The sequence below is a fragment of the Pseudomonas sp. NFACC24-1 genome (assembly GCF_900115235.1).
GTDB lineage: Bacteria > Pseudomonadota > Gammaproteobacteria > Pseudomonadales > Pseudomonadaceae > Aquipseudomonas > Aquipseudomonas fluorescens_AA.
In genome coordinates this window covers 114,481-298,511 of sequence record NZ_FOVS01000003.1, presented here as the reverse complement: position 1 = coordinate 298,511, position 184,031 = coordinate 114,481, and the positions used below count along the sequence as shown (strand labels likewise).

Annotated in this window: 141 protein-coding genes and 3 pseudogenes (1 of these 144 running past the window's edge); 75 read left to right on the top strand and 69 right to left on the bottom strand. The window is 61.4% G+C overall.

The genetic code is table 11. The features are described from left to right. Window positions 1–325: 325 nt before the first annotated feature. A complete protein-coding gene (locus BM317_RS05405; RefSeq protein ID WP_025213256.1) occupies window positions 326–931 on the bottom strand; it encodes a MiaE family protein in 606 nt (201 codons plus the stop codon). 178 nt (window positions 932–1,109) lie between these two features. On the opposite strand from BM317_RS05405, the gene BM317_RS05400 reads away from it, so the two are divergent. Beyond that, window positions 1,110–1,973 carry a universal stress protein gene (locus BM317_RS05400; RefSeq protein ID WP_092165343.1) on the top strand — a complete coding sequence of 288 codons (864 nt, stop codon included), beginning with the start codon at window positions 1,110–1,112 and terminating at the stop codon, window positions 1,971–1,973. 154 nt (window positions 1,974–2,127) lie between these two features. Here the strand turns inward: BM317_RS05400 and BM317_RS05395 are convergent, their stop codons facing one another. Further along, window positions 2,128–2,598, bottom strand: a complete 471-nt coding sequence (locus BM317_RS05395) for a DUF1289 domain-containing protein (protein ID WP_092165341.1) — start codon at window positions 2,596–2,598, stop codon at window positions 2,128–2,130. A 406-nt stretch (window positions 2,599–3,004) separates the two neighbouring features. On the opposite strand from BM317_RS05395, the gene acnB reads away from it, so the two are divergent. After that, window positions 3,005–5,614, top strand: coding sequence for a bifunctional aconitate hydratase 2/2-methylisocitrate dehydratase (gene acnB / locus BM317_RS05390; protein ID WP_092165339.1), 2,610 nt, complete (start codon window positions 3,005–3,007; stop codon window positions 5,612–5,614). A 259-nt stretch (window positions 5,615–5,873) separates the two neighbouring features. Here acnB and BM317_RS05385 read toward each other — a convergent pair whose 3' ends face one another. Continuing rightward, entirely contained in the window at window positions 5,874–7,154 is a 1,281-nt protein-coding gene (locus BM317_RS05385) for a serine/threonine transporter (protein ID WP_092165337.1), read from the bottom strand. Window positions 7,155–7,535: 381 nt separating this feature from the next. Here BM317_RS05385 and BM317_RS05380 point away from each other — a divergent pair, with 381 nt between their 5' ends. After that, on the top strand, window positions 7,536–8,489 hold the full coding sequence (locus BM317_RS05380; RefSeq protein ID WP_092165335.1) for a 2-hydroxyacid dehydrogenase: 954 nt from the start codon (window positions 7,536–7,538) through the stop codon (window positions 8,487–8,489). Here BM317_RS05380 and tssA read toward each other — a convergent pair. Genes tssA through BM317_RS05355 form a run of 5 tightly spaced genes read right to left on the bottom strand, consistent with a single transcriptional unit; the run spans window position 8,486 to window position 16,014 of the window. Beyond that, window positions 8,486–9,565: a type VI secretion system protein TssA gene (tssA, locus tag BM317_RS05375; RefSeq protein WP_092165333.1), complete on the bottom strand. Its 1,080-nt coding sequence runs from the start codon at window positions 9,563–9,565 to the stop codon at window positions 8,486–8,488. The two genes, BM317_RS05380 and tssA, sit on opposite strands and share 4 nt — an antisense overlap. Further along, on the bottom strand, window positions 9,562–13,386 hold the full coding sequence (locus tag BM317_RS05370) for a type VI secretion system protein (RefSeq protein ID WP_092473370.1): 3,825 nt from the start codon (window positions 13,384–13,386) through the stop codon (window positions 9,562–9,564). Before BM317_RS05370 ends, tssA begins: the two co-directional genes overlap by 4 nt. After that, complete coding sequence (locus BM317_RS05365) at window positions 13,383–14,147, bottom strand: DotU family type IV/VI secretion system protein (protein ID WP_092473368.1); 765 nt, start codon at window positions 14,145–14,147, stop codon at window positions 13,383–13,385. The genes BM317_RS05370 and BM317_RS05365 overlap by 4 nt, the downstream gene beginning before the upstream one ends. Before the next feature lie 18 nt (window positions 14,148–14,165). Further along, window positions 14,166–15,497: a type VI secretion system baseplate subunit TssK gene (gene tssK / locus BM317_RS05360; protein WP_092165327.1), complete on the bottom strand. Its 1,332-nt coding sequence runs from the start codon at window positions 15,495–15,497 to the stop codon at window positions 14,166–14,168. A gap of 52 nt (window positions 15,498–15,549) precedes the next feature. Beyond that, on the bottom strand, window positions 15,550–16,014 hold the full coding sequence (locus tag BM317_RS05355) for a type VI secretion protein (RefSeq protein ID WP_092165325.1): 465 nt from the start codon (window positions 16,012–16,014) through the stop codon (window positions 15,550–15,552). 224 nt (window positions 16,015–16,238) lie between these two features. On the opposite strand from BM317_RS05355, the gene tssB reads away from it, so the two are divergent. The 11 genes from tssB to BM317_RS05295 all read left to right on the top strand — a co-directional run bounded on the left by tssB (window position 16,239) and on the right by BM317_RS05295 (window position 29,316). After that, window positions 16,239–16,799 carry a type VI secretion system contractile sheath small subunit gene (gene tssB / locus BM317_RS05345; protein WP_092165321.1) on the top strand — a complete coding sequence of 187 codons (561 nt, stop codon included), beginning with the start codon at window positions 16,239–16,241 and terminating at the stop codon, window positions 16,797–16,799. A gap of 30 nt (window positions 16,800–16,829) precedes the next feature. Continuing rightward, entirely contained in the window at window positions 16,830–18,311 is a 1,482-nt protein-coding gene (gene tssC, locus BM317_RS05340) for a type VI secretion system contractile sheath large subunit (protein WP_092473366.1), read from the top strand. Window positions 18,312–18,538: 227 nt separating this feature from the next. Further along, on the top strand, window positions 18,539–19,036 hold the full coding sequence (locus BM317_RS05335) for an Hcp family type VI secretion system effector (protein WP_046063980.1): 498 nt from the start codon (window positions 18,539–18,541) through the stop codon (window positions 19,034–19,036). 13 nt (window positions 19,037–19,049) lie between these two features. Further along, window positions 19,050–19,493: a type VI secretion system baseplate subunit TssE gene (tssE, locus tag BM317_RS05330; RefSeq protein WP_092165319.1), complete on the top strand. Its 444-nt coding sequence runs from the start codon at window positions 19,050–19,052 to the stop codon at window positions 19,491–19,493. After that, the gene (tssF, locus tag BM317_RS05325) at window positions 19,477–21,267 is read left to right on the top strand and encodes a type VI secretion system baseplate subunit TssF (RefSeq protein WP_092473364.1); all 1,791 of its coding nucleotides are present in this window, start codon (window positions 19,477–19,479) and stop codon (window positions 21,265–21,267) included. The genes tssE and tssF overlap by 17 nt, the downstream gene beginning before the upstream one ends. Beyond that, window positions 21,231–22,256 (top strand): type VI secretion system baseplate subunit TssG, encoded by a 1,026-nt coding sequence (gene tssG, locus BM317_RS05320; RefSeq protein ID WP_092165315.1) that lies wholly within the window; start codon window positions 21,231–21,233, stop codon window positions 22,254–22,256. Before tssF ends, tssG begins: the two co-directional genes overlap by 37 nt. A 1-nt stretch (window position 22,257) precedes the next feature. Then, a complete protein-coding gene (gene tssH, locus BM317_RS05315; protein WP_092473362.1) occupies window positions 22,258–24,801 on the top strand; it encodes a type VI secretion system ATPase TssH in 2,544 nt (847 codons plus the stop codon). A 14-nt stretch (window positions 24,802–24,815) separates the two neighbouring features. Beyond that, window positions 24,816–25,484: an endonuclease/exonuclease/phosphatase family protein gene (locus BM317_RS05310; protein ID WP_092165311.1), complete on the top strand. Its 669-nt coding sequence runs from the start codon at window positions 24,816–24,818 to the stop codon at window positions 25,482–25,484. A 43-nt stretch (window positions 25,485–25,527) separates the two neighbouring features. Continuing rightward, a complete protein-coding gene (tssI, locus tag BM317_RS05305; RefSeq protein WP_092165309.1) occupies window positions 25,528–27,537 on the top strand; it encodes a type VI secretion system Vgr family protein in 2,010 nt (669 codons plus the stop codon). Window positions 27,538–27,550: 13 nt separating this feature from the next. After that, complete coding sequence (locus tag BM317_RS05300; RefSeq protein WP_092473360.1) at window positions 27,551–28,087, top strand: toxin-antitoxin system YwqK family antitoxin; 537 nt, start codon at window positions 27,551–27,553, stop codon at window positions 28,085–28,087. Window positions 28,088–28,362: 275 nt separating this feature from the next. Continuing rightward, window positions 28,363–29,316, top strand: coding sequence for an MBL fold metallo-hydrolase (locus BM317_RS05295; RefSeq protein WP_092165305.1), 954 nt, complete (start codon window positions 28,363–28,365; stop codon window positions 29,314–29,316). A gap of 73 nt (window positions 29,317–29,389) precedes the next feature. On the opposite strand, the gene BM317_RS05290 is transcribed toward BM317_RS05295, so the two are convergent. Beyond that, window positions 29,390–30,811 (bottom strand): diaminobutyrate--2-oxoglutarate transaminase, encoded by a 1,422-nt coding sequence (locus tag BM317_RS05290; protein WP_092165303.1) that lies wholly within the window; start codon window positions 30,809–30,811, stop codon window positions 29,390–29,392. A 106-nt stretch (window positions 30,812–30,917) separates the two neighbouring features. Next, entirely contained in the window at window positions 30,918–32,981 is a 2,064-nt protein-coding gene (locus tag BM317_RS05285) for a TonB-dependent receptor (protein WP_092165301.1), read from the bottom strand. 247 nt (window positions 32,982–33,228) lie between these two features. Between BM317_RS05285 and BM317_RS05280 the strand changes: the two genes are divergently transcribed. The 8 genes from BM317_RS05280 to BM317_RS05245 all read left to right on the top strand — a co-directional run bounded on the left by BM317_RS05280 (window position 33,229) and on the right by BM317_RS05245 (window position 68,586). Next, a complete protein-coding gene (locus BM317_RS05280; RefSeq protein ID WP_092165299.1) occupies window positions 33,229–34,206 on the top strand; it encodes a TauD/TfdA family dioxygenase in 978 nt (325 codons plus the stop codon). A gap of 7 nt (window positions 34,207–34,213) precedes the next feature. After that, window positions 34,214–37,642, top strand: coding sequence for a condensation domain-containing protein (locus BM317_RS05275; protein ID WP_092473358.1), 3,429 nt, complete (start codon window positions 34,214–34,216; stop codon window positions 37,640–37,642). Window positions 37,643–37,659: 17 nt separating this feature from the next. Then, a complete protein-coding gene (locus tag BM317_RS05270) occupies window positions 37,660–38,706 on the top strand; it encodes a TauD/TfdA family dioxygenase (protein WP_092473356.1) in 1,047 nt (348 codons plus the stop codon). Between the two features lie 111 nt (window positions 38,707–38,817). Further along, entirely contained in the window at window positions 38,818–41,880 is a 3,063-nt protein-coding gene (locus tag BM317_RS05265; RefSeq protein ID WP_092473380.1) for a non-ribosomal peptide synthetase, read from the top strand. A 58-nt stretch (window positions 41,881–41,938) separates the two neighbouring features. Next, window positions 41,939–52,789: a non-ribosomal peptide synthetase gene (locus BM317_RS05260; protein WP_092473354.1), complete on the top strand. Its 10,851-nt coding sequence runs from the start codon at window positions 41,939–41,941 to the stop codon at window positions 52,787–52,789. 96 nt (window positions 52,790–52,885) lie between these two features. After that, window positions 52,886–63,091: a non-ribosomal peptide synthetase gene (locus BM317_RS05255; protein WP_092473352.1), complete on the top strand. Its 10,206-nt coding sequence runs from the start codon at window positions 52,886–52,888 to the stop codon at window positions 63,089–63,091. Further along, entirely contained in the window at window positions 63,088–66,939 is a 3,852-nt protein-coding gene (locus BM317_RS05250; protein WP_092165289.1) for a non-ribosomal peptide synthetase, read from the top strand. The genes BM317_RS05255 and BM317_RS05250 overlap by 4 nt, the downstream gene beginning before the upstream one ends. Then, complete coding sequence (locus BM317_RS05245) at window positions 66,940–68,586, top strand: cyclic peptide export ABC transporter (RefSeq protein WP_092165287.1); 1,647 nt, start codon at window positions 66,940–66,942, stop codon at window positions 68,584–68,586. Between the two features lie 191 nt (window positions 68,587–68,777). On the opposite strand, the gene fhuF is transcribed toward BM317_RS05245, so the two are convergent. Continuing rightward, window positions 68,778–69,467: a siderophore-iron reductase FhuF gene (fhuF, locus tag BM317_RS05240; protein WP_092165285.1), complete on the bottom strand. Its 690-nt coding sequence runs from the start codon at window positions 69,465–69,467 to the stop codon at window positions 68,778–68,780. 199 nt (window positions 69,468–69,666) lie between these two features. Here fhuF and BM317_RS05235 point away from each other — a divergent pair, with 199 nt between their 5' ends. The 4 genes from BM317_RS05235 to BM317_RS05220 all read left to right on the top strand — a co-directional run bounded on the left by BM317_RS05235 (window position 69,667) and on the right by BM317_RS05220 (window position 75,785). Next, entirely contained in the window at window positions 69,667–71,370 is a 1,704-nt protein-coding gene (locus BM317_RS05235; RefSeq protein WP_092165283.1) for an ABC transporter ATP-binding protein/permease, read from the top strand. A 248-nt stretch (window positions 71,371–71,618) separates the two neighbouring features. Then, window positions 71,619–73,481: an ATP-binding protein gene (locus tag BM317_RS05230; RefSeq protein ID WP_092165281.1), complete on the top strand. Its 1,863-nt coding sequence runs from the start codon at window positions 71,619–71,621 to the stop codon at window positions 73,479–73,481. A 336-nt stretch (window positions 73,482–73,817) separates the two neighbouring features. Then, window positions 73,818–74,828, top strand: coding sequence for a response regulator (locus BM317_RS05225; protein WP_092165279.1), 1,011 nt, complete (start codon window positions 73,818–73,820; stop codon window positions 74,826–74,828). A gap of 3 nt (window positions 74,829–74,831) precedes the next feature. Next, a complete protein-coding gene (locus BM317_RS05220) occupies window positions 74,832–75,785 on the top strand; it encodes a sensor domain-containing diguanylate cyclase (protein ID WP_092165277.1) in 954 nt (317 codons plus the stop codon). A gap of 160 nt (window positions 75,786–75,945) precedes the next feature. Here the strand turns inward: BM317_RS05220 and treA are convergent, their stop codons facing one another. Then, window positions 75,946–77,571 (bottom strand): alpha,alpha-trehalase TreA, encoded by a 1,626-nt coding sequence (gene treA, locus BM317_RS05215; RefSeq protein ID WP_092165637.1) that lies wholly within the window; start codon window positions 77,569–77,571, stop codon window positions 75,946–75,948. Between the two features lie 69 nt (window positions 77,572–77,640). On the opposite strand from treA, the gene BM317_RS05210 reads away from it, so the two are divergent. From BM317_RS05210 to BM317_RS05200, 3 genes are all read left to right on the top strand, one after another. After that, window positions 77,641–78,159, top strand: coding sequence for a UxaA family hydrolase (locus BM317_RS05210; RefSeq protein ID WP_256574046.1), 519 nt, complete (start codon window positions 77,641–77,643; stop codon window positions 78,157–78,159). An 80-nt stretch (window positions 78,160–78,239) separates the two neighbouring features. Beyond that, window positions 78,240–78,560 carry an isochorismate lyase gene (locus BM317_RS05205; protein ID WP_092165275.1) on the top strand — a complete coding sequence of 107 codons (321 nt, stop codon included), beginning with the start codon at window positions 78,240–78,242 and terminating at the stop codon, window positions 78,558–78,560. Between the two features lie 333 nt (window positions 78,561–78,893). Next, window positions 78,894–79,424 carry an AidA/PixA family protein gene (locus BM317_RS05200; protein WP_092165273.1) on the top strand — a complete coding sequence of 177 codons (531 nt, stop codon included), beginning with the start codon at window positions 78,894–78,896 and terminating at the stop codon, window positions 79,422–79,424. 75 nt (window positions 79,425–79,499) lie between these two features. On the opposite strand, the gene BM317_RS05195 is transcribed toward BM317_RS05200, so the two are convergent. The 4 genes from BM317_RS05195 to BM317_RS05180 are packed head-to-tail and all read right to left on the bottom strand — an operon-like array spanning window position 79,500 to window position 84,626. After that, on the bottom strand, window positions 79,500–79,721 hold the full coding sequence (locus tag BM317_RS05195; protein ID WP_092165271.1) for a formate dehydrogenase subunit delta: 222 nt from the start codon (window positions 79,719–79,721) through the stop codon (window positions 79,500–79,502). Beyond that, entirely contained in the window at window positions 79,718–82,594 is a 2,877-nt protein-coding gene (fdhF, locus tag BM317_RS05190) for a formate dehydrogenase subunit alpha (protein ID WP_092165269.1), read from the bottom strand. The genes BM317_RS05195 and fdhF overlap by 4 nt, the downstream gene beginning before the upstream one ends. Continuing rightward, complete coding sequence (locus BM317_RS05185) at window positions 82,591–84,150, bottom strand: formate dehydrogenase beta subunit (RefSeq protein ID WP_092473350.1); 1,560 nt, start codon at window positions 84,148–84,150, stop codon at window positions 82,591–82,593. Before BM317_RS05185 ends, fdhF begins: the two co-directional genes overlap by 4 nt. Continuing rightward, window positions 84,144–84,626, bottom strand: coding sequence for a formate dehydrogenase subunit gamma (locus tag BM317_RS05180; protein ID WP_092165265.1), 483 nt, complete (start codon window positions 84,624–84,626; stop codon window positions 84,144–84,146). The genes BM317_RS05185 and BM317_RS05180 overlap by 7 nt, the downstream gene beginning before the upstream one ends. A gap of 269 nt (window positions 84,627–84,895) precedes the next feature. Here BM317_RS05180 and BM317_RS05175 point away from each other — a divergent pair, with 269 nt between their 5' ends. From BM317_RS05175 to BM317_RS05135, 8 genes are all read left to right on the top strand, one after another. Continuing rightward, on the top strand, window positions 84,896–86,569 hold the full coding sequence (locus BM317_RS05175) for a DUF6531 domain-containing protein (RefSeq protein ID WP_256574043.1): 1,674 nt from the start codon (window positions 84,896–84,898) through the stop codon (window positions 86,567–86,569). A 17-nt stretch (window positions 86,570–86,586) separates the two neighbouring features. Further along, window positions 86,587–89,295 (top strand): RHS repeat-associated core domain-containing protein, encoded by a 2,709-nt coding sequence (locus BM317_RS05170; RefSeq protein ID WP_256574042.1) that lies wholly within the window; start codon window positions 86,587–86,589, stop codon window positions 89,293–89,295. Window positions 89,296–89,640: 345 nt separating this feature from the next. After that, window positions 89,641–90,171, top strand: coding sequence for a hypothetical protein (locus BM317_RS29880; protein ID WP_139197803.1), 531 nt, complete (start codon window positions 89,641–89,643; stop codon window positions 90,169–90,171). A gap of 436 nt (window positions 90,172–90,607) precedes the next feature. Then, on the top strand, window positions 90,608–90,769 hold the full coding sequence (locus BM317_RS05155) for a DUF2986 domain-containing protein (RefSeq protein ID WP_092165259.1): 162 nt from the start codon (window positions 90,608–90,610) through the stop codon (window positions 90,767–90,769). A gap of 233 nt (window positions 90,770–91,002) precedes the next feature. Beyond that, window positions 91,003–91,737, top strand: coding sequence for an arsenical resistance protein ArsH (gene arsH, locus BM317_RS05150; protein ID WP_092473347.1), 735 nt, complete (start codon window positions 91,003–91,005; stop codon window positions 91,735–91,737). Between the two features lie 136 nt (window positions 91,738–91,873). Continuing rightward, window positions 91,874–92,167, top strand: a complete 294-nt coding sequence (locus tag BM317_RS05145) for a hypothetical protein (protein ID WP_092473345.1) — start codon at window positions 91,874–91,876, stop codon at window positions 92,165–92,167. A gap of 37 nt (window positions 92,168–92,204) precedes the next feature. Further along, window positions 92,205–92,771, top strand: a complete 567-nt coding sequence (locus BM317_RS05140) for a DUF6630 family protein (RefSeq protein ID WP_092473343.1) — start codon at window positions 92,205–92,207, stop codon at window positions 92,769–92,771. A 94-nt stretch (window positions 92,772–92,865) separates the two neighbouring features. Beyond that, entirely contained in the window at window positions 92,866–94,632 is a 1,767-nt protein-coding gene (locus tag BM317_RS05135; RefSeq protein ID WP_092473340.1) for a S8/S53 family peptidase, read from the top strand. Between the two features lie 43 nt (window positions 94,633–94,675). Here BM317_RS05135 and BM317_RS05130 read toward each other — a convergent pair whose 3' ends face one another. Further along, window positions 94,676–96,118 carry an aminotransferase-like domain-containing protein gene (locus tag BM317_RS05130; RefSeq protein WP_092473338.1) on the bottom strand — a complete coding sequence of 481 codons (1,443 nt, stop codon included), beginning with the start codon at window positions 96,116–96,118 and terminating at the stop codon, window positions 94,676–94,678. A gap of 133 nt (window positions 96,119–96,251) precedes the next feature. On the opposite strand from BM317_RS05130, the gene BM317_RS05125 reads away from it, so the two are divergent. From BM317_RS05125 to BM317_RS05105, 5 genes are all read left to right on the top strand, one after another. Continuing rightward, entirely contained in the window at window positions 96,252–97,538 is a 1,287-nt protein-coding gene (locus BM317_RS05125; RefSeq protein WP_092473336.1) for a hydroxymethylglutaryl-CoA reductase, degradative, read from the top strand. Then, complete coding sequence (locus BM317_RS05120) at window positions 97,538–98,458, top strand: hydroxymethylglutaryl-CoA lyase (protein WP_092165236.1); 921 nt, start codon at window positions 97,538–97,540, stop codon at window positions 98,456–98,458. The genes BM317_RS05125 and BM317_RS05120 overlap by 1 nt, the downstream gene beginning before the upstream one ends. A gap of 61 nt (window positions 98,459–98,519) precedes the next feature. Then, a complete protein-coding gene (locus BM317_RS05115) occupies window positions 98,520–98,996 on the top strand; it encodes a hypothetical protein (protein WP_256574041.1) in 477 nt (158 codons plus the stop codon). Beyond that, entirely contained in the window at window positions 98,993–100,381 is a 1,389-nt protein-coding gene (locus tag BM317_RS05110) for a tripartite tricarboxylate transporter permease (RefSeq protein WP_218190543.1), read from the top strand. The genes BM317_RS05115 and BM317_RS05110 overlap by 4 nt, the downstream gene beginning before the upstream one ends. A gap of 34 nt (window positions 100,382–100,415) precedes the next feature. Continuing rightward, the gene (locus BM317_RS05105; protein ID WP_092165234.1) at window positions 100,416–101,435 is read left to right on the top strand and encodes an SMP-30/gluconolactonase/LRE family protein; all 1,020 of its coding nucleotides are present in this window, start codon (window positions 100,416–100,418) and stop codon (window positions 101,433–101,435) included. 136 nt (window positions 101,436–101,571) lie between these two features. Here the strand turns inward: BM317_RS05105 and tssI (BM317_RS05100) are convergent, their stop codons facing one another. Both tssI (BM317_RS05100) and BM317_RS05095 read right to left on the bottom strand, forming a co-directional pair. Beyond that, on the bottom strand, window positions 101,572–102,900 hold the full coding sequence (gene tssI, locus BM317_RS05100; protein ID WP_092473334.1) for a type VI secretion system tip protein TssI/VgrG: 1,329 nt from the start codon (window positions 102,898–102,900) through the stop codon (window positions 101,572–101,574). 139 nt (window positions 102,901–103,039) lie between these two features. Then, window positions 103,040–104,143, bottom strand: coding sequence for a polyamine ABC transporter substrate-binding protein (locus BM317_RS05095; RefSeq protein ID WP_092473332.1), 1,104 nt, complete (start codon window positions 104,141–104,143; stop codon window positions 103,040–103,042). Window positions 104,144–104,280: 137 nt separating this feature from the next. Here BM317_RS05095 and BM317_RS05090 point away from each other — a divergent pair, with 137 nt between their 5' ends. Continuing rightward, a complete protein-coding gene (locus tag BM317_RS05090) occupies window positions 104,281–105,096 on the top strand; it encodes a response regulator transcription factor (RefSeq protein WP_092165230.1) in 816 nt (271 codons plus the stop codon). 5 nt (window positions 105,097–105,101) lie between these two features. On the opposite strand, the gene argC is transcribed toward BM317_RS05090, so the two are convergent. After that, entirely contained in the window at window positions 105,102–106,025 is a 924-nt protein-coding gene (argC, locus tag BM317_RS05085; protein WP_092473330.1) for an N-acetyl-gamma-glutamyl-phosphate reductase, read from the bottom strand. A 113-nt stretch (window positions 106,026–106,138) separates the two neighbouring features. Here argC and BM317_RS05080 point away from each other — a divergent pair, with 113 nt between their 5' ends. Both BM317_RS05080 and BM317_RS05075 read left to right on the top strand, forming a co-directional pair. After that, the gene (locus tag BM317_RS05080; RefSeq protein ID WP_060741897.1) at window positions 106,139–107,023 is read left to right on the top strand and encodes a LysR family transcriptional regulator; all 885 of its coding nucleotides are present in this window, start codon (window positions 106,139–106,141) and stop codon (window positions 107,021–107,023) included. 141 nt (window positions 107,024–107,164) lie between these two features. Next, window positions 107,165–109,024 (top strand): ABC transporter ATP-binding protein, encoded by a 1,860-nt coding sequence (locus BM317_RS05075; RefSeq protein WP_092473328.1) that lies wholly within the window; start codon window positions 107,165–107,167, stop codon window positions 109,022–109,024. Window positions 109,025–109,057: 33 nt separating this feature from the next. On the opposite strand, the gene BM317_RS05070 is transcribed toward BM317_RS05075, so the two are convergent. The 8 genes and pseudogenes from BM317_RS05070 to BM317_RS05040 form a co-directional block, all read right to left on the bottom strand. Beyond that, window positions 109,058–109,576 carry a hypothetical protein gene (locus tag BM317_RS05070; RefSeq protein WP_092165224.1) on the bottom strand — a complete coding sequence of 173 codons (519 nt, stop codon included), beginning with the start codon at window positions 109,574–109,576 and terminating at the stop codon, window positions 109,058–109,060. Window positions 109,577–109,886: 310 nt separating this feature from the next. Further along, window positions 109,887–110,025, bottom strand: a pseudogene (locus BM317_RS30980) (PLP-dependent transferase); the annotation flags it as partial. 58 nt (window positions 110,026–110,083) lie between these two features. After that, entirely contained in the window at window positions 110,084–110,527 is a 444-nt protein-coding gene (locus BM317_RS05065; protein WP_092473326.1) for an HIT family protein, read from the bottom strand. Window positions 110,528–110,784: 257 nt separating this feature from the next. Then, window positions 110,785–111,186: a response regulator gene (locus BM317_RS05060; protein ID WP_092165220.1), complete on the bottom strand. Its 402-nt coding sequence runs from the start codon at window positions 111,184–111,186 to the stop codon at window positions 110,785–110,787. Further along, window positions 111,183–113,366, bottom strand: coding sequence for a PAS domain-containing sensor histidine kinase (locus tag BM317_RS05055; RefSeq protein ID WP_092473324.1), 2,184 nt, complete (start codon window positions 113,364–113,366; stop codon window positions 111,183–111,185). The genes BM317_RS05060 and BM317_RS05055 overlap by 4 nt, the downstream gene beginning before the upstream one ends. Window positions 113,367–113,475: 109 nt before the next feature. Further along, entirely contained in the window at window positions 113,476–114,306 is an 831-nt protein-coding gene (locus BM317_RS05050; protein WP_092165217.1) for an amidohydrolase family protein, read from the bottom strand. Between the two features lie 28 nt (window positions 114,307–114,334). Then, on the bottom strand, window positions 114,335–115,624 hold the full coding sequence (locus tag BM317_RS05045) for an MFS transporter (RefSeq protein ID WP_092165215.1): 1,290 nt from the start codon (window positions 115,622–115,624) through the stop codon (window positions 114,335–114,337). Window positions 115,625–115,746: 122 nt separating this feature from the next. Further along, the gene (locus tag BM317_RS05040; RefSeq protein WP_092165213.1) at window positions 115,747–116,478 is read right to left on the bottom strand and encodes a GntR family transcriptional regulator; all 732 of its coding nucleotides are present in this window, start codon (window positions 116,476–116,478) and stop codon (window positions 115,747–115,749) included. A gap of 308 nt (window positions 116,479–116,786) precedes the next feature. Between BM317_RS05040 and BM317_RS05035 the strand changes: the two genes are divergently transcribed. Further along, window positions 116,787–118,130: an OprD family porin gene (locus BM317_RS05035; RefSeq protein WP_092473322.1), complete on the top strand. Its 1,344-nt coding sequence runs from the start codon at window positions 116,787–116,789 to the stop codon at window positions 118,128–118,130. 78 nt (window positions 118,131–118,208) lie between these two features. Here the strand turns inward: BM317_RS05035 and BM317_RS05030 are convergent, their stop codons facing one another. Further along, the gene (locus BM317_RS05030) at window positions 118,209–118,472 is read right to left on the bottom strand and encodes an Lpp/OprI family alanine-zipper lipoprotein (RefSeq protein WP_092473320.1); all 264 of its coding nucleotides are present in this window, start codon (window positions 118,470–118,472) and stop codon (window positions 118,209–118,211) included. A 259-nt stretch (window positions 118,473–118,731) separates the two neighbouring features. On the opposite strand from BM317_RS05030, the gene ftsH reads away from it, so the two are divergent. The 4 genes from ftsH (at window position 118,732) to BM317_RS05010 (ending at window position 123,773) form a co-directional block, all read left to right on the top strand. Further along, window positions 118,732–120,558: an ATP-dependent zinc metalloprotease FtsH gene (gene ftsH, locus BM317_RS05025; protein WP_092473318.1), complete on the top strand. Its 1,827-nt coding sequence runs from the start codon at window positions 118,732–118,734 to the stop codon at window positions 120,556–120,558. A 210-nt stretch (window positions 120,559–120,768) separates the two neighbouring features. Then, on the top strand, window positions 120,769–121,521 hold the full coding sequence (gene fnr, locus BM317_RS05020; protein WP_092165198.1) for a fumarate/nitrate reduction transcriptional regulator Fnr: 753 nt from the start codon (window positions 120,769–120,771) through the stop codon (window positions 121,519–121,521). A gap of 130 nt (window positions 121,522–121,651) precedes the next feature. Then, the gene (gene arcD / locus BM317_RS05015) at window positions 121,652–123,145 is read left to right on the top strand and encodes an arginine-ornithine antiporter (RefSeq protein WP_092473316.1); all 1,494 of its coding nucleotides are present in this window, start codon (window positions 121,652–121,654) and stop codon (window positions 123,143–123,145) included. 88 nt (window positions 123,146–123,233) lie between these two features. Further along, complete coding sequence (locus tag BM317_RS05010; RefSeq protein WP_092165194.1) at window positions 123,234–123,773, top strand: Hsp20/alpha crystallin family protein; 540 nt, start codon at window positions 123,234–123,236, stop codon at window positions 123,771–123,773. Between the two features lie 197 nt (window positions 123,774–123,970). Here the strand turns inward: BM317_RS05010 and BM317_RS05005 are convergent, their stop codons facing one another. The 4 genes from BM317_RS05005 to BM317_RS04990 form a co-directional block, all read right to left on the bottom strand. Next, window positions 123,971–125,326, bottom strand: a complete 1,356-nt coding sequence (locus tag BM317_RS05005) for an MBL fold metallo-hydrolase RNA specificity domain-containing protein (RefSeq protein ID WP_092473314.1) — start codon at window positions 125,324–125,326, stop codon at window positions 123,971–123,973. Between the two features lie 100 nt (window positions 125,327–125,426). Next, window positions 125,427–126,317 (bottom strand): universal stress protein, encoded by an 891-nt coding sequence (locus tag BM317_RS05000; RefSeq protein WP_092473312.1) that lies wholly within the window; start codon window positions 126,315–126,317, stop codon window positions 125,427–125,429. A gap of 66 nt (window positions 126,318–126,383) precedes the next feature. Next, complete coding sequence (locus BM317_RS04995) at window positions 126,384–128,756, bottom strand: phosphoketolase family protein (RefSeq protein ID WP_092473310.1); 2,373 nt, start codon at window positions 128,754–128,756, stop codon at window positions 126,384–126,386. 212 nt (window positions 128,757–128,968) lie between these two features. After that, window positions 128,969–129,862: a universal stress protein gene (locus tag BM317_RS04990; RefSeq protein ID WP_092473308.1), complete on the bottom strand. Its 894-nt coding sequence runs from the start codon at window positions 129,860–129,862 to the stop codon at window positions 128,969–128,971. 246 nt (window positions 129,863–130,108) lie between these two features. Between BM317_RS04990 and BM317_RS04985 the strand changes: the two genes are divergently transcribed. Further along, the gene (locus tag BM317_RS04985) at window positions 130,109–130,672 is read left to right on the top strand and encodes a GNAT family N-acetyltransferase (protein ID WP_072347403.1); all 564 of its coding nucleotides are present in this window, start codon (window positions 130,109–130,111) and stop codon (window positions 130,670–130,672) included. 51 nt (window positions 130,673–130,723) lie between these two features. Here BM317_RS04985 and BM317_RS04980 read toward each other — a convergent pair whose 3' ends face one another. Both BM317_RS04980 and BM317_RS04975 read right to left on the bottom strand, forming a co-directional pair. Continuing rightward, window positions 130,724–131,635: a universal stress protein gene (locus tag BM317_RS04980; RefSeq protein WP_092165189.1), complete on the bottom strand. Its 912-nt coding sequence runs from the start codon at window positions 131,633–131,635 to the stop codon at window positions 130,724–130,726. Between the two features lie 100 nt (window positions 131,636–131,735). Then, a complete protein-coding gene (locus tag BM317_RS04975; RefSeq protein WP_092165188.1) occupies window positions 131,736–132,986 on the bottom strand; it encodes an MgtC/SapB family protein in 1,251 nt (416 codons plus the stop codon). A gap of 257 nt (window positions 132,987–133,243) precedes the next feature. Between BM317_RS04975 and BM317_RS04970 the strand changes: the two genes are divergently transcribed. From BM317_RS04970 to BM317_RS04960, 3 genes are read left to right on the top strand one after another with little or no spacing between them, the layout of a single operon-like run. Then, window positions 133,244–134,167: a universal stress protein gene (locus BM317_RS04970; protein ID WP_092165187.1), complete on the top strand. Its 924-nt coding sequence runs from the start codon at window positions 133,244–133,246 to the stop codon at window positions 134,165–134,167. A 60-nt stretch (window positions 134,168–134,227) separates the two neighbouring features. Continuing rightward, window positions 134,228–136,975, top strand: a complete 2,748-nt coding sequence (locus tag BM317_RS04965; protein WP_092473306.1) for a cation-transporting P-type ATPase — start codon at window positions 134,228–134,230, stop codon at window positions 136,973–136,975. Window positions 136,976–137,017: 42 nt separating this feature from the next. Further along, window positions 137,018–137,503 carry a hypothetical protein gene (locus BM317_RS04960; protein WP_092165185.1) on the top strand — a complete coding sequence of 162 codons (486 nt, stop codon included), beginning with the start codon at window positions 137,018–137,020 and terminating at the stop codon, window positions 137,501–137,503. A gap of 92 nt (window positions 137,504–137,595) precedes the next feature. On the opposite strand, the gene BM317_RS04955 is transcribed toward BM317_RS04960, so the two are convergent. From BM317_RS04955 to BM317_RS04935, 6 genes are all read right to left on the bottom strand, one after another. Continuing rightward, window positions 137,596–137,883 carry a cyd operon YbgE family protein gene (locus BM317_RS04955; protein ID WP_092165184.1) on the bottom strand — a complete coding sequence of 96 codons (288 nt, stop codon included), beginning with the start codon at window positions 137,881–137,883 and terminating at the stop codon, window positions 137,596–137,598. Beyond that, window positions 137,880–138,002 (bottom strand): cytochrome bd-I oxidase subunit CydX, encoded by a 123-nt coding sequence (cydX, locus tag BM317_RS04950; RefSeq protein WP_092165183.1) that lies wholly within the window; start codon window positions 138,000–138,002, stop codon window positions 137,880–137,882. Before cydX ends, BM317_RS04955 begins: the two co-directional genes overlap by 4 nt. 23 nt (window positions 138,003–138,025) lie before the next feature. Beyond that, window positions 138,026–139,162 carry a cytochrome d ubiquinol oxidase subunit II gene (cydB, locus tag BM317_RS04945; RefSeq protein ID WP_092165181.1) on the bottom strand — a complete coding sequence of 379 codons (1,137 nt, stop codon included), beginning with the start codon at window positions 139,160–139,162 and terminating at the stop codon, window positions 138,026–138,028. Continuing rightward, complete coding sequence (locus tag BM317_RS04940; protein WP_092165179.1) at window positions 139,155–140,726, bottom strand: cytochrome ubiquinol oxidase subunit I; 1,572 nt, start codon at window positions 140,724–140,726, stop codon at window positions 139,155–139,157. Before BM317_RS04940 ends, cydB begins: the two co-directional genes overlap by 8 nt. Further along, a complete protein-coding gene (gene cydP / locus BM317_RS30695) occupies window positions 140,723–140,899 on the bottom strand; it encodes a cytochrome oxidase putative small subunit CydP (protein ID WP_014338536.1) in 177 nt (58 codons plus the stop codon). The genes BM317_RS04940 and cydP overlap by 4 nt, the downstream gene beginning before the upstream one ends. A 166-nt stretch (window positions 140,900–141,065) precedes the next feature. After that, on the bottom strand, window positions 141,066–142,388 hold the full coding sequence (locus BM317_RS04935; RefSeq protein WP_092473304.1) for a sigma-54 interaction domain-containing protein: 1,323 nt from the start codon (window positions 142,386–142,388) through the stop codon (window positions 141,066–141,068). A gap of 231 nt (window positions 142,389–142,619) precedes the next feature. Between BM317_RS04935 and BM317_RS04930 the strand changes: the two genes are divergently transcribed. The 7 genes from BM317_RS04930 to BM317_RS04900 all read left to right on the top strand — a co-directional run bounded on the left by BM317_RS04930 (window position 142,620) and on the right by BM317_RS04900 (window position 148,333). Then, window positions 142,620–143,498 carry an MBL fold metallo-hydrolase gene (locus BM317_RS04930; RefSeq protein WP_092165175.1) on the top strand — a complete coding sequence of 293 codons (879 nt, stop codon included), beginning with the start codon at window positions 142,620–142,622 and terminating at the stop codon, window positions 143,496–143,498. A 43-nt stretch (window positions 143,499–143,541) separates the two neighbouring features. Further along, window positions 143,542–145,212, top strand: coding sequence for a bifunctional protein tyrosine phosphatase family protein/NAD(P)/FAD-dependent oxidoreductase (locus tag BM317_RS04925; RefSeq protein ID WP_092473302.1), 1,671 nt, complete (start codon window positions 143,542–143,544; stop codon window positions 145,210–145,212). 28 nt (window positions 145,213–145,240) lie between these two features. Next, complete coding sequence (locus BM317_RS04920; protein WP_092165169.1) at window positions 145,241–146,044, top strand: sulfite exporter TauE/SafE family protein; 804 nt, start codon at window positions 145,241–145,243, stop codon at window positions 146,042–146,044. Window positions 146,045–146,087: 43 nt separating this feature from the next. Beyond that, window positions 146,088–146,522, top strand: a complete 435-nt coding sequence (locus BM317_RS04915; RefSeq protein WP_092165167.1) for a YeeE/YedE family protein — start codon at window positions 146,088–146,090, stop codon at window positions 146,520–146,522. 2 nt (window positions 146,523–146,524) lie between these two features. Beyond that, window positions 146,525–146,944: a DUF6691 family protein gene (locus BM317_RS04910; RefSeq protein WP_092165165.1), complete on the top strand. Its 420-nt coding sequence runs from the start codon at window positions 146,525–146,527 to the stop codon at window positions 146,942–146,944. Between the two features lie 13 nt (window positions 146,945–146,957). Continuing rightward, a complete protein-coding gene (locus BM317_RS04905) occupies window positions 146,958–147,146 on the top strand; it encodes a YgaP family membrane protein (protein ID WP_092141787.1) in 189 nt (62 codons plus the stop codon). Window positions 147,147–147,241: 95 nt separating this feature from the next. After that, window positions 147,242–148,333 (top strand): ArsO family NAD(P)H-dependent flavin-containing monooxygenase, encoded by a 1,092-nt coding sequence (locus BM317_RS04900; protein WP_092473300.1) that lies wholly within the window; start codon window positions 147,242–147,244, stop codon window positions 148,331–148,333. 45 nt (window positions 148,334–148,378) lie between these two features. Here the strand turns inward: BM317_RS04900 and BM317_RS04895 are convergent, their stop codons facing one another. The 7 genes from BM317_RS04895 to BM317_RS04865 are packed head-to-tail and all read right to left on the bottom strand — an operon-like array spanning window position 148,379 to window position 154,673. Then, complete coding sequence (locus BM317_RS04895) at window positions 148,379–149,746, bottom strand: sensor histidine kinase (protein ID WP_092165163.1); 1,368 nt, start codon at window positions 149,744–149,746, stop codon at window positions 148,379–148,381. Then, the gene (locus tag BM317_RS04890; protein WP_092165161.1) at window positions 149,743–150,405 is read right to left on the bottom strand and encodes a response regulator; all 663 of its coding nucleotides are present in this window, start codon (window positions 150,403–150,405) and stop codon (window positions 149,743–149,745) included. The genes BM317_RS04895 and BM317_RS04890 overlap by 4 nt, the downstream gene beginning before the upstream one ends. Window positions 150,406–150,416: 11 nt before the next feature. Further along, window positions 150,417–151,061, bottom strand: a complete 645-nt coding sequence (locus BM317_RS04885; RefSeq protein WP_092473298.1) for a tetratricopeptide repeat protein — start codon at window positions 151,059–151,061, stop codon at window positions 150,417–150,419. Further along, window positions 151,058–151,867, bottom strand: a complete 810-nt coding sequence (locus BM317_RS04880; RefSeq protein ID WP_092473296.1) for an SDR family oxidoreductase — start codon at window positions 151,865–151,867, stop codon at window positions 151,058–151,060. Before BM317_RS04880 ends, BM317_RS04885 begins: the two co-directional genes overlap by 4 nt. Continuing rightward, on the bottom strand, window positions 151,854–152,528 hold the full coding sequence (locus BM317_RS04875) for an iron-containing redox enzyme family protein (RefSeq protein ID WP_092473294.1): 675 nt from the start codon (window positions 152,526–152,528) through the stop codon (window positions 151,854–151,856). Before BM317_RS04875 ends, BM317_RS04880 begins: the two co-directional genes overlap by 14 nt. Further along, entirely contained in the window at window positions 152,525–154,006 is a 1,482-nt protein-coding gene (locus BM317_RS04870) for an AMP-binding protein (protein ID WP_092473292.1), read from the bottom strand. The genes BM317_RS04875 and BM317_RS04870 overlap by 4 nt, the downstream gene beginning before the upstream one ends. Next, window positions 153,996–154,673 (bottom strand): thermostable hemolysin, encoded by a 678-nt coding sequence (locus tag BM317_RS04865; protein ID WP_092473290.1) that lies wholly within the window; start codon window positions 154,671–154,673, stop codon window positions 153,996–153,998. Before BM317_RS04865 ends, BM317_RS04870 begins: the two co-directional genes overlap by 11 nt. Before the next feature lie 245 nt (window positions 154,674–154,918). Between BM317_RS04865 and BM317_RS04860 the strand changes: the two genes are divergently transcribed. Beyond that, window positions 154,919–156,625 (top strand): amidase, encoded by a 1,707-nt coding sequence (locus BM317_RS04860; protein WP_092165629.1) that lies wholly within the window; start codon window positions 154,919–154,921, stop codon window positions 156,623–156,625. A 40-nt stretch (window positions 156,626–156,665) separates the two neighbouring features. Here BM317_RS04860 and BM317_RS04855 read toward each other — a convergent pair whose 3' ends face one another. Further along, window positions 156,666–157,520, bottom strand: a complete 855-nt coding sequence (locus BM317_RS04855) for a LysR family transcriptional regulator (protein WP_092473288.1) — start codon at window positions 157,518–157,520, stop codon at window positions 156,666–156,668. A gap of 74 nt (window positions 157,521–157,594) precedes the next feature. Here BM317_RS04855 and BM317_RS04850 point away from each other — a divergent pair, with 74 nt between their 5' ends. Next, entirely contained in the window at window positions 157,595–158,524 is a 930-nt protein-coding gene (locus BM317_RS04850) for a DMT family transporter (protein ID WP_092473286.1), read from the top strand. Window positions 158,525–158,987: 463 nt separating this feature from the next. On the opposite strand, the gene BM317_RS04840 is transcribed toward BM317_RS04850, so the two are convergent. Further along, a complete protein-coding gene (locus BM317_RS04840; RefSeq protein WP_170842261.1) occupies window positions 158,988–159,488 on the bottom strand; it encodes a GNAT family N-acetyltransferase in 501 nt (166 codons plus the stop codon). Window positions 159,489–159,715: 227 nt separating this feature from the next. Here BM317_RS04840 and cynS point away from each other — a divergent pair, with 227 nt between their 5' ends. The 3 genes from cynS (at window position 159,716) to BM317_RS04825 (ending at window position 161,215) form a co-directional block, all read left to right on the top strand. Next, the gene (gene cynS, locus BM317_RS04835; RefSeq protein ID WP_092165146.1) at window positions 159,716–160,183 is read left to right on the top strand and encodes a cyanase; all 468 of its coding nucleotides are present in this window, start codon (window positions 159,716–159,718) and stop codon (window positions 160,181–160,183) included. Between the two features lie 94 nt (window positions 160,184–160,277). Continuing rightward, the gene (locus BM317_RS04830; protein WP_092165145.1) at window positions 160,278–160,526 is read left to right on the top strand and encodes a DUF2790 domain-containing protein; all 249 of its coding nucleotides are present in this window, start codon (window positions 160,278–160,280) and stop codon (window positions 160,524–160,526) included. Window positions 160,527–160,555: 29 nt separating this feature from the next. Continuing rightward, window positions 160,556–161,215: a carbonic anhydrase gene (locus BM317_RS04825; RefSeq protein WP_092165144.1), complete on the top strand. Its 660-nt coding sequence runs from the start codon at window positions 160,556–160,558 to the stop codon at window positions 161,213–161,215. 15 nt (window positions 161,216–161,230) lie between these two features. Here the strand turns inward: BM317_RS04825 and cynR are convergent, their stop codons facing one another. The 3 genes from cynR to BM317_RS04805 form a co-directional block, all read right to left on the bottom strand. After that, on the bottom strand, window positions 161,231–162,181 hold the full coding sequence (cynR, locus tag BM317_RS04820) for a transcriptional regulator CynR (RefSeq protein WP_092165143.1): 951 nt from the start codon (window positions 162,179–162,181) through the stop codon (window positions 161,231–161,233). A gap of 89 nt (window positions 162,182–162,270) precedes the next feature. Continuing rightward, window positions 162,271–162,495 (bottom strand): hypothetical protein, encoded by a 225-nt coding sequence (locus BM317_RS04815; protein WP_092165142.1) that lies wholly within the window; start codon window positions 162,493–162,495, stop codon window positions 162,271–162,273. 200 nt (window positions 162,496–162,695) lie between these two features. Beyond that, window positions 162,696–163,043: a carboxymuconolactone decarboxylase family protein gene (locus BM317_RS04805; RefSeq protein WP_092165140.1), complete on the bottom strand. Its 348-nt coding sequence runs from the start codon at window positions 163,041–163,043 to the stop codon at window positions 162,696–162,698. A gap of 110 nt (window positions 163,044–163,153) precedes the next feature. Here BM317_RS04805 and BM317_RS04800 point away from each other — a divergent pair, with 110 nt between their 5' ends. After that, window positions 163,154–164,077 (top strand): AraC family transcriptional regulator, encoded by a 924-nt coding sequence (locus BM317_RS04800; RefSeq protein ID WP_092165138.1) that lies wholly within the window; start codon window positions 163,154–163,156, stop codon window positions 164,075–164,077. A gap of 55 nt (window positions 164,078–164,132) precedes the next feature. Here the strand turns inward: BM317_RS04800 and BM317_RS04795 are convergent. The 5 genes and pseudogenes from BM317_RS04795 to BM317_RS04775 form a co-directional block, all read right to left on the bottom strand. After that, window positions 164,133–164,564, bottom strand: a pseudogene (locus tag BM317_RS04795) (LysR family transcriptional regulator); the annotation flags it as partial. After that, a complete protein-coding gene (locus BM317_RS04790) occupies window positions 164,564–165,484 on the bottom strand; it encodes a LysR family transcriptional regulator (RefSeq protein WP_092165137.1) in 921 nt (306 codons plus the stop codon). The gene BM317_RS04790 and the pseudogene BM317_RS04795, both read right to left, overlap by 1 nt. 99 nt (window positions 165,485–165,583) lie before the next feature. Beyond that, window positions 165,584–166,213: a glutathione S-transferase family protein gene (locus tag BM317_RS04785; RefSeq protein WP_092165136.1), complete on the bottom strand. Its 630-nt coding sequence runs from the start codon at window positions 166,211–166,213 to the stop codon at window positions 165,584–165,586. A 130-nt stretch (window positions 166,214–166,343) separates the two neighbouring features. Continuing rightward, entirely contained in the window at window positions 166,344–168,398 is a 2,055-nt protein-coding gene (locus BM317_RS04780; protein ID WP_092473283.1) for a 2Fe-2S iron-sulfur cluster-binding protein, read from the bottom strand. A 174-nt stretch (window positions 168,399–168,572) separates the two neighbouring features. Further along, window positions 168,573–170,180, bottom strand: coding sequence for an ATP-binding response regulator (locus tag BM317_RS04775; protein WP_092165134.1), 1,608 nt, complete (start codon window positions 170,178–170,180; stop codon window positions 168,573–168,575). 102 nt (window positions 170,181–170,282) lie between these two features. Between BM317_RS04775 and BM317_RS04770 the strand changes: the two genes are divergently transcribed. Together BM317_RS04770 and BM317_RS04765 are read left to right on the top strand one after the other, a co-directional pair. Beyond that, complete coding sequence (locus BM317_RS04770) at window positions 170,283–170,921, top strand: response regulator (RefSeq protein WP_092165133.1); 639 nt, start codon at window positions 170,283–170,285, stop codon at window positions 170,919–170,921. A gap of 317 nt (window positions 170,922–171,238) precedes the next feature. Continuing rightward, window positions 171,239–171,745: a hypothetical protein gene (locus BM317_RS04765; RefSeq protein ID WP_092165132.1), complete on the top strand. Its 507-nt coding sequence runs from the start codon at window positions 171,239–171,241 to the stop codon at window positions 171,743–171,745. 54 nt (window positions 171,746–171,799) lie between these two features. Here BM317_RS04765 and BM317_RS04760 read toward each other — a convergent pair whose 3' ends face one another. Continuing rightward, the gene (locus BM317_RS04760; RefSeq protein WP_139197802.1) at window positions 171,800–172,189 is read right to left on the bottom strand and encodes a hypothetical protein; all 390 of its coding nucleotides are present in this window, start codon (window positions 172,187–172,189) and stop codon (window positions 171,800–171,802) included. A 131-nt stretch (window positions 172,190–172,320) separates the two neighbouring features. Here BM317_RS04760 and BM317_RS04755 point away from each other — a divergent pair, with 131 nt between their 5' ends. Then, complete coding sequence (locus tag BM317_RS04755; RefSeq protein WP_092165127.1) at window positions 172,321–173,955, top strand: ATP-binding response regulator; 1,635 nt, start codon at window positions 172,321–172,323, stop codon at window positions 173,953–173,955. On the opposite strand, the gene BM317_RS04750 is transcribed toward BM317_RS04755, so the two are convergent. Further along, window positions 173,936–175,291: a methyl-accepting chemotaxis protein gene (locus tag BM317_RS04750; protein WP_170842260.1), complete on the bottom strand. Its 1,356-nt coding sequence runs from the start codon at window positions 175,289–175,291 to the stop codon at window positions 173,936–173,938. The two genes, BM317_RS04755 and BM317_RS04750, sit on opposite strands and share 20 nt — an antisense overlap. Before the next feature lie 74 nt (window positions 175,292–175,365). Continuing rightward, window positions 175,366–176,271, bottom strand: a complete 906-nt coding sequence (locus BM317_RS04745; protein ID WP_092473282.1) for a transcriptional regulator GcvA — start codon at window positions 176,269–176,271, stop codon at window positions 175,366–175,368. Window positions 176,272–176,384: 113 nt separating this feature from the next. Here BM317_RS04745 and gstA point away from each other — a divergent pair, with 113 nt between their 5' ends. After that, window positions 176,385–176,984: a glutathione transferase GstA gene (gene gstA / locus BM317_RS04740; RefSeq protein ID WP_092473376.1), complete on the top strand. Its 600-nt coding sequence runs from the start codon at window positions 176,385–176,387 to the stop codon at window positions 176,982–176,984. 123 nt (window positions 176,985–177,107) lie between these two features. Then, window positions 177,108–178,058 carry a DNA/RNA non-specific endonuclease gene (locus BM317_RS04735; RefSeq protein WP_092165118.1) on the top strand — a complete coding sequence of 317 codons (951 nt, stop codon included), beginning with the start codon at window positions 177,108–177,110 and terminating at the stop codon, window positions 178,056–178,058. A gap of 15 nt (window positions 178,059–178,073) precedes the next feature. Here the strand turns inward: BM317_RS04735 and BM317_RS30975 are convergent. The 3 genes and pseudogenes from BM317_RS30975 to BM317_RS04725 all read right to left on the bottom strand — a co-directional run. Continuing rightward, a pseudogene (locus BM317_RS30975) lies at window positions 178,074–178,238 on the bottom strand (IS110 family transposase); the annotation flags it as partial. A 171-nt stretch (window positions 178,239–178,409) separates the two neighbouring features. Beyond that, window positions 178,410–178,571: a hypothetical protein gene (locus BM317_RS30690; protein WP_170842258.1), complete on the bottom strand. Its 162-nt coding sequence runs from the start codon at window positions 178,569–178,571 to the stop codon at window positions 178,410–178,412. Further along, window positions 178,568–178,825, bottom strand: a complete 258-nt coding sequence (locus BM317_RS04725; RefSeq protein ID WP_256574038.1) for a phage tail assembly protein — start codon at window positions 178,823–178,825, stop codon at window positions 178,568–178,570. The genes BM317_RS30690 and BM317_RS04725 overlap by 4 nt, the downstream gene beginning before the upstream one ends. Window positions 178,826–179,062: 237 nt before the next feature. On the opposite strand from BM317_RS04725, the gene BM317_RS04720 reads away from it, so the two are divergent. Continuing rightward, complete coding sequence (locus BM317_RS04720) at window positions 179,063–179,509, top strand: NUDIX hydrolase (protein WP_092473278.1); 447 nt, start codon at window positions 179,063–179,065, stop codon at window positions 179,507–179,509. A gap of 46 nt (window positions 179,510–179,555) precedes the next feature. Here the strand turns inward: BM317_RS04720 and BM317_RS04715 are convergent, their stop codons facing one another. Next, entirely contained in the window at window positions 179,556–179,918 is a 363-nt protein-coding gene (locus BM317_RS04715; protein WP_003202533.1) for a DUF6124 family protein, read from the bottom strand. A 1,081-nt stretch (window positions 179,919–180,999) separates the two neighbouring features. On the opposite strand from BM317_RS04715, the gene BM317_RS04710 reads away from it, so the two are divergent. Then, window positions 181,000–181,185 carry a hypothetical protein gene (locus BM317_RS04710; RefSeq protein WP_256574037.1) on the top strand — a complete coding sequence of 62 codons (186 nt, stop codon included), beginning with the start codon at window positions 181,000–181,002 and terminating at the stop codon, window positions 181,183–181,185. Beyond that, window positions 181,185–181,394, top strand: a complete 210-nt coding sequence (locus BM317_RS29865) for a hypothetical protein (RefSeq protein WP_139236012.1) — start codon at window positions 181,185–181,187, stop codon at window positions 181,392–181,394. The genes BM317_RS04710 and BM317_RS29865 overlap by 1 nt, the downstream gene beginning before the upstream one ends. Before the next feature lie 58 nt (window positions 181,395–181,452). Here BM317_RS29865 and BM317_RS04705 read toward each other — a convergent pair whose 3' ends face one another. From BM317_RS04705 to BM317_RS04690, 4 genes are all read right to left on the bottom strand, one after another. Then, complete coding sequence (locus BM317_RS04705; protein ID WP_092473276.1) at window positions 181,453–181,761, bottom strand: DUF3892 domain-containing protein; 309 nt, start codon at window positions 181,759–181,761, stop codon at window positions 181,453–181,455. 136 nt (window positions 181,762–181,897) lie between these two features. Then, window positions 181,898–182,821 (bottom strand): hypothetical protein, encoded by a 924-nt coding sequence (locus BM317_RS04700; protein ID WP_092473274.1) that lies wholly within the window; start codon window positions 182,819–182,821, stop codon window positions 181,898–181,900. A gap of 44 nt (window positions 182,822–182,865) precedes the next feature. Beyond that, window positions 182,866–183,507, bottom strand: coding sequence for a HEPN domain-containing protein (locus tag BM317_RS04695; protein ID WP_092473272.1), 642 nt, complete (start codon window positions 183,505–183,507; stop codon window positions 182,866–182,868). Between the two features lie 51 nt (window positions 183,508–183,558). Further along, on the bottom strand, window positions 183,559–184,031 hold the 3' portion of the coding sequence (locus BM317_RS04690) for a HEPN domain-containing protein (RefSeq protein WP_092473270.1). Its footprint extends 271 nt past the window's final position; 473 of the gene's 744 nt are visible here — the last part of the coding sequence; its start codon lies beyond the right edge, outside the window; the stop codon is at window positions 183,559–183,561.

Here is a 184,031-nt window from a genome sequence, read left to right as displayed (position 1 = left end):
CTGCGTGATAAATCACCAACTCATCTTTGGCGACATCAACACCCACGATCGGCTTTGCGACAGAAACCGGCATTGCCATTGAAAATCCTCCGGGCTAAGGTTTGAACACTTGAAGGGTTCACCCAGAGGCGCAGGCTTGTTCCTATCGTCGGTCTAGGCCAGATGCATTCTTTATCGGCGCTTGGGTGAAAGGAGGAGGGGTGAAATCTCCCACGGTCTGTACTGCGGCTAACAGTCAGAATCGAGCTTTGTCCCTCCTCCTCCCTTCAAGTCCTACCATACAAGCGAGCTTGCTCGCGATGACGTCAGTACCGGCACCTCTGCACTATCGAGCCGGCACACCACTGTGGAACCGGAACTCCACATCCGGCGATTCGATCAGTTCCCGCTCGGCCTCACGGACCTTGTCGATCACCTGGGCAATGTCCTTGGCGTCGCCGTACTGGTAGGCCAGTTTCAGGTAGCCCTGGAAGTGCCGGGCTTCGCTTTTCAGCAAGCCGAAATAGAACTTGCCCAGTTCCTCGTCCAAGTGCGGCACCAAAGCTTCGAAGCGCTCGCAACTACGGGCTTCGATGAAAGCCCCTACCACCAGGGTGTCCACCAGCTTGACCGGTTCGTGGCTGCGTACCACCTTGCGCAGCCCCGAGGCATAACGCCCGGCGGAGAGCTGGCGCAAGCCGATCTTGCGTTTTTTCATCAGGCGCATGACCTGCTCGTGATGCACCAGCTCTTCCCGGGCCAGGCGCGACATCAGATTGATCAGGTCGACGTGGGAATGGTATTTGGCGATCAGGCTCAAGGCGGTGCTGGCCGCCTTGAATTCGCAGTTCTTGTGGTCGATCAGCAACGTTTCCTGGTCGGCCAGCGCGGCCTGGACCCAGGCATCGGGGGTGCGGCAACCAAGGAATTCGTGGATTTCAGGAAGGATCATGGGGCTCACGGGCAAAGGTAGTCGAGCGAAGGGCGCCGATTATACCGGCCTGCCTCCAGACCACCAGTCACCGTCGTTGATATGCATCAAGTCGACGACTGACCCATAAGAACTAGACTGCCCCACAGCAACTATAGTTGAGCAATGCCAGCCTTTTCATTGCAGGAGAACGCCGATCATGCAAGCCATTCGCAGCATTCTGGTGGTCATCGAACCCGAACATTCGGAAAGCCTGGCGCTCAAGCGCGCCAAGCTGATCGCCGGGGTGACCCAGGCCCACCTGCACCTGCTGGTGTGCGACAAGAAGCATGACCATGCCGGCATGCTCAGCGTATTGAAGGCCGCGCTGCTGGCGGACGGCTACAGCGTCACCACCGAACAGGCCTGGAACGAGAGCCTCTACGAAACCATCATCGATGTGCAGCAGGCCGAGGGCTGCGGCTTGGTGATCAAACAGCACTTCCCCGACAGCCCGCTGAAAAAAGCCCTGCTCACCCCGGCGGACTGGAAACTGCTACGCCACTGCCCGACCCCGGTACTGCTGGTGAAAACCGCCGGCTCGTGGAAAGACCGGGTGATCCTGGCGGCCGTCGATGTCGGCAATGCCGACGGCGAGCACCGGCACCTGCACACCACCATCATCGATCATGGCTATGACATCGCCCTCCTCGCCAAGGCCCACTTGCATGTGATCAGCGCCCACCCCACACCGATGCTTTCGTCCGCCGACCCGACGTTCCAGCTCAAGGAAACCATCGAGGCCCGCTATCGCGAACAATGCCGGGCGTTCCAGGCCGAGTTCGACATCGACGACCAGCATCTGCACATCGAAGAAGGCCCGGCGGATGTCTTGATTCCGTACATGGCGCGCAAGCTGCAGGCGGCGGTGACGGTGATCGGTACCGTGGCCCGTTCGGGGTTGTCCGGGGTGCTGATCGGCAACACCGCCGAGGCCGTGCTCGATACGCTGGAAAGCGATGTGCTGGTGCTCAAGCCCCAGGAGGTCGAGGATCATCTGGTGGAGTTGGCGACCAAGGAATAAACAAGCCGTGGCGAGGGGATTTATCCCCGTTGGACTGCGAAGCAGGCCCCATCAGTCCAAACGCCAGACGCCTGCTTCGCAGCCGAACGGGGATAAATCCCCTCGCCACAAAAGCTCCCGGGCACAAAAGCGCCTTTGCACAAATGGCCGGAGCTCAACCGCCGATCGCATCCTTCAGGAACCCCGGCGCGATGTAACGCTGGTAATGGGCTTCGGACAGAAGGAAAAACTCCCGATCAATGGCATCGCGCAGGTCCGGCAGTTCCCAATCGCGAAATTCCGGCATCAGCACCATGCCATAGGCTTCCAGGTTGTTGATCACCCGCGCGCCCCGGGCGATCAACTGGTAGGCCCAGCAATATTCCGACTGGTGCGGCACAAAACGGATCTTGCGCGATTCCAGTTGCTGGCGCAGCAACCCGGGGTCGAAAACCTCCAACTTGGCCACCATCACCTGCACCAACAGTTGTTCGAGCCGCATCCACACCGCGCGTTTTTCGTCCTCGTTGTAGCCGTTCCAGTGAATCACTTCATGGTGGAACCGCTTGCAGCCACGGCACACCAGGTCACCGTAGACAGTGGAGCAAAGGCCGACGCAGGGGGTCTTGATGAGCTGGTTGGGCATAGGGGAAAGCACACGCAAAAGCAGGACAGGCTGGCATGTTAGCCCTTTGTCTAAGATTGATCACCCCTCAAACTTGAGCGCCCAACTTACCTTTAATTTTTTTTTCCCGTAGAATCAGCCAGCCTTTTAAGGCGCCAATGTCCGTTAGAAGCTGTTTTCAAAGCGTCACGAGCACAGTCGTTCCTTCAGAGCGGTGTTGGCGAAGGGTCTTTCCAGCGGGGAAAGCCCAACGCCAACCCTCATCAGCTCCCGTTCTGCAGGCGTAAAACTTTGAAAGCAGCTTCTGTGAGGAACTCCGGAAACTCTGGCGTGGTGGCTCAAAAAGCCGCCGACGCGCATGAGTACCGTGGGTTTCTGGATGAGCGTCCCGGACACCCATTTGGGACCACTGATGAGGGTAATAACTGTGCTTGAAGCCTACCGCAAACATATCGAAGAGCGCGCAGCCCTGGGTATCGTTCCCCAGCCGCTTAACGCCGAACAAACCGCAGGCCTGATCGAGCTGCTGAAAAATCCTCCGGCTGGCGAAGAAACTTTCCTCGTTGACCTGATCACCAACCGCGTTCCGCCTGGAGTCGACGAAGCCGCCTACGTCAAGGCCGGTTTCCTCTCCGCCCTGGCCAAGGGCGAGGCCCAATCCCCCCTGCTGGACAAGAAGCGTGCCGTTGAACTGCTCGGCACCATGCAGGGCGGCTACAACATCGTGACCCTGGTGGAACTGCTGGACGACGCCGAGCTGGCGCCGGTAGCCGCCAAGGAACTCAAGCACACCCTGCTGATGTTCGATGCCTTCCACGACGTGGCTGAAAAAGCCAAGAACGGCAACGTTCACGCCAAGGCCGTACTGCAATCCTGGGCCGACGGCGAGTGGTTCAAGAACCGCCCGGTACTGGCCGACAAGATCAGCCTGCGGGTGTTCAAGGTCACCGGCGAAACCAACACCGACGACCTGTCCCCTGCCCCGGACGCCTGGTCCCGCCCGGACATCCCGCTGCACGCCCTGGCCATGCTGAAAATGGCCCGTGACGGCATCGTGCCTGATGAACAAGGCAAGACCGGCCCGATGAAGCAGATCGAAGAAATGCGTGGCCAAGGCTTCCCGATCGCCTACGTCGGTGACGTGGTCGGTACCGGTTCGTCGCGCAAATCGGCGACCAACTCGGTGCTGTGGTTCTTCGGCGACGACGTTCCTTTCGTTCCGAACAAGCGCGCCGGCGGTTTCTGCTTCGGCAGCAAGATCGCACCGATCTTCTACAACACCATGGAAGACGCCGGCGCCTTGCCGATCGAATTCGATGTGTCCAACATGCACATGGGCGACGTGATCGACCTGTACCCGCATGCTGGCAAAGTCTGCAAGCACGGTACCGATGAAGTCCTGACCACCTTCGAAATGAAGACCCCGGTCCTGTTGGACGAAGTCCGTGCCGGCGGTCGTATCCCGCTGATCATCGGCCGCGGTCTGACCGAGAAGGCACGCGCCGAACTGGGTCTGCCACCCTTCGACCTGTTCAAGAAGCCGGAAGCCCCCGCTGAAAGCACCAAGGGTTTCACCCTGGCGCAGAAGATGGTCGGCAAGGCTTGCGGTCTGGCGGAAGGCCAAGGCGTGCGCCCTGGTACCTACTGCGAACCGAAAATGACCACCGTGGGTTCCCAGGACACCACCGGTCCGATGACCCGTGACGAACTGAAAGACCTGGCGTGCCTGGGCTTCTCGGCTGACCTGGTGATGCAGTCCTTCTGCCACACCGCGGCCTATCCGAAGCCGATCGACGTCACCACCCACCACACCCTGCCTGACTTCATCATGACCCGCGGCGGCGTTTCCCTGCGTCCGGGCGACGGCATCATCCACTCGTGGCTGAACCGCATGCTGCTGCCAGACACCGTGGGTACCGGTGGTGACTCGCACACCCGTTTCCCGATGGGCATCTCGTTCCCGGCCGGTTCCGGCCTGGTCGCGTTCGCCGCTGCCACCGGTGTCATGCCGCTGGACATGCCGGAATCGATCCTGGTGCGCTTCAAAGGCAAAATGAAACCTGGCATCACCCTGCGCGACCTGGTTCATGCCATTCCGTACTTCGCCATCCAGAACGGTCTGCTGACCGTCGAGAAGAAAGGCAAGAAAAATGCCTTCTCCGGCCGCATCCTGGAAATCGAAGGCCTGGAAGGCCTGACCCTGGAACAGGCTTTCGAATTGTCCGACGCCTCGGCCGAACGTTCGGCTGCCGGTTGCACCATCAAGCTGTCGAAAGAATCGATCACCGAGTACCTGCAATCGAACATCACCCTGCTGCGCTGGATGATCGGCGAAGGCTACGGTGATGCACGTACCCTGGAACGTCGCGCCCAAGCGATGGAAGCCTGGGTCGCCAACCCGCAACTGATGGAAGCCGATGCCGACGCCGAATACGCCGAAGTCATCGAAATCGATCTGGCCGACATCAACGAGCCTGTGCTCTGCGCGCCGAACGATCCGGACGATGCCCGTCTGCTGTCCAGCGTTGCCGGTGAGAAGATCGACGAAGTGTTCATCGGTTCGTGCATGACCAACATCGGTCACTTCCGCGCCGCCGGTAAACTGCTGGAGCAGGTCAAGGGTCAGCTGCCAACCCGTCTGTGGCTGTCGCCGCCGACCAAGATGGACGCTCACCAGCTCACCGAAGAAGGCTACTACGGCATCTACGGCAAGGCCGGTGCACGGATGGAAATGCCAGGCTGCTCGCTGTGCATGGGTAACCAGGCACGCGTCGAGCCGAACTCCACCGTGGTGTCGACCTCGACCCGTAACTTCCCGAACCGTCTGGGTGACGGCGCGAACGTCTACCTGGCTTCGGCCGAACTGGCGTCCGTTGCATCCATCCTGGGTCGCCTGCCGACCGTCGAGGAGTACATGGAATACGCCGGCAAGATCGACAGCATGGCAGCGGACGTGTACCGCTACCTGAGCTTCGACCAGATCGCCGAGTTCCGTGAAGCGGCTGCAAACGCCAACATCCCGGTCGTTCAAGCGTAAAGCTTAGAACGCCCGACTAAAAGCGCCGCCCTTCTTGCGAGGGGCGGCGTTTTTTTTTATGCCTGTCATTTCGATGCCAGCCGAGCCACCGCTATCGCGAGCAAGCCCGCTCCCACAGGGAGTTGGGATGGTTGCAATTTCCATGAACACCCGAAACCAGTGTGGGAGCGGGCTTGCCCGCGAAGACGGCGGCACATCCAACATCCCTGCCAGCTGAACCACCGCTTTCGCGAGCAAGCCCGCTCCCACAAGGTGATGGTCAGGCCATCAAGGAGTAGACCAACGCCGTAATCGCCACCAACCCCACCAACACAACGAAGACGTTCGAGGCCTGGCCGCGATAGCGGGCCATGGCCGGGACTTTGCGGATGGCGTACATCGGCATCAGGAACAGGATGGCTGCGATGACCGGGCCGCCCAGGGTTTCGATCATACCCAGGATGCTCGGATTGAGGGTGGCGACGATCCAGCACACCACCAGCATGAACGCTGCGGTGAGACGGTCCAGGGTCTTGGGTGCCGGACGGCGGCCGCTCTTGACGATCAGGCCCTTGAGGCCTTCGCTGGCGCCGATGTAGTGCCCCAGGAACGACTTGGAAATGGCGACAAACGCAATCAACGGCGCGGCAAAGGCGATGGTCGGATTACTGAAATGGTTAGCCAGGTACGACAGAATCGACAGGTTCTGCGCCTTGGCCTCGGCCAATTGCGCCGGGGTCAGGGTCAATACGCAACTGAACACGAAGAACAGCACCATCACCACCATCAGCACATGGGCGCGCGACAGGATCTGCGAACTGCGCTCCTCGGCGTTGGCACCGTAGCGACGCTTCTGGTCCACCGCAAACGCCGAGATGATCGGCGAGTGGTTGAACGAGAACACCATCACCGGAATTGCCAGCCACAGGGTATGCAGCAGGGCCGATGGCTCAGGCGGCGTCGACGCCGTGGTCAGGATGCCGCCGTTCCAGTGCGGGATCAGAAACACCGCCAGGAACAGCAGCGCAACGATGAACGGATAGACCATCAGGCTCATCGCCTTGACGATCGCCTGTTCGCCGCAACGCACCACGGCCAGCAGGCCCAGGATCAGCACCAGGGACAGCACCGCCCGAGGGGGCGGCTGGATATGCAGCTGATGCTCCAGGAAGCTGCCCACGGTATTGGTCAACGCCACGCTGTAGATCAGCAGGATCGGGAAAATCGCAAAGAAGTACAGCAACGTGATCAGCGCACCGGCCTTGAGGCCGAAATGCTCTTCCACCACCTCGGTGATGTCCGCGCCGTCACGACCGGACAACACAAAGCGAGTCAGTCCCCGGTGGGCGTAGAACGTCATGGGAAACGCCAGCACTGCCAGGATCATCAGTGGCCAAAAACCACCCAGGCCCGCATTGATCGGTAAAAACAGCGTACCTGCACCGATGGCGGTGCCAAACAGCCCCAGCATCCAGGTGGTGTCCTGGCGACTCCATTGGCTGAGGGTGGCAGGGACTGTCGTTTCAAAGCGCTCTTCGACGCTATTGGCCTGATCATTCATCCGGTCGGATCTCCGCTTTCCGGTCACATGCACCCGGCCGGGACGAGTCGGAAAACCCCGACAGGCAGCGCCCTGGCCGAAACAGGGGCGCGATTGTCCGGGATTCACGAGCAGAAGCAAAGACTTAGCCGAGGAGTGGTTGTGCGGATCAGATCAAGCCAATAGAAACAGCCGCCGTATTTCCTGTGGGAGCGGGCTTGCTCGCGAAAGCGGTGTGTCATTTAGCCGATGCGTTACTGATGTACCGACTTCGCGAGCAAGCCCGCTCCCACAATGGCGATGCTGAACCCGAAATGCACATAAAAAGCCAAGCCCCCCTGCCCCGGCTCCTACAATCAGGTTGAATAGCCACAATCGATCCAGCGCCCACAGGAGCCCAGCATGACCGCAACCGTTCTGGTACTGGTTGAAACCGTCAATGAATACCTGCCGATTCTCGAGCGGCAGGGTTACCACCTGGAATTGGCGCCCACGCCGGCCGAACGCAAGACAGCGATTTTCGAACACGGTGAACGCTTCAGTGCGGTACTGACCCGTGGCCCCTTGGGTTTGACGGAGGAAGAAATCGGCGCCCTGCCCAACCTGCAAATCATCTGCGTGATCGGCGCCGGTTACGAGCAGGTGGACCTGCAAGCCGCCCGCAATCGGGGCATCGTGGTAACCAACGGCGCCGGGGTCAACGCCTCGTCGGTAGCCGACCACGCCATGGCGCTGCTGCTGGCGCTGGTGCGCGACATCCCCCGGGCCGATGCGAGTGTGCGCCGTGGCGAGTGGGCCAAGGTCATGCGCCCTTCCCTGGCCGGCAAGCGCCTGGGCGTGCTGGGCCTGGGCGCGGTGGGCATGGCCATTGCCAAGCGCGCCGCCCTCGGCTTCGACATGAGCGTCAGCTACCACAATCGCCGGCTGCGCAACGACGTGCCCTACACCTTCTGCGCCACGCCCACGGAACTGGCCCGGGTCTCGGACTTCCTGATCGTCGCCACGCCCGGCGGCCTGGATACCCGGCAGTTGATCAACAAACAGGCCCTTGACGCCCTGGGCCCCCATGGTTTCCTGGTGAACATCGCCCGCGCCAGTGTCGTCGCCACCGCCGACCTGATCAACGCCCTGGAACAACGGCGGATCGCTGGCGCGGCCCTGGACGTGTTCGATCACGAACCCGAAGTGCCGGACGCGCTGAAAAACCTGCCCAACGTCGTACTGACGCCCCATGTGGCCGGCCTGTCGCCGGAAGCGACGCGTGGTACGGTGGAGTTGGTGGGCCAGAACCTGAACGCGTTCTTTGCCGGCAAACCGGTGTTGACGCCGGTGCCGCTACCCGACACGCAGCTTTAAAGCACGCCCAGCAAGGTCCATAACCGCCGGGATTCGGCATCGGCACTGATCAGCTCACCCAGCAGCTCGCTCAGCGGCTTGTTGCCCCACTCCACGCCGCGCCGGATCAGATAGGGCACCGGGCTGTGGGGCTCGGTACGGGCCAGGTAACCGGCGATCACCAGTAGCTGTCGGTAGGCCTCCTCACGATTGGCCGGCTCCTGGAAGACCTGGGCGGCGACCGCCTGCGGCTGAGGCGGCGACGTCGGCGCCGGGGACGTTTGCACCGGCACGATGGTGGGTTGCTGTGGGTGCATCGCGATGAACTCCTCTACCAGTGTCAGCAACGCCTGAATCACGTCCTGCAGGGATTTGTAGCCCGGGGCCAGGTTGCCCAGGTAAGCGTCGCTCCAGGCTTCGAGCCGTTGCAGGTGCTGCAGGCTCAACATCAGGCTGCCCTGGCGGTGCAACCAGAATGACAAGGGGGTGCCGCGAATCAGTTCGCTGAGTTTTTTTTGCTCGTTGCGCGCCGCTTCCGCCGACGCCTTGGCGTTCTTGCTGTCGTTGACCAACACTTGCTGACGTTGCAAGCGTTGCCAATCGTCCAGGCAGAAAGTGGCAAACGCCGGGTCCCGGCCATCGAGCAATGGCACTCGCGTCAGCAACACTTCGCTGTAGCGCCGGGCCAGCCACTCCAACGGGATCACCCGCCACGACTGGTCGCCTTCATCGGCCTGGGGATGCAACTGCTCCGGATAGCGTTCACACAACCCCGCCACCAGCGCCAGGCTGCCCGGCAACCCCTCCAGCCCGGCCCGATGCAACCAGGCCTCCCCCAGCCAGGCACTGATCATCAAGTCCTTGCTGCGCTCCAGCAGCAGCGTGGTCGCGAGGCGTTCCAGGTCCGGCCACAGGGCGCGCTTGATCGAAGACTGCCACACACCGGTGGGCAAGCTGGTGTCGTCCTCCCGGCGCAATTCGCGCAGTTGGTCGTATTCCGGCTCGTAGCGCAGGTCGGGACCACAGGGCGACTCGGCGCTGATCGGCTCGAGCAACTGAGTGACCAACTCAGGCAAAGGTGATATCGGCACGCTCACAGGCCCTCCTCACGGGTGGCAATGGCGGGGCTCGATGAGGTCGCCATGAAAGGTGATCGGGGTGCCCGCGTCGGCAGCGGCGGGATCGACAACGGCAGCTTGGAACCCTGGCTCATCAACGACAGGCGCACGAACATCAGGGTCTGTTCCGCCGTGCGGGCCTGGGTCTGGGCAGTGACCGGCAGTTGCAGGGCCAGGGGAAAATCGGTGTAGTCGACATTCGGCTGGCGCTGGGCCGATCCCAGCGCGCGCATCAGGCGCAGCAATGACCACGGCCCCTGGTACTCCCAGCCGGCCTCCAGGTCGCGCACCACCAGGTTCGGTTGCAATGGGTCATTGGCCGGACGCTGGTAGCCGTTGCGGGCCCAGCGCAAGGTCAGGCGCACGGGCTGGCCGACCATCCACCGCAGGTTCTGCTGGCCGCCGCCGGGGTAGTTGATCTGTTGGTTGCCGGCGTCCAGGCTCCAGGCGATCACCTGGTCAGCGCCGCGCTCTTCATCACGATCGGTCCGCCAGCGCACGTCCATCTCCACCCCCAGAATGCCACTCTTGTCGCGCACGAACAGCGGCCCGAGCCAAGTGCCGGCCTGTTTCAAACGGTTGAGAAAATCCTCGGCCGCCAAGCGCTCCGGCGTCTGGCTCAACACCAGCCCGGCCTGGGCCAGGGGCAGGCGTGTGTCGATCAGTTCCAGCAGGTGCTGGACCCGCGCCGGGTCGGCATCGCTGGCTCGCACATCCTGGGCAAACGGAAAGCGCCCGGCCAGGTATTGATTGAAATAGTTGGCCAAGTCATTCCAGGCGGTCGCCGCCTGGTTCTGTTGCAGGTACAGGCACCGTTGCAGAGCGCCCTGCTGCAACGCGACCGTACGCTGTGCCAGGTCACCGCGCCCACTGGGCAGGCTGGAGGTCTGCAAGATCTGCGCACAGGACGTGGTGTCCATGGTGATGAAGTCCCGGCTCACCAATTGCTCCAATTGGGCCGCCGAGCTGGCCGGATTCTGGTTCTTGTACTTGAGCAATTCATCGTTGAGGGCCATGAAGCGCGCCACCTGGTCGTGCTCCAGCGCCGACAGATTGTCCTGCTGGACGATCAGCCATTCGAGGGCGGGCATTCGCTGCTCGGCGACCTGCAGCATCACGCCGAACTGCTGGCTCAGGCTCAGCTTCAAGTCTTGTGGATCGCTGGCACCGTACAGCTGCAAGCCGAAGTTCTTCGAACCGTCCCAGCGCTGGACATCGGCCCGCTGGCTGAACAGCGGCTGGGCATCGATTTCATCCAGGCCACTCTTGATCTGCGCCAATGCCCGGCGATTGAGCAGACGTTGGAAACGGATCGCCAGGTCGCCGCGGTGCACATCCATGAAGGCTTTTTGCAACGCCACGGCCTGGGCCGTTTGTACGTTGAACCCCATACCGGGCAACGACGCGTCGCTTTCATCCAGGCTCAACCACATGGCCCGTGCGGCGGCGCCTTCGGCGGCCTGCATCAGCGCGTCACGGTAATCCGGCGGAATGCGCGGCAGTTCTTCGCCGGCATAGCTCTTGTAGCTGGCGAAGTAGTTCAGGGCGACGCTGAAATCATCACTGCCATCGCCCTGGCCCATCGCATCGGGGTTGCTGTCCGACGGATCCTTCTGCATGGCTAACGCCACGAAATCGCGCTTGAACAGTGCCTGCACCGCACCGTCCAGCGCGGTGACATGGTCCTGCAAGACCAGCAGGCCGCTGCCCTGTTGCACCAGCAGGTTGTCCCGGGAGCCGGTCTGGACGATCCACTGGTCACGAAAACTCTGCTGCAACTTCGCCGCCTGGCTCTCCAGGTCCTGCTCGATATCCGGCCCCAGCAACGCGCTGTGACTGACCTTGTCCAGCATCTGGCTGTAGCCGGGTACCAAGTCCTGGCCCTTGCCTCGGCCCCAGGCCGAATTGGTCAAGCTGACCAGCGTCTGCAAATCGTCGATCAGCGCCATCAGGTCTTCGAGTTCATTCAAGGAATTGCCGCTGCCGGCCTCCAGCCGTTGCAAGTGCAGCTTGAGGTAACCGGCCTGGCGCACGAAGTTGTCCGCCAGGAAGTAATGGTCCAGCCAGCGCTGCATCAGGCCGGTGAAGTTATCGGAGATCATCGGGCGCGCGGCGTTCAGGTCCAACCCTTTCAAATCGCTGTTCTGGGCATCGAACAGCACCCGGTTGTAGAAGTGTGCGCGGCTCAAGGTGCCGGTGTTGAGTCCCAGGGACAACGCGGTGTTGCTCAGTTGCACCAGTTCGTCCAGCGGCGCCTTGGGGTCGTTTACCACCTGGCTGAACATCTGGTTGTGCTGTTCCAGGCGTACCGCCAAGTCCACCAGTGCCTTGGCCTTCACGTAGCTCTGCCATTGCGCCGGGTCTTCACTCTCGACGTTGCCCCGGCGCTCGGTGTTGCGGATGGACTTGAGTTGCTCCAGGTCTGCGTTCAACAGATCCCGCAACGGCAAGATCCAATGATGCCGGGCGGTCAGACGCAACCCATTCTCCAGTTGCGTGTCCACCGAAGAGAACCACGAGGTGGGAAAGACCACCGAGACGAAGCGCCAGCGCGGGGCTTTTTCCAACACATTCCAGTAGTTCTGCACGTTGTGCCGGGTCGGCTCCAGTTGCGGTTCGTCGGGGTCGACGACGAGGTGGTTCTTATGGGCGCTGAGGATCAACCGCGACAGCCCCTCGGCCTGCTCCACCGAATCGTGCCAGACCCAGACCATGCCCCCCAGCCAGACCAGGCCCACCACCAACGCCACCGCCGCGGCCAACCGATGCCCACGCTGGCGCAAGCGCAACAGCCGTGGCACAGGCTGGGCCAGGCCACGCTCGGCCACCAGCCGCCGCGACCACAATTGCCGGGCGAACACGGTTTGCCCCTGGGCGCTGTCGGCGGCGGTCAACCCGTCGCCGCTGACGGCCGGCGCCTGGCTGGCGGTGAAATACAGCCCGCGAAAACGCGGCGCTTCGCCTTGGGCGTTGCCCTGGAACACCGGCTCCAGCAGGATCTGCAATGCCCGCCGCAAGCCTTCGAAACGCTCCGGCAAGCCATAGAGATCGGTGCCCAATTGTCCCGACAGCGCACCGATCTCGATGATCGACTGCGACAGCGCAGCGTTGACCTGGTCCAGGGCCTGATCACTCCACTGCGACTGCCACGCCGCATCCGGCAAATACGGCGACGACCAGCCCAGCATCGACTCCCGCGCCTCGACGGGCAGCGCGCTGACCAGTTCCTGGAACCCGGGCAGTTCTTCCATCCCGGTCATCACCACATACACCGGCAGGCTGAGACCGAAGCGTTGCAAAAGGTCGATGAAGCAGCGCCGGACCTTGAGGCTCAGCTCGGTGGTGTGCTCGATGTCATCGAGGGTGCTGAACGGCACGGTCCAGATCACCGCATCCAATGGCCGTTTGCTGCGCAAGCGCAACATCAGCCCGAGCAGGCGCCACCAGTTGCCCCGTTGCCGGTTCATGCCTTCATCGGGCAGGAACAACGCCTGGGGCACCACCAGCACCGCGCCTTCGGCATCGGAAAACCAGCGCCCGAACCAGGCCGCCTTATCGGTCGGTTGCAAGCGCCACTGGGCGCACAGTCGGGCACCGTCGGTTTCGTTGCCGAGCATCATCAGCCAGGGCATCTGATAGCGGTCCCGGGTGCCCTGCTCCTGTTCCATGTGGCGCACCGCCCCATAGAAACTGCGGATCGCCGCCCCGCCCTGGGTCCGCAGCCACCAGATCAGGGCTGCGATCAACAGCACCACGACGATGGCGATCAACACCAGGGCAACGATGCTCAGGGTGCTCATGAATCCTGCTCCTGAACCACCGCCGACTCGTTCAGTTGCAACACCGGCTCGAGCTCCAAACGGATGTCACGCCAGAACACCTGCCCCAAGCCGGTCAGCAACAACACCATTGCCAGGATCGCCAGCCCCAGGCGCAAGCCGTCCGGCAACGACTGCTGCACCGGCATGCGCACTGGCGGCGCTGCCGCAGCCAACGCCAGGCGCTGGCTGACGTCGACGTAATCAGGATCGTGTTGCCAGGCGAAGGTGAACAGCGCCGCGCGCCACTTGGCCTGCTGGACCTGGCCAGACTCGCCCCGCAATCGCCCCTGGAACCCCAGGATCAGGCACTGCAGATAGACATTCGCCAAGTCCCGGGTACCGGGCATCTGCTCGTCCAGCAATTTCTTGATCGCCGCCGGCAAACGCTCGCCGGCCTGGCGACTGGCATACATGCGTGATTCGAGGGGGTGCTGCTGCCAGGCCAATTGGCCGGGCCAAGGGCTGAACAACAGGGTTTCGTCCACCAGCGCGACGAAGGCATAGACCAGCGCCTTGACCTGCTCGGTGGCCGCATCGCCGACGGTGGCGAAGGCCACCCGCCACAGACGTTGGGCACTGCGCCCGGAAAACTCCACCACCCGGTTGACCAATACCGCGGGGTCGCTGTCCTTGGGCAAGTCTTGCCATTCCTGAGACCACTTCAGCCAGGCCTGGCGAAAAGCGCTGCTCAGCGGCGCCTCATGCAGACTCCGAACCGCCCCGCCACTTCCGTCAGGCATACGACTCCCCTTTTGCGATCAGGCACTTTCATTGACTTGCGCCACGAACAACACCACTTGCCACGGGCTGCTGGCCTGGGCTGATGCCGGCGCCACGATGTGCAGCGGCAATTGCCCGTCGAACCATTGCCCGCTGGCGGCCACCACAAACAAACGGGTGTCGTCGCCGACGCTGTAGGCCACCTGTTCGTTGCGGCTCATGGCCTGGTGGGGCAAACCGCTCATGCGTTGCCGGCTCAGCAGCGGGACGTGCCGCGCCGACGCGATGATCGCCCCGCGCAACCACTCAGCCGCCGCCTGCTCGCTGGCACCGTTGGGCATGCGCAGGCCGATCACCAGGCGTTGATCCGGCTGGTCGTCCGGCAACTGGATGGAGAAGACCTGCTCGTTGCGCTCGAAGGCCAGGCTGCGATAGCCGGCACGGACCAGCTCCAGGGTGGTTTCCAGCCAATCCAGCAACGGCTCGTAGCCACGCTGCAACTCAAGAAAATCCAACGGTGCGAAGGCCGGGACGCCCGCCAGCGGATCGAGGGCCGACCAGCTCCCGGCCAGCCCCAGCAGCAAACCGTAGAGTGCCTGGGGCGACGTCACCCGGGTGTTCAGCGCCCCTTCGACTTCCGGCAAGCGCGCCCACAAGGCGGTCAATTGCCGACGGATTTCCATGGCATCGTCCTGGTTGCCGGCCGCCTGGGCCTGACGCAAGCGACCGGCGAGGAACATGCACTTTTCCCGGGCCCGGGCACACACCCCGGCGACCCGCCGGCCGAGGACCGACTCCGGCAACAAGACCGGCGTTGGTGGTGTGTAGGGTACGCGCCAGAAGCCACCGCCCTCCTTGCGGATGCGCAGCAGCGGCAGGCAGATCGAATCGGCCTTGCTCAGTTGCGTACACAGCCTCGGATTGGGTCGCCAGACGGTGATCGACTCGGGAAACTCACCGCTGGTGAGGTCCGGCAACGCCTCGCCGACCACCGATTGCAAACGGCCCTTGAGCGGCAGCAGTTGCCCGGCACGCCACAGTGGGCTGACGGCCAGGTACACCGTTACGGTGGCGTCGGCGGTCTTGTCGATCGCCTCGGTGATGTCCAGCTCCAGCGTCGGCCCGACGCCAGCCTGCAGGTTGACCGGCAAGCCATCCGGCAAGGTCCCTTGCAATTGCAGCAGCCGTACCTGGCCGGCGCTGAGGGCCGACGGGTCGACCTCCAACTGGCTGACGCCCCAGAACCAAGGGTTGCAGGCCCCGGCGAAATGCGCAGCCAAGGCCTCGGCACGCAGCCCCTGCAATTGAAAATGCTGGGGCAACAATTGCATACCCTCATGCCAGCACACCGCGTCAGGTAACAGACTCATACGACTCCCTTCGACATCCCAATGTCGCCGCCCATGGCGGCCCGCGGTTTACTCAAGGCTGACGGTCATCACGCTGGCCATCGTTGACGAGGGTCATCTCGCGACTGTCGAACTTCAGCCAGGCCTTGCGCTGATCGTCCAGCCGAAGCCGGTGGGCTCCGGGAGTGTTATAGCTGGCGAAGACCAAAAGTCCAGCGGCGCGCCGGCCCTCCAATGGGAAGGGTTGGCGATCGATGAATTGCCCCGGGACCAGCTCCAGCCCCCACACCGACATGAGTTGACGATAGTCGCGCTGGAACTGTTCGCGCTCGGCGAACCATTGGCTGGCGGTGATGCCCGACAGCTGCTTGAGCAGGTCCGGGTCGTTCACCGCGATGAAATCCACCGCGATCGGCGTGTCGTCATTGGCCCGGGGCGCGACGTCCAGGGTCAGGCTGTCCAGGTCGACACTGGGCGCAAAGAACGAGCAACCGGTGAGCGCCAGGCTCAAAAAAAATCCATAAAAAAAACCACGCAAAATGAATCTTCCTTTTCTCAGCGGTCAAAAATTGTTTTTGCTTGCTTTTTTATAGACCTGTTCTAGCGTCTTGGGTAGTTCGACCCACACGGTTGAATGGACCAGGTTCGTCAAGGGAATGACAGGTTTTCTGCCGCCCGTTTGCAACCTGCGGATCAGCAAGGGAATGCGATGAGCGGGCCTCCCGATGCATTGCTCCCACACATGCATCGGAGTCGGCCGCCATGGCAGAAAGTACCCAGCACAAGCTCGACAGAGTCCGTCCTCCCCGCGTCCAGATCACCTATGACGTGGAAATCGGCAATGCCATCGAGAAAAAAGAATTGCCACTGGTGGTCGGCATTCTGGCCGACCTCTCGGGCAAGCCGTTGGACCCGCTGCCCAAGCTCAATGAGCGGCGCTTCACGGAAATCGATCGGGACAACTTCAACGAGGTGCTCGCCTCCATCTCCCCCCGCGCCACGCTGCAGGTGAACAACACCCTCAGCGGCGACGACAGCAAGCTCAACATCGAGCTCAACTTCCGGCACATCGACGACTTCGACCCGGTCAAGGTCGTGGGGCAGGTCACGCCGTTGCGTCGGTTGTTCGAAGCGCGCCAACGCCTGCGGGATCTGTTGACCAAGCTCGACGGCAACGATGACCTGGACAAATTGCTGCGTGACGTGATCGCCAACACCGAGGGCCTGCAGGAGATCAAGTCGGCCCGTCCCCAGGACGCAACGCAGGAGTTGCCGACCGTCGCTGCCAACGATGACCCTGCCCCGGCCGAACCACAGGCCTGATCGCGCGCATCATTCAAGGGAGATAACGCCATGCCTGCTTCATCCAGCGCTCAAACCAGCGAGAGCACGACCCAGACCCTGTCCCTGCTGGACAAGATCATCGCCGAAGGCCGCATGGCCCACGACGATAGCCAGCAAGACTACGCCCGCGACATGCTGGCCGAATTCGCCACCCAGGTCCTCGACGAAGGCATGGCCATCGACAAGGACACGGTGGCGATGATCAACGATCGCATCAGCCAGATCGATGAGTTGATCAGCGCCCAGCTCAACGAAGTGCTGCACCACCCCGACCTGCAGAAACTCGAAGCCTCCTGGCGCGGCCTGCACCTGCTGGTGCAGAACACCGAAACCAGCACCCGGCTGAAATTGCGCCTGCTCAACGTCACTCAGAAAGAACTGCAGAACGACCTGGAAAAAGCCGTCGAATTCGACCAGAGCGCGCTGTTCAAGAAAATCTACGAAGAAGAATACGGCACCTTCGGCGGGCATCCGTTCAGCCTGCTGGTGGGTGACTACACCTTTGGCCGGCATCCGCAGGACATCGGCCTGCTGGAAAAACTCTCGAACGTCGCAGCCGCCGCGCATGCCCCGTTCATTGCCGCCGCCAGTCCGCGGTTGTTCGACATGACCAGCTTCACCGAACTGGCGATCCCCCGGGACCTGTCGAAGATTTTCGAGAGCCAGGAGCTGATCAAGTGGCGCGCCTTCCGGGAAAGCGAAGACTCGCGCTACGTGTCCCTGGTGTTGCCGCACTTCCTGCTGCGCCTGCCCTACGGTCCGGAAACGCTGCCGGTGGAAGGCATCAACTACGTCGAAGACGTCAACGGCACCGACCACAGCAAATACCTGTGGGGCAATGCCGCCTGGACGCTGGCGCAACGCATCACCGAAGCCTTCGCCAAATATGGCTGGTGCGCGGCGATTCGCGGGGCCGAAGGCGGTGGTGCGGTCGAAGGCCTGCCGGCCCATACCTTCCGCACCAGCTCCGGGGATCTGTCGCTCAAATGCCCGACCGAAGTGGCGATCACCGACCGCCGTGAAAAAGAACTCAACGACCTGGGCTTCATCTCCCTGTGCCACAAGAAAAACAGCGACGTGGCAGTGTTCTTCGGCGGCCAGACCACCAACAAGGCCAAGGTCTACAACACCAACGAGGCCAACGCCAACGCGCGGATCTCGGCGATGTTGCCGTATGTACTCGCGGCTTCGCGTTTTGCCCATTACCTGAAGGTGATCATGCGCGACAAGGTCGGCAGTTTCATGACCCGCGACAACGTGCAGACCTACCTCAACAACTGGATTGCCGACTACGTGCTGATCAACGACAACGCGCCGCAAGAGATCAAGGCGCAGTACCCATTGCGCGAAGCCCGGGTGGACGTGACGGAGGTGGCCGGCAAGCCCGGCGCCTACAAGGCCACGGTATTCCTGCGGCCGCACTTCCAGCTGGAGGAGTTGACCGCCTCGATCCGCCTGGTGGCGACCCTGCCACCGCCGGTAGCTGCCTGACGGTTGAACTTGTGGCGAGGACACTGTTGTGGCGAGGGGATTTATCCCCGCTGGGGCGCGAAGCGGCCCTAAATACCGGCCACTCGGTGTATCCGGCAGATTAAGCTGACTGCTCAAGGGGCTGCTGCGCAGCCCAGCGGGGATAAATCCCCTCGCCACAGGGGTTCGACATTCGTTTATAGGGGTATTGGGTACCACCTACTTGTCTTCTTCAGGAGTTCCACACAATGGATGCAATCATTCTCGACCTCGGCGGCGACATCAAGGGCGACAGCCTGCTGGAGGGGTTCACGGACAAGATCGAGGTCATGTCCTACAGCCATAACGTGGCCATGCAGGTCACCAACGACGTCAGCAACTCGGAGCGCACCTCCGGCCGGCCCCACATCGGCGAATTCACCCTGACCAAATTCGTCGACAGTTCCACCCCCACCCTCAATGAATATTGCTGCGCCGGCAAGCCAATCCCGCAAGCCGTCATCACCATCGGCCGCAACGCCGCCGAGGGCAGCGGAAAACTCATGCCCTTCATCATCTACACCCTGACCAACGTCGTGCTGTCCAACGTCAGTGTCAGCGGCGGCACCGGCGGCAAACCGGTGGAAACCCTGTCGCTGAACTTCACCAAGATCAAATGGGAACTCACCGCACAGAAAGACGACGGCACCAAGGAAGGCACGGCGGGCACGACCTGGGACCTGGCCGCCAACAAAATGACCAAGTAAGGCCGCCGCGCCCATGGCTGGCTTCGGGCTGCGCCCACCCCTGTTCGAACGCCTGGCCAGCCCGGCGGACGACACCGGGCGGGCGTTCGACCGACAGGCGTTGCAAGACTCGGTGCATGCCGAACTGTCGCGCCTGTTCAATACCCGACGCGGTCCGCGGGCGCTGACCGAACCACCGAGCATCCTCGACTATGGCATCGCCGACTGGACCGCGCTGCAACAGCAGCGCAGCGATGACCGGCGCCAACTGACCCGGGAAATCCGCCAGGCCATCACCCACTTCGAACCTCGCCTGCGTCTGGGCGAGGTCCAGGTCTGCCCGGTGCCAGGCCATCCGCAGCAACTGTGCATTCGGCTGTCGGGCGAGCTGCGCGGCGACCTGCACGCATGGCCCGTGGCCTTTGTCATCGAGCCCGCCGGCGACGGCCTGGAGGTACGCCATGAGCGACTCGATTGACCCGCAACTGCTGGACTATTACCAACGCGAGCTGACCTGGTTGCGTCACGCCGGGAGCCTGTTCGCCGAGCGTTATCCCAAGGTCGCCCGGCGCCTGGAGCTGTCCCCCGGCGAATGCCCCGACCCCCACGTCGAGCGCCTGCTGGAAGGGTTCGCCCTGCTGGCCGCGCGTTTGCAACGGCGGCTGGACGACGATTACGCCGAATTCAGCGATGCCCTGCTCGAACAACTTTATCCGTTGGCCATGCGGCCCTTGCCATCGTGCGCCATCGTGCAGTTCGAGCCCGACCCGAGCAAAGGCAACTTGAACGAGGGCTACCCGCTGCCCCGCGACACACCGCTGTTCGTCACCACCGACACAGGCCAGAGCATTCATTTTCGCACCACGGCCGCCGTGCATCTGTGGCCAGTCCACGTCAGCGAAGCGCTGCTGTTGGGCAGCGATGAAACCCAGGCACTGACCGGGGTGGTCCAGGCCCGCTCGGCCTTGCGCCTGGAATTGCGATGCCTGGGGGAAAGCCAGTGGTCGACGCTGGGGATCGACTCGCTGCGGGTGCACCTGGCGGCGTCACCGATGATCAACGCCGGGCTGTACGATTTGCTGGGTGCCCACGCCATCAAGGTCCTGGCCGGCGCGCCGGGCAGCGTACCCGAACCGTTGGCCGGCTTGCCGCAGATCGTCGGCTTCGCCAGCGACCAGGTCTTGTTGCCGGACGAGGACGGCGTGCACCCTGGCATGCGCCTGCTGGCCGAGTACTTTGCCTTCCCGGATAAATTCGGTTTCTTCGACCTGCCCCTGGCCGGCGCCACCAGCGACAGCCAGGCCTTGTACCTGTACATCGTGTTCGACCGTGCACCCGGCAGTCGCCTGCCGCTCCAGGCCAGCGACATCGCCCTGGGGTGCACGCCGGTAATCAACCTGTTCCCCCGCACGTCCGAGCCGCTGCGCCCGGATGGCACCCGCAGCGAGTACCGGCTGGTGGCCGACAGTCACCGGGAAAACAGCGTCGAGATCCACAGCATCCGGGGCATGCGCGCCATCTCCGGCCAAGGCGTGCGCAAAGTGCCGGCCTACTACGGCAGCCAGCATGGCAGTGACCAAATCTGCTACTGGCATGCGCGCCGGGTCAGCGGCATGAGCCCGAACCGGCTGGGCACCGACTTGATGGTCAGCCTGGTGGACACCCGGTTCGACCCGCTGGCCGACACCCGCGACTACAGCCTCACCGCCGAACTGCTGTGCACCAACCGCCACCTGGCCCAAAGTCTGCCGGCCGGTACGCCGCTGGGTTTCGAGCGCCCGGGACCGGTGGCCTGGGCACGCCTGCGCAACCCACCCAGCCCGCAAAGCCTGCCGCGCCTGGACGGTGAATCGCGCTGGCGGCTGGTGTCGCAATTGACCCTCAACCATCTGTCACTGGTCGAAGGTCCCCAGGCATTGGACGCACTGCGTGAAATTCTCGAATTGCACAACCTGCGGGACGAAGCCAGCGCCCACCGCCAGATCGAAGGGGTCGCCGGACTGGGTTGCGAGCGCGTCATCGCCCATGTCGGCGAAGACGCCTGGCGCGGCTGGCGCAACGGCCTGGAGGTGCGCCTGCACCTGGATCCGCAACACTTTGTCGGCAGCAGCGCCGTGCTCTTTTCCGGCGTGCTGGCGCAGTTCTTTTCCCTTTACGCCACCGCCAATCGCTTCGTGCGCACTGTGCTGGTCCAGTCCGACAAGGAGGTGAAGACATGGCAACCCCAAGCCGGCAAACCCCTGGTGCTCTGAACCTGAGCGAGCGACTGCGACGCGACCCGCAACGCTTCGAATGGCTCCAGGCCTTGCTGTTGCTCGAACGCGAACACCCCCAGGCCGCCCCACTGGGCAGCGGCACCGCGCCGCACGCCGAAGCCTTGCGCCTGCGCGGGCCCTTGACGCCGCTGTTCGCCGCCAGTGAAGTCGAGAGCCTGGACCACGAGCCCGGTCTGCCGCCCACCTTGACCACCCCGATCTTCGGCCTCGGAGGCCCGGACGGCCCGCTGCCCTACGCCTATCAGGAATGGCTGCAACAGCGAGCGCGGGCGAAGGATCACGCCCCGGCGGAATTCCTCGACCTGTTCCAGCATCGCCTGCTCAGCCTGCTGTACAAGGTGATGCGCAAACATCGCATCGCCCTCGGTTTCACCGCCCCAGGCGCGTCCGCCGTACACGCACAACTGCGAGCGTTGACCGGCCTGCTGCCCAAGGCCTTGCAGGAGCGCCAGGCCGCCCCCGACTCGGCGGTCCTGGCCTGCACCGCGCTGTACGCCGATGGCCGGCGTTCCCTGGACGGGTTCGCGGCGATTGTTCGCGAGCAGTTCGGCTTGCCCGTGGAACTGAGTGCCTACGAAGGTGGCTGGCGTGAAATCCCGCCCGCCAGTCGCAGCCGCCTGCAACCGGGCGGGCGCAACCTGCGCCTGGGCCGCAGCGCGGTGGCCGGCACCCGGGTCTGGGACGAACACGCCGGCGTGCGCCTGACTCTCGGCCCGCTGAGCACGGCCCAGGCCAGCGGATTGCTGCCCACCGGCGAGACCCATCCGCTGCTCGCCAGCCTTTACGCCCTGTACTTCGGCCCTGACCTGGACTGCACCCTGGTGCTGCTGGTCCGCGGTGCCGGCCCGCTGCAACTGGGTCGCCAGGCAGCGCCACGGCTGAACTGGAACGGTGGTCTGCAACGCCAGCCAAGCCTGGCCGTGCAACGGATCGAAACCCGCCTTCGCCAGCCGGAGATTGCCTGAAATGGAACTGGCCAGCCTGATCGGACGCCTCAACCCGGACAACCGCCGCGCCCTGGAACGGGCCGCGCAACGCTGCATGCAGCGCAGCCATCACTACGTGGAAATCGAACACCTGCTGTTGGAGTTGCTCGACATCGAGGGCGGTGACTTCGCCTGCCTGCTGCCGCGTTTCGGCCTGGAACGTGACGCGGTGGCCGCGGAAACCAACAAGGCCCTGGACCTGTTCAAATCCGGCAGCACCCGCACGCCCGCCCTGTCGGCGCACACCATCGGCCTGCTGGAAGATGCCGTGGTCCAGGCCAGCGTGCTGGGCCTGGACAGCATCCGCTCCGGGCTGTTGCTGCTGGCACTGCTGGACCGTGATGAACGCCGCAGCCTGCTGCTCAACAGCGCCTCGTCGTTGCTGCGCATTCCCCGCGACGCCCTGCGCGCCCAGCTATTGGAATGGACCGAAAGCTCCCGTGAGCATGTCGCTGGCGTGCGCCCGGCCAAGCCCGGCGAGGCGCCACAGAAACAGGACCCGGTGCTGGACCAGTACACCCAGGACCTGACCGCCGACGCCCGGAACGGTCGCATCGACCCCATCGTCGGCCGCGACGGCGAAATCCGCCAGTGCATCGACATCCTGCTCAGGCGCCGACAGAACAACCCGATCCTGGTGGGCGCGCCGGGTGTCGGCAAGACCGCCGTGGTGGAAGGCCTGGCCCTGCGGATCGCTGCCGGGGATGTGCCGCCATCGCTGCAGGAAGTCACCCTGCGCGTCCTCGACCTGGGCCTGTTACAGGCCGGCGCCGGGGTCAAGGGCGAATTCGAACAACGCCTCAAGGGCGTGATCGATGCGGTCCGCAGCGCCGAAAAACCGATCATCCTGTTCATTGACGAAGCCCACACGCTGATCGGCGCCGGCGGTGCGGAAGGCGGCAACGATGCGGCCAATCTGCTCAAGCCGGCCCTGGCCCGGGGCGAACTGCGCACCCTGGCCGCCACCACCTGGCTGGAATACAAAAAATATTTCGAGAAAGACCCGGCCCTGGCCCGCCGCTTCCAGTTGGTGCAGGTCGAAGAACCGGACGAACTCACCGCCGTGGAAATGCTCCGCGGCGTGGCGAGCAAACTGGAACAGCACCACGGCGTGCAAGTGTTGGACGCCGCCATCCACGAAGCGGTGAAACTGTCCCACCGCTACATCTCCGGGCGGCAGTTGCCGGACAAAGCCATCAGCGTGCTCGACACCGCCTGCGCCCGGGTCGCCCTCGGCCAACACGACGTGCCGCCGCCACTGGAAAGCCTGCGCCACCGGCAGAACAGCCTCAAGGATGAAGTCGAACGCCTGCGCCGCGAACAGGCCACCGGCCTGGATCACCGCGAGCGCATCACCCTGCTGGAGGGCGAATCGACCAGCAATGTGCAAGCCATCCGTGAGCTGGAAACCCGCTGGGGCGAAGAGCGCGAAGCCGTACGCGAACTGCTCGACACCCGGCGCGAACTGCTCGCCCTGAGCGAACGGGCCGACAGTGAAAAAGCCGACACCGAGATCGATAACCGCATCGACCACCTGGCCGCCGAACTGCTGCGCCTGGAAGCCGGCCTCGATGCCATTCGCCAGGACGATCCGCTGGTGCCCGAACAGGTGGACAGCAAGACCGTCGCCGCGGTGATCGCTGGCTGGACCGGCATTCCGGTGGGCAAGATGCTCGCCGACGAGGCCCACGCCGTGCGCACCCTCGGCCAGCGCATGGGCCAGCGGGTCATGGGCCAGGGCACGGCATTGAACACCATCGCCCAGCGCCTGCAAGCCTACCGCGCCGGCCTCACCGACCCACAGAAACCAGTCGGCGTGTTCCTGCTGGTGGGCCCCACCGGCGTGGGCAAGACCGAAACCGCCTACGCCTTGGCCGATGCCTTGTACGGCGGTGAACGCAACCTGATCAGCATCAACCTCTCGGAGTACCAGGAAGCCCACACCGTCAGCCAACTCAAAGGCGCCCCGCCCGGCTACGTCGGCTACGGCAGCGGCGGCGTGCTTACTGAAGCGGTGCGGCGCAAACCCTATTCCGTGGTGTTGCTGGATGAAATCGAAAAGGCCCACCCGGACGTGCTCGAAGCCTTTTACAACGTCTTCGACAAAGGCCTGATGGAAGACGGCACCGGCCTGGTGGTGGACTTCAAGAACACCGTGATGCTCGCCACCAGCAACGTCGGCGCCGAACTGCTGCTGGACACGCCGGCGGCGCAACTGGGCACCGACGCCTTCAACGAGGCCTTGCACAAGGTGCTGCTGCAAGCGTTCCGTCCGGCGTTCCTGGCACGCATGACGGTGGTGGCGTACCGGCCGCTGGATGAAGCAACGCTGGAAGGGATCGTGCTGGCGAAGCTGGAAAAATTGCGCGGGCGCTACAAGGCCGCGACAGGCAAACAGTTCGAATTCGATGCCGGGATCGTCAAGGCCGTGTTGGCCAAATGCTGCGCGGCGGGGGCACGGGATGTCGAAAACGTGTTGATGACACAGGTGACAGGGAAATTGGCGGAGTGGGTGCTGGAGTAAGGAGCACAGGGATCATGAGAATCGGTAGCTTCAACGTTGAAAAAAACGGCAAGTCTTCCACCCTGGAAAAGCAAACCCAGGTGGACATCTTTCTCTACAACTGTTGCTCCAGTAGCTATTGGGATGCGGACATCGTATTTTTGTGTGAGATACATTCGGCCCAAATCGAAAACTACCGCTCGAACCTGGCTGCCATCTACAAGAACTACAGTGTTTATGCCTTTACTGGCGGCTACTCGAACGCCTACATCGTCATGGTCAAAAGCTTTGAGCGATTGCAAGTGATCAGCCAGGGCAGCCTGTTTACCCTGAACAGGGATTTGATTGCGGTGGAAGCCAACGGCGTGAAGGGTTATACGGGCTACGTGTTCCTCGCACACTTCAAGTCCGGCCAGAATGGCGTGACCAAGAGCCAGCTCAAGTCCTGTACGTCCCTGGGCGGTAAATGGGTCGCAACAGGTGACCTGAACCTGGATTATCAAAAAGTAGGGCAACTCGATACGGCGGGGCTTGCCTATGAGTGTTGGAACGGCCAGCAGACCCAGAGCAAGGGCGGCATTCTCGACTGGGTACTGGCATCGGTGGACGTAAGGGTCGTGCCGGTTGACATCACTGGCCTCGCCCAGGTGTTCGATATGTCCGGTCCCGATCACCGCCCCATCCTTTTCGATGTGACAAGTTGAACGACAACGGTCGTCGTTTTCCACGCCCTGCCGAGGACGCTTGATGCCCCGCTCCACTGACAGCAACACCACCCTCTCCCTCACCGCCAGTTCGCTGTCGGCGCTGTACCCCGAATCGCTGTCCGGCGAAGAACGCCTCAATGCCTTGGGCTCGCACACTCTCAACGGCATCAACGACGGCGCCTCGCTGGACCTCACCACGGCCGTCGCCAGCCACGTGACCACCACGCTGCACAAGGACGCCTTGCTGCGCCCGCTGGATGGGCTGGTGGCCGAGATTCGCCAACTGCCGGCCGATGCCACCGCCGAGCGTTATCAGCTTTTGCTCCGGCCCTGGCTCTGGTGGTTGAGCCTGGCCAGCAACAACCGAGTGTTCCAGAACCTCGCCACCTCGGACATCGTCACCACGATTTTCAAGGCCCACGGTTTCACCGACTTCCAGCTCAAGCTCAGCGGCAGCTACACACCCCGCGAGTACTGCGTGCAATACGGCGAAACCGACCTGGCCTTCGTCTCGCGGCTGCTGGAGGAAGACGGGATTTTCTGGTTCTTCAGCCATGAAGACGGTAAGCACACCTTAGTACTGGCCGACAGCAATGACGCCTTCGTGCCCATCCCCAATGGGCCGACGGTGAATTATCTCGGACAGAAAATGGGTGAGCGAGAACTGCACGGTATCCGCTCAGGGCAGGTATGTCTGCAGGCGGTGGCCGGGGTTTACCAGGCCACCGATTATGAATTCACCACGCCGACCACATCGCTCTTCAGCCAGGCAGAAGCCGTGGCCGGGCCGAGTTCGATGTATGAACATCCGGGCGGCTATACCGCCAAGGCCCAGGGCGATGCACTGACCAAACAGCGGGCGGACGGCCTGCGCAGCCAGGAGAAACGTTTTGTCGGCGAAAGTGACTGCCGCTGGCTGGTGCCGGGGTATTGGTTCACCCTCGCCGGCCATGAGGACACGGCGCTGAATATCGACTGGGTCGTGACCTCGGTCAGCCACGAAGCCAGCCATGAAAGCTACCGCAATCGCTTCGAAGCGATCCCCAAGGCCACGGCCTATCGACCAGCCCGCGTCACGGCAAAACCGCGTATGCACACCCAGTCGGCCGTGGTGGTGGGCAAGGCCGGCGAAGAGATCTGGACCGATGAATACGGCCGGATCAAGTTGCAGTTCCCCTGGGACCGTACCGGCAAGAACGACGAGACTTCCTCCTGCTGGGTGCGCGTGGTCCTGCCCTGGAGCGGCAAAGGCTTTGGCATGCAGTTCGTGCCGCGCATCGGCCAGGAAGTCATCGTGACCTTCATCGACGGCGACCCGGATCGTCCCTTGGTCACCGGTTGCGTCTATAACGGCGACAACGCCCTGCCCTACCCGCTGCCGGCGAACCAGACCCAATCCGGAATCAAGACCAACTCATCCAAGGGCGGTGGCGGGTTCAACGAGTTGCGCTTCGAAGACAAGAAGGACGCCGAAGAAGTATTTCTCCAGGCGCAAAAGGACTTCAACATCAACGTGCTCAATGACACCACCGCCACCGTCGGCCACGACGAAACCCTCACGGTGCAGAACGCCCGCACCCGCACGGTGAAGGACGGCGACGAAACCGTCACCCTGGAGAAAGGCAAGCGCAGCGTGACCATCCAGACCGGCAGCGACAGCCTCGATGTGAAGGACACCCGCACCGTCACCGTGGGCTCGGACCAGACCCACAGCACCGGCGGCAACTATGAGCACAAGGTCACCGGCAATTACAGCCTGACGGTGGACGGCAACCTGACCATCAAGGTCAGCGGCACCCTGACCCTGCAAAGCGGCGGCAGCTTCGCCATCAAGAGCGGCGCGGACCTGGCGGCTCAGGCCAGCACGTCCATCAGCCAGAAAGCCGGCACGGCCCTGAGCAACCAGGCCGGGACGTCATTGGAAAACAAGGCTGGCACCACCCTGACCAACGACGCCGGCATCAGCCTGGTGAACAAGGCGGCCGCCGAACAGACGGTGGACGGCGGCGGCATGCTGACCATCAAGGGTGGCCTGGTGAAGGTCAACTGACGGGAGCACGGCGATGACCACGAAAAGACTGGACCTGGAACGCGGCGACAGCCGGCTGGACGGGCAACTGGTCGATGGCCGGCTCGACGGTCCGCTGCACATCGAGGAAGCCCAACGCCCGCAAGCGAAACTCAACTACAGCCAAGGTGAACTGCAGGGCACCAGCACCCTGTATCACCCCAATGGCAAGGTCTCGGCGGTCCTGCCGTTCGTAAAGGGAAAATTGCAGGGCGTGGCGAGCTTTTACGCGGCCGAAGGCGGCTTACAACGTCAGGCCACGTACCACCGCGGGTTGCTGCACGGTGAGGCCAACAACTACTTCCCCAACGGGCAACTGGCCGAAGCCGAGGTCTATCGCGACGGCGTGCGCGACGGCCGCTACCGCCGCCTGCACCCCAACGGCAGCCCGGCGGTCGAAGCTCGCTACCTCAACGGCCAACTGCTGGAACCGGCCCAAGCCTACGCCGAAGACGGCCGCCCACTGGACGCCGAGGGCAAACCGATCTCCCGGCTGCACTGGTGGTTCAAGCGCTGGAATGACCCTGCTTAAACATGCCCCCTGACTTTCCTGTGGGAGCGGGCTTGCTCGCGATGGCGGTGGGTCAGTCGCATCAATGGCGCATGTACCGTCGTCTCCCCGGCTCACTGAATGCCCATACCTTTTGCTGGGGTCCATCACGCTAAAGCGCCTGTACAACATACCCACGTATGGTATCGAACGCGGTCCGGCGCGATGCAGACTCATTCTCCAGCGACAGCCACTTTCTCATACCGAGAAAGGCGGCTTTCGCCAAAGCCCTTGAGCCAAGCCTTCGGAGAACGACCATGACCACACATTTGAACGCCCCTGCAGCAAAGGATGGAATGCATCCGGATTCAAACATGAGCTTGCACGCTGCCTCGTACGAGGAGTTGGTCCCTTCGCGTTATGCGCTGAAAATTGGCGAGATCGACGTACTGGTGGTCAGCGATGGGGTGTTGCCCCTGCCGACCGCAACGATGTCCACCAATGCCGACCCAGCCGCTCGCGCGGCCTGGTTCAAGGACATGTTCCTGGGCCCGGACGCCTTCGATTGGGCGCTGAACGTGCTGGTGATACGGAGCGGAGAGCAGACCATACTGGTCGATGCCGGGCTCGGCGGCCAGTTTCCCGGTTTCCCGCGGGCCGGGCAGTTTCCCAAGCGCCTTGCCGCCGCCGGTATCGATCTGGCGTCGGTGACCGACGTGGTGATTACCCACATGCACATGGACCACATTGGTGGGCTGCTGGTTGATGAGGTGAAGAGCCGGTTGCGTCCAGACCTGCGGATCCACGTGGCCGCTAGCGAGGTAGCGTTCTGGGCGGCACCGGATTTCTCCCTCACCTCCATGCCCTCACCGGTACCGGACGTACTGCACGCCACCGCCGAGCAATTCATGCGCGAGTACCACGACAAGCTGCGCACCTTCGAGCAAGCCTACGAGGTCGCCCCGGGCGTGCTGGTCAAGCGCACCGGCGGCCATACGCCAGGGCACAGCGTGGTCCACGTGACCTGCGGCGAGGAGCGCTTGACATTCGCCGGCGATGCGTTGTTCCCGGTCGCTTTCGACCACCCCGACTGGCACAACGGCTTTGAGCATGACCCTGAAGAATCGGTCCGCGTTCGGGTCCGCCTGATGCAAGAAGCGGCGGCGTCCGGTGAGCTGCTGGTCGCCACTCACCTGCCGTTCCCCTCCGTTGGCCGGGTGGCGGTCGACGGTGATGCCTTTCGTTGGGTAGCAGCCTATTGGGACTACTGAGTGCGCGTTGGACCGGGGCCAGCGTCCAAGCCGGACGCCGACCCTGACCCTGACCCTGACCCTGACCCTATGATCAGCGTGCGGGACGCTCGTTGATCGTGCTCGCGGCCTGGAACAGGATTTTCCCGACAAAATCGATTTCCTGCTCGGTGATGATCAACGGCGGCAGGAAGCGGACGGTCGCGCCGTGGCGGCCGCCCAGTTCAACGATCAATCCGTGCTTCAGGCACGCCTGTTGGAAAGCCTTGGCCCGGGCCGTGTCCACCGGCGGATGCCCCTGTACATCGGGAGTGCCCTGCGGGTCGACGATTTCCATGCCGAGCATCAGGCCACGCCCACGCACATCACCGATCCAGTCGAACTCGTTTTGCAGTGCCTGCAATTGTTTGTGCAGGTGAGCCCCTACCGTTTCGGCGTGCTGGACCAAGCCTTGATCGCGGATGAAGCGCAAGGTCGCGGTGCCCGCCGCCATCGCCAACTGATTGCCGCGGAACGTGCCGGCGTGGGCACCCGGCTGCCAGACGTCCAGCGACTCGTGGTAAACCATCACCGACAGCGGCAACCCGCCGCCAATGGCTTTGGACAGGGTGATGACATCCGGGGTGATGCCCGACTGCTCGAAGCCGAACATCCGCCCGCTGCGGGCAATGCCACACTGGATCTCGTCGACGATCAGCGGAATACCGTGGGCCTGGGTCAACCGGCGCAATTCCTGCAGCCAACGGTCCGGCGCGGCAATCACCCCTCCCTCGCCCTGGATTGGCTCCAGGATCATCGCCGCGGGTGCGGTCACCCCACTTTCCGGGTCGTTGAGCAAGTGTTCGAGGTAGCGCACGTTCAAGGTGACCGCCTGATCACCGGCCACCCCGAACGGGCAACGATAATCGTGGGGGAACGGCAGGCGCTGTACCCCGGGCATCAAGGCACCGAGGGCATTTTTCGGCGACAGATTGCCACTGATGGCCAGCGTGCCCAGGGTCATTCCGTGGTAGGCCCCTTCGAACGCCAGGACCGAGTGGCGCCCGGTGGCGGTACGGGTCAGCTTGAGCGCGGCCTCGACCGCATCGGCCCCACTCGGGCCGCAGAACTGGATGCGTGCGTGACGAGCGAACTCGCTGGGCAGGCAAGCGAAAATTTCCTGGACGAATGCGTCCTTCACAGGTGTCATGAGGTCCAGGGTATGCATCGGCACACCGGCCGCCATGACCTGGGTGATGGCTTCGATGATCACCGGATGATTGTGTCCCAGCGCCAGGGTTCCGGCACCGGCCAGGCAATCGACGAACACCTGTCCCCGGCTGTCCTGCACATAAATGCCATGGGCCCTTTCAAGCACCAGGGGAATGCGTCGCGGGTAACTGCGGGCGTTGGATTCCTGCTGTTGCTGACGCTCCAGCAGCGGCGTCGAATCGAGGCAGTAAGGGCTCGACAGACCGGTGTGCAACAGGCGTAGCTGTTGCGCGCCACCTGCTGTGACATTCGAAAAAGCACTCATGATTTCCTCCATGGAGGCTGGGTTTGGAAGGGAACGAACAGCCTGGAAACAAACATCCGAAACGTTGGAGCAGGCGCGGGGAGATTGCCTCCCCGCGCCCTTGGGTTTACATGTCGTAACGCAGAATCATCCCCACCGTACGCGGTGCGCCGACGTCGATGATGTCGTCGTTGCGGTTGTTGGTGACGTATTCCTTGTCGAACGCATTCTTCACGTAAGCGGAAACCGCGACGTTCTTGGTGACTTTGTACTCGGTGTTGAAGTTCACCAGCACATAGGCGTCGCTCTTACGCTCACCAGTGACTTTGCCGTTCGCGTCGAACTCGTACTCCGACGGCGCGGTGCTCTGATAGACAATATCCGTGCCGAATATCAGGCGATCGTCAAAGCGATAGACACCACCCACCGAGGCCTTGTATTTAGGCGAGTAGAGGAAAGACTCGCCGCTCCTGTCCTGACCATTGTCAGCGACGAAGTCCTTGTATTTGCTATCGGTAATGGCGCCCCCGACGTTCAAGGTCAGTTGTTCGGTGATGTCTTTTTCGACGAAGACTTCCAGGCCTTTGATCTCACTGCGACCAGCGTTGTAGATATCAATGACGTTGCTACCAGGCTGCCGCACGCTGACCTGCTGATCTTTCCAGTCGGTGTAGTACAGGTTGGCGCGGGTACGCAGGGTCTTGTCGAAGAACGAACCGCGATAGGACAGCTCGTAGTTGGTGGTGTATTCCGGGTCGTAGGCCTGGTGACCGCTACCGGAACGCAGGTTGACACCGCCACCGCGATAGCCCTTCTGCACCGTGAAACCGAGGTACTGGTCCGCTGCCAGTTCGTAGTCGATGCCGAGTTTCGGCAGCACGGCATCAAACGACTTTTTAATTTTCTCTGGGACGAAGCGGCCATCCGCTTCGATGTCGGTATCGTTCGTCTCGTGGTCGTAACGCAGGCCGGTGATCAAGGTCCAGCGCGGGGCGAACGTCCAGTTGACTTCACCGAACACCGCCTTGTTTTCAATCTTGGTATCACCTTTGACGGTACGAACCAGCACGTCATCGAACAACAACCGGTCGTGGAAGTTGTTGGTGTTGTGGCCATAGTAGGCACCGACGAAACTCTTCACGGTGTCCGAGTCGTAATTCAGACGCAGCTCCTGACTGAACAGATTGCCGTCCTGCTTACGCAGAACGACCTCGTTGTCCACAGCATTCTGGTCAAAGTCCAGACGGTTGCTGTAGTCCGTACTGGTATTGGCGGTCATGCTCGTCAGCGACCATGCATCATTCAGGCGGTAATCCACCTTGGCACTGAGGGTGTCTTGCTTGAGGTTGTCGAAGGCCTCGGTATTGGACCCGATGTCGTAATAGCTCGGCTTACCATCAGCGCCTCGCATCGTCGAACGGTCACCCTGGCGATGTTCGTTATGGGCATAAGTCAGCAACACGTCAGTGTCGTCATTGGGCAGGATCAGCAATTTACCGCGGGCGTTGCTGGTGCGATGCGGGTTGGCGTCTTTATCGAGCGTGGTGTTGCGGATGTAGCCGTCACCGTCGGAATAATCCACGGCGATACGCCCGGCGATCTTGTCATCCACGATGGCGCCGCCGCCCGCCACGGCCGCACCGTGCTCACCGTAGTTGCCCACGCTGGTCTGCGCCGAGAAGCTCGGTTCGAAGGTTGGGTTCTTGGTTCGGATAACCACCGCGCCAGCCAGGGAGTTACGGCCCTGGGTGGTGGATTGCGGACCAAGGAAAACCTCGACCTGCTCGGCATCCCAGAGCGGGACCGGGCTGAGGGTCAGTGCGCGGTTGGGCTGCACGGCTCCGTCGACATACACCGATACCGCACCGTTGAGAGCCGCCGGGCCCTGGTCGTCGAAACCGGACACCGGCACGCCACGGATCCCCCAGTTCTCATTGCCGGCCTGGCTATAGACGCCGGGCGTGCGGGCAAACACATCCACCAGGTCCTTGTCGCCGTGCTCACGCAGATTCTTGTCGGTGACGACCACGACGCTGGACTGGGTCTTTTCGAGGGTACGGTCGATCTTTTCACCGGTCACGGTGATTGGAGCGATCTCCATCTTGCCGGCTTCTTCAGCCGCCCAAGCGCCGTTGCTCAAGCCTATGGCCGACCCTACAGCCAACGCAATTGTGTTCTTTTTGAAATTCACGCCCCGCTCCCCTGCGACAGATATTTTTGGTTTTTTGAGCTGGCTGAAGGCTGTTTGGCGCCAGCGGAGCGGAGTCTAATCCAAAAAAAAAATTAAATAAATAGTATTGATAATCCATCTCATTTGTACCTAGTATGTCGTCTTGTATTGAATTGAATACATTACAGACGAGTCCTACACAACCGACCGCTGCCCTGCTTTCAAGGTCTTGTGACTGGTCGAAGAAGCTATAAGAGGATGCACAAGGATGACCTCAATCGAACACCTGAACGGGCGTTCCGAGCTGTTTTCAATGGCGCCCACGGATGCAAGCGCCCAATCGCTGCCCGTGCTGGTGCAGGGGGCAGCGGGACAGTCGATCCATGACCTGGACGCCTCGATTCGCGACGACCTGGCCCAGGTCCTGGCCACGGTAGGCGGCGTATTGTTCCGCGGTTTCACCGTCGCCACCCCCATCGATTTCAAGCGCTTCGCGGCCAGCTTCGGCGCGCCGCTAGCCAGCTACGAATTCGGCTCGACGCCGCGCAGCAAAGTCTTCGCCGGGGTCTACAGTTCCACCGAGTACCCGGCCCATCAGTTCATTCCATTGCACAACGAACAGGCCTACACCCGCCCCTGGCCTTCGCGCATCTGGTTCCACTGCATCAAGGCCAGTGAAACCGGCGGCGAGACCCCGATTGCCGACAGCCGCCTGATCTACCAGCGCATGCCTGCCGAGATCCGCGAGCTGTTCGCCAGCCGCGAGCTGCTTTATGTGCGCAACTACAGTGGCGCCCTGGACCTGCCCTGGGAAAAAGTCTTCAACACCCAGGACCGCGCCCAGGTCGAACGCTACTGCCAGGACAACGACATCGAGTGGGAATGGAAAGCCGACGGCGACCTGCGCACCCGCCAGCGTTGCGCCGCCGTGCAGCAGCATCCCGAGACCGGTGAGTGGGTCTGGTTCAACCAGGCGCACCTGTTCCATGTCTCGGCCATCGAATCGAACGTACGCGCCAGCCTGTTGGCGGCGGTGGGTGAAGAAAACCTGCCGCGCCATGTCTATTTCGGCGACGGTTCGCCGATCGCCGACGACATGCTCGACACCGTGCGCGAGGTCTATCGCGAGACTGCCATCAGTTTCCCCTGGCAGCCCGGCGATATCCTGATGCTCGACAACCGACTGGTGGCACACGGTCGCAATCCTTTTACCGGTGACCGCAAAGTCATCGTGGCCATGGCGTGAACTGCACATGTTTTCATTCGAACACTGGATCGACGTGCTGGAAGCCAACGCCCAGCACTTCCCTCAGCGTGCCGCCCTGCACTTTCTGCCGGACGGCGTAGAGATTGGCGAAACCCTGACCTTTGCCCAACTGCACGAGCAATCCCGCTCCCTGGCGGCCGCGTTGCAAGCGCGGTATGCGCCGGGTGATCGGGTGCTGTTGATGCTGCCCAGCAGCCTCGACTACGCCCGCGCCTTCTGCGCCTGCCTGTATGCGGGCCTGATTGCGGTGCCGTTGTTTCCGCCACCGTCGCGTAAACCACGCCACCTCGACCGCGTGCGCAACGTGGTGGTGGATGCCGAGCCGGCACTGATTCTCGCCCCGGCGGATTATTGCGAAGGCTTGCTGGAACTGGTGGAGAGCCGGGTCGATGTGCTGACTGTCCAGGACCTGGGCACACCACCGGCCAGCCAATGGCAACGCCCGGCCATCGACGCTTCGACCGTGGCCTTCCTGCAATACACCTCGGGGTCTACCGGCTCGCCGAAAGGCGTCGAGGTACGTCAGCGCAATCTGATCGCCAACGTCGAACTGATGCGCCAGGCCTACGCTTTCGACGAACACGGCGCCATGGTCAACTGGCTGCCGCTGTACCACGACATGGGCCTGATCGGCGGTATGCTGGCCCCGCTCTACAGCGGCATGCCGTGCTACCTGATGGCTTCCCAGACCTTCGTCAATGCGCCGTCGACCTGGTTGCAAGCGTTGAGTCGCTATCGCGCCACCGCCAGTTTCGCCCCCAACTTCGCTTATGCCCTGTGCAACCGCGTGGTCAGCGATAACCTCATCGCGCAGCTCGACCTGAGCGCCTGGAAGCACGCGATCAACGGCGCCGAACCGATCCACCCTGGCACTCTCGAAGCGTTCGCCCAGCGCTTTGCCGCCTGTGGCCTCGACCCATTGGCCATCAGCCCCGGTTATGGCCAGGCCGAAGCGACCCTGTGTGTCAGCGCCACGCCGGCCGACGCGCTGCCGGTGGTGCTGCGCCTGGACAAGGCCGTGCTGGAGACTGGCCGCGTGGCGCTGGCGGCGGCCGATGCCGCCGCCGTGGAGTTCGTCGCCTGTGGTTATCCGCAAGCCCTGCACAGCATTGCCATCGTCGACCCGCAAACCTTCGAACAATGCGCCGCCGATCGCATTGGCGAAGTCTGGCTCAAGGGCCCGAGCAACGCCGAATCCTATTGGAAGAATCCCCAAGCCACGCGCGAAGCCTTTGAAGCCCGGATTGTCGGTTCATCGGAGCATTACCTGCGTTCCGGCGACCTGGGATTCATGCACGAAGGCCAAGTCGTGATCTGCGGACGGCTCAAGGACCTGTTGATTCTCAATGGGCGCAACCTCTACCCCCACGACATCGAATTCGCCATTACCGACGCCGAGCCGGGCATCCGCACCGGGCGCATCGCCGCCTTCTCGGAAATGGACCCGGCACTGGGCCGCGAGAAGCTGGTGATTGTCGCCGAGCCGCAACGCAAGTTCGTCGACCCGGCGCATCACCCGGCGCTGTTCGCGTCAATGCAAAACGCCGTGCGCGAAGCCGCCGACTGTGGCATCGACCAGATCGTGCTGGTGCAAGCCGGCACCATCCCGATGACCACCAGCGGCAAGATCGCCCGTCAAGGCGCACGCAAGCAGCTCGCTGCGGGCACGTTGAGCGTCATCGCCCAGAGCGGTGCAGTGCAGGCCTCGAACAGTGCGGCCCTCGACCTTGCCCAGCTCAAGCGCCTGGCGACCGAAACGCCGCAACAGGCCCAAGCCGCCTGTCGCCAATGGCTGGAACAGACGCTGCACGCGGTCAACCCGTACTTTTGCGCCGACTTCGACCTCAGCCTGATCGGCCAGGGCCTGGACTCCATCGGCGTGGCCGACTTCGCCGCGCGCCTGCACAAGGACCTGGGCTGGAACCTCGATACCCAAGATCTGTTCGGGGAAACCACCCTCGGCCAATGGGCGCTGGCCCTGCAAGACCTCCTGAATCAGCCGGTGCCGACGGCCGAGGCTTCGACCGAACAGACCAACCTCAGCCAGGGGCATCAATCGTTCGCCCAGCGTCGCCTGTGGTTCCTGCGCCAGCTGAACCCGGACGACACCCGCCACAACCTGGTGCTGCACCTGCGCCTGCAAGGTCCGCTGGACATCGAGACGCTGGCCCTGCGGTTGAACACGCTGGTCGAGCGACATGGCGTGCTGCGCACGGTGTACCGCGACGGTGTCGATGGCCCGCAACAACACGTGTTGCCGGCCACGGCGGTAGCGCTGGTCCATCACGATGTGCGTGAGCAGAATGAAGCGCAGCAACAGCAGACACTGAGCCAGCGCCTGGCCCACGAACACGCCACCCCCGTCGATTTGCAAGCCGGCCCGCTGCTGCGGGCGCAGTTACTCAGCCGACATGAGCAACAGCATGACCTGCTGCTGACCCTGCACCACATCGCCTTCGACGGACGCTCGGCGCAACTATTGCTGGCGGAACTGGCAGGGGCAGCGGACGCCGTGCTCCCGGGGCAATACCTCGATTTCGCCCAATGGGAAGCCCGGCACTGGAACCAACAGCGGATCGCCAGCGAGCAGGCCTTCTGGCGCGGCCACTTGGCCGGCATGCCCCAAACCTTGGAACTGGGTGGCAGCGGCCAGGCCCCAGGCGAACACAACCTGGACTTCACCGTGCCCCAGGCCAGCTGCGAGCGGTTGGCAGCGCTGGCCCGCGAGCAAGGCATGACCTTGTTCATGCTATTGCTGGCCAGTTATCAATTGGTGCTCAAGCAACTGGGCGGCCAGCAGCAGTTCCTGCTGGGCACCGACGTCAGCGGCCGGCCATTGGCCGAGCACAACGACGTCATCGGCTTCTTCGTCAACCAGTTGACCCTGCGCTGTGACCTGCGTGGCGAGCCAACCCTGGCCGGTTTCCTTGAGCGGGTTCGCGATGAAGCGCGCCTGGCCTACGCCCATCAAGGCCTGCCTTTCGATCTGGTGGTCTCGGCCCTCGCGCCGCAGCGCCGTCCCGGTCACTCGCCGCTGTTCCAGGTCAAGCTCAACTACCAACCGTCACGGGTGACCCCGACCGCCATCGCCGGTGCGCAATTGGCCGCGCTGGACGTGGCCCAGGCACCGGGGGATTTCCACCTGGTACTCGACCTCGTGCACGGCAGCGAAGGCCTTGCCGCGACCCTCAAGTATCGCGGCGACTACTTCGACCAGAGCCGTGCCTTGCGCCTGCAACACCTGTGGACGTGCCTGCTGGAACAACTCCACACCCTGCTGGACGAGCCGTTGCCGGCACTGGCCGAGCGCATCGACAGTTGGGACCAGGCCTTTGCCCGTGAGCGACAACAGTCCCAGGCGCTGGCCGGTCGCAGCCAGATGATGCAAGCCAAACGTCGCTCCTTGTCCCTTTAACCGAGTCGGATGCCGTTATGTCTATCGTGCCCCCATCGCCACGCGCCCTCGGCGCCGTGCGTCGCAAAGCCATGAACGTCTCGGAACAACAGCTGGTGACCGAGCGCCTGCTCAGCCCGGACCACGCCCTGCCCCTGGTGATCGAGCCAGCGGTCAGTGGCGTCGACCTGATCGCCTGGGCCGCCCGGGAACGCGAGTCGTTGGAAAAGAAATTGCTGCAGTACGGCGCCCTGCTGTTTCGTGGCTTCAACGTCGCCTCCGTCGAGCAGTTCGATCAGGTGATCGCCGCCCTTTCCCCCGGAGCGCTGGAGTACATGTTCCGTGCCTCGCCCCGGACACGGGTCGGCGGCAACATCTACACCTCGACCGACTACCCGGCCGACCAGATGATTTTCCCCCACAACGAACACTCCTACTCACCGCGCTTCCCGCTGCGGCTGTTCTTCTACTGCCAACTGCCGTCCGAGACCGGCGGTGAAACACCGATCGGCTCGACCCGCGCCGTGAAGGCCAGGATCAGCCCGCAGATCGAAGCGCGGTTCCGGGAAAAAGGCGTGCTGTACGTTCGCAACTACGGCGACGGTTTCGGCCTGCCGTGGCAGACCGTGTTCCAGTCCGAAGACCGTGGCGAAGTGGAAGCCTACTGCGCCAGCGTCGGCATCGAAGTGGAATGGAAAGACCACAATCGCCTGCGCACCCGCCAACGGGGGCCGGCCGTGGTGCGCCACCCGCGCACCGGCGAAGAGGTCTGGTTCAACCACGCCACGTTCTTCCACATCAGCACCCTGCCTGGGCGAATCCGCGATTCGCTGCAAAGCAACTTCAACGACCTCGACCTGCCCACCAACACCTTTTACGGCGATGGCGAACCCATCGAGCCCCAGGTCCTGGAGTCACTGCGCGCGGCCTACCTCGACTCACTGGTGCGGTTCAGTTGGCAACAGGGGGACGTGTTGTTCATCGACAACATGCTCGCTGTGCACGGTCGCGAACCCTTTACCGGCAAGCGCGCCATCATGACCGGCATGGCTGAAGCCCTGCTGTCGAGCGACGTTGCCGTCTGACATTCAACGGGTCCACCCGCCGTTCGCAGGAGGCTTGCCTGACCCATGTCCAGCAAGCCCCAGCGTCTGTGCGGCGATCCAGGCTCAAGCCCTTTTCCAGTCGAGATGAACATGAGCGGACTTCAAGGTTTTCGTATTTCGCCGCAACAGGCATCGGTTTACCCCCACATCAACGGCGCGGCGGAGCACCCGTTCAGTTGCCATTTGCAATGGTCGCTGTCGCAATCGCTGGACGTCGATGCCCTGAACAAACACCTGCAGGCGCTGGTGGCCGACAGTGAAATCCTGCGCACGCGCCTGATGCCCGTGCCCGGCCTGCGCCACCCGGTGCAGGTGATCGACGAAACCGCTCCGCTGGCGGTGAAGCTCCAGGACCTGCGTCAACACAACCACGCCGACCAGGACGCCACGCTGGCCCAACTCGCCGGCCAGCCCCGTGACTGGACGTCTCCCCTGTATGTGACCCTGGTGCGCCTGTCCGATGAACAGACGATCCTGGACCTGGCGGCGGCCAGCAGCCACTTCGACCTCGCCAGCCTGAAATGGCTGGCCGATGCACTGCTGCAAGGCAGCGCCACGGACCTGTCCGACACCTTGCAGTACGCCGACTACGCCGAATGGCGCTGGAGCCTGGTTGAAGACGCGCCGGACCATCCGGGCGTGAGCTTCTGGAAACCCTCGGGCGAAACCGAACAGGCCACCCTGCAACTGCCCCTCGAATCGGCCCTCGAAGGCGGGTTTGCGCCGACCCGATTGGACCTGGCGCTGCCGGCCGCCATCGTCCGCCATCCGGCCCTGGCCCCGGACCTGCTGCTGGCGGCATGGGCAGCGGTATTGGGACGACTGGCCGGCCAGCAACAGGTGCCGCTCACCCTGATCCATGAAAGTCGCGGCGCGGAACTGGAGAACACCCTGGGTCTGTTCGAGCAGTGCCTGCCCGTGAACATCGAACTGGATGCCCAGGCGACCCTGCTGGAGCAAAGCACACAAGTAGCCGCCACCTTGGAAAGGGCGGTCGGCTGGCAGGACTATTACACCGATACCCTCGATGCCGGATACGCCTTTGCCTGGCGCTCGGGCGATGCTCGGGAGCGTCACGCCAGTGCGGTGATGAATCCGCTGAAGGCATGCCTGAACGTCCGCCAGTTGCCCGACGGCCTGCGCGCGCAGTTGGTCTACGACCGCCATGCCCTCAGTGCCGAAGCCGCCGGCTGCCTTGCCGAGCAATGGCTGCAACTGCTGCAAGGTGCCCTGGCCGAACCGCAACGGGCCTGGGCCCAACTGCCCCTGGGCGGCACACTGCAATCGCAGTTGATCGGTACCGGCGCGAGCATGCCGTCCATCGAACCCGTGACACTGGTGGAGTTGATTGCCCGTCAGGTTCGCCAGCAACCGAACGCCATCGCCCTCAGCGACCAGGACGGTGACCTCAGCTACAGCCGCCTCGACGCCTGCGCCACGCAACTGGCCCATCGACTGGTCGCCGCCGGCATCGGTCCCGGGGTACCCGTCGGCATCCTGTTCGCCCGCAGCAACGCGGCCATTGTCGCGATGCTCGCCGTCTTGAAAGCCGGTGGCGCCTACGTGCCGGTCGACCCGACCTACCCGGCCGACCGCCGCGCCTACATGCTCGCCGACAGCGCCATTGCCCACATCGTGGTCAGCGCCGAACTGGCCGACAGCGTGCCGCCCCACCTGCAACGTTTCGTGCTGGATGACCTGTCAACGCCGGATCTCGCCGACAAGCCGGCGCTGCCTTTGCCGGACGTGAACGACCTCGCCTACCTGATCTACACCTCCGGCTCCACCGGTGCGCCGAAAGCGGTGGAAATCAGCCACGGCGCGCTGAGCTTCTCGACCCAAGTGCGCATGGCCGCCTATGAGACGCCCGTGCGCGCCTACCTGCTGCTGTCCTCGTTTGCCTTCGACAGTTCGGTCGCCGGGATTTTCTGGACCCTGGCCCAAGGCGGACGCCTGGTGTTGCCCGCCCCGGGTGAAGAACTGGAGATGGCTCGCCTGGCGCAGCTGATTGCCCAGCACCAGGTCAGCCACGGCCTGTCGCTGCCATCCCTGTACCAAGCCCTGCTCGATCAATTGCAGCGCAACGACGCAGCCGCCCACCTCGCCTGCTGGATCGTCGCCGGTGAGGCTTGCCCGCCGTCGCTGATCGCGCAACACAGCAAGGCCTTGCCACACGCCCGGTTGGTGAACGAATACGGCCCCACTGAAGCGACAGTCTGGGCCACCTATGAAGTGTTGGAGCCCAGCCGGAACGTCAGCATCGGCCGCCCCATCGCCGGCATGGACCTGCGCCTGCTGAATGAATTCGACCGCGCTTGCGGCATTGGCGAACCGGGCGAGATCGTCCTGGCCGGCCCGACCCTGGCCCGCGGCTATCGCAACAAACCCGAAGAGACCGCCAAGGCCTTCGTCACCCTGGCCGACGGCACTCGCGCCTACCGTACGGGCGACCTGGCCTGCTGGTTGGCCGACGGGCGCCTGGCGTTCCTGGGGCGCAAGGACCATCAGGTCAAGGTCCGCGGCTACCGCATCGAACTGGGCGAAATCGAACGCCAGTTGTGCAGCCACAGCGACGTGCGCGAAGCCGCGGTGATCGTCCAAGAACATGCCGCTGGCAAACGCCTGCTCGCCTACATCGTGGCCGCCCACGGCTACGCGCCGGATTCGGAGGCGATCAAGCGCTTCCTCGGTGAGCGCCTGCCGTCGTACATGGTGCCGGCCCTGGTGCTGACCCTGGCGAGCTTTCCGCGCACGCCCAACGGCAAGCTCGACACCCGCCAGTTGCCCGACCCGGACCAGTTCGACGAAAACGCCCACGTGGCGCCGCGCAACGCCATGGAAACCGCCCTGCAAGCGATCGTCGCCAAGGTCTTGAAACTCTCGGCGGTGAGTGTCACCGACAACTTCTTCGCCATCGGCGGCGACTCGATCCTGAGCCTGCAAGTGGTGGCCCAGGCCCACGAGCAAGGCATCGCGCTGTCCGCCAAGCAAGTCTTCGAACGCCAGACCATCGCGGCCATGGCCGAGGTCGCGCAACCGTTGGATCCGAGCGCCGCCGAACCGCAAACCGACAGCACCGAGTTCAGCGCCTCGGGCCTGTCCGATGACGAAATGCAAGCGCTGATGGCCGAACTGAACGAGGCCGACCTGTGAACGGCTCCTCCCGTCGCCCCGCCATCACCGTTGCCCCTTTTTACGCAGGACGCTTTCAATGACCACCGAAAAAACCGCTGGCAACCCGATCGAAGACATTTACCCGCTGTCGCCGTTGCAACAAGGGATGCTGTTCCACTCCCTGCTGCACGAAGACTCCGGGGTGTACCTGATGCAGGATCGCTACCGCATCGGCGGGGCCATCGATGAAGGGGCGTTCCTCGAATCGTGGCGCCAGGTGGTGGCACTGCACCCTTCCCTGCGCGCCAGTTTCCAGTGGAAAAGCCAGAAGCAACCGGTGCAGGTGATCCATCGCCAGGTCAAGGTGCCGCTGGACACCCTCGACCTGCGCGGGCTCGCGCCCCATGAGCAGGAGGCGCGGATCCGCACGCTGCTGGAAGACGAGCAGAAGGTCGGCTTCAACCTGTCCAAGCCACCGCTGATTCGCTTCCGGCTGGTGCGCCTGGCCGACGAGTCCTACGAGTTCATTCGCAGCTTCCACCACATCCTGATGGACGCCTGGTGCATCTCCCTGGTGACCGTGGACTTCCTCAAAGTCTACGAAGCGCTGTGCAACGACCGCACGCCGGAACTGAAAAGCCCTCGGCCATTTCGCGATTACATCCAGTGGCTGCAACGCCAGGATGCGGGCAAGGCCGAGCAATTCTGGCGCGGCCAGTTGCAAGGCCTCAACGCCCCCACGCCACTGACCGTGGACAACGGCGTGAGCCGCGACCGCTACACCGATGCGGTGCTAGTGGACGACCAACTGATTCACCTCGACGCACAGGAAACCCAGGCACTGGCGGCGTTCTGCCGCAGTCGCCGGATCACCCCGAACACGTTTTTCCAGGGGGTCTGGTCGTTGCTGCTGTCGCGCTACAGCGGGCAGCAGGACGTCGTCTTTGGTGTCACCGTGGCCGGCCGTCCGGCTGACCTGACCGGCGTTGCGGAAATGATCGGCCTGTTCATCAACACCTTGCCGCTGCGGGTTTCGGTGGATCCGAACGCCTCACTCGGCAGTTGGCTGGGCGATCTGCAGAAACTCAACGTCGACATGCGCGACTTCGAGCACACACCGTTGACCGACATTCAGGGCTGGAGCGATTTCCCCCGGGGCGAGACCCTGTTCGACAGCATCCTGGTGTTCGAAAACGCGCCCATCGACGAACAGATCCTCGAAGGCGGTTTCCAGTTCAGTCTCGAAGGCATGGACCACAGCGTGCACACCCACTACGGCTTGACCGTGGTGATCCTGCCGGGCGATCAACTGGGCATCCGCGTGTCCTATGACCGCGAACGTTTCGAGGCCGCCACCGTGCAGCGTCTGCTGGGTCACATCGCCAGCCTGGTGCGCAGCATGCTCGTCGCCCCCGACGCGCCGTTGGCCAGCTTCGAACTGCTGGCCGCCGACGAACGTCAAAAGTTGCTGGGCGAATGGGCGTTGAACCCCCACGACTTTGCGCTGGATCAAAGCTACGCCGAGCTGTTTGCCGCCCAGGTCGCCCTGCGCGGTGATCAGGTCGCCGCGACCTGCGCCGGTGAGTCGCTGACCTACGCCGAGCTGGACCTGCGTTCCACGCGCCTGGCCCACGCCCTGCGCGAGGCCGGTGCCGGTGAAGACCAACTGGTCGCGCTGGTGGCCCCTCGTGGCCTGGCGCTGTTGACCATGATGCTGGCCGTGTTCAAGGCTGGGGCGGCGATGCTGCCCCTGGAGGTCAATCACCCGCCCGAGCGCCTGCGGGAAATCCTCGGGCTGTCCCGCGCGCCGTTGCTGATCGCCAGCCAAGCCTGCGGCGGTCTGATCGAGCCACTGCTCAGCGGCCTCGACCAGGCGCCCACGGCGCTGTTCGCCGAAGCCTGCTGGGCATCGGGCAACGACACGCCACTGCCGGTGCTCGCCCGCCCCGACAGCCTGGCCTACGTGCTGTTCACCTCGGGTTCGACCGGCACGCCAAAGGGCGTGATGATCGAACAGCGCGGCATGCTCAACAACATCTTCGGCAAGGTGCCGGCCCTGGGGCTCAGCGCCGCTGACCGCATTCCCCAGACCGCTTCGGTGGCGTTCGACATTTCGGTGTGGCAGTTCCTCGCCGCACCGGTGCTCGGTGCCACCGTGCACATTCTTCCCGATGAAGTTGCCCACGACCCGCAACGCCTGTTGCAGGTGCTCGCCAGCGAGCGCCTGAACGTGCTGGAAATCGTCCCGAGCCTGATGCGCACCGTGCTCGCGTTGTGCCCGTGCGACTTGCAACTGCCGGACCTGCGCTGGGTATTGCCCACCGGTGAAGCCCTGCCACCGACCGTGGCCCGGGACTGGTTCGCACGGTTCCCCGACATTGCCCTGATGAACGCCTACGGACCGGCCGAATGTGCCGACGACGTCGCCTTCCAGCCGATCTTCGCGGCGCCCGGGGCCGAGGTCAGCCACATGCCCATCGGCCAGCCGACCGCCAACAACCGCCTGTATGTGCTGGACGAAGCCCTGCGCCCGGTGCCGGTTGGCGTCGCCGGGGAAATCTGCGTCGGTGGCGTCGGCGTCGGCCGCGGCTACCTGCACGACCCACAGCGCACCGCTGAGGCTTTTATCGAGCACCCTCAACTCGAAGGTCGCCTGTACCGCACCGGTGACCTGGGACGCTGGCGTGCAGACGGGGTGATCGAATACCTCGGCCGTCGCGACCAGCAGGTAAAACTGCGCGGGCACCGGATCGAACTGACGGAAATCGAACACCGTCTCGCCCAGCACCCGAACGTACGCGAAGCCGCCGTCCTGCTGCGGGAAAATACCGTCGGCGAAGCCTGGCTGGTGGCGTACTGGTCGGCCCATGACGAGACCCAGGGCAGCGACGGCCTGGGCGAACACCTGCGGGCGCAACTGCCGCCGTACATGGTGCCGGCGGCTTTCGTCGGCCTGGACAAACTGCCGCTGAACAATAACGGCAAGGTCGACCGCAAAGCCCTCGCCGCCCGCGAGCTGGACTGGCAGGCGGACGCCCAGGAGAGCATCGCCCCGCGCAACGCCCTGGAAACCAGCGTGGCGTCCATCTGGGCCGAAGTCCTGGGGCGCGACACCGTTGGCGTGGAGGACAACTTCTTCACCCTCGGCGGGCACTCGCTGCTGGCGACCCAGATCGTGGCCCGCCTGCGCACCCAGTTCAAACTGGACCTGCCATTGCGGGTCCTGTTCGAACACCCCACCGTGGCCTTGCTGGCCGTGGCCATCGACGCCCGCCAGGCCGAGGCCGCCGCACCGCAAGCCAACGCGCTCAGCGTGCCCAAGGCCCAACCACGCCCGACGCTGCTGCCGCTGTCGTTCTCGCAACAGCGCCTGTGGTTCATCGAGCAACTGACGCCAGGCACCACCCTGTTCAACATCCCGTTCGCCCTGCACCTCAAGGGTGAACTCAACGTCCAGGCGTTGCACGCCAGCCTGAACGACCTGCTGATACGCCACGAAATCCTGCGCACCGGCATCCACAGCACCGACGGCGTGCCGTGCCAACGCATCAGCCCAGCGCTGGACATCGCGTTGCCTTTCGAAGACTTGTCGGGGCTGACCGCCACCGCCCGCGCCGGCGCGCAGTTCAATGCCCTGCAAGACACCTTCGAGCAGCCGTTCGACCTGACCCGCCCACCGCTGCTGCGTGCGCGCTTGCTGCGCCTGGCGCCGGGCGAGCACGTGCTCGGCATCGCCCTGCACCACCTGGTGTCGGACGCCTGGTCGGCCACCATCGCCCTGCGTGAGCTGGCCCTGGGTTATGAAGCCCGTTGCAACGGTACTCGCGCCGACCTGCCGGCCCTGCCGCTGCAGTACGCCGACTTCGCCCTCTGGCAGCGCGAACACCTGCAAGGCGCCGAACTCAAGCGCCAACTCGACTACTGGACCACCACCCTGGACCGTCGCGACAGCGACGCCAGCCCGCTGCTGGCCTTGCCCACCGACCATCCACGGCCCTCGGTGCAAAGCTACCGCGCCGGGATCGTGCAGCGTGAACTCAGCGCCGACCTCAGCGGCCGTGTGCAAGCCTTTGCCAGTCGTCTCGGCACCACACCGTTCACCGTCCTGTTCGCCGGCTTCGCCGTACTGATGCACCGTTTGAGCGGCGACGCCACGGTGCTGGTCGGCACCCCGGTCACCCACCGTGAACAACCGGGCACCGAAGGCCTGCTGGGTATTCTGTTGAACAACCTGGCGATCCGCGCGGACTTCGAACCGCAAGCCGGCTTCAGCGCCCTGGTCAAGCAAGTGGCCGAACGCCTGCGCGATGGCCTGCTGCATCAAGACTTGCCGTTCGAGCAACTGGTGGACAGCCTGCAACTGCCGCGCAGCCTCAGCCATGCGCCGCTGTACCAGGTCATGGTCGCCCAGCAACTGGCCATGGAGTCGCGGTTGCGCTTCCCCGGGCTGGAATTCGAAGCGCTGGACACCCCGCTGCGCCACTCCGAATGCGACCTGGACCTGCACGTGCTGTGCCCGGCCAATGCGCCGATCCAGCTGGAGTTGATGTTCGCCCTCGACCTGTTCGTCGCCGACAGCGCCCGCCAGACCCTCGCCCGCCTGGAACACCTGCTCGAACACATGCTCGCCGAGCCTCAACGCCCGGTCGCCGCCTTGCCGCTGCTGATGGACGCGGAGTGGCAACGCACCGTGGTCGAGTGGAACCGTACCGAGATGGAGGTGCCGACGCACCTGACCTTTGCCCAGTTGTTCGAACAACAGGCCGAGCGCACCCCGGAACGTGACGCCCTGTGCTTCGAAGGCCGCAGCCTGAGCTACGGCGAACTGAACCGTCGGGCCAACCAGGTGGCGCATTACCTGCGCAGCCAGGGCGTTGGCGCCAACCGCCCGGTGGCGCTGTGTGTCGAGCGTTCGCTGGAACTGCTGGTCGGCCTGCTGGGCATTCTCAAGTCCGGTGGTGCCTATGTGCCGCTGGACCCGACCTACCCGGTGGATCGCCTGGCGTACATGCTCGAAGACGCGCAACCGGCACTGTTCATAGGCCAGCAGGGCCTGTTGGAACAACTGGGCGCCGAGCTGCCACGCTTGCGCCTGGACAGCAACGCGGCGCTGTTCGCCGACCAACCGGACAACAACCCGGCCCCGCTCGCCGGGCCGCAAGACCTGGCCTACATCATGTACACCTCCGGTTCGACCGGTAAGCCCAAGGGCACCCTGGTGACCAACGGTTCGGTGGTCAACCTGGCCTGGGCGCGTATCCATGGCTTGTATCGCCGCTACACCGACCAGCCGATGCGCACCAGCTTCAACTACTCGTTCGCCTTCGACAGTTCGGTGGCCGAGCTGATCCTGTTGCTCGACGGCCATAGCCTGTACCTGACCCCGGAAGACGTGCGCTACGACCCCGAGGCCCTGGCCGGTTTCTTCCGCGATACCCGCCTGGACGCCTTCGAGTGCACCCCGGCGCAGCTCAAGGCCCTGCTTGAAAGCGACGGCGTTCGCCTTGGCGAGGTGTACCTGCCGCGCTTCGTGCTGTTCGGTGGCGATGCGGTGGACGCTCAACTGTGGCAACGCCTGCCATCGATTGCAGGCAGCCGCTTCTTCAACACCTACGGCCCGACCGAATGCACCGTGGATGCCACCGGTTGCGCGGTGGATGACTTCCCGCAGCGGCCGATCATTGGCCGGCCCATCGCCAACGTGCGCACCTACGTGCTCGACGCCTTCCTCAACCCGATGCCGGTGGGCGTCCCGGGGGAACTGCACATCGGCGGTGCCGGCGTGACCCTGGGCTACCTCAACCGTGCCGAACAGACCGCGAAGGTGTTCATCGAAGACCCGTTCTCGTCCCTGCCAGGCGCACGGATGTACAAGTCCGGCGACCTGGTGCGCTGGTTGCCCGACGGCCAGCTCGAATACCTGGGACGCATGGATCATCAAGTGAAGATCCGTGGCTTCCGTGTCGAACTGGGGGAAATCGAAACCTTGATCGGCGCCCAACCGGGCGTACGCCAGGCCGTGGTGCTGGCCCGTGAAGACGTGCCCGGCGACAAGCGCCTGGTGGCCTACGTGACGTGCGACCAGCAGGCCGACATCCATGCCTGGCGCAAGACCATTGGCGCCGCCCTGCCCGACTACATGGTGCCCTCGGCGTTCGTGCTGCTCGATGAGCTGCCGCTGACCGACAACGGCAAACTCAACCGCAAGGCCTTGCCGGCCCCGGACATCCAAGCCGCGCCAGACGCCCTGGACCCGCCGCGCAGCGCCGCCGAACAGCAACTGGCCGCCCTGTGGGCCGAGTTGCTGAACGTGCCGTCGACGCAGATCGGCCGTGACAGCCATTTCTTCTACCTCGGCGGCCACTCGCTGCTGGCAGCGGCGCTGTTTGCCCGCCTGCGCCAACAGTTCGCCACTGTGCCGCCGTTGCGGGCGGTGTTCGAACACCCGACCCTCGACGCCTTGGCCGCACTGCTGGGCGATCCCCTGCAAGCCCCGGCGGCGACTTTCGTTGCGGCGCCGCGTCCGGCGCGCCTGCCGCTGTCGTTCGAACAACAACGCTTGTGGTTCCTCGAACAACTGAGCGCCGGCGGTGGCGAGTACAACGTGGTCAGCGCTGTGCAACTGGACGGCGCACTCAACGTCCAGGCCCTGCGCACGGCCCTGAACAGCGTGGTCCAACGCCACGAGATCCTGCGCAGCCGCATCGTGCGCGATACCGACGGCGAGTTGGCGTTGGTCATCGAACCGAAGGTCGATCTCACCGTGCAGGTGACGGCACTGCAAGCGACCAGCGACGAGCAATGGCAGCGACTGACCGACGCGGCGATCCATGCGGAAACCGGCCACCGTTTCGACCTCGCCGCTGAAGTGCCGGTCCGGGCCACATTGCTGCAACGCAGTGGCGGCGCCCAGTCGCTGCTGTTGCTCAGCGTGCACCACTGCGCCACCGATGATGCCTCCAGCCAGAACCTGCTGGAGGAACTGCGACAGTGCTACACCGCCCAGTGCCATGGCACCCCGGCGACACTGCCGGCGCTGGCGCTGCAATATCCCGATTACGCCCTCTGGCAGCGCGAGCCCGGCCAACAGAGCGCGTTCAGCAGCCAACTGGAATACTGGCGCAACCAACTGGAGGACGGCGACTACCTGCTCGACCTGCCGACCGAACAGGGCCGTCCAAACCAGCTCGCCCCGGCGGCCGGCGCGGTGCAACTGCAATTGCCGCCCGACCTGGTGGAACGCCTGCGGCAGTTCGCCCAGCAACGCGGTGCCACCCTGTACATGCTCATGCTTGGTGCCGCGCAGTTGCTCTTGGGGCGCTACGCCAACCAGCGCGACGTGCGGGTCGGCAGCCCGGTGGCCCAGCGTCCATTCGCCGAGCTGCAACCGCTGATCGGCTGCTTCGTCAACACCGTGGTCATGCGCGCCGACCTGGATCCGGCCCTGGATTTCGAAGGTTTGCTCAACCAGGTGCGCAACCGTGTGCTGGATGCCCAACAGCATCAGGACGTGCCGTTCGACCAGGTCGTGGAGCACTTGAAGCCTTCGCGCAGCCTCGGCCAGACCCCGCTGTTCCAAGTGTTGTTCGCCATGCAGAACGCCGACACGTCGAGCCAGCCATGGCCGCAGTTGCAGGTCAGGGAACGCGCGGTGACCGCCCAGGCCACCAAGTACGACCTGAATTGGGAAGTGCACGACGGCGAAGTGCTGTCGGTGTTGCTGGAATACCGCGCCGCGCTGTTCAGCGAAACCACGGCCCGGCGTTGGCTGGAACAATGGCAACAACTGCTGGAAGCCATGCTCGAGGCGCCACGCACCCGCCTCGGGGATTGGACACCGCTGCCGGCGGCCGAACGTCATCGCCAACTGATCGAGTGGAACGCCACCGAACGTCATTACAGCGGCCCGACCAACCTGCACACCGCCCTGAGCCAGCAAGCCACCCTGAGCCCCAACGCCCCGGCATTGGTGTTCGAAGGCCAGCGCCTGAGCTACGCCGAGCTGGACCAGCGGGCACAAGCCGTCGCCCGCGCCCTGCGCGCCGCCGGTATAGGTACCGACAGCATCGTGCCGGTGTGCATGGAGCGTTCGGTGGAAATGGTCGTGGCCTTGCTCGGCATCGTCCATGCCGGTGCCGCGTGGCTGCCGCTGGATCCGGAGTTGCCGGCCCCGCGCCTGGCCTTCCTGATCGCAGACGCCGATGCCAAGGTCACCTTGACCCAGGCGCAATGGCTGTCACGCCTGCCTGTCGGGCATGCGGCTTGGACGCTGGATGCTTTGCCGGGCGCCTCTGTTTTCGAGCCGATCAGCGTCCAGGCCAACGACCTGGCCTACGTGCTCTACACCTCCGGCTCCACCGGCCAACCCAAGGGCGTGATGAACGAACACGGCGCCTTGATGAACCGCCTGTACTGGATGCAGGACGCCTTCCCAATTGGCCCGAACGACCGTGTGCTGCAAAAGACGCCGTACAGCTTCGACGTGTCGGTGTGGGAGTTCTTCTGGCCGCTGATCACCGGCGCAACCCTGGTGGTCGCCCGTCCGGACGGTCATCGCGACCCGGCCTACCTCAGCCAGTTGATCCAGCAGGAACGGGTCACGACCTTGCACTTCGTACCCTCGATGCTGCGGGCCTTTGTCGAGGAACCGAGCCTGGTCGACTGCCACAGCTTGCGCCAGGTGTTCGCCAGTGGCGAAGCCTTGCCGGTGGACCTGGTGCGGCGCTTCATGGGCCAACACCCGGCGGCGCTGGTCAACCTGTACGGCCCGACCGAAGCGGCCATCGACGTCTCGGTCTGGCGTTGCTCGGCGGACGATGTGATCGTGCCGATCGGCAAGCCCATCGCCAACCTGCGCTTGTACATCCTCGACGAAACCATGCAACCGTTGCCGATTGGCAGCATCGGCGAGCTGTACATCGGCGGCGTCGGCGTGGCCCGTGGCTATTTGAAACGCCCGGACCTGACCGAAGAACGCTTCCTCGCCAGCCCGTTCGTGGCCGGCGATCGCCTGTACCGCACCGGCGACCGCTGCCGCTTCCTGGCCGATGGCAACATCGAGTACCTGGGCCGTCTCGACCACCAGGTGAAGTTGCGTGGCCAGCGCATTGAGCTGGGGGAAATCGACTCAGCCCTGTTGAACCTGCCGGCCATCACTGGCGCCTGCACCCTGGTCATCGACAACCGCCTGGTGGCGTTCTACAGCAGTAGCACCGCGCAGTCGGACCTCGACACCCAGCTCGCGGCCGAGCTGCCGGCCTACATGGTGCCGGCGGTGTGGGTGCACATTCCGGCGCTGCCCCTGAGCACCAACGGCAAGATCGACCGCAAGGCCCTGGCCGCCCTGCCCTTGCCAAACACCCAGAAAGACTACGCGGCACCGCGCAACGACCTGGAACGCCTGCTCTGCCAATTGTTCGGTGAATTGCTCGGCGAAACCTTGACTGGCGGTCGCGAAGTGGGCACCTCGGACAGTTTCTTCGCCCTGGGCGGTGACTCGATTCTCGGCCTGAAACTGATCTCGCGCTTGCGTGAGCAGGGCTATTCGCTCACGCCACGGGACCTGTTCCGCTCGCCGACCCCGGCGGCCCTGGCCCATGTGACCACGGCGCTGCTGACCCAGGCCGAACAAGGCGACGTGACCGGGCCGATGCCGCTGATGCCGTTGCACCAGTGGTTCTTTGACCAGCAACAGGTCCAGGCCGCGCACTGGAACCAATCGGTGCTGGCCGACAGCGACCGTCGCCTGGAACCGGCCATCGTCCAAGCCACGCTGGATCGGCTGGTGGCCCACCACGACGCACTGCGCCTGCGTTTCACCCACGTCGACGGCCAATGGCAGGCACACATCGCGCCGGTGGCACCGGCCCAGTTGACCTGCGGAGAACACCCGGAGCAATTGCTGCAAGTCGCGCAAAGCCTGGACCTGCAACACGGCCCGCTGTTTGCCGCGGCCCTGCTGGAAGGCACACCGCAGCGCCTGTACCTGGTGGCCCATCACCTGGTGGTCGATGCAGTGTCCTGGACGCCGCTGCTGGAAGATTTCCAACAGTTGTATGCCGCCCTGGAGCGTGGCGAGCAGCCGACGTTGCCGGCGAAAACCACCTCCTATCGTCAATGGGCCGAGCACCTGCAAGCCCATGCCGCCAAGGCTGCCGCCGAGCAGCGCTACTGGAGTGCCCAGGCCTCTGCGAACCCGCCGCCAATGGCCACGCTCGCCGAACGCCAGACCCTGTCGGCCCGCTGGGATGCCAGCCGCACGCACCAATGGCTGACCCAATCCCACGCGGCTTACCGCACACAACCGGAGGAACTGCTGATCGCCGCCCTCGCCGCGACCCTGGCCGAGGTCGAACAGCGCAGCGACATCGTCGTGGACCTTGAACGCCACGGGCGTGATGCACCGTTTGCCGGGCTGGACGTCGGCCGCACCGTCGGCTGGTTCACCACCCTCTACCCACTGCGCGTGAGTGCCAGCGGCGCCGCGGGCGATCAGGTGCGCAACGCCAAGCAAGCCTTGCGCGATGTACCCGGCCAGGGCCTGGGCTACGGCTTGCTGCGCCAGCGCGGCGAGTTGCCGGCCAGCCACGGCGATGTGCTGTTCAACTACCTGGGGCATGAGCAAACGCCAGCGGGCTGGTTGCGCGCCAGCAGCCTGACCCCGCCACCGGACGTGGCCCCGGTGAACCGAGTGACCCATGCCCGTGAGGTGGTGGCCTGGCTGGAGGACGGCGTGTTGCGTGTCGAGTGGCACAGCGTCACGCCGAATGCCGACAGTCGTTTGCCTGCTCGCCTGCTGGAACGTTTGCAGGCACTGGTCGAACACTGCCTCGACCCGCAGGCCGGTTCGCTGATGCCTGCGGACTTCCCGCTGGCCAAGGCGCTGAACCAGAAATCCCTGGACAAACTGCTGGGCAAACTCAAGACCAAACCCGATTCCCAAAGCTAGCGAGCGACGCGGCGCCCGCCCAGGTCTGCGGACCGGCGCGGCGCCTTGATCGACGCTCACTCGAGTTTTCAAGACTTTGAAATGGACCAAGCAAGCATGAACAACATAGAAGACATCTACTCCCTTTCGCCGACCCAGCACGGCCTGTTGTTCCACAGCGTCTATGAACCGGATTCGCGGGTGTATTACCAGCAACTGAGCCTGGACATGAACGGCCCGCTGCAGCTGAGCGCATTTCGCGGTGCCTGGCAGGCGTTGATGCGGCGCCACGCCGTGCTGCGCAGTGCTTTTCTCTGGGAAGAACTGGACGATGCCTATCAGGTGGTGCAACAGGACGTGCCACTGCCCCTGACGGAACTGGACTGGCAAGACCGCCCCGAGCCGCAGGCCGCGCTCGGACAGTTGGCGCTGGAACAGCGCGCCCAGCCCCTGGAGCTGAACGACTCGCCGCTGATGCGTGTGTGCCTGGTGCGCCTGGCGCCCGAGCGCTGGCACCTGATCTGGACCTTCCACCACATCCTCATGGACGGCTGGAGCGTCGGCATCGCCGTCCAGGAGTGGCTGTCGCTGTACTACGAACAGGCCCACGGCCGCCCCGCCGACCTGCCGCCGACCCGCCCTTACCGGGACTACATCGCCTGGCTGGCGGAACAGGACATGGTCGCCACCGAAGGCTTCTGGCGCGAACAGTTGCAGGACGTGAGCGAGCCGACACCGCTGCCCACCTTCGCCGTGCGGCAGCCTGCACCCGCGGGGGCACCGTTCGCCGAACGGGAAAGCCTGCTGACGGCCAGCGAAACCGAGCATCTGGCACACTTCGCCCGCCAGAACGACTTGACCATCAACACCCTGATCCAGGGCGCCTGGGCATTGCTGCTGGGCCAGCATGCCGGGCGTGACGACGTAGTCTATGGCGTCACCGTTGCCGGTCGTCCAGAGAACCTGGCCGCCGTGGACAGCACCGTCGGGCTGTTCATCAACACCTTGCCGTTGCGCGTGCAGTGGTCTGAAGGCCCGGCCCTGGTGGACTGGCTGCAGCAGTTGCAGCAAGCCAACAGCGATCTGCGCCACCACGCCTACCTGCCCCTGGGCAAGCTCAAGTCCATGACCCGCATCGCCGCCGAGCAGGCGCTGTTCGACTCGATCCTGGTGTTCGAGAATTTCCCGGTCACCGACGCGCTCAACCAGGACACCGGCGGCCTGAGCTTCAGTGCCCCGAGCAGCGACCAGCAGGCCGACGGCATCACCCTCACCCAAGGCCGCAACCACTTCCCGTTGTCGCTGATCGTGGTGCCGGACAAACAACTGCACTACCTGATCAGCTACGACCGCAGTCGCTTCAGCGACGCCGAGGTCGCGGTGTTGTCGGCACAATTGCGCGCCATCCTGTTGGCGATGACGGCGCAAGCGCAGTGCCGGGTCAGCGAGCTTGAGTGGCTGAGTCCTGAAGAACGCCAGCAATTGCTCGTGCAGGGAAGCGGCGTACAACTGCCGGTACCCCAGGCGTGCCTGCATCAGTGCTTCGAACAACAAGTGGCCGCCCACCCGGATCACCTGGCGGTCCGCGACCGCCAGGTCGCCCTGACCTACCGTGAACTGGACCAGCAAGCCAACCGACTCAGCCAGTACTTGCGCGCCCAAGGCATCGGTCACGACAGCGTCGTGGCACTGGCCCTGGAACGCAGCGCCGGGTTCGTGATCGCCCTGCTCGCCACCCTCAAGGCTGGCGCGGCCTATCTGCCGCTGGACCTCAAGCAGCCCGCCGGGCGCCTGGCCGACGTGCTGGTGGACAGCCGCGCCGCACTGCTGATCGGCGCCACCGCCTCGCCCCTGCTCAAAGGCCTGGCCGAGCACGCGCCAACGCTGTGGCTGGCGGAACAGGCCGACGCCATCGCCGCCCAGCCAGACACGCCACCTGCCGTGGCCCATAACCCGACTGACGCCGCCTACGTGATCTACACCTCAGGCTCCACCGGCACCCCTAAGGGTGTGGTGGTCGAGCACCAGTCCATCGTCGATTACCTGACGGCAGTGCACGCGGTACTCAACCCGCCGCCGGCCGCCCGCTACGGCTTGTTGTCCAGCATCGCCGCCGACCTGGGCCACACCCAACTGTTCGGCGCTCTGTGCAGCGGCGCCAGCCTGTTGCTGGTGGATGAAGACAGCGGTTTCAGCCCCCTGGCACTGGCCGAACTCTTCGACCAACACCCGGTGGATGTGCTGAAGATCACCCCAAGCCATCTGTCCGGCCTGTTGCAGGCGCTGCCCGATGCACGCTTGTTGCCTCGCGCCCTGCTGGTCTTCGGTGGCGATGCTCTCAGCCCGGCGCTGCTGGAGCAGGTTAACCGCCTGGCACCTGGCCTCAGGGTGTTCAACCACTATGGGCCGAGCGAAGCGACGGTCGGCGCAATCGCCACCGAGCTGCCCGCGGGCCTGCGCAGCATTGCCCTCGGCCGGCCGCTGCCGAACCGTCAACTGCAAGTGGTGGATGCCAACGGTCGGCTGGTGCCCACCGGAGTGTCCGGTGAGCTGCTGATCAACGGTGCTTTGGCCCGGGGTTACCTGCACCGCCCGGACCTGACCGCCGAACGCTTCCATCTCGACGCGGATCAGCAACGCTGGTATCGCACTGGCGACCGCGTGCGCTGGCAAGTGGACGGCCAATTGGCGTTCCTCGGCCGGGTCGACAGCCAGGTCAAGATCCGTGGCAACCGCCTGGAGCTGGGCGAAGTCGAAGCGCAGATCAAGCGCCTGTCGCCGCTGATCGAACAGGCGCTGGTCCGCGCCGTGGAGTTGGACGGCAGCCTGCGCCTGGTGGCCTACCTGGTCGCCAGCCAGTCACTGTCCGCGACGAAACTGCGTAACGACCTGAGTGCGCGGGTGCCGGACTACATGGTGCCGGCGCACTTCATGACCCTCGACGAACTGCCCCTCACCCGTAACGGCAAGGTCGATGTCCAGCGCTTGCCGCTCCCGCAAAAACCCACGGACGACAGCGCCACTCACGTTGCCCCGCGCAATGAAGTCGAAACACAGCTGGCCGCCATCTGGCAAGACGTCCTCAAGCTCGAACGTGTCGGCGTGCATGACAACTTCTTCGCCCTGGGCGGCGACTCGATCATCAACTTGCAGATCATCGCCCGCGCCAACCAGCAAGGGCTGAAACTCACGCCCCGCCAGCTCTTCGAGAACCGCACCATCGCCGATATCGCCCGGGTACTGGGCGCCGATGCCAGCCATGGCGAGGCGCAAGCCGTTGCCGATGGCTATGACCTGCCGCTGGCTGCCGGGCAATTGGCACGCTTGCAGCAAGGCCCGTTAGACGCCACTTGGCGCTGCGTGGCGTTGACCCAGGCCATCGATAGCGAGCTGCTGGCCCAGGCCATCGCCGCGTTGCAGCAACACCACCAGGCCCTGCGTCTGGCGCTCAAGGCGCTGCCGGAGGGCGAGTGGCAGCAACGGCTACTGGTCGTGGCCAAGGCTCCGGTCATCACCACCGAGCAATTGGAGACCTGCGCCCCGGCGCAACTGCAAGCCCTGGCCCAGGCCGGTGTCGATGCGCTGGAGTTGGGCGCAGGCCAAACCCTGCATGCCAGCCTGCTGGAGGTGGACGGCACGCAATCCCTGCTGCTGGCCGCTCATCCGCTGTGCCTGGACGAAGCCTCCTGGTCGCTGCTACTGGCTGATCTCAACCTGGCCTTGGCACAGCTGCGCTATCAGCGGCCGGTGCGGCTGTCCTTCGCCGGTGGCGACTTCACCCAGTGGACGCGGCACCAGCAGGCCCATGCCCAGGGTGATGCCCTGGATGACGCCTGGGAACATTGGCTGCAATACGCAGGTGTGGAACCGCTGCAACTGCCTGACAGCCAGCAACCGGCCAGCGTGGTCGAACACACCCTGCCGGCCGCCACCTCCGGCGAACTCAAGCGCCTGGGCGAGGTGCTGCAACTGGACTGGAACAACCTGTTGGCCGCTGCCGTGGCCGAACAGTACCGTGAACGGTGCGGCAATGGCCTGGTCGCGCTGAGCGTGCACGATGCCCGTCCGAGCGCCGAGCGCTTGCCGGTCGCTGCGCCGATTGCCGTGGCCGACCTCGACCCGGCCCGCATCATGGGCCCCTTGGCACTGGCCGTGCCGTACTTCCTCCAGCCCGAAGGCGAGAGCCTGCTGCAACGCTTGCAGGCACTGGTGGCGCAGATGCGCGCCTACCCGCAACACGGCGTCGACTATGGCGCCCTGCGCTACTTGTCGGACAATACCTACCTGCAAGAACCGCTGCGCGAGCTACCAGCGCCATCGGTCGTCATTCGCTGGCTGGGCAACCTCGACAGCCACCGCGAAGAGCGCGGCATCCTGGCTCAGGTTGAAGCGCCAACCCCATCGCCGGCTTCGACCGGGCCGCTGAACGTAGACGCCTGGTGGCAGGATGACCGCCTGCACCTGCGCAGCCAAGGCACCCTCGCCGCCGACTGGGCGCCGCGCCTTGTCCAACGCTTGAGCGAACTCGCCGCACTGGCCACCGCGGCCGACCTGCGCCCTGCCAGCCAGGCGTTCCCGCTGTGCCACAAGCAAGCGGCAACCCTGGCGGCCGAACCGCTGGACTGGCTGAACATCGAAGATGTCTACCCGCTGTCGTCGATGCAACAGGGCATGCTTCTGCACACCCTGTTGCAACCCCACAGCGGCATCTACCTGATGCAACAACGCTACAGCTGGGACGGGGTATTGCAGCGCCCGGCAATGGAAGCCGCGTGGCAGCTGTTCCTCGAGCGCCATCCAATGATGCGGACCGCCTTCTGGTGGCAGGACGACCATGAGCCGCTGCAATGCGTGTACCGCCAGACCCACCAGGCGTTCGACTGGCAGGACCTGCGCCATCTCGACGAAGAGCAGCAGCGCGAGGCGATGGACCAGGCCCTCGAAGCACAGCGCCTGCAAGGTTTCGACATGGCCTGCGCACCGCTGACCCACCTGCGGGTGTTCCAGCTCGATGAGCGCCGCTTCGCCGTGGTGCGCAGTTTCCACCACATCCTGACGGATGCCTGGTGCTTCGGCCTGTTGATGGAAGACCTGCTGGCGATCTACCAGGCCCTGGTGCGCCAGGAGCCGGTGGCCCGTCCGCGTCTGCGCTCGTTCCGTGGCTACATGAGTTGGCTGGAACGCCATGACATGGCTGCCGCCCACGCCTTCTGGCAGGCACAGATGGCCGGCTTCAGCGAGCCGACGCCGCTGCAGGTGGACGGCCCGGTGGCCCGTCCGGAGCAGGCACCGGAACAGGTCGGCGACTTCGACCAGACCCTGAGCATTGCCCAGACCCAACGCTTGCAACAGCTCTGCCAGCAATACCAACTGACGCCCAACACCTGGATCCAAGGTGCCTGGGCACTGTTGCTGTCACGCTACAGCGGCAACCGCGACGTGTTGTTCGGCGTGACTGTCGCCGGCCGCCCGACCGACCTCGCCGGTGTAGAAGAAATGGTCGGGCTGTTCATCAACAGCCTGCCGCTGCGCATCGATGTCGATCCGGAGGCCCCCGTGGCCGACTGGTTGCAGGCACTGCTGTCCCACAACGCACAATTGCGCGAACACGAAAGCGCGTCGCTGGTGGACATCCAACGTTGCAGCCAAGTGCCGCGCGGCCAGCAGCTGTTCGACAGCCTGGTGGTGTTCGAAAACGCCCCGCTGGACATCAGCAGCGTGCAACTGGACGCCTTCAGCATCGATATCTACGAAGACCGGGTGCACACCAACTTCCCGATGACGGTGGTGCTGTACCCTGGCGACCGCCTGGGCATTCGCCTGTCCTACGACAGCATGCGTTTCAGCACGGACACTGTGCAGCGCATGCTCGGGCATCTGGTGCAACTGCTTTCGGCCATGCTGGAGACACCGCAGGCGCCCTTGGGCAGCTTGCACATGCTGCCCGAGGCGGAACGCCGGCACCTGCAGATCGACTGCAACCGCAGCGACGTCGACTTCCCGCTGGAACGCGGTTATGCGGCGCTGTTCGCCGAGCAAGTGCGCAGCCGTGCGCAACACCTGGCCGCCGTATGCCAGGACCAATCGCTGACCTATGCCGAACTGGACCGCCGCGCCAATGCCATCGCCCAGGCGCTGCAAGCAGCCGGTGCCGGCCCGGAAACCCTGGTGGCGTTGTTCGCCCAGCGTGGCCTGGCGTTGCTGACGATGATGATCGCCACGCTCAAGGTCGGCGCCGCGTTCCAGACCTTGGACATCCAACAGCCCCACGCACGCCTGGCGGAACTGCTGGACCTGGGTGAGGCGCCGCTGTTGCTGGTGTGCGAGCACGCGACCTCGACACTGGACAACGTCCTGCCGCAGATGCACAAGCAGCCTACCTGCCTGGTCGCCCAGGCGCTCTGGCAAGGTCGTGAGCAACCGCCGGTCACCTATGTGCACCAGCCGGATCAACTGGCCTACGTGATCTTCACCTCGGGTTCCACCGGCACGCCAAAAGGCGTGATGGTGGAACAACGCGGGATGCTCAACAACATGTTCGGCAAGGTCCCGAGCCTGGGCCTGGGTGAGCACGACCGGATTGCCCAGACAGCTTCGGCGGCGTTCGATATCAGCGTATGGCAGTTCCTCGCCGCACCGCTGTTCGGCGCCACCGTGCACATTCTTCCCGATGCCCAGGCCCACGATCCCGTGGCCCTGCTCGACGCCGTCCAGGAGCAGCAACTGACGCTGCTGGAAACCGTTCCGGCGCTGATTCGTGGCATGCTCCAGGAAAGCCAGGCCCATCACACCCTGGCAAGCCTGCGCTGGCTGTTGCCCACCGGCGAGGCATTGCCGCCGGTCCTGGCGCGGGACTGGTTCGCACGCTTCCCGGCGATCCCATTGATGAACGCCTACGGTCCTGCCGAATGCTCGGACGACGTGGCCTTCTACCCCATCACCGAAGCACCGGCCGACGACTGCTTGCACATGCCCATCGGCAAACCGACCGCCAACAACCAGATTTTCGTCCTCGACTCGGCGCTGCGCCTGGTCCCTGTGGGTGTACCCGGTGAATTGTGCATCGGTGGTGTCGGCGTGGGTCGCGGCTACCTGCGCGACCCGCAACGAACCCGCGAGGCGTTTGTCCCGCACCCGTTCCAAGCCGATGCGCGCCTGTATCGCAGCGGTGATATCGGCCGGATGCGTGAGGATGGCGTGATCGAATACCTCGGCCGTCGCGACCAGCAAGTGAAGATCCGTGGCCACCGCATCGAGCTGGGCGAGATCGAAAACCGCCTGATGCAACACCCGGCGGTGGACAGCGCGGCGGTGCTGGCGCTGCCCGACACCCGCGGCGCCTTGCAACTGGTGGCCTGGTATGTGCTCGATGAAGCGGCCGACCTGGGCGGCGAACCCGCGCAACAGGTATTGAGCGCATACCTGGGCCAGCAACTGGCAAGCTACATGGTCCCAGCCCGTTGGCTGGCCCTTGGACAATTGCCGCTGAACGCCAATGGCAAGGTCGACCGTCGTGCCCTCGCCGCCTTGGGTGTGCCCCAGGACGAGGCGGTACAGGCGCACTCCATGGCGCCGCGCACGCCGACCGAACATGTCCTGGCCGAACTCTGGAAGGAAATACTCGGCCTGGACAACGTCAGTGTGCACGATGACTTCTTCGCCATCGGCGGTCACTCGCTGCTGGCCACCCAAGTCTTGTCGCGAATTCGCCGCCGGTTGAACGTGAACCTGCCGCTGCGCACCCTGTTCGAGCGCGGCACCCTTGAGCAGTTGGCCCAAGCGGTCGATCAGCAACGCAACGCCCAGACCGAGGCCGACAGTGACACCGAGATGGCCCTGGCGCCGCGCAACCAGCCGCTGCCGCTGTCCTACAGCCAGCAACGGTTGTGGTTCCTGGATCGCTTCGAAGGCCCTAGTGCCGCCTACAACATGACCACCACCGTCAGGCTGCGTGGCGCGCTGGACATCGCGGCGCTGCAAGGAGCCTTGCAAGCGGTGTTCGAACGCCATGAGTCCTTGCGCACCGCCTTCCACCTCCATGGCGACCAACCTTACCAGGTCATCAACCCGGCGCCGCTGGTCGATTTGACGCCAACCGAGCTGAGTGACCTGGACAGCGCAGAGCAGGCGCAAAGCCTGCAGCGCCTGATCGATGAACAGGCCGCGCGCCCGTTCGACTTGCAACAGGCGCCGATGCTGCGCGCCAACCTGCTGCGCTTGGGAAGCGAGGATCATGTGCTGCAACTGGTGCTGCATCACATCGCCACTGACGCCTGGTCCATGGGCATCCTGATGCAGGAACTGATCGTCGGGTACCAGGCTCGCCTCAATGGTTCGACCCCCGTGTTGCCGGTGTTGCCGATCCAGTTCGCCGACTATGCCTACTGGCAACGCAGCGAAGCGCAACAGCGCCTGCTGGCACGGGCCATCGATTACTGGCGCCGCCAGCTCGACGGCGCGCCAACGTTGATCCCGTTGCCCCTTGACCAGCCACGCCCGGCACGCCCCGACTACCAGGGCGCGGCCCTCGAGCAACGCTTCACGTCGGCCCAGGCCCAGGTGCTGAAGGCCTATGCGCAAGCGCAACGGGCGACACTGTTCATGGTCTTGCTCAATGCCTTCAACAGCCTGTTGCAGCGGGCCACCGGGACCAACGATTTCATCGTCGGCACCGACCTGGCCAACCGCGAACATCCAGCCCTGGAACATCTCATCGGGTTCTTCGTCAACGTGCTGCCGATCCGTGCCCGCCTGAGCGAGGGCGAAACCTTTGACGCCCGCCTGCAACGCTTGCGCGAGGATTGCCTGTCGGCGTTCCAACACCAGCAAGTACCGTTCGACAAACTGGTGGAGGAGTTGCAGCCGCCGCGTACACCAGGGGTCAACCCGTTGGTCCAGGTGTTGTTCGTCATGCAGAACACGCCCAGCGGCAATGCCAGCGTGCCGGGCCTTGAAGTGGAACACTTGGTCGCCCCCCAGCAGAGCAGCAAGTTCGACCTCGCCGTATTTGTCGAAGAGGACGAAGACCAAGGCCTGAACGTGCGCTGGGTGTACCGCACCAGCGTGTTGCAGGAGCAAACCATCCAACGTCTCGAACAGGGCTTCGGGCACCTGCTGGAGCAGATCGTCTCGGCCCCCGCCCAGGCATTGGAGCAGTGGTCGTGGCGCCTTGAGGGCCGCCACGCTGGCGCCGCGTCCCAACCTGATTCGTCGCTCGACGAGGCCACGGCCCGCAGCGCACGCAAGCAGTCGAAACTGAGCAAGCTCAAGCAGACCCGCGCCACCGCCGTCAGCCAAGTGGCCCACGAGCAGGTCCGTACCCGTACCCTCGACGCCGGGCAAGCCTTGCCGTTGGTGATCGAGCCGTTGCTCGGCGACCTGGACCCGGTGCACTGGGCGCTGCAAGCCCGGGAATGGATCAATGCACAGTTGCTGACCCACGGCGGCCTGCTGTTCCGAGGTTTCAACCTGCCGGATGCCGCGGCCTTCGAGCAGTTCGCCCAGGCCATCGAGCCCGACCTCTACGGGACCTACGGCGACCTGCCGAAAAACAAGTCCGGCAAGAATATCTACCACTCCACGCCGTACCCGGAACAGCACATGATCCTCTTTCACAACGAGAGCTCCCATCTGCCGCAGTGGCCACGCAAACAGTGGTTCTACTGCGAAACACCGGCGCCACGTGGCGGCTGTACGCCCATCGTCGATTGCCGGCAGGTATTGGCGCGCTTGCCCCAGGACATCGTCGCTCGCTTCAAGGCCCTGGGGCTGCTTTACGTGCGGCACTTCACCGACAAGCTGGATGTGCGCTGGCAGGACTTCTTCAAGACCGAACAGCGCGAGGAAGTCGAGCGCCAGTGCCTGGCCTCGGGCATGCGCTGGGAATGGCTGGGCACCGACAACCTGCGGATCGCCCAGCACTGCCCGGCCATCGTCGAACACCCCGAGACCGGGGAACTGTCGTTCTTCAACCAGGTGCAACTGCACCACACTGCCTGCCTGGAGCCGGAAGTGCGCAACAACCTGATCAACCTGTTCGGCCTCGGGCACCTGCCCCGCAACGTGTACTACGGCGACGGCAGCGTGATCGAAGACGCGGTGATGCAAGTGATCGGCGAAGCGTACGAACATTGCGCGGTACGTTTTACCTGGCAAAAGGGTGACATGGTCATGTTGGACAATATGTTGGTGGCTCACGCCCGGGATCCCTTCGAGGGCGAGCGCAAGATCTGCGTCGCCATGGGCCAGATGATGCGCCGCGAAGAACTCACGGGGCAGTTGCCCGAAGCACAGCCGCTGCCGGCTTCGGAGGTGCAGGCATGACCGCCTTTGAGAAACGTGAAGAAGCCTTCGCCCTCTCGCCGCAACAGCGCAGCCAATGGCTGGCGGGCTTGCCGCCCGTGCGCCTGGAGTTGGAGATCACCGGCGCGTTGGCGCTGGAACGCCTGCAGCAGCGGCTGGCCGCGCTGAGCGCTTGTCACGAGGCCTTGCGCCTGAGCGTGCGGCCCGAGCCGGGCCTGCTGATGCCGCTGCAAGTGGTCGAGCCCACCGCCACCGCAGTCGACGGGATCAGTGTCGAGGTGCAATCGATGGGTGACGCTCGGCACCGGGTGACACTGCAACTGCCGGCCCTGAGCGCGGATCGCGGCACCTTGCTGCGCCTGGCCCAGGCATTGGGATCGACGGACGCGCCATGCCTCGATGACGAGGCCATGACCTACACCCAGTACAGTGCCTGGCTCCATGAATTGCAGGCCGATGAAGACGCCGTCCCCGGTCGGCGCTTCTGGGCCAGCCAGGCCCTGGACGAACCGGCCGGGAGCGAGCTGCTCTACCGCCAGGTGCGCAACGATCGCCACGACGCCCCGGCGACCACCCGCCTGCTCGCCAACCCGCAATTGAGCAACGCCCTGGACCACTTTTGCCAGCGTCACGGTGCCTCGCCCGAGCAGGTGCTGATGAGCGCCTGGGGGCTGTTGCTGCAACGCCTCAGTACCGGTGACAGTCCGGCACTGACCTTGAACTGGGTACACGATTGCCGCGACGACTACGAGGAACTCGAAGACTGCTGGGGGTTGTTCGCCAAGCCCCTGCCCTTGCGCTGGCAACCGGCTGCGAACAGTTCATTTGTCCAGGCGCTGGAAACCCTGCAGACGCTGTGCGAGCAAGCCATCGAATGGCAGGAATACTGCGGCGTCAGCACCGCACTGCCGGCCGAAACCTTGCACTACGGTTTCCAGTGGGGCGCACACCTGCCCGATCGACTCGATACCTTGGGCAGTCTCGCATCGACGCTCACTGTATCGGACGCGCAAGCCATCCCGGCAGGCATGGAGTTGCTGCTGGTTGCCGAAACGGTCCGCCACGAAACCAGCGGTCTAGGCTATCGGCTGAACTTGCACCATCTGCCGAGGCGCTACAGCGAACAAGCAGCCCTGACGCTTCTGGAGCAGTTCCAGTCGCTGCTGTCCGATGCCCTCGCCAACCCGGGCAAGCCCCTGGCCGAGCTGTCGTTGCAGGCACCGAGCTTCAGCGCGACGCTGGCCGCCCGGCAGGACGACGTCGCCGCCCCGCCGTTTGCCAGCGTACCGGCGCGTTTCGCTGAATGCGCCGCGCAGTTCCCCGATCATTTGGCCCTGCGCGACCACCACGGGCACCTGAGCTATGCCCAGTTGCAGGCCCGCAGTAACCAACTGGCGCATTACCTGCGTGCCCAGGGCGTGGGCCGCGAAGATCGCGTGGCGTTGTACCTGGATCGCTCGGCGCAAATGGTCATGGCGATGCTCGCCGTGCTCAAGAGCGGCGCGGCGTTCGTCCCCCTGGACGTGCATCAGCCGGCACAACGCTCCCTGGCCATCCTGCAACAGGCGCAGCCAGTCTTCGTCCTGAGCGGTTCGGCCGGCAGCGCCCCCGCGTTGCCCGGCATCGGTAGCCTCGACCTGCGTGATGAAGCGACCTGGCAGCACGCACCTGCCACGGCAACCACCGTCGAGTGCCAAGGGCAGGACGCGGCCTACGTGCTGTTCACCTCCGGCAGCACCGGCACGCCCAAAGGCGTCATTGTCGAACACGCCCAGCTCGCCAGTTATGTCGCCAGCGTATCCCGGCGCCTGGCGCTGGGGGTTGGCGAGCGCAGTGCGGTGGTCACTTCACTGGCGGCCGACCTGGGCTACACCTTGCTGTTCCCGACGCTGCTCAGTGGCGGTGAGTTGCACCTGCTGGACAAGGAAACGGCAATGGACGCCCAGGCCTGGGCGGCCTGGCAGGCTGAATACCCCATCGACCACCTGAAGATCGTGCCGTCCCTGCTGGACGCCTGGCTGATTCATGCCCAGAGCGCGGCCGTATTGCCTCGCAAGCAACTGATCCTCGGTGGCGAAAGCTGCTCGCGGCGCCTGCTGCAAAACATTCGCAGCCTCGCGCCTGCGCTGACGGTCTTCAATCATTACGGCCCGACCGAAACCACGGTCGGGGTGGTGATGCACAAAGCCGATCCGGCCATGGATTATCGCCGCCTGCCCCTCAGCGACCGCCTCGATGGCATGCGCCTGTACCTGCTCGACGAACAGCAAGCGCTGGCCGCTCCCGGGCAGAGCGCCGAGCTGTATATCGCCGGCCCGCAACTGGCCCGGGGTTACCTGGACGCGCAACAGAACGCCGGCCGTTTCATCGAATGGGGGCAATCGCCTGGCGAACGCCTCTACCGCACTGGCGACATGGCCCGCTACCTCCACGACGGTAGCCTGGAAATCACCGGACGAGCCGATCGCCAGGTGAAGATCCGCGGTTTCCGCGTGGAACTCGATGAGATCCAGGCGCAATTGACCCGCCTTCCCGGCGTCGCCCAGGCCGCGGTGGAATGCATTCCCCGGGGCGAGCTCGGCCAGCAACTGTTCGCCTTCATGACCCTGGCGCCCGGGCATTCGACCACGGTCGCCAGGCTGCATGGCCAGGCCCAGGATTGCTTGCCGGACTACATGCTGCCCACCCTGCGGATCGTCGAAGCCTTGCCGTTGATGGGCAATGGCAAGCTGGATCGCAAGACCCTGCAACAATGGGCCGACAAAGTCCTCGACACCGTTGGCAGTGCCTTGCCGCGCACCCCGCTGGAAGCTTTGCTTGCCGAGGTCTGGGCGCAAGTGCTGGGCTTGGAGCGGGTGGGTATCGACGACGATTTCTTCGAGCTGGGCGGCCATTCCCTGGCGGCGGTGACCCTCGCCAGCCGTTTGCAGACCGCGCTGTCGGCGCCGGTGACGGTCAATGCGGTGTTCAACGCCCCCAGCGTCGCGGCGTTCGCGGCGTTGGTGCAGGCCGAACTCAAGCTCTCGCCACTGGTCAGGCTGTCGCCGCCAAACGCAGCGCCTGTGGAGGCCGGCAAGCTGTTCTGCTTCCACCCCTCCACAGGCCATGTGCAGGACTACCGTCCCCTGCTGGCATCGCTACCGGCCTGGCAACTGTGGGGACTCCAGGCGGCCTACCTGGCTGACGACAGCACGACACTGGGCGGTGACATCGAGAGCCTGGCGGCGGTCTATGTCGAGCATCTGCGCCAGCAGCAAGCGCACGGTCCTTATCACCTGCTGGGTTTCTCCCTCGGCGGGCTGCTCGCGATTGCCGCTGCCGCGCACCTGGAGAGCCAGGGCGAACAGGTAGCGTTTCTCGGTATCATCGATTCCCAGTACCAGCATCACGCCCAGGAAGACACCGTCGAAGCGCTGCTGGAGTCGGCTGCCCTGTCGCTGACGTCGGACAGCCAGACCGTGTTGCGCCAGTTGCCACAGGCGACCCTGGCGGTACTGCTGGAACAACTGGACGCCCTGCCCCCGGCAGCACGCCTGCCGGAACTGGCCCAGTGGGCGCGCCAGCAGGGCCTGCAGCTCGATGGTGACAGTTGGGAGCACCTGCAAACGCGGCTGCGCTACCAGCAGCATACGCAGCATCTGCTGGCGACCTTCAAGCCTGTGCCGCTCAGTTGCCCGGTGCATGTCTGGTGGGCCGACGATACCCTGGAACAGGCTGAGTTCGCCGACCCGCACTGGGAACGCCTGAGCACCGGACCGTTGACCCGTGAGGTCATCCCGGCGCAGCATCTCACTATCCTCGAGCAACCGGCCCTGCACCAGCAACTGGCGGCGCGGCTCGAGGCCATTGCTACAAACGGAGCGGTTTGAATGGATCTGTTGTTACTCATGGCTAAACGTTCATGGCGCGCACTGCTGGTGGCGACCCTGACGGGCCTGACCTGCGGCCTCGCGGCAGCCGGGCTGATCGCCAACATCAACCACAGCCTGGAGGTGTTCGATAAGCTACGCCCGGTGGACGGGTTGCTTTTCGCCGGGCTGGTGCTGCTGGTCATGGTGTCACGGGTGATCTCCGACATCAGCCTGCTGCGCCTGGGCCAGGCCGCGGTCAACGACATGCGCCTGCACCTGAGCGCCAAGCTGATCGATACCCCCTACGCGAAATTGCAGCGCCTGGGCAAGCATCGCCTGCTGGCCATGCTGACCGACGATACGCAAACCATCAGCCAGGCGGTGGAGCTGGTGCCGATCCTGCTGGTCAACGCCGGGATCATCGCCGCGTGCCTGGGCTACCTGGGTTGGCTCAGCCTGCCGCTGCTCGGCCTGACACTGCTGCTGATCATCGCGGGCAGCTTCAGTTTTCACTGGCCGCAACGTCGGGCGTTGACTTCGATCTCCCGGGCCCGGGAGCTCAAGGATCAGTTGTTCGACCAGTACCGCCTGCTCACCGATGGCAGCAAGGAACTGCAGCTCAACCATCCACGGCGGCAACACTTCTTCACCCGTTTGCTGATTCCGGTCAGCCAGCAATACCGTCGCAACTTCGTACGCGGCATGAGCATCTACGCCTTGGTATTGAACTGGGGCAACGCGGTGTTCTACATGCTGATCGGCGTGGTGCTGTTCGCCGCACCGCATTTCATCGACCTGGGCGTGAGCCTCGTCACTGGCTACATCCTGACGATCCTCTACATGATCACGCCGCTGTCGGAGCTGATGAACGCCTTGCCGACCCTGGGCCGCGCCAGCGTGGCGCTGAATAAGATCCGAGCCCTGGAAGGCGAGATGGAAGCATCCGACGAGACCTTCGATACCATCGCCCCGACCCAGGTTCGCCGCCTGGTGTGCCGACAGGTCGCCCACACCTATTACCGCGAACGCGAAGACGGCCATTTCACCCTGGGGCCCATCGACCTGACCCTCAATGCCGGCGAAGTGGTATTCATCACCGGCGGCAACGGCAGCGGCAAGACCACCCTGGCTTTGCTGCTGACCGGGCTGTACCGACCGGAAAGTGGCGACATCATGCTCGATGAGCAGGTGTCCTCGAGCAACGACAACCTCCATTATCGACAGCACTTCTCGGCGATCTTCACCGACTTCTGCCTGTTCGAAAACCTGTTCGATGGCGACGATCCGGACTTGGTGAAACAGGCGCAGGACTACCTGGTGCACCTGCAACTGGACCATAAGGTGCAGATCGAAGGAGGCAAGCTGACGACGCTGGCGCTGTCCACCGGGCAACGCAAGCGCCTGGCATTGCTCAGTGCCTATCTGGATGACCGCCCCTGCTACCTGTTCGACGAATGGGCGGCCGACCAGGACCCGGTGTTCAAACACTTTTTCTACACCCGGATCCTGCCGGACCTGCGCGAGCGCGGCAAATTGCTGATCGTCATCTCCCACGACGACGCCTACTTCGGCCTGGCCGATCGGTTGATCCACGTCGAACATGGCAAAGTCAGCGAAGTAGCTCCCCAGGCCAACGCCTCATCCCAGGCGCAAATGCTGTCTTGAGGAATGTGGCAAGGGAGCTTGCTCCCGCTGGACTGTAGGAGCTGCCGAGCGAAGCGAGGCTGCGATCTTTCCAAAACCGGTTGAGTCTCAAGCGAAAGATCAAAAGCAAAAGATCGCAACCTTCGGCAGCTCCTACAGCGCAGCCAAGCGGGAGCAAGGGTTCATGCAAGGCACAGCAATGTAAGCTGCGCTCAACCCTCTTCATAGATGTAATGCAGGTAGCTCACCTGTTCCGCCACCGGCAGGCGGTGCAGTTTGGGGCAGGATTCGCACAGCACTGGCGGTTGGCCTTCGACCGGTTCGTGCAGTTGGTAGTGCAGGCAACAATGCCGACGCAAGGGCAAAGTGGGGCATATCTGCGGCGCCGGTGATTCGACCATCCGTTGCAGGCCTCGCAGCTTCAGGCGGCCGTTGTTCACCGTAACCGGTTCCAGCCACTGGTGCGCCTCGGCGAAGCCGTCCCTGGACAGGTCCGGGTCCATCCTGGCGAAGGCGCCGTCCCAGATGGCGACAAAGTTGCCCCACAGTATTTTCGGGGCCAAGCCACCGGCGACGGCCAACGTGCCGAACAGTGGCGCCAGGTGCTCGTGGACCAACCGCGACCAATACACCGCCCGATCCTCCGCGCTCAAGGACGACAGCCCGGCAGCCAGGCCCAGCGCCGCCGGTTGGCCGTCGTCGTGCAACAACAACGCGCCCTCGCCCCAGAACTCGATCGCGCAGCCACGCGTGAGCACACAGGCCAGGGTGGCCGGCAAGACAATGCTCATGTAGTTCATCGACCACTGCGAAACCACGGCGGCGCGGTTCACCTCCGGGTAACGCAGGGCAAATCGGGTCAGCAAGGGTTGCAACGCGGCAGGGTCGGCAAGCTGGCTCAACGTGATGGAAGGCTGGTCGCCAGGTTCCTGCCGGACGACCCGCTGTATGGGCGGCCAGGCCTGGTTAAGCCATTCTGGAAATTCGATAACGGGGCTCCCGTGGCTTTCCCTAATTAATGCAAACGATTAGCATTGGCTGATCCTATCCTCCCTCCCCTGCAAACTCAACGTCGTTAGCGACCAGGCTCACCAAGATCCCATGCACACAATCCGCAATTTCTGGCGCCTCGCGCGGCCCTTCTGGGCTTCCGAGGAAAAGTACCCGGCCCTGTTGCTGCTGTTGGCTACCGTACTGATGACCCTGTGCCTGGTCGGTGTCAACATCCTCACCAATTTCTGGAACCTGCACTTCTATAACGCCTTGCAGGCCTTGGATTACCACGGTTTCCTGATCGGTAGCCTGCAGTTCATCCTGCTGCAGATCGGCATGGCCGCCTTTACCGTTGGCGCGTTCCATTTCCAGCAGAAGCTGACCATCCGCTGGCGGCGCTGGGCGACCCGCAACATGCTCGATCAATGGCTGGGCAGCCAGCGCTACCAGAAGCTGAAGCTGACCGAGACCGAGGTCGACAACCCCGACCAGCGGATCGCCGAGGACATCGACCTGTTTATCGTCAAGTCGCTCAAGTTGAGCCTGGGCCTGTTGACGTCGGTGGTGTCGCTGTTTTCCTTCCTGCATATCCTCTGGCAAGCCTCCAGCCTCGTCAGCGTGCCGTTCAACGACCAATCGATCGTCATTCCCGGGCTGCTGGTGTGGGTCGCCCTGGTGTATGCGCTCCTGGGCACCGGCCTTGCATTCTGGCTCGGACGTGCGCTGCCCAGCCTCAACTTCATGCAACAGCGGCGTGAAGCGGACTTTCGTTTCTCGCTCATCCGCCTGAGGGAGAACGCGGACTCGGTGGCGCAATACCGCGGCGAAGTCGTGGAGAACGAACGCTTCAACCACCGCCTGGAGGCGGCGCTGGACAACTTCTGGGCGCTGGTGAAAAAACAGAAGCTGATCATGGGCTACTCGACCTTCTATTTGCGCAGCGCGACGGTCATACCGATGTTCATCATGGCGCCACAGTTCTTTGCCGGCGCCTTTCCCCTTGGCCGCCTGACGCAGATAAGCGCGGCCTTCGGCGAAGTGCACGCGGCCATCGCCTACCTGGTGAGCGTGTTCCCGGAACTGTCGGAATGGAAATCGGTGATCGACCGCTTGGTTGGCTTCCAGGAGCGCCTGGATAACATCGAGGTCAAGTCCCAGGTCAGGCACCAACAACAGGCCAGCGGCCTCGATATCAAGGACCTGGACATCTGGCTGCCAAACGGCCGGCCGTTGTTCAAAGGCTTCAACCTGTCACTCAAGCCCGGTGACAGCCTGATGATCAGCGCGCCGTCCGGCTACGGCAAATCGACGCTGATCCGCACGATTACCGGGCTGTGGCCCCACGCGCGCGGCTCGAGCGGCTATGACCGTGAGCGCGCCCTGACCCTGTCGCAAAAACCCTACCTGCCGTTGGGCAGCCTGCGCGAAGCGCTCTGGTACCCCCACCCACCCCGTCGCGAAGAGGATGCCACGCTGCGCCAGGTCATGGAGCAGGTCGGCCTGCAACACCTGAGCGATCAGTTGGAGCAGGAGCGCGACTGGTCACAGACCCTGAGCATCGGCGAACAACAACGCTGTGCCTTCGTCAGGGCCCTGCTGGCCCGGCCCACGGTGCTGTTCCTCGACGAAAGCAGCTCGGCGCTGGATGCGGCAAACGAAGCGCGTTGCTATCAACTGCTCAAGCAGACGCTGCCGGACACGATCCTGATCAGCGTCGGCCACAGTGCCGCCCTGGAGCACTTCCATTGGCAAATCCTTGAACTCAAGGACGAGGCGCAATGGGTGCATCGCAAGATCAAGCAAGCGGTGTGATCCCGATAGGGCAAACACTGAACAACCTGTGGCGAAGGGAGCCTTGCTCCCACCAAATCCCCTCACCACAAAGTCCTCAGTATTCCAGTCAATCCAGGCGCCATTCCCGCATTGGCATGCAGAGTTTGTGGTCTATAGTTCCTGACAGATCCCAGGATCTTTCGCTCGGGCCATCAGGAGCTACACCCCTCGAGCCGCACCGCGTCGACGCCCACCAGCCGTCGGTCGAACAATGCAGGGAGCACACCATGCCGATCGAGCGGCCTGAGACACTGAGGTTGGCCCCTGGCACCGCCCATTGCGCCGAGGCCGATGACGATACCGAGGCCGGCGTGCTTCGGCGCGCCTTCGACCAGGCCAAGGAAGCCTACATCCTGTTCCCGCTGCTGGCCGTTCTGCTGTTGCTGGCCATCTGGAGCGCTACCCTCTACCTGATCAAGGTCGAACATCTTCGCGCGCAGCAAAGCGCCGCGACGGCCAGCCTGGAAATGAGCGCCACCTACGAAGCGCAAATGCTGCGCGCTATCCATGAAATCGATCAAACCCTCAAGCTGGTCAAATACACCTATGAGACCGAGGGCGAGCCCAATCCCCTGCGCCAGCTCCAGGAGCGGGCCTTGTTGCCGCCGGCCTTGCTGTTCGACGTCAGCGTGGTCAACCCGGACGGCAGGCTCGTGGCGAGTACGCGGATCAACGACCGGGAAAATATCGCCAACCCGAATGAGCAGCAAACACTGCGGCACAGCGACTCATTGTCCATCAGTCAGCCGTGGAAAAGTCCGGTCACGGGAGAATGGCGCTTGCGCTTCAGCCGGCGACTCGACGCCGCGGATGGCACGCTTTCCGGGATCGCCAGGGTCGAGGTCGATGCCGCCTATTTCGTCAGCAGCTACGACGCCTCGAAACTCGGCGAACAGGGTACGCTCGGGTTGCTGGGCACTGACGGCCTCTTCCGCGTGCGGCGCACCGGAGAAACGGTAATGGCCGGCGATACGGCCAATTACACGGCGGAGGTGGCGAACACGGAAAACACCGAGGCGGTGCTCTCGGTCAATGGTTGGGACGGGGTGCGGCGCTACACCAGTGCCCGCCCGCTCCATGACTTCCCGCTGGCGGTGATTGTCGGGTTGTCCGAGGAGGAACAACTGGCCGCGGTGAACCAGCAAGCGCGTACCTACCTCTGGCTCGCGGTGGGCGGCAGCCTGCTGCTGGTGCTGCTGGTGGGTGTGCTCGCCCGGATGAGCCGGCAACTGGCGCAGAGCCGTTTGCGCGCCGCCGAAGCCCATGCTCAACTGGCCGCCGCCGCTCGCCAGGCCAGCATGGCCGAAATCGCCACCAACGTCCTGCACAACGTGGGCAACGTGCTCAACAGCGTGAATGTTTCCGCAGACCTGGTCACCCGCAAGCTGCGCGCCGGCAAGGCCCTGGGGCTCGGTAAGGCGGTGCAAATGATGAACGAGCACGCCGATGACCTCGGCGACTTCATCACCCACGACGAGAAAGGCAAGCTGCTGCCCGGCTACCTGAACCAACTGGTGGACGCACTTGCGGTGGAGCAACAGAGCATGACCGAAGAACTCGGCCAACTGAGCAAAAGCGTTGATCACATCAAGGAAATCGTCGCCGCCCAGCAATCTTACGCAGGCACCTCCAGCCTTGCCGAAACCGTGCAGATCAAGGAACTGATCGAGGATGCCGTACGCATGAACGCCAGCACCATCGCGGCGCGTCGGATCACCGTGGTGCGAGACCTGGCCGAAACACCCTTGCTGCAACTGGACAAGCACCGGGTGCTGCTGATCCTGATCAACCTGATAAAAAACGCCAGCAGGGCGATGGATGACCGGCCGGAGCTGCCCCCTCAAATCATCCTTCAGAGCGAAATCCCCCAAGAAGACACCCTGGTGATCAAGGTCATCGACAACGGCGAAGGCATAGCGCCCGAGAACCTGACGCGGATCTTTGCCCATGGCTTTACCACACGCAAGGATGGTCATGGTTTTGGCCTGCATAGCTGCGTCCTGGCGGCCATGGAGATGGGCGGCTCGCTGGAGGCCCATAGCGATGGCCCGGGAACAGGCGCGACCTTTACGCTCAAACTGGCGATCTAGGCTACGCTTCGGTGCGTGATAACGCGCAGCTTCAGCCAACGTTACAAGGAACAGACGAATGGCGATCCACGCAACGAGGTTACCTTGAACCCATGGTGAAAAAGCCCGATACCTTGGCTCTGGTAGCCAATCGCACGCCGACCGTGGCTTTGCATGGAGTGTCGATGAACAAGTGCAGTTGACGCCCCTGACTTATTGGTCCAGTTTCTAATGCAACCGAGCCCCGCAGTTTTCGTGCAGGACGCTAAGCCTGATAAACCCGGTTCGTTAATCAAAGGGTCTTTGCAAGCCTATGAATGATGTCAGTAGCCCCTCCTTCCCTGCCATTGATCAGCCATGGTCATTCCTGTGTCGTTGATTCCCCTGGTGGTGTGTGACGACTCCAACATGGCGCGCAAACAGGTGTTGCGTGCACTGCCGACAGACTGGCCGGTTTCGGTCACCGAGGCGAGCAATGGCCGCCAGGCCATGGACGCCATACGCCAGGGCCTGGGGCATGTGGTGCTGCTCGACCTGACCATGCCGGAAATGGATGGCTACCAGGTATTGAGCGCCTTGCGCGACGAAGGATTGAAGGCGCAGGTCATCGTGATTTCCGGTGACGTCCAGGATGAGGCGGTGCGCCGCGTACATGAGCTGGGCGCGCTGGCATTCCTGAAAAAACCGTTCGATGAAAACGACCTGCGCCAGACGCTGGCGCGGCTGGGGCTACTGGCCCAACCCAGCCAGGTGCCATTGCAGAATCGTTCGGTCACGACCACGGCCATCAGTTTCCACGATGTGTTCCGCGAGACGGTCAACGTGGCCATCGGCCGGGCAGCGGCCCTGATCGCCAAGGTGCTGGGGGTCTTCGTGCAATTGCCGGTGCCGAACGTGAACCTCCTCGAAGTCGGTGAGTTGCACATGGCCTTGACCGACGTTGGCAGCGCCCAGCAACTCACCGCGATCTGCCAGGGTTTTATCGGCAGCGGCATCGCTGGCGAAGCCCTGTTGATCTTCCATGACTCGGAAATCGCCGACATCGCGCAATTGATGCAGCGCCAGAGCGCCGACTATTCGGACCTGGAGATGTTGCTGGACCTTTCCAGCGTCCTGATCGGCGCGTGCCTGAGCAGCATTGCCGAACAGATCGACGTGGTGTTTTCCCAGGGCCACCCGCAGATTCTCGGCCAGCACGCAGCCATCGAGGAACTGATCCGGACCAACAGCAAACACTGGAAAAAGACCTTGGCGGTGGAAATCAGCTACAGCCTGGAAGGGCACGATATTCGTTTCGACCTGTTGCTGTTGTTCACGGAAGACTCCATCGAACGGTTGACCCACAAACTTGCCTACCTGATGAACTGAGCCATGAGCGAATCCATCGATCTGAACGAATTCCACTGGTTGCTGGCCATCGTTCAGAGCATCGACGTCGGGGTGGTGGTGCTCGACCGCGAGTACCGCGTGCAAGTCTGGAACACCTTCATGGAGAACCGCTCCGGGGTACAGCCCAAGGACGCGCACAACCAGCTTTTTTTCAGCCTGTTCCCCGAAATCGATCGCCAATGGTTCTGCCGCAAGGTGGAAAGCGTCGCGACCCTGGGCACGCCAGCGTTCACGGTCTGGGAGCAGCGCCCGTACTTGATGCGCTTCAAGAGTTACCAGCCGATCACCGGCCAGGAGGCGTTCATGTACCAGAACACCACACTGCTGCCGCTGCGCTCGCCCGACAACACCATCAAGCACATCTGCCTGGTGATCTATGACGTTACCGACGTCGCCACCAACCGGCATCAACTCCAGGCCGCCAACGCACAGCTGCAGCGACTCTCCAGCACCGATCGGCTGACGGGGCTGTACAACCGTGGTCATTGGGAGAGCAACCTGAAAGCCGCCTACGCCCGGCACCAGCGCTATGGCCATGCGTTGAGCCTGGTCATGCTCGACATCGATCATTTCAAGCGGGTCAACGACACCTACGGTCACCAGGCTGGCGACAAGGTCATCGAGCACGTCGCCAAGCTGCTGCACGAACATGTACGCGAGTCCGACGTGGCCGGGCGTTATGGCGGTGAAGAGTTCGCCGTGGTGCTTTCAGACACCGACAAGGCTGGTGCACATATTTTCGCCGAGCGCCTGCGCAAGGCTATCGAAGCACTGGAAGTGCAGTTCAACGACCAGACTATCCGCTTCACCGTCAGCCTGGGAGTGGCGGACCTGAGCCAGCCCTCGAACGACCACGCCGAGCTGATCGCCAGGGCCGACCAGGCGCTGTATACCTCGAAGAAGACCGGACGCAATCGGGTGACGGTGCATGAATAGCGAGCCCATTTTTTTTCCAGGATGACGGTGAGGTTTGATGCCCACCTCACATCCCTTGTGGGAGCGAGCTTGCTCGCGATAGCGTTGGTTCAGCAGCATTGAGGGTGGCTGGCACGCCGTCATCGCGAGCAAGCTCGCTCCCACATGGGTTCATTGGCATTCACTGGCCAAGGGTTGAGGAAGTCTGGCCATATTTACCCAACAGCTTGAGCGTCACCCCATTCGTCCAGCCGAAGCCGTCCTGCAATTCATATTCGCCACCTCCCCCGCCGTCGCCCCGTCCGGACAGGTCGTATTTCTCCACCAGCTTGTTTTCCTTGCGGTAGAGGTTCTCGACCTGCTGCAAGAAGCGACTGCCTACCTGTTGCACCAACGCGGTGTGCCCGTAGCGGTCCAGCCCCTCCACCGCGACCCATTGCAGCGGTGCCCAGCCATTGGGTTCGTCCCACTGCTGGCCAGTGTCGACTTGGGTGGTGGCGATACCTGCGGCACGCAACAGGCCATCACGGACCGCATCGGCGGTGCGATGGGCATGTTCGGCGCCGGCCAGGCCGGTGTACAGCGGGAAAAGCGTCGCCGCCGTGAGCTGCTGGCGTTGTTGCCGGCGTTGCCAGTCGTAGTCCACGTAGAAACCTTTGTCGGCATTCCACAAGTGCTGCTCGATGGCCCGCTGGCGCAATTCGGCGCGCCGGCCGTAAGCCTGGACGCACGGGCCGTTCTGCACCGTCTCGCAGGCTTTGGCGATGGTCTGTTCCAGATGATAGATCAGGCTATTGAGGTCCACGGGCACAATGGCAGTGGTGCGAATACTCGCCAGGTTCTGTCCGTCGTCCAACCAGCGCGAGCTGAAGTCCCAGCCACTTTCGGCGCCGGCGCGCAGGTCACGCCAGACCTCCTCCTTGGGGCGATCCGGCGCCTGTTCGGCGGTGCTGACATCTTGCAACCAGGATTCCTGTCGAGGCGTCGGGCTGGCATCCCAATAGCGGTTGAGCACACTGCCATCGGCGAGTTTGACCACGTGCCGATCCGCAGCGCCGGGCTTGAGTGCCTGGGCGCCCTCCATCCAATAGGCATACTCCTTCTGCAACTGTGGCAGGTATCGCCCATAGGCCTGGTCACCTTCGATGCGCGCCTGCAACTCCACCATGTAGGCGAAAAATGGCGGCTGCGACCGGCTCAGGTAGTAGGTGCGATTGCCGTTGGGAATGTGGCCGTAGGTGTCGATCATGTAGGCAAAGTTATCGGTCATCTGGCGGACCCGGGCCTTATCGCCGCTTTGCTCGAGACCCAGCATGGTGAAATACGAATCCCAGTAATACATCTCGCGAAAGCGTCCGCCAGGTACCACATAGGGCTGCGGCAAGGGCAACAAACTGCTGTAGGCCGGCACCTGGCTGTAGGATCGGCTCAGTATCGGCCAGAGGCTGTCAATGTGTTCCTGGATCGGAGCGCCGGGCTTGGGCGCCGGGCTTTCGGCTTGGCCAGATTCGATGAAGTTGTCTTTCACGAAGGCCTTGATATCGAAGCCGTCGCGACCACGTTGGGCCAGGTAGTCGGCGCGGATCTGTGCCGGATCACGGTTGGGCAGTGCGTCCACGAAATGCTTCTGGTCGGTGAACACCTGCCCACGCTGCACCGCTTCAAAGAGCTCGGGGTAGGCCTGGTCGGGGGGAAGATTGGCCCGTCCCTGGGCGTCGACGTAGCTCCATGTGGCAGGCGGTTGGCTTGAACAGGCCACGCACAGCAGCGCGGCAAAGGAAAGGCTGGTGAGTTCAATAGGTCGCATCAAGGGGTCCATCCTGTTTTTCGTTCCTGACAAACGAGTGACCTGCCGGAATGGACCTGGGTTCAGCCGATGATGCAGCGCCGGGCGACGCCTGGCGATGATGTCGCGGTGGCCCGAGGCGATATCGCCGAAGGTCAGCCGGTGAGTGCCGACGGCATCAGCCTGGTCGCCCGGCAGGCGATTCCGTCCGGCCACAAGATCGCCCTGCGCCCGGTGTTGGCCGGCCAGCGTGTGCTCAAGTACGGCCAGGCCACTCAGGCCATCGAGCCGGGCGATCACGTCCACGTGAACAATCTGGACATGCCCGCCAATACGACCGAACACAGCGTACGTAACGTGTATGCCCCCACGTCGTTGAGCGAGAATCCCGCGACCTTCGAAGGTTACGTCCGCGAGGATGGACGCGTCGGCACACGCAATTACATCGGGGTCATTTCCAACGTCAATTGCTCGCTCCCACAGTTTGATCGGTGGTGCACCTCGATTTTGCGGCCTGTCCAAGTCTCCTGTGGGAGCGAGCTTGCTCGCGATGGCGGCAGCACTCACCATCGTTGTCACAGGCAAGCTCCCCCCGCTTGCCAAACCTGATGGCCTGGATTGGCATTCAACCCACATCAGCACATCGGCCCAGGCTGGGCCGAGCCTGCTCAAACAATGGAGCGATCTACATGGAAGTCTGCAATCGGCTGCAACCCTCGGAGTGCGTCAGCATGGAGGACATCCGAGGTGAAATCGATGCCCTCGATCAGGCGGTCATCAAATTGCTGGGCAAGCGTTTTCAATACGTACTCGCGGCTTCGAAGTTCAAGACCTCGGCCACGTCGGTACGTGCGCCGGAGCGTTTCAAGGCGATGCTGGCGACACGACGGGAATGGGCCGAGGCCGAGGGCCTGAACCCGGATGCCATCGAAAGAATGTACAGCGACCTGGTGAACCACTTCATTGCCGAAGAAATGAAGCACTGGGCGGCCGATCAAGCCCGGAGCTGATTTTTCCTGCTTCGCTGGCAAGGGCGTCCCCTCCTTGCCAGCATCCTGTCCTCCGGCGAGTTCGGGAGCAATCGCCGACAAAATTCGTACGCCTTTGGCCACTGAAACCACCCGCAAACCACCCAGAATCCAGTGGGTGATCGTCCACGCCAAAAGTAAATCAACGCCTTGTTTGTGTTGCGCTTCGCTCTGCTTGGCCAGCGTCAAGCATTCGAGATTTGACACTACAAAGCTATCACCTATCGTTCCTCTCGAGACCGCACCCAGGGACCGGGTGGCCCGGACGCCTTTGCAGGCGCGGTCGTCAATGTCATTCCCTCAAGGAGCAACAAAATGTCTGGAACGACCCAAACCATTGATGTGCTGGTCAACGTTGACGCCGATTACCTGCTCGCCCACCCCAACGACGTAGGCGGCGCGATTGCCATGCTGGTGACCCGCAGTGCCATCGACAGCCATGCCAACATCACCAGCGGCGAAGGCGAAGGCGGTAACGAATTGTGGTTCGACGTAAAACCCGGTGACATCATTCGTTGGCGCGCCACCACGCTGTCGCGCAACTTCGACCGCATCGCATTGATCAAGGACGTCGAGATTGGCGACCCTCACCAGGGCGGTGATTACAAGGGCACCATTTCGAAGCCGACACCGTTCAACATTCCCGGCATCCCCGTGCCTTATCTGGACAACGGCGCCCCCGGCGGTATCGCCAAAACCGATGTGACCTATACCTTCTGGCAGTCCACTGCACTGAGCCCAGGCAAGCTCTGGTACCAAATCTACTTCGTTCTGCTGGACCGAAACCTGAACCAGATTGGCCCGACCAACACCTGGGACCCCTACATCACCGTCAATAACCAATAACTGAAAGGTACACAGCCCTGTGGGAGCAGAGCTTGCTCCCACAGGTTTGAGGCTTAGCTGACTGGCATTACTTTCCTAGGCCGCTTTTTCAAACTCCATCAATGCTGCCAACACCAACGGGTGCAGGACAGCGTCAGGATGTTTCGTTTGCCAGGCCATCAAGTCGCGACACATGGTTGGCGTCCAGAAGCTCTTGATGTGCTGATACACACCACGCACCGCCACCGCATGGTCCGGCTCACTGGCGAAGTACTGACCGATCTGGTTGGCCATCTTGATCAAGCTGTCAGAGCTCATCGACGCACCTCGGCTTTTTCGGCATGGCGACGTTCCCTCAGCAGGCGGCCTTGTTCATCACTGAAGGCCTGGTAACGCTTCTGCCATTCCGAAGGCTGGCTGACCCGCACGATCTCCACCGCTGTCACCTTGTATTCCGGACAATTGGTGGCCCAGTCGGAGTTATCGGTGGTGATCACATTGGCGCCCGATTCCGGGAAGTGGAACGTGGTGTAGACCACGCCCGGCGCCACCCGCTCGGTCACCCTCGCGCGCAGCACCGTCTGCCCGGCACGGCTGCCGATACCGACCCAGTCTTCGTCGACGATCCCGCGGTTCTCGGCATCGGTCGGGTGGATTTCCAGACGGTCCTCCTCGTGCCAGGCGACGTTTTCGGTGCGCCGGGTCTGGGCGCCGACGTTGTACTGGCTGAGGATGCGGCCGGTGGTCAGCAGCAGCGGGTAGCGGTTGTTGACCTTCTCTTCGGTGGGCACGTAGCCGGTGAGCATGAAGCGGCCCTTGCCGCGCACGAACTGCTCGATGTGCATGGTCGGCGTGCCGTCCGGCGCGGCATCGTTGCAAGGCCATTGCAGGCTGCCGTGGCGCTCCAGTTCGGCGTAGCTGACGCGGGTGAAGGTCGGCGTCAGGCGGGCGATTTCATCCATGATTTCCGAAGGGTGGTTGTAGTGCATCTTGTAGCCCAGGGCATCGGCCAGGGCGATGGTGGCTTCCCAATCGGCCTTGCCGGCCAATGGGTCCATCACCTTGCGAACACGGGAGATACGGCGTTCGGCGTTGGTAAAGGTGCCGTCCTTCTCCAGGAACGAGCTGCCCGGCAGGAACACGTGGGCGAACTTGGCCGTCTCGTTGAGGAAGATGTCCTGGACGATCACGCATTCCAGCGCGGACAGCGCGGCCGTCACATGCTGGGTATTGGGGTCGCTCTGGGCGATGTCTTCACCTTGGCAATAAAGCGCCTTGAAGGTGCCGTCCAGGGCCGCTTCGAACATGTTCGGGATACGCAGGCCCGGGTCGGGTTGCAGGGTGACGTTCCAGGCCTGCTCGAACTCGGCGCGGACCGCTTCGTTGGAGATGTGCCGATAGCCTGGCAACTCGTGGGGGAACGAGCCCATGTCGCAGGAGCCCTGGACGTTGTTCTGCCCACGCAGCGGGTTCACCCCGACACCTTCGCGACCGATATTGCCGGTCGCCATGGCCAGGTTGGCGATGCCCATGACCGAGGTGCTGCCTTGACTGTGTTCGGTGACGCCGAGGCCGTAGTAGATGGCCGCGTTACCGCCAGTGGCGTAGAGCCGTGCCGCAGCGCGGATCTGCTCGGCAGGTACGCCGCAAACCGGGCCCAGGACCTCGGGCGAGTTTTCCGGCAGGCTGACGAAATCGCGCCAGCGGGCGAAATCCGCCGCCTCGCAGCGAGCTTCGACAAAAGGCAGGTCAATCAAGCCCTCGGTGGCAATCACATGGCCCAACGCGTTGAGCATTGCCACGTTGGTGCCCGGACGCAGTTGCAAGTGCAGCTCGGCGCGGGCATGGGGCGAATCCACCAGGTCGATGCGCCGTGGGTCGATGACAATCAGTCGCGCGCCCTGGCGCAGGCGGCGCTTGAGCTGGGAGCCGAACACCGGGTGCGCGTCGGTTGGGTTGGCGCCCATCACCAGGATCACGTCGGCCTTCATCACCGAATCGAAATTCTGGGTCCCGGCGGACTCGCCCAGGGTCTGCTTGAGGCCGTAACCGGTAGGCGAATGGCAGACACGGGCGCAGGTGTCGACGTTGTTGTTGCCGAACGCGGTGCGCACCAGTTTCTGCACCAGGTAGGTTTCTTCGTTGGTGCAGCGGCTGGACGTGATGCCGCCGATGGAGTCGCGCCCGTACTTGAGCTGGATCCGGCGCAGTTCGCTGGCGGCGTAGGTGACCGCCTCGTCCCAGCTGACTTCCTGCCACGGGTCGTTGATGTGCTTGCGGATCATCGGCTTGGTGATGCGATCCGGGTGCGTGGCGTAGCCCCAGGCGAAGCGACCCTTGACGCAGGAATGGCCGTGGTTGGCCTGGCCGTTCTTGTCCGGAACCATGCGCACCAGTTGTTCGCCTTTCATCTCGGCGCGGAACGAGCAACCCACGCCGCAGTAGGCGCACGTGGTGATGACGCTGCGCTCCGGCTGGCCGATTTCCACGACGCTCTTGTCGATCAGGGTCGCCGTCGGGCACGCCTGTACGCAAGCGCCGCAAGACACGCATTCGGAGTCGAGGAAATTGTCACCCCCGGCCGCTTCCACCCGGGAATCGAAGCCACGCCCGCTGATGGTCAGGGCGAAGGTGCCCTGGATTTCCTCACAGGCACGCACGCAGCGGCTGCAGACGATGCACTTGCTCGGGTCGTAGTCGAAATACGGGTTGGAAACGTCCTTGGCCTCGTCCAGGTGGTTGGCACCTTCGTAGCCATAGCGCACTTCCCGCAGGCCCACCTGCCCCGCCACGGTCTGCAATTCGCAGTTGCCATTGGCCGAGCAGGTCAGGCAGTCCAGCGGGTGGTCGGAAATGTACAGCTCCATCACGTTGCGTCGCAGCGTGGCGAGCTTGGAGGTTTGCGTGCGCACCACCATGCCCTCGGTCACCGGCGTGGTGCAGGACGCGGGATAGCCACGCATGCCGTCGATTTCCACCAGGCACATGCGGCAGGAGCCGAAGGCTTCGAGGCTGTCGGTGGCGCAGAGCTTGGGAATGGTGGTGCCGAGCAAGGCCGCGGCACGCATGACCGAAGTGCCGGAGGCGACGCTGATTTCGCGCCCGTCGATGGTCAGGCTGACCTGCACGGCGCTTTCACGCGCCGGGGTGCCCAGGTCGATATCGGTGCGGGGATCGAAGATGGTAATCATTGGTCGGCCTCCGTGGTCGCCAGACCGAAGTCGGCGGGAAAATGCTTGAGGGCGCTGGCGACAGGGTAGGACGTCATCCCACCGAGGGCACAGAGCGAACCGTATTGCAGGGTGTCGCACAGGTCCTGCAGCAACAGGGCCTGTTCCTGACGGGCACCGGCTTCGGTGCTGGCGATCAAGCGATCCACCACTTCCACCCCGCGGGTGGAGCCGATCCGGCATGGCGTGCACTTGCCGCAGGATTCCTCGGCGCAGAACTGCAAGGCGAACCGGGCCATCTGGGCCATGTCCAGGCTGTCGTCGGCGACTACCACACCACCGTGGCCGAGCATCGCCCCCATGGCGGCGAACGCTTCGTAGTCCAGCGGCGTATCGAACTGCGAAGGCGGCACCCAGGCACCCAACGGCCCACCCACTTGCGCGGCCTTCAGCGGGCGTCCGCTGGCGGTACCGCCGCCGTAACCTTCCACCAATTCTCGCAGGCTCAGGCCGAAGGCGCGTTCCACCAGGCCGCCGTGACGGACATTGCCGGCCAGTTGGAACGGCATCGTGCCCAGGGAACGGCCCATGCCGAAGTCGCGATAGAGCTGCGCGCCCTTCTCCAGGATGATCGGCACCGAGGTCAAGGTCAGCACGTTATGCACCAGTGTCGGCAACCCGAACAGGCCTTGCAGCGCCGGCAGCGGCGGCTTGGCGCGCACCGTGCCGCGCTTGCCCTCGAGGGACTCCAAAAGCGCCGTTTCCTCGCCGCAGATATAAGCGCCGGCACCGACCCGCACTTCCAGCTCGAACGTGTGGCCACTGCCGCCGACGTTCGCGCCCAGGTAACCGGCCTCACGGGCGATGTGCAGCGCGTCGTTCAGCGTACTGACGGCGTCCGGGTACTCCGAACGCACGTAGATATAGCCCATCGTCGCGCCTACGGCGATGCCGGCGATGATCATGCCTTCGATCAGCAGGAAGGGGTCGCCTTCCATCAGCATACGGTCAGCGAACGTGCCGGAGTCGCCTTCGTCGGCGTTGCAGACCACGTACTTCTGCGGCCCCTGGGCATCACGCACAGTGCGCCACTTGATGCCCGCCGGAAACGCCGCACCACCCCGGCCACGCAGGCCGGAGTCCAGCACGCTGGCGACGACATCTGCGCCGTCCATCTGGATGGACCGGGCCAGGCCCAGGAAGCCGCCCCGGGCACGGTAGTCGTCCAAAGACAGCGGTTGCGTGATGCCGGCGCGCGCGAACAGCAGGCGCTGCTGACTCTTGAGATAGGGAATCTCCTCCACCGGCCCCAGGGCCAGCGGATGGCTACCAGGATCGCCTGCCAGGGCATCCAGCAGGCCCGGCACATCGGCGGGCGTGACAGGGCCGAAGCCCAGCCGGACGCCGGCGCTTTCCAGCTCCACCAACGGTTCCAGCCAGTAGAGGCCACGGGAACTGGTGCGCAACACCGTCAGCGGCAGCTGGCGACGTTCAGCCTCACGGACCAACGCATCGGCCACCTTGTCCGCGCCCACGGCACGGGCCACCGAATCACGGGGGATACAGAGCGTCAGCATGCGCCCTCCTCCATGCAATCATTGACCAACTGACGCAGACGCTCGGGCGTGATCCGGGCATGCAGTTCCCCGTCCAGCTCCAGGGCCGGCGAGCAGACGCAGGCCCCCAGGCAATAGACCGGGCGCAGGCTGATACTGCCATCGGCGCTGGTGCCGTGATCGTCCAGCGCCAACTGCTCGCGCAACTGCGCAGCCAGGGCTTCGGCGCCCATGCTCTTGCAGGACTCGGCCCGGCACAGGCGAAGCGTATGGCGCGCCGGCGGCGTGGTGCGGAAATCGTGGTAGAAACTGATGACCCCGCGCACTTCAGCCAGGCTGAGGTTCAGGGCGTGGGCGATCTCCGGGACGGCGTTGTCGGGGACATACCCGCAGCCTGCCTGGATGGCATGGAGAATAGGCAGCAAGGCACCGGGGGTGTCCTTTTCGCGCGCAAGCACGCTATGGATCAAAGGCAGGTGAAGCGTCTCATCAGGCATAAACGTACCTCGGCATCTCGAACGACACCGCCGCATGGCGGCAGCCGTCCGGAGTCTTGGCTGCGGCGTCCGGCCCACGTCACGGTAGCGTGGCACATCCGATCGCCATTCTCGCTCTCCGGCCAGGTGTCTTTGGCGCACCTGGTCCGGGGCATCCTCACAGCTTGCCACTCCCGGGGGTTGGCGATTGCACATGGACGACGAAACGTGTTCTGAAAGCGACTAGGCGTGAAAAGTTGTCCTGCGTCCGCAGGAAGTCAAATACACAAGTGAGTGTAGGCGACCCACAGCGATCGGTGGCTATTGGTCGTTTTCCTGACTGGCAACGTGGTGAGTGCTTTGTTGGATCACAACATAAAGTTACAAACACACTATATATGTATCGTTTTCACAGCGTCGCACCAAGAGATCATCAAGGGAGTTTAAAACCTAAAAAACCGCAAGGACGCCCAATGTCACCCAAAACACTCGCCTCATACTCTCTGTCACTCTCACTGCTTGCCACTAGTTTTAACACAACAGCAGAGGAATATTATTGGCACATTCAACCGGAAGCTTGGGATTGGCAGGGACCACAGAAAAATCATCTATCCCCAGAACTAGCCTGTCGATTTCTGCACGAAAACACTGAGTACGAAATGTATGAATACGGCTCTGCCACTCCCACCTCAAGGGAAAACCAATGGACCTGTAACCTTTTCTATGGTGACGGGCCCGATGACAATCTAGCCATATCGATATACAGGCATGGCAACTCATGCGAAGGCGGGAAAACTTTTAATAACTTTACCGAACAATGCGAAGCCCAAGGGGTGGACAACAGCTGCCCTTCAAGCCTAACGGGAAATCCGATAAATTTCGCAACAGGCTATAAAATACAACTCGAAAATGACTACTCTGTTTCGAACTCACCTTCAGCTTTAAATCCACTCGAGTTTTCAAAGTCCTACAGAAGCGCCGATGGAGTATGGCGACATGGTTATTCATCCAGACTAAATTTCGAAGAGAACCTGATCACGCTTATTCATCATAATGGAAACCTCTCCTATTTCGAAAAAGAAGGTGCGTCGTATAAGGGTAAACCACCAGAAACGGGCAAGCTCACCCGCCTGTCAAACCGCTGGAGCTATCATGCCTCCAACAATCACGTACTTGAGTTTGACAGCGACGGAAGGCTCATAGCGCTCATCAAATCGGGTATCGCACTAAACATCACATACTTAAATACCATTGCAACTGTCACTGACGGCTTTGGCAACACCTTAACGTTTACCGAGGACGCAAAGAAGCAACCTCTTACCGTCACAGCGAACAACGTAAACATTAGCTACACCTACAATGATTACAAACAGCTTACTTCGATGATCAAAAACCATCCAAACCATACAGAAAACAAACAATACCTTTATCAAGACCCCAACGACCGCAGACTGCTGACCGGCATTATCGATGAACGCGGGGTACGTTACGCCACATGGACCTATGATGAACAAGGACGCGCCATTTCAAGTGAGCACGCTGCTGGAGCTGAAAAAGTCCTGGTCAACTACAACAGTGATGGATCGTCCACGGTCACTAACGCGTTGGGCAAGCAGACGCACTATCAATTTGAATTGATTCAAGGCATCAAACGCATCAAATCCATTACAGGTTTTCCATCGGCCAACTGTCCCGATAGCAACTCAACTTTCACCTACGACACCCGCGGTCTGCTGACAACAAAAACAGATAACAAAGGCAATATAACCACCTATCTCCACAACGACCGTGGCCTGGAAACCTCTCGCACGGAAGCGAGCGGCACTTCTCAAGCGAGAATGATCACCACCGAATGGCACCCGACGCTGTATTCCCCAGTGCGTATCAACGAACCGAATCGCTCCATTCAATACACCTATGACACTCAAGGGCGCCAGCTCAGTAAAACAATCATTTCACGTTAATTCAGAAGGATCTGAATATGAATACATTGATCTGCAAGGTTGCTCTGTTCGCTCTCGCTTTGGGCGGAACCATTACCACCCTTCCTCTTTGCCAAGCTGCCGAACGTGGCTGGTCGTTTACCTACAATACCCAGGGGCTGTTGGAGTCGTCAGATGGGCCCCGAACAGATGTAAGTGACATTACCCGCTATGAATACGATGCCAAAGGACATCTGGCACGCATTATCAACGCGCTCGGGCACACCACTACATTTTCCAACTTTGACGTCACCGGCAACCCTAAGACAATTGTCGATTCCAATGGCGTTATTACAAACCTGACCTATTCACCACAAGGCTGGGTGAGGTCGTTGAGTACCGCTACCGGCACTGTTCGCTTTGAACACAACGCCGTGGGCGACATCACCAAGATCATTCGCGCAGACAATAGCTGGTCGGCTTACACCTGGGACGACGCAAGGCGGCTCATTCGAGTGAGCAATAACGCAGGGGAACAGATCGAATTTGATCTCGACCCGATGGGGAGCCGGACTGCGGTAAGGATCAAGGACAAGACCGGTCATCTGACCAGACAACATCAATGGGTGTATGACGAACTGGGTCGCTTGCTGCGTTCAGTGGGTGCTGCCGGCCAGACAAGCCGGACCCAGTACGACCTTAACGATAATCCGATCGCGCTGACCAACCCCCGCAATCACAGCCATCAACGGGCCTTTGACCCATTGAACCGATGGGTGACGAATACTGACCCGCTCAATGGCATCACTCAACTTGAGTACGACGTTCAAGATAACCTCACGCAAGTCCGCGACCCACGTGGTGCGACCACTCAATATCAATACGACGGCCTGGGAAACCTGACGCGGGTGAACAGCCCTGAGAGCGGCGCCACTGACTACCAATACGATGCCGCAGGCAACGTGACGCAACAGGTGGACGCGCGTGGTGTGGTCACGACTTTTACCTACGATGCGCTCAATCGCCTGACCGTCCGCCGCTATCCGACGAACCCGGCACTGGACGTTCAGTTCCACTACGATTCGATTGCCGCCGGTAACAAAGGCATTGGCCGACTGACAGCCGTGGAGGACGTCAACGGGGAGCTGAATTACACCTACGACGCCCAAGGCAACGTTACAGCCCAGCGGCAAACAGCGCCCGCAAACACAGCCACTCAGCCAGAACAAATCGGCTATGGATACGACGTAGCCAATCGATTGAGCAGGATCGACTATCCAACAGGTTTCAGCATCGTTTACTCGCGCAACACCACAGGACAAATCAGCCAAGTACAAATTCGGCGCGGCACGGGGCAGCCGACCGCGTTCGCCAGCAACATCACGTATCAACCTTTTGGTCCGCTTAAAAACCTGACCTGGGCCAACGGGACTACGCTTCAACGTACCTTCGATCTGGACTACCGGCTGACCGCTCAAACCGTTGCAGGCCAGAGTAACGCCTATACCTACGACGGCCAGGGAAACATGACTCAAATGCAACGCGACTCAGTCGACAACCATGGCTACAGCTATGACCCGCTGGATCGCCTGGTGGGAGAATCTACTGCTTTCAACCGGATGACTTACGTTTATGATCCCGCGGGTAACCGCACCCGAAAAGCGCTCAGCACGTTGATTGACGGCGAGTTGCGTGTCACCGCTGGCACGTCTTATCAGTATGGGGCGAGCAACAATCGGTTGACGCTGGCAGGCACCCACTCGGTAGGCTTCGACGCGACAGGCAACCTGACCGCAGACCGCGCCGATCGTCAGTTTTCCTACGACGAGCAGAATCGCCTGAACAAAGTGAAAATCAAGGGTACTGTCAAGGCTCGGTTCCGCTACAACGCTTTCGGCCAACGAACCAAAAAAATCACCTCTCAAGGCACTACAACATTTATCTACGGGTTGAGAGGCGAACTTCTTGGCGAGCACGTATTCGATAACCAAGGCAAGAAGCTGAGAAGTCAGTTTTATATCTGGCTCGAAGGGGTGCCCTTGGGCGGGATCAGTGTGAGCTACGGTGCAACGGGCGCGCCAGCAAACAGCGCCGCGTTCTACCTCCATAGCGACCACCTCAACACACCGCGGATCGCAACGAACGCAACGCGAACAAAGATATGGGAGTGGGTTTCCGATGCATTTGGTACAAAGGAAGCCAGCGGACAACTGGAAATCAACCTGCGCTTTCCCGGTCAGTACTACGATGTCGAGACTGGACTCCACTATAACTATTTCCGTGATTACGACCCGAAAACTGGACGCTACATGCAGAGCGATCCGATTGGGTTGACAGGCGGTTTGAATACTTTCGAATATGCAATGGCCAATCCGTTGAATGTTATCGATCCAAAAGGACTTATGGGTTATCCCAACGGCCCTACGCTTATGCCAGGAAAACAGGTCGCTCGCTACGGCTTTACCGCTTGTCTTGGGATGTACTGCGCGTCCTATATTCAAGGAGAACCTACAGCCACAGGATCCCTTGGAGTCGGTGGATTGGGTGCTGCGATACTAGTATGTGAAATGCCCCCTCCGCCAGAAACAAATTGTGGTCCCGATTGGAAAGATCATCTTCCCGACGGTGGAGTCGTATCCGGGGCGCCGGGCCGAACCGGTCTATTCTTAGGAGGACAACTGAACCCCGACGGAACACTTTGCGCCTATGGCGGACTTATGGGCGGCATTCCGGGGCCTAACTACAGCACTGGCCCCATAGAGTACTAAACAATGATCGCATACATTTTTTCAATACTGGGTCTGACTTATATAAGCCTGATGATAACGGCGTATCCACATGCCAAAAAGGGCCAAGGCATTGTAGTGGCCGGACCATGGTGGTGCCTCTATAAGAGCAGCTACAAAGAAAGCGTCGGAAATCTCTGCACTTTTGGCAGAATCATCCTAGGACTCGACCTAATCCTTCTTACTTATATTTACTTATAGCAATACAAAATAACAACCAAGTGGAAACATGCGCAGCCAAGGGCAACAACTCTCCTGAAAACCGCCCCAAAAGCTATATGACATTTCTTAACAATGGAATTTTAAGGACAGAGGCAAGCTCTGAAGATGCGTACTATTAATACCATTCTTAAACTGTCGAAAACAACAGCAGCACTGATTGCTTTGGTGACTGTGGTTTTTGCTGTCATCGGACTCAAATACCAAGAACCCGTGAACATTGAACGGGCTTGCGAGAACTCTCGACCTCCGCTAGTAAACAACTTCAACAGCTGCAGCTTTGTTGATCAGACTTTGAACTCCCTTGAAACGGAAGGTTATAAACCTATAACTCTAGAAAACTCAGAAAAAAACAGTGGTCTTCTGCGAAAAAAATTCTCTTTAAAAACATTTGAAGTACCCAACTACAAAATAGATAACAGCACCGCCCCTGCGCAATTCAGCTTTATAAACGGACGATTATTTGCCATATCCTACTTTCCGAAAGCATCAGACACCGTATTCGAAAGGCATCCAGCAAGTAAATCCGAGACGCTGACTGTAAAACACCTGACCAACCACCAGGGATTGAAATACATATCATGGTCAAACAATCACCTTGAAATCTATATCACTTGGTGGATATCGAGATTCTCATGAGGGCTAGCATGTGAGTTACTAAACGTTACAGCTTGCCCCAAACCGTAACGTTTTTTTTAAGAGGTATTTAAGCGCCCGACTTCAATGCAACAGCAGTAGTTACCAGTCCCATAGATCTCCCCAAAAAAGGCCTCCCATCTCGCCACAAGAGCAAAAAATCATCGCTATGCTTCTTTGTACGTCAACCTATTGCCAGCCCCAAGGACTTCCCGCTGGAAAATTACAAAAGATTTGAAAATGCGACGGTGATTTTCCGAGGCATTGGCAATTCGACGCTCATTGAAATGCACACCGAGGAAACGGCGATCCGGTTGGAGATCCCCAATGACTCGATCATTGTCGAGCGCCGCGTGAAGCCCGTTGCCAAAATCAGGAAAAATCCTGAGAAAACGGAAAGCTGATACCATCCAACCATTGACACGCTGAGCAGATCGACATGAATCGCCGTAAGAAAATAAACCAGTTATTGAAGGCTAACGCCAAAAAAGCCAGTGCCAAGCTGGCACCCAAAAGCAAGAATCAATACATCAGCAAAGCCGACCGACTGAAACTGGCGGCTGAAGCCAGTGATGCGCCTATCACACCTGCACAAAGCTAATCCACGTCCCCCCCTTGAAGCGCTGCGCCAAAAACGCCGCACCTGGCTGCTGATCTCAAGCTTGCGCTTCAGTCCTGCCGGGCTGACTCCAGCCCGCATCCCCTCCCCTTGAAGTCATCTGCCTTCGGCGAAATTTCGGACCGTCAGTCAAATTGCGTCTTGCGCTAAATATATGGAAATACGAATATTCTTTTTTCCATATATCAGGTTTTCGACCGGACGGGAGATGTGCAATGACTGAGTTTTCCAGCGAACCCCCAAATGACTTTCCAAATCTGGACCTGTCACTTTTCGATGTACCTACGCCGGAAAAGCTCGCGCCGAGCGCAGAACCACAGCACAAGCCGCGCATACTTCTACTGTACGGATCAACCCGCGAGCGCTCCTTCAGCCAGTTGCTGACCCGCGAAGCGGCGCGCCTGCTGGAGCTCATGGGCGCCGAAACCGCAATCTTCGATCCGTCCGGGCTGCCATTGCCGGACGATGCGCCCGTCGATCACCCCAAGGTGCAGGAACTGCGCGACCTGGTGATGTGGTCGGAAGGCCAGGTTTGGTGCTCGCCAGAACGCCATGGTTCGATGTCGGCGGTGTTCAAGGCCCAGATCGACTGGATCCCGCTCGCCCTGGGCGCGGTTCGTCCCTCACAGGGCAAGACGTTGGCGGTGATGCAAGTGTGCGGCGGCTCGCAATCCTTCAACACGGTGAACCAACTTCGCGTGTTGGGTCGTTGGATGCGCATGGTCACGATCCCCAATCAATCCTCCGTCCCCAAAGCCTTCCTTGAGTTCGACGAAGCCGGACGCATGAAGCCATCGTCCTATTACGACCGGGTTGTCGATGTCATGGAGGAGCTGATGAAGTTCACCTTGCTGGTGCGTGGCAGAGAAGCCTATTTGGTAGACCGCTACTCCGAGCGCAAGGAAAGCGCCGAAGCGCTCTCCAAACGCGTTAACCAGAGGTCCATCTAGGCGCAGCGGCAGAATCAGGATGTGCTGCGTTTGGCTTTTCGAGGCAAAATACGCCCTTGAACCGCAAGGAACGCATGAGTGAGCGCAATTACATCCAAACCCTCCAGCCCAACCCCGAGCTAGGGATCGAAACACCATGGATGAACGTCAAGCAGCCATCAAGCACAAGATCCGCGCCATGGTGACGAGTAGCGAATCCGACGAGATCAGTTATCGATCAGAGTGGCTCGGTTACCTGCCCTTCCCGGTTTTTCAATGGGTTGAATATCAGGGCGAGAGCTTTTCCAGCGACTTCCCCTTCGATTGGACCCTTGAGGATTTGACGAGTCTTGAGCGGACAGGATTCTTGGAAACCCTAGAAGCTTATGAGAACCCGGAAGACCACTTTGATCGGGATATCAGGTATCGCGTTCATGTGGGAAACGTGTAACGGCTGGTTGGAAAAATGGACAATCCGAGGAAAGGAAATGGGCATTCTTGATCGCTTGTTCGGCGGCCGCTTTACCCTGCCGCCACCAGAGGAAACGACTGTCAGCGACGCGACGATCATGCGGGAGCTGCATCCCTATCGCTCCGGGCTCAAGGCGTTTGCCCAAGCCCTGTTGGTCCGCATGCCAGAAGGCGAACGCGCCAGGCTAGTCAGGCGTGTGCTGCGCATTTACGGCTCGGGCCAAGAGCCGGCCACGGCCCTGGTGGAAGGCCTGCTGGATGCAGGCAAGGGCCAGAAGCTCGAACACCTGGCTTTGCTAGGCGTCGACTGGAAAGGCTTCGATGGTTTCGAATATCTGGTGCCCTATCTGGTCAGCGCCAGCGGGGTGAAAGAAACTTACCCCTACCGCCATGAGGGCACGTTGTCGATGTCGCAGACGCTGGCCAATTTCGACCAATGGCTGGCGGCGTTCGATAAACGCTACCTGCACCTGGACTCCGGTGGCGACGAATATATCGGGTTCATCGCCGAGGCAGACCAGGTCGAAGCCATGATCGAACTCGCGCGACAGGCAGGTCTTGAAGTGCGCCTCGAGAGTTTCTGAAGAAGATGTATTCGCCGAGCATCGCTCTCCCGCTGAACGAAGCGAACACCGTAACAGTCGGAGCAACAGGACCCTCGACAAAGAAACCTGGCCCATGCTCCTACGACCCACTGCCCTCGCGACCTTGTTCACCCTGGCTGCCGGCATGGCAACCGCTGCGCCGCAACCACTGCGCCTGGAAAGCCTGAAACGCTGTGGCGACCTGCTGCAAAGCCAGCATCAGGACTGGTGCCTGACAGCGCGCGGGTTGGGCGACGCAACGCCACAACTCAAGTTGGGCGCAAAGGCGCTACCCGCGGACACGGTCCAGCGTGAAGGGGAAACCCTGCGCTTGCGCCTGGACAGCGCCGATTACCAGAGTGGCCCGCTCTGGCTGCAAGACGGCCCCCGCACCAGCAATGCCGCCTGGCTGACCTTGCGCAACAGTCATGTGCTGGCCGCCGGGCCGGACGAAGTGGCGAAGAACATGGACGGCCTGACCACCTACGTCGACCTGGTCAGCGTGCTGATCGAGGAAGACCGTGATGGTCGTCAGGAAGCCGAGCGTCTGGCCCAGAAATACGGCGCGAAAGTGGTCGGTAGCATCGCGCCGCTGAACCTCTACCAACTTCGTCTGCCGGCCAAGGATCTGGTGCAGCGTGACGCCTTGGTGCTGCGTCTGGGCAGCGAGACCAGCGTGGATGCCGTGGTTACCGAGGAGTCCTCGGCCGAAGAAAGCGAGCAGGCCCCTGCCCAGCCTGAAGAGCCGAAGAAACCGGCCCTGGACTCTGACGAATGGGCCGCGAATCGCTTTCTCGACGCGGTGAATTATTACCAACGACGCATCCCCGGGCGACAGCCGCCCATCCAGCCGCAACCGGTGCGCATCGGCCTGATCGAGCGCGATGTGGATTTCGACACGACGGATTTCGCGGACTACCTCGGCGCTTGCTCGCCACCGCGCACCTGCGTCTACGCCCGCGATGCGGACAAACCGGACAACCACGGCACAACTGTCGCCGGCATCCTCGCCGCACGCTGGGACGACAGCGGCAACACCGGCTTTCTCCGTGGCCTGGACAAGGCCAGCGGGGGCTTCGAGGTCATCGTCGAACGTAATTCCGATGCCGGGATCACCGCCAACATCGCCGCCTCGGTCAACCTCGTGGAAGATGGCGTGCGGGTGCTCAATTGGAGTTGGGGCATCCATCGCGTCGGCGCCAAAGACATCAAAGGCGATGACGTCGACTCGCTGCTGCGCTCGGGCCTGGCCATGGGCGGCTACGAAGAACTGCTGGAAGAGTTCTTCCTCTGGCTGCGCAAGGAACATCCCGACGTGATCGTGGTGAACTCCGCCGGCAATGGCTCCTCGTTCTCGGGCAGTGATGAATACCGCCTGCCCTCCTCCTTCATCACCGAGCAATTGCTGGTGGTCGGCGGGCATCAGCGCAGCGAACGCACCGGCGTCGCCGTCGACGACCCGGCCTATGCGGTCAAGCGCAGCTCCTCGAACATCGACATGCGCGTCGACATCACCGCGGCCGCTTGCGCCCACGCCTCGACGACCAACGCCGGCCAGGACAGCGCGGTGCATTGCGGCACGTCCTACGCCACGCCCATGGTCGCGGGCCTGCTGGCGGCGATGCTGTCCATCAACCCGCAACTGCAACCCGAACAGTTGCGCATGCTGCTACGCCGCAGCGCCATGACCATCGGCGACAACCACGACTTCGAACAGATGGACGCCGAAGACCTCACCGCTCCCATCCTGCCGTCGGAGCGTCGCTACCAACTCAACGACAAGGATGTCGGCCGCTCGGCGCGGCTGGACATGCAAAAGGCCCTGGACCTGGCCGCGCAAAGCCGTGATCGTGTGCGCTGAACCGCTGGGTCAGGGGGGCAGTCGGTGGATGGATTGCACCGCGCTAGCCGGGGCTTGGCTTCGCGGGTCCGGCAGGCTTTGGAGCACTCATCAACGCCCCCCGGCCATCCACCGCCCATTGTTGCAGCGTGGACTTGAAGACAGGGTCGTTCAGATAAGCCACATTGAGTCTCGTCCATGGATTGATACGTGATTGCTCGGGCGAAAAAATGTGCCCGGGAGCGATCATGAAACCCTTCGGCAACAGCAGCCGGGTCAACTCCCTGGCATCGTCGAAGTTAGGAAACCTGGCCCATAAATACAGGCTCTGCTCAGGACGACAGAACACGTCGGCCCCCATCTCGTCCAGCATTTCCAACGCCGCGGCGGTAGCCGATTTGACCCGCTCTTGAAGCCGAATCAAGTGCCTCAGGAAATGCCCCTCCATTAACACCACGTCGACCGTTCGCTCGCATAGCTCGGAAGAACTGGTGTGCAGCAACATTTTCAGGTCGCCCAACTCATCGATAACCTCCTTGCTGCCAGCGATGAACCCCACTCTCAGGGCTGCGGAAACGGATTTCGAAAAGCTCCCCACGTACAGCGAACGCTTCAGTTGGTCCAATGCCGACACTCTGATGGCTGCGGCGGGCTTGAAATCAGCCAACGCGTCATCGTCCACCAAAATGAAATCATGCTCCTGTGCCAATTGAACCAGTCGATGCGCCTTACCCGGCGAAATGTCAGACCCTGTCGGGTTATGGCCAACGGACTGCAGGAAAAACAGTTTCGGTTTATGCAGGCGCAGGTGTGCTTCTAGCGCATCAAGATCCGGGCCATCGGGCAAACGCGGCACGGACAGCATTCGAGCCCCCTGCAATTGCAGCTTGCCAAACAAAGGGTAATAGCCTGGATCTTCGACAAGTACCGTGTCCCCCGACGCAAGGAAGCGTCGGATGATCAGGTCCAGCCCATGATTTGCACCGTGAGTCGTGACGATTTGCCGAGGATTCGCGCTAATGGCGTAAGACGCCAATTTTTGCACCAGATGCTGGCGCAAGCTGGCATTGCCCAGGCGATTTCCGTACCTGAACAGCGTGGTAACGCCCATCCGCATGATTTGCCGGGTGAACTTGTCCAGGCGCATGTCCATTAACCACTCTACGGGAGGGAATCCTTCCCCAAGAGGCGAATGCCCAGGCTCACGGACGAATTGCTGGCGCATTAGCCAGATGGTATCCATCGCCCTGGCATAGGGCGGCGGTTCCTCGGGTTCATAGTGACCGCTGGTGCCTTGTTTGACGAAAAACCCCTGCCCATGCCTGGCTTCGACCAAGCCTTGAGAGGCCAGCGCTTCATACGCCGTGATGACCGTATTTTTTGAATGTCCCAACAAACGCATGCATTCACGAAGTGACGGCAAACGGTCGCCCACGCGATAAGTGCCGTCATCAATCTGGGCTGCCAACGAAGCGGTGAGCTGCTGAGCCAAGGTCATTCTGCTCATGCTGAGAATCCCTCCAGTGCCAGCAACAAGGGTACAGCTTAGGTACTGTCTGTCCAAACTGTACCTTCTTTACAGGCACAGAGCGGAATAGTGTGGCGGCAACTTAAAACAACAACCGCGACAGGATTTCCAGATGAGCATCGACTCTCGCCTTCCCAATTTTCGCAGCCTGACGCCTGCCGAGCGCCTCAATCACCTTCAAGACCTGCTCAACCTCCCGGCCGCTGACGTGGCCCTGCTTAGCGACGAAGGTGCGCTCCCGCTCGAAATGGCTGATGGCATGATCGAGAACGTGATCGGCAAGTTCGAATTACCCTACGCCGTCGCCAGCAATTTCCAGATCAATGGTCGAGACGTCATTGTCCCACTGGTCGTGGAAGAGCCTTCCGTCGTTGCCGCGGCCTCTTTCATGGCCAAGCTTGCCCGGGACGCGGGTGGATTCCTGACGTCCAGTTCGCAACCGCTGATGCGCGCACAAGTCCAGATCGTAGACATTGAAGACCCTTTCAATGCCCGCCTCAGCCTCCTGCGTCGCAAAGACGACATCATTGAATTGGCAAACCGCAAGGATCAATTGCTCAATAAGCTAGGGGGCGGTTGCCGGGACCTCGAAGTCCACACCTTTGCCCAAAGCCCGAGAGGCCCGATGCTCGTGGCTCACTTGATCGTGGACGTGCGTGACGCGATGGGTGCCAATACCGTGAACACGATGGCAGAAGCCGTCGCCCCGTTGATGGAGGAAATCACCGGCGGGAAGGTACGCCTGCGCATTCTCTCGAACCTCGCCGACTTGCGCCTGGCCCGTGCCCAGGTCCGTATTGCCCCAGCGTTGCTCACCACTGGTGCTTATAAAGGTGAGGACGTGATCGAAGGCATTCTCGACGCCTATAACTTTGCCGTCATCGATCCCTACCGTGCCGCGACCCACAACAAGGGCATCATGAACGGGATTGACCCGCTCATCGTCGCCACAGGTAACGACTGGCGCGCAGTGGAAGCGGGTGCTCACGCCTACGCCTGCCGCGATGGACACTACGGCTCGCTGACAACGTGGGAAAAAGACAGCAAAGGGAATCTGGTGGGCACTCTCGAAATGCCGATGCCTGTCGGACTGGTCGGTGGTGCCACGAAAACCCACCCACTGGCACAACTCTCCTTGCGCATTCTGGGGGTGAAAACCGCTCAGGAACTCGCCGAAATCGCGGTCGCCGTCGGCTTGGCACAAAACCTCGGAGCTTTGAGAGCCCTCTCTACGGAAGGCATCCAGCGTGGCCACATGGCGCTGCATGCACGAAATATTGCACTGTCAGCCGGCGCGAAAGGCGATGAAGTGACTTGGCTGGTCAAAGAGATGGTCGATGCACGGGACGTTCGCTCCGACAAAGCGGCGGAGCTTCTCAAGCAAAAGCGGGCTGAGTGATGAATAGCCATCTCGAACTGTCCGTTCGATTGGTGGAAGTCGGTGCCCGCGACGGCTTGCAAAACGAGAACCGGACGCTCGCCCCCGCCATACGAGTCGAGTTGCTGGAAAAACTCGCCAATGCGGGCCTGCGGACACTCGAAGCCGGTGCATTTGTCTCAGAACGATGGGTGCCGCACATGGCAGGATCAGGTGACGTCTTTAAAGCGTTGCCGGACCTGCCGGATGTCACCTGGACCGCGCTCGTCCCGAACGCTCGCGGACTGGAGGAAGCGCTGGCAGCAGGTTGCCGCGAGGTGGCGGTATTCGCCGCCGCTTCCGAGGCGTTCTCCCAAAAGAACATCAATTGCTCCATAGCCGAGAGCCTCGAGCGCTTTGAGGCAGTCATGGTGCGCGCCCGGGATGCCGGCGTCAGGGTGCGAGGCTATGTCTCGTGCGTGATGGGTTGCCCGTTCACAGGTCACGTTAAACCTGAAACGGTGGCTGCCGTGAGTGCCGCTCTCTACGGGATGGGCTGCTACGAAATCAGCTTGGGCGACACCATTGGAACAGGAACGCCCGCGGCCACCAAAGCGTTGCTGGACGCCTGTACCCGTGTGGTTCCAGTGAACGCCTTGGCAGGTCATTTCCATGACACTTATGGAATGGCGATTGCCAACATCCATACCGCGCTGGGGATGGGTGTTCGTGTGTTCGACAGTTCCGTGGCCGGGCTGGGTGGTTGCCCCTACTCCCCTGGCGCGACCGGAAACGTGGCCACTGAAGATGTGCTTTATCTGCTGGATGGCCTGGGGATCAAACACGGCGTCGACCTGGATGCCGTCGTTGACGCCGGGGAGTTCATTGACGCTCATCTGGGTCGAGAAACGGCGTCCAGAGTTGCACGGGCGCTCTTGGCGAAACGACGACGAGAGGCCTGACTCCGCTACATTCCTTGATGTTCATAACAATAAAAGCTCGCAAGGGCAGTAGGAGAAATCCTTGAAATCCGATCTCTATGAACTATGGGGTGACACGGTAAACGGTCGTCACCTGATTTACGCCATTGCCATAGGCGCATCCGTCAGCCTGGGTGCTTTTTTCTTGGCCAAACACCTGCTCGTGGGGTGGGTAGACAATGTCCAAATGGCCAAGGCCTACGCCATGCTGGTGGGCATCGTCGGCTGCCTGGTGGGGGGAGCCATCAGCGCAAAGCTCTTCAAACCCAACCGCAACGTGGTAGAGCACCAGGCAGATCCCGCGTGGCGAGCAAAGGTTTTATCGGAATTGCAGGACGAGTTCGGAGACCTTGGAAGCCTGTCGGATCTACCCGCAGAAACACTCGCTGAACTGCGTGAGATGGATCTTTATGAGCTGTTTGCAGAGTACGAGACAAACCTCACCCGTCCCGCTAACGCTCAAAAAGACGCAACGGTAGCCCCGGTCGCTCCGATCCGGGCCAACGGTGGCCGGTCATGATGACACCCCTGTTGGAGCAGATTCTCATTGCGTTCGGGATGGGCATATTAGGTGCAGTGATCTTCGCCGGGATTGGCCTCATTTCGGGCAGCGATGAAACCACCACCCTCGCCCCACTCACATTGCTCGTGGTGCTGTTGGGTGTACCTGCGCCCGGTGTCCTGACGTTCTTTCTCGCAGGTGCAGTGGCCAAACACATGACTCACGCCGTGCCCACGGCATTACTCGGCATCCCCGGCGACACTCTGGCAACGCCTCTGATGCGCGAGGCCAACTTCCTGCGCAATCTGGGTGTACCGCACGTCGCCCTGCGCAAGATGATTTCAGGCGCGGTTATCGCGGCGCTGATCGCAGTCCCTACGGCGGTGCTTTTCGCCGTGATGCTTGCGCCTTTTGGCGACACGATCAAACGCGCCGCCCCATGGGTTTTCCTGCTCGCTGCGATCGCCATTGCATGGTTTTCCAAGGGGCGACTTGCGGCGGTGCTCGCGCTTGTCCCCTTCGTGATGGTCATCGTCGGCCTGCAAAGTATCACCGGACAATACGGCGTCAAGCTGAGCGTCAGCTATTTCCTCGGCATCGCCATTGGCCCGCTGATTGCCGCGCTATTTTCAATGCTCGCCCCCGCCGAACGGGAGACGATGAGACGCCAGCAGGTGCGCACCTTCTCGCTGTCTGCGGATGTGCAAAGCTGGGGCGGCTTTTTCCCCAATCCGCTCAAGGTGTTGGACAGCAAACAAAGCCTGTGGACTGCGATCACGGCCATTATCTCCAGTGCAACGTTCGTCTTCAGCCCCGTTGCGATGACCGTGATCATGGGCGAACTCGTCGGGTCACGGGTCAAGCATGTCTACCATCGGCTGACAACGGTGATCACGGCCCGTAACGGCGTCACTGAAGCGACATACATCGCTGAAGCCTTGATCCCATTGATCGCGTTTGGCTTGCCGTTGAGTCCGGTCGCCGCAGGGCCGGCCGCACCGCTGTTCAACGCCCCGCCTCGCTTCAGCGTCGACACCGCCACCGGGCAGGTCAACAACCTCCATACCCTGCTCAGCACGTGGGAGTTTCTGGGTTATGGGATGCTGGCGGTGATCGTGGCGATCCTCATTGCCTATCCCTTCACGATGAATTACGCCCACCGGGCAGCGTCCTTCGTCTCACGCAAAATCAGTCACGAAGCGGTGATCTCGACGTTTGTCGGCCTGATTCTGGTGATCGGCATCTGGGAGGGCGGAGCACTCGGCTTACTGGTCATTGTCACCGTCGGCCTGCTGGGTGGTTTTCTATCGCGCTTCCTTGGCTTCAACATCGGCGTGCAATTCATGGGGTATTACACCGCTGTACTGACGGTGCCCGCCATCGTCGCCCTATTGAACGTATGAGCCACTTCAACATAACAACAAGAAGGTCACCCACATGCGCAAAAAACTCTTGGCTTCCCTGTGCCTGGTCTTCAGCGCTGGCATCCTACAAGCCCACGCGGACGCTATCCCCACCCTGAACTACTCGGCGCAGGGCCAGCAACTCCAGGCCATTGGATCACCAGAAAAAGAGTTGCCGACGGTGACAGCCGATCTGTGGATGAAGGTGTCCGACGGTCCTCTGCAACTGGAAGGTCCATCGTTCGACAGGGCCGGCAATCTGCTGTTTGTCGAGGTGTTCGGGGGGCAGGTTCTAAAGGTCGATCCCGACAAGAAACTCAGTGTCGTTGTGCCGAAAAACGCGCTGGGAAGTGCGGGACTGGCTATTCATAAAGACGGCAGATTGTTTGTGGCAGGGCTGGGTAATTTCAAAAATACCGGCAACCTGACAGCCTACAAACCGGACGGCTCAGGAAAGCAAGTCATCATCCCGGCAAGCAAAAACCATCTGGTGGATGACCTCGTTTTCGACAGCACAGGGGGATTTTATTTCACCGATTTCAAGGGTACATCGACTCAGCCCACCGGCGGCGTCTATTACGTCCCAGCTGGCGGCAAGACAATCGTCTCGATCCTGCCCAATCTCGCGATCGCCAACGGCATTGCGCTCTCTCCCGACGGCAAGACCCTTTGGGTCACTGAGTTCGCGACGGGGCTGCTGCACCGAATCGAACTGAAAGATGCCAAGACAATCGCTCCCTTCGGGGAAGCCGTTGTTTACCGGTTTAGCGGCCCATCACCTGACTCAATGCGTGTCGATCAAGATGGCAATCTGTACGTGGCCCTGTACAGCCAAGGCCGCGTGCTGGTACTCAATCCTAACGGCTTGCCCATCGGCCAGATCTTGATTCCGGGGCGCGAAAAGGGCCACTTTCTTCGCTCGACGAGCATGGCGCTCAAGCCCGACACCAACGAGGTTTATCTCGTGAGCAATGACGGCAGCCTCGGCGAAGGCAGCGCTATTTTCAGAGCCAAAGGCTTTGCCAATGCTGCGAAACTGTACTCCCATCAATAGCGAAATCCCGGCGCATTCCATCATGGTAGCGGTGTCGATTCTTCGATACCGAAAACTTGAATACAGAGCGCCGCACCAATCGAAAGGGTACGTCCGTGGAGCACTGAACAATGGCGAAAGCAGCGGCAAGCCCGCCTTAGCGACAACACAGGCAACCACTGATCAGCGGCTGATCGGGGTCGTTTTCAAGAAATGTAACCATGACTTCCATGCCCGTCCGCAGGGGCCCGACTTCACACCCCCAATCGGAGGGTCCCATCAGCCAACACCGACTCTTGTCATCAAATCTGTCGTCGCGGTCCCAAGGGAACTTGACCTTGATCCTTGCCAAGCACCCATCACTCTGGATCTCTTCGTCTTGCAAGGCGATGACAACAGCCGTCTGGTCGCTTGGCACCCGAGGCTTCTTGTGGGCCAACGACGGACGATAGGACACATTCCATGGAAGAACGATAAAGCGGTTGCGGTAACCCTGATGGAAGTCACCTTCGGGCGCAGTGTTGCCACTGGCGACATCCTCATTCAACACCTGTGGTTGCCGACCTTCGTGGATGACCTGGGTCAGTAGCCATAGGGCGTTCCACTCCTGGCGTGGATGACCTGAGATTTCCAGCACATGGCCGCTGGCTAACCGAGTCTGGTCACTCTGCCCTTCGGCTTGACGATAAGCCGCATGGCGACGCTCCATAGTGCGAAGACGTCTCTGCTCGCCGTGCTCATGACCGGTGAAACGCTCCAGCCTGTCATCGTCTTCAATGTCCAGGTGTTGCTCGACATCATCGTTGCGGTGCGAGTCACGACGGGGGAGATGCCCCAGCCGCAGGTTGATGCGCTTGATCAGCGGCTCGTTGGTCACCGTATCGGGCGCTTGCCCATAAGCAGTGGGCTGTCCGATCCCGGGGAAAATCGCCTGGTCATCGCCAAACACCAGCACGTGGCCTTGAACGCTGTGCTGGAAGTGAAAGTGGATACCCTCCTCTTCGCACAAGCGCTGGATAAAATGCAAATCCGTTTCGCCGTACTGGGTACAGTAATCACGCTCTGGGTAGGTCGCCCCCAGGCGAAACCGATAGGCATCCCCCAGAATGCCGTGCTCTTCCAGGATCAAGGCGACGATTCTCGGCACCGAGAACTGTTGATAGATCCTCTGGTTGATGCGGTGCCGCAAGTAGGACAGGTGCGGTACGAGGGCCAGGCTGTAATGTGTCAAACCCTGGTCATGACCGCTTTGTGCGATGTGGTAGACCCGTCCATGAATGCCGTTGCCCGTCGCGTCCAACGTCAGAAAAGCCTCTTTGTCGAAAAGGCTTGCAAGATCCAGGTCAGACCGTTCGCTAACACACTCCACGTTGAAGAGGTAAGGCCTGCTGATTCCCTCTTCTCCAGTGAATGCGAGCACTTGAACATCGTGTTCGAAACCGTTGATGGTCAAACTGAACTGCGTTTGATTGGCTGAGCTGAACATCCGCTGTTCTCTTTTTACATAAGGCGGCGCAATGGACCGGAAGACACCGGCCTGATGAGTTGACAAATACCAACCAGCCCAGCGCCCCTGTATATCGGCGTTTACGTCTTACTTTCCAGGTATCCAAATCAAAGCCGGATCACACACCACTCTTCACTTTGGTCCAGATCCGCGTGCGGATGCGCTCCAGCTTCAATGGCAGGGGTTCAAGTGGAATAAGTGTAGCGATTGTCTTTTTGTCTGGATAAATCCAGGGATTGTCTCGCAGCTTCTGCTCGACAAACTCGGCGGCATCCTTATTTGCGTTAGGGTACAGCGTATGGTTTGAGGTCTTGGCGATAATTTCTGGTCGCAACATATAATTGATGAACGCCATGCCTTCCTTGGGATGGGGCGCATCTTTTAGCAGAACCAGATTCTCCGACCAGGACAACGCGCCTTCGCGAGGAAGACTGTAGGTAATCTTGCGTCCCGTGTTGGCCTTCTCGTTGATGGCCTGTGCCGCCAGGGCACCATTGGCCCATCCCACCACGGCACAAATATTGCCGTCAGCCAGGTCGACGTCGATTCTGGACGAGTCGAAATAAAGAACGTAGGGCCGAATTTTCAACAGCAGGGCTTGAGCTTTCTGGTAATCATCCGGGTTCTTGCTGTTGCTGGGGAGTCCAAGGTAATTCAAGGCAATCGAAATGATCTCGCTTGGCGAGTCAAGCATTGCCACGCCACACGACTGTAGCTTACTGATGTTTTCTTCTTTGAAGATCAGATCCCAGCTATTTACCGGAGCATTATCACCCAATGCCACTCTGACTTTGTCAACGTCATAGCCAATGCCAGTAGTGCCCCACAAATAGGGTACCGCATAGCGGTTACCAGGATCATTGACCGCGAGTTGGGCCAGGATGTCAGGATCGATATGTGAAAAGTTACTCAGTTGATGACGATCCAAAGGCTGGAGAACGCCCGCCTGGATCAGGCTTGGCAACACATTGGAAGTCGCAACGACCACGTCATATCCGGTGCGCCCGGCCATGACCTTGCTCTGCATGATTTCGGCGCTGTCGAACGCATCCATATGCACGCTCGTGCCAGTTTCCTGCTCAAACTCCTTTGGCGTCTCCGGCGCAAGCAACCCGAACCAGTTATACAGATAGATCCCGGGCTCTACAGCCGCCACTGAAGTGCTTATCCCTGCACAGAGAAGCGAGGCCGAAAAAATGGTTCGCAAATGTGACTTTCTCATGCAACATCCTTGTCAAGACGATATGCCCTCATGGCCATCGTAACCCTGGCAGCGAATATACCGGGTGTTCCCGAATAGTAAATACCTACGAATACTTACCTTTGACCTGCGAATCCCTAACCCTAAAGGGGTAGAAAATGTCGTTTGACCTCCATAGCCTGGCTTGGCATCGATCGATTGGGAAACTGATCATGCAGCTGAATCGTCCAGATTTCTGGAGTTCACTGGTTCGCACATTAAATGAATATGTGCAGATCGATAATTGGGTTGTATTGATTTTCAGCAATCAACACGTGCAGGTCGTCAGCCTTCCTGAGGTAGCCGATGCGGAAGAAGTCGACGCATTCACTCATCGCTATGTGAAAGGTCTTTACTTGCTGGATCCGTTTTATATAGCTAATCGGGAAAACCCACAAAGTGGCTTCTTCCATCTACTGGATATTGCACCGGAATACTTTCTTGAAACCGAGTATTACCATCAATATTTTGCCCAATACATCTCCATGGATGAGGCACAGTACAATGTCCAACTCGACCCCGACCGAACGTTATGCATGTCCATCGGCAGCAAAGTCCGTTTTAGCCAAGAGCAAATAACCATCCTTGATATTATCAAACCCTGGGTGACTGCCTTGATGCATCAGCGCATGGGCTTTGAAACTGATGTAGAAAAAACGCTGACTGAGCCGCCGCTGTGGCCAGAAACGGTCAATCAACTTGGCACACAAATTACCGCACGCGAAAGTGACGTACTCCGTTTATTACTCAGCGGTTTCTCCAATAAAGAAATAGCCGGAAAACTGTCCCTTTCGGCAGAGACCGTAAAGGTTCACCGCCGCAACATTTATGCAAAATTAAACATCAAGTCACAATCTGAACTCTTTGCGCGATTTTTCATGCCCAAACAGAATATTTCCGCTCCCCCATTGAAGGCGGGCCAGCACGCTGATTGACGCGGTCATGCGCCTGCAAGCATCAGGTCCAGATTCTGTACCGCCGCGCCAGCGGCGCCCTTCCCAAGGTTATCAAACACCGCAGCCAGCAAAACCTGCCCGGTCTCATCGTTCTCGAACACCGACAAGCGCAAATCATCTGTCCCGTTAAGCGCTTGGGGATCAAGGGCCGTCAACTCTTTAGCCTTCTGCATCGACATCACGTGTACATGGCGCGCATCGGCGTAGTGCCGGGTCAGACACGCATGCAACTGCACCGCGCTCACGCCAGGCGCCAACAAGCGGGTTTGCACAGGTATGGTCAGCACGATCCCTTGCCGAAAAGCACCATAGGCCGGCACAAACATCGGCCGTTGCGTCAGACCGCTTTGCTGCTGAATCTCCGGAATATGCTTGTGTGCCAGCCCCAGCCCATAGACCTGAAACACCGGCGATACGCCCTCCCCCTCATATTCTTGTACGCCGGCCCGCCCTTTTCCGGAATAGCCCGACACGGCGTAAATATTCATCGGGTAGTCCGTGGGCAGTAGCCCAGCCTCCAGCAGTGGGCGTAGCAGCCCTATCGCTCCCGTGGGATAGCAACCAGGATTGCTGACCCGCCGCGCCGTGGCGATTCGTCCGGCCTGCTGCGAGTTCATCTGCGCGAAACCGTAGACCCAGTCTGGATGGGTACGGTGCGCCGAACTTGCATCGACCACCCGTACAGCGGAGTTTTTGATGCTCGCTACCGCGTCGCGCGCAGCCGCGTCGGGCAGGCAAAGAATTGCGATGTCGCAGTCGTTGATGGCTTCAGCGCGGCGTTGCGGATCCTTGCGATAGTCGGCGCTGAGGGTGAGCAGCCGCAGATCGCTCCGGTCGCGCAGGCGTTGATGGATTTGCAACCCGGTGGTGCCTTGGTCGCCATCGATGAATACAAGGGAACTTGCCATGGCATGCTCTCGAACATTGAAAATCAGGAGTTCCAATCTTCAGCGAGGCGCTAAGATAGGAAAAGTTGAATTTATTAACGCTGAAATTCAGTTTTTCTGAACAAGGGTTCACTATGCGGGAAATCAGCCTGGACCGGCTGCGTACGTTGGTGGCGATTGCCGACCTGGGATCGTTTGCCGAAGCCGCGCGTGTGCTGCACCTTGCGCCCCCCACTGTCAGCCTGCATATCGCCGACCTGGAGTCGCGGGTGGGGGGCAAGCTCTTGTCGCGCACACGTGGGCGCGTTCAGCCTTCAGCGATAGGAAATACCCTGGTGGAGCGCGCGCGGCGCCTGTTGGCGGATGCGGAGCAGGCGCTCGAGGACGTGGAGCGTCAGGTACAGGGCTTGGCCGGACGTGTGCGGCTTGGCGCCTCCACCGGAGCCATCGCACAATTGCTGCCGAACGCTTTGGACACGTTGAGCCAACGCCACCCCGCGATCGATGTGCAGGTCGCGGTGCTCACCTCCCAGGAAACCTTGAAGAAGCTTGCCGAGGGCTCCTTGGAGATCGGTCTGGTCGCGCTGCCGCAGTCGCCGGTGAAGGGCCTGCGGATCGAGCCGTGGCGACGGGACCCGGTCATGGCCTTCTTGCCGGCTCGCTGGGAATGCCCGGATACCGTGACACCCGGTTGGCTGTCCGCCCAGCCGTTGATTTTGAATGACACCACCACTCGCCTTTCGCGCTTGACGTCGGAGTGGTTCGCCAGTGACGGCCGACAGCCTGTGCCGCGCATCCAACTGAACTACAACGATGCGATCAAAAGCCTGGTGGCAGCGGGATATGGTGCAACGTTGTTGCCCCATGAGGCCTCCACGCCATTGCCCGATACCCGGATCGTCATGCGGCCATTAAAGCCCTTGTTGTGGCGTCAACTGGGTATCGCCCACCGCAGTCTGGACATCGAGCGGCCTACGCAACATGTACTGGATGTGTTGTGGGAGTTGAGTGCGCAGTGATGCCCCCCCAAATGCTTCGAACTTTGCCGTCGCCAAAGAGACTACCTGAGAGTGCCAATGCCACCGGTGGTCGTGGTGCCACATAACCCTCAAAGCAGCCTTTAGTGACAGAATCCCCAATCGATCGTTTCGGAGACCCCCATGCTTCGCGTATTTGAACAAAGGCTCGACCCCTTCCCACCCGACGAGGTACCGCCACCGCCCGAAGGCCTGGCTCGGTTTCTCTGGGCCTGCACACGGGGCGCCCGCGGTTATATCCTCGCGTTTGCGCTGCTCAGCGCTGGTGTGTCGATCTATGAAGCCTGGCTGTTTTCCTTCCTCGGCCAGGTCGTAGACCTGCTCTCGACCTGGCAGGCCGGCGGTGAGGCGGCGGCGCAGGAAAGTCGCGTGCTGTGGGGCATGGGCCTCGTCATGCTGGCCAGCATCGGGCTGGTAGCGTTGCGTACCATGGTGCAGCACCAGGTATTGGCGATCAATCTGCCGTTGCGGCTGCGTTGGGACTTTCACCGCCTGATGCTGCGGCAAAGCCTGTCGTTTTTTTCCGACGAGTTCTCTGGCCGGGTCACCACCAAGGTGATGCAGACTGCGCTGGCCGTGCGTGACGTGCTGTTCACCCTGATCGAGATCGCCCCCGGAATCGGCGTGTATTTCATCGCGATCATCGCATTGGCCGGTGGCTTCGCCCTGAAGCTGATGCTGCCTTTCGTGGCCTGGATCGTGCTGTTCGGCCTGGCCATGCTCTACTTCGTGCCCCGCCTGGGGAAAGTCGGACAGGAACAGGCCAATGCGCGCTCTTCGATGACCGGACGTATCTCGGACGCCTACACCAACATCACGACCGTGAAGCTGTTCTCCCACTCCAATCGTGAAGCGCACTTCGCGCGCGCGGCCATGGAGGACTTCAAACAGACCGGCTTTCGCCAGATGCGCCTGGTCAGCCAATTCGAGATCGTCAACCAGGCGCTGGTGGTGGGCTTGATCATGGCGGCAGGCGGTTATGCCCTCTGGCTGTGGCACCAGGGCGACGTCGGCGCCGGTGCCGTGGCGGCGATCACCGCCATGGCTTTGCGTATCAACGGCATGTCGCACTGGATCATGTGGCAAATGACCTCGTTGTTCGAGAGCATCGGCACTGTGCAGGATGGCATGGCCACCCTTACCCGAGGCCCCAAGGTGCAGGATGCGCCGGACGCGGGAGTGCTGGTGACCTCCGGCGGAGCGGTCACCTTCGACAATGTGAGCTTCAACTACAACGGCGAACGCCAGGTGCTCAATGGCTTGAGCCTGAACATCCGCCCGGGCGAGAAAATCGGCCTGGTGGGCCGCTCCGGCGCGGGCAAATCCACGCTCATCAACTTGCTGCTGCGCTTCTATGATGTCGACAGCGGGCAGATCCGCATTGACGGGCAAGACATAGCGCACGTGACACAAGACAGCCTGCGCAGCGCCATCGGCATGGTCACCCAGGATACGTCCCTGCTGCACCGCTCCATTCGCGACAACATCGCCTATGGCCGCCCCGATGCGAGCGACGCACAAATCCGCCGTGCCGCGGCCAATGCTCAGGCCGATGAGTTCATCAGCCAACTGAACGACCGCCAGGGCCACACCGGCTACGACACCTTGGTCGGCGAGCGCGGCATCAAGCTGTCGGGCGGCCAGCGCCAGCGCATCGCGATTGCCCGAGTAATGCTCAAGAACGCACCGATCCTGCTCCTCGACGAGGCGACCAGCGCGCTGGATTCGGAAGTCGAAGTGGCCATCCAGGAAAGCCTCGATGAAATGATGCAGGGCAAAACCGTCATCGCCATCGCCCATCGGCTGTCCACGATTGCGGCGATGGATCGACTGATTGTCATGGATGATGGACGCATCATCGAACAGGGCACCCACAGCGAATTGCTCGCCAAGAACGGCATCTATGCGCGGCTGTGGCACCATCAGAGTGGCGGGTTCCTGGGGGAGGACCGGTGGGTGGGCGAGGCGATGGATCAGGTATGAGCGTGGATGGCCCGGGGGGGGGGGCAACGCGACCTACCTTTTCTCAACCAATCGCAGTGACTGTGCCCCCTCCAGCGATAGGTGAATCACCGCAGCCCTGCTCGGGAAGTTCGGCGCGTCGTCATCGGTATTCTCCATCACGGGAATGTCGATCAGGGTCTGCTCACCCGTCGGGTCGCTGACCAGCCTGGCATCCAGTTTGTCGATGGCACGCCAGCTGTCGCCCCCGATGCGCATCACGTCCAACAGGCTGTAGTGCGGCACACCTTCTTCGTTTTCTTCGGGCGTAAAGGCCGCCAGGTATTGGCTGTAGTTGTTGCCCATACCAAAACCCTCGATGGTGAAAACCGCGAGGGTGACCTGGCTGTCCTCGCCAGTGTCCAGCGTCTGCACCAGCGTCGCTTCCGGGTAGCCGGTGGCATAGCTGTCCTTGATGAGCGCCACCAAGTGCCCGATCTGTGCCTCCAGGGCTTTCGGAACGGGTTTCGATTCAGCGGCGTGAGTCAGGGTGCAGGTGAAAAACAAGGCAGCGGTCAGCAGGCGCAATTTCATGAAAGTGAATGTCCAGGGGCGTCGGGAGGTCTGCGCGCAATGGTAGCGGTTGGCAAGGGATTTGGTAGCCCAGTGTCGATAGGTTTTGTGGCGGGGTGCACAACCTTGCTCGCCAAAGCGGTGGGTCAGTATGTACTGCCCCCATCGCGAGCAAGCTCGCTCCCACAGTGGATTTGTGGTGCTGCACGGTACTTGAAACCTATGCAGGCCCCTTGTGGGAGCGGGCTTGCTCGCGAAAGCGGTGGGTCAGTTCGCAATCGATGTTGGATGCTTCAAGTCATCGATCAACACCTCGACATCCTCCAACCCCAGTATTGTCCACTGCCAGCAAGATGCCGCGCGGCTTGCAGCGCAGCGATGGCCGGCAAGTCGCAGAGTTCGTACAACAAGGAACCGGGCACTTCGGTGTAGATCATTTTGGTGTTGGCCTGCAACCGTCCGGGCAGGTCGCTCAGGGGCACGGGAACTGATACGACCCGTGCCCCCGTCGCAGGATCTTGTCCGGCGTCAGGCCACTGAGCGAATGCGCTCGACCAGGCGAGCCTGGAGTTTTTCCAGCTCCTCGGGATCAGCCTTGCCCCGGCCATGCACACCCGGCTCCTCACCTTCCCAGCGAGGAATGATGTGCATGTGAATGTGAAAGACCGTCTGCCCGGCCACAGCGCCATTGAACTGCGCAACCTGGACCCCGTCCGGCTGCAACTCGTCCACGATGATGCGCGTCAGGCGCTGTACGGCAGACATCATCGCGCCCAGGACAGCGGGCTCGACTTCGAGGATGTTGCGCGCTTGGGAGGCTTTGGGGATGACCAGGACATGGCCGCGCGATTGAGGAAAGATATCCAGGAAGGCCAGCACATCGGCGTCTTCGTAAATCTTGTAGCACGGCGCATCGCCGCGAAGGATCAGCGCAAAGATGTTCTGCGGATCGTAATGACCGTGGAGACTCATGTTCACTCCTTGAAGGGGTGTGGAGAGGTGGGTTGCCGGTAAGAGATTTAGCACAGTCCGGCGGCAACGTCTCGTAAAGGCCTGCTTGAACGCCAGGGCTGGGCTTGCTGGGGAGGGTGTCGTATCCGTTGGTATCGGTGCTGGAGCCGGACCGCTATCGCGAGCAAGCTCGCTCCCACAGGGGACTTGTGGGGGGCACTCAATCACGGTTCGCCGCCGGCCATTGTGGGAGCGAGCTTGCTCGCGATGGCGGTGGGTCAGTGGGCGTCAGGGCTGGTTGCCGGGTCACTTTCGCCGGCCTCCTTCAGCGTAACGGCAATTTTCCGCTGCAATTCACTTTCCGAAAACGGCTTGTGCAGAACCGACCGCGCGGCGTACTCGGCCGGCAGCCCGCTGGCGCCGTATCCGGTGCTGAACAGAAAGGGGATTTGGCGCTCGCGAAGAATGTCGGCCACGGGAAAGACATATTCGCCGGCCAGGTTGACGTCCAGGATCGCCAGGTCCACCTGCACCGAGCGGGCGATTTCACACGCAGCAGCGAGCCGGGCGACCGAGGCCACCACTTCGCATCCGAATTCTTCCAGCATTTCCTCGATCAATAGGGCGATCGCGCCTTCGTCTTCGACGACCAGCACCCGGGTCCCAGCCAATGGGCTCATGCCCCGTCCGCTCCAATCGGGAACGAAAAGCGACAGCAAACGCCCTGTGGGGCATAGGTGAGGTCAAACGTGCCACCCAGGTCGCGCTCGATACAGCGCTTCATCAGGCGCGAACCCAGTCCTTCCCGCTCCGGCGGGGATACCAGCGGCCCTCCACGCTCCTGCCAGTCGAGGGTCAGCCATGTTCCGTCCGCTTGGGTCTGCAGCTGCCAGGTGACGGCAAGCGTCCCCGTCTCCACCGACATGGCCCCGTACTTGAGCGCGTTGATCGCCAATTCATTGAGGGTCATCGTCAGGTTCAGCGCCACGCGGGTGCCGATGTCCACACAAGCGCCCTCGATCACGACACGGCCTGGCTCATGCCCAAAGACCGGCAGCAGCACTTCATGGGCCAGGGTATCGAGTGGCGTCTGCCCCCAATGGCGCTTGGTCAACAGATCGTGTGCACGGGACAACGCCAACAGCCTGGCCTCGAAACGCCTGTAGCCGTCCTTCGCATCCTCGGCATTGCGCGCGGTCTGGGCCGCCAGCGATTGCACCGTGGCCAGGGTGTTCTTGACCCGGTGATTGAGCTCATCGATCAGCGTTTTCTGGCGGTTCTCCGCCTGTTTTCGTTCGGAAATATCGACCAGCATGTTGATGGCGCCCACCAGGTTTCCATCGGCGTCATGCAAAGGTGTGGGGAACGGCGTGAACGGTACATGGCTGCCATCCGGCCGCTCTGCGATGGCCTCGACGCCGCGTATCGGCCGGTTTTCCTTCAGCGCCATCGCCATCGGGCATTGATCGTGGGGAAGCGCGGTTCCGTCCGTATTGAACAACTTCCAGGTCACACACCACATGTCGCCCAACTGCGGGGTGCGCCCCGACAGTTCCACAGCGGCGCGATTGAAGAACGTGATGCGACCTTCGGCATCGGTGGTATACACCGCGGCAGGCAATGCCTCGAGCAGATTGCGCATGTGCCGTTCGCTTTCGCGGACCTGGTTTTCCATCCGCCGTGCCAGCGTGACGTCCTGCAGCACCCGCACGCCATAACGGAACGTACCGTTGGCGTCCCTCACCGACGAGCTGTGAATGTCGAGGTAGACCACCTCGCCATCGGGCTTCAGGGCGCGCTTGCGCAGCACGTAGTTATCCAGCTCACCGGCCACCTGGCGGGTGTACAACCCCGCATCCTGGGCGATGCAGTCCGGGTGGGTGTAGTCCAGGAACGTCATCGACAGGAGTTCCTCCCGCGACCGGCCGAGCATGTTGCACAGGGCATCGTTCACCCGGAGCAAGCGACCGTCGATATCGGCCTCGGAAATCCCGATGGTCACCGCCTCGTAGGTCGCCGAAAGCCGGTCATCGCTGTCCTGGCGCGCCGCCTCGGCCGCATGGACGCAGCTCCTGTCAATCGTGAAGCAACGGGTGTTGAAAAGCTTTCCGTCCTCGAAGCGCCCGTTCGAAGTGATGGTGACATGCTTGATCGAGCCGTCTTTCGCCCTCAGGCGCGCCGGATAACTCTCCAGGCAGTCGCCACTGCCCAGCTTGGTGAGGATATCGTCGATAACCGGTTCATCGACATGAAACTCGGTGATGTGCCGACCGATGTATTCCTCTGCCGGATAGCCCAGCAGCGCCAGCTCCGCCTTGTTGGCGCGCAGGATGATGCCCTCGCCACTGACGATATGCAGGCCCACGGCGCTGTTTTCGAAAAAGTCTTCCAGGTCGGCACTCTTGCGCCGAAGCTCCTCGGCCATGGCATGGTGCGCCGACACATCCTGGAAGCAGTTGATCACCCCTTGAATGTCGCCCCACCGATCCCTGAGGACACGGATGTTCATCAGCGCCACGAACCGCGAGCCATCCGGGCGTTGAACGATCACTTCCTGGTTGCGTGGCGCAATGCCTGTATTGAGCGCCAAGGCCGTCGGGAAGTGTTCGAATGCCAGCGGCGTGCCATCGGTCTGGAACAATCGATAGGCGCCGCAAAAGCGGTCGCCGTGCTCTCCGAGTGCTGGCGCCCGTCCCCACAGCTCGGCCGCCTCGCTGTTGTACCGCACGAGCCAGCCCCGGTGATCGCAGAGGTACACCGCACCGGGAATCGCATCAAGCGCGCTCGTCCCCATTGCGATCAAGCTTTCGTATTCGCTCGGCGCAGGTGTTTGCGTGGGCAGCTCTTCAATGTTCGACATCTGTCATCCTCAAACCGCCTGGCTGAAACCTTTCGCAGGGGCATCAATGGAGTCTAGATCCCTATTCATCGGGCGAGTTCAGGAAAACTCGACGTCACAGCCTCGCGCCTCAAAACTTGAAGAGCGCCTGGGGTGCCTGGACCATTAACGCATGCATCTGCGACGCCGAACATTCCAACGCGCGTAACTGCGCCATGACCGTCTCGAAGCCGACATGTTTTTCATGCTGAGTGTGCGGCCAATCGCTGCCCCACACCAGGCGTTCGGAGCCAAAACTGCGTTCCAGCAACGTCAACGAGGCGCGGGCGAATTCAAGGTTGCGCGGGGCCGTTGCGCCCAATCGATAGATGCCGGAAACCTTCATCCACACCTGCCCGCCCTGCCCCAGCGCCATCAATTGGGCAAAGCCTGGTTGATCCAGCCCCGAACACGCATCCGGGCGGCCGAAATGATCGACCACCAACTTGATGCCCCATGGCAACAGCTGAGCCATCAACCCCGGCAAGTCCACCAGGTTGGCGTGCAACTCCACATGCCAATCCAGTTCCGCGATGTGGCCCAACAAGCCGTGCCAGGCGGCGTCACGAAAATCAGGCAAGGCTTTGCCCATCAGGTTCAAGCGCACACCGACCACCCCCAACCGGGCCATGTCGTCCAACGCGGCGCGGCTGATGTCTCGCTCCACCACCACGACCCCGCGCAACTGCTCCGGCGCTTGCCGTAGTGCGGCCAGCAGGTAGCGGTTATCGGTGCCGAGAAAGCTCGGCTGCACCAACACGCCATGGCTCAAGCCATGGGCGTGCAAGTGGCCCAGGTATTGAGCGAGCGTGGCGTCATAGTCGGGTGTGTAGCGCCGGACAGCGGCCAGTTCCAGCTCACGACTGAACACGTGGGCGTGGCAGTCAATGCCGGTCATCGGTTTGGTACAGGTATCAACCATGGGTCTCATCTATCGACAATAAGGGAAATCAGGCCCGGGCGCTCTGGCTGTCACGCTCAACCACAGGCGCCGATGCCGCAGTGGCTTCCAGGCTGCGGCCGCGGGTTTCCGGCAGGCACAGCGCCGCGATCACCGCCACGCCGTAGGCGATCCCGGCGTCGATGCCAATGGCCGAGCCCAAGGACATGGAGTCGCTCATGTGGCCGACCAGAAACGGGAACATCGCCGAGAGCACCCGGCCAAAGTTGTAGCAGAACCCAACGCCGGCGCCGCGCACATCCGCCGGGTACAACTCGTTGAAAAACGCCCCGAGGCTCGCCGGAATACCGGCCGCGAAGAAGCCGAGCGGGAACCCCAGGAACAGCATCTGGGTGTTGGTCAACGGCAGGAACACATAACACTGCACGGTGACCACGCAGCACAGCGCGAACAACACGATGTTTTTCCGACGGCCAATGCGATCGATCAACAGGCCACTGACTACGCAGCCGCACCAGAAGGCGAAGATGATCACCGCCAGGTAGCCGCCGGAGTTGAGCACCGACAGGTTGCGCTCGGTCTTGAGGAAGGTCGGCAGCCAAGTCATCACGGCGTGGTAACCACCGTGTGCCCCGAGCCCCAGCAACCCGCCAAACAAGGTCACGCGGATCAACTCGGGGCGAAAGATACCGGCCAGGGATTTGAAGAAACTTTGCGGGATGACGTTGTCTTTTTTCAGGCGCTGGAAACTGTCGGGCTCTTCAACGTTGCGCCGCACCCAGATGATCAGGAACGACGGCAGCAGGCCCACGACGAACATCACCCGCCAGGCCATGTCCTGCGGCACGAGGGAATAGATCAAGGTAAAGACGCCGACCGCCAGCCCCCAACCCACCGCCCAGGCGCTTTGCACCGTGCCCATGACCTTGCCGCGGTACTTTGGATTGATGGTCTCGGCCATCAATACCGCGCCGGCGGCCCATTCCCCGCCAATTCCGAAGCCTTGCAGCGCCTTGACGATCAACAGCTGGTGGAAGCCAGTGACGAACGCCGACAGGAAGGTGAAGAACGAAAACCACAAGATCATCCATTGCAGCGTGCGCACCCGACCGTAGCGATCCGACAGCGTCCCGCCGACCCAGCCGCCAATGGCCGAAGTGACCAGGGTCACGCCGCTGACCAACCCGGCATCGCCCTTGGTCAGGGCGAACGCGGCGATCAATGCCGGTATCGCCAGGCCGAACATCTGTACTTCCAAGGCGTCGAGCGACCATCCGCCGAAACAGGCCCAAAACGTTTTGCGCTCCCGCGCAGTGACTTGGCGATACCAACTGAACATGATTCTTATCCTTGTAAGTGGAACGAAAGGCAGCCGAGAGCGAACCGCGCCGCTACAGGGCCAGTCATGACAAACAAAACGGTAAGGACAGCGGCGATCGACTCGCCGCCAGCCGGGTCGGGTCAGCGAATTTCCACGCGGTAGCGGAAGTGCTCGGCATGCCCGCGAGAGCGTCGCCACTCCAGGGGATTGCCGGCGTAGTCCCGTGCCAGGCGCTCGATCACCACCACCGGGCTGTTGACCGGCACCTGTAGCAATCTTGCGTGCACCTCATTCACCGATTCGGCGGTGAGGGTTTCTTCGGCATAGGCGACAACCTGGCCGCAAACCTCTTCATAAATGGGGTAAAGCAACGGGCCCTTTTGCCTCAGGTCGATGTCGAGCAAGGCTTGGAAGCGGCTACGGGGCAACCAGATTTCTTCGGCGAGCACCGGCTCCACTTCCAGCAGACGCACCCGCACCAGACGAATCACCGGCGCATCCACCGGCAACCCCAGCGCCTGGGCCACCGCCGACGGCGCGGCCACCGGTTCCACGGACAAGATCCGACTCTCGGGGACCCGGCGTTCACCAGAAGCGCTTTGAAAACGGAAGAAACGGAACAACGACGATTGAAACTGCGGCCGGCGAATGAAGGTGCCTCGGCCTTGCTGACGCTCCAGGATGCCCTCGCTGACCAGTGCATCGATAGCCTTACGCACTGTTCCGGTCGACAACTGGTACTCCGCTGAAAGGGCGGCCTCGGTCGGAATCGCCTCCCCCGGGCGCCAGCGGTTATTGGCGATCTGCTCAGCCAATTGGTCACGCAGACGTTGGTAAAGCGGCAGACGGACATCGCTGGAGAGAGAGCTCATTGACCTTATTCACCTTGTTATCTAGTCATATATATGAATATGAGCGGCGAGTATTTACCCAGGCTCGATGGCTGTCAAGAAGTGCCTGGGTGTCTCGTTGACGAATGGTGAATCCAATGACGCAGCCGCCCGCAATTAACAACGTTTAACTCGCACGCTCGCGCCCCACGTCCAAGAATGAAGCCCTCTGCCCAGACCAGGTTTCTCAAGCGCAAAGTTGTCCGCCCACCCTGCGGTGCGCCGGACATTTCCCACTGGCTGCGCGTAGTACCGCCCCTTCGCTCGCCCAATCTCACATGGAATGAAGCATGTTGCCTGCACCCCACCACTCAACTACCGCCCTGAAGCCGCTCTGGCTGCTTGCCCTGCTCACAAGCAGCACCGCACCGGCGATGGCAGCGGAGCTCGCGCACAGCACGCCTGGCTTTCTCGACGGGGCGACGCTGCAAGTCCTAAGCCGCAACTTCTACCTCAACAATGACTATCGCGCCCCGACCCCGGCAGGCAAAAGCTACAAACAGGAGTGGGCCCAGGGCTTCATCGCCTCGTTCGAGTCCGGTTTCACCCCCGGCACGATCGGCGTAGGCATCGATGCCCACGGGTTCCTGGGGTTGAAACTGGACGGCGGCAAGGGGCATTCCGGAACGGGATTATTGCCGCTGGATGAGAACGGGCGAAGCGAGGAGCATTACTCCAGTGCGGGTGGCGCGCTGAAATTCAACGCCTCACGCACCACCCTGGCGGTCGGCGAAATGACTGTGCAGAGCCCGGTATTCGATACCGCAGACAAGCGCCTGCAACCCGAATACGCCAGCGGCCTGCTGCTCTCCAGCCGCGAGTTCGAAGGGGTCGACCTGCAGGCGGGTCACTTCAGTGCGTTCAAGAATCAGGACGCCTCGACCAGCAAGGGTGATTTTTCCGGGTATGGGGCGACGACGCGCCACGGCGTCATCGACTTCATCGGCGCCGACCTGTTCACCGGCCAAGCCCTGGGCGGTGCGCTCTACGCCTCCGAACTGAGCGATACCTGGCGCCAGTACTATGCCAACCTGCATGCCACCGTTGGCGAACTGTTCCTTGACGGCAACCTGTATCACACCCGCGACGATGGCAAGGCCATTGCCGGGGCCATCGACACCACAGCCTATAGCCTGAGCGGCAAGTACCGGTTCAATGCCCAGGCGTTCACCCTGGCCTATCAGAAAATCAACGGCGACACGCCCTTCGATTTCGTCGGCGGCGACTCCATCTACCTGGCCAACTCGATCAAATATGCCGACTTCAACGGCCCCGGCGAGCGCTCGTGGCAAGCGCGCTACGACCTCGACCTGGGCACCTTGGGCATCCCCGGCCTGAGCTTCATGGCCCGCTATGTGACTGGACGTGGGATCGACGGCAGCCATGCCCCCCAAGGCGGCGCCTACAACCCGTTCGATAGCGACACCGGCACTTACAGTCCGCAACAAGGCGCTGGCGGACGCCATTGGGAGCGCGACCTGGACCTGCACTACATCGTGCAGTCAGGCCCGGCCAAGGACCTGTCGTTGCAACTGTCCCACGTCATCCATCGCGCCAACAGCAGCCAGGGCGGCGATGACATCAATCGGCTGTATATCGTCATCCAGTACCCACTCAAGCTGGGGCCGTTCTGACCCTCGCGCGTCAGGAAACCGAAGGTGGACGAACACGCGCAGCGCCCGCCTGTTGCCCATGCCCCATGTATCCGCTGATTACTTGCGCGAGGCCTTATCGTCGGTCATCCGAGTGGCACGGATGCTCGCCTCTTCAGCGGTACGTTGGGCCTGCTCGGACATTGTCTCGGCCTGCTCAGCCTTCCTGTAGGCCTCATCCGCCCTGAGCCTTGCCGTTGCAGCGTTATTCTCCGCCGACTCCAGTCGGGCATCCACTTCTTGGGCGAGCTTATTACAGCACCCGGCAGCGGTTGCTAGAAAAATGCTCATTAATACGACAGGTAAGTATCTATTCAAAGCCATGGTTATTTCCTCGGTTAAACGCAGCAGGAAAAACGGCTAGCAACTGGCTCGAGTATCTGGCAACACCCTCTGCCCACTCTGATCTTTGTCAACTGCATGGCTCGTCCGACGCCCACACCGTGGCTCACTTGAACCGAGTTGATTTAGCTCAATGTCTTTGCAGCCCTCAGGCGTAGAAAAAGCAAACCAGGGAGCCGGCGATCTCCCCGACCATTTATGCGCGGCCTGTTCGTCCGAGGCCTTTTATTGAGTCGAGGCCATGAAAAAAAACCACCAATGGAACCTGTCCTACTTCTTCATTGCACTGGCCGTGTTCAGCCTGGTGCAGTTCCTGTTTTTCGAACGCCCCGCGGTGCAGGTCATCCCCTATAGCCAGTTTTTGCAATTGCTGAACAATCGGCAGGTCAGCGATCTACGGGTAGAGAAGGACCAGATCCGCGGCCAGTTGCAGGAACCCATCGACGGCCACACCCAGTTCGCAACCGTGAGGGTGGAACCGGCACTGGCGGCGGATCTCGCCCACTCGGGGGTCGGGTTCACCGGCATCAACGAAAACACCTTCCTGAGTGGCCTGCTGGGCTGGTTGCTGCCCTTCGTGCTGATCATGGTGATCTGGCATTTCCTGTTTCGTGGGCTGGCGGAAAAACAGGGCATGGGTGGTTTGATGAACATCGGCAAGTCCCGCGCCAAGGTGTTCGTCGAACGCGATACCGGCGTGACCTTTGCCGACGTTGCCGGCATCGACGAAGCCAAGGTCGAGCTGGTGGAGATTGTTTCTTTCCTCAAGGACAAGGCGAAATACGCACGCTTGGGGGCCCACATTCCCAAAGGTACATTGCTGGTCGGTCCGCCAGGCACCGGCAAGACCCTGGTTGCCAAAGCCATCGCTGGAGAGGCCTGCGTGCCCTTCTTCTCGATATCAGGGTCGGAATTCGTCGAGATGTTCGTCGGTGTCGGCGCCGCTCGCGTGCATGACTTGTTCGAACAGGCCCGACAGGCCGCGCCCTGCATCATTTTTATCGATGAGCTCGATGCGCTGGGCAAAATGCGCGGCGTCGGCGTCCTGGGCGGCAATGACGAAAAAGAGCAGACCCTCAACCAGCTGTTGGCAGAACTGGATGGGTTCGACCCGCGTGAAGGGGTCGTGCTGCTGGCAGCGACCAACCGCCCCGAGGTATTGGACCCGGCGCTGTTGCGAGCCGGCCGGATCGATCGACAGATCCTGATCGATCGCCCCGACCGTAAAGGCCGGCAGGCGATCCTCAAGGTTCACCTGCAGAAGATCGTCACTGACCAGGACCTCGATAGCGAGCGTATCGCCGACATCACCACGGGTTTTACTGGCGCAGACCTGGCCAACCTGGTCAACGAGGCCGCCATCATCGCCACTCGACGCGGTGCCGAAACGGTCAGCCTCGACGATTTCACCGCAGCCGTGGAGCGCATCGTTGCCGGGATCGAACGCAAGAGCAGCCTGTTACATCCCGATGAACGCCAAGTGGTGGCCTACCACGAAATGGGGCATGCGTTGGCGGCCAGCAACCTGCCGGACATGGACCCGGTCCATAAGGTCTCGATCGTGCCGCGCGCCATTGGCTCGCTGGGCTATACCCTGCAGCGACCGACGGAAGATCATTTTCTCGTCAGTTGCCAGATGCTCAAGGACCGCATGGTGGTCCTGATGGCGGGACGTGCCGCCGAATTCCTGGCCTATGGTCAGGTCTCGACCGGGGCCGCCGATGACCTGGCCCACGCCACGGATATCGCCCGACAGTTGATCACCCGCTTTGGCATGAGCACAGAGCTTGGCCTGGCGGTGCTGGAACGCAAAAGTGCCAGTTACCTGGGCGAGCGCACGGAAATGGGTGACAAGGACTACTCGGAACAAACCGCCAGGGAAGTCGACCTGGGTATCCGCGCCTTGCTCGCTGAAGCCTATCAACACGCCAGGACACTGCTGGAAAGCCATCGGGAAGACCTCGACGCCGGGGCCCATCTGCTGGTGGAAAAGGAAACCCTGACACCTGAAGAGTTTGCCCCGCTCCTGCCGCTCAAACGCGCTGCGCTGGCTTTGCGACTGGTTTGACAGCGCCAGGCCGTTGATCGATCTGTCACAGCCCCTTTGTACGCCCGCCCACGATGCAGCAGCGTCGTCCTGCAGACCGACAGTGAAGGTTTGCAACCCATCGTTCGCGCCCCACTGCGCCAATCGACAGTCGGTATCGCTTTAGGCGACAAAAAACAGGCGTGGATGAGTTGTTCTTCTATGCTTGCTCCAACTACAGGAATTTACCCCATGGCCGAGTCCGAACCGCGACTTCTGCGGGTGCATGCCCTCAAGACCGCCTGCTCGAACTGCAGCGTGCTTGAACTGTGCCTGCCCATTGGCCTGACGGGTGGTGAAGTCGAGCGCCTCGACACGCTGATCGCCCAGCGGGTGAAGGTCAAGAAAGGCGCAGCGCTGTATCGCACCGGCGACCCGCTGCGCTCGTTGTATGCGGTGCGATTGGGTTTCTTCAAGACCAGCGTCCTCTCGGTAGACGGTCGCGAACAGGTCACCGGTTTCCAGATGCAAGGCGAAATGCTTGGCCTGGACGCCATCAGCACCGATCATTACGCCTGTAATGCCATTGCCCTGGAAGACAGCGAAGTCTGCCCGCTGCCTTTCAACCTCCTGGAAAAACTGGCCCACGACTTACCGTCGTTGCAGCACAACCTGAACAAACTCCTGAGCCAGGAAATCGTGCGCGACCACAGCATGCTGTTGATGCTCGGCAACATGAACGCCGACGAACGCCTGGCGGCGTTTCTATTGAACCTGTCCCAGCGGCATAACATGCGAGGTTATTCCTCCAAGGAATTCGTGCTGCGCATGAACCGCGAAGCCATCGGCTCCTACCTGGGCCTGCGCCTGGAAACCATCTGCCGGGGCATCGCCCACCTGCGCCAGGAGGAACTGGTGGACATGCATGGGCGTAATGTCACGATTCTGGACTTGCCCGGCCTCAAGCAAAAAGTCGCCGGTTGTCATCGTCATGCGGAACTGTGATGCCTGCTCTGCATGACATCTGATCTACGTCAATACCCGTCAACGCCTCCAAGCCGAGATTAAGACTCAGCGTTCGAACCTTTGCATCGACGAAGGTTACCGAACCTCCCGTCTCATGGAGGCTTAGATCATGGCAACGCACCTGCAAGGTACAGAGCCGGTCATCCCGACCGTCACACCTCACCCTTTGGCCGGCAGTTTGCGAAAGGTCGAGCCCAGGCGCCTGTCACTGAGCCTGCTGATCGCCCTGGTCGTCGGTTCGATGATCGGCAGCGGCATCTTCAGCCTGCCCCAGAACATGGCAGCCAGCGCCGGTGCCGGGGCGATCCTGATCGGCTGGCTCATCACCGGGGTGGGCATGCTCTCGCTGGCCCTGGTCTACCAGACCCTCTCCAACCGCCAACCGGAGCTGGACAACGGCGTGTTTGCCTATGCCCGTGCCCTGGGCGGCGAATTCCTCGGTTTCAATTCGGCGTGGGGCTATTGGATCAGCGCCTGGATCGGCAATGTCAGCTACCTGGTGATTCTGTTCGCTGCACTCAGCTACTTTTTCCCCCTGTTTGGCGAAGGCAATAACAAGGCCGCGATCGTCGGCGCTTCTGTGGTGCTGTGGGCACTGCATTGGATGATCCTGCGCGGGATGCGCACCGCCGCCAAGGCCAACGCCCTGACGACGATCGCCAAGGTGGTGCCGTTGCTGTTGTTCATCGGGCTGGTCATTGCCGCGTTCTCCAAGGACACCTTCATGGTGGATTTCTGGGGCACGCCGGCGCTGGGCAGTACGCTGGACCAGGTCAAGAGCACCATGTTGGTGACGGTCTGGGTGTTCATCGGTATTGAAGGCGCCAACGTATTCTCCGCCCGGGCCGCCGAACGGGCCGACGTCGGCCGCGCCACGGTGATTGGCTTCATCCTGACATTGATGCTGCTGATCGCCGTTTCCCTATTGTCCTTGGGCATCCTCAGACAGCCCGAACTGGCCGCGCTGAAGAATCCTTCCATGGCCGGTGTACTGGAAGCGGTGGCCGGGCCTTGGGGCGCGGTGCTGATCAGTATTGGCCTGATTGTGTCAGTGGGCGGCGCGCTGCTGGCCTGGACGCTGTTGGCAGCCGAATCGGTCTTCACCCCGGCCAAGGAAAAGGTCATGCCACGCCTGCTGGCCACGGAAAACCAACATGGCGCACCGGCCAACGCGCTGTGGATCACCAACGGTTGCATCCAATTGTTCCTGTTGCTGACCCTGTATTCGAGTGCCAGCTACCTGGCGCTGATTTCTCTTGCCACCTCGATGATCCTGCTGCCGTACCTGTTCAGTGGCCTGTATGCACTGAAAATGACCTGGCAAGGCCAGACCTACGCCGGCCATCGCGCCCTGCAACTGCGCGACATGGCCATCGCTGTGGTCGCGACGGGCTATTGCGTCTGGCTGCTCTACGCCGCCGGCCCCCGGTACATGCTGCTCAGTGCCCTGCTCTATGCACCCGGCTCGCTGATCTACCTGAGCGCCCAACGGGCCAGGACAGGCCGGGCCCTCAATGGTTTTGGCTGGGGCCTGCTGATAGTGATCTGGGTGGCGGCGATCTTCGCCGGCTGGATGCTCTGGGCCGGCCAACTGTCTTTGTAAGTTCGCAAGCGTGCATTGACCCGTTCGGCAACGGTATCTGCTCATCTGGCCAGGTACCCGCCCGGACATCACCAAAGAGGAAAATCAAATGTCCAATTCAGTGAAGAAAATGCCGGTCAAAACCGAAGAAAACGCTCCACCTCTTGCCAAGACTGAGCTCAGGCATCCGTTTGAAAAGCTCCGCCAGCAGGTGGATCGCCTGTTCGATGATTTCAACCGGGGCACGGGGCTTTCGCCTTTCAGTCGCGGCTTGTTCGATGTCGAGCCTTTCTGGCGTCGCGAGTTCTCCATGAGCAGCCTGCCGGCCGTTGACATCAGCGAGAAGGAAAAGAGCTTTGAAATCACCGCCGAGTTGCCCGGCATGGATCAGAAAGACATCGAAATCCGTCTGGCCAACGGCAACCTGATCATCAAGGGGGAGAAAAAAGACACCAAGGAAGAAAAAAGAAAGGGGTATCACCTGTCCGAGCGCCATTACGGCTCCTTCGAACGCGTGTTCAACCTGCCAAAAGGCGTCGACAGCGACAAGATCGAAGCCCAGTTCAGCAAAGGCGTGCTGACGCTGACACTGCCAAAAAAACCGGAAGCACTGAAAGCGGATAAGGTCGTGCCCATCAAGGCCGATTGATCGCTTTGAACCCTGCCCCTCGCCGGCCAACGACGAGGGGCTTTTTCTTGCCTGTGCCTATTTCAGGCCGAATGCGTCGTTGAAACGGCCACCGCTATCGCGAGCAAGCCCGCTCCCACACTGAACCGTGGCGGGTACAAATCCCATGGGCACAGAAAATTCCCTGTGGGAGCGGGCTTGCTCGCGAAGGCGGTGGCTCAGAGTTCGACGCTATCGCGGTACTCCGGCACCGACACCGACCAACCCAATTCGTCGTGAATGCGGTGGCGCAAGACATCGGACGCATTGGGCTCGCCATGCACGACATAGGTGTGCCGGGGTGGTGTCTTGAAGCCGCGCAGCCATTGCATGATTTCGTCCGCATCGGCATGGGCCGACAGCGTTTGCATGGGCACCACTTCGGCATTGATCGGCACATCCTTGCCATGAATGCGCACCGCCGGCTCGCCGGCCACAATCCTCGCACCGCGTGTACCGCCAGCCTGGAAACCGGGCATCAGCAAGGTGTTGATGGGGTTGGGCGCCAGGCTCTTGAGGTGGTGCAGCACTCGCCCGCCGGTGGCCATGCCACTGGCGGCGATGATCACCGCCGGGGTGCGTTGCAGGTCCAGGGCCATGGAATCCTTGACCGAGCGCACCGGATGGGCGATGTGGCACATGCCTTCGCACTCTTCCCTGGAGAGACGGTGCTCGTCACCAAAGCGCTGGTACAACCGGGTGACGTCGATGGCCATGGGGCTGTTGAGGTAGATCGGGATATCGGGGATCGCCCGGCGCTGTTTCAGGCGATACAAGTGGTACATCAGCAACTGGGCACGGCCAACCGTGAACGAGGGCACCAACGTGATGCCACGGCGCAACGCGGTGCGAGTGATCACCTCAGCCAATTGATCTTCCGGCGACTCGTGTGGGTGCCGACGGTCGCCGTAAGTGGACTCCACCAACAGGACATCCGCCTGCTCGATGACCTTCGGCGCGAACATCACCGGATCCTCGGGTCGCCCCAAGTCCCCGGAACACACCAGCGTCACCCCTGCGGCCTGGACCTGTACCGTCGCGGCACCGAGGATGTGTCCGGCGCGACGCAGCAAGATGGTTATCCCCCGGGCGATCTCCACCGGGTGTTCGAATGCAATCGGGCGCAGCAGTTTCAGCGCTCGTTCAGCGTGTTCACGGGTGTACAGCGGGAAGGCCGGTGCGTGTTTGGAAAACCCCTTGCGGTTGGCGTATTCGGCTTCTTCTTCCTGCAAGCGGGCGCTGTCACGCAGCAGGATCTTCACCAACTCACAGGTCGCTGGCGAAGCATAGATGGGGCCGCGATAGCCATTACGCACCAGCACCGGCAGGTAGCCGCTGTGGTCCAGGTGGGCGTGGGTCAGTACGATCGCATCCAGGTCACGCATCGGCAGCTCGAAGGGATCCCAGTTATGCAGGCGCAATTGCTTGTAGCCCTGGAACAGGCCGCAATCGATCAGGATGCGCTGATCGTCGTGTTCCAGCAGGTACTTGCTGCCGGTGACCGTACCGGCGGCCCCGAGAAATGTCATGCGCATGGCGGTGCTCCTGGGCAATCGATCGTCAGTCTACTAATCACATTGCTGGACCTCGTTGCCGTTGATCTTTGTCAACAGCTAAGCGGTCGAGTCCGATCCATCACACCGCCAGGACACTGCAAGACACCTGGTACAGGATGTGCTCGGTCGTGCTGCCCAGTAGCCCATGCAGATCGTCGTGCTGGAATCGCCCCATGACGATCACGTCTACTTCATGCTCCAGGGCAAACTCACTCAGGGCCGAGACCGGATGTCCCAGTAGAAAATGCCTGCGCTCGGCCGGCACACCAAACAGATTCGCCAGTTCCAGAAAGGTTTTTTCCAGGCTCCTGCGCAGTTCCTTGCTGAGCTGCGACAGCGACAGGCCGCCACCGCCCACATCCCCCAGATAGACTGACGACACTTCATAGGCGTGAACCAGGTGCAGCTCGGCGTCGCACTGCAAGGCCAGCCCCATTGCCTGGCGGATGATCCGGTCGTTCAGCCCACTGTTCTGGGCAAACGCACTGGAAGGGTCCACCGCCGCGACCACTGTACGCGGCAGCGCATGACCGGTGGCCCCAACCAGATACATCGGAACAGGACAGTTGCGCAGCAGTTGCCAGTCCAGCGGGGTGAAAAAAGCCCGCTTGAGCATGGGCTCGTGTTGTACCTGCTTGATCAGCATATCCGGCTGGATCTGTGTAACGTGTTTCAGGATCTGCTTGCCCATCTTCTGGGCCCATTCCACCTCAGTGGTGACCCGCAGGCCGCGGCGACGCATCTTGTCCGCCTCATCCTCCAACCAATGACGATGGTCCTGGAGATAGTTCTGCCGCGCCTCCTCACGAGGCCCCTCTTCAAGCAGCGAAAGAATGTCCAGAGAGGGAATCAAGGCGGTGACATGCAAATGCGCCCCACTGGCCGTCGCCAGGGCCGCGGCGTGATGCAGGGCAGGCGAATGACGTTGTGCCGGGTTGAGGATCAGCAACAGGCGTTGGTACTGGCTCATGATAGGTCTCCAAAATCGGGCTCGAACGCCACGGCGCAGCGTCGATGCCATGAGGCATGTTGGCCGTCACTGCGGCGTCGGCGTCCAGCGCCAATTCAAGACTTCGGGCATGTCCTGCCCATGCTCGATGAGGTACAACTGGTGCTTTTCCATGGTTGCCCAATAGCGATCCCGAGCACTGTCCACCAGCGGCTGCAAGCGTGGCACGCGCTGGATGACATCGAGCGCCAGTTGGTAGCGGTCCAGGTGGTTGATGACCGCCATGTCGAACGGCGTCGTGGTGGCGCCCTCCTCCATGAATCCGCGGACATGGAAGTTATCGTGGCCGTGACGCTTGTAGACCAGCCGATGGATCAGCGACGGATAGCCGTGGAAGGCGAAAATCACTGGCTTGTCCACGGTAAACAACCCATCGAACTCGGCGTCCGGCAACCCGTGGGCATGCTGTTGCGGCGGTTGCAGGGCCATCAGGTCGACGACATTCACTACCCGCACGCGCAGATCGGGTACGTATTCGCGCAGCAACGTGACAGCGGCCAGGGTTTCCAACGTCGGCACGTCACCGGCACAGGCCATCACCACGTCCGGGTCTTCGTCGTTGTTGCAGGCAAAGGCCCAGCGACCGATCCCGATCGAGCAGTGCCGAACGGCCGAATCGATGTCCAGCCACTGCCATTCCGGCTGCTTGCCGGCCACGATCACATTGATGTAATCGCGACTCTTGAGGCAGTGATCGGCAACGGACAGCAGGCAATTGGCGTCCGCCGGCAGGTAGATGCGCACCACGTCGGCGCTCTTGTTCGCCACCAGGTCGATGAACCCCGGGTCCTGGTGGGAAAAGCCATTGTGGTCCTGTCGCCAGACATGGGACGTGAGCAGATAATTGAGCGAAGCAATCGACGCGCGCCACGGGATCTGGGCGGCGGTCTTGAGCCATTTGGCGTGCTGATTGAACATCGAATCGACGATATGGATGAACGCCTCATAGCAGGAAAACAGCCCATGCCGGCCAGTCAGCAAATACCCCTCCAGCCAGCCTTCACACACTTGTTCGCTGAGGATTTCCATCACCCGGCCATCGCATGCCAAGTTCGTATCGTTTGCCTCCAGGGCCGCCATCCAGGTTTTGCCACTGACCTCGTACACCGCATCAAGACGATTGGAGGCGGTTTCGTCGGGGCCGAACAGACGGAAATTGCCTGCCCGCAGGTTGTGCTTCATCACATCACGCACAAAACCGCCCAACACCCGGGTGGCCTCTGCCTGCACGCTGCCGGGGGCGCAGAATTGCACGGCGTAATCGGTGAACCGCGGCAGTTCCAGGGGTTTGAGGAGCACGCCACCATTGGCATGGGGATTGGCGCCCAGGCGCCGATGTCCCGTCGGCGCCAAGGCGGCAATGTCCGGCAGCAACGCACCGTTGTCGTCGAACAACTCCTGCGGACGGTAACTCTGGAGCCATTGTTCCAGTTGCATCAAATGCAGGGGCAACTCGAAGTGGTTCAGCGGCACCTGGTGGGCGCGCCAGGTGCCTTCGACCTGCTGGCCATCGACGAATTTCGGACCGGTCCAGCCCTTGGGCGTGCGCAGCACCAGCATTGGCCAAAGCTGGCGCTCCAAGGTACGTCCCGACGAATCCGCGCGGGCCATGCGCTGGATTTCGCGAATCTTGAGCAACATGCCGTCCAGGGTCCTGGCCAGCTGTTGGTGCACCGTTTGCGGATCGTCGCCTTCGACAAAATAAGGATCGTAGCCGTAGCCATACATCAGGGCCGACAGTTCGTCTTCACTGATGCGCGAAAGCAGCGTGGGGTTGGCGATCTTGAAACCGTTGAGATGAAGAATGGGCAGTACGGCGCCGTCACGCCTGGGGTTGAGGAATTTATTGGAATGCCAGCTCGCCGCCAACGTCCCGGTTTCCGCCTCACCGTCGCCGATGACGCAGGCCACGATCAGGTCAGGGTTGTCGAACGCCGCGCCATAGGCATGGGCCAGGGAATAACCCAACTCCCCACCTTCATGGATGGAGCCGGGAATCTGCGCAGAGACATGGCTGGATAAGCCATAAGGCCAGGAAAATTGCCGGAACAGGCGCAGCATTCCGTTTTCATTCTGCTCCACCGAGGGGTAACACTGGGTGAAGCTGCCCTCCAGGTAACTCTGGGCGACGATGGCGGGGCCGCCATGACCGGGGCCGGTGATCAGGATCATGTTCAAGTCACGGGTCTTGATCAGGTGATTGAGGTGCACGTAAATCAGGTTCAGCCCCGGCGTCGTGCCCCAATGGCCCAGCAGGCGCGGTTTGACATGATCGCGTTGCAGCGGTTTGCGCAGCAACGGGTTGTCCTTGAGGTAGATCTGCCCCACGGCGAGGTAATTGGACGCACGCCAGTAGGCGTCAATGCCTTCCAGTTGGTCGGGGCTGAGAAAATCACTCATCACGTCCTCCACAAAAACACAGGGTTGCCATGCTTGATTCTGGAACGCAGGAAGGCATGTGACTTGATTTACATCAGAACCAGGGACGCTAAGGTCATACCAGGTGCTTGCTCGATGCCTGGTGGCGCTGGCCTTGCCTGCTGCCCATTGGTCCAAGTCAAATCAAACGCTGGAGCGCCTGATGAGCGGACAGGTCAACGGGGTCGTCGTAGTCACTCCTTGACCGCCAGCACACTGCCCGGCACCGAATACAAGGCACGCTCCGTCGTGCTGCCAATCAAGCGCTCAAGACCGGCGCGGTGCACAGTGCCCATCACCACCACATCGGCCTCGAATTCGTCGATGAATTCCTGGATGACCGGCACCGGCAGGCCAACGACGAAGTGCCGGCGCTCCGCCGGTACGCCACAGCGCTCGGCCAGGCTGATAAGCGCCGCATGCAGCGATTCGCGCAGGGCGTCGGCAAAGTCGTCATCCCAGGCACCGGCCAGCAACGAGGCTTCGCCATTGAAGGCCGGCGACAGGTCGCAGGCGTACAACAGATGCAACGAAGCGTCGCACTGCCGGGCCAGCGAGGTGGCCGTCTGGACGATTCGCTCATTCAAGGCATTGGCCTCGGGATCCGAGGGGTCCACCGCAGCCACGACCCGCCGCGGCAAGCTGTGCACCGCCTGGTTGACCAGGTGCACCGGCACCGGACAGTCACGCAACAAATGACAGTCAAGGGGCGTGGCGAACACGCGCTTGAGCAAGGGTTCAAGGGTAACGTCCTTGATCAGCAGGTCAGGCTTGAACTGCTCGACGTAGCGCAGGATTTCCAGCAACGGATGGAGCGTCCACACCACGTGAGTCGTCACATTCAGGCCTTCCTCCTTGAGCAGCGCCGCCTCTTCTACCATCCAGCGACGATAGCGGTGCAAATAGCGCTGCACGCTCGCTTCATCGATTTTTTCACCCCATAAGTGGGTGCGGGCCGGTGGCTGGACGAACGCGCACAAGTGCAGCGCAGCCCCGCTGGCCCGGGCCAGGGCACAGGCCCTGCGCATCGCCGCAGAAGGATGCAGGTCGGGTTCGACGATCAATAGCAGACGCTGGTATTGCCCCATCGCACACCTCCATCGGATTGCCCATACGAAATCCAAAACCTTGCACCGGCCTTTTCCGGCACGATCTTCAGCGTGCGCCCATCAAGGCCCCGGACGGTTTGATCTGAATCAAAGGCAGGGCAATCGACGGACGGATACGCGGGCACTGATCCAGATCAGAATCGATCGCCGTGGCGGGCGTAGAACACTATCGAATGCGTAGCTTTTTATCGCACCACACGTGTACATCCGAGGGAGGATCGCACCATGCTCACTGTCAAAGACCACAACGAACGCGCCGCTGCCCTGTATGCCAGCATCAGTGGCAAACACTGGATCCAGGCACTCAAGGACGGCCGGCATGTCTTGATCCGCCCGCTCAGGGAGCAGGATCGCCAGCGCGAATACGACTTCATCATGCGCCTGTCACCGGAGTCCCGACACATGCGCTTTCTGGCGCAGATCAATGAGCCGGGCGCGGCGCTGCTCGATAATTTGATGGACGTCGACTGCAAGACGCGCATGGCCTACATCGCCCTGGTCCATGACAACGGCGAGTTGATCGAGATCGGGGTCAGTCGCTATTGCGCGACCCAGGAGCACGAATGCGAGTGCGCGGTGACGGTCGCCGACCCTTGGCAACACCTGGGGCTGGGGACGTTGCTGATGGAGCACCTGATCGACACCGCGCGTAAAAATGGCTACCGCCAGATGTACTCCGTCGATGCGGCCAGCAATGCCCCGATGCGGGATTTGGCCCATAGCCTGGGTTTTGAAACCCACAGCGATCCCGACGACACCCGGCAGGTCATCCACCGGCTCTACCTTTAGCTCCGGACGCTGCGCGAGGCCTTGGTATGGCCTCGCACAGCGTTGATCCCGTCACGCTTGCGGCTTGATCGCCAACACGCTGCAGGGCGCCCGTTGCAGCAGTAACTCGGCGGTGGTACCCAGGCGCTTGTCCAGGCCACGATGCGCCGTGGTGCCCATGACGATGACATCGACCTGGTGATCGGCGGCGAACGTGCAAATGCTGTTCAGCGGCGCTCCTTCGATGAAGTGGCGCTGCTGCGGTGCGACCCCATGCCGCTCGGCCAGGGACTCGAACACCTCATGCTGGGCCTGGCCCAACACTTCATAGAGCCCGGTGGCCAGGGGCAGCGCGCCAATGCCCATGTCCGAGGCGTAGACAGCCGTCCAATCGAAGGCGTGCAGCAACTCGACCTGGGCATTACATTGTTCCGCCAGTTTGACCGCGGCGTCGACGATCTGGTCGTTGAACACCAGATCCTGCTCCTCGCTGCGCAGCACATCGACAATCGCCAGGACCCGCCGAGGCCGCGGGTGACGCGAATCCGTGACCAGATGCACCGGCACCGGGCAGTCACGCAGCAAGCGCCAGTCCAGGGGTGTGAAAAACACCCGTTTCATCGCCGGTTCCGGCTGCGCGTCCTTGATGATCAACGCCATCGGCATCTCCTTGACGTATTGCTGCAAGGCTTGGAAGGCATCCTTGCTCCACACCACCTCGCAGGTCACCTCGACGCCGTGCCGGCGCGCCAGTTCGGCCTGTTGCCACAGCCAATGCCGATGGGTTTCCAGATAACCCTCACGCGCTTGCTTGACCTGTTCCGGGGCGAACAGACCGGCCACCGAGAGCAACTCCAGGTAGTCGAACGCCACAATATGCAGGGGCAGGTCTAGCGCCAGGGCCAACTCGGTGGCGCGGTCGAACGCCGGCGTACGGATCATGGCGTCAGGCGCCAATAACAACAAACGTTGAGTCTGGGACATGGAACACCTCGGCACGTGGCGACAGCCACTTAAAGGATTGAAGGTTCCAGAATGGACGCCTGCCCGAGACAGGACTTGATCTTCATCAAACAGCCATCATTCAGGCTGACAAACTCGGGAGCAGCAGCCCCGCCCACATCGCCAGCGTGACCAACACCTGGCCGGGAATCACATACCCGGCGAACCTTCGCCCGCCACTGAGCCAGGCGACGACGCATTTGCTCAGGGAGTTGCTGCTCAGCGCCATTAGCACCGGGACGGCGACGCCGTCGAAGGGCAACAACCCGCCCTTGGCCAGGGACGCGATGGAGGCTGTCGAAGCATGGGCGTCGAGCAACCCGCTGAAAATCGCGGTGACGGTCACCCCGGCCTGGCCAAACGCATCGAGCATCGCCGACGAGAGGACGGTGATACCGGTCATTGCCAGAACCATGGTCAACGCCAGCTTGAGGCTGAAGGCACCGCCGTGTTTGATGGGCTCATCGGCCCGCGCCCTTGGACGGGGAAACATCAGCAGGCCGGCATAGAGCAATACCATCAGCATCCCGCACACCAACGGCCCCCACATCCATCCCAACAGCGCGGGGTCCACCGCCGCGAGGATCAGGCCCATTTGAGTCACCGTCGCCAGATTGGATAACATCGCCGCAGCGCTCACCACCTTGAGATTGATCGGCTCTTTGGCCGCGATACCGCCCATGGTCGCGACAGTCGCCGTGGCAGAAGCAAACCCCGAGGCAATCGCACTGAGGGCGTAGCCATAGCGGGTCCCCAGGGTTCGAACCGCGACATGCCCCAGCGCACCCACCGCCATCAGCATGACGGTGAGGGTGCACAGGTTGCGCAGATTGATTGCGTCATAAGGCCCGAGGAATCGATCCGGCGCCAGCGGAAGCACGACCAGCGCGGCGATCAACAGCACCAGGCCATCGCGCAGCTCGGTGGCAGTCAATTGGTTGCGGGCAAAGTGGTGCAACGCCTGGCGGCTGGCGAGCAGCCCGGCAATCACTACGCCAATCGCCGTCGCCAGGCCCGGGGCGCTCGCACAGAGCGCACCCAGTGCCAGTACCGCGAACAACGCCACCTCGCTGGTAATCCCCGGGTCCTTGTCGAGATTTCGCCAATAGGCCACGGTCACCAATGCGCCCAGGGCGAGCGTCATGCCCCCCAGCAACAAGGGACCGCCCGCCTGGACCGCCAGGTAGCCGAGCACGGACGTGATGGCGAAGGTGCGCAGGCCGGCGAAGTCGCGACGGTCGCCCTCGCCTTTGCGCCGTTCGCGCTCGAGCCCCACCAGCAGGCCGATTCCCAGCGCGGCGGCGGCATTGGCGAAAGCCAGGGTTTCAGTCATGGTCACGGCTCTCTGGCGCTGCCTGCGGTTGTCACTCAATCCAAAGGCCCGAGCCGGCTGCGCTCGTGCCCTGGGGCAACTGATCATGCTCAAACATAGCGCGATTGCCGCGCCGCTGCCGCCTTCAATGCAACGCTTTGAAGCGTGTTTGATGCAAATCAAGTTACCGGGCGCCATGACGCCCATGATCAATGACAGACACCACGCCGCGCGAACCGTCGCCCGGCGCCAACAGGTCCTTGCCCGGGAGGTTTGTCATGTCTACGCAATCACGCTTGATGCTGGTCGTCTCGCCACTGATGGAGCACAGCCCGGCGTTCGACCGGGCGGCCGCGCTGGCCAAGGCCGAAGGCGCGGCACTGCATATTGTCGCTTTTGACTACCTCGAAGGCCTGGCCACGGCGGGCCTGGTAAACGAACAAGCACTGGAGCAGATGCGCCTGGGCTACATCGAGCGCCATCGGCAGTGGCTGGAAGAACAGGCCAGGCCACTGCGCAACCTCGGTATCGAGGTCACGACAGAAGTGACGTGGGTCGAGCGCCCCTTGCAGGAAATCCTGGTCCACCTCAAGGAAGCGCCGATGGATGCGCTGATCAAGTCGGTGGACCCTGAGTCATGGTTTTCCCGACTGATGTTCACACCGCTGGACGTGCACCTGCTGCGCGAATGCGCAGTTCCACTGCACTTCGTCAACAAGGTCGCCCACGCTCGTCCGCGCAAGATCCTGGCCGCCATCGACCCGTTCCATCAGGACGGACACTACGAAGGCCTCAATGACCGTATCCTGAGCGAAGCCAACAAGCTGGCCACCCGCTGCGACGCGACGCTGGAAGTCGTCTACGCCTATGACCTTTCGTCCATTACCGCCGCCGAATACGGTTTCGGCAACGGTTCGATGTTCTTCTCCTCGACCCTGGCCCGCCAGCTCTACGAATCCCAGGGCGCCGCCTTCGATGCACTGGCCGAACGCAACGGCATCGCTCCGGACCAGCGACGCATGATCATGGGTGACCCGGCCAAGGTGTTGGCGAGCTACGCCGCATCCCATGACATTGATGTCATCGTCATGGGGCGCGTGCGCTACGGCAGCCTGGACAAGCTCATCGGCAGCACCGTGGAAAGCCTGCTGTACAAAATGCCCTGCAGCCTGTGGGTGATTGCGCCGCAGCAGATAGGCTGAAGGCAGTCCTGTGCCGATGGCCTGTAGAACAACCGCACCGTACCCACAGGAGTGCGGCTGATGAACCGACCGAGCAACATACCAGCGGCGCACCCGACAACGCCCTCGCAGGGCCTGGCCTGGTACACGTTGCCCGCCGGACAGGCACTCAAACACCTGGGTGTCGATGAGCAAGCCGGGCTGGACATCGCCGACGTCCAGGCCCGGCTTGAGCGTACGGGTTTCAACCGGTTGCCAGCGTCAGCCCGGCGGCCGGCGTGGCAGCGATTTCTGCTGCAATTTCATAACATCCTGATTTATGTACTGCTCGGTTGCGCTGCAATCACCGCAACGCTGCAACACCTGTGGGACACGGTGGTCATTCTTGCCGTCGTGGTGGTCAATGCGATCATCGGCTATGTCCAGGAAGGCAAGGCCGAACAGGCCATGGACGCCATCCGCAACATGCTGGCGCCCCGGGCAACGGTGATACGTGCCGGCGAACGCCTGGGCATCGCAGGCGAGGAACTGGTGCCCGGCGATATCGTCTTGCTGGAGGCCGGCGACAAGGTCCCGGCGGATCTGCGCCTGCTGCATGCCAATCGGCTCCAGGTCCAGGAAGCCATCCTGACCGGAGAATCCGCACCGACTGAAAAAAATACCGAACCGGTGCGCATCGAAGCAGCCCTGGCTGATCGTGCCTGCATGGCCTTCAGTGGCACCCTGGTGACCTGTGGCCAAGCAACAGGGGTCGTCGTCGCCACCGCAACCTCGACTGAAATCGGGCGCATCAGCAACCTGCTGTCGGCAGTGGAGCCGCTGACGACGCCCCTGATACAGCAAATGGACGTCTTCGCCCGCTGGCTGACGCTATTGATTTTGCTGATCGCCGGTCTGCTACTCGCTTATGGCCACTTTGTCGGGCATTACGTCTTCACCGAGATATTCATGGTCGTGGTGGGCATGTCGGTCGCGGCCATACCCGAGGGGTTGCCCGCCGTACTCACCATCACCCTGGCGGTGGGCGTGCGGGCAATGGCCCATCGCAACGCCATCGTTCGGCACCTGCCGGCCATCGAAACCCTGGGCTCGGTATCGGTCATCTGCACGGACAAGACCGGCACCCTCACCCGTAACGAGATGATGGTGGCGTCCGTCGTCACCAGTGACCTGACCTTCACGGTCGACGGGGTCGGCTATCAGCCTTCGGGCAACATGAACCTTGCCGATCAGTTGATCGACACCTCTCACCACCCGGTGCTGGCCGAACTCGGGCGCGCGACCAGCCTTTGCAATGACGCGAGCTTGAGGCAACACGAAGACGCCTGGAAGGTCGAAGGAGACCCCATGGAAGGTGCATTGCTGGTGTTTTGCGCCAAGGCCGGCATCAACGGTGAAGAGGAACGCGGCACTTGGGCCCGCACCGATGCCATTCCGTTCGACGCTAAACACCGCTTCATGGCAACGCTGCATCACAACCATGACCGACAAGCCGCGATTTATGTCAAAGGCGCGCCGGAGCAGATTTTGACCATGTGCACATGCCAGCGTAGCAGCACGGGGGCAACGGCCCCGCTCGATACCGACTATTGGCACGCGCAGGCCAATGCCATCGCCCGCAAAGGCCAACGCGTGTTGGCGCTCGCCGTCAGGTCCGTCCCGCCCGAACACGCCATCCTGGAATTTGCCGATGTGCAAGGGACACTGACCTTGCTTGGCCTGGTCGGGATGATCGACCCGCCCCGCCCGGAAACGATCCAGGCGATCAAGCAATGCCAGGCGGCCGGCATTGTCGTGAAAATGATCACAGGGGACCACGCCGGCACCGCCTGCGCCATCGCTGATCAGATCGGCCTGGACAACCCCGACAAGGTACTGACCGGCATTGACCTGGACGCAATGAACGATGCCACCCTCAGGGAATCGCTCAAGCAAGTGAACATCTTCGCGCGTACCAGCCCCGAACATAAGCTGCGGCTGGTGACGTTGCTGCAACTCAACGGCATGACCGTGGCCATGACCGGCGACGGCGTCAACGACGCGCCAGCGCTCAAGCGCGCAGATGCCGGCATCGCCATGGGCGGCAAAGGCAGTGAAGCAGCCAAGGAAGCCGCGGACCTGGTACTGGCGGACGATAACTTCGCCTCTATCGTCGCCGCTGTGCGTGAAGGCCGGACGGTCTATGACAACATCAAGAAAGTGCTGAGCTGGACGTTACCCACCAACGCGGGCGAGACAATGACCCTGATTGTCGCGCTGCTGTTTGGCCTTACATTGCCAGTCACGGCGATACAGATCCTGTGGATCAACCTGATTACCGCCATCACGCTGGGTATCGCGCTGGCGTTCGAACCGACCGAAGACAACACCATGCGCAGGCCACCGCGCTCACGACAGGAGCCGTTGATCAGCGGCGCATTGGTCTGGCATATGGTGCTCGTTTCCATTCTGTTCCTGTGCGGTGTCTACGGCATCTTTACCTATGCCCTGGACCGAGGCTACTCCGTCGAACTGGCCCGCACCCTGGCGGTGAACACCTTGGTCGTGATGGAAATTTTCCACCTGTTCTTTATCCGCAATCTCTACGGCACGTCACTGACCTGGAAGGGCCTTCGGGGTACGAAGGTTGTGTGGGCGACCGTCGCGGTAGTGACCGTCGCTCAATTCGCCATCACCTACGCGCCGCCGCTGCAAACCGTGTTCGCCACCCAAGCGGTGCCCTTCATGGATGGACTGCTGATCATCGCGGTGGGCATTGCGCTGTTCGCCATCATCGAAATTGAAAAACAGCTTCGACTGCGTTTAAGCGAGTCCGATCGTCAACCGTGACGATCCCACTCCCCGCGCCACCAGCCTGCAAGGAACTGAATCATGAACGCATCCAGACTCGCCGCCCTCGCCCTGACCGCGGTGCTTTTGCCCACGCTGAGCTTTGCCCAGCAAGCCACCGACGCCGCCAAGGCGCCCCCGCCGTCAATGAGCGTTGAGCAATTCGACCAGCAGATGGCGACGGCCCAGGAAAACCTGAAAAAAATGCAGGAACAGATGACCCAGATCCAGAACACCAGCGATCCGGCGCAACGCCAGAAGCTCATGCAAGATCACCAGGCCACGATGCGGCAAAGCATGCAGACGATGAATGGGATGATGGGGTGTTGCGGGGCAGGCATGATGGGCGGCCACATGAAGGGGAACGGCCCGATGATGGGCTGGAAACAAATGGGCAGCCACTATTCCCGGATGACGCCTGAGCAGATGAAGCAGCACCAGTACATGATGGACAGGTACATGGGCATGCAACAGATGATGATGGAGCAGATGATGCAACAACAGCAAATGAGCCCGCCAGCTCGCTAGGCCGGCCCCCAGGACTGCCCTACTCACCTGCCGCGTCGGCAGGTGAGTTTTCTTGATCACCGTCCGGCCATCGCCGGGCTTCTCATCAGGCTTCAGTGCAACAACTTCAACCCACCGGCAAGCGCAAGAGCCACCAGGCAGGTCCAACCTGAAAACATCCTTCGCCAGACAGGCCTGCGGGGAATGAACCCCACGCCCCTGACAAACGCCACGCTCATGGCGATAAACAAGGCCGTTGCCAAGGCATGGTCGGCTTTCCCGTCCGGCGCCGTCATCAGTGGCGGGTAGAGCGAGCAGGCCAACATGATCGTCACCGCGACCGCCAGACTCAGCCGGTGAAGCCGTGACGAGGGCTGGCCCGCTGCGACATCCGGCGTCATGGCTGCCCCTCGTCACGGTCGCTCATGGCTCGACCGGTCTCGTTCTCACCCCACATCGCATTGAGTATCGCCAGCAGCAGTGCGAAACCGACTCCCAGCATCCAGGCGAAATACCACATATTGCTTCACTCCTCTGTCGACACTAGTACGCCGAATGCTCGTTGGCGTTGATCTGGGTGGCCGTGACCTTGCCGCGCATGACGCGATACGCCCAACCGGTATAGATCACGATCAACGGCATGAAGAACAACGTGGCCCAGAACATGATGGCCAGGCTCAAGTGACTGGAAACACTGTCCCACACGGTCAGACTGGCCGCTGGCATCGATGACGACGGCATGACAAAGGGGAACATCGATACCCCTGCCGTAGCGATGACACCGACCACCGCAAGCGATGACGCAACGAACGCGCAAAGGGTACGGCGCCTCATCAGCAACAGCGCCGCACCGGCTGCGCCGGCCAGTCCAAGCACGGGCAGCAGCCACAGCCAAGGATAGCGACCATAGTTGGCCATCCAGGCCCCCGACTCCCTCACGACCGACTTGCCGAGAATGTCAGGCAACCCGGCGGTATCGACGAGCGACGTGATGCGATAGCCCTCGATCCATTGCAACCAGACACCCGCTACCACAAACGAACACACCAGCACGATCGCAGCGCCCACCGCGCCTTTTATCGCCCGGGACTGAATACTGCCCTCCGTACGATGGGCCAGGTACGTGCCCCCCTGCAGCGTAATCATGGCGCTGCTGACCACACCGGTCAGCAGCGCGAAAGGGTTGAGCAACTGCCAGAAGCTGCCGGTGTACGTTGACACCAGGTATTGATTGAAGTGAAACGGTACGCCCTGCAACAAGTTGCCAAACGCGATGCCGAACACCAGCGGCGGCACGGCCCCACCCACGAAAAGCCCCCAATCCCAGGTACTGCGCCATGTCGGATTGTGGATTTTGCTGCGGTAGTCGAAACCCACCGGACGGAAGAACAACGCCCAGAGCACCAGGATCATCGCCCAGTAGAATCCGCTGAATGCAGTGGCATAGACCACCGGCCATGCGGCGAACAAGGCGCCGCCGGCCGTAATGAACCAGACCTGATTGCCATCCCAGTGCGGGCCCACGGTGTTGATCACGACGCGACGTTCCATGTCGTTGCGACCGACAAACGGCAGCAGTGAGCCGACGCCCATGTCGTGGCCATCCATGATGGCGAAACCTATGAGCAAGACGCCGACCAGCGCCCACCAGATAATCTTGAGCGTGAAGTAATCAAGCATGGTGAAGCTCCTTCAACTTGGCGTCGTGGACATAACGACCTGTACCGAGGCTGCCGGGGCCCTGGCGGGCGAACTTGACCATCAGGAACATTTCCACCGCCAGCAGCACCGTGTAGAAAACGACGAACCCAGCCAGAGAGCCATACAGGTTATCGACGCTGAGGGTGGAAACGCTCATGTGGGTCGGCAACACACCGTAGATGGTCCAGGGTTGGCGGCCGTACTCGGCGACGAACCAGCCCAGTTCGCAGGCAAGCCATGGCGCAGGCAGCATCCAGAGCGCCCAGCGCAGCAGCCCGCGATGATGTGCGCCGCTGGATTTCAAGGTGCTCCAGAAGGCCAGCCCGAAAAGCACGAGCATGGCAAAGCCCAGGCCGACCATGATCCGGAACCCCCAGAACATCGGGGTCACCCGCGGTACGGTATCGTTCACAGCCTTGTCGATGATGGCCGGCGTGGCCTGGTTGACATCCTCGACGTACTTTTTAAGCAGCAGGCCAAAGCCCAGATCGGCCTTGTACGCTTCGAAGGTATCGAACGCGGTCTTATCGGTGCGATCGGCGCGCAGCGCTTCAAGCGCATTGACGGCGGTAATGCCCCGCAGAATGCGCGCGCGGTTTTTCGCTTTGATGTCATGAATCCCTGGGATCTGCTTGCTGACCGAGCGCGTGCCGATCAAGCCCATCACCCACGGCACATCGAACGCCCAGTTATTCCTGGACTCGGCTTCATTGATGCTGGCCACCAGCGTCAGGCCCGCCGGTGCGGGTTTGGTTTCCCACATGGCCTCCATGGCCGCCAGCTTGGTTTGCTGCGCCTCGCCCACCGTATAACCCGACTCATCCCCCAGTACGATGACGCTCAGCACAGAGGCCAGGCCGAAGGCGGCCGCCACCCGAAAGCTGCGCTTGGCGAACTCGACATCACGCCCCTTGAGCAAGTACCAACTGGAAATCGACAACACAAACATCGAGCCGGTGACATAACCGGCAGACACCGTGTGGACAAACTTGGCCTGCGCCACCGGGTTGAAGACCACGGCCCAGAAATCCACCATCTCCATGCGCATGGTGATGTAACTGAATTCCGAGCCCACCGGGTTCTGCATCCAGCCATTGGCGATCAGAATCCACAGCGCCGACAGGTTGGTACCGATGGCCATCAACAACGTGACCAGCAAATGATGTTCTTTCTTCAGGCGATCCCAACCGAAGAAGAACAAGCCGATCATGGTCGACTCAAGGAAGAACGCCATCAGCCCCTCGATGGCCAGCGGGGCCCCGAAGATGTCCCCGACGTAGTGCGAGTAATACGCCCAGTTGGTGCCGAACTGAAACTCCAAGGTGATGCCGGTGGTCACGCCCAACGCGAAGTTGATACCGAACAATTTGCCCCAGAAGCGAGTCATGTCTTTCCAGATGACATTGCCTGTCATCACGTAGACGCTTTCCATGATGACCAGCAGCCACACCATCCCCACGGTGAGCGGTACAAATAGAAAGTGGTACAGCGCTGTGGCTGCGAATTGCAGCCGTGACAGATCCACCAGTTGTTCTGAGATCACTTGCTTGCCCCTTGAGCCGAGGTGGGTACGCCGAACCTGTCACTGATGGTGTTCGAGTCGACGCTGACGCGCGAATCCTTGATGAACAGCCACCACAGCACCGTCAGCACGACCAGTTTGATCAGCACGGCTGTGAGCAGATGGCGACGCAATCGTTTATCGGAAATAGTCATGGGACATGCTGTAGCACGGCGCATGCCAACGCCCTGATATATTTTTTATTCTTATAAAGCAATGAGTTAGCGACAGACACCGAAGCTCATCGCTTGGTTTGGAGGGAGTAAAACCTGCCAAACTGCCAAGGGCTGGCAGTGGTTGGCAGTCGAGGCTTTATAGGGCTCAGGCCAGGCCCTGCTCCTTCAACCGCCTGTATAACGTGCGCTCACTCACGCCCAGGTGCCTGGCCAGTTCGCTGCGGGTGCCTTTGAAAGTGGCCACCAACTGTTCCAGGTCCCTGCTATCACGGGCAGGCGTCAAGACTGAGGCGGACAAGGCCAAGGGGGGCGCGGGCAGATGCAAGGCGTGAATGACACCGTCGTCGGCAAACAGCGCAGCTCTTTCCAGGACATTGCGCAGCTCGCGGATATTGCCCGGCCAGGAAAACCGCTGCAATTGCATCAGCGCTTCGGGATCGATGGTCAGCCGACGCTTACCGATCCCGGAACGTTGCAGGAATGAATCCACCAGCAAGCCGATGTCTTCAAGGCGATGCCGCAAGGGCGGTAAATGGATAGGGAAAACGCTGATGCGGTAGTACAAGTCCTGCCTGAACTCGCCCCTCTCCACCATCTTTTCCAAGGGCTTATGGGTCGCGGCCACCAGCCTGAAATCGGCGTGCTGGGTTTCTACACTGCCAACACGGCGATAGGTTCCAGACTCGATCAGTCGCAACAGTTTCACCTGCATGGCCAGGGGAACGTCGCCTATCTCATCGAGAAACAGCGTACCGCCCTGGGCCGTCTCCACCAGGCCCACCTTGCGCGTGGTGGCGCCGGTAAATGCCCCCTTTTCGTGGCCGAACAGCTCGCTCTCGAACAACGTTTCGGTCAAGCCGGAGCAATCCACCACGACAAAAGGCCCGGCGGCCCGCTCACTGGTTTCATGGACGGCGCGGGCAAACAGCTCCTTGCCTGTGCCGGACTCTCCCAGCAACAGCACCGGCAACATCGAGGGCGCTACCCGCTGCAGTTCCAACAGCGCCTGATTAAAGGCCGGTGAACTGCCCACCAGCCCCTCATTACTGGGCCGTGCCGATGCGCTCCGCACCTGGGTAAGGCGCTCCACATAAGCGGTGATGACGCCGTGCTCATTCAGGATCGGACGCAATTCCACATCGACGTGTTCCGGCCCGCGCGGTGTGTGGTGGATGTGCAAGACCCGATCCGGACTGCGCATCTCCCTGGCCTTTTTCATCGGGCAGTTCTCGCCGGCCTGGTCACAAGGCACATCGTAGTGGTGGGAAACCCGATAACACTTATGGCCAATGAACGGCTTGTCGGCGCTGCCGAACTGACGCAGGTAAGCCGTGTTCGCCGCCAGGATGTTGTAATCAGGATCGAGGACGATCATCGGCTGGGGCTCATGCTCCAGAAACGAGACCAGGGACTGCACCTGGTCTGTACGTGGAAGCGGGTCTTGGGTAGACGGCAGGCGGTGTGTCATCGCGGCTCCAGTGAATTCATCCAGCACAGGTGGCACTGCCACTATGCCAACAAACACTGCCAATGGCAGTTTAATTGTCTGGACATCGGCCCGCGTCCTCGCGGAACTCATGAAGTTAAATCAATAAAATCACAAGGTTAGACTTATAAAACGACCCAGCATCCACCTGGCAGCATTATTGCTCTGTCTGTTCTTCAAGCGGTTCGATGAGAGCCCCGAAGGAGACCGTTCATGACCGTAAAACCGTACGTCGAAGGATTTTTCGATCCTGAGACCCACACTGTCAGCTATCTGGTGCTGGACGAAGCGACTCGCCAGTGCGCGTTGATCGACAGCGTCCTTGATTACGATCCCAAATCAGGCCGTACCACAACCACCTCGGCCGACAAGCTGATGACCCGGGTGATCGAGTTGGGGGCGAAGGTCCAATGGATTCTTGAAACCCACGTCCATGCCGACCACCTCACCGCCGCCCCGTACCTGAAGGAAAAGCTCGGCGGCACGATAGGGATCGGCAGCCAGATTACCGCCGTGCAGGAAGTCTTTGGCACGCTGTTCAACACCGCTGGGAAGATGCCCCGCGATGGCAGTCAGTTCGACCATCTGTTCGTCAATGACGAGTCGTTCACTGTCGGAACGCTGCAATGCCGTGCGCTCCATACACCGGGCCACACCCCCGCCTGCATGACGTATGTCATCAGCGACGGCCAGGAAACGGCGGCATTCGTTGGCGACACCTTGTTCATGCCCGACTACGGTACCGCACGGTGTGATTTCCCCGGTGGCAACGCGCATACCTTGTTCCGATCCATCAACAAGGTCCTGAGCCTGCCGGCCAACACTCTTCTCTACACCTGTCACGATTACCAACCAGGTGGCCGCGAAGTGCAATTCTCCAGCACCGTCGCCGAGCAACGTGCCGACAATGTCCACGTCCGTAACGGCATCAGTGAACAAGCATTCGTAGCGATGCGCACCCAGCGCGATGCCTCCCTGGACATGCCGACGCTCATCCTCCCATCGGTCCAGGTCAACATGCGGGCCGGGCATTTCCCGGAGCCGGAATCGAACGGCACGCACTACCTGAAAATCCCGCTCAATCGGCTCTGACAACACCCTCCCCATAAGAAAAACAGTCATCACGGAGACAGTCATGGACATCCGCCACCTTGCGTCCGGCCTCTCGATTTCAGGGCAGATTCATCCCGAACAATTGAGTGAGATCAAAAACAGCGGCTATCGCGCCATCATCTGTAACCGCCCTGATGGAGAAAGCAGCGATCAACCTTTGTTTGCCGACATCAAACGCGCGGCACAAGCCATGGGCATCGAAGCGCACTACCTTGCCGCAGAGTCCGGCAAGGTGACCGATGAGCAAGGCGTTGCCTTCGGCAAATTGCTCGAGTCCTTGCCCAAGCCAGTGTTGGCGTACTGCCGCTCCGGCATGCGCTCGACGACGATGTGGGCGCTGTCCCAGGCCGGCCAGCAGCCCTTGCCGCAAATTGTCGAAGCCGCCAGGAAAGCCGGTTTCGACATGAAAGGCGTCATTCGCAGAATTGCCAACGAGGGACGCACGCCTGTTGGCGTGGCCGAGGCCCGACATGCCGTGGTGATTGTCGGCGGCGGCGCGGCGGGCATCGCCACAGCCTCGAGCCTGTTGGCCCGCGAGCCAGGCCTGGACATTGCCATCATCGATCCTGCGGATGTGCATTATTACCAGCCCGGCTGGACCCTCGTCGGCGGTGGCGTGTTCGAGGCACAACAAACCGCCCACACGATGGGTGCGACCATTCCCCGGGGCGTGCATTGGATCAAAGCGGCTGTCGCGGCTTTCGAACCTGAAAACGACGCCATTATTCTCGATGGGTGCCGCGTGGTCCGCTACGAGCAGTTGATCGTCTGCCCGGGCCTGAAACTGGACTGGCATGCCATTGAAGGCTTACCGCAAACACTGGGGCGCAACGGCGTCACCTCGAACTATCTGTACCACCTGGCCCCCTACACCTGGGAACAGGTGCAGCAACTGCGCAGTGGCCGGGCCATTTTCACGCAGCCCCCCATGCCGATCAAATGCGCCGGAGCCCCTCAAAAAGCGATGTACCTGTGCGCCGACCACTGGAAACGCCAAGGCGTACTCGGCGATATCGAGATCGACTTCTGCAGCGCCGGGGCTGTCCTGTTCGGTGTTCCCGACTACGTGCCGGCCTTGATGGAGTACGTCCGCGCCTATGGGATCGACCTGAATTTCGGCAGTACGCTGACTTCTGTCGATGGACCGGCACAAACGGCGACCTTCAGCTGCGTCAAGGCCGATGGCAGTACTCACCTGGTGACGCACGACTTCGATCTGCTGCATGTGGTGCCCCCTCAGGTCGCGCCGGATTTTATCCGCGTAAGCCCTCTGGCCGATGGGGCGGGCTGGATCGATGTCGATCCCGACAGTTTGCGGCATAAAACCTGGGCGAATATTCACGCACTGGGCGATGCCACCAATACCAGCAACGCAAAAACCGCAGCGGCGGCGCGCAAACAGGCGCCCGTGGTCGCCCATAATGTGCTGGCGGCCATGGGCAAGGCCAAGGGCAGCGCCCATTACGACGGCTACGGTTCTTGCCCGCTGACCGTGGAACGAGGCAAGGTCGTGCTTGCTGAATTCACCTACGGTGGCAAGCTTGCCCCCAGCTTCCCGTCCTGGCTGATCGACGGGACTCGGCCTTCGAGACTCGCCTGGCTACTTAAAGAGCGAATTCTTCCGCCGCTGTATTGGAAAGCCATGCTCAAGGGCCGTGAGTGGCTGGCGAAACCTGAACTGGCGGACCTATGAAGTCGAACCTCTACTCCAGGAGACCGAGATGATTGCAGTCCTGGTACTGGGCTTTGCGGTGGGCGTGATCCTGGCCCTGACCGGAGCCGGCGGCGGCATACTCGCCGTCCCGTTCCTGGTTTTTGGCGTGGGCTTGAGCATGGCCGAAGCCGGGCCCATTGGTTTGCTGGCGGTGGGCCTGGCCGCCACCCTGGGCGCCGTGATGGGCCTGCGCAACGGCATCGTGCGCTACAAGGCGGCGCTGTTGACGGCCAGTGCGGGGGTCATCTGCTCGCCGCTGGGCCTTTGGTTGGCCCAGCGCACGCCCAACCGTCCGCTGACGATCCTGTTTGCCTTGTTGCTGATGTATGTGGCGTTCCGTGCATTGCAAAAAACATTGCCCTCTCATGTCAGGGCAAATGCATTCGAAACACGTAAACCGCCGCCCTGTGTCCTGGACGAAAATCGCGGCAAGTTGAACTGGACCGGCCCTTGCGCGTGGGCGCTTACGGCGTCGGGCATGATTGCCGGGGTGCTTTCCGGGCTGCTCGGTGTGGGCGGCGGTTTCGTCATGGTTCCGGCGCTGCAGCGATACACCAATTTGACCACGCAATCGGTGCTCGCCACATCGCTGACCGTTATCGCTTTGGTTTCCCTGTCAGGGGTGCTGACGAGCTCGGCGACAGGCCACCTGCAATGGCCAATAGCACTTCCCTTTTCCATGGGGGCCATCGTCGGCATGCTCGGCGGACGCCTGGTCGCTGCCAGGTTGCCGGAACCCTATCTGCAAAGAGGCTTCGCCCTTGTGTCGACGCTGGTAGCGGCCGCGCTCCTGGTAAAAGCCCTGGGTTGAATCGCCTAGTGGAATATCAACGATTGTGCATTGGAGAACGCTGATGAATCTCGACTGGCTCAACTTTACGCCGTGGTCATCCCTGGCCGGCGGCATGTTGATTGGCTTGGCGGCCGGCCTGTTCGTGGTCGCCAACGGCCGGATCGCCGGCATCAGCGGGCTGATCGGCAGCCTGCTGCAGCGAGGCAGCGAAGGGGTGGGCGAAAAGGCCCTGTTTCTCCTGGGCCTGCTCGTCGCGCCGCTGGTATGGGGCGTGTTTGCCACCTTGCCGCCGATCGAGTTCCAGGCCGGCTGGTTCGGCCTCACTGTCGCGGGCCTGTTGGTGGGTGTCGGCACTCGTTACGGTTCGGGCTGCACCAGTGGCCATGGCGTGTGCGGCCTGTCGCGCCTGTCACCGCGCTCGATGGTCGCCACGGCGTGTTTCATGCTCAGCGGTTTCACCACGGTATTTGTCCTGCGTCACGTGATAGGGGTTTGAACATGCGCAAACTGACGGCATTCATCGCTGGCCTGCTCTTTGGCTTCGGGCTGCTCCTGGCAGGCATGGCCAACCCGGAAAAAGTATTGGGTTTCCTGGACCTGGCCGGCGCCTGGGATCCGTCCCTGGCACTGGTGATGATCGGGGCGATTGGCACCGCCATCGTCCCGCTGGCCTGGGCGCGCCAACAGACTCATTCGCTGCTGGGCAGCCCCATGCAGTTGCCGGTCAAGCGAGAACTGGACCCACGCCTGATCGGTGGCAGCCTGGTGTTCGGTATCGGCTGGGGCATCGCCGGCATCTGCCCCGGCCCCGCCGTGGCCATCCTGCTGACCGGACACTGGCAAGCCATTGTGTTCATGCTGGCCATGTTGGCGGGCATGTGGTTGTTCACCGCGCTGGAAACCCGGCGCGTCCATTGATCAGGAGATTGCCATGAAAGCCAACATTGGAACCATTGACCGGGGCGCACGCATTGCCGTGGGGCTTGTCCTTATAATTCTGGCCCTGACGGGCTCGATCGGCGCCTGGGGCTGGATTGGCCTGGTGCCACTGGCCACGGGTATCTTTCGCTTCTGTCCGCTCTATTCGTTATTGGGCATCAAGACCTGCAAACGTTGCTGAAGCGTACAACGGCCTTTCTCCTGGAGCGGCCATTGACGTTGCAAGCCCCTCTTGGAGCCTTGCAACGGGCTCCCTCAACCGAAGGATTCGCCGCCATGCCCTGCTCACAGCCCGAGACATTTGACGTAATCATCATCGGTGGCGGCCAAGCGGCCTTGGCGGTGGCCTATTTCCTGCGGCGTACGCCTCTCTCGTTCGTCATCCTCGACGCCCAGGAAGAACCCGGTGGTGCCTGGCGGCATGGCTGGAACTCGCTGCGACTCTTTTCCCCGGCTACATGGAGTTCGATCCCCGGCTGGATGATGCCCCCCTCACAGGATGGCTATCCGTCGCGAGACCATGTGGTCGACTACCTCACGCAGTATGAACAGCGCTATCGATTTCCCGTGGTGCGACCGGTACAGGTCACCCGTGTGGAACGCACAGCAACGGGTTTGCGGGTACACACCCCCGAGAAGCACTGGGACGCCCGGGTCGTGGTCAGCGCAACGGGCACCTGGAGCAACCCCTACATCCCTCGTTACCCTGATGCAGCCTTGTTCGCTGGGCAGCAATTGCATTCGGCGGACTATGTCGAGGCATCCCCGTTCGCTGGCAAGAAGGTCCTGGTTGTAGGCGGTGGCAATTCAGGCGCGCAGATTCTGGCCGAGGTATCGAAAATCGCCGAGACCACTTGGGTCACGCCCATCGAGCCGCTATTCCTTCCCGACGCAGTGGATGGGCGCGTGTTGTTCGAGCGTGCCACCGAACGCTGGAAGGCCCAGCAGGAAGGTCGCGTCATCGACCAACCCGTGGGAGGGTTGGGTGACATCGTCATGGTAGCGCCGGTAATCGAGGCCCGTGAACGCAACGTCCTTCAGGCCGTCAGGCCTTTCGAGCGCTTTACTCGCAACGGTGTGATCTGGGCCGACGGCCGCGAATCAGCCGTGGACGTGGTGATCTGGTGCACCGGATTCAGGCCCGCCCTGCAGCACCTGGATGCGCTGGGAGTGCTCAACCACGAAGGTCGCGTGGAGGTCGAGGGCACTCACTCGATACAAGAGCCCAGGCTATGGCTGGTCGGCTACGGCGAGTGGACGGGATCGGCTTCCGCCACCCTGATCGGCGTTACACGCACCGCACGCAGCACGGTCGACGAGATAGTCGCCTTTCTCGCCGGACAATCTACGACCGATGCGCCTGCTTGAAGCACCGTACGGGGCCGGCCAGCGGTTATGGCACCGGGTAATCGCTTAGAAGCGTCCTATTTCCATGGTCGCGCACAGCCCCCCCTCAGTACGATTCTCCAAGCGTATGTGCCCTCCCAGTCGATCCGCGATGGTGCGTACAATCGTCAGCCCCAACCCTGCCCCTTGGTCATTGCCGCGGCTGTAGAACCGCTCGAAGAGCCGCTCACGCTCAGCCTCGTCGATACCCGGCCCCTGGTCTTCGACAGACAGTTCGTAGTGATCACCCTTCCTGGCCAGGCGTACGGTGATCGTGCCGTTGGCCGGAGAAAAATTGGCCGCGTTGGTCACCAGGTTGTTCAAGGCGATGTCGATAGCCACCGGGTCGATTCGAACCGGACCGATGTCATCGCTGACATCCAGCACCGGCTCCAGCCCTTTGCTCAACAACCAGGGGGTCAGTTGCACCAGGCTCGCCCGAACCGTGGCGGCCAGGTCGATGACCGCCGGCGTCGGAACGCCTGCCTGCGGTTCAAGCCGCGCCATGGTGAGCAATTGGTTAACCAGGCGCGTGGTGCGGTCGACCCCGGCAATCAGGTGTTCCAGGGACTCGCGACGGCTTTGCTCGCTCCCCGCCTCCATCAGGTTCTGTGCATGCACCCGCAGTACGGCCAAGGGTGTACGCATTTCATGGGCGGCGTCGGCGATGAAACGCCGCTCACGGCCCATCACTTCCTGGATCTGCGCCAATACACGGTTGAGTGCCGCCTGCATGGGCTCAAGCTCCGTAGGGAGCGGCATCATTTGCAAGGGTTCCAGGGAGCCGGGATGCCTGGCGCGCAACTTCGCCGCCATATCGACCAGGGGCTTGAGCCCCCAGCCGATGGCCAGCCAGATCACGGCCGCTAGCACCACGCTGCCGATCAGGTTGGGCACGACGGTGTGACGAACAATGCGGTCGACCAAGTCGGCACGCACGTCGTCACGCTCGCCCACCCAGATCTTCAACCCGTACTGCGCGTCGTCCAGGACGAACGCCCGCCACTTACGGTTCTTCTGGTCCACGATCTCGCTGAAACCGGGCGCAATCGGGGGTGAGGTGAACGACGGTGCGCTGGTGGTATGAACCAGCACCGAACCTTGTGAGTTCCAGACCTGGAAAGCGATCTTGCTTTCATAGGGATGACCGTCGACTTTAGGCACCGCCTGCCCCAACGCCGAATTGAACGCCTGATACAGCTCGGCGTGTTCCTTGCTCGCCATCGGCATGCGCATCACACCCTGCAGCAGCCGGGCATTCTGCGCCAATTGGGCGTCGTAGACCTCGGCGATTTCGTGGTTGCTGTCATACAGGTTGAATACCGTGATGATCAACAGGCCAAGGAACAGCAGGCCTAGGATCAACGTGAGGGTACGCCGCCGGATCGAACTCATCGGCGCTCCTCCACCAGGTAACCGACACCGCGAATGGTACGGATCAGGTCGGTGGAGAATTTCTTGCGCAGGTGATGGATATGCACTTCCAGCGTGTTGCTCTCGGCCTCCTCGCTCCAACCGTAGAGCAACTGCATCAAATGATCGCGCGTCATGACGCGGCCCGGCGGCGAGAGCAGTTCATGGAGCAACTGATACTCCTTGGGCGTCAGGGCCACCGGCTTGCCCTGGTAACTGACTTGCTGGGTGCCAGGGTTCAGGCTGATGCCGGCATGCTCGATCAACGCCTGGGCGCGGCCGGCGCTGCGACGCAACAAGGCCCGTAGCCGGGCCTTGAGTTCCGCCAGGTCGAAGGGTTTGACCAGATAGTCGTCAGCCCCGGCGTCCAACCCGGCGATGCGATCCTCGGTGGCATCGCGGGCGGTGAGGATCAGCACCGGCAGGTTGGAACCACTGTCACGCAAGCGCCGCAACACCTGCAAGCCGTCCATGCGTGGCAAGCCAAGGTCAAGCACCGCCAGGTCGAAAGTCTCACTGAGCAGCGAATGCAAGGCGCTGCTGCCGTCCTTCACCCAGTCGACGGTATAGCCTTCGCGACTCAAGGCCTGATGGATGCCCTCCCCCAAGGCCACGTCATCTTCGATCAGTAATAAACGCACACGCGCTCCTGTCAGTTCAGTTGCTTGTTCACATCCACCAGTAACGCGTCGATCTCCTTGCGGCGCCCGGCATCGGCCGTTTCCCGACCTGGCCGCGGTGCTGCCTGCAAGGCTTTTTGCAGCGCTGCCTTGGCTTCGCTGTAGCGTTTCTGACGGTAGAGGTGATCCCCCCAAAAGTACAGGCTGTCGATGCCGTTCGGGTTGAGTTGCAATGCTTGCTTGAGCAATTGCTCGGCCTTGTCCGAGTCGCCGAAACCCAGGGGCCAGCCCGGTACCCGGTCGTAGAGTGCGCCGAGACTGGTGTAGGCCGAGCCTTGCAGGGCCTTGGGGTCCAGGGTCAGGGCTTTTTCCAGGTCGCCCTTGGCGTCCTTGACCTTGCCCAGCGCACCGAGCCCACCCTTGGCACCGGCCCAACTGCTGTTGACGATGCCGGACCAGATCCATGCTTCGGCCACCGATTGGCGCTCCTGCTTGAATGCCGAGGCCTGGGTCGCGAGTTTTTCGAACGCATCGGCGCGTTGGCCTTCTGGCAATTCATATTGAATATGGGCCCAGCGCTGCTGGATGTCGCTGAGACGTTGCTGGTCGGCCGCCTCCAATGCCCAGACGCTTTGGCTCAGGGTGCCGATCAACAGGCAAGCGAGGATTTTTTTCATGGCTTGAGATGCTCGTTTTCGGGTTTGTGACTGAGACGGCGCACCAGTGGCAATTGCTTGCGCAGGCCACGGTCCACCAAGTTGGGAAGCAGGCTGTTGAGGCCGACGAAAAAGCGTTCAGGCCAGCCCAGATACAGCTCGCGCCGGTCGCCGATAATCGCGTGGATCACCGCCGCCGCCACGGTTTGCGGGTCGTCGACGTTGGCCTTGAGGGCCTGGTTGAGCGCGTCGGCTGCCGGGCTGTTCATCGAGGTACGGGTGGCCCGGGGCGCCACGTAGAGCACTCCGATACGGGTGTCGGCCAACTCCCGGCGCAAAGCTTCGGAAAAACCGCGCAAGGCAAACTTGCTGGCGCAGTAACTGGCGTAGCCCGGGTAGCCGATTGATCCGTAGGTCGAACCGACGTTCACCACCATCGCGCTGTCGGCCTGCTTGAGCAGCGGCAACAGTATTTTGGTCAGGCAGATCGGCGCGCTGATGTTCAGCGCCAGCATGGCGTTGATCTCGCTGTCGTCGAGTTGTTCGAGCATGGCGAAGTGGTTCACGCCGGCGGCATTGATCAGCAGGTTGATGCCGCCCTGGGCTTCGGCGGCGACCAGCACTTTGCGTCGGTCGGCGAGAAAGGTCAGGTCGGCTTCGACCCAGCTCAAGTGCTGCGGATAACGCTCCAGCAACGACTGCAAGGCTTCGCGATGCCTGGCCACGGCCAGCACCCGCGCGCCACTGGCGCACAGGGCAGCGGCGATGGCCTGGCCGATTCCACCGCTGGCGCCCGTCAGCACGACACGCGCATCACACAGGCGCATGTTCAGGCTCCCCGTCACGAGGCAGGCCCCGGAACATGTCGGTGTACAACCGGTACACCACCTTGGAGGCATGGATCACCGCAGCCTGGTCCGCCGGATCGTCCAGGCGGTTCATCAGGCCGCGATAGGTCTGCATATGCTCGATGTCGAGCGATCCATGGGAGCTGAGGTAACTGAACGCCGTGGGCGGCAGTTCCAGGCGCTGGCGGATGCTGTCGGCGGCATGGGTCGCCAGGGCGATACTGGTACCCTCCAGCACATTGACCATGCCGAACAGGCCAACCGGGTTGCCTCGGGCGATCAAGTCATAGAGGTAACTGACCATCAGCTCGATGGGTAACGAAGGCTGGCCGTTGCGCACCGCTTCCTTATCGCCACCGCACACGGCAATGTCATCCAGCACCCATTGCTCGTGGCCGTACTCTTCGTCGATGTATTCGCACACGGCCTTGCGCAGCCATTCCAGGTGCGTTGGCAGGCGCGCCCCACACGCCATCATCAACGGCACCGTATGGCGCACGTGGTAATACGCCTGGATCAGGAAGCCCCGGTAACTGGCCAGGCTGACCTGGCCGTCGAGGGCGTCGCGGATGATCGGCAGATTGAACAGGGTCTGGCGCTCTTGCTGGGTGGCTTCTTGCAACGAGTCAAAAAAACTCATGATGGGGATTCCTCGGACAAGACAGATGAAGTGAGCTGCGCGCGGTAATGCTCGACGATGGCCTCCCGGCGTGGCCGGCCATTGGCGGTGAGCATGCCGTTGGCAGCGCTGAAGGGTTGGTCCAGGCGCGTCCAGTGATGGACCCGCGCGTAGTCGGGCAGCGTGTCGTTGGCCTTGGCCACGGCCAGCTCCAGCGTTTGATCCGTGCAGTCGGCCCGGGCGGGCCAGAGCAGTGCATGGTTGTGCGGCATGGCTTCGCCATAGACAAAGGCCTGGGCAACGTCACCGCCCTGGGTGAGTTCGGCTTCAACCCATTCGGGGTTCACGTTGCGACCGAAACTGGTGACGAATTGGTGTTTCTTGCGACCGCGCAGGTAAAGGAAACCGTCTTCATCGAACTCACCCAGGTCGCCGCTGCGCCACCACTCGCTGGCGTGCGCAGGCTCCCCCAGATAACCGAGCAGCGTCGAGCCCTTGATCAGGACTTCGCCATCATCGGCCAATCGGATCTCCACATGGGGCAGTGGCTGGCCGACACTGCCGGCACGATGAGCCTCTGGCCGATTGAGGCACACCACCGAGGCGCATTCCGACAGCCCATAACCTTCAAACACCGGCAAGCCAACACGCTGGGCCCGTTGCAACAAATCGTGGGAGACCCGTGCCCCGCCGACGGCGGCGAATCGCACGATGTGCGGGTTGAACAGCTTCTGTTCGGCGGCCGTGACCAACATCAACAGCAACTGCGGAACCAGGATCAGGCTCTGCGCCCGACGCTCGGCCAGGCATCCCAGCAGCCGCGTCGGGTCGACCCCACTGGCGCCCTGGATGCCGAGGGTTTTCTGGCTGGGCAGGCTCAGCATGGCACCGGCATACAACGCCGCGTAGCAGCCAAGGTTTTCCAACAGAATCGCCAGGGGCAGCAATGCCAAGTGATGCCTGGCCTCGACCGGTTGGCTGGCCTGTTCCAGTTCACGGGCCACCCGCAACAGGCTGTCGGCGCTCAGGCAGACGCCTTTGGGCGTGCCGGTGGTTCCGGAAGTGAAGGTCAGCTTGGCGGTGCCTGCCGGCAGACGACTCGGCCCGTCGAAATGCCGCCGCCAGAACTCGCCACTGTGCTGGTATCCGGCGGCTTGCAGTTGCGTTTCGAACGCAGGCTCGGCAATCACCCGCTCGGCCTGGCTCTGCTCAAGGCAGTGGCGACGTTGAGCCTGGCTGAAAAAACCGGGCAGGATGACGCAGGCCAGCCCTTCGAACAGCGCGGCAAGGTCCCAGAGCATCGCTTCGATGCCGTTGTCCAGGGCCAGGGCTACAACGCTGATGTGTTCATCGCGCAGGCGTTGCTGGCGGTACACCACTTCGGAATAAAGCGTTGCGTAGTCGAGCTGCGCACCGTCGCCCCACAGCGCAATAGCGTGCCCCCTGCGCTCGGCATGCCCACGCAGGGTGCGTTTGAACCGTTCCATCTCAGGCGACATGGCTGGTCTCCCCGAGATCCGTCGACAGTCCCAGCCGAGTGAACAGGCCGGTATTGCGCAGGTGAATGAAACCGGCGCGGATGTTTCCGACATGAACCCACGGCTGGCTCTCGTAGTAACGCCCCCAGAGGTGACGCTCCTCACCGAGTCGCTGCGGATCGGCCGGGCACAGGGTCACGGGCTTGAGGCCCAGGCGATGGAAGCTGTTGACCAGGCCGATGTTGCCAGTGAACGCAACCCACTCCAGGCCGCCCATGGCCAACAGATAAGTGATCGCGATGATGCTCAGCCGGGCGCTGCCCGTGTCGCTGGCGGCCAGGTTGCCAACTTCGACGATGCCGGCGCGGTCCACCATTCGATCGGCGGCGACACTGATCAAGGGCTCGATGGGGCTGTCCAGATAACGTTCGAGGAACAGCGGCCCCTGGGCGGCCCGGCGCACGCCAGCAGCTGCGCAGAGCGTGCCATGGACATCGTCGAGCCCGAACAGCTGCGGCATGAAGTGACGAATATCGGCGCCGTGGACGTGGCGAAAACGCTGTTGGATGAACGCTTCTAACTCAGCCCGCCGCGGTTGTCCCGGCAAGGCTCGGTGCAAGTGGCGAGCCGGCAGGCCGGCGTCACCGAAGGCCAGCGGCAAGTGGATGTTCCAGTCAAAATCGGGCATGGCGCAACGTTCTCCCTCGGGCTATTGGGGAGAAGTATCGAGGCCGTTTCTTAACGAAGTCTGAAGATAGGCAGTTTGCGTACGCTTGAGAAATAGTCCGATCAAACACGGGCTGCCTTTGTTTGTTTTTCCGTAGTACAGTAGGCAAAACCCGATAAATATCCACCTTGAGATGACCTGAAGTGCCAGGCCCGACGTCAATGGACCCGCACACCCCGTCATCCTTCTACCGCGGCGGTAATTGCATGATCGACATCACCGAAGTCTCCATTGCCCAACTGCGCGCCGCGCTGGAATCGGGCCAGACCACAGCGGTAGCGCTTGTCCAGGCCTACCTCGCCAGGATCGATGCCTACGACGGCCCCGACACACCCACGGCCCTCAACGCAGTGGTGGTGCGCAACCCGGATGCGCTGAAGGAAGCGCAGGCTTCCGATGCCCGTCGGGCCAGTGGCCGGCCCCTCGGCCCACTCGACGGCATTCCCTATACGGCCAAGGACAGCTATCTGGTCAAAGGGCTCACCGCCGCCTCTGGAAGTCCGGCGTTCAAGGACCTGGTGGCTTATCGCGATGCGTTCACCATCGAACGGCTGCGCGCCGCCGGGGCCATCTGCCTGGGCAAGACCAACATGCCGCCCATGGCCAATGGCGGGATGCAGCGCGGGGTGTATGGCCGGGCGGAAAGCCCGTACAACGGCGACTACCTCACCGCGCCCTTTGCCTCCGGCTCCTCGAACGGTGCGGGCACGGCAACCGCCGCCAGTTTCGCGGCGTTCGGCCTTGCCGAAGAAACCTGGTCGAGTGGGCGCGGCCCGGCGTCGAACAACGGCCTGTGTGCCTACACGCCGTCGCGTGGGGTGATTTCGGTGCGGGGCAATTGGCCGTTGACGCCCACGATGGACGTCGTCGTGCCCTTCGCCAGGACCATGGCCGACCTGCTCGAGGTGCTGGACGTGGTGGTCGCCGAAGACCCGGACACCCGTGGCGACCTGTGGCGGTTGCAACCCTGGGTGCCGATTCCAAGCGTCGAGTCGGTTCGTCCCGCCTCGTATCCGAGCCTTGCCACAAACCCGGGGGCGCTGGCCGGCATTCGGTTCGGCGTGCCACGGATGTACATCAACGCGGACCCTGAAGCCGGCACGGCCGAGGCCCCCGGCATCGGCGGCCCGACGGGGCAGCGAATCGTCACCCGTGCCTCGGTGATCGACCTTTGGGAGCAAGCCCGCCAGGCCCTGGAAGCTTGTGGCGCCGAAGTGATCGAGGTGGATTTTCCGCTGGTGTCCAACTGCGAGGGCGACCGTCCCGGCGCACCGACGGTGTTCACCCGCGGCCTGGTTTCCAAGGAATTCCTGCACCATGAATTGTGGGACCTGTCGGCCTGGGCATTCGATGACTTCCTGCGGGCCAACGGTGACCCGAAATTGCATCGCCTGGCCGACGTCGACGGACCGAAGATCTTCCCCCACGACCCGGGCACCCTGCCCAACCGGGAGGACGATCTGGCCGCCGGCATGGACGAGTATGTGAAGATGGCCCAACGCGGCATTACGCCCTGGGACCAGATCCCGACGCTGCCCGACGGGTTGAGGGGGCTTGAAGCGACACGCCGGATCGACCTGGAAGACTGGATGGAGCGGCTGGGCCTGGACGCGGTGATCTTCCCGACCGTCGCCGACGTCGGACCGGCGGATGCGGATATCAATCCGGAATCTGCCGATATCGCCTGGAGCAACGGGGTCTGGGTCGCCAACGGCAACCTCGCCATCCGCCACCTGGGCGTACCCACGGTCACCGTGCCCATGGGCGTCATGGCGGACATCGGCATGCCCGTCGGGCTGACATTCGCCGGGCGTGCCTATGACGATTCGAGGCTGTTGCAACTGGCGTCGGCGTTCGAGTCGATTGGCTCTAAGCGCCGGGTCCCGCCTCGGACACCGCCATTGTCGGCTTGAGCCGGTCCTTGGGGCTGCGCAGCGGCCCCCGGCACCATGCCTACAGCCGGAAATACTGCTGCATGGCACGGGCCAGCAGGCTCACGGCTTCATCGCCGCGTGATGCCTGGGCTCGCATGAACACCACCTCATGCTCCGCGATCAGCGGCAGCTCTTCGAGGATCCGCATGGCATCCGTCACCCGTCCACGGTCGATCAGGCTGATCGCCAACCCGGCCTCCACGCAGGCCTTGATGGCCTGGTTGGAGGGGCTTTCCAGGACGATGCGGGTCTTGCGCCCGCTTTGCCTGAGGGACTCCATCATCGCTTGTCGATAAGGGCACTGCGCCGCATGCACCGCCAGCGGCAGCGGCTCCATCGAAGCCGCCATCGTGTGGGCCGGCCCGACCCAGACCGGCGTAGTGGACACCAGCACTTGCACCTCTGCATTCGCCAGCCCCTTCGGCTGGGCAACCACCGCTGCCTGGAGCTTGCCGCGCTGCACCAGGTCGCGTAGCGCATAGCTTGGCGCGGTCTTGAGCTCCAGCACCACGTTGGGCCACGCGGCGGCGAAGGTCGGGAGGATGTCGCGGATCACATGGTCTGCGTACTCATCCGGCACCCCCAAGGTGATACGTCCCGCCAAACGGGTTCCGTGCAGGTCCGCCAGCACCCGGTCATGGGTGCTCAGCAGTTCCGTCGTCGCCACGAGCAAACGCTGGCCCAACGCGGTGAGGGATACCGATTGATTGTCCCGGTTGAGCAACCGCCCGCCAGCGACCGCTTCCAAACGCTGGATATGCACGCTGACCGCCGCCGGGCTTTTGTGCAGTTGGTCCGCCGCCGCACTGAATTTCCCGATCCGTGCCACCGCATGAAAAGTACGTATCAAGTCGATATCGAGTATGGCCGTCATGATTCAATCTTCGTGAACAACTGATGCATTACATTTTGATTTATTAGATTAGCCGGGTTTCGTAGCCTGTGGTCATGAACCCGAATAAATCGCTGACCTGCACTTCCCTGCCCCGGCCCGCCTGGTACTGGCTGATTCCATTGCCGTTACTCGAAGCGGCATTGCTGGTGTCGTGGAGCTCGGGATTCGTCGGCGCGCGCTATTCCATCGATTATGCGCCGGCCCTGCTGGTGGTCTTCTGGCGGTGTGTCGTGGTCACGCTCGTCCTGTTTCCCTTCGTCGCCAGGCCGCTACGCCGAACCTCGCCTAGCGTGCTGTTGAAGAACGCCGGCATCGGCCTCCTGGCGATGGCGGGCTACCTGGGCGGCATCACCCAAGGCATTGCCCTGGGTGTGCCGGCGGGCCTGGCCGCGCTGGTCGCCGACCTGCTGCCGATGGGCTTGGCACTGCTGGCCGCAGGCGTACTCCGGCAACGACTGGCCTGGCAGGTATGGGTGGGGCTGCTGATCGGCCTGCTCGGCGTCATGCTGGTGACCCAGGGCGCACTGGCGTTGGGCAATGCGCCCTTGTGGGCCTATGGCCTGCCGCTGCTTGGCATGTTCTCGCTCGCCGTCGCGACCCTGTGGCAGAAATACTTACCCGCCGAACAATCGCTGGGCCTGCTGCCCAACCTCTGGCTGCAGTGTTGCGTGTCGGGCCTGGCCTTCGCCCTGGTCGAGGGCGCCCATGGCAGCCTGACCCCGCTGCCCAGCACAGGCTTCGCACTGAGCGTATTGTGGACCGCGGGCCTGTCGACCATGGGCGGCTACGGCCTCTATTGGTTGTGCCTGCGCCGCGCAACCGCCACCCGCGTCGCCAGTGTCCTGTACCTCAGCCCGCCCATTACGATGCTCTGGGCCTGGGCCATGTTCAACGAACCGCTTTCCTGGCAGATGGTGGTGGAGATGGCGGTGTCCGGGATCGGCATCTGGCTGGTCGTCGGCGCCGAAGCCCGTTCAAGATAGCAAGATCGATCGAGCGCATTGTGCTCGCCGGCTTCATGCTGGTGGCCTTTACTGGGAAAGACCATGACCGACACAAAAAAGCATTACCAATCCCGCATTGCAGAAGGTGCTCGATTACATCGACCTGCATCTTGATGGCTGCCTGGACCTGGACACCTTGAGCGGCGTTGCGGCTTTTTCGAAATACCATTTTCACCGGCAGTTCATGGCGACGTTCAGCTTGCCCTTGAATCGCTACCCATTACCGCGCTCTTTCTGCCGCTCAGGTGAGCGCCTAGTGGGTAATGCCAGTCAGTTGAGGATCAAACGGCACAAAACCTGTGGGAGCAAAGCTTGCTCGCGATAGCGGCAAACCCGTCACTGGGTTGCCGACTGGCTCACCCCAATCGCGAGCAAGCTTTGCTCTCACGGGTATGAGGCTTAACTGACTGGCACTATCATCTAGTGAGCGCTTTTTTCCTGTCTAGCCAATGTACGAGTAAACGGCGAAATCAAACCCATTGAAGGGAAAGGAAGCAACTTCTTTCATACCCATTTTCAAATGCGCACGGAGCGAGGGTTCATTGTCCTTGCGTATGAAAAGAATACCTTCACGCCCCCGCTCGAGTCGCCGGAGCTCCGCGAACATTCGCTGGGCCAAACCCTTGCCACGCTCCGCCTCACCCACGCAAATCGGACCATAGACATAAGCATCCGGCGCTCCATGATAAGCGGCGAACATCGCTTGTACGATCGGTAGGTCGGCATTCATCTCCCGCGTGGTGGTCATCAGGAAACCGCTGATACGGCCCTCTCGACGCGCAACAATCAAAGGCATTTCCTGCATCATCGCTGCCACACGGGCCCTTGGCAGGCTCGCAGAAAGCGAGCCGCCGCGGGCCATCTGATTCGCGGCCTGAAGCGCCAGGATCCCGTCCAGGTCGGCCTCATTGGCTCTGCCGACATCGGTTTCATGGTTCGTCATTGGAGATATCTCTGCTGGCTAGTTAAATGACTACTTCTACCGTGCCTGCCAAAAGATTAGTACAGGTCAACAATTACAGGATTTATACCTCGACAACGTGGCCCCCAATCCATAGACAGAACCAATACATTGCATTGCATATCGGTCTTGGACGCTATAGCTAAAGCGGCAGATGATGGCTTCAACCAAGCGACATCAACCCGATCCAAACCGATAGGAGCTACGCCATGCAACAGTCCCACGCCTACAACGACATCAGCCTGGCCCTGACCACCGAAGTGCTGGATGCCAAGGCACGCAAGCACCTGTCCTGGCAGGACTTGGCCGATGGCACCGGCCTGAGCCTCGCCTACGTCACCGCCGCCCTACTCGGCCAGCATCCATTGCCGGAACACGCGGCGAAGGTGATTGGCGAGAAGCTCGACCTGACCGCCGACTCGGTCGCCCGTCTGCAGATCATTCCCCTGCGCGGCAGCCTCGCTGGCGTGCCGACCGATCCGACGATCTATCGCTTTTACGAAATGATCCAGATCTACGGCACCACCCTCAAGGCCCTGGTTCATGAGCAGTTCGGCGACGGCATCATCAGCGCGATCAACTTCAAGCTCGACATCAAGAAAATCGAAGACCCTGAAGGCGGCTCGCGTGCGGTGATCACACTGGACGGCAAGTTCCTGCCCCTGCGTCCGTTCTGATCGTCCCGCTGGCCCCAGGCGAACCTGAGGCTTCGCTTCAAACAACTTATCGCTGATTTGAACTCGCTACTCATTCTTGCGTGGAGCATGACTCATGAAAAAAATCCTGTTTCTGGCCCTGTCGCTGACCGCCTCGCTGTCGGCCCATGCCCAACCGTCCACCGCACCTGCGGACATCGTTTCCTATGCCTACGGCATGCATCTGGACATCGCCCAGGTGGTGGACATCACCACGCCCGCCGATGTCTGCGGTCCGACCCCAGTGCAAATGACTTATCGCGACTCCCAAGGTGAAACCCACATTCTTGAATACAGCCTGATCGGCAACGGCTGCACGAACTGATAACACCCTATTCATTGGAGGCAAGCAGCATGAAAGCGCTGATCGAAGGTTTCCTGAAGTTCCAGCAAGAGGTCTTTCCACAACGCACGGACCTGTTCAAACACCTGGCCACCACGCAACACCCGGGCACGTTGTTCATCACCTGTTCCGACAGCCGCGTTGTACCGGAGCTGCTGACCCAGCAGGAACCCGGCGAACTGTTCGTGATCCGTAACGCCGGCAACATCGTGCCATCCTATAGCCCTCACCCGGGCGGTGTTTCCGCGACGGTGGAATATGCCGTCGCGGTGCTGGGCGTGAGGGATATCGTGATCTGTGGTCATTCCGATTGCGGTGCCATGACCGCCGTCGCCAAATGCGCCTGCATGAATCACCTGCCGGCGGTCAGCGGTTGGCTGCAACACGCCGAGTCGGCACGGGTCATCAATGAATCACGGCCTCACGTCGATGACGCGGCGAAAGTCAGTTCGATGGTGCGTGAAAACGTCATCGCCCAATTGGCGAACATCCAGACGCACCCGAGTGTGCGGCTGGCCCAGGAGAAGGGCTTGCTCAACCTGCACGGCTGGGTCTATGACATCGAGACCGGCTCCATCGACGCCCTGGACGCCGACAATCGCAGCTTCAGGTCCTTGGCGGACAACCCCCAGGCGTGTGCCGTACCGGCCCGGACGGCGACTGCCGCGTGAGGATCGCTGCCTGGTCTAGGGCAGTTGCACACCTCGATCACTGTGGCGAGGGCGCTTGCTCCCGCTGGGCTGCGCAGCGGCCCCAAAGCCATCCACCCCGTGCAACAGTGTCTCCACGAAAGCCACGGACGCCGCGCTGTGATAGTTGTTCTTGCGCCGCAACAGCGAAGCTCCACGCCGGGGCGCCGCGTCCTGCAGCGCCAGCTTGCGCAGTGCGCGCTCCTGGGTGGCGATGGGTTCCGGAAGAATGGTGGCGACGGCCGAATGCCCGATCACTTCCAGCAACGTGCTGACCGAATTGACCTCAATGCTCACCTTGGGCGTGATCCGAGCCTGGACGAAGTAGTCGTCGATGCACGTACGGGTGGCAAAGTCCGGGCTCAACAAGGCGAACTCCAGTTGCCCGACCTGCTCAGCCGTCAGCGCGGCCTGACAGTCATACAACGGGTGATTGCGCCCCACCATCAGCCCCAGGGTTTCGGTGAACGCCGGGATCGATTCGACATCGGTGCTCCTGACCTGATCGAATGCGATGGCGATGTCTAACGTGTCATTCGCCAAGCCCTCCTCGATATCGACCATCGACAACTCGAAGATTTGCAGGTGGATATTCGGGTATCGCGCGCGGTAGTCACGCACCAGCGGCCCGACCAGGTAAGCCATGAACGTCGGGGTCATGGCCAGCCTCAAGCTGCCGCGGGACAGGTCCTTGACGTCGTGCAGCGCACGCTTGCCGGCGGCCAGCTCCACCAGCACCCGCCGGGCGCATTCGATATAGGCCACCCCGGCATCCGTGGGCCTGACTGTGCGAGACGTGCGGTCGAACAGACTCACTCCGAGGGTTTCTTCCAGTTGCCGGATCTGTTGCGACAGGGTCGGCTGCGACACGTGCAGCACCTCGGCGGCACGCGTGAAACCGCCGTGGTCAGCGACCGCCAACAGATAGCGCAAGTGACGTAGCAACATCGGAACCACCACCTGGAGCTTGGGTAATTGCGATGCATTGTATAGGGGACATGTCGCATCCACATCCGCCACGGGCTCAGCGTCACCTTTTAGCGGGTCGGCGTCAGCCTCAGCACCCGCATCACAAAAGCGCCCGCCTTCGCCAGCATGGCGCCGCTCATACTCGGCTGGCACAGGACGTTCGAAACAGGTGCTGCAGACTCGCTGGCCAGGGCGCCCATCAACTGGGGCAACAGGAATCCGCTTTCGTATTCTGGGTGAATCGCAACAGAGGTGTCCGACCAAGGGTTGCCAGTGCAGGTGACGTCGATCATGGGAAATCTCCTGGGTAATGGAGAACGCTGCGACGGCCCGAAACGGTCGATCGCTTCTGGGGTCAGTTTCACTGGCGAACAGTTCTTAGAGAATGCCCAGGAATCTGATGACTTGATTGCGCCATCTGAAACAATCGCCCAGGGCAGCCAAAAAAGCCCCGGTGTCGTTGAGGCAACCGGGGCTTGGGAGCGGCTATGAATCACGCCGGCTTTTGCAGCGTGTCGTACGCTTCAAGCGAGCGCAGCGAGTAGATGTAGGCAGCCCCCGCATTCAACGAAATCGCGGTGGCCAGGGCCGCTGCAACCTCCTCACGGCTCGCACCCGCCTTGATCGCCGCATCCGTGTGGGCGGCAATACAGCCGTCGCAACGGGTGGTCACGGCGATGGCGATCGAGATCAGCTCGCGGGTCTTGGCATCGAGCACGTTGTTTTCGCTGGCGGCTTCCCCGAGCGCCATATAGGCCTTGACCATTTTCGGGTTGCTGCGGCCCAGCGCGCCAAACGCTTTCTGAATGGTGGGCAACAATTCGGACCAATTATTGAACATGGCATTAACTCCTGAGTGGGTTGGGTGTACTGTTTTGACGCCCTCAGTTTTTCACCCTGGCGCCACTCGGTTTTGCTCAATCCGCTCAGTTTTTTTGGCGAAACGCTCAAATGAATGCGATCGATAAACTCATCAGCCTGGCCAACGTTCGCGGCAGCCTGGACCTGCGTTGTCAGTTCCAGGGCGACTGGGCCCTGGATCACGGCCAGCATGCCCTGGGCACGGCGCCCTATCACATCGTGCTGGCCGGCGAATGCCGCGTCGAGTTTGCCGATGGGCAGCGCTTGCCCATGCGTGCCGGTGACATCCTGCTGCTGCCGCGCGGCGCCCCGCACCTCATGCACAGCCCTGGGAAAATGGTGACGCCGACCTCACCCCGGATCGTGACCGGAGGCGCCTTGCCGATTCACCGCATTGGCGGTGCCAGCGCGGAGCTGGACATGCTTTGCGGTGGTTTTCACTTCAACCGGGCTTCGTTGCTGTTCAGCGCCCTGCCCGACTACCTGGTGATTCCCAGCGGCGCCTTACCGGCCAACGGACCTTTGCCGGCGTTGGTGGAGATCCTTCGCGGGGAAGCGGATGGGAACCAGCCCGGCGCTCGCTTCCTGCTCGACGCCTTGTCCCAGGCCCTGTTCACCCTGATCCTGCGTGCGCACCTGGCGAGTCATGGCCAGGACAGCGGCGCGCTGGCCCTGCTCGGCGACAAGCGCCTGGGCCGGGCCTGGCAGGCGATGCTGGCGGACCCTGCGCACGAGTGGACCATTCAAGGCCTGGCAGACCTCGCGAGCATGTCCCGAGCCAATTTCATGCGCGCATTCGTCAAGCTGGCCGGCGTCTCGCCGTGGGTGCTTCTGACGCACGTAAGAATGGAGTTGGCCTTCAGTCTGCTCAGGCACTCACACCTGGGGCTGAGCGATATTGCCGTACAGGTCGGCTACCAATCCCAGGCTGCGTTCAGCAAGAAGTTCAAGGAAATCTACGGTGAGGCGCCAGGGCGGGTGCGCCGTGGGATCCAGGCCCCAAACGCACGCTGACCATCAAGAGATATCCGCTCGCAGGGCCGGGTGCTCGCGCAGGTGCTCGACGATGAGGCCGTGCGATCAATGAGCAACTGGGTAGATGCCCGACCAGCACCGCAACGTCCAGCCCTTCCTCATGCATGTTCGGGAAACGATCATGGTAGTGGGCCAATACCGGGGCCATGACATAACGGCTGAACAACGTGGGCAACAGAATCGTCAGATTGCCCTGCGCCTGGACATGCCAGCCCTTGGCCGACGCTTCAGCCTCATCAACGGCCTTGAGAATGCGTGAACAATCGGCCATGAAGCCGACCCCGGCTTCCGTCAGCACCACCCCACGCGTGCTTCGTGACAGCAGCTGCACACCCAGTCGCGCTTCCAGTCGAGCGACCGCACGCATCACGGTCGGTCCGGAGACGTTGAGGCGCTGGGCGGCCGAGTCGAGGCTGGGGCACTGCGACAGCGCGTGAAATATCAGCATTTCATGGTGGCGCGCCATCAGCCGGTGCCTTTTACGACAGGCTTGAGCGTGACGTCGTCTCCCAGCCGATCGGCGAGGAAGTCCACGAACGTACGCACCTTGGCCGGTACTCGATTGCTCTTCTGATACACCACGTGAATCGGCAACGCCGGTGGTTCGAAGGCCTTGAGCACCACTTCCAGTTCACCCTCGGCGACCTGCCGGGCCACTTGATAGGACAATACCCGGGTAACGCCCCAGCCCTGGCGGGCGATATTGATCGCAGCCTGATTCGCGGTCACCACCAGGCGTGGGTCAACCCGCAGGCTCAGCGAATTTGCTTCGTCCATGAACTGCCAGTGGCTCAGCAAATGACTGGCCGAAGACATCACGATATTGGCCTTGCTCAACTCGCCAGGATGGGTCGGCCGTCCATGGCGCTGGAAATAGGCCGGGGCGCCGCAAATCACTTGGCGTACCTCACCGACCTTGATGGCGTGCTGATTGTTTTCCTGCAAATGGCCGATACGGATCGCCACATCGATGCCCTCGTCGGCGATATTCACTACGCGGTCGACCAACAAGGCATTGAGGTGTACCGAGGGGAATCGATCCAGGTAATCCGTCAGCAAGGGCGCGATGTACAACTCGCCAAACAGCACCGGCGCGGTGACCGTCAGATATCCGCAGGGGATCGAGTAACTGCCGGCGGCGGCCTCCTCGGCCTCTTCGAGTTCACTCAGGATCCGTCGGCAATCTTCCAGGTAGCGTTGCCCCGCTTCGGTCAGGTGCACATTGCGGGTGGTACGGGACAACAGCTGGGTGCCGATCCGTTCCTCCATCGCCGCAATGGCCCGCGTCACGCTCGGTGGCGAAATGCGCAAGCGCCGGGCGGCAGCGGCGAACCCTTCCTCCTCGGCAACCACCATGAAAATCTGCATTTCCTGAAAGCGATCCATGGGTGATCCAGCCTTGCGTGAGGGAGATTGAATATACGGGCCGGTTACGGCCTCAAGGCTTGCCGGAGGAGGCCTCCCGACAAGCTCCTGCGGTCTGTCTCAGGCTTGCTGCAAGCCCTTGGCGGTGCGCTGCATGCCGACGAAATTCGGCAAGGCTTCGATGCTGCCCAGCCAGGCACGGACATTCGGGTAGTCGGTCAGCGCGACGTTGCCTTCCGGTGCATGGGACACGTAGGTGTACGCGGCCACGTCAGCGATGGTCGGTTGCTCACCGGCCAGAAACCGGCTTTGCCCCAACTCCGTCTCCATCACCTTCAACAGGGCGTGGGAACGCTTGATGGCATCTTCGGCGTCATAGCCGGCGCCGAACACGGTGATCAATCGGGCGTTGGCCGGCCCCTGGTTGATCTGGCCCGCGGCCACCGAAAGCCAGCGCTGCACCCGGGCCTGGGCGAGCGGATCGCTGGGCAACCACTGGCCCTTGCCGTACTTGGCCGCGAGGTAGACCAGGATCGCGTTCGAGTCAGCCAACACAACACCGTTGTCATCGATCACCGGCACCTGGCCGAAACTGTTGATGGCGAGGAACTCCGGGGTCTTGTGCTCGCCTTTCATCAAGTCCACGAATACCAGTTCGGTCGGCAGGCCCAGCAGCGAGAGCATCAGCTCGACACGATGGGCGTGGCCCGACAACGGATGGCGATAAAGTTTGATCGCTTTCTCAGACATGACGTACTCCATGTTGTTTGGGCTCGAAGCGGTGATCGCGTCGATGGGGCTATCCTCTGCTCCTGCTCCGGACAGCGGAATAACCAGCTTTTACAATCCAGCATTTCACCCAGTGAAACGATCGGAGGCCCTAGACCTCAAGCACCAGCGGCTCGCTGCCTTGGGCCGGCACCGCGCAACAGATCAGCACTTCACCGTCGCCAACCGGTTCGGCCGGCTGGCTCAGGTAATGCACCTGGCCGCGGCTCAAGCGGGTTTTGCAGGTGCCACAGGAGCCGCCGCGGCAGCTGAATTCCGGGTTCAGGCCGCGCGCTTCGGCCAGTTCCAGCAGCGTTCCGCCGCCGGGTTCCCAACGGGCCTCCTTGCCGGAACTGGCGAACAAGACCTTCACCGCTTCAGTCGCGGCCGGCACTTGCTGGGGCGCTGGCATGCTGACTTCGATGTCCCGCACAAGGGTGGAGGGACCGAAGGTTTCCGCATGGATGCGATCATCAGGGATGCGCAATTTGCGCAACCCGTCGTACAGCGCCTGGGTAAAGCTGCCCGGCCCACACAAATAGAAGTCGTAGTCGTTGAGCGGCAACAGTTTCTTCAGCAGTTCCACATCGATCCGGCCCGCCAGGTCATAGCCTTCACCCACCTTGGCTTCGGTGGGCGGTTGGCTGACCATGCGCACAACCTGGAGCTTGTCGCCGGCACGGGCGGCCAGTTCGTCGATCTCTTCGCGGAATGCCAGGTCGGCCACCGAGCGGGCGCTTTGCACCAGCCAGACCGGGCGCATGCGGCTGATGCGTTGCCCCTGGTAAACCACCTCGCGCAACATCGACAACAACGGCGTGATGCCCACCCCCGCCGCCAGCAATACCAACGGACGCCGCTCGGTGGCCTGGACAGTGAAATGGCCCTGGGGCGCCCGCGCTTCGATCTCGTGCAGCGCCCGCACCTGCTCATGCAGGTGGGACGACACCGATCCATCGCGCTTGACGCTGATGCGCAGGAAATCATCCGACGGCGCACTGGAAACGCTATAGGTCCGGATCGACGGCGCTTTCTGCCCCTCCAGCTGGATCCGCACCGGCAAATGTTGCCCGGCTTCAAACCGGGGCAACCCCAAGCCATCGCTCGCCTGCAGGTAGAACGAACGAATGTTGTGGCTCTCATCCACGACTCGCGCAACCCGCAACGCACGCCAGCGGCTACGCAGCGCCTCAGCCTGCAAACGCTCGGCGGCTTGCTCCCAACTGCCGGTCATCAATGAATTGGGCGAATCGCCTTCATCCTGATCCTTCCAGCGCAGCGCGATGGCGGCCGGACGATAGACGATGCGTTGCGGTGTGAAGCGCAGCAGCCGCTCGGCGCCTTGGAAGGCATTGATCTCGGGGTCGTCCAGCAGGACTTGCGCCGAGCCACTCATTTGCAGCAGATCGCCGGTCTGGAAATCGACGAACACCAGCCCGGCCCGCGGGTTGAGCAGGATGTTGCCCAGGGTGTTGAAAAACAGATTGCCGGAAAAATCCGGAATGGTCAGCGACCCGTCTTCATCCATGCGTACGAACCCCGGCTTGCCGCCACGGTGAGAAGCATCGACCTGCCGCTCGCCATCGCGCACCACGTAGGTGGTGATATAAAACGAGTCGGCCGCCGTCACCAGGCGCCGGACCAGGGGGTCTGACACGGTCAACTGCCGCGGCGCGACCGCCTGTGCGTCGACAAATCGATACTGGCGCAGGTTGATGTAGCGAGGGCAGTTGCCATAGGCCTGGCTCACTGCAATCTCCAGCCCTGGGGCAAGCTGACGGCGCACGACGCCATTCATGCGATTACGCCGACGGGTGTGCAATTCGATCCCCAGCATGCCGATGGCATCCCCCTCGCCCATGCCCTCCTGGGCCGGGTCGTTCGGCTCGGGCTCGAGGTTGATGTGCAGGGTCTGCGGATCGGGCGAATTCATGAAACCCGGTTGCCCCGCGCGCAGGGTCGCCCACACGTCGCCTTGCCGATCCACCGCCCCCAGTACCACGAAAGGCAGTTGGGCGTAGAACTCCCGGTGCTGGTCCGGCATCCACGTCCGCGCCAGTTGCCGTTGGCCGACACTGGCCATCATGTCGACTGCCCCGACGGAGCGCTGCAAGGTCAGCTCTCCTTCGTGCCAGGGCGAGGTTTTTGCTTGCAAGGCTTCGTCCATCAGCTACTCCTCGCGCTCGCAGCATGAATGCCTGCGCCAGTGCGCTACGGTTGGGGATTCTCCGCCATCGTTTGCACGGGTGTGCATGTGGCTGGCGTTATCTTCTGCCCAAAGCGGTTGCGCAGGAATACGCACGAACTGCAATCCACCGTTTCATAAAATGGAATGGTGGGCTCATGGCCTGACACTGGCGAAATGCTTGGTCAATTCGAGCAAGGTCACCCGCAACTCCGGAGGCCGCACGGGCTTGGCCAGGATCGAAATGTTCATGTGGTGCAGTGCGTGGCGAATTCTTTCGATTTCATGGCCGGTCATGATCATGGCGGGGACTTCCCAGCCCCGCTGTTCGCGAATCGCGGCGATGCATTCGGCGCCCGAGACTTTCGTACCCAGGTCGAAGTCGGCAATGATGATGTCGCAGTCACTGGTCACACCCACCCCGTCGCTGTGGGTTTCCACCTCGCATCCCCACTTCTCCAACAGCGCCGACGTCGCCATCAGCACGTTGGCGTCATCCTCCACCAGGCACACCCGCAAGCCCTGCAAACGACTTTGCGTGGGCACCGGCCTGTTCACCACAGCCCTTGGCGCGACCCTTTCCAGCCCTTGGATCGTGGCGCGCGTGCCCTGGCCGAGCCGGGAGTCCAGCTGGATGTCCAGATTGATCAGGTGGCTGATTCGCTTGACGATGGACAACCCCAGGCCCAGCCCCTCGACATCCTTGTCACGGACATGGCGTACCCGATAAAACTCCTTGAACACCTCAGGCAGATGTTCGGCGGCAATGCCCCGGCCCTTGTCGTAGATGACAATGGCCAGGCCATTGCCTTTCGGACGCACACCGATCAACACCGGTTGGCCGGGAGCATATTTGAGCGTATTGGAGACCAGGTTCTGCACCATGGTCGCCAACAAACCGGCATTGACACTGACCCAGTGCCGGCAAGGCCGCAGGCGCAACTCGACACCGGCCCAGCGGGCGGCTTCGGCGTTCTGCTTGACCACGTCCTGGAGCAACGCGCCCAGGTGCACGGGTTCGGCCTGGGGTTCAAGCTGCCCGTTGTCGAGGGTGTAGATGTCCAGAATCGAACGAAACAGTTGCGACACGATGTGCAGCGAACGGTCGATGTTGTCCACCAGTCGCAGCTCTTCCTGTCCCAGCCGGGCATCGCGCAGGCAGGCGGTGAACAAGCCGATCGAGTGGATCGGCTGGCGCAAGTCATGGCTGGCCTGGGCCAGGAAGCGGGATTTTTCCTGGTTCGCGGCAATCGCCTCTTCCGAAGCGATGCGGGTACGGGTCAGCAGGATATGCGCATAGGCAGGCACCACGATGGTGGTGACGATCAACGTCAGGAACAGATAGGGCTGGCCACGCCAGAACGGCGTGAGCATGAAAATCACCCCCAGGGTCGACAGCGCGAGAGCGGTTGCCAGCGCCAGGTAGCGCGAGCCGAAGCGCATGCCATTGCCCAACGTGACCCAGAGCACGGCCGCGTACACCGGCAGCATACCCTCTCCACCCACGATCAAGGCGAAGGCGAGGCTTGCATAATCCAAGGTCATGGCAAAAAGACGACGCAGGAAGAAGTGCCCGGGCCAGCGCTTGACCGCCATGCGCAGCGGGACCGCGGCACCGAAGAAAAAGGCCATGTACCACAGGATCGGTACATAGGTTTCGAAGTCGCTGGCCAGAAAGGCCACCACAATGATGTAAAGCGCAGTACACGCCCCGACCGTCAATCTCAATGTCGCCTGATCAAGCTCGCTATTCTTTTCCGTCATAGTCACAGGAGTATTCCCAACATGAAAGTTTGTATCAACTTGAAAACCAAGAGAGTCGTTTAGGTTACGATGTGCGAACTTGAAGTCAGAAGGATCTGAAGCATGACATGCAGAGTCATTGTGGCAGATGACCATCCCTTGTTTCGTGAAGGGATGTTGAGAACCATCGAACGGCTTCTGCCGACAGCCACCATAGAACAAGCTGGCAACCTGGATGAAGTATTGACGCTGGCGCGTTCCGGGGTGGAAGTGGATTCCCTGATACTCGACTTGCGCTTTCCCGGAATCAAATCGTTGCAAGTCATAGGCCAGTTGCGCAGTGAATTCAAACGGACCTCCATTATTGTGGTTTCCATGATGGATGACATCGAGGTTATTTCCCAGGTGATGGCGCTGGGTGCCGACGGTTTCATCGGCAAGAATATCGACCCCTCCGATATTGCCGAGGCCATCATGGCAATACGTGAAGGCGAAGTGGTGGTGAAGTATCAAGCCGAAAACTCGGTACTGGACGATGCGCTTTCCCAGTTGACCGTACGCCAACGGCAAGTGCTTGGGTTGATCGCGGCCGGCAAGACCAACAAGGAAATAGCCCGGGACCTGGGTATTTCCCCGTTCACGGTGCGCATCCATGTCTCGAGCCTGCTCAAATCCCTGGGTGTCCCCACGCGCGCGGCAGCCGCGGCGCAATTTTCCAACTTCCCAAGCAATGGCGGATGGTCGGAAAAACAAGACGACTAAATGTATGACGGCCGCAAGTATTCATTGAGCGTTACCCTCCCTGCTGACCTCCCCAAGCCATAGCACACTTGTACTATAGCTTCGCCCAGTACTCTCCCCCTAAGCTGTGGGCGCTCCATACAAAGGCTGTCCAAACAGCCAAACATAACGAAAGCCAACGCGCCATTCGCCGTGCAGTATCACTGTGCCTATCGAAACGTCATGGCGTGCGCAGCCTATGGATTAAATAAGTCCACAGGCGGCGCAATGCTGGGTCAACTTCACCGTCTGCGCGGTTGAAATGGAATGGTCCTGACATTAACTCAAGGTAAGTCATCATGTCCTTCGAATATGGAAAAACACTTAGAAATGGATTGGCGCTGTGCGTACTGGCGGGCGTACTCAACGGTTGTGCAAACACCGGTGACTTGGGCAACTTGGGCAACTTGATGGGCTCCTTGAATCAGGGCGCCAAAAAATACGACGTCTCTTACCTCAAGCAAACGATCATTCCGGGCAAGACGACAAAAAGCCAGATCACCCAAATGTTCGGCGCGCCGACGAATGAAGAGCTCAATTCGACCAGCTCCAGCAACGAGTCGAACTGGACCTATGAAAAGAGTGATGAGGGCCTGGATAAATACATGAAGCTGGCCAATAAGTACGTGTCGACCGAGACGCGCATGAAAATGGCCGACACCTCGGCACAGCTGTCCAAGGCACAGACCGTGGCTAACGACGTCAGCAGCGTGACCGGCGGGAAAACGGGCCAAAGCCAGACCCAGGGTTCGGTGTTGACCATTTATTTCGTCGATGACGTCGTGAAGTACTACAGGGTCTACTGAAGCAATGACTCATCCGTTGGGGACAGCATCAAGCCTGTCCCCAACCTTCACCGATCACTCCTTCCACGTACCTCCGCTCAAGGCGCAACTCTTGCGGGTGCTGTCCAACAGCTCAGCGGTACGCTTGTAGTAATAAAAGTCCACACCCTGCCCGTTCACATTCACACAGGTGCCCTGGGGATTCTCCGGGCAGGTTTGCGAGTAGGTGATCCTGCCCGCTTCGCCACCAAGCGCGACCGGCATGTTGGCGAAGGATTCACAGCTGGCGCGGAACTTGGCCGCCGGTTGCTTATCGCTCGTCTGCACGCAGTCTTTCGCCTCGATGTGCTGCCCCATGACGGCCATTTCACCCTCCATCGTGCACGCCTGGCTACCTGCATGGGCCACTGAAGCGCACAGCATCGTGGCGCTGATCACACTGAAAAAACGAACGACTCCGTTCATGTACTCTCCCGACGTCCTGAGTGGTCATACCTCCTGAAGTATCCTGACTCGGGCAACAATTCTGAATAGCACAGATGGGCTAGCCGCTACGCTTGCTCAAGGCATCAGAGACACATGAGGTTCGAACGCCCGTGGAAAAGAACAGTGAACTGGATCAGGCCACGTTGCGCCTGACCGTCAGCGCCTGTGCGCTGTTGTATATCGTCGTGCTGGCCAGCCTCTCCCCAGACGCCGCGCGTTATGTGCCGATCATTGTCTATATCACCACGTTCATCTTCGCCTCGGTGTTCCTGCGCATGGCGATCAAACGCTGGCCGGGGCATTTCTTCTGGCGGCGTCTCTTCGCCATGTTGCATGACTACACCGGCATCGCTTTCTCCATGATCGTCGGTGGCGAAGGCGCACTGCCGATCTACGCCGCACTGCTCTGGGTCACCCTGGGCAATGGCATGCGCTTCGGCTCGCGCTACCTGGCACTGGCAACCGTTATCGCGCTGTCGACCCTGGTGCTGATTTTCTGGCTCAACCCGTTCTGGCGTACCCAACCCTATATGTTCCTGATGCTGATCGTCACCACCATCGTGGTGCCGGCCTATGCGCACATTTTGCTCAAGCGCACCCGCATTGCTTCGGAAGAGGCGATTGCCGCGAACCAGGAGAAATCCCGCTTCCTGGCCCAGGCCAGCCATGACCTGCGCCAACCGATCCACTCCATCGGCCTGTTCACCGCCTGCCTGCGTGACGCCAGGCTGGGCCTGGAGGAATTGCGGCTGGTGGACAACATCGACCGTTCGCTGCACACCGTCTCGCAGCTGTTCCGTTCGATCCTCGATATCTACACCCTGGACCATGGCAAGCTGGTACCGCAGGCCGACACCGTCCACCTGGGTGCGTTACTGCAGGACGTGGTCAAGCAGAATACCGAGGCGGCTCGCTGGGCCGGGGTCGAGCTACGCTTGCGCGCCTGCCCTTACTGGGTGAGCGTCAATCCCGGACTGCTGACCACCATGGTCCAGAACCTGCTGTCCAACGCCCTCAAGTATGCCCCCGGGCAACCGGTGCTGATCGGCGTACGGCGCCAGGGCCAGGGTCTGGCCGTGGTGATCTACGACAAAGGACGCGGCATCGCCCGCGAGCACTTGCCCGAAGTGTTCAAGGAGTTCTACCGTGTACGCCATGCGCGCGACAAAGACGTCGAGGGGCTCGGCCTGGGCCTGTCCATCGTCAAGCGCATCAGCCAACTGCTCAATGTCGGCATCCACATCCGTTCGAAAGTCGGACAAGGCACCCGGGTGGCAATCAGCGGCCTGGAACAAGTGTCCCCCCGCCCCCTGGTGCCCAAGGCGGCGAGCGTTCACGAGCGCCTGAAGGGGTTGCGGGTGTGCCTGGTGGAAGACGACGCCAACGTCCTGATGGCGACATCCACGCTGTTGGAAAAATGGGGGTGTGAAGTGCAAGGTCACAGTGACGGCGAAGGATTGACCAGCGACTGCGACATCATCATTGCCGACTACGACCTGGGCACCAAGGTCTCCGGTGCCGAGTGCATCGCCGCGATACGCGCACAGCGCGGCTGGCAAGTCCCGGCGCTGGTCATCACCGGACACGAGATCGAGCGCATACGCCAGTCATTGCAAAGCCTGAACATCTCGGTGCTGGCCAAGCCCGTGCGACCGCCGGAGCTGCGAACAGTATTGCTTGAACTGCTCAAGTCCATGGATCGCCAGGGCGAGGGCTCAGCTCACCTCAACCCACCCAACCGATAGCCGTCTTGGGAATCACCTCGGACTCATCGAGCTTGGAGGCAAACATGCTCACCGCATCGAGGGCATCGGTGGTCCCGTTCCGGATCTGCACGATGACCGATCCGGCCTGGTCTGCCAGGGTGACACCGCGCAAGGCGCCCTCGTGGGTCACGTTCATGCTCGCGACGGCATCGCGGGTTTCGGAGAGGATCATGCCGATCATTTCGGCAATCTCCGAGGTGGAACGACTGGTGCGCCCGGCCAGTTGCCGGACCTCGTCGGCCACCACCGCGAACCCCCGCCCCTGATCGCCGGCCCGCGCAGCCTCGATGGCCGCGTTGAGGGCCAGCAGGTTGGTCTGGTCGGCAATGCCGCGAATGGTATTGACGATGGCCGTGATCTCTTCCGAACGTGCGCCCAGTTGCCCAACGAGGCGCGCGGAGGCGCCGATATTCTCGGCGATCTCGCGCATCTCCTTGGCGGTCTGGTGGATCACCTGGGCGCCCTGCTCGGCCACGCGTTCGGTCTCGGCGGAGATGTGGTACGCACGGGAAGCGCCGCGTGAGTCCTCTTCGAATTTCTCTACCCGTTCGGTGATGTCACTGGCGAACTTCACAATCTTGCACAACTTGCCTTCGGCGTCGTAGACCGGGTTGTAGCTGGCTTCCAGCCAGACAACTTTGCCGTTTTTGCCGAGACGCTTGAATTGCCCGCTGAAAAACTCACCGGCGTTCAGACGACGCCAGAAATCACTGTACTCCGAACTACTTACCAGGCTCGGTTCGCAAAACATCCGGTGGTGCTTGCCCTTGAGTTCGGCCAGTGAGTAATGCATGACATTCATGAAGTTGTCGTTGGCGGTCAGGATGTTGCCACCCAGGTCGAACTCGATGACCGCCATGGCCCGGTCGAGGGCCGCCAGCCGTGCACGGGTTTCGGCCTCGGCGGTGACCTTGGCGGTGACATCGAGTGCGTACTTGACCACCTTCACGACACGGCCTTGTTCGTCCACCACCGGGTTATAGCTGGCTTCCAGCCACACGTTCTGGCCTGACGCGCTGCGGCGGTGAAACGTGCCGGATACGAATTGACCGCTGCGCAACTTGTTCCAGAATTCACGGTACTCGGCGCTGCCCGCCAACGCCGGAGGGCAGAAATCCCGGTGGGACAGGCTAGCCAATTGTTCCGCACGGTAACCCATCGAGCTCAGGAAATTCTCGTTCGCCCGAAGGACCTTGCCATCGGGGCTGAACTCGATAACAGCCATCGACCGCTCCAGGGCGCCGACCAGTCCTTTGTAAGTTGCCAATTCGGCCGTCCTAGCCGTCAGTTCATCTTTTAGTTTTTTATTAAACATGACGTACCCTCGAAGTGACCGGACCTTTATATACATATCGACCGGTTTGCCGGGGGCTGAACGGTATAGCGTAATTATGTTTCGGCGCCAAAACCCACCGAATCCATCAACCAGGTTCTAAAGGCCTGCACCTTTGGGGCATCGGCCAGTTCATGTGGGGTGACGAAGTAAAAACCCAGGTCAGACTTCAATCGCAGATCAAAAGGCGCAACCAAGCGGCCCGCCTTCAGGTCATCCTCGACATACGTTGAACGGCCGATACACACCCCCAGGCCGTCGACCGCCGCCTGCACAGCCATCATGGCCAGGTCGAAGGTCAGCCGGCTGCCTTCGGCCAGGCTTTTCGGCTGGCCAGCGGCACTCAACCACGAACGCCAGTCGTCACGGGTCACCCCGCTGACCTGCAACAAGGTGTGCCGGGCCAGATCGCCAGGGTCCTGCAAGGGGGTGGGACCTTGCAACAGCCTGGGACTGCATACCGGGAAGATTTCGTCGGCCATCAGCCAGTCGGCCCGCACGCCCTTCCAGTCCCCGACACCGTAACGGATGGCCGCATCGACGCCGCCCCTGCGAAAATCCACCCGTTCGGTGGATGCAGTGACGCGCACATCGATATTGGGGAACGCCTGCTGGAAGGAGGCCAGCCGCGGCAGCAACCATTTGGAGGCAAACGAAACCAGGGTGCTGATCGTCAAGACACTGTTGTTGCGGCTTTCCAGCAACGTCTCGGTGCAATAGCGCAGTTCATGGAAGGCGGCCCGAACGCCTGGGAAATAGGCCTGACCTTCAGGAGTCAGGGCCAGGCCGTCCTTGAGCCGCAGGAACAAGCGCACGCCCAGCTCCTCTTCGAGCCGGCGGATCTGATGGCTTATGGCTGTTTGAGTGACGTTCAGCTCGGCTGCGGCGTTGGTAAAGCTCATGTGCCTGGCGGCTGACTCGAATGCTTTAAGGCCATTCAAAGAAGGGATTCGGGTGGCCATGGAGGTTTGCTGCGCTCATGAGATTTTGTCATACGCTAGCACTGAAGATGTCCTTTGAAAATGTCCCGCCCCTCACCGATTCTGGCGGCCCGCCCCCCGCCTGTGAGGAAACCATGAAACTGTACTTTGCCCCCATGACCTGCTCATTGTCCCCGCACATCGTGCTGCGGGAATTGGGCCTGCCCTTTGAATTGATCCGGGTCGACAACAAGACCAAGCGAACCGCCGACGGGCTCGACTTCCTGAGCATCAACCCCAAGGGCTACGTAGCCGCCTTGGTGTTGGAAAACGGCAGCGTGCTGACCGAGGGCCCCGCCATTGTCCAGTACCTGGCCGACATGGCCCCCGGCAACACGCTAGCCCCGGCCAATGGCACCTGGGAGCGGGTTCGCCTGCAGGAGTGGTTGAACTTCATCAGCGCCGAAATCCACAGCGGCTGTGCCCCGCTGTTCAACGCCGACATCGCAGAGCCCACCAAGGCAATCTTCAAGGCAAGACTGTTCAAGCGCCTGGACTACCTCAGCCAGGCCCTTGCACGACAGGACTACCTGATGGGCAGCTTCGGCCTGGCCGACGCTTATCTGTTTACCGTTTTGAACTGGTTGCCGTTGTTCAATATCGAGATCGGGGACTGGCCGGTGCTGGCGTCGTTCATGACCCGAGTCGCAGCACGCCCCAGCGTCCGGGCGGCCATGGCGGCGGAAGCGGCCTAGCCACCGGCCAGCGATCACCTTCGCGGTTTTGTCCGCAAGGCAGCATCATAAAAAATTCATGGTGCCGGAGCATGCTCGCTACGTTTGCTGATTACTTTCGTTCCCATTCAGCGAGGTAGGATCATGCCACCACAAGGACTCCCGGTGGACTTCGCCCATCGACCACGGCTTGCCGATCTGCAGCCCCTGCAGGAACCCGCCAGGCGCGTGTCCGGCACCCTGGGCAAACAGCCAGAGCCGGCCGTCACACCGGCGGTGCAGTTGCAGGACCGGCGGGGATACGACAGCGGCTTTCTTGGTGACTTCATAGTGCCTTGGCCAAGCGTGGAAGCGGCGTTGGTCGATGACGTCTACCCGACCGGCACCGTCGACAATCGCCTGGATTATCAGCACTTCTCCATCGCTCTTTCGCGACGGCGACGCCTGGCCCTGGTGGCGGGCGTCAACATCGATGGTGCCCGCAGTGTCGAGATCGACCGGGGGCGTGACGCCTGGGCGTATGACGGTCGAATCCCCAGCGATGCCCAGATTGGAGAAGCGCTGTACGCCGGCAATTTGCTGGATCGCGGTCATCTGGTCAGACGTCAGGATCCCAATTGGGGCCCCGATGCACAGACCGCCAACAACGACACCTTCCACTTCACCAATTGCTCGCCGCAGATGGCAGCCTTCAATCAAAAAACCTGGCTTGAGCTTGAGGATTACATCCTCGATAACACGCGTCGGTGGAAAGCCAGGGCGACGATATTTACCGGGCCCTTGTTCCGGGACGATGATCAAACGTACAGAGGCGTACAGATCCCCGCTGCGTTCTGGAAAGTCGTGGCCTTTCTCGGTGACGACGGTAAACCTTCGGCCAGTGCCTACATGATTGATCAGCGTCAGGAACTGGAAAAATTGGAACTTGTGTTCGGAGCACTCAAGACCTACCGACGCAGCGTCGATCAAATTGAAGCGCTGACCGGTATCCGCTTTGGCGACTTGGCCGACTACGACGGCTTTTCCAATGAAGAACGACTGACAGGTACGAGGATTGAAGCGCCGATCAGAGGACCTGAAGACATCCGCCTTTGAAAACGGTGGGAGATTCTATGTTGCAGGGCAACCCTGCAACATAGGCGTTGGCTGGTATTCGCTCTGATTTTTCATCAAGGCAAATGCCACTCGGCAGAGCTTGCGGGGTAGTACCACCAAGGCCTGGGTTTTTGAAAAGCCTCTCGCTAGGTACGACTCGTAAAATGGTTTCCATCTAGGCCATCGGCGCCGGTGTGATCTGGCTTGCCTGGCTGTGTCTGGTGCATTTGCCGTTATGGGCGGCGGTGTTGGCGTTCTGTTTTGGGCTGCCGCTGCTGGCTTTGATGGCCGCCCCTTTGGCGGCGGGCGGCGCGTTACTGGCCGGCTTGGTGGTGGGCGTTGTGACGCTGATCAGCCACTGGCTTTGTCGGCCAGTTCGAGTCGACGATTGATCTCTCGCTCACACACCGCTACCCAGCGCCAGTACTCCGCCATGTCGAGTTGGGCGATCTCAGACGGCTGCATCCTGAGCACCAGCAACAGGGCTTCGTCCCAGGACTGCAGCAAGGTCACGTGCGGCTGCCATTTCCCGCAACACCTCGGGTGGCTAGCCGGGAGTCGGCGATGTCGAATTCGCCGAGGTCTTCGAGCGTGATGCTGAGCATCTTGGCGACGAGCAGATCTTCCATGGCGCCTTCATCTTTGGTCACCGATTGAGCGGCGGTGATGTCTTTGCGTTTGAGGCGTTTGATGGGCAGCGTCGAGATCTGCTCACCGCTGGCGCTGTTGAAGGGGAATTTGAGGGTGAAGCTGAGTGCATCGGCCATCGGTTGCTCCAGGTTGATCGGAGGATCGGTTGCTCTTTCGTTGAGCCCTGATGATGGCGGTGCATTTGACTACTGGCTTTTAATCCGGTTTAAGGAGCCGTCCGGTGATAACACGCTGAAGGGGCGGGTGAAATTGGCGAGCCGCTACCGCATAATTAGCCGCCTTACGCAGCTTAGAGTGCTTTGGCGCGGGGGAATCCTGTCGTCGGCTCATCCAGTCAAAAGAGAATTTCACTCGTGTCAGAACCACGCATCCGCCCCCTCGCTCTCTGTATCTTTCATCATCACGGAAAAATACTGGTCAACTCATTCTACGACGCAGTAAAAGAGCAGACGCTGTATCGCCCAATTGGCGGCGGCATTGAGTTCGGCGAAAGGGGTATCGAAGCCATCGTCCGAGAAGTGCAGGAAGAACTGGCGCTTTCGATCAGTGATGTTCGATTGATTGGCACGTTGGAAAGCATTTTCACCTACGCAGGCAAACCAGGGCACGAGATCGTCCAGGTCTACGATGCAAGGTTCGATGATGAAAGTGTCTATGAGCGCCCTTGGCTAGACGGTCATGAAAGCAACGGTGCTCCGTTCAGAGCCGAGTGGTGCTTGGCTTCCAGCTTTACCGCTACATCCCCACTGGTACCTGAAGGACTTTTCGAACTACTTAAGCAGGCGTCGCTGGTAGACTAAATGAATGTTGTGAGGGCGCAAACGCCCCCACAACACTACCTGGAGCCTATCCAGGCTTGTGGTTGTCCAGTACTCGATTGACCGCTAACTCACCCAACATGATGACCCGTTGCAGCACCAGCATCGTTTGGCGTCGTGGGCCGTCCGTCAAATCGGTGAGGTCGCTGACCATCACACTGGCGGATGCCAAGGATTCGCACGCCTCAACGAGCAACGTTTCGTCATCCACCGCTGCGTCGATGGTGAAGATCGTGCTGGGCTTACGGGGCTGTATCTGCGTTTTCGTTGCCCCGGGGTTCAGGTAGTGCTTGAGCGCGCGGTCTGCCGCCTCTTTCAACTTTTCGGGGTCGAGAGAGTCGCCGTAGAGTACCGAGTCGATATCCGGGGGGTTGGGAGTAACCTTGAACATATGACTAATTCCAGAGTTGGGGCCGCAACCGTTCTCGACTAAAAGAGGGTGGCGGCTGTACGCAGGTTAGTCGACCGGTGGAATTAGCAAACCCGGCGCGCCCAAGGGCGCCCTGCGCACAACCACCATCAAGTACAGGAATAGATGACCTGACTGAATGGTACTCATGCACTTTACTAAAACCGACCGAGCGACTAAACCCGACCACTGATGGGCAGTGGCAGGTAAACGATAGAGGCCTGGGGCAAAGCGCACAAGCCAGCGGATTCTGAGGCATGCGTAAGTAAGGACGCAAGGTCTCGTAGCCTTTAGGACGTAATGTGGAATGTATTTAAACGTGTCGCGCTGGATATGTTTACGGAAATTAAACGGGTCGAGTTTTTTCGTTATTTCTTGAAACTGTATTGCTGCAAATACAGTGTCTTATGGAACGCTCCGGCCTCATCGATGTTAAACGAGATCCTGCCGTAGATAATACGCTAGCGGATGCTTTGAGGAATTTACCTACATTTGCCCGCAGCAACGACGTGCTTTCTCGGCAGAGGGTTTGAGGTTGGAGACTGTTGTCTTGGGCGACTGGCTTCGGCCCTCGACCGCTCTTGATGGGTTTTGAAGGCTGCTTGGCGGAGGGAGGCAGCTGTACGAGGTCTCCAGCAAAGAGGCCGACCTTGATGCAGTCGGCTGAACCCATAGGTAGCCGGTTGGCTAAAAAGATGGCCACTGCACGCCGAAGGAGACCGGAGAACTGGGCATCGCCAGAAAGCCTAGGGGCCCGGCGTACAGCGCCGTCAAACATCGGACGGAGCGGCCTGTTCATTCATGAGAGGCACCTAAGCGCAGGCTACTCTGCCCGGTCACCGCGGACGGTGACGGGGGATAAGATACCGGTAGGTCGATGAGCGCTCAGCCAGGGGATTCTGTGGCGGCTGTAGGTAATGGCGTTGGATGTTGCAGCTCTTCGAAAGTTTTCTGCCTCTTGAACGCCTAGCAGGCAGATCGTCCTCGACATTACGTACGGGCTCACCCCAAAGTGGCTGCTAACCTTCAGATGTCCTGCTGACTTACGCAAAAAGGTTCAGATTTGGCTCAGCTCTCACATACGAATGACATCCAGACCAGCGCCGGCTCCATCAATGCTGAGATATTCGAAGTCTTACGTGATGCGAAAGTGCTTGCCCGACGCTACTACCGGTTAACGGGCAAACCGTTGGGTATTACTGGCGAGGTGGCTGAGTACGAAGCAGCGACAAAGCTTGGCCTGCCGTGATGCAGGAACGATTGATTGCTGTATCGCTTTACATAACAGCCTATGAGATGCTCAAAGAATCCATCGTTGGTCGATTAAGAGATTTCTACTGCATCGGTTTTACTGCAGATGGCATCACCATCTCTCCAGATTACAAGCGCAAAGTTCTTGCACTTAATAAAAGCCCTCTTTATGCATCATTAACATGGCTAACCGTCATCGCTAGATGATCGGCACAAGGATTAAGCAGCTTCAAGTGCTGCTTACCCTAGCGCCTACCTAGAAAATTTACGCGTCCTTGATTAGGGGCAGATTTTCAAGGTTATCTCTGGTAGAACTATCTTTTTTTGTCTTTAGATAGTCAGTTGTTACCTGAATGACTTCAAGCTTCGCTCCAGATTTCCATTCATTACCAACCTTAGTCATGGTACTGAAGGTCTTTTTCTTATTGATCAGTTCAATTACTTGCGGTCGAGTTAGCTCTACAGACGGCTTAAACTTACCGTCACTTCCGACTTCGTGAACTCGCAATTTGGCGATGTGAGTATTATCGCTATTGTATTCAATTGCTGAAACATAATAGTTATAATTTGCCACTTTTCAATCTCCTGCTGGTTATGGTTTGGTGTGTGCATTTGTGACTAAGCCATGCATGATTGATGGCCCGGACCTCTGGCTTCCAAGCATTAGGACTGCGTGTCCTGAGTGTCAACGTGCTGCACGTACTTACGCGCTATGAGTAATCTTCCCCTTTCGGGTCGCGGCCCCCTGACCTAATCAATATTACGGCCCGGGGAAGCGACAGAGAGTGTGTGCGCTTTTGGTTTTCTTGCTCCTCGGGCTCTTGCCTCAACTCAAACCCGTTCATCAGTTCTGCCGGCAGTGGAGAGTTAGGGTGCTCGTGCTGAAGTGACAGCAATACCTCGGTAAGCCAAGCTCGCATTTGGGCCCCATTTGCTGCGGCTCCATACACCAGCGTTGAGACAGGCGTACCGATAAGGTTGCGTTCCAAGGCGCGTCCGAACTGCTGGAGACAGCAGGTCCCTGTCACTTCTACATGGCCTCCAACGGTACGAAGTTTCCGGAGCGGAGTTCCCCATAGAAGGGTCCCAGACGGGCTGGCATTGTTATGCAGAGCAGTGAGGCCGTCCGCCACCAAATACGCGAAGTCGAAACTGCCGCCTACGGGGTAAAACACACCAAATGTACCAACCGATGGAAGAAGAGCCCCGGAAAGCAAGTTCAACGGAGGGTGAAATGATCTCGACGCGGAGCTGATATTTGGACGATTGGAAAGCAAGTCCCATTGCTCCAAGTTCGCACGAAAGCTGTAGGGCGCCGCCGCTGAAAAGGTTCGATGACACCCCAGAGCGTTATCGGTGACTTTTGCTTGATTGAAAGTTACTCGGGCGGCACTAGGGTTACCAATCGGATAATTAATGATCATCACATCACACAACTCGCAGCGGGGGGTAGCCCGTCCCGCGCCTCGAGACTCGTTAAATGTAACTTGGTATCGGTTGCCGTGATACTCTTTCGCCAGTGCGTCAGTTCCAAGAGCGTTGAAGGCTCGAATGAACGCCTGAAAAAGTTTAATTTCTCCTCTGCTGCCCTTTGCTTCTTTGAGGAAAGCTTTTTTTAGTTTGAGTCCAATCATAAAAGTTATGTCTTCCGAGTTGACTGTTTTACCTGTTGACGCGCTTAGCGTGTCGCTTCATCGACCACAGCTTGGGTATGACCCATTACTCGGGCGGCTAGCGCAAAGAGATCTTTGACTGCAATCTCGTGTTCTTCCGCAACATTGAATACTTCCTCAACATCTTTCACTCGACCAGAGCCTGGGTCCGGATATCTGCCGGCCCAAAGAGTAAAGTGGGTTAGGGTCTGTAAAATCGCTTTATCCTTAACGCTCAGATCTGGAATAAATTCGGCAAGCTTTACCAGTCGATGGTGATAGAAAGACTTCTCATTCGCCATGTAGGTCATAACTCCGCTCTGCAAAATAGTCATAGCCTTAAGACAAACTTCTAGACTGTATCCAACGAGCATCAATCCCACAGCACAATATTGACTATCGCACACGCCCCTCATGTAGATGGGCATCTCATCGAAACCTGGTTGGTTTTTTATGACGGCAACTGCTGCTTGTGTTAACGCCTCTGCCTGAGTGAGCCAGAGAATCGGAGATTTGAGGTCCTCTGCCGTGGGAGGCTTAGAAATGTCTACAGGAAAACCCGCTAGTGTTTGGGCGATTCCCCATTTGAGCCATGCCGAAGAACTGTAGCCGAAAGGATCCGCCGCAAATGAATTTCGGCTTGGTTGAAGTTTTTTATGTAAATTCATTTGAAACTCTCGACTCGAAGCCAAACCAGTCACGTTGGTATCTGCGCATATTTAGTTGTCATATTCTTCTCCGAGGACCGGCCCTATAGCTTCGTCCTCCAGAGGTTCTGGAGCCGCGTTTTCTGGGGCGTTAGCAGCGAGCGGAGCCGCGGCTTGCCGTGCAACGGGAGTGGGGATGCGATTACAAATTATCTCATCCATTGCCGAGACCAAGTCTTCTAGGGCCGTGATCCATCGCTTGACCCTAGGTTCATCAATATCTTGAATTCGATTCGCTCGATTGTAATCGCCCGCGTGCACAATCTCATGACGGCGATCTATAAGATCGCCGACTCGACTCTTGATATGACTTTTACCCGTTTTTTTGGCAGCACGATCAGTCAGTTTATTAAGACGATATACCAGAAAGACTGAATCAATTACGTCAAATCTTTGGGTCGTATATTGTGCGTAATATGACTGCACTAGGTTTCGGATACGACGATACGGGCGGTCCATTGTGAGAAGGCTCAACGCCTCGCGCG

Excerpts from the sequence above, each read along its gene's own strand:
- BM317_RS04765 (WP_092165132.1), top strand. The coding sequence starts at position 171,239 with ATGTCCTTCGAATATGGAAAAACACTTAGAAATGGATTGGCGCTGTGC.
- BM317_RS05035 (WP_092473322.1), top strand. The coding sequence starts at position 116,787 with ATGTTGCCTGCACCCCACCACTCAACTACCGCCCTGAAGCCGCTCTGG.
- BM317_RS05030 (WP_092473320.1), bottom strand. The coding sequence starts at position 118,472 with ATGGCTTTGAATAGATACTTACCTGTCGTATTAATGAGCATTTTTCTA.
- BM317_RS05050 (WP_092165217.1), bottom strand. The coding sequence starts at position 114,306 with ATGGTTGATACCTGTACCAAACCGATGACCGGCATTGACTGCCACGCC.
- BM317_RS05290 (WP_092165303.1), bottom strand. The coding sequence starts at position 30,811 with ATGAGTGCTTTTTCGAATGTCACAGCAGGTGGCGCGCAACAGCTACGC.
- BM317_RS05130 (WP_092473338.1), bottom strand. The coding sequence starts at position 96,118 with ATGAGCAGAATGACCTTGGCTCAGCAGCTCACCGCTTCGTTGGCAGCC.
- BM317_RS05010 (WP_092165194.1), top strand. The coding sequence starts at position 123,234 with ATGTCCAATTCAGTGAAGAAAATGCCGGTCAAAACCGAAGAAAACGCT.
- BM317_RS04925 (WP_092473302.1), top strand. The coding sequence starts at position 143,542 with ATGGACATCCGCCACCTTGCGTCCGGCCTCTCGATTTCAGGGCAGATT.
- BM317_RS04870 (WP_092473292.1), bottom strand. The coding sequence starts at position 154,006 with ATGTCGCCTGAGATGGAACGGTTCAAACGCACCCTGCGTGGGCATGCC.
- BM317_RS05365 (WP_092473368.1), bottom strand. The coding sequence starts at position 14,147 with ATGCCTGACGGAAGTGGCGGGGCGGTTCGGAGTCTGCATGAGGCGCCG.
- BM317_RS04735 (WP_092165118.1), top strand. The coding sequence starts at position 177,108 with ATGCCACCACAAGGACTCCCGGTGGACTTCGCCCATCGACCACGGCTT.
- BM317_RS05245 (WP_092165287.1), top strand. The coding sequence starts at position 66,940 with ATGGATCTGTTGTTACTCATGGCTAAACGTTCATGGCGCGCACTGCTG.
- BM317_RS04935 (WP_092473304.1), bottom strand. The coding sequence starts at position 142,388 with ATGACACACCGCCTGCCGTCTACCCAAGACCCGCTTCCACGTACAGAC.
- BM317_RS05155 (WP_092165259.1), top strand. The coding sequence starts at position 90,608 with ATGAATCGCCGTAAGAAAATAAACCAGTTATTGAAGGCTAACGCCAAA.
- BM317_RS05055 (WP_092473324.1), bottom strand. The coding sequence starts at position 113,366 with ATGTCGAACATTGAAGAGCTGCCCACGCAAACACCTGCGCCGAGCGAA.
- BM317_RS05145 (WP_092473345.1), top strand. The coding sequence starts at position 91,874 with ATGGATGAACGTCAAGCAGCCATCAAGCACAAGATCCGCGCCATGGTG.
- treA (WP_092165637.1), bottom strand. The coding sequence starts at position 77,571 with ATGCGACCTATTGAACTCACCAGCCTTTCCTTTGCCGCGCTGCTGTGC.
- BM317_RS04880 (WP_092473296.1), bottom strand. The coding sequence starts at position 151,867 with ATGCGCCTGTGTGATGCGCGTGTCGTGCTGACGGGCGCCAGCGGTGGA.
- BM317_RS05205 (WP_092165275.1), top strand. The coding sequence starts at position 78,240 with ATGGAAGTCTGCAATCGGCTGCAACCCTCGGAGTGCGTCAGCATGGAG.
- BM317_RS05235 (WP_092165283.1), top strand. The coding sequence starts at position 69,667 with ATGCACACAATCCGCAATTTCTGGCGCCTCGCGCGGCCCTTCTGGGCT.
- arsH (WP_092473347.1), top strand. The coding sequence starts at position 91,003 with ATGACTGAGTTTTCCAGCGAACCCCCAAATGACTTTCCAAATCTGGAC.
- BM317_RS05135 (WP_092473340.1), top strand. The coding sequence starts at position 92,866 with ATGCTCCTACGACCCACTGCCCTCGCGACCTTGTTCACCCTGGCTGCC.
- fnr (WP_092165198.1), top strand. The coding sequence starts at position 120,769 with ATGGCCGAGTCCGAACCGCGACTTCTGCGGGTGCATGCCCTCAAGACC.
- BM317_RS05230 (WP_092165281.1), top strand. The coding sequence starts at position 71,619 with ATGCCGATCGAGCGGCCTGAGACACTGAGGTTGGCCCCTGGCACCGCC.
- BM317_RS04975 (WP_092165188.1), bottom strand. The coding sequence starts at position 132,986 with ATGACTGAAACCCTGGCTTTCGCCAATGCCGCCGCCGCGCTGGGAATC.
- BM317_RS04800 (WP_092165138.1), top strand. The coding sequence starts at position 163,154 with ATGAATGCGATCGATAAACTCATCAGCCTGGCCAACGTTCGCGGCAGC.
- BM317_RS05395 (WP_092165341.1), bottom strand. The coding sequence starts at position 2,598 with ATGCCCAACCAGCTCATCAAGACCCCCTGCGTCGGCCTTTGCTCCACT.
- BM317_RS05210 (WP_256574046.1), top strand. The coding sequence starts at position 77,641 with ATGATGCAGCGCCGGGCGACGCCTGGCGATGATGTCGCGGTGGCCCGA.
- BM317_RS05185 (WP_092473350.1), bottom strand. The coding sequence starts at position 84,150 with ATGCTGACGCTCTGTATCCCCCGTGATTCGGTGGCCCGTGCCGTGGGC.
- BM317_RS04770 (WP_092165133.1), top strand. The coding sequence starts at position 170,283 with ATGACATGCAGAGTCATTGTGGCAGATGACCATCCCTTGTTTCGTGAA.
- BM317_RS04965 (WP_092473306.1), top strand. The coding sequence starts at position 134,228 with ATGAACCGACCGAGCAACATACCAGCGGCGCACCCGACAACGCCCTCG.
- tssK (WP_092165327.1), bottom strand. The coding sequence starts at position 15,497 with ATGAGTCTGTTACCTGACGCGGTGTGCTGGCATGAGGGTATGCAATTG.
- BM317_RS05370 (WP_092473370.1), bottom strand. The coding sequence starts at position 13,386 with ATGAGCACCCTGAGCATCGTTGCCCTGGTGTTGATCGCCATCGTCGTG.
- BM317_RS05280 (WP_092165299.1), top strand. The coding sequence starts at position 33,229 with ATGACCTCAATCGAACACCTGAACGGGCGTTCCGAGCTGTTTTCAATG.
- BM317_RS04775 (WP_092165134.1), bottom strand. The coding sequence starts at position 170,180 with ATGACGGAAAAGAATAGCGAGCTTGATCAGGCGACATTGAGATTGACG.
- BM317_RS05040 (WP_092165213.1), bottom strand. The coding sequence starts at position 116,478 with ATGAGCTCTCTCTCCAGCGATGTCCGTCTGCCGCTTTACCAACGTCTG.
- tssE (WP_092165319.1), top strand. The coding sequence starts at position 19,050 with ATGGCTGGCTTCGGGCTGCGCCCACCCCTGTTCGAACGCCTGGCCAGC.
- BM317_RS05080 (WP_060741897.1), top strand. The coding sequence starts at position 106,139 with ATGCGGGAAATCAGCCTGGACCGGCTGCGTACGTTGGTGGCGATTGCC.
- BM317_RS04995 (WP_092473310.1), bottom strand. The coding sequence starts at position 128,756 with ATGAGTGATTTTCTCAGCCCCGACCAACTGGAAGGCATTGACGCCTAC.
- BM317_RS05275 (WP_092473358.1), top strand. The coding sequence starts at position 34,214 with ATGTTTTCATTCGAACACTGGATCGACGTGCTGGAAGCCAACGCCCAG.
- BM317_RS05180 (WP_092165265.1), bottom strand. The coding sequence starts at position 84,626 with ATGCCTGATGAGACGCTTCACCTGCCTTTGATCCATAGCGTGCTTGCG.
- cynS (WP_092165146.1), top strand. The coding sequence starts at position 159,716 with ATGCAACAGTCCCACGCCTACAACGACATCAGCCTGGCCCTGACCACC.
- BM317_RS04715 (WP_003202533.1), bottom strand. The coding sequence starts at position 179,918 with ATGTTCAAGGTTACTCCCAACCCCCCGGATATCGACTCGGTACTCTAC.
- BM317_RS04850 (WP_092473286.1), top strand. The coding sequence starts at position 157,595 with ATGAACCCGAATAAATCGCTGACCTGCACTTCCCTGCCCCGGCCCGCC.
- BM317_RS29880 (WP_139197803.1), top strand. The coding sequence starts at position 89,641 with ATGCGTACTATTAATACCATTCTTAAACTGTCGAAAACAACAGCAGCA.
- BM317_RS04825 (WP_092165144.1), top strand. The coding sequence starts at position 160,556 with ATGAAAGCGCTGATCGAAGGTTTCCTGAAGTTCCAGCAAGAGGTCTTT.
- cynR (WP_092165143.1), bottom strand. The coding sequence starts at position 162,181 with ATGTTGCTACGTCACTTGCGCTATCTGTTGGCGGTCGCTGACCACGGC.
- BM317_RS05385 (WP_092165337.1), bottom strand. The coding sequence starts at position 7,154 with ATGAATGATCAGGCCAATAGCGTCGAAGAGCGCTTTGAAACGACAGTC.
- BM317_RS04695 (WP_092473272.1), bottom strand. The coding sequence starts at position 183,507 with ATGAATTTACATAAAAAACTTCAACCAAGCCGAAATTCATTTGCGGCG.
- BM317_RS05225 (WP_092165279.1), top strand. The coding sequence starts at position 73,818 with ATGGTCATTCCTGTGTCGTTGATTCCCCTGGTGGTGTGTGACGACTCC.
- BM317_RS05095 (WP_092473332.1), bottom strand. The coding sequence starts at position 104,143 with ATGAGAAAGTCACATTTGCGAACCATTTTTTCGGCCTCGCTTCTCTGT.
- BM317_RS05300 (WP_092473360.1), top strand. The coding sequence starts at position 27,551 with ATGACCACGAAAAGACTGGACCTGGAACGCGGCGACAGCCGGCTGGAC.
- BM317_RS04865 (WP_092473290.1), bottom strand. The coding sequence starts at position 154,673 with ATGCCCGATTTTGACTGGAACATCCACTTGCCGCTGGCCTTCGGTGAC.
- cydB (WP_092165181.1), bottom strand. The coding sequence starts at position 139,162 with ATGCTTGATTACTTCACGCTCAAGATTATCTGGTGGGCGCTGGTCGGC.
- BM317_RS05140 (WP_092473343.1), top strand. The coding sequence starts at position 92,205 with ATGGGCATTCTTGATCGCTTGTTCGGCGGCCGCTTTACCCTGCCGCCA.
- BM317_RS05335 (WP_046063980.1), top strand. The coding sequence starts at position 18,539 with ATGGATGCAATCATTCTCGACCTCGGCGGCGACATCAAGGGCGACAGC.
- tssC (WP_092473366.1), top strand. The coding sequence starts at position 16,830 with ATGCCTGCTTCATCCAGCGCTCAAACCAGCGAGAGCACGACCCAGACC.
- BM317_RS05295 (WP_092165305.1), top strand. The coding sequence starts at position 28,363 with ATGACCACACATTTGAACGCCCCTGCAGCAAAGGATGGAATGCATCCG.
- BM317_RS04930 (WP_092165175.1), top strand. The coding sequence starts at position 142,620 with ATGACCGTAAAACCGTACGTCGAAGGATTTTTCGATCCTGAGACCCAC.
- BM317_RS05070 (WP_092165224.1), bottom strand. The coding sequence starts at position 109,576 with ATGAAATTGCGCCTGCTGACCGCTGCCTTGTTTTTCACCTGCACCCTG.
- BM317_RS05110 (WP_218190543.1), top strand. The coding sequence starts at position 98,993 with ATGATGACACCCCTGTTGGAGCAGATTCTCATTGCGTTCGGGATGGGC.
- tssG (WP_092165315.1), top strand. The coding sequence starts at position 21,231 with ATGGCAACCCCAAGCCGGCAAACCCCTGGTGCTCTGAACCTGAGCGAG.
- BM317_RS04900 (WP_092473300.1), top strand. The coding sequence starts at position 147,242 with ATGCCCTGCTCACAGCCCGAGACATTTGACGTAATCATCATCGGTGGC.
- BM317_RS04790 (WP_092165137.1), bottom strand. The coding sequence starts at position 165,484 with ATGGATCGCTTTCAGGAAATGCAGATTTTCATGGTGGTTGCCGAGGAG.
- BM317_RS04980 (WP_092165189.1), bottom strand. The coding sequence starts at position 131,635 with ATGTCCCAGACTCAACGTTTGTTGTTATTGGCGCCTGACGCCATGATC.
- BM317_RS05000 (WP_092473312.1), bottom strand. The coding sequence starts at position 126,317 with ATGAGCCAGTACCAACGCCTGTTGCTGATCCTCAACCCGGCACAACGT.
- BM317_RS04920 (WP_092165169.1), top strand. The coding sequence starts at position 145,241 with ATGATTGCAGTCCTGGTACTGGGCTTTGCGGTGGGCGTGATCCTGGCC.
- BM317_RS04910 (WP_092165165.1), top strand. The coding sequence starts at position 146,525 with ATGCGCAAACTGACGGCATTCATCGCTGGCCTGCTCTTTGGCTTCGGG.
- BM317_RS05170 (WP_256574042.1), top strand. The coding sequence starts at position 86,587 with ATGAATACATTGATCTGCAAGGTTGCTCTGTTCGCTCTCGCTTTGGGC.
- BM317_RS04760 (WP_139197802.1), bottom strand. The coding sequence starts at position 172,189 with ATGAACGGAGTCGTTCGTTTTTTCAGTGTGATCAGCGCCACGATGCTG.
- BM317_RS04750 (WP_170842260.1), bottom strand. The coding sequence starts at position 175,291 with ATGTTTAATAAAAAACTAAAAGATGAACTGACGGCTAGGACGGCCGAA.
- BM317_RS04830 (WP_092165145.1), top strand. The coding sequence starts at position 160,278 with ATGAAAAAAATCCTGTTTCTGGCCCTGTCGCTGACCGCCTCGCTGTCG.
- tssH (WP_092473362.1), top strand. The coding sequence starts at position 22,258 with ATGGAACTGGCCAGCCTGATCGGACGCCTCAACCCGGACAACCGCCGC.
- BM317_RS05195 (WP_092165271.1), bottom strand. The coding sequence starts at position 79,721 with ATGAGCTCTGACAGCTTGATCAAGATGGCCAACCAGATCGGTCAGTAC.
- tssB (WP_092165321.1), top strand. The coding sequence starts at position 16,239 with ATGGCAGAAAGTACCCAGCACAAGCTCGACAGAGTCCGTCCTCCCCGC.
- BM317_RS04955 (WP_092165184.1), bottom strand. The coding sequence starts at position 137,883 with ATGACGCCGGATGTCGCAGCGGGCCAGCCCTCGTCACGGCTTCACCGG.
- fdhF (WP_092165269.1), bottom strand. The coding sequence starts at position 82,594 with ATGATTACCATCTTCGATCCCCGCACCGATATCGACCTGGGCACCCCG.
- arcD (WP_092473316.1), top strand. The coding sequence starts at position 121,652 with ATGGCAACGCACCTGCAAGGTACAGAGCCGGTCATCCCGACCGTCACA.
- cydP (WP_014338536.1), bottom strand. The coding sequence starts at position 140,899 with ATGACTATTTCCGATAAACGATTGCGTCGCCATCTGCTCACAGCCGTG.
- BM317_RS05060 (WP_092165220.1), bottom strand. The coding sequence starts at position 111,186 with ATGAGCCCATTGGCTGGGACCCGGGTGCTGGTCGTCGAAGACGAAGGC.
- BM317_RS05400 (WP_092165343.1), top strand. The coding sequence starts at position 1,110 with ATGCAAGCCATTCGCAGCATTCTGGTGGTCATCGAACCCGAACATTCG.
- BM317_RS04815 (WP_092165142.1), bottom strand. The coding sequence starts at position 162,495 with ATGATCGACGTCACCTGCACTGGCAACCCTTGGTCGGACACCTCTGTT.
- BM317_RS05045 (WP_092165215.1), bottom strand. The coding sequence starts at position 115,624 with ATGTTCAGTTGGTATCGCCAAGTCACTGCGCGGGAGCGCAAAACGTTT.
- gstA (WP_092473376.1), top strand. The coding sequence starts at position 176,385 with ATGAAACTGTACTTTGCCCCCATGACCTGCTCATTGTCCCCGCACATC.
- BM317_RS05250 (WP_092165289.1), top strand. The coding sequence starts at position 63,088 with ATGACCGCCTTTGAGAAACGTGAAGAAGCCTTCGCCCTCTCGCCGCAA.
- BM317_RS04915 (WP_092165167.1), top strand. The coding sequence starts at position 146,088 with ATGAATCTCGACTGGCTCAACTTTACGCCGTGGTCATCCCTGGCCGGC.
- BM317_RS05265 (WP_092473380.1), top strand. The coding sequence starts at position 38,818 with ATGAGCGGACTTCAAGGTTTTCGTATTTCGCCGCAACAGGCATCGGTT.
- BM317_RS04895 (WP_092165163.1), bottom strand. The coding sequence starts at position 149,746 with ATGAGTTCGATCCGGCGGCGTACCCTCACGTTGATCCTAGGCCTGCTG.
- BM317_RS04875 (WP_092473294.1), bottom strand. The coding sequence starts at position 152,528 with ATGAGTTTTTTTGACTCGTTGCAAGAAGCCACCCAGCAAGAGCGCCAG.
- BM317_RS04990 (WP_092473308.1), bottom strand. The coding sequence starts at position 129,862 with ATGGGGCAATACCAGCGTCTGCTATTGATCGTCGAACCCGACCTGCAT.
- cydX (WP_092165183.1), bottom strand. The coding sequence starts at position 138,002 with ATGTGGTATTTCGCCTGGATGCTGGGAGTCGGTTTCGCACTGCTGCTG.
- BM317_RS05380 (WP_092165335.1), top strand. The coding sequence starts at position 7,536 with ATGACCGCAACCGTTCTGGTACTGGTTGAAACCGTCAATGAATACCTG.
- BM317_RS05075 (WP_092473328.1), top strand. The coding sequence starts at position 107,165 with ATGCTTCGCGTATTTGAACAAAGGCTCGACCCCTTCCCACCCGACGAG.
- BM317_RS05255 (WP_092473352.1), top strand. The coding sequence starts at position 52,886 with ATGAACAACATAGAAGACATCTACTCCCTTTCGCCGACCCAGCACGGC.
- BM317_RS05260 (WP_092473354.1), top strand. The coding sequence starts at position 41,939 with ATGACCACCGAAAAAACCGCTGGCAACCCGATCGAAGACATTTACCCG.
- BM317_RS04840 (WP_170842261.1), bottom strand. The coding sequence starts at position 159,488 with ATGACGAACCATGAAACCGATGTCGGCAGAGCCAATGAGGCCGACCTG.
- tssI (WP_092473334.1), bottom strand. The coding sequence starts at position 102,900 with ATGTTCAGCTCAGCCAATCAAACGCAGTTCAGTTTGACCATCAACGGT.
- BM317_RS04725 (WP_256574038.1), bottom strand. The coding sequence starts at position 178,825 with ATGGCCGATGCACTCAGCTTCACCCTCAAATTCCCCTTCAACAGCGCC.
- BM317_RS04860 (WP_092165629.1), top strand. The coding sequence starts at position 154,919 with ATGATCGACATCACCGAAGTCTCCATTGCCCAACTGCGCGCCGCGCTG.
- BM317_RS04855 (WP_092473288.1), bottom strand. The coding sequence starts at position 157,520 with ATGACGGCCATACTCGATATCGACTTGATACGTACTTTTCATGCGGTG.
- BM317_RS29865 (WP_139236012.1), top strand. The coding sequence starts at position 181,185 with ATGCAGGAACGATTGATTGCTGTATCGCTTTACATAACAGCCTATGAG.
- BM317_RS05270 (WP_092473356.1), top strand. The coding sequence starts at position 37,660 with ATGTCTATCGTGCCCCCATCGCCACGCGCCCTCGGCGCCGTGCGTCGC.
- BM317_RS05090 (WP_092165230.1), top strand. The coding sequence starts at position 104,281 with ATGTCGTTTGACCTCCATAGCCTGGCTTGGCATCGATCGATTGGGAAA.
- argC (WP_092473330.1), bottom strand. The coding sequence starts at position 106,025 with ATGGCAAGTTCCCTTGTATTCATCGATGGCGACCAAGGCACCACCGGG.
- BM317_RS05200 (WP_092165273.1), top strand. The coding sequence starts at position 78,894 with ATGTCTGGAACGACCCAAACCATTGATGTGCTGGTCAACGTTGACGCC.
- BM317_RS05105 (WP_092165234.1), top strand. The coding sequence starts at position 100,416 with ATGCGCAAAAAACTCTTGGCTTCCCTGTGCCTGGTCTTCAGCGCTGGC.
- BM317_RS04905 (WP_092141787.1), top strand. The coding sequence starts at position 146,958 with ATGAAAGCCAACATTGGAACCATTGACCGGGGCGCACGCATTGCCGTG.
- BM317_RS04985 (WP_072347403.1), top strand. The coding sequence starts at position 130,109 with ATGCTCACTGTCAAAGACCACAACGAACGCGCCGCTGCCCTGTATGCC.
- BM317_RS05065 (WP_092473326.1), bottom strand. The coding sequence starts at position 110,527 with ATGAGTCTCCACGGTCATTACGATCCGCAGAACATCTTTGCGCTGATC.
- BM317_RS04960 (WP_092165185.1), top strand. The coding sequence starts at position 137,018 with ATGAACGCATCCAGACTCGCCGCCCTCGCCCTGACCGCGGTGCTTTTG.
- BM317_RS05125 (WP_092473336.1), top strand. The coding sequence starts at position 96,252 with ATGAGCATCGACTCTCGCCTTCCCAATTTTCGCAGCCTGACGCCTGCC.
- BM317_RS04970 (WP_092165187.1), top strand. The coding sequence starts at position 133,244 with ATGTCTACGCAATCACGCTTGATGCTGGTCGTCTCGCCACTGATGGAG.
- BM317_RS05310 (WP_092165311.1), top strand. The coding sequence starts at position 24,816 with ATGAGAATCGGTAGCTTCAACGTTGAAAAAAACGGCAAGTCTTCCACC.
- tssF (WP_092473364.1), top strand. The coding sequence starts at position 19,477 with ATGAGCGACTCGATTGACCCGCAACTGCTGGACTATTACCAACGCGAG.
- BM317_RS04780 (WP_092473283.1), bottom strand. The coding sequence starts at position 168,398 with ATGGACGAAGCCTTGCAAGCAAAAACCTCGCCCTGGCACGAAGGAGAG.
- BM317_RS04785 (WP_092165136.1), bottom strand. The coding sequence starts at position 166,213 with ATGTCTGAGAAAGCGATCAAACTTTATCGCCATCCGTTGTCGGGCCAC.
- BM317_RS04745 (WP_092473282.1), bottom strand. The coding sequence starts at position 176,271 with ATGGCCACCCGAATCCCTTCTTTGAATGGCCTTAAAGCATTCGAGTCA.
- BM317_RS04700 (WP_092473274.1), bottom strand. The coding sequence starts at position 182,821 with ATGATTGGACTCAAACTAAAAAAAGCTTTCCTCAAAGAAGCAAAGGGC.
- ftsH (WP_092473318.1), top strand. The coding sequence starts at position 118,732 with ATGAAAAAAAACCACCAATGGAACCTGTCCTACTTCTTCATTGCACTG.
- BM317_RS05120 (WP_092165236.1), top strand. The coding sequence starts at position 97,538 with ATGAATAGCCATCTCGAACTGTCCGTTCGATTGGTGGAAGTCGGTGCC.
- BM317_RS05405 (WP_025213256.1), bottom strand. The coding sequence starts at position 931 with ATGATCCTTCCTGAAATCCACGAATTCCTTGGTTGCCGCACCCCCGAT.
- BM317_RS05005 (WP_092473314.1), bottom strand. The coding sequence starts at position 125,326 with ATGCGCATGACATTTCTCGGGGCCGCCGGTACGGTCACCGGCAGCAAG.
- BM317_RS04885 (WP_092473298.1), bottom strand. The coding sequence starts at position 151,061 with ATGAAAAAAATCCTCGCTTGCCTGTTGATCGGCACCCTGAGCCAAAGC.
- tssI (WP_092165309.1), top strand. The coding sequence starts at position 25,528 with ATGCCCCGCTCCACTGACAGCAACACCACCCTCTCCCTCACCGCCAGT.
- BM317_RS04805 (WP_092165140.1), bottom strand. The coding sequence starts at position 163,043 with ATGTTCAATAATTGGTCCGAATTGTTGCCCACCATTCAGAAAGCGTTT.
- BM317_RS05220 (WP_092165277.1), top strand. The coding sequence starts at position 74,832 with ATGAGCGAATCCATCGATCTGAACGAATTCCACTGGTTGCTGGCCATC.